Origin of the sequence: Actinoplanes sp. CA-252034 (genome assembly GCF_050956125.1) — a bacterium.
GTDB lineage: Bacteria > Actinomycetota > Actinomycetes > Mycobacteriales > Micromonosporaceae > Actinoplanes.
Map to the genome: position 1 here is coordinate 5,524,245 of NZ_CP191846.1, position 230,686 is coordinate 5,754,930.

194 protein-coding genes, 1 tRNA gene and 8 pseudogenes (2 of these 203 only partly in view) are annotated in these 230,686 nt (G+C 69.5%); 101 read left to right on the forward strand and 102 right to left on the reverse strand.

Annotated features, from left to right (window positions below):
• Window positions 1-14, reverse strand: the start of a protein-coding gene (locus ACQPZW_RS25425; protein WP_433788529.1) for a CGNR zinc finger domain-containing protein. 595 nt of this gene lie to the left of the window's left edge; only the first 14 of its 609 coding nucleotides appear in the window; the start codon lies at window positions 12-14; the stop codon falls past the left edge of the window.
• 126 nt (window positions 15-140) lie between these two features.
• Here ACQPZW_RS25425 and ACQPZW_RS25430 point away from each other — a divergent pair, with 126 nt between their 5' ends.
• Together ACQPZW_RS25430 and ACQPZW_RS25435 are read left to right on the forward strand one after the other, a co-directional pair.
• Complete coding sequence (locus ACQPZW_RS25430) at window positions 141-644, forward strand: SDR family NAD(P)-dependent oxidoreductase (RefSeq protein ID WP_433788530.1); 504 nt, start codon at window positions 141-143, stop codon at window positions 642-644.
• A gap of 440 nt (window positions 645-1,084) precedes the next feature.
• On the forward strand, window positions 1,085-1,825 hold the full coding sequence (locus tag ACQPZW_RS25435; protein WP_433788531.1) for a hypothetical protein: 741 nt from the start codon (window positions 1,085-1,087) through the stop codon (window positions 1,823-1,825).
• A gap of 207 nt (window positions 1,826-2,032) precedes the next feature.
• Here the strand turns inward: ACQPZW_RS25435 and ACQPZW_RS25440 are convergent, their stop codons facing one another.
• Window positions 2,033-2,401 carry a hypothetical protein gene (locus tag ACQPZW_RS25440; RefSeq protein WP_433788532.1) on the reverse strand — a complete coding sequence of 123 codons (369 nt, stop codon included), beginning with the start codon at window positions 2,399-2,401 and terminating at the stop codon, window positions 2,033-2,035.
• A gap of 163 nt (window positions 2,402-2,564) precedes the next feature.
• Complete coding sequence (locus ACQPZW_RS25445; protein WP_433788533.1) at window positions 2,565-3,683, reverse strand: WD40/YVTN/BNR-like repeat-containing protein; 1,119 nt, start codon at window positions 3,681-3,683, stop codon at window positions 2,565-2,567.
• A gap of 947 nt (window positions 3,684-4,630) precedes the next feature.
• On the opposite strand from ACQPZW_RS25445, the gene ACQPZW_RS25450 reads away from it, so the two are divergent.
• From ACQPZW_RS25450 to ACQPZW_RS25465, 4 genes are all read left to right on the forward strand, one after another.
• Window positions 4,631-4,966 carry a hypothetical protein gene (locus tag ACQPZW_RS25450; protein ID WP_433788534.1) on the forward strand — a complete coding sequence of 112 codons (336 nt, stop codon included), beginning with the start codon at window positions 4,631-4,633 and terminating at the stop codon, window positions 4,964-4,966.
• Window positions 4,967-5,226: 260 nt separating this feature from the next.
• On the forward strand, window positions 5,227-5,895 hold the full coding sequence (locus ACQPZW_RS25455; RefSeq protein WP_433788535.1) for a hypothetical protein: 669 nt from the start codon (window positions 5,227-5,229) through the stop codon (window positions 5,893-5,895).
• 166 nt (window positions 5,896-6,061) lie between these two features.
• Entirely contained in the window at window positions 6,062-6,403 is a 342-nt protein-coding gene (locus ACQPZW_RS25460) for a hypothetical protein (RefSeq protein ID WP_433788536.1), read from the forward strand.
• A 175-nt stretch (window positions 6,404-6,578) separates the two neighbouring features.
• Window positions 6,579-7,139 (forward strand): DinB family protein, encoded by a 561-nt coding sequence (locus ACQPZW_RS25465; RefSeq protein ID WP_433788537.1) that lies wholly within the window; start codon window positions 6,579-6,581, stop codon window positions 7,137-7,139.
• A 74-nt stretch (window positions 7,140-7,213) separates the two neighbouring features.
• Here the strand turns inward: ACQPZW_RS25465 and ACQPZW_RS25470 are convergent, their stop codons facing one another.
• From ACQPZW_RS25470 to ACQPZW_RS25510, 9 genes are all read right to left on the reverse strand, one after another.
• A complete protein-coding gene (locus ACQPZW_RS25470) occupies window positions 7,214-8,440 on the reverse strand; it encodes an RICIN domain-containing protein (RefSeq protein ID WP_433788538.1) in 1,227 nt (408 codons plus the stop codon).
• 274 nt (window positions 8,441-8,714) lie between these two features.
• Window positions 8,715-9,437 (reverse strand): Type 1 glutamine amidotransferase-like domain-containing protein, encoded by a 723-nt coding sequence (locus ACQPZW_RS25475; RefSeq protein ID WP_433788539.1) that lies wholly within the window; start codon window positions 9,435-9,437, stop codon window positions 8,715-8,717.
• An 86-nt stretch (window positions 9,438-9,523) separates the two neighbouring features.
• Window positions 9,524-10,753, reverse strand: coding sequence for a glycoside hydrolase family 1 protein (locus ACQPZW_RS25480; RefSeq protein ID WP_433788540.1), 1,230 nt, complete (start codon window positions 10,751-10,753; stop codon window positions 9,524-9,526).
• Window positions 10,750-11,898 (reverse strand): alpha/beta hydrolase family protein, encoded by a 1,149-nt coding sequence (locus ACQPZW_RS25485; RefSeq protein WP_433788541.1) that lies wholly within the window; start codon window positions 11,896-11,898, stop codon window positions 10,750-10,752. The genes ACQPZW_RS25480 and ACQPZW_RS25485 overlap by 4 nt, the downstream gene beginning before the upstream one ends.
• On the reverse strand, window positions 11,899-12,624 hold the full coding sequence (locus tag ACQPZW_RS25490; protein WP_433788542.1) for an SDR family NAD(P)-dependent oxidoreductase: 726 nt from the start codon (window positions 12,622-12,624) through the stop codon (window positions 11,899-11,901).
• Complete coding sequence (locus ACQPZW_RS25495) at window positions 12,624-13,703, reverse strand: VOC family protein (protein ID WP_433788543.1); 1,080 nt, start codon at window positions 13,701-13,703, stop codon at window positions 12,624-12,626. Before ACQPZW_RS25495 ends, ACQPZW_RS25490 begins: the two co-directional genes overlap by 1 nt.
• The gene (locus ACQPZW_RS25500) at window positions 13,700-15,034 is read right to left on the reverse strand and encodes an aldehyde dehydrogenase family protein (protein ID WP_433788544.1); all 1,335 of its coding nucleotides are present in this window, start codon (window positions 15,032-15,034) and stop codon (window positions 13,700-13,702) included. Before ACQPZW_RS25500 ends, ACQPZW_RS25495 begins: the two co-directional genes overlap by 4 nt.
• Window positions 15,035-16,012: a fumarylacetoacetate hydrolase family protein gene (locus ACQPZW_RS25505; RefSeq protein WP_433788545.1), complete on the reverse strand. Its 978-nt coding sequence runs from the start codon at window positions 16,010-16,012 to the stop codon at window positions 15,035-15,037.
• A gap of 4 nt (window positions 16,013-16,016) precedes the next feature.
• Window positions 16,017-16,307, reverse strand: coding sequence for a putative quinol monooxygenase (locus ACQPZW_RS25510; RefSeq protein ID WP_433788546.1), 291 nt, complete (start codon window positions 16,305-16,307; stop codon window positions 16,017-16,019).
• Between the two features lie 190 nt (window positions 16,308-16,497).
• Between ACQPZW_RS25510 and ACQPZW_RS25515 the strand changes: the two genes are divergently transcribed.
• From ACQPZW_RS25515 to ACQPZW_RS25535, 5 genes are all read left to right on the forward strand, one after another.
• A complete protein-coding gene (locus ACQPZW_RS25515; protein ID WP_433797620.1) occupies window positions 16,498-17,457 on the forward strand; it encodes a sugar ABC transporter substrate-binding protein in 960 nt (319 codons plus the stop codon).
• Window positions 17,458-17,459: 2 nt separating this feature from the next.
• Window positions 17,460-18,485 carry an ABC transporter permease gene (locus tag ACQPZW_RS25520; protein ID WP_433797621.1) on the forward strand — a complete coding sequence of 342 codons (1,026 nt, stop codon included), beginning with the start codon at window positions 17,460-17,462 and terminating at the stop codon, window positions 18,483-18,485.
• 2 nt (window positions 18,486-18,487) lie between these two features.
• Window positions 18,488-19,261, forward strand: a complete 774-nt coding sequence (locus tag ACQPZW_RS25525) for an ATP-binding cassette domain-containing protein (protein ID WP_433788547.1) — start codon at window positions 18,488-18,490, stop codon at window positions 19,259-19,261.
• Window positions 19,262-19,273: 12 nt separating this feature from the next.
• Complete coding sequence (locus tag ACQPZW_RS25530) at window positions 19,274-20,407, forward strand: FAD-dependent oxidoreductase (RefSeq protein WP_433788548.1); 1,134 nt, start codon at window positions 19,274-19,276, stop codon at window positions 20,405-20,407.
• 91 nt (window positions 20,408-20,498) lie between these two features.
• Window positions 20,499-20,666 (forward strand): hypothetical protein, encoded by a 168-nt coding sequence (locus ACQPZW_RS25535; RefSeq protein ID WP_433788549.1) that lies wholly within the window; start codon window positions 20,499-20,501, stop codon window positions 20,664-20,666.
• Here ACQPZW_RS25535 and ACQPZW_RS25540 read toward each other — a convergent pair.
• The gene (locus ACQPZW_RS25540) at window positions 20,639-21,583 is read right to left on the reverse strand and encodes a LysR family transcriptional regulator (RefSeq protein ID WP_433788550.1); all 945 of its coding nucleotides are present in this window, start codon (window positions 21,581-21,583) and stop codon (window positions 20,639-20,641) included. The genes ACQPZW_RS25535 and ACQPZW_RS25540 overlap by 28 nt on opposite strands.
• Window positions 21,584-21,615: 32 nt before the next feature.
• On the opposite strand from ACQPZW_RS25540, the gene ACQPZW_RS25545 reads away from it, so the two are divergent.
• The 3 genes from ACQPZW_RS25545 (at window position 21,616) to ACQPZW_RS25555 (ending at window position 24,564) form a co-directional block, all read left to right on the forward strand.
• Window positions 21,616-22,557, forward strand: coding sequence for a LysR substrate-binding domain-containing protein (locus tag ACQPZW_RS25545; protein WP_433788551.1), 942 nt, complete (start codon window positions 21,616-21,618; stop codon window positions 22,555-22,557).
• Between the two features lie 62 nt (window positions 22,558-22,619).
• A complete protein-coding gene (locus tag ACQPZW_RS25550) occupies window positions 22,620-23,792 on the forward strand; it encodes a PP2C family protein-serine/threonine phosphatase (protein ID WP_433788552.1) in 1,173 nt (390 codons plus the stop codon).
• 88 nt (window positions 23,793-23,880) lie between these two features.
• Window positions 23,881-24,564, forward strand: coding sequence for a lysophospholipid acyltransferase family protein (locus ACQPZW_RS25555; RefSeq protein ID WP_433788553.1), 684 nt, complete (start codon window positions 23,881-23,883; stop codon window positions 24,562-24,564).
• On the opposite strand, the gene ACQPZW_RS25560 is transcribed toward ACQPZW_RS25555, so the two are convergent.
• Window positions 24,523-25,698: a multidrug effflux MFS transporter gene (locus ACQPZW_RS25560; protein WP_433788554.1), complete on the reverse strand. Its 1,176-nt coding sequence runs from the start codon at window positions 25,696-25,698 to the stop codon at window positions 24,523-24,525. The genes ACQPZW_RS25555 and ACQPZW_RS25560 overlap by 42 nt on opposite strands.
• 198 nt (window positions 25,699-25,896) lie before the next feature.
• Here ACQPZW_RS25560 and ACQPZW_RS25565 point away from each other — a divergent pair, with 198 nt between their 5' ends.
• Together ACQPZW_RS25565 and ACQPZW_RS25570 are read left to right on the forward strand one after the other, a co-directional pair.
• Window positions 25,897-26,826 (forward strand): MBL fold metallo-hydrolase, encoded by a 930-nt coding sequence (locus tag ACQPZW_RS25565; RefSeq protein ID WP_433788555.1) that lies wholly within the window; start codon window positions 25,897-25,899, stop codon window positions 26,824-26,826.
• Window positions 26,823-27,356 (forward strand): cupin domain-containing protein, encoded by a 534-nt coding sequence (locus tag ACQPZW_RS25570; RefSeq protein ID WP_433788556.1) that lies wholly within the window; start codon window positions 26,823-26,825, stop codon window positions 27,354-27,356. Before ACQPZW_RS25565 ends, ACQPZW_RS25570 begins: the two co-directional genes overlap by 4 nt.
• A gap of 81 nt (window positions 27,357-27,437) precedes the next feature.
• On the opposite strand, the gene ACQPZW_RS25575 is transcribed toward ACQPZW_RS25570, so the two are convergent.
• From ACQPZW_RS25575 to ACQPZW_RS25585, 3 genes are read right to left on the reverse strand one after another with little or no spacing between them, the layout of a single operon-like run.
• Window positions 27,438-28,808 (reverse strand): alpha-L-rhamnosidase C-terminal domain-containing protein, encoded by a 1,371-nt coding sequence (locus ACQPZW_RS25575; RefSeq protein ID WP_433788557.1) that lies wholly within the window; start codon window positions 28,806-28,808, stop codon window positions 27,438-27,440.
• Between the two features lie 11 nt (window positions 28,809-28,819).
• Window positions 28,820-29,632, reverse strand: a complete 813-nt coding sequence (locus tag ACQPZW_RS25580) for a family 78 glycoside hydrolase catalytic domain (protein WP_433797622.1) — start codon at window positions 29,630-29,632, stop codon at window positions 28,820-28,822.
• A complete protein-coding gene (locus ACQPZW_RS25585; protein WP_433797891.1) occupies window positions 29,536-30,006 on the reverse strand; it encodes a hypothetical protein in 471 nt (156 codons plus the stop codon). The genes ACQPZW_RS25580 and ACQPZW_RS25585 overlap by 97 nt, the downstream gene beginning before the upstream one ends.
• Window positions 30,007-30,325: 319 nt before the next feature.
• Here ACQPZW_RS25585 and ACQPZW_RS25590 point away from each other — a divergent pair, with 319 nt between their 5' ends.
• Window positions 30,326-31,102 carry a DUF3152 domain-containing protein gene (locus ACQPZW_RS25590; RefSeq protein WP_433788558.1) on the forward strand — a complete coding sequence of 259 codons (777 nt, stop codon included), beginning with the start codon at window positions 30,326-30,328 and terminating at the stop codon, window positions 31,100-31,102.
• 267 nt (window positions 31,103-31,369) lie between these two features.
• Window positions 31,370-31,924 carry a dihydrofolate reductase family protein gene (locus ACQPZW_RS25595; RefSeq protein ID WP_433788559.1) on the forward strand — a complete coding sequence of 185 codons (555 nt, stop codon included), beginning with the start codon at window positions 31,370-31,372 and terminating at the stop codon, window positions 31,922-31,924.
• A gap of 292 nt (window positions 31,925-32,216) precedes the next feature.
• Here ACQPZW_RS25595 and ACQPZW_RS25600 read toward each other — a convergent pair whose 3' ends face one another.
• The gene (locus ACQPZW_RS25600; protein WP_433788560.1) at window positions 32,217-33,185 is read right to left on the reverse strand and encodes an NAD(P)-dependent alcohol dehydrogenase; all 969 of its coding nucleotides are present in this window, start codon (window positions 33,183-33,185) and stop codon (window positions 32,217-32,219) included.
• 94 nt (window positions 33,186-33,279) lie between these two features.
• Here ACQPZW_RS25600 and ACQPZW_RS25605 point away from each other — a divergent pair, with 94 nt between their 5' ends.
• Together ACQPZW_RS25605 and ACQPZW_RS25610 are read left to right on the forward strand one after the other, a co-directional pair.
• On the forward strand, window positions 33,280-33,936 hold the full coding sequence (locus ACQPZW_RS25605) for a TetR/AcrR family transcriptional regulator (RefSeq protein ID WP_433788561.1): 657 nt from the start codon (window positions 33,280-33,282) through the stop codon (window positions 33,934-33,936).
• Between the two features lie 48 nt (window positions 33,937-33,984).
• A tRNA-Leu gene (locus ACQPZW_RS25610) sits at window positions 33,985-34,072 on the forward strand.
• Here ACQPZW_RS25610 and ACQPZW_RS25615 read toward each other — a convergent pair.
• From ACQPZW_RS25615 to ACQPZW_RS25625, 3 genes and pseudogenes are all read right to left on the reverse strand, one after another.
• On the reverse strand, window positions 34,034-34,672 hold the full coding sequence (locus tag ACQPZW_RS25615; protein ID WP_433797623.1) for a hypothetical protein: 639 nt from the start codon (window positions 34,670-34,672) through the stop codon (window positions 34,034-34,036). The genes ACQPZW_RS25610 and ACQPZW_RS25615 overlap by 39 nt on opposite strands.
• A 153-nt stretch (window positions 34,673-34,825) precedes the next feature.
• Window positions 34,826-35,451, reverse strand: a pseudogene (locus tag ACQPZW_RS25620) (recombinase family protein); the annotation flags it as partial.
• Between the two features lie 230 nt (window positions 35,452-35,681).
• On the reverse strand, window positions 35,682-39,002 hold the full coding sequence (locus ACQPZW_RS25625; RefSeq protein ID WP_433788562.1) for an NACHT domain-containing protein: 3,321 nt from the start codon (window positions 39,000-39,002) through the stop codon (window positions 35,682-35,684).
• Window positions 39,003-40,352: 1,350 nt separating this feature from the next.
• On the opposite strand from ACQPZW_RS25625, the gene ACQPZW_RS25630 reads away from it, so the two are divergent.
• On the forward strand, window positions 40,353-40,514 hold the full coding sequence (locus ACQPZW_RS25630; protein WP_433788563.1) for a hypothetical protein: 162 nt from the start codon (window positions 40,353-40,355) through the stop codon (window positions 40,512-40,514).
• Here ACQPZW_RS25630 and ACQPZW_RS25635 read toward each other — a convergent pair.
• On the reverse strand, window positions 40,492-40,602 hold the full coding sequence (locus ACQPZW_RS25635; protein ID WP_433788564.1) for a zinc finger domain-containing protein: 111 nt from the start codon (window positions 40,600-40,602) through the stop codon (window positions 40,492-40,494). The two genes, ACQPZW_RS25630 and ACQPZW_RS25635, sit on opposite strands and share 23 nt — an antisense overlap.
• An 806-nt stretch (window positions 40,603-41,408) precedes the next feature.
• Between ACQPZW_RS25635 and ACQPZW_RS25640 the strand changes: the two genes are divergently transcribed.
• Entirely contained in the window at window positions 41,409-41,540 is a 132-nt protein-coding gene (locus ACQPZW_RS25640; protein WP_433788565.1) for a hypothetical protein, read from the forward strand.
• 30 nt (window positions 41,541-41,570) lie between these two features.
• Here ACQPZW_RS25640 and ACQPZW_RS25645 read toward each other — a convergent pair whose 3' ends face one another.
• Window positions 41,571-42,128, reverse strand: coding sequence for a hypothetical protein (locus tag ACQPZW_RS25645; protein WP_433788566.1), 558 nt, complete (start codon window positions 42,126-42,128; stop codon window positions 41,571-41,573).
• Between the two features lie 197 nt (window positions 42,129-42,325).
• On the opposite strand from ACQPZW_RS25645, the gene ACQPZW_RS25650 reads away from it, so the two are divergent.
• A complete protein-coding gene (locus ACQPZW_RS25650) occupies window positions 42,326-43,693 on the forward strand; it encodes a M14 family zinc carboxypeptidase (protein ID WP_433788567.1) in 1,368 nt (455 codons plus the stop codon).
• 224 nt (window positions 43,694-43,917) lie between these two features.
• Here ACQPZW_RS25650 and ACQPZW_RS25655 read toward each other — a convergent pair whose 3' ends face one another.
• Window positions 43,918-44,700 carry a copper resistance CopC family protein gene (locus ACQPZW_RS25655; RefSeq protein ID WP_433788568.1) on the reverse strand — a complete coding sequence of 261 codons (783 nt, stop codon included), beginning with the start codon at window positions 44,698-44,700 and terminating at the stop codon, window positions 43,918-43,920.
• Between the two features lie 99 nt (window positions 44,701-44,799).
• Between ACQPZW_RS25655 and ACQPZW_RS25660 the strand changes: the two genes are divergently transcribed.
• The 14 genes from ACQPZW_RS25660 to ACQPZW_RS25725 all read left to right on the forward strand — a co-directional run bounded on the left by ACQPZW_RS25660 (window position 44,800) and on the right by ACQPZW_RS25725 (window position 67,141).
• On the forward strand, window positions 44,800-45,198 hold the full coding sequence (locus ACQPZW_RS25660; protein ID WP_433788569.1) for a hypothetical protein: 399 nt from the start codon (window positions 44,800-44,802) through the stop codon (window positions 45,196-45,198).
• 3 nt (window positions 45,199-45,201) lie between these two features.
• On the forward strand, window positions 45,202-46,530 hold the full coding sequence (locus ACQPZW_RS25665) for a hypothetical protein (protein ID WP_433788570.1): 1,329 nt from the start codon (window positions 45,202-45,204) through the stop codon (window positions 46,528-46,530).
• Window positions 46,531-46,884: 354 nt separating this feature from the next.
• Window positions 46,885-48,318 carry an esterase/lipase family protein gene (locus ACQPZW_RS25670; RefSeq protein ID WP_433788571.1) on the forward strand — a complete coding sequence of 478 codons (1,434 nt, stop codon included), beginning with the start codon at window positions 46,885-46,887 and terminating at the stop codon, window positions 48,316-48,318.
• A 3-nt stretch (window positions 48,319-48,321) separates the two neighbouring features.
• Complete coding sequence (locus ACQPZW_RS25675; protein WP_433788572.1) at window positions 48,322-52,062, forward strand: hypothetical protein; 3,741 nt, start codon at window positions 48,322-48,324, stop codon at window positions 52,060-52,062.
• A complete protein-coding gene (locus tag ACQPZW_RS25680) occupies window positions 52,052-53,914 on the forward strand; it encodes a hypothetical protein (RefSeq protein ID WP_433788573.1) in 1,863 nt (620 codons plus the stop codon). The genes ACQPZW_RS25675 and ACQPZW_RS25680 overlap by 11 nt, the downstream gene beginning before the upstream one ends.
• Entirely contained in the window at window positions 53,875-55,800 is a 1,926-nt protein-coding gene (locus ACQPZW_RS25685; protein ID WP_433788574.1) for a DEAD/DEAH box helicase, read from the forward strand. The genes ACQPZW_RS25680 and ACQPZW_RS25685 overlap by 40 nt, the downstream gene beginning before the upstream one ends.
• Window positions 55,797-59,048, forward strand: a complete 3,252-nt coding sequence (locus ACQPZW_RS25690) for a hypothetical protein (RefSeq protein ID WP_433788575.1) — start codon at window positions 55,797-55,799, stop codon at window positions 59,046-59,048. Before ACQPZW_RS25685 ends, ACQPZW_RS25690 begins: the two co-directional genes overlap by 4 nt.
• Window positions 59,045-61,432 carry a sensor histidine kinase gene (locus tag ACQPZW_RS25695; RefSeq protein WP_433788576.1) on the forward strand — a complete coding sequence of 796 codons (2,388 nt, stop codon included), beginning with the start codon at window positions 59,045-59,047 and terminating at the stop codon, window positions 61,430-61,432. Before ACQPZW_RS25690 ends, ACQPZW_RS25695 begins: the two co-directional genes overlap by 4 nt.
• 267 nt (window positions 61,433-61,699) lie before the next feature.
• A complete protein-coding gene (trhA, locus tag ACQPZW_RS25700) occupies window positions 61,700-62,389 on the forward strand; it encodes a PAQR family membrane homeostasis protein TrhA (RefSeq protein WP_433797625.1) in 690 nt (229 codons plus the stop codon).
• A 254-nt stretch (window positions 62,390-62,643) separates the two neighbouring features.
• Entirely contained in the window at window positions 62,644-64,254 is a 1,611-nt protein-coding gene (locus ACQPZW_RS25705) for an ATP-binding protein (RefSeq protein WP_433788577.1), read from the forward strand.
• A 233-nt stretch (window positions 64,255-64,487) separates the two neighbouring features.
• Window positions 64,488-64,751, forward strand: a complete 264-nt coding sequence (locus tag ACQPZW_RS25710) for a hypothetical protein (RefSeq protein WP_433788578.1) — start codon at window positions 64,488-64,490, stop codon at window positions 64,749-64,751.
• A 204-nt stretch (window positions 64,752-64,955) separates the two neighbouring features.
• The gene (locus tag ACQPZW_RS25715; RefSeq protein ID WP_433788579.1) at window positions 64,956-65,306 is read left to right on the forward strand and encodes a chemotaxis protein CheB; all 351 of its coding nucleotides are present in this window, start codon (window positions 64,956-64,958) and stop codon (window positions 65,304-65,306) included.
• 381 nt (window positions 65,307-65,687) lie between these two features.
• Complete coding sequence (locus tag ACQPZW_RS25720) at window positions 65,688-66,230, forward strand: PAS domain-containing protein (RefSeq protein ID WP_433788580.1); 543 nt, start codon at window positions 65,688-65,690, stop codon at window positions 66,228-66,230.
• Window positions 66,200-67,141, forward strand: coding sequence for a methyl-accepting chemotaxis protein (locus tag ACQPZW_RS25725; RefSeq protein ID WP_433788581.1), 942 nt, complete (start codon window positions 66,200-66,202; stop codon window positions 67,139-67,141). The genes ACQPZW_RS25720 and ACQPZW_RS25725 overlap by 31 nt, the downstream gene beginning before the upstream one ends.
• On the opposite strand, the gene cydC is transcribed toward ACQPZW_RS25725, so the two are convergent.
• The 5 genes and pseudogenes from cydC to ACQPZW_RS25750 all read right to left on the reverse strand — a co-directional run.
• The gene (gene cydC, locus ACQPZW_RS25730) at window positions 67,122-68,804 is read right to left on the reverse strand and encodes a thiol reductant ABC exporter subunit CydC (protein ID WP_433788582.1); all 1,683 of its coding nucleotides are present in this window, start codon (window positions 68,802-68,804) and stop codon (window positions 67,122-67,124) included. The two genes, ACQPZW_RS25725 and cydC, sit on opposite strands and share 20 nt — an antisense overlap.
• Window positions 68,801-70,438, reverse strand: coding sequence for a thiol reductant ABC exporter subunit CydD (gene cydD, locus ACQPZW_RS25735; protein ID WP_433788583.1), 1,638 nt, complete (start codon window positions 70,436-70,438; stop codon window positions 68,801-68,803). Before cydD ends, cydC begins: the two co-directional genes overlap by 4 nt.
• Window positions 70,435-71,430 (reverse strand): cytochrome d ubiquinol oxidase subunit II, encoded by a 996-nt coding sequence (cydB, locus tag ACQPZW_RS25740; protein ID WP_433788584.1) that lies wholly within the window; start codon window positions 71,428-71,430, stop codon window positions 70,435-70,437. Before cydB ends, cydD begins: the two co-directional genes overlap by 4 nt.
• A 10-nt stretch (window positions 71,431-71,440) precedes the next feature.
• Complete coding sequence (locus ACQPZW_RS25745) at window positions 71,441-72,835, reverse strand: cytochrome ubiquinol oxidase subunit I (RefSeq protein ID WP_433788585.1); 1,395 nt, start codon at window positions 72,833-72,835, stop codon at window positions 71,441-71,443.
• A 166-nt stretch (window positions 72,836-73,001) separates the two neighbouring features.
• Window positions 73,002-73,403 (reverse strand): annotated as a pseudogene (locus ACQPZW_RS25750) (response regulator); the annotation flags it as partial.
• Window positions 73,404-73,574: 171 nt separating this feature from the next.
• Here ACQPZW_RS25750 and ppdK point away from each other — a divergent pair.
• Together ppdK and ACQPZW_RS25760 are read left to right on the forward strand one after the other, a co-directional pair.
• A complete protein-coding gene (ppdK, locus tag ACQPZW_RS25755) occupies window positions 73,575-76,235 on the forward strand; it encodes a pyruvate, phosphate dikinase (RefSeq protein ID WP_433788586.1) in 2,661 nt (886 codons plus the stop codon).
• Window positions 76,236-76,244: 9 nt separating this feature from the next.
• Complete coding sequence (locus ACQPZW_RS25760; protein ID WP_433788587.1) at window positions 76,245-76,583, forward strand: hypothetical protein; 339 nt, start codon at window positions 76,245-76,247, stop codon at window positions 76,581-76,583.
• 138 nt (window positions 76,584-76,721) lie between these two features.
• Here the strand turns inward: ACQPZW_RS25760 and ACQPZW_RS25765 are convergent, their stop codons facing one another.
• Genes ACQPZW_RS25765 through ACQPZW_RS25775 form a run of 3 tightly spaced genes read right to left on the reverse strand, consistent with a single transcriptional unit; the run spans window position 76,722 to window position 78,128 of the window.
• On the reverse strand, window positions 76,722-77,189 hold the full coding sequence (locus ACQPZW_RS25765; protein WP_433788588.1) for a nitroreductase/quinone reductase family protein: 468 nt from the start codon (window positions 77,187-77,189) through the stop codon (window positions 76,722-76,724).
• A complete protein-coding gene (locus tag ACQPZW_RS25770) occupies window positions 77,186-77,407 on the reverse strand; it encodes a hypothetical protein (RefSeq protein ID WP_433788589.1) in 222 nt (73 codons plus the stop codon). Before ACQPZW_RS25770 ends, ACQPZW_RS25765 begins: the two co-directional genes overlap by 4 nt.
• Window positions 77,408-77,432: 25 nt before the next feature.
• On the reverse strand, window positions 77,433-78,128 hold the full coding sequence (locus tag ACQPZW_RS25775) for a CBS domain-containing protein (RefSeq protein WP_433788590.1): 696 nt from the start codon (window positions 78,126-78,128) through the stop codon (window positions 77,433-77,435).
• Window positions 78,129-78,383: 255 nt separating this feature from the next.
• Between ACQPZW_RS25775 and pflB the strand changes: the two genes are divergently transcribed.
• The 4 genes from pflB to ACQPZW_RS25795 all read left to right on the forward strand — a co-directional run bounded on the left by pflB (window position 78,384) and on the right by ACQPZW_RS25795 (window position 82,891).
• Entirely contained in the window at window positions 78,384-80,627 is a 2,244-nt protein-coding gene (gene pflB / locus ACQPZW_RS25780; protein WP_433788591.1) for a formate C-acetyltransferase, read from the forward strand.
• Window positions 80,627-81,382 (forward strand): pyruvate formate-lyase-activating protein, encoded by a 756-nt coding sequence (gene pflA / locus ACQPZW_RS25785; protein WP_433788592.1) that lies wholly within the window; start codon window positions 80,627-80,629, stop codon window positions 81,380-81,382. The genes pflB and pflA overlap by 1 nt, the downstream gene beginning before the upstream one ends.
• 292 nt (window positions 81,383-81,674) lie before the next feature.
• Window positions 81,675-82,283 carry a hypothetical protein gene (locus ACQPZW_RS25790; protein WP_433788593.1) on the forward strand — a complete coding sequence of 203 codons (609 nt, stop codon included), beginning with the start codon at window positions 81,675-81,677 and terminating at the stop codon, window positions 82,281-82,283.
• A gap of 239 nt (window positions 82,284-82,522) precedes the next feature.
• Entirely contained in the window at window positions 82,523-82,891 is a 369-nt protein-coding gene (locus ACQPZW_RS25795; RefSeq protein ID WP_433788594.1) for a hypothetical protein, read from the forward strand.
• 49 nt (window positions 82,892-82,940) lie between these two features.
• Here the strand turns inward: ACQPZW_RS25795 and ACQPZW_RS25800 are convergent, their stop codons facing one another.
• The 4 genes from ACQPZW_RS25800 to ACQPZW_RS25815 all read right to left on the reverse strand — a co-directional run bounded on the left by ACQPZW_RS25800 (window position 82,941) and on the right by ACQPZW_RS25815 (window position 91,938).
• A complete protein-coding gene (locus ACQPZW_RS25800) occupies window positions 82,941-87,032 on the reverse strand; it encodes a hypothetical protein (RefSeq protein WP_433788595.1) in 4,092 nt (1,363 codons plus the stop codon).
• A gap of 494 nt (window positions 87,033-87,526) precedes the next feature.
• Window positions 87,527-87,898, reverse strand: a complete 372-nt coding sequence (locus ACQPZW_RS25805) for an iron chaperone (RefSeq protein ID WP_433788596.1) — start codon at window positions 87,896-87,898, stop codon at window positions 87,527-87,529.
• A 353-nt stretch (window positions 87,899-88,251) separates the two neighbouring features.
• Entirely contained in the window at window positions 88,252-90,879 is a 2,628-nt protein-coding gene (gene adhE / locus ACQPZW_RS25810; RefSeq protein ID WP_433788597.1) for a bifunctional acetaldehyde-CoA/alcohol dehydrogenase, read from the reverse strand.
• Between the two features lie 156 nt (window positions 90,880-91,035).
• On the reverse strand, window positions 91,036-91,938 hold the full coding sequence (locus tag ACQPZW_RS25815) for a universal stress protein (RefSeq protein ID WP_433788598.1): 903 nt from the start codon (window positions 91,936-91,938) through the stop codon (window positions 91,036-91,038).
• A 239-nt stretch (window positions 91,939-92,177) separates the two neighbouring features.
• On the opposite strand from ACQPZW_RS25815, the gene ACQPZW_RS25820 reads away from it, so the two are divergent.
• Together ACQPZW_RS25820 and ACQPZW_RS25825 are read left to right on the forward strand one after the other, a co-directional pair.
• Window positions 92,178-93,059, forward strand: a complete 882-nt coding sequence (locus tag ACQPZW_RS25820) for a universal stress protein (protein WP_433788599.1) — start codon at window positions 92,178-92,180, stop codon at window positions 93,057-93,059.
• A gap of 133 nt (window positions 93,060-93,192) precedes the next feature.
• The gene (locus ACQPZW_RS25825) at window positions 93,193-93,678 is read left to right on the forward strand and encodes a GNAT family N-acetyltransferase (RefSeq protein WP_433788600.1); all 486 of its coding nucleotides are present in this window, start codon (window positions 93,193-93,195) and stop codon (window positions 93,676-93,678) included.
• Between the two features lie 212 nt (window positions 93,679-93,890).
• Here the strand turns inward: ACQPZW_RS25825 and ACQPZW_RS25830 are convergent, their stop codons facing one another.
• The gene (locus ACQPZW_RS25830) at window positions 93,891-94,730 is read right to left on the reverse strand and encodes a GAF domain-containing protein (protein WP_433788601.1); all 840 of its coding nucleotides are present in this window, start codon (window positions 94,728-94,730) and stop codon (window positions 93,891-93,893) included.
• A gap of 659 nt (window positions 94,731-95,389) precedes the next feature.
• Here ACQPZW_RS25830 and ACQPZW_RS25835 point away from each other — a divergent pair.
• Together ACQPZW_RS25835 and ACQPZW_RS25840 are read left to right on the forward strand one after the other, a co-directional pair.
• Window positions 95,390-95,641 (forward strand): annotated as a pseudogene (locus ACQPZW_RS25835) (YciI family protein); the annotation flags it as partial.
• 136 nt (window positions 95,642-95,777) lie between these two features.
• The gene (locus tag ACQPZW_RS25840) at window positions 95,778-97,058 is read left to right on the forward strand and encodes an RNA polymerase sigma factor (protein ID WP_433788602.1); all 1,281 of its coding nucleotides are present in this window, start codon (window positions 95,778-95,780) and stop codon (window positions 97,056-97,058) included.
• Window positions 97,059-97,303: 245 nt separating this feature from the next.
• Here the strand turns inward: ACQPZW_RS25840 and ACQPZW_RS25845 are convergent, their stop codons facing one another.
• Both ACQPZW_RS25845 and ACQPZW_RS25850 read right to left on the reverse strand, forming a co-directional pair.
• Window positions 97,304-97,579: an SHOCT domain-containing protein gene (locus ACQPZW_RS25845; RefSeq protein WP_433788603.1), complete on the reverse strand. Its 276-nt coding sequence runs from the start codon at window positions 97,577-97,579 to the stop codon at window positions 97,304-97,306.
• A gap of 306 nt (window positions 97,580-97,885) precedes the next feature.
• The gene (locus ACQPZW_RS25850) at window positions 97,886-98,533 is read right to left on the reverse strand and encodes a TetR/AcrR family transcriptional regulator (RefSeq protein WP_433788604.1); all 648 of its coding nucleotides are present in this window, start codon (window positions 98,531-98,533) and stop codon (window positions 97,886-97,888) included.
• Between the two features lie 109 nt (window positions 98,534-98,642).
• Between ACQPZW_RS25850 and ACQPZW_RS25855 the strand changes: the two genes are divergently transcribed.
• The 4 genes from ACQPZW_RS25855 (at window position 98,643) to ACQPZW_RS25870 (ending at window position 101,814) form a co-directional block, all read left to right on the forward strand.
• On the forward strand, window positions 98,643-99,668 hold the full coding sequence (locus ACQPZW_RS25855) for a zinc-dependent alcohol dehydrogenase (RefSeq protein WP_433788605.1): 1,026 nt from the start codon (window positions 98,643-98,645) through the stop codon (window positions 99,666-99,668).
• Window positions 99,665-100,228, forward strand: a complete 564-nt coding sequence (locus ACQPZW_RS25860; RefSeq protein WP_433788606.1) for a cysteine hydrolase family protein — start codon at window positions 99,665-99,667, stop codon at window positions 100,226-100,228. Before ACQPZW_RS25855 ends, ACQPZW_RS25860 begins: the two co-directional genes overlap by 4 nt.
• 191 nt (window positions 100,229-100,419) lie before the next feature.
• On the forward strand, window positions 100,420-100,851 hold the full coding sequence (locus ACQPZW_RS25865) for a universal stress protein (protein WP_433788607.1): 432 nt from the start codon (window positions 100,420-100,422) through the stop codon (window positions 100,849-100,851).
• A gap of 66 nt (window positions 100,852-100,917) precedes the next feature.
• Window positions 100,918-101,814, forward strand: coding sequence for a universal stress protein (locus ACQPZW_RS25870; RefSeq protein WP_433788608.1), 897 nt, complete (start codon window positions 100,918-100,920; stop codon window positions 101,812-101,814).
• Window positions 101,815-101,885: 71 nt separating this feature from the next.
• On the opposite strand, the gene ACQPZW_RS25875 is transcribed toward ACQPZW_RS25870, so the two are convergent.
• Both ACQPZW_RS25875 and ACQPZW_RS25880 read right to left on the reverse strand, forming a co-directional pair.
• Window positions 101,886-104,246, reverse strand: coding sequence for an FtsX-like permease family protein (locus ACQPZW_RS25875; RefSeq protein ID WP_433788609.1), 2,361 nt, complete (start codon window positions 104,244-104,246; stop codon window positions 101,886-101,888).
• Window positions 104,243-104,941, reverse strand: a complete 699-nt coding sequence (locus tag ACQPZW_RS25880; protein ID WP_433788610.1) for an ABC transporter ATP-binding protein — start codon at window positions 104,939-104,941, stop codon at window positions 104,243-104,245. Before ACQPZW_RS25880 ends, ACQPZW_RS25875 begins: the two co-directional genes overlap by 4 nt.
• 100 nt (window positions 104,942-105,041) lie before the next feature.
• Here ACQPZW_RS25880 and ACQPZW_RS25885 point away from each other — a divergent pair, with 100 nt between their 5' ends.
• Both ACQPZW_RS25885 and ACQPZW_RS25890 read left to right on the forward strand, forming a co-directional pair.
• Window positions 105,042-105,734, forward strand: a complete 693-nt coding sequence (locus ACQPZW_RS25885; RefSeq protein WP_433788611.1) for a response regulator transcription factor — start codon at window positions 105,042-105,044, stop codon at window positions 105,732-105,734.
• Window positions 105,731-107,119 carry an ATP-binding protein gene (locus ACQPZW_RS25890; protein WP_433788612.1) on the forward strand — a complete coding sequence of 463 codons (1,389 nt, stop codon included), beginning with the start codon at window positions 105,731-105,733 and terminating at the stop codon, window positions 107,117-107,119. Before ACQPZW_RS25885 ends, ACQPZW_RS25890 begins: the two co-directional genes overlap by 4 nt.
• Window positions 107,120-107,161: 42 nt before the next feature.
• On the opposite strand, the gene ACQPZW_RS25895 is transcribed toward ACQPZW_RS25890, so the two are convergent.
• The 5 genes and pseudogenes from ACQPZW_RS25895 to ACQPZW_RS25915 form a co-directional block, all read right to left on the reverse strand.
• Window positions 107,162-107,476, reverse strand: a complete 315-nt coding sequence (locus ACQPZW_RS25895; protein ID WP_433788613.1) for a hypothetical protein — start codon at window positions 107,474-107,476, stop codon at window positions 107,162-107,164.
• A gap of 220 nt (window positions 107,477-107,696) precedes the next feature.
• Window positions 107,697-108,470 (reverse strand): annotated as a pseudogene (narI, locus tag ACQPZW_RS25900) (respiratory nitrate reductase subunit gamma); the annotation flags it as partial.
• Between the two features lie 6 nt (window positions 108,471-108,476).
• Window positions 108,477-108,614 (reverse strand): annotated as a pseudogene (locus ACQPZW_RS25905) (nitrate reductase molybdenum cofactor assembly chaperone); the annotation flags it as partial.
• Window positions 108,607-108,753: pseudogene (locus ACQPZW_RS25910) on the reverse strand (4Fe-4S dicluster domain-containing protein); the annotation flags it as partial. The pseudogenes ACQPZW_RS25905 and ACQPZW_RS25910, both read right to left, overlap by 8 nt.
• A 125-nt stretch (window positions 108,754-108,878) precedes the next feature.
• Window positions 108,879-109,071 (reverse strand): annotated as a pseudogene (locus ACQPZW_RS25915) (hypothetical protein); the annotation flags it as partial.
• 332 nt (window positions 109,072-109,403) lie between these two features.
• On the opposite strand from ACQPZW_RS25915, the gene ACQPZW_RS25920 reads away from it, so the two are divergent.
• The 4 genes from ACQPZW_RS25920 to ACQPZW_RS25935 all read left to right on the forward strand — a co-directional run bounded on the left by ACQPZW_RS25920 (window position 109,404) and on the right by ACQPZW_RS25935 (window position 111,884).
• Entirely contained in the window at window positions 109,404-110,525 is a 1,122-nt protein-coding gene (locus ACQPZW_RS25920; protein ID WP_433788614.1) for an MFS transporter, read from the forward strand.
• Window positions 110,518-110,994 carry a hemerythrin domain-containing protein gene (locus ACQPZW_RS25925; RefSeq protein ID WP_433788615.1) on the forward strand — a complete coding sequence of 159 codons (477 nt, stop codon included), beginning with the start codon at window positions 110,518-110,520 and terminating at the stop codon, window positions 110,992-110,994. Before ACQPZW_RS25920 ends, ACQPZW_RS25925 begins: the two co-directional genes overlap by 8 nt.
• Before the next feature lie 167 nt (window positions 110,995-111,161).
• Window positions 111,162-111,383: a hypothetical protein gene (locus ACQPZW_RS25930; protein WP_433788616.1), complete on the forward strand. Its 222-nt coding sequence runs from the start codon at window positions 111,162-111,164 to the stop codon at window positions 111,381-111,383.
• A 93-nt stretch (window positions 111,384-111,476) separates the two neighbouring features.
• On the forward strand, window positions 111,477-111,884 hold the full coding sequence (locus ACQPZW_RS25935) for a hypothetical protein (RefSeq protein WP_433788617.1): 408 nt from the start codon (window positions 111,477-111,479) through the stop codon (window positions 111,882-111,884).
• Here the strand turns inward: ACQPZW_RS25935 and ACQPZW_RS25940 are convergent.
• Window positions 111,853-112,350 carry a MarR family winged helix-turn-helix transcriptional regulator gene (locus tag ACQPZW_RS25940; protein ID WP_433797626.1) on the reverse strand — a complete coding sequence of 166 codons (498 nt, stop codon included), beginning with the start codon at window positions 112,348-112,350 and terminating at the stop codon, window positions 111,853-111,855. The two genes, ACQPZW_RS25935 and ACQPZW_RS25940, sit on opposite strands and share 32 nt — an antisense overlap.
• Window positions 112,351-112,396: 46 nt before the next feature.
• On the opposite strand from ACQPZW_RS25940, the gene ACQPZW_RS25945 reads away from it, so the two are divergent.
• Window positions 112,397-114,520 carry an MMPL family transporter gene (locus ACQPZW_RS25945; RefSeq protein ID WP_433788618.1) on the forward strand — a complete coding sequence of 708 codons (2,124 nt, stop codon included), beginning with the start codon at window positions 112,397-112,399 and terminating at the stop codon, window positions 114,518-114,520.
• A 444-nt stretch (window positions 114,521-114,964) separates the two neighbouring features.
• Window positions 114,965-115,333 (forward strand): VOC family protein, encoded by a 369-nt coding sequence (locus ACQPZW_RS25950; protein WP_433788619.1) that lies wholly within the window; start codon window positions 114,965-114,967, stop codon window positions 115,331-115,333.
• Window positions 115,334-115,532: 199 nt separating this feature from the next.
• On the opposite strand, the gene ACQPZW_RS25955 is transcribed toward ACQPZW_RS25950, so the two are convergent.
• Window positions 115,533-116,393: an ABC transporter permease gene (locus ACQPZW_RS25955; RefSeq protein WP_433788620.1), complete on the reverse strand. Its 861-nt coding sequence runs from the start codon at window positions 116,391-116,393 to the stop codon at window positions 115,533-115,535.
• Window positions 116,394-116,419: 26 nt separating this feature from the next.
• Window positions 116,420-117,328: an ABC transporter ATP-binding protein gene (locus ACQPZW_RS25960; RefSeq protein ID WP_433788621.1), complete on the reverse strand. Its 909-nt coding sequence runs from the start codon at window positions 117,326-117,328 to the stop codon at window positions 116,420-116,422.
• A 131-nt stretch (window positions 117,329-117,459) separates the two neighbouring features.
• Between ACQPZW_RS25960 and ACQPZW_RS25965 the strand changes: the two genes are divergently transcribed.
• From ACQPZW_RS25965 to ACQPZW_RS25980, 4 genes are all read left to right on the forward strand, one after another.
• Window positions 117,460-118,632: a sensor histidine kinase gene (locus ACQPZW_RS25965; RefSeq protein ID WP_433788622.1), complete on the forward strand. Its 1,173-nt coding sequence runs from the start codon at window positions 117,460-117,462 to the stop codon at window positions 118,630-118,632.
• Window positions 118,632-119,291, forward strand: coding sequence for a response regulator (locus tag ACQPZW_RS25970; RefSeq protein WP_433788623.1), 660 nt, complete (start codon window positions 118,632-118,634; stop codon window positions 119,289-119,291). Before ACQPZW_RS25965 ends, ACQPZW_RS25970 begins: the two co-directional genes overlap by 1 nt.
• A gap of 371 nt (window positions 119,292-119,662) precedes the next feature.
• Window positions 119,663-121,429 carry an ATP-binding protein gene (locus ACQPZW_RS25975; RefSeq protein WP_433788624.1) on the forward strand — a complete coding sequence of 589 codons (1,767 nt, stop codon included), beginning with the start codon at window positions 119,663-119,665 and terminating at the stop codon, window positions 121,427-121,429.
• A 614-nt stretch (window positions 121,430-122,043) separates the two neighbouring features.
• Complete coding sequence (locus ACQPZW_RS25980; RefSeq protein WP_433788625.1) at window positions 122,044-123,051, forward strand: hypothetical protein; 1,008 nt, start codon at window positions 122,044-122,046, stop codon at window positions 123,049-123,051.
• Between the two features lie 376 nt (window positions 123,052-123,427).
• Here the strand turns inward: ACQPZW_RS25980 and ACQPZW_RS25985 are convergent, their stop codons facing one another.
• The 3 genes from ACQPZW_RS25985 to ACQPZW_RS25995 all read right to left on the reverse strand — a co-directional run bounded on the left by ACQPZW_RS25985 (window position 123,428) and on the right by ACQPZW_RS25995 (window position 125,261).
• Window positions 123,428-123,697: a hypothetical protein gene (locus tag ACQPZW_RS25985; RefSeq protein WP_433788626.1), complete on the reverse strand. Its 270-nt coding sequence runs from the start codon at window positions 123,695-123,697 to the stop codon at window positions 123,428-123,430.
• Window positions 123,698-123,803: 106 nt separating this feature from the next.
• Window positions 123,804-124,673 (reverse strand): DUF1963 domain-containing protein, encoded by an 870-nt coding sequence (locus ACQPZW_RS25990; protein WP_433788627.1) that lies wholly within the window; start codon window positions 124,671-124,673, stop codon window positions 123,804-123,806.
• A gap of 132 nt (window positions 124,674-124,805) precedes the next feature.
• Window positions 124,806-125,261, reverse strand: coding sequence for a hypothetical protein (locus tag ACQPZW_RS25995; protein WP_433788628.1), 456 nt, complete (start codon window positions 125,259-125,261; stop codon window positions 124,806-124,808).
• Window positions 125,262-125,619: 358 nt separating this feature from the next.
• Between ACQPZW_RS25995 and ACQPZW_RS26000 the strand changes: the two genes are divergently transcribed.
• From ACQPZW_RS26000 to ACQPZW_RS26010, 3 genes are all read left to right on the forward strand, one after another.
• The gene (locus tag ACQPZW_RS26000) at window positions 125,620-126,285 is read left to right on the forward strand and encodes a C39 family peptidase (protein ID WP_433788629.1); all 666 of its coding nucleotides are present in this window, start codon (window positions 125,620-125,622) and stop codon (window positions 126,283-126,285) included.
• Between the two features lie 148 nt (window positions 126,286-126,433).
• On the forward strand, window positions 126,434-127,435 hold the full coding sequence (locus ACQPZW_RS26005; RefSeq protein ID WP_433788630.1) for a hypothetical protein: 1,002 nt from the start codon (window positions 126,434-126,436) through the stop codon (window positions 127,433-127,435).
• 594 nt (window positions 127,436-128,029) lie between these two features.
• Window positions 128,030-129,379: a ricin-type beta-trefoil lectin domain protein gene (locus ACQPZW_RS26010; RefSeq protein ID WP_433797627.1), complete on the forward strand. Its 1,350-nt coding sequence runs from the start codon at window positions 128,030-128,032 to the stop codon at window positions 129,377-129,379.
• 59 nt (window positions 129,380-129,438) lie between these two features.
• On the opposite strand, the gene ACQPZW_RS26015 is transcribed toward ACQPZW_RS26010, so the two are convergent.
• The 3 genes from ACQPZW_RS26015 to ACQPZW_RS26025 all read right to left on the reverse strand — a co-directional run bounded on the left by ACQPZW_RS26015 (window position 129,439) and on the right by ACQPZW_RS26025 (window position 131,923).
• On the reverse strand, window positions 129,439-129,900 hold the full coding sequence (locus ACQPZW_RS26015) for a cupin domain-containing protein (protein WP_433788631.1): 462 nt from the start codon (window positions 129,898-129,900) through the stop codon (window positions 129,439-129,441).
• A 14-nt stretch (window positions 129,901-129,914) separates the two neighbouring features.
• On the reverse strand, window positions 129,915-130,868 hold the full coding sequence (locus tag ACQPZW_RS26020) for a helix-turn-helix domain-containing protein (protein WP_433788632.1): 954 nt from the start codon (window positions 130,866-130,868) through the stop codon (window positions 129,915-129,917).
• A gap of 104 nt (window positions 130,869-130,972) precedes the next feature.
• Window positions 130,973-131,923: a hypothetical protein gene (locus ACQPZW_RS26025; RefSeq protein WP_433788633.1), complete on the reverse strand. Its 951-nt coding sequence runs from the start codon at window positions 131,921-131,923 to the stop codon at window positions 130,973-130,975.
• Between the two features lie 191 nt (window positions 131,924-132,114).
• On the opposite strand from ACQPZW_RS26025, the gene ACQPZW_RS26030 reads away from it, so the two are divergent.
• On the forward strand, window positions 132,115-134,121 hold the full coding sequence (locus ACQPZW_RS26030) for a WD40 repeat domain-containing serine/threonine protein kinase (protein ID WP_433788634.1): 2,007 nt from the start codon (window positions 132,115-132,117) through the stop codon (window positions 134,119-134,121).
• A 293-nt stretch (window positions 134,122-134,414) separates the two neighbouring features.
• On the opposite strand, the gene ACQPZW_RS26035 is transcribed toward ACQPZW_RS26030, so the two are convergent.
• On the reverse strand, window positions 134,415-134,798 hold the full coding sequence (locus tag ACQPZW_RS26035; protein ID WP_433788635.1) for a hypothetical protein: 384 nt from the start codon (window positions 134,796-134,798) through the stop codon (window positions 134,415-134,417).
• Window positions 134,799-134,952: 154 nt separating this feature from the next.
• Between ACQPZW_RS26035 and ACQPZW_RS26040 the strand changes: the two genes are divergently transcribed.
• A complete protein-coding gene (locus ACQPZW_RS26040; protein ID WP_433788636.1) occupies window positions 134,953-135,504 on the forward strand; it encodes a hypothetical protein in 552 nt (183 codons plus the stop codon).
• 552 nt (window positions 135,505-136,056) lie between these two features.
• Here ACQPZW_RS26040 and ACQPZW_RS26045 read toward each other — a convergent pair.
• Entirely contained in the window at window positions 136,057-136,203 is a 147-nt protein-coding gene (locus ACQPZW_RS26045) for a hypothetical protein (protein ID WP_433788637.1), read from the reverse strand.
• A 118-nt stretch (window positions 136,204-136,321) separates the two neighbouring features.
• Here ACQPZW_RS26045 and ACQPZW_RS26050 point away from each other — a divergent pair, with 118 nt between their 5' ends.
• Window positions 136,322-136,627, forward strand: a complete 306-nt coding sequence (locus tag ACQPZW_RS26050; protein ID WP_433788638.1) for a hypothetical protein — start codon at window positions 136,322-136,324, stop codon at window positions 136,625-136,627.
• A 5-nt stretch (window positions 136,628-136,632) separates the two neighbouring features.
• The gene (locus ACQPZW_RS26055) at window positions 136,633-137,139 is read left to right on the forward strand and encodes a GAF domain-containing protein (protein WP_433788639.1); all 507 of its coding nucleotides are present in this window, start codon (window positions 136,633-136,635) and stop codon (window positions 137,137-137,139) included.
• Here the strand turns inward: ACQPZW_RS26055 and ACQPZW_RS26060 are convergent.
• Window positions 137,119-137,376, reverse strand: a complete 258-nt coding sequence (locus ACQPZW_RS26060) for a hypothetical protein (protein WP_433788640.1) — start codon at window positions 137,374-137,376, stop codon at window positions 137,119-137,121. The two genes, ACQPZW_RS26055 and ACQPZW_RS26060, sit on opposite strands and share 21 nt — an antisense overlap.
• A gap of 435 nt (window positions 137,377-137,811) precedes the next feature.
• Between ACQPZW_RS26060 and ACQPZW_RS26065 the strand changes: the two genes are divergently transcribed.
• A complete protein-coding gene (locus tag ACQPZW_RS26065) occupies window positions 137,812-138,558 on the forward strand; it encodes a calcium-binding protein (protein ID WP_433788641.1) in 747 nt (248 codons plus the stop codon).
• A gap of 38 nt (window positions 138,559-138,596) precedes the next feature.
• On the opposite strand, the gene ACQPZW_RS26070 is transcribed toward ACQPZW_RS26065, so the two are convergent.
• The 4 genes from ACQPZW_RS26070 to ACQPZW_RS26085 all read right to left on the reverse strand — a co-directional run bounded on the left by ACQPZW_RS26070 (window position 138,597) and on the right by ACQPZW_RS26085 (window position 143,278).
• Window positions 138,597-140,927, reverse strand: coding sequence for an ATP-binding protein (locus tag ACQPZW_RS26070; protein ID WP_433788642.1), 2,331 nt, complete (start codon window positions 140,925-140,927; stop codon window positions 138,597-138,599).
• Complete coding sequence (locus tag ACQPZW_RS26075; RefSeq protein ID WP_433788643.1) at window positions 140,920-142,338, reverse strand: NB-ARC domain-containing protein; 1,419 nt, start codon at window positions 142,336-142,338, stop codon at window positions 140,920-140,922. Before ACQPZW_RS26075 ends, ACQPZW_RS26070 begins: the two co-directional genes overlap by 8 nt.
• A gap of 33 nt (window positions 142,339-142,371) precedes the next feature.
• Complete coding sequence (locus ACQPZW_RS26080) at window positions 142,372-142,578, reverse strand: hypothetical protein (RefSeq protein WP_433788644.1); 207 nt, start codon at window positions 142,576-142,578, stop codon at window positions 142,372-142,374.
• Window positions 142,579-142,807: 229 nt separating this feature from the next.
• Window positions 142,808-143,278 (reverse strand): MarR family winged helix-turn-helix transcriptional regulator, encoded by a 471-nt coding sequence (locus tag ACQPZW_RS26085; protein ID WP_433788645.1) that lies wholly within the window; start codon window positions 143,276-143,278, stop codon window positions 142,808-142,810.
• Between the two features lie 84 nt (window positions 143,279-143,362).
• Between ACQPZW_RS26085 and ACQPZW_RS26090 the strand changes: the two genes are divergently transcribed.
• The 5 genes and pseudogenes from ACQPZW_RS26090 to ACQPZW_RS26110 form a co-directional block, all read left to right on the forward strand.
• Window positions 143,363-143,974, forward strand: a complete 612-nt coding sequence (locus ACQPZW_RS26090; protein WP_433788646.1) for an NADPH-dependent F420 reductase — start codon at window positions 143,363-143,365, stop codon at window positions 143,972-143,974.
• 19 nt (window positions 143,975-143,993) lie between these two features.
• Entirely contained in the window at window positions 143,994-144,365 is a 372-nt protein-coding gene (locus tag ACQPZW_RS26095; RefSeq protein WP_433788647.1) for a DoxX family protein, read from the forward strand.
• Window positions 144,366-144,404: 39 nt separating this feature from the next.
• Window positions 144,405-145,058 carry an FMN-dependent NADH-azoreductase gene (locus ACQPZW_RS26100; protein ID WP_433788648.1) on the forward strand — a complete coding sequence of 218 codons (654 nt, stop codon included), beginning with the start codon at window positions 144,405-144,407 and terminating at the stop codon, window positions 145,056-145,058.
• A 361-nt stretch (window positions 145,059-145,419) separates the two neighbouring features.
• A complete protein-coding gene (locus tag ACQPZW_RS26105; protein ID WP_433788649.1) occupies window positions 145,420-146,037 on the forward strand; it encodes a cysteine hydrolase family protein in 618 nt (205 codons plus the stop codon).
• Between the two features lie 415 nt (window positions 146,038-146,452).
• A pseudogene (locus ACQPZW_RS26110) lies at window positions 146,453-146,794 on the forward strand (nuclear transport factor 2 family protein); the annotation flags it as partial.
• Between the two features lie 143 nt (window positions 146,795-146,937).
• Here the strand turns inward: ACQPZW_RS26110 and ACQPZW_RS26115 are convergent.
• The 10 genes from ACQPZW_RS26115 to ACQPZW_RS26160 all read right to left on the reverse strand — a co-directional run bounded on the left by ACQPZW_RS26115 (window position 146,938) and on the right by ACQPZW_RS26160 (window position 156,957).
• Window positions 146,938-148,218, reverse strand: a complete 1,281-nt coding sequence (locus tag ACQPZW_RS26115; RefSeq protein ID WP_433788650.1) for an alpha/beta fold hydrolase — start codon at window positions 148,216-148,218, stop codon at window positions 146,938-146,940.
• A gap of 112 nt (window positions 148,219-148,330) precedes the next feature.
• A complete protein-coding gene (locus tag ACQPZW_RS26120) occupies window positions 148,331-149,005 on the reverse strand; it encodes a response regulator (RefSeq protein ID WP_433788651.1) in 675 nt (224 codons plus the stop codon).
• Window positions 148,981-151,224 (reverse strand): histidine kinase, encoded by a 2,244-nt coding sequence (locus ACQPZW_RS26125; RefSeq protein ID WP_433788652.1) that lies wholly within the window; start codon window positions 151,222-151,224, stop codon window positions 148,981-148,983. Before ACQPZW_RS26125 ends, ACQPZW_RS26120 begins: the two co-directional genes overlap by 25 nt.
• Before the next feature lie 66 nt (window positions 151,225-151,290).
• Window positions 151,291-151,710, reverse strand: a complete 420-nt coding sequence (locus tag ACQPZW_RS26130) for a GGDEF domain-containing protein (RefSeq protein ID WP_433788653.1) — start codon at window positions 151,708-151,710, stop codon at window positions 151,291-151,293.
• Complete coding sequence (locus ACQPZW_RS26135; RefSeq protein ID WP_433788654.1) at window positions 151,617-152,351, reverse strand: hypothetical protein; 735 nt, start codon at window positions 152,349-152,351, stop codon at window positions 151,617-151,619. Before ACQPZW_RS26135 ends, ACQPZW_RS26130 begins: the two co-directional genes overlap by 94 nt.
• On the reverse strand, window positions 152,329-152,655 hold the full coding sequence (locus ACQPZW_RS26140) for a hypothetical protein (protein WP_433788655.1): 327 nt from the start codon (window positions 152,653-152,655) through the stop codon (window positions 152,329-152,331). The genes ACQPZW_RS26135 and ACQPZW_RS26140 overlap by 23 nt, the downstream gene beginning before the upstream one ends.
• A 342-nt stretch (window positions 152,656-152,997) precedes the next feature.
• Window positions 152,998-153,936 (reverse strand): carbohydrate kinase family protein, encoded by a 939-nt coding sequence (locus ACQPZW_RS26145; protein ID WP_433788656.1) that lies wholly within the window; start codon window positions 153,934-153,936, stop codon window positions 152,998-153,000.
• A 13-nt stretch (window positions 153,937-153,949) separates the two neighbouring features.
• Window positions 153,950-154,765, reverse strand: coding sequence for an ATP-binding cassette domain-containing protein (locus ACQPZW_RS26150; protein WP_433788657.1), 816 nt, complete (start codon window positions 154,763-154,765; stop codon window positions 153,950-153,952).
• Window positions 154,762-155,814, reverse strand: coding sequence for an ABC transporter permease (locus ACQPZW_RS26155; RefSeq protein ID WP_433788658.1), 1,053 nt, complete (start codon window positions 155,812-155,814; stop codon window positions 154,762-154,764). The genes ACQPZW_RS26150 and ACQPZW_RS26155 overlap by 4 nt, the downstream gene beginning before the upstream one ends.
• An 81-nt stretch (window positions 155,815-155,895) precedes the next feature.
• Entirely contained in the window at window positions 155,896-156,957 is a 1,062-nt protein-coding gene (locus ACQPZW_RS26160) for a sugar ABC transporter substrate-binding protein (protein WP_433788659.1), read from the reverse strand.
• A gap of 314 nt (window positions 156,958-157,271) precedes the next feature.
• Here ACQPZW_RS26160 and ACQPZW_RS26165 point away from each other — a divergent pair, with 314 nt between their 5' ends.
• Window positions 157,272-158,303, forward strand: a complete 1,032-nt coding sequence (locus ACQPZW_RS26165) for a LacI family DNA-binding transcriptional regulator (RefSeq protein ID WP_433788660.1) — start codon at window positions 157,272-157,274, stop codon at window positions 158,301-158,303.
• Between the two features lie 902 nt (window positions 158,304-159,205).
• On the opposite strand, the gene ACQPZW_RS26170 is transcribed toward ACQPZW_RS26165, so the two are convergent.
• The 4 genes from ACQPZW_RS26170 to ACQPZW_RS26185 form a co-directional block, all read right to left on the reverse strand.
• Window positions 159,206-159,616, reverse strand: a complete 411-nt coding sequence (locus ACQPZW_RS26170) for an STAS domain-containing protein (protein ID WP_433788661.1) — start codon at window positions 159,614-159,616, stop codon at window positions 159,206-159,208.
• Window positions 159,617-159,839: 223 nt separating this feature from the next.
• Window positions 159,840-160,823, reverse strand: coding sequence for a hypothetical protein (locus ACQPZW_RS26175; RefSeq protein WP_433788662.1), 984 nt, complete (start codon window positions 160,821-160,823; stop codon window positions 159,840-159,842).
• Between the two features lie 678 nt (window positions 160,824-161,501).
• On the reverse strand, window positions 161,502-162,035 hold the full coding sequence (locus ACQPZW_RS26180) for a family 43 glycosylhydrolase (RefSeq protein ID WP_433797628.1): 534 nt from the start codon (window positions 162,033-162,035) through the stop codon (window positions 161,502-161,504).
• 193 nt (window positions 162,036-162,228) lie between these two features.
• Window positions 162,229-162,576: a carbohydrate ABC transporter permease gene (locus ACQPZW_RS26185; protein ID WP_433788663.1), complete on the reverse strand. Its 348-nt coding sequence runs from the start codon at window positions 162,574-162,576 to the stop codon at window positions 162,229-162,231.
• Between the two features lie 244 nt (window positions 162,577-162,820).
• On the opposite strand from ACQPZW_RS26185, the gene ACQPZW_RS26190 reads away from it, so the two are divergent.
• Window positions 162,821-163,204, forward strand: coding sequence for a hypothetical protein (locus ACQPZW_RS26190; RefSeq protein WP_433788664.1), 384 nt, complete (start codon window positions 162,821-162,823; stop codon window positions 163,202-163,204).
• A gap of 134 nt (window positions 163,205-163,338) precedes the next feature.
• On the opposite strand, the gene ACQPZW_RS26195 is transcribed toward ACQPZW_RS26190, so the two are convergent.
• The 3 genes from ACQPZW_RS26195 to ACQPZW_RS26205 all read right to left on the reverse strand — a co-directional run bounded on the left by ACQPZW_RS26195 (window position 163,339) and on the right by ACQPZW_RS26205 (window position 171,056).
• The gene (locus ACQPZW_RS26195; protein WP_433788665.1) at window positions 163,339-170,325 is read right to left on the reverse strand and encodes an SDR family NAD(P)-dependent oxidoreductase; all 6,987 of its coding nucleotides are present in this window, start codon (window positions 170,323-170,325) and stop codon (window positions 163,339-163,341) included.
• A gap of 37 nt (window positions 170,326-170,362) precedes the next feature.
• A complete protein-coding gene (locus ACQPZW_RS26200) occupies window positions 170,363-170,725 on the reverse strand; it encodes a substrate-binding domain-containing protein (protein WP_433788666.1) in 363 nt (120 codons plus the stop codon).
• A 118-nt stretch (window positions 170,726-170,843) separates the two neighbouring features.
• Complete coding sequence (locus tag ACQPZW_RS26205; RefSeq protein WP_433788667.1) at window positions 170,844-171,056, reverse strand: hypothetical protein; 213 nt, start codon at window positions 171,054-171,056, stop codon at window positions 170,844-170,846.
• A gap of 92 nt (window positions 171,057-171,148) precedes the next feature.
• Here ACQPZW_RS26205 and ACQPZW_RS26210 point away from each other — a divergent pair, with 92 nt between their 5' ends.
• Window positions 171,149-172,075, forward strand: coding sequence for an NADP-dependent oxidoreductase (locus ACQPZW_RS26210; protein WP_433788668.1), 927 nt, complete (start codon window positions 171,149-171,151; stop codon window positions 172,073-172,075).
• Window positions 172,076-172,109: 34 nt separating this feature from the next.
• On the opposite strand, the gene ACQPZW_RS26215 is transcribed toward ACQPZW_RS26210, so the two are convergent.
• A complete protein-coding gene (locus ACQPZW_RS26215; protein WP_433788669.1) occupies window positions 172,110-173,066 on the reverse strand; it encodes a GGDEF domain-containing protein in 957 nt (318 codons plus the stop codon).
• 318 nt (window positions 173,067-173,384) lie between these two features.
• Here ACQPZW_RS26215 and ACQPZW_RS26220 point away from each other — a divergent pair, with 318 nt between their 5' ends.
• Complete coding sequence (locus ACQPZW_RS26220) at window positions 173,385-173,591, forward strand: DUF397 domain-containing protein (protein ID WP_433788670.1); 207 nt, start codon at window positions 173,385-173,387, stop codon at window positions 173,589-173,591.
• A gap of 32 nt (window positions 173,592-173,623) precedes the next feature.
• Here the strand turns inward: ACQPZW_RS26220 and ACQPZW_RS26225 are convergent, their stop codons facing one another.
• Both ACQPZW_RS26225 and ACQPZW_RS26230 read right to left on the reverse strand, forming a co-directional pair.
• Window positions 173,624-174,445: a helix-turn-helix domain-containing protein gene (locus ACQPZW_RS26225; RefSeq protein WP_433788671.1), complete on the reverse strand. Its 822-nt coding sequence runs from the start codon at window positions 174,443-174,445 to the stop codon at window positions 173,624-173,626.
• 261 nt (window positions 174,446-174,706) lie between these two features.
• Window positions 174,707-177,769, reverse strand: coding sequence for a WD40 repeat domain-containing serine/threonine-protein kinase (locus ACQPZW_RS26230; protein WP_433788672.1), 3,063 nt, complete (start codon window positions 177,767-177,769; stop codon window positions 174,707-174,709).
• Between the two features lie 261 nt (window positions 177,770-178,030).
• Between ACQPZW_RS26230 and ACQPZW_RS26235 the strand changes: the two genes are divergently transcribed.
• Window positions 178,031-178,636, forward strand: coding sequence for a peptidase inhibitor family I36 protein (locus tag ACQPZW_RS26235; RefSeq protein ID WP_433788673.1), 606 nt, complete (start codon window positions 178,031-178,033; stop codon window positions 178,634-178,636).
• A 392-nt stretch (window positions 178,637-179,028) separates the two neighbouring features.
• Here the strand turns inward: ACQPZW_RS26235 and ACQPZW_RS26240 are convergent, their stop codons facing one another.
• Complete coding sequence (locus ACQPZW_RS26240; RefSeq protein ID WP_433788674.1) at window positions 179,029-179,352, reverse strand: hypothetical protein; 324 nt, start codon at window positions 179,350-179,352, stop codon at window positions 179,029-179,031.
• 1,126 nt (window positions 179,353-180,478) lie between these two features.
• Between ACQPZW_RS26240 and ACQPZW_RS26245 the strand changes: the two genes are divergently transcribed.
• The 3 genes from ACQPZW_RS26245 to ACQPZW_RS26255 are packed head-to-tail and all read left to right on the forward strand — an operon-like array spanning window position 180,479 to window position 182,051.
• Entirely contained in the window at window positions 180,479-180,793 is a 315-nt protein-coding gene (locus ACQPZW_RS26245; RefSeq protein ID WP_433788675.1) for a hypothetical protein, read from the forward strand.
• A gap of 52 nt (window positions 180,794-180,845) precedes the next feature.
• Window positions 180,846-181,202 carry a hypothetical protein gene (locus tag ACQPZW_RS26250; protein WP_433788676.1) on the forward strand — a complete coding sequence of 119 codons (357 nt, stop codon included), beginning with the start codon at window positions 180,846-180,848 and terminating at the stop codon, window positions 181,200-181,202.
• A gap of 54 nt (window positions 181,203-181,256) precedes the next feature.
• A complete protein-coding gene (locus ACQPZW_RS26255) occupies window positions 181,257-182,051 on the forward strand; it encodes a hypothetical protein (RefSeq protein ID WP_433788677.1) in 795 nt (264 codons plus the stop codon).
• 716 nt (window positions 182,052-182,767) lie between these two features.
• Here the strand turns inward: ACQPZW_RS26255 and ACQPZW_RS26260 are convergent.
• The gene (locus ACQPZW_RS26260; protein WP_433788678.1) at window positions 182,768-183,931 is read right to left on the reverse strand and encodes an ISAs1 family transposase; all 1,164 of its coding nucleotides are present in this window, start codon (window positions 183,929-183,931) and stop codon (window positions 182,768-182,770) included.
• Window positions 183,932-183,987: 56 nt separating this feature from the next.
• Window positions 183,988-184,329: a hypothetical protein gene (locus ACQPZW_RS26265; protein ID WP_433788679.1), complete on the reverse strand. Its 342-nt coding sequence runs from the start codon at window positions 184,327-184,329 to the stop codon at window positions 183,988-183,990.
• A 220-nt stretch (window positions 184,330-184,549) separates the two neighbouring features.
• Here ACQPZW_RS26265 and ACQPZW_RS26270 point away from each other — a divergent pair, with 220 nt between their 5' ends.
• On the forward strand, window positions 184,550-184,945 hold the full coding sequence (locus ACQPZW_RS26270; protein ID WP_433788680.1) for a hypothetical protein: 396 nt from the start codon (window positions 184,550-184,552) through the stop codon (window positions 184,943-184,945).
• A gap of 134 nt (window positions 184,946-185,079) precedes the next feature.
• On the opposite strand, the gene ACQPZW_RS26275 is transcribed toward ACQPZW_RS26270, so the two are convergent.
• Both ACQPZW_RS26275 and ACQPZW_RS26280 read right to left on the reverse strand, forming a co-directional pair.
• On the reverse strand, window positions 185,080-186,279 hold the full coding sequence (locus ACQPZW_RS26275) for a cellulose binding domain-containing protein (RefSeq protein WP_433788681.1): 1,200 nt from the start codon (window positions 186,277-186,279) through the stop codon (window positions 185,080-185,082).
• A gap of 137 nt (window positions 186,280-186,416) precedes the next feature.
• Window positions 186,417-187,358 (reverse strand): PaaX family transcriptional regulator, encoded by a 942-nt coding sequence (locus ACQPZW_RS26280; RefSeq protein ID WP_433788682.1) that lies wholly within the window; start codon window positions 187,356-187,358, stop codon window positions 186,417-186,419.
• 354 nt (window positions 187,359-187,712) lie between these two features.
• Between ACQPZW_RS26280 and ACQPZW_RS26285 the strand changes: the two genes are divergently transcribed.
• Entirely contained in the window at window positions 187,713-189,194 is a 1,482-nt protein-coding gene (locus ACQPZW_RS26285) for an endo-1,4-beta-xylanase (protein ID WP_433788683.1), read from the forward strand.
• Between the two features lie 71 nt (window positions 189,195-189,265).
• Here ACQPZW_RS26285 and ACQPZW_RS26290 read toward each other — a convergent pair whose 3' ends face one another.
• From ACQPZW_RS26290 to ACQPZW_RS26330, 9 genes are all read right to left on the reverse strand, one after another.
• Complete coding sequence (locus ACQPZW_RS26290) at window positions 189,266-196,984, reverse strand: type I polyketide synthase (protein ID WP_433788684.1); 7,719 nt, start codon at window positions 196,982-196,984, stop codon at window positions 189,266-189,268.
• Between the two features lie 181 nt (window positions 196,985-197,165).
• A complete protein-coding gene (locus tag ACQPZW_RS26295; RefSeq protein ID WP_433788685.1) occupies window positions 197,166-198,764 on the reverse strand; it encodes a carboxylesterase/lipase family protein in 1,599 nt (532 codons plus the stop codon).
• Window positions 198,765-198,770: 6 nt separating this feature from the next.
• Window positions 198,771-198,935 carry a hypothetical protein gene (locus ACQPZW_RS26300; RefSeq protein ID WP_433788686.1) on the reverse strand — a complete coding sequence of 55 codons (165 nt, stop codon included), beginning with the start codon at window positions 198,933-198,935 and terminating at the stop codon, window positions 198,771-198,773.
• The gene (locus ACQPZW_RS26305; protein ID WP_433788687.1) at window positions 198,932-200,095 is read right to left on the reverse strand and encodes a glycoside hydrolase family 1 protein; all 1,164 of its coding nucleotides are present in this window, start codon (window positions 200,093-200,095) and stop codon (window positions 198,932-198,934) included. The genes ACQPZW_RS26300 and ACQPZW_RS26305 overlap by 4 nt, the downstream gene beginning before the upstream one ends.
• A gap of 56 nt (window positions 200,096-200,151) precedes the next feature.
• A complete protein-coding gene (locus ACQPZW_RS26310) occupies window positions 200,152-203,199 on the reverse strand; it encodes a family 78 glycoside hydrolase catalytic domain (RefSeq protein WP_433788688.1) in 3,048 nt (1,015 codons plus the stop codon).
• Window positions 203,196-204,449, reverse strand: a complete 1,254-nt coding sequence (locus tag ACQPZW_RS26315; protein ID WP_433788689.1) for an ABC transporter substrate-binding protein — start codon at window positions 204,447-204,449, stop codon at window positions 203,196-203,198. Before ACQPZW_RS26315 ends, ACQPZW_RS26310 begins: the two co-directional genes overlap by 4 nt.
• A gap of 26 nt (window positions 204,450-204,475) precedes the next feature.
• Window positions 204,476-207,073, reverse strand: a complete 2,598-nt coding sequence (locus tag ACQPZW_RS26320) for a family 78 glycoside hydrolase catalytic domain (protein WP_433788690.1) — start codon at window positions 207,071-207,073, stop codon at window positions 204,476-204,478.
• Window positions 207,070-207,891 carry a carbohydrate ABC transporter permease gene (locus ACQPZW_RS26325; RefSeq protein WP_433788691.1) on the reverse strand — a complete coding sequence of 274 codons (822 nt, stop codon included), beginning with the start codon at window positions 207,889-207,891 and terminating at the stop codon, window positions 207,070-207,072. The genes ACQPZW_RS26320 and ACQPZW_RS26325 overlap by 4 nt, the downstream gene beginning before the upstream one ends.
• Window positions 207,888-208,784, reverse strand: a complete 897-nt coding sequence (locus ACQPZW_RS26330) for a carbohydrate ABC transporter permease (RefSeq protein WP_433788692.1) — start codon at window positions 208,782-208,784, stop codon at window positions 207,888-207,890. Before ACQPZW_RS26330 ends, ACQPZW_RS26325 begins: the two co-directional genes overlap by 4 nt.
• A gap of 245 nt (window positions 208,785-209,029) precedes the next feature.
• Between ACQPZW_RS26330 and ACQPZW_RS26335 the strand changes: the two genes are divergently transcribed.
• The 4 genes from ACQPZW_RS26335 to ACQPZW_RS26350 all read left to right on the forward strand — a co-directional run bounded on the left by ACQPZW_RS26335 (window position 209,030) and on the right by ACQPZW_RS26350 (window position 214,910).
• Window positions 209,030-210,067, forward strand: coding sequence for a LacI family DNA-binding transcriptional regulator (locus ACQPZW_RS26335; protein WP_433788693.1), 1,038 nt, complete (start codon window positions 209,030-209,032; stop codon window positions 210,065-210,067).
• Between the two features lie 41 nt (window positions 210,068-210,108).
• Entirely contained in the window at window positions 210,109-211,143 is a 1,035-nt protein-coding gene (locus ACQPZW_RS26340) for a LacI family DNA-binding transcriptional regulator (protein WP_433788694.1), read from the forward strand.
• Complete coding sequence (locus ACQPZW_RS26345; RefSeq protein ID WP_433788695.1) at window positions 211,140-212,000, forward strand: alpha/beta hydrolase; 861 nt, start codon at window positions 211,140-211,142, stop codon at window positions 211,998-212,000. Before ACQPZW_RS26340 ends, ACQPZW_RS26345 begins: the two co-directional genes overlap by 4 nt.
• Before the next feature lie 132 nt (window positions 212,001-212,132).
• Complete coding sequence (locus tag ACQPZW_RS26350; RefSeq protein ID WP_433788696.1) at window positions 212,133-214,910, forward strand: AfsR/SARP family transcriptional regulator; 2,778 nt, start codon at window positions 212,133-212,135, stop codon at window positions 214,908-214,910.
• Here ACQPZW_RS26350 and ACQPZW_RS26355 read toward each other — a convergent pair.
• Window positions 214,888-215,715 carry a hypothetical protein gene (locus ACQPZW_RS26355; RefSeq protein ID WP_433788697.1) on the reverse strand — a complete coding sequence of 276 codons (828 nt, stop codon included), beginning with the start codon at window positions 215,713-215,715 and terminating at the stop codon, window positions 214,888-214,890. The genes ACQPZW_RS26350 and ACQPZW_RS26355 overlap by 23 nt on opposite strands.
• A gap of 73 nt (window positions 215,716-215,788) precedes the next feature.
• Here ACQPZW_RS26355 and ACQPZW_RS26360 point away from each other — a divergent pair, with 73 nt between their 5' ends.
• Window positions 215,789-216,301 carry an NUDIX domain-containing protein gene (locus ACQPZW_RS26360; protein ID WP_433788698.1) on the forward strand — a complete coding sequence of 171 codons (513 nt, stop codon included), beginning with the start codon at window positions 215,789-215,791 and terminating at the stop codon, window positions 216,299-216,301.
• A 7-nt stretch (window positions 216,302-216,308) separates the two neighbouring features.
• On the opposite strand, the gene ACQPZW_RS26365 is transcribed toward ACQPZW_RS26360, so the two are convergent.
• Window positions 216,309-217,064, reverse strand: coding sequence for a vWA domain-containing protein (locus tag ACQPZW_RS26365; RefSeq protein WP_433788699.1), 756 nt, complete (start codon window positions 217,062-217,064; stop codon window positions 216,309-216,311).
• 193 nt (window positions 217,065-217,257) lie between these two features.
• Between ACQPZW_RS26365 and ACQPZW_RS26370 the strand changes: the two genes are divergently transcribed.
• A complete protein-coding gene (locus tag ACQPZW_RS26370) occupies window positions 217,258-218,088 on the forward strand; it encodes a hypothetical protein (protein ID WP_433788700.1) in 831 nt (276 codons plus the stop codon).
• A gap of 38 nt (window positions 218,089-218,126) precedes the next feature.
• The gene (locus ACQPZW_RS26375; RefSeq protein ID WP_433788701.1) at window positions 218,127-218,771 is read left to right on the forward strand and encodes a hypothetical protein; all 645 of its coding nucleotides are present in this window, start codon (window positions 218,127-218,129) and stop codon (window positions 218,769-218,771) included.
• A gap of 54 nt (window positions 218,772-218,825) precedes the next feature.
• Here ACQPZW_RS26375 and ACQPZW_RS26380 read toward each other — a convergent pair whose 3' ends face one another.
• Genes ACQPZW_RS26380 through ACQPZW_RS26390 form a run of 3 tightly spaced genes read right to left on the reverse strand, consistent with a single transcriptional unit; the run spans window position 218,826 to window position 221,979 of the window.
• Window positions 218,826-219,473, reverse strand: coding sequence for a response regulator (locus ACQPZW_RS26380; RefSeq protein ID WP_433788702.1), 648 nt, complete (start codon window positions 219,471-219,473; stop codon window positions 218,826-218,828).
• Window positions 219,470-221,473 carry a sensor histidine kinase gene (locus tag ACQPZW_RS26385; RefSeq protein ID WP_433788703.1) on the reverse strand — a complete coding sequence of 668 codons (2,004 nt, stop codon included), beginning with the start codon at window positions 221,471-221,473 and terminating at the stop codon, window positions 219,470-219,472. The genes ACQPZW_RS26380 and ACQPZW_RS26385 overlap by 4 nt, the downstream gene beginning before the upstream one ends.
• Before the next feature lie 8 nt (window positions 221,474-221,481).
• Window positions 221,482-221,979 carry a hypothetical protein gene (locus tag ACQPZW_RS26390; RefSeq protein ID WP_433788704.1) on the reverse strand — a complete coding sequence of 166 codons (498 nt, stop codon included), beginning with the start codon at window positions 221,977-221,979 and terminating at the stop codon, window positions 221,482-221,484.
• Between the two features lie 246 nt (window positions 221,980-222,225).
• On the opposite strand from ACQPZW_RS26390, the gene ACQPZW_RS26395 reads away from it, so the two are divergent.
• Both ACQPZW_RS26395 and glgX read left to right on the forward strand, forming a co-directional pair.
• Window positions 222,226-222,828, forward strand: a complete 603-nt coding sequence (locus ACQPZW_RS26395; protein WP_433788705.1) for a hypothetical protein — start codon at window positions 222,226-222,228, stop codon at window positions 222,826-222,828.
• A gap of 306 nt (window positions 222,829-223,134) precedes the next feature.
• Window positions 223,135-225,246: a glycogen debranching protein GlgX gene (glgX, locus tag ACQPZW_RS26400; RefSeq protein ID WP_433797629.1), complete on the forward strand. Its 2,112-nt coding sequence runs from the start codon at window positions 223,135-223,137 to the stop codon at window positions 225,244-225,246.
• A gap of 150 nt (window positions 225,247-225,396) precedes the next feature.
• On the opposite strand, the gene ACQPZW_RS26405 is transcribed toward glgX, so the two are convergent.
• On the reverse strand, window positions 225,397-225,795 hold the full coding sequence (locus ACQPZW_RS26405) for a hypothetical protein (protein ID WP_433788706.1): 399 nt from the start codon (window positions 225,793-225,795) through the stop codon (window positions 225,397-225,399).
• A gap of 366 nt (window positions 225,796-226,161) precedes the next feature.
• Between ACQPZW_RS26405 and ACQPZW_RS26410 the strand changes: the two genes are divergently transcribed.
• The 6 genes from ACQPZW_RS26410 to ACQPZW_RS26435 all read left to right on the forward strand — a co-directional run.
• Window positions 226,162-226,863 carry a response regulator transcription factor gene (locus ACQPZW_RS26410; protein ID WP_433788707.1) on the forward strand — a complete coding sequence of 234 codons (702 nt, stop codon included), beginning with the start codon at window positions 226,162-226,164 and terminating at the stop codon, window positions 226,861-226,863.
• A gap of 272 nt (window positions 226,864-227,135) precedes the next feature.
• Complete coding sequence (locus ACQPZW_RS26415; RefSeq protein WP_433788708.1) at window positions 227,136-228,323, forward strand: acyl-CoA dehydrogenase family protein; 1,188 nt, start codon at window positions 227,136-227,138, stop codon at window positions 228,321-228,323.
• Window positions 228,324-228,465: 142 nt separating this feature from the next.
• Window positions 228,466-229,242, forward strand: coding sequence for a multinuclear nonheme iron-dependent oxidase (locus tag ACQPZW_RS26420; protein WP_433788709.1), 777 nt, complete (start codon window positions 228,466-228,468; stop codon window positions 229,240-229,242).
• Between the two features lie 35 nt (window positions 229,243-229,277).
• Window positions 229,278-230,048, forward strand: coding sequence for a hypothetical protein (locus tag ACQPZW_RS26425; protein ID WP_433788710.1), 771 nt, complete (start codon window positions 229,278-229,280; stop codon window positions 230,046-230,048).
• A gap of 108 nt (window positions 230,049-230,156) precedes the next feature.
• Window positions 230,157-230,540 carry a hypothetical protein gene (locus ACQPZW_RS26430; RefSeq protein ID WP_433788711.1) on the forward strand — a complete coding sequence of 128 codons (384 nt, stop codon included), beginning with the start codon at window positions 230,157-230,159 and terminating at the stop codon, window positions 230,538-230,540.
• A gap of 78 nt (window positions 230,541-230,618) precedes the next feature.
• Window positions 230,619-230,686: the 5' end (the start) of an MFS transporter gene (locus ACQPZW_RS26435; protein ID WP_433788712.1), read on the forward strand. It continues 1,201 nt past the right edge of the window; the window shows 68 of its 1,269 coding nt (coding positions 1-68); its start codon is at window positions 230,619-230,621; its stop codon lies off the right edge, out of view.

Sequence of the window (230,686 nt, forward strand, 5' to 3'; positions counted from 1 at the left end):
TCGTCACTGTTCACGAGGACATGCTAACCATCGCGGTGACACCACCGTATGTAAGTAGGCAATGTCACATGACATTGTCGTAACGCTTACGGTGGTGTCAGTCTGGGTGGGCACCGAACGACCACCACCGGAGGAACACCATGAGCACTTCGCTGACCGGCACGACCGCCCTCATCACCGGCGCCAGCGGTGGCATCGGCGCAGCCACCGCCCTGTCGCTCGCCGCTCAGGGCGCGAGCGTCGCACTGGTCGCCCGGCGCAAGGACCGACTCGACGACCTCGCCGCCCGCATCCGGGCCACCGGGGGCACCGTGCTGGCGATCGAAGCCGACATCGTCGACCGGTTGCAGGCCACCGCCGCGGTCGAGCAGACCATCGCCGCCTTCGGCGGCCTGGACACCCTGGTCAACAACGCCGGCATCATGCTGCTCGGCCGGGTCTCACTGATCGAGCCCGGCCCGGTCGCCACCGAACTGTTCACCCACATTCGCCCGGAGATCCTGGAAGCCAGCCGGGAAGCCTTCGCCAACGCCACTCTGCTGCACGCCGAGGACATCGCCGACACCATCACCTACGTCGTCTCCCGCCCCGCTCGCGTGGTGATGAGCGAGGTGCTGGTCCGCCCTGACGGCAGCCAGTGGTAGACGATCTCAACCAGATCCAGAAACGCGCCGCCCACGCGATACATATCCGTGGGCGGCGGATCGTCAAGTGTCCGTACCGTCTGGTCGGGCCGACGCGCGTGAGTGGGACGGCGCCTCCGGCCCTCTTGGCCTTGGGCCGGAGGCGCTGCCGGCCGGTGGCATTGCAGCCTAAGGTCAGCCCATGTACTTCGTATGTCGTTGGCGGGAGGAGTCGCCGTTCGGCAAGCGGGTGGTCGCCGTGCCCGATGCCACGGTGTTGGACTGGTTCCGTCGAGGTTGGGGCCGTGATGCACCTGAGGAATGGATCAGCAACGAACTCGACGGCGACGTCTACGGCCTGGACTCGATCTTCGATGAGGCCCGTCAACGTAACCTGCCCGAACCTCAGTCGGTAGACCAACTGCGAACACTGCTCCACGAGTACCTGTGGGTAGAAGGCGATGAACGAGGGCGACTACATCCGGCTCGGCGAGCATGCGCTTCGGGTGCGGACTGACGACGATGAGGTGGATCTGGCGTACTACTTCATCGACGACGAAGCTGTCGCCGCGTCACCCGACCGGTTGGCGTTCCTGGTCCAAGACACCTGGCCATTGCCCAGTGTCGCCGTCCCAGCGAGTGTGGCCTTCAGCAATGACGTGCCCGTTCGTACCGTGAGGTTCGGGCCCAGCGGTCCGGAGTCGGTTTTCTCGGTGCGGCTGTGCTGGGAATCGCCCGACGTCTCGCCCAACCTGGACCTCGTCGGCGCGGTGGAGTTTGTAGGCCTTACCCTGCCCCAACTCGGCGCCTGTCTTCGAGATGTCGACGATTCTCAGGCTGAGCACCTACCGTATGACGCTCAGTTATTGCGGGCGCTGATCGCACCTGGGGAAAAGGATCTCGGCCCAGCACTACAGCGCTACACCCGAATCCCCGGGTACAGTCCCTCACTCGCCGCTGCTGTGCCCCTTCATGCGCCGACCGCAGATACCCTACCTATACCGCTGACGCAGCGCTCGCTGGAGGCCACTAAGTCGCTGATCCACCTCGATACAAACATTGTTCAAACGGCACGCTACATCGACGACTTCTTCGGCTTCGACCAATGGTTTCTCTTCGACACCTTATGGGCCGCGGCCCACTCCGACCTAGCGCGGTCACTGTTGCGCTATGCGGCACACTGGGATCCGTTCGGTCCATAGCGTCGCTTCTTCAATAGCTTGTCGGCGCCACCACGAGCAGTAATCCGAATGTCCCGATCGCACTTCGGAAGCCGCCGTCAGGCCCGTTCACTCTGGCTGCCGCCAAGCCGCACTGATGTGCGTGGAGTCATTGCGTATCGGAGTTCGGGGCCGTCGCGCTCACCTGGCGTGATCCGGGCATCGTGACACGAGACGATGCTTGCCGAGCTACCGAGGGTCGGCGGTGTCCCAGGCGTACTGAAACCGGTGCGGGTCGATCTCCCACTCGCGCAGAACGGCCAGCAGTTCCGCCTCGTCGGCTGCATCGGCACCGCGCAGTTGCGTCGCCCCGACGTCGTAGTCGAACCCGCCGAGCAGGCTGGCGTCGTACTCCCAATGCTCGATACGGAAGGATCGGGCGCTGCTTTTGTTGGTCCATCTCTCGCGCCGGGCCTGTGCGTCTCTTTCGACGGCTCCCGGTGTGATGTCGACGAAGGCACGCCGCCCCGCGTCCGTTACGGGCACCTCGACTGCCAAACGGCGGCCGAGCCGGAGCGCCGACAGTTTCGCCAGCGGCCACAGAGCCTCGCTCGTCATGATTGTTCTTGATACCTTCCCGCCATGGGATCACGGTTGGCCATGACGCTCCGCGTGCTGGTGCGACGCCCATTCAAGCAGCCGCCGCGCCAGCGTGCGCTCAGCCCGGTCTCTGCCGCGGTCCCGGCAGGCTGGCCGGTACTCGCTGTAGTCGCCGGCCGAGCTATGGGGCCGGCACCGAGATCGGTGACCAGGTCGTTCCGCCGTCCCGTGATGTCCAGTAGGCGCCGGTGCTCGTCATGCCCGTGATCATCCCGCTGCGCTCGATGAAGTTGGAGACAGCGGGGATGGCGCCGGGACTCGTGAAAGTGCGACCCCCGTCGGCGCTGATCATCGGGCCGTCTCGTTCCGTCCCGATGAGCAGCCGTCCATCTGGCTGGACGATCGCGCCCGTGATGGAGGCGGGTTGCTCTTCGCCGCCTCGAATACGAGTCCAGGTCCGGCCCGCGTCCGTGCTGGCGTACATTGGCCCGAAGCCGTTCTTGGCGTCCTTGCGCTGAACGGTGAACACCGCGTACCGCTGCTTTCCAGGTCCCACCAGTAGCTTTGGACCGGAAAGTAGGTTCTCCGGCTTGGAAAATCGGGACACCGACCAGGTACGGCCGCCATTGCGCGTAGTGGCCAGAGCGGGAACGCCGCCCCGCGCGATGCCGGAGATCCATCGGGTGCCGTCAGGGGAGATCGTGGACTCCGATGAGCTGTGGACGCTCTCCAGCGGAACGTTGGGAACCGTCAACCGCATGCCGGTATCCGGGTCGATCACCATTAGTTCGCGGCTGTCACAGTTCGTGTCGGCACAGTGAGCGTAAAGGCGTCCGGTTGCTGGGATCGTGGCAACGGTTCGCGTGACCGAGTTCGGTGCCGAGCGCCATGTACGTCCGGCGTCGATGGTCACCCACCACTTTCCGCGGTCTTCGATCACGACGGTTCGTGTGGTGACGGCGTGCAGGTCGGCGCTGTAGCCCTCGAGCGTTGCGACCTTGGCTAACGGGACCTCTCGATGCTGGTAGGTGCGGCCCCCGTCGACGCTGACGGCCAATCCATACGAGCAGCGTTGCTCATCGCCCGGGCAGGTTGCGGTCAGCGCGAACCCGTGGTCCCGGTCGACGAACTGGACGAACAGGGAATCGAAGTGTGTTCCGTTCACCTCGCCGGGCTCTACTCCGGCAACGGCATCGTCGGAGTATTTCGCCTTGGTGAGCGCCGCGCCGTTGATTCGGCTGGTTCTCTCGCCTGCTGCGTGCGTCACCGAAACGCCGATCGCCGCCAGCAGCACCGTCACGATGAAGACGCCGCCGGCTCGCCGGCGCCACCTATTTGCTGTCTGCCATCGCGAGTCGGGTGACAGTCCGTCGTGGGAGGGGCCGGCCTCCCTCCAGACGATCAGCTCGCGACGCGGTGTGACGGGCATACAGCCGCCCCCTTCCGGTAGGTGTACGCATGGTCGACACCGCCGGAGCGAAAGAGGTTCCGAAGCCGGAGTCCGGACATCCACACGCCCATGCCCCAGCACGTGTCCCCGCGGGCACGGACCTCCGCGTCGAGAGGGAGTCCGCCGGGGGCACGCTTGTGGCCGGGCAGCGGTCGTGCCACCAGTGGACAAGTAGCCGAAATGAGTGCACCTGTCGTACCGATAATGCGATCTTGCCGCTGGAGGTTTCGGGTGTCAATTGGTCATGGCGTCACCGAGACATCGGGTCAGGGTTGGCGAGGGTGGCATCCTATTGCGCCATATAGGTACTCTGCGCAGAGTGCTGAGCAACCGACAGGATTGAACTGCCGACCCGACGTCACCGTCAATTGTGTACGTGACGTTTTGAGTGGTCGCACAGGAGGTCAGAGTTGGCGTACGGCAACCAGCGCAACCCGGCGCAACCGCCGAGGCCCCGCGCGAAACGGATCTCCGTTCACACCTGGACCATGATCGGCGCGGTTGCTGCTGTCGTCAGCATCTTTGTCGCGTTGGTCGCTTACGCTTTTCCGCGATCGGCCGCGTCCGATCCCCCGGCGGGGACCAGTCCGGATCACACGGGGAAATCGCCAAGCCCTTCGCCGAGCACGGCGGAGCAGGCGTCTTCGCCGCCCGGATCCTGTTCAGCGGCATCCACGACCACGGCCGAAGCCACCGTTGCCTCCTCCGTCAAGGTTCCAACACGAGTGCGGTTCACGAGCCCCCAGCGAAGCGCCCCACCGATTGATATCGGGTCCACGGTGTGTGTCGAGGGGACAGTGGAAGATCTTCGCGCAGACCACGCTCTGTGGATCTTGTCCAAGCCGCGCGACTCGGACGACGCCAAGACGTTCTTCTTCGTTGTCGGCGATACCTCCGTGCAGGTGGTCAATGGTTTCTGGTCCACCCAGGCCTATTCGGTCGGAAACGAATCGGATAAAGGCAAGGGGTTCGACTTCTACGCCGTGGATGCGGGTGACGAAACGTGTGACAACGAGCTGAAAGAAGCGGCAAAGAACAGGGAGAAAGGCGTACCGGTTCGTCGGGTCAGGTTCGACGTGGAGAGCATCTGCACCGTCCTCGAGCCGGCCGCAGGCGTGACGTTCAAAAAATGACCGGGACGAGAACCTCAGCATCGGGAGCCCCGGAGGAGGATGGCCGGGTGCACATGGTCAGTGGAGCTCCGCTGCGACTGTCGTTGAGCCGTCGAACCGACTCCTTACACAGAGAATCGACTGTGAGGTGGACGTCGTTGTACGCATCGGCTCTGCTCAGGGACGTGGCCGATGAGTGTGTCGCGCCGTGCATCGTCGGCGATGATGTTGATTGACGTCTGGGCGGGGCTCGGGCCGGATCGGGCTGGCATCATGACGGGGTGACGTCGACGCCGGAGAGCGTGCCGTTCCGGTGGGATCTGATCACGCCGGATCAGCTGGGATCGTTGTTCGACGATGCCGCGACGCCCGACCTGTGGTTCCTCGACGATCTCGTGGTGTGCACCGGGAAGGTGCTGGCCCGCAGCCGCAACGGGGATCTGTTCTTCGTGGGTAGGTCCCTGGACTCGATGTTCGACCTGCTCGGTGGGGTGCTCACCGGCACAGCCGGCGTGCAGCGGCTTCATCGGCTGCCGTTGTCGTTCCAACGTCAGGGGATCGTTTCCGGCCGTCGGTGGCGGCGGCGTCCGTTGACAGCCGCTGAGATTGCGCAGGGCCGGCGATTCCTGGAGACAGTCGGACTGACGCCGTACGCGTTGGCGCGCCGTGACCGCCCGGCGGTCCTGGTCGATGTCGTTCATGAGGGCGAGACGTTCACCGAGTTGTTCGCGCTGATGCGGGACTGGATCGAGGACGAACGCGAGCCGTGGCCGGTCATCCGGCGCTTGAGGGACCGGGCCGGGACGAGCGCACGCGGCAGGCACTCGCCGAGGCTGCGGCACTGGTCGCCTACGGTCGCAGCCCGGCCGGTCGACAAGCCGTCGCTCGCGCCATCGGCCGTGATCCCGCACTCAGCCAGTCGTGGCTGCGCACCCTGGTCACGAACCTGACCACGGGTTGACGTCCCGTATCTTGTCCGTTGCTGTCAGCGTTGACGGATGCGGGACTTCCGGCGATCCGCTCGCCGCCCAGCCTCACGGTTGCCAGGCGCGGGCCGGTGCCCGCTCGTGGCCGGCGAGAGGACGTCACCCCGTGCATACAGGAGAAGGGCACGCCATGAGCGCTGATGTCGAATGGGTGGCGAGCATTCCGTTGTCATCGGGCAAGTCGATTGCCGGGCGGTTGTCCATGCTGGGTGGGACTCTGACTCTGTCTGACGAGGCGGTCACGTTTACGCCGTTGTTCGGTCTGGGGCGTACCCGGCGGTTTGCTCTGAGTGATATTCGCGGCGTGGAGGCTGACGCCGACCGGCCACCCCGGCTGCGACTGACCACCCAGCAGGGCCGGTCGTTCGTTCTGATGGTGCTGTCCCAGCGGCACACGTCGGTGTGGTCACGGGACACCACCGCCCGGGATCAGGCGATTGCGGCAATCAGCGAACGGTTGACGCGCAACTGAAGGCACCGGCTGTCAGAACCGACATGGCTGGTTACCGTGTCCATGCTCGGGCGGACCGCCGCCGTCACGCCAGCTCGGCGCCCTGGTGTGCGGGCGTGAGTGTTGTGGCGACACGAATTCCGGTCGTCGGAGAAATGGGGTGGCAGGATCGCAGCCCAGCGGGAAGGGTTCACCCATGACCAGTCAGCGGGAAGTCGGATACAGCGGCATGTGGGCGAGACCTGAAGCGGATCCCCGATCCACCGTCAGCCCCGTCGGCGAACTGGCAACCATCCGTGAGTACCTGTCCAACTACCGCATGACGTTGGGCATGAAGTGCGAGGATCTCTCGCCGGAGCAGTTGGCCGCTCGATCGGTTCCGCCGTCGACGATGAGCTTGCTCGGTCTGATCCGGCACATGGCCGCCGTGGAGAACAACTGGTTCCACCGGACTCTGCGGGGCAACCTGAGCGCGCCACGGCTCTACTGGTCCGCCGAGGAGCACGACCTGGATTTCGACGGTGCGGTGGCTGATCCGAGCGTCGTGGATGACGCGTTCACCGTCTGGCGCGAGCAGATCGTGGCCGCTGATCAGTGGCTTGATTCGGCGCCCGATCTCGGCACGATGATCGGTATGGCCAACGGCGAGCAGGCCAGTGTCCGCGACATCCTCATTCACATGGTTGAGGAGTACGCGCGGCACTGCGGCCATGCGGACCTGCTCCGCGAGTGCATCGATGGACGCACCGGCCAGTAAGCCCGGGGCAGGTCTCGCTGCCGGACATCGGCCTGTTCGGGGGTCACCTCGCGGAGGTGACCCCGGTCAGCAGGTCAGAACCGGTACCAGGTGGCGGCGGCCTGACCACCGCAGGTCCACTGCTGGGCGTTGGCGCCGTTCTCGGTGGTCGCGTCGTTCATCTCCAGGCACTTGCCGGTCAGCACGTTGACCACGTTGTAGCGGCCCGCACCCAGGTGACGCCACACCCACTGGGCGGTCGGCTGGTTGCCGCACTCCCACAGCTGGGCCACCGCGCCATTGGCCGTCGAGCCGTCCGGGATCTCGATGCACTTGGTCGGGTGCGCGTGGTGACGCATGCGGTAGACGGGATCGGCGCCGTTGTTGCCGACCTGTTCCAGGTCCCACCGAGCGGCCGGCTGGTCGCCGCAGGCCCATTGCTGGATCGGGGCCTCGTTGGCGCCGGCGTTGTCGTCGGTCTCCAGGCACTTGCCGCTCACGCCGTTGCGCACCGCGACCGGACCGCCCTGAATGTAGCTCGCCAGCCAGCCCTGGAGGTCGTCGGCGCGGGTCTCCACCGCGCCCTGGGAGGCGCTGGTGACGCCCAGGCAGCCGCCCTGCCCGGAGCTGTGGTGCAGACCGACGAGCTCCCACCGGCCGCCGGTCTGGCGCAAGGCCGGACCGCCGGCGTCACCCTTGCACAGGCTGCTGTCGGCCGGGGTCTGCGGGGCGATGTCCACGGTCGTACCGGACACGGTGGTCACCTGGTAGGCGGCGGTGTGCAGCCGGTTGGTGATCCACTCGTTCCTGGTCCGGCCGAAGCCCGCGACGGTGAGCACGTCGGTTTCGGCGGGCGGGGTGGCGGAGACGGTCACCGGCGCGATGTCGGTGACCGGGGTGGCGAGCCGGGCCAGGACGATGTCGCGGTCGCGGTGGGAGACCAGTTCGGTGACGGGCACGACGTGGCCGGCCGTCGTGGTGAGGTCCGTACGGCCGACGGTCACGGTTGCCGGGGTCGCCGGGGCGCCGAACGGCACCGTGGTCCGGCCCGGCTCCAGGAAGCAGGCCCCGGCGGTCGCCACCCAGGCGGGCGAGATCAGGGTGCCGGTGCAGCTGCGGCCCTGGCCGGGGGCACCAATGTCGACCTTCGCCACGAACGGGAAGGTGCCGTCGGCGGCGGCGGTGCCGCCTCCGAGGGCGAGGGTGGGCCCGGCACCGACCAGAGTCAGGGCCACCACCGCGGTGAGCAGGCCGGCCAGACGGGCGGTCCGGGCGCGCGCACGCGGACGTCCGGGTGCGCTCCGAGCACAGGTGACTAGCACGTTGTTCTGTTCCTCCCCCGAGAACAGCCGTCGGATCGGCGGACGACTGTCGATGCGACAGGTGCCGGAGCCTCGGCTGAGACAATGAACTCGGTGGATGTTATCGGGCCGGCCCGCCCGGTGTCGGCCGATGACGCCGAGGCGGTCGCGGCCTTCCTGCGGGAGTCCCCGTGGACGCCGCACGAACGATCGCGACGCGAATGACTGCGGGAGGTTCGACGCGTCCTTGTCCGTGGAGAGCGTGTGGACCGACCATCTGATCCGTGAGGGCCTTTCAGCGCTCTCGGGGACTCCAGCCGCGAGCTGACGGCCGGGGGTTGATCAGTCTCCAGTCGCCTTCGGAGACGACGTCGACGGCGCCATCGACCACCCTGATGGCGGTGTGGTCATCGATGGCGTAGGTGGGAACGGGGATTCCGGAGGCCCACTTCTGGATGTCGGCCAGCCTGGTGTCCTCCATGTCCGGATGATCGAGATGGGGGTACAGCGTGAAATCCACCAGCCCGAGAGCCCGGTCGGCGTCCTGCGCCATGTCGCTGCCGTCCGGGACGAATGCGAGGTCGAACTCGGCGTCGCAGTTGTACGGGGTGACCGCGATGCTCCCGGCGCTGACCCCCACGTAAACGGTGTCGCTGAGCGACGGCAGGAGGTCGGCGAGGCCCGATTGGCGCAGCCAGTGGGTCAGGTACAGCACGTCACCGCCCCAGACCAGCAGGGCATCGGCTGCCCGGACCGCCGGGACCCAGTTCTCCTCACGAATGGTCGGCAGTGCGGTGAGCTCCAACATCCCCAGGGATTTCCAGCCCAACTCGCACAGCGGGCTCGCAGACCGGCCGTGAATCGCCTTCCACGCCATCTCGCCTCCGCCGGAGAAGGGGTAGACACCGGTGGGGACGAACAGGGCCGTGGACTCGGCGATCGGCTTGCCCAGTAATTCGACGAGCGCGGCGGAGATACTCGGGTTGGCGATACCCGCCGAGGTGAGGAGGAACTTCATGCCCTCCACTCTTGCAGTCACAGGTGCACCCGGCATCCGCTTGGACGACCCGATGACGTCAGGTGCGGTCCACGAGCGCCCGGAGGTCATGGCACCTTGAGGTCCCGGTATGCCGCGACCAGGGCGGCGTACGTCTCGGCGCTCGGTTTCGGGGTGCGCTCGAAGGTCGTGCGGTCGACCTCGTGCAGGCCATAGTGGAACGCGAATCCGAAGATCCACTCGAAGTTGTCGAGCAGCGTCCAGTGCAGGTAGCCCAGGACCGGGATGCCGTCGGCCATCGCCTCGTGCAGGCCTTCGAGGGCGGGCGCCAGGAACGCGGCCCGCACCGTGTCGTCCGGTGTGGCCATGCCGTGCTCGGTGACCAGCACCGGCCGGCCGGTCGTCGCGTACGCGTACCGGACGGCTCCGGCCAGCGACAACGGCTCGACGGCGCTGCCCATCTGGTTACGGGACGCGCCGGCGGGTGGCGGCACCACGCCGGAGGCGTCGTAGGTGAGGCGCTCGTAGTTCTGGACGCCGACGAAGTCGTCCTCACGTGCCAGGTCGAGCCACCGCTCGTACACCTCTGATCGTTTGCGGTCTCGCACGCTCGCGTCGGCGCCTTGGACGAGGTCGTCGATGATCGCCAGGGAGAAGCCGACCGGCAGGTCGGGCCGATGGGCCTTGATCGCGGCGCGGGCCGCGCGGTGACCGGCCGTCATGCCGTCGGCCATGGCGTCCATCTCCTCGGGAAGCATCACGTTGGCGGCCCGGTAGCGGGGCACCCCGGCGGCCCGGCTCGCGGCCTCCAGGGTGGCGCGTTCCAGGTCGCGGACCACCGGCGGCAGGTCGAGCCAGGTCAGCAGGCGGGCCAGGTTGGGCTCGTTGAGCGTGACGGCGACCGCGATCCGGTCGGCGAACCGGGCCGCGACCCGATCGCAGTAGCGGGCGAACAGGGCAGGGGCCTCCGGGTTCAGCCAGCCACCGCGGGCCGCGAACCAGTGCGGTGAGGTGAAGTGGTTGAACGTGACGACCGGGGCCAGGCCGAGTGACAGACAGTGGTCGACGACGGCTTCGTAGTGGTCGAGCTCCGCCGCGGAGAAGACGCCGGGTGCGGGTTCGACGCGGGCCCACTCGACGGAGAAGCGGTAGGCGTCGAGGCCCAGGCCCGCGGCCAGGTCGACGTCCTGCAGACAGCGCGCATAGCCGTCGCACGCCTTGCCGGAGGGTTCGGCGAAGACGGTCGGGCTGACGTTCTCCAGGTACCAGGTGTCGCTGTCGGTGTTGTCGCCCTCGGTCTGGTGCCCGGAGCCGGAGACTCCCCACAGGAAGGTCATGCGCCCAGCTCCGTCAGCGTGTCCTCGATCCAGTCGGCGGTGTACGCCGCCACGTGCGGGAGGTGGTCGAGTCCGCAGTGCTCGGTGGCCCCCTCCTCGGGGGTGAACAGACGCAGGGTGGCGTTGACGGCTTGGTCGTACGACTGACGTGCGTAGTCGAAGTTGATCTGCCGGTCGTTGGTCCCATGGGTAATCAGTAGCGGACAGGTGATCTGGGAGACCACGCCGTTGAGGTTGATCCTTTCGGCCTTGGCGATGAACGTGGGGATGTCCGTCTCGCCCCACACCCAGAGCACGTGCTCCCAGTAGTGCGGCACCGGGTTCTCGCCCTCGCGTGCCAGGCGCTTGCGCTGCACCTCGCCCCAGTCGTGGTTGGCGCCCCAGGCGACGGCCAGCGCGAGCCGCTTCTCGAAGGCGGCGGCCCGGGGCACGTAGTAGCCGCCGAGCGACCAGCCGACCAGGCCGATCCTGTCATGGCGCACGTCGGAGCGGGTCTCCAGCCAGTCGACGATCGCCGTCGCCCAGTCCTCGCTCTCCACCCGGGAGGTGAGCCCGCGCAGCCGCAGCGCCTCGCCGGAGCCGGGGCAGTCGACCTGCAGCACCGAGATGCCGCGGGCGGCCATCTCGGCCGGCCAGCCGGAGGTGTACATGTGCTCCTTGGTGGAGTCGAGCCCGTTCCACATGATCATCGTCGGTACGGGCTCGCCGTCGCGGGAGGCGTTGGTGAGGTACGCCGGGAGCGAGCCGCCCTCGAACGGGATCTCCACGCGGGTGGTGGCCGGGTCGATCAGCTCGATCGACTTGGTCATGAGCTCGAGCAGGTGGCGGTAGGTGGGCACCCGGTCGGGCGAGGAGTTACCGAGCATCCGTTCGGCCTGGCAGAGGTAGGCGGCGGCGCGCAGGTACTTCTGGCCGGCGGTGCGGAAGTGGCCGGCCTTCTCGGCGTCGGCGGCCTGCTCCTCGATCTGGTCGGCGACCCGCCGCCACGAGGCCATGAACTCGTTCGTGCCGACGTCGGAGCCCTGCCGGGCGAGGTCACGGATGGGCCGGCAGGCGCGGTCGACCTCGTCGATGGCGCCGCCGGAGTTGAGGGTCGCGACGACACCCAGGTTCCAGATGTAGTTGCCGGGAAAGTACTCGAACATCTAACGGCCTTCCGTTGCTGGCGCGATGGCGTCGGCGATGCCCTTGTGCGAGACGTGGCCGGTGAGGCCGCCGTCGATCACGAGCTCGGCGCCGGTCATGTAGGAGGAGTCGTCCGAGACGAGGTAGACGATGGCCGGGGCGATGTCGGCGACGGTGCCGGTGCGGCCCAGCGGGATCTCGGCGAGCGCCGCCGTCCGGAACGCCGGTGACGCCGACTCCATCAGCGGTGTCTCGATCAGGCCGGGCATCACGGCGTTGACCCGGATGCCACGTGGCCCCAGCTCCAGCGAGGCGGAGCGGGTCAGGCCGCGCAAGGCCCATTTGCTGGCGGTGTACGCGGCGGCGACGTGCCCGGAGATGGCGGCGACCGAGCACACGTTCACGATCGACGAACCCGGCGGCATGAGCGGGACCAGGGCCTGTATGCCGAGCATCGGCCCGGTCACGTTGATGGCGAACGTACGGTCCCAGGTCTTCAGGTCGATGTGCGGGAGGCGGCCTCGGCTGGCCACTCCGGCGTTGTTGACCAGCGCGTCGACCCGGTCCAGGCCGGCGGCCAGCTCGGCCCAGGCGGCCGGGTCGCGGACATCCAGGTGCCGGACGCCGGGAAGGACGTCGGTGGCGATCACCTCCGCGCCCTCGGCGGTCAGGGCGGCGACCTCGGCGGCGCCCTGACCCCGGGCCGCGCCGGTGACCACGACGACCTTGCCGGTGAGCCGCCCCATCAGACCGGCGGGGCGACGAACACGCCGCGGTCGGGGGTGTTGAAGCTGTCCTTGGCGATGATCTCGCTCATCGGGTCGGCGGTCCCCCACTGGTCCTGCGTCTGGGGGTCGGCGATGTCGTACAGCGTGGGGTGCCATTGATCGGTTTCGAGGCGTTCGAGCTCGGTGGTGTACTCCATGGTGTTGCCGCTGGGGTCGAGGAAGTAGGAGAAGGTGTTGTTGCCGGCCAGGTGACGGCCCGGTCCCCAGATCTTCTTGATGCCGGCGCGCATGACCCGGCCGGTGCCGCGCATGTACTCGTCGACGCCGCGCATCTCGAACGACACGTGGTGCACGGAGGTGTGCGGGCCGCGGGCGATGGCGAGGCTGTGGTGCCAGTCGTTGCAGCGCAGGAAGTGCATCATCTCGCCCATGTGGCTGCTCCACAGCGTGTCGGACAGCTTGAAGCCGAGGTGCCGGGCGTACCAGTCCTTGGTGGCGGTGGGGTCGTTGGAGTTCATCACTGCGTGCGAGATGCGGACCGGGATGGCCTCGCCCTCCTCGACGGCCCGGTGCTGCCGGGTCTGCACGTCGGCGGAGATCTCGATGGTGCGGCCGTCGACGTCGAAGAACCGGAAGCCGTAGCCGCCGCCCGCGGTCTGCAGCTTGCCGGGCTGGCCGATCAGCTGGACGCCCTGGGAGCCGAGTCTGGCGGCGAGCGCGTCGACGGCGGCTTCGTCGCCTGCGCCGAAGGCGATCAGGTCCAGCCGCTTCTCGTCGGCTTGGCGCAGCCGAATCACATACTGCTCGGGGGAGCCTTCGGCGGCCAGGTAGGACAGGTCGCCGTCGGTGCCGACCTCGGTCAGGCCCCAGGTGTCGCGGTAGAAGGTGCGCTGGGTGGCGTAGTCGGGCACGGCCAGGTCGACGTGCCGCAGGTGGGTGATGCCGAATTCGTTGAGGTGGGACATGAGGAACCTTTCAGCCGAGTACGGAGCCGCCGCCGTCGACGACGAGGTGGGCGCCGCTGACCCAGGCGGACTCGCGGCGCCGATGCCGCCTCCCACACCGGTGATCAGCGCGATCCTGCCGTCGAGTCTCATGCGATCACCACCGTGCGGACGTTGGTGAACTCGCGGACCCCTTCGGCGGACAGCTCCCGCCCGTAGCCGGACCGGCCGACTCCCCCGAACGGCAGTCGCGGATCGGAGGCGACCGGCGCGTTCACGAACAGCGCCCCCGACCGGATCCGCCGCCCGACGGCGAGCGCGTGGTCCGGCGCCCCCCAGACCGAGCAGCCGAGGCCGAACTCGGTGTCGTTGGCCAGCGCGATCGCGTGCTCGTCGTCGCGAGCCCGGATCACGGCGGCCACGGGCCCGAAGGTCTCCTCGGTGAAGACCGCCATGCCGGGCGTCACGTGGTCGAGGACGGCCGGCTCGAGGAAGAACCCCGGCCCGTCGACGGCCGTGCCGCCGGTGAGCAGCCGTGCCCCGGCCGCCACACTCTGCTCGATCTGCCGGACGGCGCCGTCGCGGAGGTCCGCGCGGGCCAGCGGGCCCACCTGGGGTGTCTCGGCGAGCAGCGCGGCGACGAACTCGTCGGCGACCGCATCGACGACGATGAACCGTTTGGCCGCCACGCAGCTCTGCCCGGCGTTGCCGAACCGCGAACGCGCCGCCGCCGCGGCGGCCTCGTGAACATCCGCGTCGGCGAGCACCACGAACGGGTCCGAGCCGCCGAGTTCGAGCACGGTCTTCTTCAGCGCGGCCCCGGCGGCCTGGGCGATGGCCGCGCCGGCACGCTCGCTGCCGGTCAGGGTGACCGCGGCGATCCGCGGGTCGGCGACGATCCGCGCCGACACCTCGGGAACCCGTTCGGCCTCGATCACCAGCGACCGGAACAGGCCGGCCGGGGCGCCCGCGTCGGTGAACAGCGCCTCGATCGCCAGGGCGCAGCCGGTGACGTCGGGGCTGTGCTTGAGCAGGGCGGCGTTACCTGCCGACAGGGCCGCGCAGGCGAACCGCAGCACCTGCCAGAACGGGAAGTTCCACGGCATCACCGCGAAGATCACGCCGAGCGGCTCGTAGGAGATCCACGACCGGCTCGCGCCCGACTCGATCTCCCGGTCGGCCAGCCAGCCGGGCGCCAGGTCGGCGACGACCCGGCAGTTCCAGGCGCACTTGTCGATCTCGGCGAGGGCCTCGGTGAGTGGCTTTCCCATCTCGGCGGTGATCAGGGCGGCGTACTCGTCACGGCGCTCGGTGAGCAGCTTTCCCACCGCACGCAGCAGGGCCAGCCGTTCGTCCAGCCCGACCACGGCCCAGTCCCGGGCGGCCGCAGCCGTCGCGGCGAGCGCCCGTGACACCGCCGCGTCGTCGTGGGACGGGTAGTGGCGCAGCTCGGCTCCGGTCGCCGGGTCGCGGGTGAGGATCATTCAGACCCCCTGGGGTACGCGACGACGGGCCGGCACGATCGGCGGCACCGGTTCGGTGCTCTCGACGACGCGGTTGCGGACCGTGCCCAGGCGTTCGATGGTCATCTCGACCACGTCACCGACCTGCAGCGGCGGCGGGGTGAGGCTGCCGGTGCGTCCCCACGCCTCGGCCAGGGCACCGGACGCGCACGTGCCGGAGGCGAGCACCTCACCGGCCTTCACCCAGGAGGCGCGCGAGGCGTAGGACACCAGGTGCTCGAACGACCAGCCCATGTGCGAGCTGCGGTCGGCTCCGGTCTCGACGCCGTTGACCCGTACCGTCATGGCCAGATCGAGGAATCCGTCGGCGTCGCGGCAGTCGTCGAGCTCGTCGGCGGTCACCACCCACGGGCCGATCGTGGTCGCGAAGTCCTTGCCCTTGGACGGGCCGAGGCCGAGTCTCATCTCCCGGCCCTGCACGTCCCGCGCCGACCAGTCGTTCATCACGCAGTAACCGCCGATCGCGGCCCGTGCCCGCTCGGGCGTCACGTTGCGCACGTCGCGGCAGATGATCGCGGCGATCTCCAGCTCGTAGTCGAGCCGTTGCGTGTCCGGCGGCATGGCCACGTCGTCGTGCGCGCCGGTGACCGCGTGCGGGGCCATGAACAGGAACGACGGGGCGGCGTACCACTCCGGCGGCACCGAGGCGTGGCCCTGCATGCCCTTGCCGACGCCTTCGACGTGCGCCTCGAAGGTGAGGAAGTCACGCATCGCCACCGGGTACACCGGCGGCAGCAGGACGACCTGGCCGGGGCGCAGCCCGTCGGTCTGAGCGGCGGCGTCGGCGGCCGCTTCCCGGTCGGCCGGGTCGGCGGCGAGCAGGCCGACCAGGTCGGTGCCGTCCGGGAACGGGTGCAGCCACCAGTCGTCGCGTTCGCCGACGACCAGTCCGGTCCGGCGCCCGCTCTCCCCCGCCGGCCGGTAACTGGCCAGTCTCATCTTCTCAGCCGATCGTCTCGTAGAAGGCGCGCTCACGCTTGGCGAGCACCGGGATGGCCTGGCCGAAGCCGTACTTCTCGAAGTGCTCGGACGAGCCGTGCGCCTTGTACGCGTCCTCGTCGTCGTAGATCTCGAAGAGGTGGAAGGTGCTGGGCTCGGCCGGGTCCTGATAGGCCTGGTAGAAGCGGTTGCCCGGTTCCGCCCGCGACAGCGGGGTCAGCTTCTCGATCGCGTCGAGCACCACGCTCTCCTGTCCGGGCTCGGCGATCCAGGTAGCGCTGACGACGTAGGCCATGGGTTCTTCCTCCTGGTTGCGGTGTGCTGAGGCCACGCTAGGCGCGCGCCGGCGCCCGGCGGAAAGCTCTGACAGCGATGCCAGCCATCACCGCGATGAGGGTTCCGATCCATATGTGGCGCGTGTTGTCTGTGAGCCACACCACGGTTAACAGGAACGTCACACAGCCCCAGGAGGCGCCGTGAATCGCATGACCCTCGCCGCCCTGACCGCCGGATCCCTCCTTCTCACCGCCTGCAGCCCCGGCGGAACCCAGCCCGCGACCGGCGCCGCCGCGGGCGCCGACAACGCCAAGACCATCGTGTTCTCCCCGCTGGCCCTCAAGATCCCGGCGATGAAGGGCCTCTCCGAGGGCGTCAAGGGCTACGGCTCGGGCAAGGGCTACACCGTCCTGGTCCAGGACCCCGACCTCGACCCGCAGAAGCAGCTCACCGATCTCAAGAGCGTCATCGAGTCCGGCCGGGCCGGCGGCGCGTGGGTCATCGCGGTCCAGCCCGCCGCCCTGTCCGGCCTGGTCAAGACCGCCCAGGAGAAGAAGGTGCCGCTGGTGCTCAACGGCGTCCCGGAGGACTACGGGCTGAGCGGCCTGCAGCCCGGCCTCACCTTCGCCAAGATCGACTACACGGCGCAGGGCAGGGCCATCGGCGAGTCGCTCGGCAAGTGCGTCAACGAGAAGCTCGGCGGTACGGCGAAGGTCATCCTCACCGTGTCCGCGGCCGGCACCGCGGGTAAGGAGGACGTCGAGAAGGCCCAGCTGGAGGCGCTGAAAGCAGCCGCGCCGGGCGCGGAGATAGTCACCGAGGTCACCGTCGGCGAGCGGGCCAAGGCACAGACCGACATCGGCAACGCGCTGCAGGGCAACCCGGGCGTCAACGCGGTGATCGGCAACAACGACGAGGGCGCCCTCGGTGCGGTCGGCGCGTTCGCCGCGGCCGGCAAGGAGCTGCCCTGCATCACCGAGACCGGCGGAAACGACGAGGTCCTCCAGGCGGTCAAGGACGGCAGGATCTACGCGTCGGTGGCGCTGCAGTTCGAGGCCGACATGGTGCAGTCGTTCGACTCCCTGACCGCGATGATGGCGGACCCGGCCGCCCAGGGGCAGCAGCTCGCCACCCCACAGAAGGTGATCACCGCGGGAAGCGCGCAGTGACGATGACCGAGGTCGCGGTTCCGACCGGCCACCACGTGCCCCGCTCGGTCTCGCTCCTGCTGTTCGTGCGCGACCGCGGCATCTTCGTGCTCTGGGGCCTGATCATCCTGGCGTTCTCGTTCTGGTGCGCGCCCTACTTCGCGACCCTCGACAACGCGCTGCTCATCGCGAACGCCGCCGCCCTCACCGCGATCTTCGCGGCCGGTGTCGGCTTCGGAGTGATGACCGGGGTGCTAGATCTGTCACTGCCGGGCACGGCCGCCTTCGCCGCCTGCGTCGCCGGCCGGTTGATCACCGACGGTCAACCGGTCTGGGTGGGCCTGATCGCCGCTCTCGCCGGCGGGGTCGGGGTCGGCCTGGTCAACGGGCTGATCGCGCTGCGCGGCTTCAACCCGATCATCGTCACCATCGGCACCCTGTCGGCGCTGTCCGGCCTGGCCGCGGTGATCGCGGGCGGCTACACCTTCCCCGGCCTGACCGGCCTGACGTTCATGGGCACCGACCGCTACCTCGGCGTTCCGGCGCCCGTCTACATCGTCGCCCTGTTGTACCTGGTGGGAACGGTGTTCCTCACCCGTACCCGCGACGGCATCCGCCTGATGGCCGTCGGCGGCAACGCCGAGGCCGTGCGCCGCTCCGGCATCCACGCCGACCGCTACAAGGTCCTCGGCTTCGTCATCTCCGGCCTGTGCGCGGCGCTCGGTGGCCTGGTCACCGCGGCGATCACCACCGAGGCCACGCCGGAGGCCAGCCCCAGCATCATCTTCAACGCGCTGACCGCGGTGGCGCTGGCCGGTGTCGCGCTCACCGGCGGGCGCGGCAGTCTGCCCCGCGTCCTGGTCGGCGCCCTGATCCTGGCCACCATCGCCAACGGCCTGACCATCCGCGGGGTGCAGCCGTACTGGGCGACCGTCACCACCGGCGTGCTGCTGCTCGCCTCGTTGCTGCTGGAACGGATCGTGCAGACCGGCGTCTCGAGCCGTCTCATGGACAGTGCCGACCTGTCGGTCCACAAGAAGCAGGTGTAGCGATGACCAGCCCCGCTCTGCGACTCACCGGCATCGACATGCACTACGGCTACGTCCGGGCGCTGTCCGGCATCGACTTCCACGTCCAGCCCGGGGAGGTGGTCGGCCTGCTCGGCGACAACGGCGCCGGCAAGTCCACCCTACTCAAAGTGATGTCCGGGGCGCACCGGCCGAGTGACGGCACGATCGCCGTCAACGGGCGCCAGGTGGCGTTCCACTCCCCCAGCGACGCCGCGGCCGCCGGCATCCAGATGGTCTACCAGGACCTGGCCCTGGTGGATCCGCAGGACATCTCGACCAACCTCAACATCGGCCGGGAGATCCTGCGCCGCGGCCCGCTCGGCTGGCTCGGGTTCGTCGACCGCAAGGCCATGCGCAGACGCTCCGAGGCCGAGCTCGACCGCCTCGGCGTACGGACCGCGCCGATGACCCGCCCGGTGGAGATGCTCTCCGGCGGGCAGCGGCAGGTGGTCGCCCTGGCCCGCGGCGCGATCCGGGTGTCCGGCACGTCCGGTGGCGTCCTGCTGCTCGACGAGCCGACCGCGGCCCTCGGCTACGAACAGACCCGGCAGGTCGAGGCCCTGATCCGGCGAATGGCCGCCCAGGGCATCGCAATCGTGCTGGTCACCCACAATCTCCCGCTGTGCAACGAGGTCGCCGACCGGATCGTGGTCCTGAACCGGGGCGGCAAGGTCGCCGACGTCGCCGTCTCCGAGACCGACCCGGACGCCGTCGTCGGCTGGATCACCGGCGCCCGCCCCTCCCAATTCCTGTGAAAGGCAGCGTTCATGGCTGACTCCCCGATCCGCCGGGTGCTCGTCGTCGGCGGCGGCATCACCGGCAGCACCCTGGCCCTCGCACTCGCCCGGCGCGGTGTGCACGTCATCCTCGTCGAGGCCCGCCGCGAGCTCGGTGGCGGCGGGCACGGCATCACCCTGCAGGGCAACGCGCTCAAGGCGTTCCACTCCGTCGGCATCCTCGACGAGCTCGCCGAGCACGGTTTCGCCTTCGACAAGCTGCGGATGTTCCGGGCGGACGGCGTACCGCTGATGGAGATGCCGGCGCCGCCGATGGGCGGGCCGGGCCTGCCGCCCACGATGGGCGCGCTGCGCGCCCGGCTCGCCGACATCCTGGCCCGGCATGTCACCGCCGCCGGCGTCGACGTACGCACCGGGACCACCGTGACCGCGATCGACGACCGCGGGCACTCGGTCGTCGCCGGCCTCTCCGACGGCAGCACCGAGACCGTGGACCTGCTGGTCGGCGCGGACGGCATCCGCTCCACCGTGCGATCGATGATCGGCATCGACGCGCGGCCGCACTCGGTCGGCATGGGCATCTGGCGGGTGATCGCCCGGCGGCCGGCCGCGATGGACTCCTCCGGCGTCTACTACGGCGGGCCGAAGTACAAGGCCGGCTACACGCCGATCTCCGAGGAACTGTGCTACGCGTTCCTGCTGGAGAGCAACCTGGACCGCTCGTTCGTCGGCGAACACCCCAACGGCAAGATCCTCAAAGAGCACGGGCAGGGGTACGGCGGGGTGTGGGGCCAGGTCCGCGACAGCCTCGCCGACGATGCGATCGTCAACTACCAGTACATCGAGGCGGTCCTGGTCGACGACCCGTGGTTCCGGGGCCGGTCGATCGTGATCGGCGACGCGGCGCACGCCTGCCCGCCGCTGATCGCCCAGGGCGCGGCCATGTGTGCCGAGGACGCGGTGATCCTGGCCGAGATGCTGACCGGCGGTGACGACGTCGAACAGGTGCTGCCGAAGTTCATGCGACGGCGGCTGCCGCGCGTGCGGATGGTGCTGGAGAACAGCCTGCTGCTGGCCGAGTGGGAGATCCACCCGGACACGCCGGGCGCCGACCCGGGCGGGTTGATGGGCCGGACCCTCGGCGCGTTGTGCGAGCCGGCGTGAACCTGATCCTGCGTGGAGATCGTGGCCCTGACCAAGACGGACGCGGCGCTGTCGGCGCCCGGCAGCTCGCCGACAACCCGGAGGGCCATCGGTGGGCCGTCGACAACGCCTGGCTCACCGGGGACGCGGCAGCGACCTGCGCCGCCGCCGGCTGCGTTTCCTGTCCGACGACGCGTGCAAGCGCTACCGCGAGATCGTCGCCCACCGCGACCCGGACGGCCGGTTCTGCGGCTATCCGGGCGGCGCCTGGCCGGTTTGACGTGGCTGGGTCAGCTCGGCGCAGAGCTGGTCCAGGCGATCGAAAAGCCAGCGGTGGGCCGGGTCGGAGAGGCGGTCGGCGGCGAACCAGTAGCCCTCGGCCAGCACCACCTCGCCGAACGGCGGCTCGACCACGGTGATCGCGCCGCCGTCGGAGGCGTGCAGGCGGGCCAGCTTCTCCGGGACGACCGCGACCATGTCGGTGCCCTCGATGACGAACGCCAGCGGCAGGAAGCCGGACACCTGCAACACGATCCGCCGGTCCACGCCCACCTCGCCGAACACCCGGTCCACCGGGGTGAGGATGCCCGGCCCGAACGCGGCGACCGCGTGCGGCAGCTCCGCCAGGTCGGTGAGCGTCAGCCGGCCGCCGTCCAGCCGGCTGTTGCGCCGGTCGGCGATCACCACCATCCGGTCGCGCCACAGCGGCCGCGACTCGCCCGGGAACCCGAAACCCAGCGGCGCGATCAGGGCGTCGTGGTCGAACAGGATCCGCTCCGAGGTCCGCGCGTTCGGGCCCAGATGCTCGATCACCAGCCGTACGCCCGGAGCAGTGGCGCTGAGCAGCCGGACCAGCGGCTCGTGCAGCACCGCGATGGCGTAGTCGCTCATCCCCAGCCGGAACGACCGCTCACTCGTGGCCGCGTCGAACCGGGCCTCCACGTCCAGGGCGCGGGCCATCAGGCGTACCGCATGCTGCACCTCCGGCAGCAGGTCCCGGGCGAACGGGGTCAGCTCGTAGTCACGCCCGGCCCGGACCAGCAACTCGTCGTCGAACCGGCGCCGCAACTTGGCCAGGGCCGCGCTCATCGCCGGCTGTCCCACGTCGAGCCGCGCGCCCGCCCGGGTCACGTTGCCCTCCTCCAGCAGCACGCGCAGAAAGAGCAGAAGATTGAGGTCGGTCCCGCCCAGCGTCATCCAATGGCCTCCTTGTGCCCGACACTAGAGCGGTGAAGGAACGGCTGCGGGAAGTCGACGCCAACCTGTTGCTCTCCCTGCACGCCCTGCTGGAGGAGTGCAATCTGACGCACGCCGGCGAGCGGATGACGATGAGCCAATCGGCGATGAGCGGCGCGCTCAACCGGCTGCGTAAGCACTTCGACGACGAGCTGCTGATCCGGGAGGGGCGCGGCTTCGTGTTGAGCCCGCTCGCCGGGCGGCTGCGGCCGGTGGTGGCCCAGGCGGTGGAGGCGGCCGAGGCGCTGCTCGGGGCGCAGCGCGAGTTCGACGCCGCGTCCAGCACCCACCGCTTCGGGGTGAGCATGTCGGAGTACGCGATGACGGTCCTCGCCGAACCCCTGACCCGGCTGGTCGCGCAGCGGGCGCCCGGGTGCTCGCTGGCGCTGGACCCGCTCGAGGTGGGCCGCGAGCAGTTCGAGACGCAGCTGATGCGCCGGGATCTGATCATCGGGCCGCTCGGTTACGACTTCCCGGGCCGGACCCAGCCCGTCTTCACCGATCACCTGGTCTGTGTGGTGGCCCGTGGCCATCCGCGGCTGGCCGACGGGGCGCTCGGGCTGGACGATCTGCTGGCCCTGCCGCACGCGGTCGCCCGGTTCACCGCGGCCGGGGCCCGCCGGCGGCCGCTGGAGGTGACGCTGGAACGGCACGGGCTCGCCGACCGGACCGTGCTGGTGCAGGTCACCAGCCTGCTGACGCTGCCGTTCGCGGTCGGCGGCACCGGCATGTGCGCGTTCGTGCCGTCCCGGCTGGCCCACCGCTGCCTGGACATCCTAGATCTGGTGATCGCCCGCACTCCCCTACCGACGGTGCACATCACCGAGGCCGCGCACTGGCATCCGCGGCGCGAGAACGACCCGGCCGTGGTGTGGCTGCGCCGGCTGCTGCACGACGTGGCCGTCGCCGTGGAGGACCACCCGGCGGGGAGATGAACAGGTAATCGATCGGGTACCCCGAGGCGCCGTTTGCTGCGGGGCAATGGAGGATGGGGGCGATGCTCGAATCGATGGAGGCCGTCCGGCGGCTCATGGACCTGCGGCACCGGGGGCGGGCCGAGGACCTGCCGGCGGTGCTGATGGAGACCGCGCCGCTGCTGGACGCGCGGGCCGCCACCGTGCTGCTGGCCGACTACGGGCAGGTGGGGCTGCATCCGCTGCGGTCGGCCCGTGACCTGGCGTCGCCGATGGAGGTGGAGTCCACGCTCGCCGGGCGGGCGTTCATCACCTCCGAGCGTCAGTGGGGCGACACCGAGGACGGCGAGGTGCTGTGGCTGCCGCTGCTGCACGGCGCCGAACGACTCGGTGTCCTGGAGCTGCGCCTCAAGGGCCGTCAACCGGATGCGGCGCTGCATGACCTGGAGATCATCGCGGCTCTGGTGGCCGAGCTGATCGCCAGCCGGCGGTTCTACGGCGACGCGGTCGAGCACACCCGGCGGCGACTGCCGATGCAGCTGGCAGCGGAGATCATCTGGAACCAGTTGCCGCCTCTGACGTACGCGGTCGACGGCACCCGGGTCGCCGCCGTCCTGGAGCCCTGCTACGACGTCGGCGGTGACGCGTTCGACTACGCGGCCAACGCCGACGTCCTGCACATCGCGCTGTTCGACACGGTCGGGCACGGGATCAGTGCCAGCGCGCTGACCACGTTGACGCTCAACACGTACCGTAATGCCCGCCGTTCCGGTCTGTCGTTGACCGACACCTGCCGATCGATCGACAAGTGGGTGCGCGCGCAGTATCCGGGTGCCTTCGTGACCGCGCTGCTGGGCGAGCTGGACATCGCGACCGGCCGGTACCGGCGGATCAGCGCCGGCCACCCGGCCGAGATCTTCCTGCGCGGCGGGCGGATGCTGCCCGCGCTGCCGACCCCGAACGCGCTGCCGCTGGGCCTCGGCCACATGGTCGCCCGCCCGCCGGGCGTGGTCGAGGAACAGCTCGAACCCGGCGACACCCTGGTCCTCTACACCGACGGCATCACCGAGGCACGTGACGCGTCCGGTGCGTTGTTCGGGGTGGACCGGCTGGGCGCGTTCCTGCTGGAGACCCTCGGCGAGGGGACGGCCGCCGCGGAGACGATGCGCCGGTTGATACACACCATCGTGTCGTACGAGGACGGCGAGCTCCGCGACGACGCCACGGCCGCAATGCTTCAGTGGCGTGCCCACTGACCCGCGTCCCCGAGTCGGCTGCCCCAACGCCGGCCCGTCCCCGTTCCCGTTCCCTCGATGTCGCCGTTCCCCCAATGGAGTGTGAAACATGAAACAGGATCGTTCTTCTGGTGAGACCGGCGGTGCCGCACCGATCCCCCTCTTCTACCGGGTGGTGATGGCGGCGGCCGGGCCGGTCGTACGCTGGTGGGGTCGCCTGGAAGTGGTCGGCCTGGATCTTCTGCCGTCGCACGGGGCGACGCTCGTTCCGGCGAATCACGACAGCGCGTGGGATCCGTTCGTCATCGCCTTCGCCGCCCGCCGCCGCCGGCAGATCCAGGCTCTGGCCAAGTCCTCGCTCTGGAAGAACCCGCTGCTCCGGTGGGTGATGAACGGGATGGGCCAGATCCCCATCCGGCGCGGCGAGGCCGACATGGACGCGCTCGAGGCCGCGCAGCGGTGCCTGTCCGACGGCGGCTGCCTCGGCATCTTCCCCGAGGGCACCCGGTCACAGGGCCGGCAGCTTCGGGCCCGCAGCGGTGCCGGGCGCCTGGCCCACGCCGTGCCGCAGGCCCGCATCATCTGTGCGGCGGTCTCCGGGACCGTGGACATCGCCCGTTTCCCGCGACGGCCCCGGCTGAAGGTGACGTTCTTCGAGCCGACTCCGCCGCCACCGGCGGAGTCCGCGATCGAGCTGTCCACGAGGCTGACCGCCGAGCTGCGCGCGATCGCGCCGGTGCCGCCGTCGCCGTCAGCGGGGAAGTCTCAGGCCGGCCACGCCGGCCAGCAGTGACGCGGCCGCCATCACCGCGGCCGGGGCCGCCGCCGAGTCCGCGCCGCCGAGACCGACCAGCGGGGACACCGCCGCCCCGAGCGCGAACTGGCTGAAGCCGAGCACCGCGCTGGCGGTGCCGGCCGCCTCGCGTACCTCGGCCATCGCGAGGGCGGCGGAGTTGCCCATGATGCCGCCGTTGGCGGTCACCGCGACGAACACGGCGACCGGAAACGTCCACGACGGCGATCCGGTCACGGCCAGGATCAGGAACGACACCGTGGCGGCGACCTGCACCACGATGCACCACCGGATCATCCGGGCCGGGTCGACGCGCTTCACCAGGCGGCCCGCGAGCGCGCCCGCACCGATCAGACCGGCCGCATTCACACCGAACAGCACGCCGTAGCCGAGCTCGGAAAGCCCCACCACGGTCTGGTAGAGGAACGGCGACGCGGCGATGTACGCCATCATCACCGCGAACGAGGACGCGAACACCGCCACCGGCGCCCGATAGCCGCGACTGCGCGCCACGGTGCGCAGATTGCCCGCCCACGACGTGACCCGCTCGACCGGCGCGCGGGTCTCGGGCACCACCACGATCACCGCGACGAGCAGGACCAGGCTCAGCAGGGCGACCGCCCACAGCATGCCGCGCCAGCCGGCCGGATCGGCGAGCAGCCCGCCGACGCTCGGCGCGAGCACCGGCGCCACCCCGCCGACGGTCAGCATCAGGGTGAACGCCCGCGCCGCGGCACGGCCGGTGGCAAGATCGGCGATGACCGCCCGGCCGATCACCATGCCGCCCGCGCCGGCCAGCCCCTGCACCAGCCGGGCCGCCACCAGCAGCGGCAGCGTCGGCGCCACCGCGCAGGCCACCCCGGCCACCACGCACACGGCGACGCTCACCAGCAGGGGCTTGCGGCGGCCGTAACGGTCCGACAGCGGGCCGGTCACCAGCTGGCCAACGGCCATACCGATCAGGAACGAGGTCAGAGTCAGCTGTACGCCACTCGCGTCGCCACCGAGCTCGGCGCCGATCGCCGGGAACCCGGGCAGGTAGAGATCCGTGGCGACCGGGGCGACGGCGGCGAGCGACGCCAGCACCAGCAGCAGCGGCCACCGGATCTCACGGCCGGTCAGAGATGTGGTCACCGGTTGAGCCAACCGGCCGGATCGCGCGCGCGGAACGTCGGCTTCCACATGCCAGCGATCGACGCTGGCGATGGCTGCGGTGGTTGTCGCGACGCCGCCCGTGGTGCCCAATGGTGCAAACCCCGTGTGGGCGTCATCGCTGTCCCGCGAACCCGGTGACAGCGGTGACGACGACACGGGACCACTCGAGGAGGAAACGTGACCTGGGACGACGGCAACCCGTACGTGGACCGGCTGACCGAGGGCGTCCACGCCTACATCCAGCCCGACGGCGGCTGGATGGTGAACAACTGCGGCATGATCGTGGACGGCGCCGGCAGGGCGATCCTGGTCGACACCACCTCGACCGAGCGCCGCAACCGGGCCGTCCTCGCCGAGGTCGCCAAGGTCAGCAGCGACGCGCCACGGGCCGTGGTCAACACCCATCACCATCCCGACCACACGTACGGCAACGGGTTCCTGCCCGCGCAGACCCTGGTCATCGGGCACGAGAAGTGCCGGGACGAGGTGCTCGCCGCCGGGCTGGAAGCGACGAAGGTGATCACCGCGCCCGACTACGGCGACCTGAAGCTGCGGCCGCCGGAGATGACCTTCAGCGACCGGATGACCCTGCACCTGGACGGCTTCGGCGTCGAGCTGCGGCACGCCGGGCGCGCCCACACCAGCAACGACGTGCTGGTCTGGCTGCCCGAGCAGAGCGTGCTGTTCGCCGGGGACCTGGCGTTCGCCGGCGGCCAGCCGTTCCTGCTGGAGGGCTCGGTGTCCGGGTTCAAGAAGGCGATCGCGCGGATGCGGGAGCTGGCGCCGTCGATCCTGGTGCCGGGGCACGGCCCGGTGGTACGCGACGAGCAGGTCACCCGGCTGCTCGACGACCTCGACGGCTACGTGTCCTACGTGGCCGAGGTGGCGGCCGTGTCGCACGCGGCCGGTCTGTCACCGCTGGAGGCCGCGGTCAAGCACCGCGACAACCCGTACCGCGCGTGGGCGGAGACCGAACGGTTCGTCGGCAACCTGCACCGGGCGTACTCGGAGCTGGCCGGCAACCCGATCGACACCCGCCTGACCGTGCCGTCGGTGTGGCCCGACATGGTCGCGTTCCACGGCGGCCCGATCGCGTGTCACGCGTGAGCGTGCCGCGGCGGGTGGTCACCGGGCACACCGCGGACGGGGTCTCCGTCGTCGTCTCGGACGGCCCGGTGCCGGTGAGCCGCGAGCTGCCCGACGACGGGGTGTCGTTCCACGAGATCTGGAACACCGAGGGCGCGCCGGCCCGCATCACCGCCGTGGAGGCGGACGAGCCGACCGCGCGGACCCTGGCCGTGCCGCCTCCCCCGCGCGGCACGAGGATCCGGATCAACGAGTTCGCGCCCGGCCACCTCGGCGACCGTGGCCTGCAGTCGCCGGTGCACCGGACCGCGTCGATCGACTACGGGATCGTCCTCGACGGCGAGATCACTCTCGTGCTGGACGACTCCGAGGTGCTGCTGCGCACCGGTGACGTGGTCGTGCAGCGCGGAACCGATCACGCCTGGGCCAACCGGGGAACGGTCCCGGCGCGGGTGGTGTTCGTGCTGGTCGACGGCGAGTTCGACGACGCTCTGGCGGCTATCCTGCCCGGCGGCCTGACCGGGCTGATGCACGGCGGCCCCCGCGATTAGCAGCCCTGTCGGCTAGGCACCCGCCGACACGGAGCCCCGCGACTTCTCGGGGCGAGATCGTCTTCGGATGATCCTTCCCGGTCATGCGGATTCGTTCTCGCGCGAGGTGGAGGTGGCCGGTCGACTGCGATAGGAGGTCACACCGGGGGTGGCCTCGTAACGGGAGCCGTCGGGGAGCAGGACCTCGGCGACACAGCCGGGTGGGACGGTCACCGTCACGTCCAGCCACCCGTCGACTCGCTGCCAGGCGACGGCTGCTCCTCCGTGCGGGGTGACGTGCTCCGCCCGTACCGCTGCAAGGGATTTGTGGGGTTGTGGTTTGACTTTGAAGCGACGCCACGTCGTGGTGAGCCGGCGCAGACCCGCGACGTGGGTGTGCAGGAACGAGATCACGGCGCCCTTGGAGTAGTGGTTGAGCGACTCGTGGGCGTTGCCGTCGGCGTCGATGCCGTCCCAGCGCTCCCACATCGTCGTCGCGCCGCGGTCGATCATCGTCAGCCAGGACGGGCCGGTGTCCTGGAAGAGCAGCTCGTAAGCCAGGTCGAGGTGACCGTTTTCGGCCAGGACCGGCAGCAGGTCGGGGGTGGCCAGGAAGCCGGTGCCCAGATGCGTGCCGGCCTCACGGACCAGCGCGGCCAGGTCGTCGGCGGCCACCTGCACGAGATCCTCGGGGACCAGCCCGAACCGTAGGGCGCGGACCAGGTTCGCCTGTGTGCGGAGGCCACCGCACTCGGTCTGCCAGGCCGCGACGATCCGCTCGTGAAGGTCGCGGTAGCGCTGCGCGTCGTCGTGGCGGCCGAGGACCGTGGCGATCTCCGCGAGGTGCCGCGCCGACCAGGCGAAATAGGCGGTGGCCACGTCGGCCTTGTCGGCGGCGATGAAGGCGGCGAAGTCGGTGGGCTCGGCGCCCGGCTCCAGCCATTCGCCCCAGTGGAAGCCGGTGTCCCACAGGTGCGGGTCGGGACGGCGGCCGGGATGGTGACCGTTTGCGGCCATCCGCTCGGCCCGGGTCAGCCAGGCCACCATGTGGGGCCACATCTCGGCGAGCACCGTCGTGTCGCCGTACTCCTGGTACAGCTCCCACGGCGCCAGGATGATCGCGTCGCCCCAGCCCGCGGAGCCGTTCAGGTGTTCCAGCGGGCCGGAGCGCTCGGCCGGCGGCATCGGGGCCATGTTGCCGATCGTGCCGTCGGGCCACTGGCCGGCGGCCACGTCGCGCAGCCACTTCGTGGTGAAGCCCGCCACGTCGTAGAGGAACGTCGCGGTGGGCAGGTACAGCTGCCAGTCGCCGGTCCACCCGGCCCGCTCACGGGTCGGGCAGTCCGTGGGGAGGTCGCAGACGTTGCCGCGCAGGCTGCGCACCGCCGCGTCGTGCAGTGACTGCAGCCGGGTGTCGTCGCAGCTGAAGTGGCCGCGACGGGGCAGATCGGTGTGGACGAAGACGCCGGTCACGTCGTCGGCGGTCAGGGGCCGGGGTGGCCCTCGACGCGGACGTAGCGGAAGCCGTGGGTGGTGAACCTAGGGTCGAACACGTCACCGGGAGTACCGGCGGAGATGACCCGGTCGACCTGGCCGGCACTCAGCGGGCCCGGCAGGAACGGCACGTCGGGGCGTAGGTGCTCCACCGTCACGTCGCCGTCGTGGTCCAGGGCCTCGCCGTGGGTGAGGGTGATCTCGGTGCCGGCCGGGCCCAGGCTCGACAGACGGATCCGGCCGTTGATGTTCTGTCCCAGGTCGACGACGTGCCGGCCGGGGGCCACCTCGGTGACCTCGACGGGTCGGATCTCCTCGACCGGGCGCACCGGTGGGGCCGGGGAACAGACCAGGTGCTCGTAGCCCCGGTCCACGACGGTCACCTTCTCCTCTTCCCCGATGGCGATCCGCCGGTCCTCGATCTGGCCCTCGATCAGGTCCGCGGCGAGGATGTGCGAGGGCGACCACCGCCAGTCGGCGTTCGTACCGAAGATCTCGGTCGTGCCGTCCCGGTAGGAGACGTGCAGTTGGGCCAGGAAGGCCGTCGTGTCACCCCACTGGTCACGGGCGCGCAGCATGCCGACCTGACCGCGATACCAGCCGTCGGCCAGCAGGGCGCCCAGTTCGTGGCTGCCCGGTGTGAGCCGGTCGGTAACGTCGTAGGTCGCCACCTGCGTACGGCTCGCGTATTCGGTGTAGCCCGGAGTCAGCTCGTCGTCGGTGATCCGGGAACCGTCGAGGTGCGGCTCGTAGATACCGTGCGCGGTGACGTGGAGGCGGGCCCGGTCGACCGGCCGGTCGATGTCGACGGCGCCCCGTAACCGGTAAGCCGAACTTGCGGGGCGGCCGGTGACACCCAGTCCGCACGCCAGTCCGAGGCGCTGAGCAGGCCCGCTTCCACGACCAGGACCTGCGACCAGACGCTCGGGCCGTCCTCGGTCCACACCCGGACCCGCACGCGACGTTGCTCCCCGGAGGCGAGCGGACGAGCCGGCCAGGGCACCAGGACACAGTCGCCGGTCTCCACCCGGACGGGTTCGTCGTCGTCGACCTGCAGCTCGTAGGCCTTCTGATCGGCCGTCCCCGCGGGTAGCCGCCAGGACAGGCGCGGTCGCGGCTCGCCCAGGCCGAGTGGCCGGTCGAGGTGTTCGGCACGCAGATGAGTGGGACGGGTCATGCGGCTCAGCCAACCATCACCACACCTGCCGGAACACCACGTCATCACCGATACCAGCAATCACCGCGACCGGTGACGACAACCTTCGCGGGGCCTCGATCGCGCGGGCTCCGACGACCTCGTGACCACCCACGCTGCCCTTTGATCCTGCGTTCCGGCGATCTGGAGACCACCCGTGAGCCGCTTGATCGTGCGGAATCCGGCGGCCCTGAGATCACCCGTGTGCCGCTTGATCGTCGGCGGTGCGACTGCTTGGAGACAACCTTCGCGGGCTCTTGATCGTCAGGGAGGCGACAGCCTCTGCGAATGGAGAACGAACATGAGATCACGCTCGTACCTCTGGGTGATCATGGCCGTTGCCGCAGCGACCGTGTCGGCGTGCGGGGCCGTTCCCTCACCGCGAATGATGATCAAGGAGTTGCCGCCACGTCCACAAGCGGCGGTATCCCTCGCCACGCCGCAGGCGAAGGCCACGAGTGCCGACCGCATCACCTATCCGGCGCAGGGCGACGGCACCTGGTCCGAGGCAGTGCGGCAGACCGGCGCGACTGCCGGTCGCGAGGGCCTGGTGATGCGGTACCGGGTCGCGGTCGAACGGGGCATCGAAGGCATGTCCGTCGACACCTTCGCGGAGAAGGTCGCCGCCACACTCGAGGACCCGAGAAGCTGGACCACCGGCGAGCAGTACCGCTTCCGCCGGGTCGGGCCCGGCCAGGCCGCCGACTTCATCGTCCGCCTCAGCACCCCCGGAACCAGGGATGCGCTCTGCGACGGGGCGGACGGCTACACCTCGTGCCGCAACGGCGCGAACGTCGTGATCAACGTGGCCCGCTGGGTGAAGGGTGTTCCCGACTACGGGGCGCCGCTCTCGGTCTACCAGCAGTACGTGATCAATCACGAGGTCGGCCACCGGCTCGGCGAGTCCCATCAGCGGTGCCCACGCCGGGGCGGGCTCGCGCCGGTGATGCAGCAGCAGACGCTCGGGCTGCACGGGTGCACGGCCAACCCGTGGCCGTACCCGGACGGCGCCCTGCACGAGGGGCCGTCCGGCTACTACGACGATCCGACGCCGCCGCGAGACCGTGGCCGACGCTGACCCGCTGTCCGCCCTCAAGGGCCACTCCCGACGGCGATTGCCCGCCCGAGACGCCACGACGCTCACGCGGTCAGTTCGGCCTCGCTGCGCGGGATGCAGACCTCGTATCCACCGTGGTGTACGAGATGTATGAGGTCACCTCCGGGTCATCCCGACGAACCCACCGCTGATCACCTGCTCGTCCTCGGGCTCGTTCCCCCCGCTCCGGGTGCCGGTCGCCTCGATCACCGATATCGTCGGCCTTGACGTCGATTGGGGTGATCTCCCGTGAGCGGATTGCTCGCCCAACAGTGGATCTCCGTGGACGGCTTCCTCGCCGGCATCAACGGTGAGGCCGACGTCTTCGCCGCCGTCTCGGACTTCACCGCCTCCGAAACCCACAACACCACACTGCTCGCCGGCATCGACGAGATCCTGCTCGGCCGTCGCACCTACGAGTCGTTCGTCGCCTACTGGCCGACCGCCGACGACGAGCCGATGGCCCGCAAGGTCAACACCATGCCGAAGACGGTGTGCTCCACCACCCTGACCGCGGCGACATGGGGTGAGCACGCCCCGGCCCGGGTGGTCCCCGACCCGGTCGACCACGTCCGTGCCCAGCGCGAGACCGGCGCCCGCCTGATCGTCTGGGGCAGTGTCAGCGTCATGCGCGCCCTGCTCGCAGCCGGCGAGGTGGACGAGTTGGAGTTGCTCGTGGCCCCGATCGCTCTCGGCGCCGGCATCCCGTTGCTGGCCGCTGGCGCCGCGCCCCTACCCCTGAGCCTTACCGGCTCGGAGGTTTGGCCGGGCGGTGTGATCCGCCTTCGCTACACCGTCGGCTGACATCTGAGGCCACCGATCCGGCACGGAACGCCTGACGGCGGCCCGGAACAACCAACGACCGACACCGACCGCCCACCAGCGCCACGGAACAACCAACGACCGACACGGATCGACGCCGGCGCATCGCCCCGGCGGTCGCGTTGCGGCCGGGAGCAGGCAGCATGTCGCGCGGGAGCCACGGGACGAGGTCGGTGCGGTTGAAGGCGAAGTCACCCGTACCGCTGCTGGGATTGCGGTTTGGGCTCACCCGTCCGTGGCGGCACGCGGTGAGTGAGGGCTCTGCTGGTGTCGGTCATTCGGCGACCGCCACAATGATCTTGCCGGCGACCCAGCCGCGGTCGATCCGATCGAGGGCGGCCGGCGACTCGTCGAAGGTGTAGATGTCGTCGATGACCGGGCGGATCTGGCCGGTCGCGACCATGCCGGCGAGCTCGGAGAGGTCAGCGGAGTTCGGGCGGACGGTGAGCGGACGAACCTGACGGCCGCTGGTGATCAAGGCTTTGAGCATGCGGCGGGCCGGCCCCAGCCAGCGGCCGCCGGTGCCTGCTGACAGCAACAGCGAGCCGCCGGGCGCGAGGATTCGCCGCAGCGCCGGGACCGGATAGTTTCCGGCCAGATCGAGGATCACGTCGAACCGCTCCCCCGTCGAGCCCAGAGCGGCGGCGGTGGTCTTCTCGTAGGCGATGATCCGCTCGGCGCCGAGCTTGCGCACCAGCGCGGCATTGCGCTCGGAGCAGACCCCGGTGACCGTGGCACCCTTGGCGACGGCCAGTTGCACGGCAAAGGTACCGACTCCGCCCGAGGCGCCGGTGACCAGAAATCGCTGGCCGCGGGAGACACTCCGGACACTGGCCAGCGCGGTGGCGGCCGCGATCGGTAGCGCCGCGGCCTCGGCGAAGGTCAGCCCGACCGGTTTCCGCGCGGCGAGCCGGGCGGGCACCACGGCCAGCTCGCCGATGGCCCCGGTCGACTCGGCCAGCACCTCGTCGCCGGGCGCGAAGTCACGGACGTCGGCGCCGACCGCCTCGACTCGCCCGGCGAGCGCCCGCCCCACCACGAACCCCGCCCGTGGTCTGCGCAGCCCGCCGGCCAGGGCGCGGATGGCGAAGGGCTCGCCGCGCAGAAGGAGGCGATCAGCGGCGTTGAGGCCGGCCGCATGCACCGCGACCAGCAGGTCATCCGGCCCGGGAACGGGCCGCGGCACCTCCTGGAGGGCGACTCTCGCCGGCGATCCATACCCCGTCTGAACCAGTGCTCTCATGATCTCCCGCCTCCTGCTTACTGCGTAAGCTTACGTCGTAAGCAAGAGTGCGGTATGGTCGACCGGTCCCGCAACTCCTCGGAGAGCCGAATAGATGCCAACTTCACGAGCGCCGCTCAGCACCCGGCGCGTGCTGCGTGCCGCCCTCGCGCTGGCCGACTCGGGCGGCACGGATTCGCTGACCATGCGACACCTGGGCCGCGAGCTCGGCGTGGAGGCGATGTCGCTCTACCGACACGTGGCCAATAAGGAAGCGGTCCTGGCCGGGATCCTCGACATGGTGGTCAGCGAGATCGACCTGCCCGAGACCCCCGACGATTGGAAGTCGGCGATGCGCCATCGCGGCGTGGAGGCGTTCCGCGTGTTCAGCCTGCACCCATGGGCCCCACCACTGCTGATGTCGCGCACCAACACCGGGCCGTCGATGCTGCGCTACATCGATTTCACTCTCGGCGTGCTACGTGGCGCCGGCTTCTCCTGGAGACTCGCCGATTACGCCTGGAACACCATGGACAGCTATGTGTACGGCTACACGCTCCGCCGCCTGGCCTTCCCGATAGCGCCCGCCGACTACGCGGAGACAGCCGCGGCCCACCAGCACCTGCTGGCCGGCGATCACTACCCACACATGGCCGAGTTGACGCGCCAGGTCGCGCAGGGCCACCACCCGGGCGATCCCGACATCACCTTCGGCCTCGACCTGATCCTCGACGGCTTGGAGCGCCTACGCGACACCGAGCCGGCGACCTGACCCCACGATGAAACCCGCCGGTCAGGGTTTGTTAGCTTATGCAGGCAGGTCCGGGTGGCGGAATGGCAGACGCGCTAGCTTGAGGTGCTAGTGCCCTTTATCGGGCGTGGGGGTTCAAGTCCCCCCTCGGACACCAATCAAAGACACGAGAACTCGCCGGGGTGGAAACCTCGGCGATCAGTGTTTCTAGCCCCGGTTTGTAGGTCATCCGCAGGCCGATGCGGCTGTACAGCTCGGCCTTGTCGCGGGGGTCCGCATCGCGCAGCAGCCGGAACAGATCGTTGAACGCTTCGGCGATGGTGTCGATCTGATGGGCTGTCATTCGTTGGGGCGGTGCCTCGGTGAGGCCGAGGCGTGACTGTGCGGCCTTCTTGATCGCCGTGGTCTCACGGATCCAGTCGGCGATCAGTTCCGGGTCACCACCGGCGTCGAGGGTCGCGCGGTAGCGGCTGATTTTGGAGTCCGCGTCCGCGATGTCCTGGCGCAGTCGGTCGATCTCACCGGCGGTGTCGTGGGCGGCGAGCGCGGCGCGGTACTGCGCTTCGGCCACCCGGCGGATGTTGTCGGTCAGCGCCGTTCCGGTCAGTTCCTCGCGGAGGAATCGGTCGATGGGCGTGGTGATCTGATCCTCGCGTAGGTAGAGGGCCGGCGGGTGGCTGATCCGGTGTTGGCGGACGAAATCGCGGCTCGCGGTGCAGCGGTAGTAGAGGCGTCCGTGGTTGGGGTTGCCGACCATCTTGCGGTCGCACAACGCACAGGTGATCAGGCCCCGGAACAGGTAAGGGTGTCCGGTATGGCGGGGTGCTTTGCCGGCGTCACCGTTGGTGCCGCGCTTCTTGATGGTGCGCTGGGCCTGTTCGTAGAGATCGGTACTGATCAGTGGTTCGTGTGACGGGGTGCGCGACCAAACCCACTTGCTGGGGTCGTTCCACCGGTGCCGGTTCTCGTGGCCGAGCGCGACGTCGTCAACGTCAATCAGGACCTCGTCGGTGCGTGCCCGGTTCCAGACCTGGTGGCCGGTGTAGCGGGGTTCTGCAAGACGGCGCGGACGGCGGTGGTCTCCCAGACCTGGGTCTTGCGGTGCGGGTTGCGTGCCCGGTCGTAAGCCGACGGACACGGGATGCTGTCCTGCGTGAGGCCACGGGCGATCGAGGTCATACCGCGTCCGGCGGTGTATTCAGCGAAGATCCGTTTGACGATCGGTGCGGTTACCGGGTCGGGGTCGAGTTGGTGCAGGCGCTTGCCCTCGGCGGCTTTGCCGGGGTTGGGGTGCGGGCCGGCGTCGGTGAGGCGGTAGCCGTAGGGCGGGCGTCCGCCGAGGTAGCGGCCCTCCAGCTCGGTTTGGGCCTTCATCGCGGAGTGGACCCGGATCTTGATGCGGTTGCGTTCGCCCTTGCTCATGCCGCCGTAGAGGGCCATGACAAGGTCGTGAGCGTCGGAACCGGGGTCGATGGCGCCGCCGACCTCAGGCACCCACAGGCCGACGCCGTAGTGCACGAAGACCGGGAACGTCATGCCGAACTGGCTGCCGTAGAACGCACGCTGCGGCTCACCGATGACCACAGCCTCGAAGTCACGGGCGGCACTCTTGATCGCGTCCAGCAGCCGGGTCGCTTCCGGCCGCCGTTTCCACGGCAGCGCGCGTGACAGCCCGATGTCGAAGAACTCGGCGACCACTTCAGGTCAAGGACCGACCGAAGCGCCGCACGAGTCGCGTCGAGGTGATGCTCGGCTAAGCGGGTGAGCTACGAAAAGCCGAACGAGTGATTATCACCCTCATACGTCGCGGTGTACCAATTATCCGTCTCTCCGACCGACGACCAGCCGGAGAATGCATCACCGAAAGTCAGGCCGGATTCCTGCTGACTCCGGATTATCTGTCGAATAATTACACGAACCTCGTCGCGATTGAGCGACGATTGACTCGGAAGCCCAGGGATTCCCGGCGCAAGAGCTTCACAGAGCTCACTAGCCAAACGATTCCTAGAGAAGGAGTCAAGGTAGAACCATAGCCCCCAACCGCCACCAGCATAATTACCCGGATCGGCGATCTCCGGAACCTCCTTTTCTAGTCCACGATGCGTTCGCAACGCTGCCGCAAGAGCATAGGGATCAACGGTGAAACACTCTGAGTCGAACTGATACCGCAACAAATGTATTACGACAGCTCGAGCCATATGCATCGATCGCAACCTAATAACACTCGAGAGGGCATTCTGAACCCGTCCACGAGATTCGGATTCTACCTCTGTTGGCGGTGATGGCAACGGCTCAAAAACTGCCGACCTAACACCGCGAGGAGAGGTCATCAAGGCACTGAGACGGCTCATCACAACACTTTCCCAGTCATCACCGGCAAGTGAATAGTATGAATCGTCCAGTAATGCCACCCCGAACCGAAGGTGCTTCTCGGCCAATGTATCCCCGAGCATTCTGGCATGGGAGACGGCAAGAAACCGCGATGCTGGCAATGACCGAGAGCGATGCATCCACCGGATCACGCCGTCAGCGAATTCGATGCTCTTCAGCACTGTCTGCCACGATCCCGCATCGAGGCCGGCGTTCCATAACTGGACTAGGGAGCGCCAACGTTCTATGCAATCTTCACCCTCCAGCCATATATCTTTTGGCCGCGCCTTGCCGCCACCAGCGGCGATACGTATCGTCAGGAGGTTGAGTGAATAAACTGCAACAGACCGAATATTGTCTACACTGATGGGCCTATAGGGACTGAACCTATCTAGAACTTTCCTTCCCCTGCAACGACTAATCAGAATACCGAGAAAGGTCAAGATACGACCTTGCTCCTCTTCCGTGAGCTCACGGCATATTTGTTCTAATAGACCCGCACTGGCCGACCTACTTATCAGTGGCTGCCACGACAGAAGCGCAAAGAGCATAGCGTCATCCGGCTCACCAGCGCTCCTTCGTCGCGCAAAGTAACCATCGGCAGCTTGCCGTAGGAGCGCAACCGATTCGTCCGCTACGAGGAACTCCCCGAAGGTCGCGTGCAGAAATTCGTAACATTTCGCCGCCTCCTCCTGGCCAGGAATTCGAGCTTCAGCCGAGTGAACAAAGAAGAACTGCGCCGCGATATCGCGCCCCACGTCCGCGTCACGACGATGTTCTGTCCTGTCGCTGCCTTCCAGTGCTCGCAGGTCTTCGCCAAGTTGATAGTCAGCAACATATTGGCGACCTCGGTTGAACATCGCGAACGCCGCGACGGTAAGGTTCCATCGCTTGTCGTCCATCGCTGCTTCTAGCTCGATTGGCCCCAGATTCGGACGAAGCTTCAAGACTTCGCGCGCGGCGAAACTATCCAACAGCCGTCGATATAGGGTCGCGGTTGACAGCGAGGCAGCCAAGGGCGGCGCGGACGGGTCGGCAGAGTAGATCGCCAGCATTGTCAGCAACAGCGGCTGCCTCGAAAGGTCGAAGTTGTCGAGTGCAACGCGATCCTCTAGACACCCGATCCGACCTGACGCTATCGCCAAGGAGTTGGCCCTACGCCACTCAGCCAGCCAAGTTACAATTTGTGCTTCGTCGAATGGTTCAAGTTTGACGATAGGAGTATCAGGTGGAACATCGATTTGATCCATAACGACCGTCCTGGATGTCACGATGACGATCACAGGAAGGCCTTGGCTCTCCTCCATGCGCTGAAATTCCGAGACCGACCGAAAGAAGCTGTACTGAGTTCCTGGTGCGGCCTGAATCAGCTCATCGAGGCCATCAAGAAAAACCACACGAATCGCGTCTCGCGCTTCCTCAGCGAGCTCACTCCATCGAACCCTCCCACTTGTTTGAAGGTCAAGAGCTTGCTGTAACTGCTCATATAGCGGGGCGCCAGAATGAACGCTTCTAAGCGGGACACGTACTGCGGTATAGTCACTCGAACTTAGTCGCGCCGCAGTCAATTTAGTAAGTAGAGACTTGCCGGCACCCGGATGACCAAGCACTACAAGAGGCTTGCTAGATGCTTCCGGCGAACTCAGGAAACCAGCGAGGAAAAGACCAAGATTCTCACTAGAGTCAAGCGTATCCCACCACTGTTCGTCCGCTATCCGTGATGAACCACCAGATCGGCAAACCTTGAATCTGGGATCAAGATAGATGGAATCAGTGAGAGGGAACGTCAAACCATCGACACCAGGAGCGATTCCAGTCGGGACAATCGATTCGGAGAGGACCGTACGGTTAGCCCGCGAAATAATTTCCCGAAGTCTCCACAATCCTGTGTCTAGTTCTTTGCCCTGCATTGCCGCAAGCAGGTGCTCAAGTTGGCCGAGAGCCGCGCCTTGCCGATCGACAATGCGTAAAAGCTCTACATTGGAAGATCGGATCAGGGCTCGAGTAGCTGCATGCTCATCGAGAGTGGACCATATCCAGAATTCCGGAACGTCCCGTGCGAGATCAGTGAATCGCTCACGGTAGCCATTAACCGATTCCTCTATCACACAATCAGAGAATTCTTGAGAGCGACTCCGCCAGTTCTCGAGTCCGGTGAAAAACTCATTAGCACGGGCAGATAAGGCGGACAACCATCTAGCAACGTGTTCGACATTTTCTTCGTATCCTCGAGCCGCCGAAGGAGTTGGCACAGCAGTGTCATAGATAACCACTCCCAGATAGTCGGCCGGGTGGAAGATATCGACACCTTTAATCAGACGGCTCTTCTCCGCCTCTGTCAGTTCTAGTGCCTTATATTGCGTCTTCCCGAGATGGTCGCTCAACGCCGAGAAGTACGCTTCCGCGACTATCGCAGTATGAGCTGCCACGATAAGCTGCCGCCTACTGTAGCCAGACGTATTATTTATGTGCCGGGAGAGCCTCGTAACTAATTGTCGGAGCAACTTTGTGGCTTCATTCTTCTGGTCGATCCAGCCCCAAATCAGCAAAGCTATCGGTAAGGCTGTTCCCCCGCCGAAAGCCGTGACGGCCGAGAAGGCGCCGGCACCAAGGATCGCGCCTCCGAGCATGCTGTCTAGCCGTTGGATCAGCGCTGGCTCATAGCCGCCTAGGAGTCGAAGAGCCTCGCGGTAGGTCGTCGGGATCGAGTTCCGCATCTGTACACCATAGAAGGTTCCCCTTAAGATTGCTACGGGTTGCGAGGTCAGAACTAAATGCGCGGTCACGCACCGGCCTGCGTTCGATTCAATATCCACCCGCATTAATGGCTTTGAAGCGACACAGGGATGGCTGCGACGGTTGTTGAGAATGGTGCAAAGATCATTTCCAGTCTTGGTTCTGACCAGATAGCAGTCCGCCACGATCTCGCGTAGGGCTGACTGGATCGCGTCACGCCCGCAGCCATTAGCTTTCGCTATCTGCTCGGTCCGGACTATCAAGTTATCCGGCTTGCTCAGGGTAGATGAGAAGTCCGCGAGATTTGAAACTCAAGCGCATTTCCTCTATCAGTGTGTTGCTGATGCCGGAGGGTGCGCCTTCGGCAGTGGTGCTCAAAATTTCATTGGTGCCTCAAATCGCCGTGCCCATCCTCGCCGTTTAATTTGAAGTGGGAGCCGGTGGTCTAATCCGGCTCCGCACCTTTAGACGCCACAGCAACGACAGTCTATTGAATACTAGGGCTTGAGTTCTTACCAAAGCAGCTCTGGCACCGTTATCGCGCTGAGGGACGAGTCCGTCTTCTACCGGACAGCCGGTGGTACGGATGCCGAGCGTCGACGGCCTGTTCGACCTCTGATACAACGGCGCGGCCAACTCGCTAGAGATAGCGCGCTGGCTATCGTAACCGGAGTGAGCAGCGGCGCCACTTGATCGATCTGTTCACGGGATGCGGCGGTGGGAAGATCGCCTTCCTGCGGCGGCCGTGACGATCGAGCTGAACTGCTTGCCGAGAACCCCGTTCTGTCGGGACGGCGTGCTTCCATGTTTTGGGCGTTGAGAGGAGGTGAGTGATCTGAGCACTCTGGGTGTGGTGCTGACGGTGGTAAGCGGGGCCAGCGTGACAGGCCTGGCTGCGCTCGTCCGCTGCGGGATCCTGTGGAAGGTGGCCGCCTGGTCCATGCAGCCTGGGAGGACTGAGCAGGAGAGGAGTCACGCTCGCGCTATGACGCGGCTGCTGACGCCGAGCCTGTGGCGACGTGGGACTGAGCCGACCGACACGCCCGCGGAAGATGAGCCCCCGCCGCGGCAACTTCCGAAGCCTCGTACGAGCAGGTCCAGGACGAAGGCGTCGTCCGACGGCCAGCCCGCTCTTCCCGAATCGGAAGCTGCGTGACTCCCGCAAGTGGGACCTCAACTCGATCCGTGCCGAAGGTGGCTTGGTGGAGATGACGTTGTTTGGACTGACATGCTGGTCGGAGGACCGTCCTGCCAGGCCTTCTGATCCAGGAGTAGCCGGAGATGAAGGTCTTCGACTACAGGGGCTCCAACTTCGTCCACCGGGTGGGTTCGTGGAGAAGGTGAACCTGCTCGACAGCACCGAGGACGTGCTCTTCCCCGACGAGATGCACGAGGACTACCCGAAGCAGGCGGTCTACGACATCGAGTACGTCATGGGCACCAACGACTTCCTCAAGGCGGAGTTGAGGTTCAAGAACTCTGGTACGCGTTAACGTGAGCCATGTGGTTAGCCACCCGAATCGAGCCGTTTGCCTTCCGGCAAGATGCTCCTGCGGACGCTGAGCAATCCGGGCAATGCACAGATCTGTAGTTTTCGCGCTTTTTAGTCAGGGTTTCGCCGAAATTTCATTGTGCTTCGCACGTCCGGGCACATCCAATTCCTTCGGCCCCACCGATCGTCGGGTCGCCCGCGACGAAAGCCGCTATTTGATCATGGCACGTATTGGAGGTAGGAAATATCGGGAAGACCCGGCCCTAGGCCGGTTCCGCGACTTTGACAAAAGTCATCCCAGTTTAGGAGAGTGGGAACTCCATGGACGTGATCACCGTGTGCGCAGGCCGGGTGTTGGGCCTCGGACACGTTAAATCCCACCAGAGTCGCCCATTCGAGTGATGACTGTGGTGCGGTTACCTGTTTTACCGGGTCAATCGATTCCACGTCGGGCGTGTCCGCACCGCAGACGACGGTGCCGTAGGTGATTGAGCAGATCACTTGAATCCGCCAGGAACGGCAGGTCTCCGGCATAACCCAGTTGATACAGCAATCCATCGATGACCCGCTGTTTGCCAGGCCGCCGTAACCCTTCGCTTCCGTGCCCAACCGCCTGATTCCGCGGCCCGGCCACCACAGGTCGAGCCGCCGCTGATCCTGCTGCCGACTCGCATCCCGAGAGGCGGCATCGCGCAGCGAGTTCCGAGCGGCCCACCGGTCGTCGACGTGTTCCTTCAACGCAACAGCGCCGTTCGGGTGCTGGTGGACACCGCTGGCGGGACCGATGAATCGGCGGTGGTCACACCCACGAGGTCGCCGGAACGCCCGGGGAAGGGCTGCGGATCCTGGCAGCCGACATCCGCCGCACGGCCGGGAGTTCGGGGTCGGTGTCGGCATGGTGGCGCTTCTCCGGCCCGGCACTGTGCTCCGGACCACCAGCGGCAAGGTGCGCCGGGCGGCGATGCGGGACCTCCTCCGCGACGGCGATCCGGCCTCGTTCAACCAGGACTCCGCCACCAGGGGCTGAGGTGCGGGACGCCCACCGCGCGGCCCTGGCTCAGGCCTCCCACCCGGCGACGGCGGCGCGGACCACGCCCCGTTCGGAGTCGGTCAGCAGTTCGGGCTCGGCGAGCAGGTGCGGGGCCGCTGCGGCGCGCTCGTGCTCCAGGCCGGGGCGGTCGAGCATGGTGAGGGCGGCGCGGCGGGCGGCCACTCGTACCACCGGGTTGGTGTGCTCGAAGTTGGCGGCGACCGCCGGATAGAGGGACGGGATCGCCTCGCGGACGGCGTCGGCGTCCGGCTCGTTGTCGAACTCCTCGAACTCGACGGCGCTGCCGGCGAGCACATTCAGCCAGCTCAGCATGGCCGCCTTGCCCGCCTTGGTGCGCGGATCGGTCAGGACGGCGACGACGTACCGCGCGGCCGGCAGCGTGGCCGAGTAGAGGTTGCCCTGGTGGGTCAGGTTCCAGGTCAGGGTGTGCATGGCCGCGGCGAAGCCGGCCGTCTCCCCGTTGAGGAGCGGCTGCAACAGGCCGGGCAGGTCTACCGCGGAGCCGTAGGCGTCTTCCAGATCCCCCCAGGCGGTGGTGGCGAGGATGTCTTCCGGTGTGGTCACGGGGACGCATGCTAATCGGTTTGATCTTGGATGCCACATCATTGGGCAAAGAATGACCGTCGGTGAGCGGGCGCACGCAGCCAGGCGTCGGCAGATATGACCGCATCGGCATGTTGACGGCCACGAGTGCATCGATGAACGTAAATCGGTAGCGGTCGGTGCACGGTGACACCGGCCATCCCACGACCGAGGTGCCGATGACCAGGTTCCCGTATTCCCGGCGATCACGGGCGCGCCGGCTGCCGGCCGCAGTGACGACCACGATGCTCCTGCTGATCTCTGCGGGGCTCATGATGCCCGGCAGCGCGACCGCGGCCGGCCCGGACACCAGCGAACCGGGCTACTGGGTGGTGGGCTCGCCCACCACCGCCGTGGGTGAGCTGGCCGACGACCTCAGCAAGCGCGGCTACGACGTCATGGAAGGACTGTCGCGAGACGGGGCGCCGATCCTGGCGACCGCGGCTCAAGCCCAGCGGCTACGGCGCGACGGCCTGAGCGTGCGGTACGCCGGACCGCTCTACCAGCCGGCACCGGTGTCAGTGCAGGCCGCTGCCGGCACCTACTACGGCGGCTATCACACCGCGGCCGCGCACGAGACCCACAACCAGCAGGTCGTGGCGGCCCACCCGGAGCTGGCGGCCCTGAAGACCATCGGCCAGTCATGGCTGAAGACCCAGAACAGGGGCGGTCACGACATCCAGGCCCTGTGCATCACGAAGATCGCCACCGGTGACTGCGCGCTGAGCACCACCGGCTCGAAACCGAAGTTCACGCTGATGGCGCAGATGCACGCGCGCGAACTGGCCACCGGTGAGCTCGCGTACATGTGGATCGACTACCTGGTGGCCAACTACGGCAAGGTCGGTGCCGTGACGACGCTCATGGACACGACCGAGCTGTGGGTCATCCCGATCGCCAACCCGGACGGCGTCGACATCGTCTCGTCGAACTCGACGCGGCCCGTCTCCCAACGCAAGAACGCCCACGACAACGGGTGCTCCGGCACCGGGCTCGGAGTCGACCTCAACCGGAACTCGAGTTACCACTGGGACGTCAACCAGGGCACCAAGTGCACCCAGACCTATCCCGGTGCGAGTACCGCGAGCGAGCCGGAGACCCGGGCCATTCAAGGCTTCCTGGCGAGCATCTACCGCGACACCAAGCCGGCCGCCGACTTCTCGGCGGCGACGACCGCCACCACCGGCACCTTCCTCACGCTGCACAGTTACGCCGAGTTGAACATCTACCCCTACGGCTGGACGAACTCGCTCGCGCCGAACGACACCGACCTCAAGACGATCGCCACGAACATGGCCAAGTCCAACAGGTACACGGTCGTGCACGGCGACGGCGGTCTGAACTACTTCGCGCCGGGCGCCACCGACGACTGGATCTACGGCACGCTGGGTGTGCCCGGATACACGATCGAGGTCGGCCCCAACAGTTCCTCGTGCAGTGGGTTCTTCCCCGCGTACAGCTGCATGGCGTCTTTCTGGAGTCGCAACCTGCCCGCCTTCATGACCCTGGGGACAGCGGCTGCCAAGCCGTACCCGACCGGGAGTTGACACACACCACCACCCTCCAGGGGGCCGCTGTCATGGCATCACGACAAAGGCGGCGGCCCCTCGGCATGCGATGTCATTGCCGAAGGGAGTGCGGTATCCCCCTGTCCGCGGTGCTGACCGTCGCGGTCTGAAGTTCGCGTGTCGGTCGACAATGGCGACCCAGTCGACAGTCGGCGCGGTCGAGTTGTCGGCGGGCTCCCCGGACCGGCCGCATCAGCGGTCGGCTACGCGGCGCGCGGTTTGCTCCGGCGCCGCTGGGCCGGCTTCGTCGGCGGGGGCGGCCTGCGGGCGGCGTGCCCGATGATCAGCGCCGTCACCACGACGAGCCCGGCGGGGAGCAGCCACACCGCGATGCCGTCCTGCTGCGGCGGTGGTGGCGCGGCAGCCGTGGCGCCTTCCGAAGTGCCGGTGCCGGTGACGGGCGCGGATGCGGTCGCGGCGCCGCCGGGGCCGGGCGTGTCGCCGTGGTCGGTCTGCGTCGTCAGGGCCGGATCGGGTTCGTTCGTCGGTGGGACCCAACCGGCGGGGGCCCGCGTGGTGGGGCCGTTGTAGTGGAACTTGACGCTGCCCTTGACCGTCTCGCCGTCCGAGGCCACGGACAGGTAGCTGGCGACATAGTCGCCCTGAACCGGCCAGTGCGCGACAGGCACCACAGCGGGGAAGCCGGTGTGGTAGAGCCGCGGCTCCCACTTGCCCTCGATGCGGAAGAACTCCTGCACCGGCTTGTCCAGCCGGAGGGGCTGCCCACCGCTCCAGCCGTTGTCGACCCGGCCACCACCGGGCGCGGTGATCGCGAAGTAGGCGTGCGGAGCGGGCCGCTCGGTGAAGTAGAGCTCGACGCTCTGCAGCGGGTCGTTGACGATGGTGTTCGCCAGTGGCTTCGAGAGCGCGAGCTGACCGTGCGCGTGGGCCGGCGTGGCGGGGAAGGTGAGGCCGATCGCGGCGAGTACGACGATGACCGCCGTCCGGCTCCACCACTGGTTCGCAGTGACCGCCATCAATCGCATCGACTCATGATGGTCTTTCCCTTGAGGCTCTACAAGATTAAAGTTCGGTTTCCTGACGATCAGATTCAACACCCGCCCGCTGCCGTACGGAGTCCGTCGTTGCGAAGCCCTCGTGCCCGCTGGTTGATGCCGGCCGTCGCCGTCCTGCTCGCCGTCACCGGTTGCGGCGGCGACGACCCTGCCACCGCCCCGAACCTGCCGGATGCGGCCGGCTCGGCGGCTGCCACCGCCGTGGTCGACGAGGAGATCGTGGCGACGGTGGTCGACAACAAGGTGACGCCACCGACCAGCCGGATCGAGGTCCGCCAGGGCGCGACCGTCCGGATCACCGTGACCTCGGACGTGGCCGACGACCTGCACGTGCACGGCTACGACCTCCAGACCGCCCTGCCGGCCGGGCAGCCGGCTTCGATCGATTTCCGCGCTGACCGCACCGGCCTTTACGAGGTGGAGACCCACGGGAGCCACCTGGTGCTCTTCCAGCTCGTGGTGCGCTGATCGATGGATGCGGCGTACCTGCTCGCGCACGGCGTGGGCGGGCGGCAGGACCTCCCCATCACGCTGACCGCGCTGATCATCGGCGCCGTGCTCGCCCTGGTCATCTCCTTCACCGTGCTCGGCGCCCTGTGGCGCCGGCCCCGGCTGGACCGTGACGGCACCACGGGGCGGCCCGTGCCGGGATGGCTGCGGGCCTGGGCCGACGCGCCGGCGTGGCGATGGACGGTGCGGCTGTTCGGTCTCGTTCTGTTCGGCTACTTCGGTATCGGTGTACTCGCCGGGCCCGACACCGCCGACAATCCGACCTTCGGCGCCTTCTACGTCCTGCTGTGGGTCGGAATCGTCCCGGCGTCGCTGCTGCTCGGCCCGGTCTGGCGGGCCCTGAACCCGCTGCGCACCCTGCACCGGCTCGCCGCCCTGGCCCTGCGCCGCGACCCCACCGCCGGGCTACGGCCGATCCCGGCGCGGATGGGGCTGCGGCCCGCGGCGGCCGGCCTGTTCGCGTTCGTGTGGCTGGAGCTGGTCGCACCCGAACGGGCCACGCTGCCGGTCATCATCGCCTGGCTCTCCGTGTACCTGCTCGCCATGGCCGTCGGTGCCGTGCTGTACGGGTCGGGCTGGTTCGAGCGCGGCGACCCGTTCGAGGTCTACAGCACTCTCGTCGGCCGGCTCGCGTTCCTCGGCCGCCGTGCGGACGGTGTCCTGGTCTGGCGCAATCCCCTCGACGGCATCGCCGGCGTCACGGCCGCGCCCGGCCTGGTGCCGTTCGTGATCGTGCTGCTCGGCTCGACGATGTTCGACAGCCTCTCCAATGCGCCGTTCTGGCTGCGCTTCGTCCAGGAGAACGGCCTGCCCGCGCCGGTCACCGGCACCCTGGGCCTGGTCGCGGTGATCGCCGTGGTGGGCGCCGCCTACCGCGGTGCGACCACTCTGGCCGGGCGCCGGGCAGGGACCGACGCCACGGCGGTGCCCGGCCGGCTGGCGCACTCGATCGTGCCGATCGCGGTCGGGTACATCATCGCCCACTACTACTCGCTGCTGGTCCTGGAGGGTCAGCGCACCGTCGCGCTCGCCTCCGATCCCCTCGGCACCGGCTCCGACTGGCTCGGCACCCGGGACCTCGAGATCCGGTCCGGCTGGATCACCCCGACCGGTGTCGCGCTGATGCAGATCACGGTGATCGTCATCGGCCACCTACTCGGTACGGTCCTCGCCCACGACCGTGCCCTGTACCTGTTCCCTCGCGCGCGGGCGGTCGCCGGACAGGTCCCGCTGCTGCTGCTCATGGTCGTCTACACCGTCACCGGCTTGCTCCTGCTGTACGCGGGCTGACCGGCCGGCACGATGTCGGGGTGCCCGCCCGAATTGGACACCGCACTCCATCGGCGGCTACCAAAGTGGATCTCCGTGCCATAGTCCACGGCCGGCAGATGTACATGGTGCGGCGACACGAGCGAACGGGTCGCGGCGGGTGTCGCAGGGGCCACATCAGCACCCGAGGATCGGATCGACACCTTCGGACATAGGTGGAGTTCCCACGAACGAACGAACCGGTACGTGTCAATCGTTCGTCCACGATCATCGAAGATGCCGGGGGGCCGGACGGATGCCGTGTAACTTACAGCCATGTCGCCGATGCTCCCTGGTGAGACTGCGGTACTGGACGTGCGGTCACACGATGCGATCGTGGTCATACCCGGCATCATGGGCAGCGAGCTGCGCGACCGTGACCTCGGCAGAGAGATCTGGGCCGTGCCGCGAGCCGCCGGCTACGCCGTCCGCTGGCGCGACCGTGAGCTGATGGCCGCGCTCGCCGTCACCGACGAGGAGCGGGCCGGCAAGACCGGGCGGGTCGAGGTCGCCGGCCTGATCGGTGTGCCGCACCTCGGCGCTGTCTTCGGTGGCCTTGAGCCCTACGGACCGCTCGTGCGCGACCTGCGGCGGGTGGCGCATCCGGCGGCGGTCCGCGAGTTCGCCTACGACTGGCGGCTCAGCGTGGCGTACAACGCGACACTGCTGGCTGAGGCGATGCACCGGTTCCTCGGCGAGTGGCAGGCGACCGACGACCATGAGCGGGCCCGGCGGATGCACCCGGACGGCAGCCCGGCCAGGCTGGTGCTGGTCGCGCACTCGATGGGTGGCCTGCTGATCCAGTCGCTGGCCGCGGTGCCGGGCGCGCTCGACGAGGTGCGTTTGGTGATCACCCTCGGCACGCCGTTCCATGGGTCGGTGCTGGCTCTCCAACTACTCGCCACCGGTACCGGTGCGCCTCTGCCGCTTGCCCCGGCCCGGCTGCGTCAGGCAGCCCGGACCATGCCCGGCGTGCACGACCTGCTGCCCGGCTACCGTTGCGTGCGCGAAGGTGACGACGTGCGTGCTCTGCATCCAGCCGACATCGCCATGCTCGGCGGTGACGCGGAGCTGGCCGGCGAGGCGCTGACCGCCGCTGCCGGTCGTGTGTCGCTGCCGCTGCCCGGCCACCGGGCGGTGGTCGGGATCGGACAGGCCACCCCGACCTCGGTGACGCTGGACGCGGGCACGGTGACCCTGCACCCGTTCGGCTATCGCCGGCACGGCGACGACGAGCTGATGCGCAACGAGCACACGGGTGAATTACTGCGCGTCGACTACGGCGGCGACGCGACCGTCTTCACCGAGGCGGCCTCACCGGTCGGCGCCGAGACGACCGCGTTCGCCCAGCAGCACGGGGCGCTGCCGGCCGCCGCGACGATCCGCGATCTGGTCACCCACCTGGTCGCCACTGGCGGGCGTAACCGCGGTACGGGGCTCGGCGTCGGCCGGCCCCGCCTGGAGGCGCCCGCGGTCGCGGTGAGGGGCGAGCCGCTGTCCATCGAGGTCAGTGAGCAGGACCCGGCGCGGGACAGGATCGACTCCACTCGAGTGTCCTGCGTGATCGAGGATCCGGGCCAGGCCGACCGGGTGCTGCACACCGTCTACCTGGACCCCACGCCGGGCGACCCGCGGCGCCTTTCGGGGCGGGTCACCCTGGCTCGGCCCGGCCTGTACCGGATCGCGGCGTCCATCGGCGGTGATCCGGTGACCCGGCTGCTACTGGTCCAGGAACCGGGAGAAGCCGCCGAGGCCGAGCTACTGGACTGACCGGTGCACACCTTCGACGTGACCGCTATCGACCTGCCGCGGTATCGCAGCCTCGATCCGGTGCCGTGCGATCTGGACGCGGCCGCGGTGCTCGGCCGTCTCGGTCCGGTCGGTGGCCGGCCGGTCGGGTGGTCCGTCGACGCGGCCGCGCGGGAGATCGGCGAGGTGGTCAAACGACTGGAGCAGTGGGCCGATCCGGAGCCGCCGCGCAGTTCGGTGCTGTTCTGGGCCGGACACGGGTTCTCCAACGGCCGGGACACCCACCTGTTCGTGCCCGGAGCCGAGGAGGACGTCGCGCTGAAGCCCGAGCAGTTCGCCGAGTACCTGCGCCCGGCCCGCCCGGAGCCGTACTGGCGGATCGTGGTGGTCCAGGCCTGCGGTGCCGGGCTGTTCGCCCGGCGGGTCTGGGAACACCTCGAACGCCACGACGCCACTGCCGGCCTGGTGCTGGTCGCTGCCGGCCCTGATCAGGGCGACGGGTACACGGGTGGCTTCCGCGCTGTCCTCGACCGTGTGCTGTCCCGGCCGACCAGCAACGACGCCGCGTTCGGCCTGCACGACCTCGTCGACAGCCTGACCCGGGAGGTGGAGGATCAGGGCTGGCGGCTGCACCGCGGCTCGCTGCGTGGGCGCGAGGGCTCGTTCCTGCCGGTGCGCAGCATCGGCCCGCTGACCACCCCGGTCGACGTGTATTACGAACTGCGTGCCGCCCTCGCGGACCTGCCTGCCGAAAGCGACGTCGGTTTCGCCCGGCCCGGTCTCGGTGTGGCCGTCGGCGAGTTCGGCTGGTATTTCTGCGGCCGCCACGCCGATCGCGCCGCCATTCTGGCCTGGTTCACCGACGCCGCCCACGGCGTCTACGCACTCACCGGCGCCAGCGGTTGCGGCAAGTCGGCCATCCTGGGCAACGTTTGGCTGCACGCCCATCCGGAGGTCCGTGCAGCCCTGGGCCGGCTCGGCCGGGCCGGTGCCGACTGGCCGGAGGCGGCCGGGCTGCCGCCGGTCGACGGGTCTCTGCCGCTCACCGGTGCCACCCTTCCCGAGGTGCTACGGGCTCTCGCCGCCGCCGCGGGCATCGCCGCGCCACCGGCGGCCGCGACCACGGACCGGCTGGTCGACGCGCTCGTCGACGGGCTGCGGGCCCGGTCGGCCGGCGCCGTGCTGACGGTCTTCGCCGACGGGCTCGACGAGGCCGCGGAGCCGGGGCCGATCGCCGAGGCGCTGCGCCGGGTCGGCGAGGTCCCCGGGGTACGCATCGTGGTCGCCGCTCGGGCGTGGCCGATCGACCGGACCCCGCACGTGACCGTCGCCGAGGTGGCCCGGGACGGCGACGCCGCCGCGATCAAGGAGTACGTGGTGCGTCGGCTCACCGCCGCCGACGGGCCTCGCGACGACCCGGCCGACGATGAGGTGACCGCGGCGGCCCGTCGGATCGCGCGCCGGCACCGGGTCGGCCGCACGCCTCAACCCTTTCTGCACGCCCGGCTCGTGGTCCGGGAGATCCTCGCGGACCCCGGACTGCTCAGTGGCGCGGGCCGGACCCGACTGCGTGACTTGATCCGCCTGGATCCGGGCGAGCTGTTCCAGGCGGCGCTGCGCCGGATGAGCGCCACCGTGCGGGTCGAGCCGTTCCTACGGGCGCTCGCGTACAGTCGTGGCCTCGGCCTGCCCCGGGATGAGCCACTGTGGATCGCGGTGGCCGAAGCACTCGCCGGCGGCGGCGACGGCCTCCTCAGCGAGCAGGACCTCGACGAGGTGCTCGCCGTTGCCGGCCCGTACGTCCTGCTCGACGGCGCGGACGGGCGCAGCGTCTACCGCCTGGCCCACCAGAGTTTCCGCGCCCCGCTGTTGAGCGGACCGGCGGAGCCGGCGATCACGCGGGCTCTGCTGCGAGTGGCGCGTACCCCGCTGCATCCGTATCTGCGCCGGCACCTCGCCGAGCACGCGGCCGCCGCGGGAGCCGAGGGCTGGGCCGCCCTCGCCGCCCGTACCGAGGTGCTGGACCAGGTGGAGGTCGGCACGGTGGTCGCCGGGGTGATGACCGATCCGGGCCGCTTCGGCGCGCTTCCGGCGGCGGTCCTCGGTACGGTGGTGACCAGCCATCTCGCGCTCGCCGCCACGCCGGCCGACCGGACCGGACTGCGCCGGCTGGGCACCGCCCGGATCACCGGCGCGTGGACCTCGGCGCAGTCGGCCGCGGAACGGCCCGGACCCGGCGTCGCGTGGTGGCCGGTCTCGGCTCGGATCCACCTCGATCCGCCGGACCTCACACTCGCCGCGGGTGGCCGCGGGATCGCTGCGCTGGCCGCCCTGCCCGGTGTGGACGACTCGCCGGTGCTCGCTGCGGGCACCGACGACGGTTCGGTGCGTGTCTGGGATCCGGCCACCGGCGAGGAGACCACCGGGCTCGACCCGACCGGCGGGCGCGTGTTCGACCTGGCCGCGCTGGAGCGCCCGGGCGGCGTCACGCTGTTGCTTGCCCGCGACGGCGATCCGGTGCTCGTCCGTGACCTCGCCGGCCATGCTCCCGACGTCCGCCTGGCCGGGTCGGCCCGGGTCCGTACCCTGATCGGCCTGGACGTCTCCGCGTCCACCCCGGTGGTGGTCGCCGGTGACATCGACGGTGCGGTGCGCCTCTGGGATCCGGTGACCGGCCGGACTGACGGCGCCGCGTTGACCGGCCACACCGGAGCGGTGCACGCGGTCGTCGCGGTGCCCGCCCCCGAGGGACCGCTGGTGGCCACCGCCGGCCACGATCGCATCGTGCGGCTCTGGAACCCGCGGTCGCGGCGACTGGTGCGGCGCTTCGCCGACGGGCATACCCGGCCCGTGCGGGCGATGGCGGTGGTCGCCCTGCCCGGCGCACCGGTCCTGCTGGTCACTGCCGACGACGCGGGAGCCGTACGCCGCTGGGATGTGGCCTCCGGGCAGACGCTTGGCGGTGCGCTCGAGCTCGGCTGCCGGGTGACGACGCTGGTCACCTGTGCCGTACCGGGCGGCGCGGTGTTCGTGGTCGCGGGTGACGAGAATGGCCGCCTGCTTCTCGTGGAGCCGCACACCGGGGGTGTGTGGGGCGAGCCGGTTGCGGTTCACGACGGGCCGGTGCGGCGGATGGTGATGTTCGAGGCGTCTGCCGGCGCGGCACGCGACCGGCTGGCGACGGCGGGTGACGACGGGTCGGTTCGGATCTGGGACCCGGCCCGGTTACTCGCCGCGGCACGGAAGACCGAGCGTCGGGGCGACGCGGGCGCCTCGCCGCCCGCCGCGGCCCCGCACCAGCCGGAGGGCGCGCCGTGGATGACCACAGTGCCGGGGCGGACGTTCCTCGGCCGGCCGCCCAAACCGGTCGCGCTGCCCGGTCGGGCGCGGGCCGCGGTGACGCTGCCCCGTAACGGCGACGACGGTCCGGCTCTGGCTGCCGTCGCAGCGCCGGACGGCACGGTCGCGATAGTCGAGGAGAGCGCCGACGAGTGGACGGTCCGGCGCCGTTTGACCGGCCACACCCGCCCCGCGTCCGCACTGGTCGTCCTCGGCCCGTTGTTGATCAGCGGAGGTCTGGACGGCACGGTGAGGATCTGGGACGCCGACGGGCTCGCGCATACTCTCCCGCTCGGCACGCCGGTGCGGGCGCTGGCCGCCGGCCCTGAGGAGATCACCGTCACCGCTGACGACGGCACCCTCGTGATCCGGCTCGACCCACTGTGGTTCACCGCTGGCAGAAAGGGCGACGACGATGATGCCTGACGGCGAGATCGAGTACTACCGGCGGCGTATCGAGGACCTCTTCGTCCATCCGGACGCCGAGTTCACCGGCTACGAGCTGGTCGGCGACCCGGTGGTGCCGATCCCCGGCGTCCTGGCCCGCGCCGAGGTGCTGCTCGTCGCCGACCAGTTCCAGCGCTTCGAGCTGACCCTGTTCGACCAGGTGCACGGGTTCAGTGGCGAGTTGTGGGAACGGTCGGCGCGCACCCTGGTCCGGACCCGTCCGCTCGAGCATCCGGGACTGCCGAAGGTCGAGGCGGCCACCTTCGTCCAGGCCCGTGACGTGGCGTTCACTCTCACCAAGACACAGGGCGAGCCGGTCGACCCGCAGTTCGTGGCCCGCTGGGCCAAACGCGACCCGATTACCGCCCTGGAGCGCTTCAGCATGCTGGTCGACGCCCTCAAGGAGTTGCACGACCTGCGCATCCTGCACCGGGGTCTGCTGCCCGGCGCGATCCGGATGACGACCCGCGACGACGACGTGACGGGCCTGTCGCTGAGCCGGTTCGAGATGAGCAGCTTCATCAGCAACATCGTCCGGCGGGTCGCCGGAGGCAACCCCGACGAGGTCCGTCAGGTGATTCGGGCCCTCTATCTGCATCCCGATCCGGCGTTCCTCTCCGACGCGCCGGAGGACGCCGCGGCCAACCGCATCGCCGGGGCGCGGCACTTCGCCTACATCGCGCCCGAGATGCACCAGTATCTCTTCGACGCGCGCGGCCGCAGCCGCCGCGACTGGGAGGGCACCGACCTGTACGGGCTGGGCGTCTTCGGTTGGGAGCTGTTCTGCGGCGCCCTGGCCGATGTGCTCCCCGCCCGCCTCGACGCGGTCGTCGCGGCCGGTGACGAGGAACTGCCGACCGCGCTGATGGAACTGAACCGCGCCATGCGCACCCACCTGCACGAGGGCGCCGAGCTGCCGGTCGAGCTCCGGAATCTGCTGGGCCGGATGCTCAAGCCCCGGCCCGACGACCGTGGCACGGTCTTCGAGGCGGCCACCCGGCTGGAGTACGGCTGGGAAACCATCCACACCGAGTGGGAGGAGCCGACGGCGAAGCCGTACCTGGTGGCCTTCATGCCCGACGACTCGGTCGAGACGGTCTACCGGCAGCGTAACTGGATCTCGCGGAGCCCCGAGGACCCGGCCGGGCGTGCCGAGCTCAAGGAGTTCTTCGAGCGCGAGCTCAGTCGGGGCTTCCTGGCCCACTCGATCACCGGCGCTTCCGGGTACGCGACGGGCAAGGAGGACCGGCTCCGTGAGGCCGAGTGGCTGCTTGCCGGTGAGAAGGCGATCTGGTTCTGCTCGTATCTGCGGATCTTCGCCCGGCCGGGCACCCGGATCGTCACCGAGGTGCTGCTGATCAAGTGGCTGCGCGACAACGAGTACGCCCGGGAGCTCGCCGAGTCGTTCCCGCGCCGTCGGCTGCCCCCGATCGAGCTCTTCCCGTTCCGGGAGGGCGACCGGGTCGATCACCGGCTGACCGGCCGCCCCTCGTGGGAGAAACTCACCGAGTCGGTTCGTTCCACCCGGGTTCGTGACCCGGAGGCTGAGAAGACCCTGCAGTCGCTGGACTTCCTGCTGGACTACCAGCGGGTCGCCCTGGAGGCACGGACCTACCCGTTCTCCCAGGTCGACGAGCCGTCGGAGACCGGCACGTTGCGGCTGCAGTACGACGCGGACCGGGACGCTGCGTGGCGGCACCGGTCCGCCCTGCTGACCGTCTACGCCGACGCCCGCTCGGGACGGCGGCCGCCGCTGGGTGACTTCTTCGACACCCTGGAACGTGACTCCGGGTGGTCGACGCCGATGTCGCCAAGGAGTCCACGGTGGTGATGCTGGAGATCGACCCGCGCCTGGACCTGCCGTCGTTCGGCCGGCGCAGCACGATCGAGGCGCAGTACCTGCGGCGGATCGACGAGGAGACCATCGAGGTCCAGATGGTACGCGGAGCCGCCCCGCCGAGCGGCTGGATCCGTCCCGGCGACGACTCCGGCTCCCGCCCCCAACTGCAACGCCAGCTGCGGGCCCGGCAGGTGCTGCAACGGCAGATGTCGCTGGTGCGTGGCCTGCGTAACCCGATCTCGCACGACATCGGCCGCCGGCAGTGGAACATCGAGCCCCGCGACGACCTGCGTGGCAACGCCCCCGAGATCATCCGCGACATGCTGTCGTTGCAGCCGATCTACGTCCTGCAGGGCCCGCCGGGCAGCGGTAAGACCAAGGCGGCATCGGAGGCGGTCACCCGGTTCCTGGAGGTCGAACGGGCGGGCCGGGTGCTGGTCAGCGCGCAGTCCAACTTCGCCCTGGACAACCTCGGCGAACGGCTGATCAAGGTGCTGCCGAAGGACACCATCGTGCTACGGATCGCCCCGGACAACCGGGAGACACGCAGTGTGGCCGAGAGCATCCAGCCGTACACCATCGGGCCGATCAGCACCCGACTCACCGCAGAGATCATCGATACGATCGATCGGCGTGTGAACCGCCCGGGTCACGACGAGGAGGTCGACGAGACCGGCGACGCGGTCGTGGACGCGCAGGTCCGCGAGGCGCGGCGGGCGCTGGCCCGGGAGTGGCTGGGCAGGGTCCAAGACAACCAGGTCGAGCTCGGCGAGCGGCTGTGGACCGGCGCCAGCGTGGTGCTGGCGACCTGTTCGCAGGCGGCGACCATCTTCGACGGCTCGTTCCGGCTTGACGAGTCCTTCGATTGGGTGATCGTCGAGGAGGCGGCGAAGGCGTGGCCGACCGAGCTGATCGTGCCGCTGGTGCTGGCTCCGCGGTGGACGCTGATCGGCGATCATCGGCAGCTCGGCGCGCACCGCGGCGAGGAGGTCGCCGAATTCCTCGACGGGCTCGAAAGCGATGTCAACGTCGAGGTACGCACTCACTACGAGTCCCGGGCCGAACGGCTGCGAGCGCTGAATCTCTTCGAGTCGACCTTCACCGACGCCCCCGGTGACACCGAGACGTCAGATACGCCCGGCACACCTCAGCCGGGGCACCGGCTGCGGACCTACGCGGTGGGCCGGCTGCGTCAGCAGTACCGCATGCACCCGGACATCGCCGAACCGGTGCGCCGGCAGTTCTACCGCGCAGAGCCGTTGGTCTACGAGGACGACCTGCCGGTCAGCTTCCTGGAGTCGGATCTGCAGACGACGCTGAAGGACCACGGTGTGACCCGGCCCGCCGCACTCGCCGGAAGGGCGCTGGTCTGGGTCGACACTGTCGGCTACCCCGGTTGCGTCGACCAGCCGACCTGGCGCAACGAGGGGGAGGTCGACCTGATCGAGCGGCTGGTGTCCGCCATGCACCCGCAACCGACGCCCGCCGCGACCGGCCGCGCCGACGAGGACGACGGCCTGGTGGTGCTCACGCCGTACCGGGCACAGGTCCGCCGGCTCGAACGGCGGGTGAATCTCGCCGGCCGGGTGCACACCGTCCACTCGTTCCAGGGTCACGAAGCCGACCGGGTGATCGTGTCGCTGGTCCGCTCCACCCATGTGCCGGGTGGCCCACGGCGCAACGTGGGCCACGTCGGGCAGGACGAGGTAGCGAACGTGCTGCTCTCCCGGGCGCGACGGCTGCTGGTGTTGGTCGGCGACTTCGCGCACTTCGCGATGCACGGCGGGGACAACTGGACCACCCTGACGAAGGTCATCCTCCGCTACGGCGTACGGATCCCGGCCGCCGACCTGGATGTGGGAGAGGCGTCGCGATGACCGACCTGATCGAGCTCGCCGTTCCGTGCCGGGTGCTGACCCTGGAGATCGTCGTCGCCGGAGCGGACGGGCTGAGCACCCTGGAGGGTTTCGTCGCTCGGGCCGTGTTGCTCGGCGTCAACACCTCCGAGCGTCTCGCGAAGTTCTTCGCCGTGCCCGAACGGGTCATCGTCGACGTCGTCGGTGGTCTGTGGACCACCGGCCTGATCACCATCGACCCGTACATCGGCACCATCGAGGTCTCGGAGGCGGCCCGGGAGCGGCTGGTGTCGAGCCAGGGCGCCACCCCGACGCTGGACCTGCCCGGCGTCTCCAAACGGCGCAACTTCCTCTTCGAGCCGGCCACCGGGATCATCCTGCCGGAGAAGCAGGCGTTGGGTCGCCCGAACGAGGGCGCGATCCGGCTGCCGCTGGTGGCCGGGCTCTCCGAGACCGACATCCCGCGCGAGGAGCTGGTTCGTTCGGTGCAGACCGTGCTGCGTCGCGAGCGTAGAAGCGGCGCCACGACGGTGGTGCGCTCGGTGAGCTTCGGCAACCCGCTGCTTCGCGGCAGCGAGGTGGTGCGCTGGCTGCATGTGCTGGTGGAATCGCACACCGATCTGGCCACCGGGCAGCTCTGGATCGTCCCGCAGGATCACACGTGGGACGGCGAACCGGGCCGGCGGCTGCGCGACCACGTCAGCGCCCTGGCCCGACGCGACGCGGAACTGGACTACGTCCGGCAGCTCACCGGGCGTTCTCCGCGCAAGCTGGAGGAGCCGGAACGGCTGGCGAAACTCCTCGACGACATGACCAACAAGATCAAGCAGCTGGCGGCGGCCGACCCGTCCTTGGCTCGGGCCCGCTATGACGAGCTGGTCGAGATGTCCGCCCGGATCCAGAGCCGGATCACCGACCTGGACCGTACCCGCGCCGCCATCACCCCGGTCTCCGCGGACGCCGGGCACGACTGGGCGGTCGCCGACCTGATCGACAACGCCCAGCGGCAGTTGGTGCTCATCGCTCCGATGCTCGAATACCCGCAGATCCACGCGCTGCTGCCGCACCTCAAGGAGGCGATCGGCCGTGGCGTGCGACTGGTCGTGATGTGGGGCCGCAGCGCCGACGACAAGTTGCCCTCGCAGGTGCTCAACGCGCTCAACGAACTGCAGCGCGACCCCAACGCCGTGGTCCTGCTGCCCGAGCGCAGCAGCCGTACTCAGGCCTGCGTGGTCATCCAGGACAACGTCCGTGCCCTGGTCGGCTCGCGCAGCCCGCTGGACGGCTCGGCCATCGGCCGCTCCACGCTCAGTGTGCTGGTCGAGCCGAGTGAGAAGGGTCCGCTCCCGGTTCCGGCCATCACCGACCTACTGATCTGGGCGCGCCAGCACTACCCGTACTGGCGACAGGGCCGGCGCATCATGCTCCATCGGCATGAGTTCGACCCGGACGGCGAGATGGACGAGCGTCAGCCGATCGAGTCGGCGATCACCCGGCCGGAGCCGGTCGCCGAGGACGCGGTGATCGACCGGGCCGCGATCGAGGTCTGGGTGACCGGCTGGAGGCAGTATCACACGGCGCTGACCGAGGCGGCCGCCGGCGCCGAGCGGGTCGGCCCGGCGGTCCAGCTGATCAACAACGGTGGGCACATCTCGGCGTTCTGGAGCGTGGTCCGGTCCGCGGACCAGCGCCTGGTCATCGCCGATGACAGGTTCGACCCGCGGGTGGCCACCGCCGACCTCGCCGACACGATCCGAGCCCGCCACGCCGCGGGGGCGCGGACCCTGCTGCTGCATCCGCCGGCCACCGGCGGCCGCGGCAAGGCCACTACCGACCCGTTCAGTCGTCTGCCCACCGCCGGCAGCGGCATCTCGGTCCAGCACGGCCGGGCCGGCTGCCGCGCCGTGGTCACCAGCACCGACACGATCATCGGCAGCATGTCGCCGCTCGGTGATGCCGCGGGCGGGCAGCGGATCAGCCAGGTCAGCCTGCACCTGCAGGGCCGGGAGATCTCCGCTCGCATCGGCGAACTGCTCGGCGCTCCGCCGATCGACGCGCCGCACATCGACGAGCCGCCGATCGACGAGCCGCCGGCCGAACAGGTCATCTCCCCGGAGATCGCCGCCGGCCCGGCACTACTGCACGCGAGGGCGGCCGCTGACCGTTCCGAGTTCGGGAACCGGGTAGTCGACCGGCTGGGCCTCATGGAGGATCCGTGGCGCGTGCTCGACATCTGGGCTGACGCGGCGGCACGCACCGACGACGACACGGACGGGGAGATCCGACTCGCCGTGGCTGCCCTGGTCCATGCCGGCGTCGGCGCCGATCTGCCGAGTGCCGACCGGTGGCGGCGATGGCTGGTGGTCGATGCCTGGGAGCGCCGCGAGTTCGTCGAGGCGGCCCTGCTCGCCCAGCGCCTCCCCCAGGGCGACCCGTTACGCGAATGCGCGGTGCTCGACGCGGCGCTCGAGGTGGGACCGCTCGGGCCGCTGATGGAGCAGTCGGCCCTCTGTCTGCTGGACGCCGACCGCTCGGCGCAGGCGGCCGGCGCCGCCGGGGTGATCGCCGACATCCTGCTGTACGCCGGCATCGCCGGCGTCGAGGTGCTGCAGGAGTACGGCCTGCTCGATGCGCTGACTCCGGCTTGGCGCCGGCTCGCCGACGAGGTGGTCGCCTTCCACGGCCGCCGGGTCGGCCCGCTGCCGCTGCCCGCGATGGAAGCCGCTGCGGCCCGCGCCGACCGCAGCGCAGCGGCTGACGCCGACGTGCAGTACCTGCGCACCCAGATCGCCAAGCTGCGCAAACTACGGAACCGATTCAACTTCGACGCGGGAACGGCCCTGCACGACGGCCTGTTCAGCAGGAACGGCCTGCTCAACAACATCGGAGCCGCCGCGGCCGAGGGCAGAGAGGCGTTCGCCGACCTCCGCACGTCACTGCCGGTGGATGTGAAGACCCACATGAACGACATCGTCGCCGCCGCGAACGAGGACCCGTTCGAGTGGCACAAGCACGTCACCTTCCTCCAGGCGGTTCAGGACATCGTGCGAACCACCCGTGCCCTCGCCGACGACGCCGACGACGGAGGTCCGCACTCCGAGGACATACCTCAACTGCGTGTCGCCACCGACCTCGGACGCTACGTCGACGCCCAGTGGGACCAACTCTTCACCGACGCCGATACCATCGCGGCGCCCTACCACCTTCCGGTCCGGGCACTGCTGGATCGGCTGACCCCGCTGCGACGCTGGATCCAGGAGGCGTCATGACCGAGTTGGCCGACCTGGTCCGCGGCTGGCCCGGGCGCTTCTCCCGATCCGGCGTCCTCGCCGCTCTGCACGGCGTGGAGCCCCCCGACACCGCATCCCTCGTCGACGCGACCCTGCGCGACGTGGTCGCCGGCCGCGACGAGGAGACGGCCGTCGCCCACTTGCTGGCCATCGGTGAGTTCTCAGCGGTCCGGGCCGTACTCGACGGCAGCCCGCACCTCAACCCGCGCCGCCGAGCAACCCTGCGCGAGCAACTCGACCAACGTGCCGCCGGCCGCATCCGGGAGGCCGTCGAACGGATCAAGCGGCTGGAGGCGCTGGCCTACCGCGCCGGCCTACCGCTCGAGACCGAACGGGAGATGCTCGAATACATCTGCCGAGAGTCCTGGCCCAGTGCCGAGCAGCGGCTCGCCGACATGGAGCAGACCCTGACCGGGCAGATCCAGACCGCACGCGTGAAGTTGGAGAGCCGACTGGGCCCACTCAGCCCCGCCATGCTGCGCAGCGTCGAGGTGATGCTGGCGGAGGGCTACCTCCGTGAGGTCGAGCAGCGACACGAGCACGGCGACCTGGCGATGCCCGGCCCGGTGGCCGTGCCACGGCCACCGGCATGGGACTGGGACCAAGCCCCGGCCGAGGTGCTCTCCTGGTTCCTCGACCCGCGCCTCCTACACCCTCCGGCGTTCTACGAGTGGCGGGAATCGGCGTCCGGGCCGGAGACCGAGCAGTTCCTGGCGGCGCTGCACGGCCTGGAGGCCGGCGGCCGGGACTCGGCGGTCTCCTTCGCCGGCGCGCTGGGCGCGCTGCTGGAGCCGCGCTCCGGCTTGCCGACGCAGCCGGAGGCCGTGCCCGCCCCGGATGGCGACGGCTACCTGGTACAACTCGCCAGCCTCTTCACCGACCCGGAGATTGCGCCGTTCCGGCCGGACGCAGCGGTCCGGCTCTTCGTCGCCGGTCCGCGAGCCACCACCGTGCCCGAACGAATCAGCGAGCTCAGCGGTCTCACCGTCGCCGTCGGGCCGGCGCTGACCCGCCCCGGCACCACCGAGCGGCGCACCTGCGCGGTGCTCGAGACGAGAGACCTGCTGCGGCTGGTGGCCGGCCCGCCTCGGCGCTCCGTCACCTTGGCCCGCTTCCTGGCGCCGCAGTGGCCGCTCGACGCGATCGGTGCCTCCCCCGCCCGGTTACCCCGGTTGCTGGCCTCGGGCACGTCGCCGTGGACGGCGCTGAGCTGGCTGGTCGACCTGGCCGGTCTCGGCGGGCTGAGCCGCACCGCGAAGCTGACGTTCGAGACCGGCTACGCACCCCGGGTCCTGACCATCTTCCTGGACCTGCTCGCCGCACCCGGTGGGGCCGTCGGGCGCCGGCCGACGGCCGACCCGCTGGCGAGCTGGAGCGACGACGAGCAGCTTCGCGCGCAGGTGGAGACCGCGGTCCTCCATGAGGTGCGCACCAGCGACGTCGGACGGGCTGCGTTCTGGGCGGCACTGCGCAGCGCGCCGCCCGGCGAGACGGTCACCCTCGACGACCTGGTCCGCACGGTGGCGCTGGAGACCGACGACGGCCTGGAGTGGGCGACCGAGCTCGAGGCAGGCATGGCGGTGATCGCCCGGCTGCCCTACGTGGACCAGTTGCCCGACGGAGCGCTGCGGCTGCAGGACGTCGGCGTGCTGCTGGCCCTGCGCGGAGTCGCTGGTCCGCGGATGCGTGCCGCCGTGGCTGCTCTGGCCGCCGCAGCCGAGCAGCTGCCGTCGATGACCGCCTGGGCTGCCAACCGCTACGCGCTCAGCGAGGACTGGGCCGCCTACGACCTGGCCCGTACGGAACGCACCGACGAACCGGCCGTCGTGGAGGCCCGAACCCGCCTGGTCCGCCCGGCCGGCCGGCTCGTCGAACTGGCGCAACAGGCGCCGGACGACGGCCACCACGATCTCGCCGTGCTGTTGGAGGAGCTTCAGGAGGAGTTCCAGCACACGTATCCCGAGGTCCGTCTCACCGTCGACGCCCGGCCGCCGGCCGTGGTCGCCGTCGACGATCGGGTCGCTCGGGTGATCCTGCACGAGCTGATCACCAACGGAGCCGAGGCCGTCGACGCTGCCGGCCGCGTCAATGTCACGATCCGTGACGAGGGCGATGGTGAACTGGCCGTGGAGGTCCGGGACAGCGGCCCCGGCCTTGCCGAGGAGATCCGTCGCCCGGAACGCGCCTTCCGCCGCGACACCACCACTCACGGCGACGGACACGGCGACGGCCTCCACATCGCCCGGCTACTCGCCCGGCGCTCCGGCGGCGACGTCGTCTTCGACAGCCGTGCCGGCGACGACCCGCTCTTTCCGGGCGCCTGCCTGCGCCTCACCCTGCCCACGGACTCCGAGCCCGGCTGAACGTCTCGCGGGGGTCCGCTTCGTGTCTGCGAGCGACTGCTGAAACACCCCGACCGAATCGCCGGTCTCCGCCGGGCAGGTCGATCGGCGTGGACTCCTGCATCCCGGTGACCGACGAGCGCGCCCGTGTCGATCCACGCGTCTTCGACTGGCGGACAACTTCCTCCGTTTGCCGCCCTTGAATCGGGTAACCCCGGTGACGTGACCATGGACCGTTCCCAGCGGGCAGCGGATGGCGACCGCCCGGAAAACGTCCTCGACACCGGCATGGATCGGCTCGAGGACCGAGTCGAGCAGAGCCTTGACCACCTCAGCGCCGTCATCAAGCCCCGGCTGCGGGGCTGGCTGCATGCCGGCACCTTCCCTGTCGCGGTCGCCGTCGGAGTGCAGTTGACGGCGCTGTCGCCGGACACCCGCTCTCGACTGGCGTCAGCGCTGTTCACCTTGTCGGCGGCGCTGCTGTTCGGTGTCAGCGCGCTGTACCACCGCGGTGCTTGGACCGGACGCGCCGAGAAGGTGCTACGGCGCTTCGACCACGCCAACATCTTCCTCATCATCGCCGGCACCTACACGCCGTTCTGCGTGTTACTGCTGCCGCCGGGCCACGCCCGGACTCTGCTGTGGATCGTGTGGGCCGGCGCGCTGGCCGGCGTCGCCTTCCGAGTTCTGTGGATCGGCGCCCCACGCTGGCTGTACGTGCCGGTGTACATCGCCCTCGGATGGGTGGCCGTGATCTACCTACCCGCATTCTGGCGAGCCGGCGGCGCGCCAGTCGTCACATTCCTCGTCCTCGGCGGCGCTCTCTACACCCTCGGCGCCGTGGTGTACGGCTTCAAACGGCCCGACCCGAGCCCGCGCTGGTTCGGGTTCCACGAGGTCTTCCATGCTCTGACCATCACAGCATTCGCCGCCCACTGCATCGGCATCGCCATCGCGCTGCGCACCGCCATCGCTTGACCCTTCGTTGGCTGACGACTTCCCGCACTGAGGGCTGCAGCGTTCAGCCCTTTCCGGACAGCTCGGCGTACACCGCCTCTTAGGCATTGTTTGTGCTGGTCAGGCGGTTACGGGATGGTCGGATCGGGTGTCCGTTGAGGGCTCCTCAATCAGACGGCGGGGGTACGCTGGGGGGTGACAGCGTCGACCTACCGCCCTCCGGGCATGGCGCGGCCACCGAGCCGAGGCCCCTGGGGTGCGTGATGACACAGAGCGTGTGCGAAAAAGTCGACGTCGACGGTGTGGTGGGCCAGGCACAGGCCGTGCTCGCGGTGGCGTTGCAGGCATATATCGCCATTGACATCGACGGCCGGGTGCAGGGCTGGAATCCCGCTGCTGAGCGGATCTTCGGCCACACCGCCGCGCAGGCCGTCGACCGTGACATCGCCGACCTGATCATTCCGGCCCGGTTCCGTCAGGCGCACCGCTCCGGCCTCGCCCGTCTCGCCGCCGGCGGACCCGGCCGGGTCCTGGGACAGCAGTTACAGCTGAACGCCCTGCACCGCGATGGCCACGAGTTCCCTGTAGAGCTGACCTTGACCGTCACCGAGGAACCCGGTGGGCGGAGGTTCCACGCTTTCGCCCACGACGTCACCAACGCGCGCCGGGCCGCACGGTTCGCCGACGTTGAAGCCGCCATCGCTCTAGGGCTGGCCGAGGCGGCCTCCAGCAGCGTCGCCGCGCACCGGGTGGTTGAGGCCCTCGGCGTGCGGATGGGCTGGCCGGTCGTCGAGCTGTGGCTGGTCGACGACCACCGGCAGGTGCTGACCTGCGCGGCGCGCCATACCGCGCCCGGATGGCGGCTGGGTGACTTTGCGCTCAACGAACTGGAACCGGGCATCGGGCTTCCCGGCCGGGTCTGCACCGACGGCATCGCACGATGGATTCCGGACCTGAGTGCGGACCGGGGGTCGCTGCGCAGCGGCGCCGCCGCGGGTATCGGGCTCCACGTCGCCGTCGGTGTGCCGCTGTCCACCGGCCGGCACACTCTCGGAGCATTGTGTGTCTACGGCGACCGGGTGGAAGATCCCGAAGGCACCGTGCTGGGTCTCCTCAGCGGTCTCGCCGCGCACGTCGGGCAGTACCTGGAGCGGCGCCGGGCCGAGGAACTCACTGTGGAACTGGCCCGCACCAAGGACGAGTTCCTCGCCATGGTCACCCACGAACTACGCAACCCGCTGGCGGTGATCGCCACCACCGTCGCACTGTTCGACGACGAACTCGACGAGCTCACCACCGAGCAGCAACACGAGTACCTGGGTGTCATCGCCCGCAGCTCGCAACGCTTGTCGGTGATGGCCGACGACCTGCTCGACCTGGCGAGCCTCGAATCCGGGAACCTCGCCGTGGACCCGACCGACATCGACCTGTGCACGATCATCGGCGAAGCCGTGCGGGCCACCGCTGCACCGGCCGCCGCCAAGCAGCTCACCATGACCGTGCGACTGCCCGAACGGCTCGATCTGTACGCCGACGGCTCCCGGCTGCGGCAGGTCGCCGACAATCTGCTCTCCAACGCGATCAAGTACACACCCGCCGGCGGCATCATCACCATCACCGCCGAACTCGATCTCACCGGCCAGGCGATCACCTGGACTGTCGCCGACACGGGTGTCGGCATCCCGCACGCGGAACGGCCCCGGCTGTTCCGTCGCTTCTACCGTGCCTCCACCGCCTTGGAGAAGCGCATCCCCGGGACGGGTCTCGGCCTGGTCATCACCCGCACCATCGTCGAACGCCACCACGGGACCATCACCCTGGCCGAGCACACCGGGCCCGGCACCACCTTCGTGGTGCGGCTGCCCAGCACGTCCGGCGACGCCTGACCTTTCGGTACCAGCGAAACGACGCCGACCGAACCCGACCGGCAGACTCCGCGCCGGGCGGCGAGGTCTGGTACGTCGCCGTGGACTTCGGCCGGATCAGCATCGACCGTGACCTGACCCTCAGCACCTCGACCACCAACCGCAACCGGCACCCTGCCGACGCTGCGCACACAGACGCGCCCAGATCCGGGCACGACCCATTCCTTCACCGACCCACGAACCAAGGGAGCCCCATGACTACTTCGCGATACGACTACAACAGGTCGGCCAGGAAGAACATGATCACCGCTCTCACCGACACCGTCGGTGCCGAGGCGGCCTCGGTACTCACCAACCTCGCCTTCAAGGCGCTGGACCGGCGACACCCTGCCAGCGCAGACGAGCTCATCAGGATGGCGGACTACCTCATGGAACTGGCGAACCTGGTTCGCGTAACCGCCCGCTCACAGAAAGTCGACGCCGTCACCTACCGCGCCCTGTACGCCCCAGTGGACTGACCCGCGACCGCCGCCGCACCTACAGCGGCATGACCACGGCCAGCGCCTGTCTCCACTGTCCCGCAAGGCGCCGGTACACCCGTACGACCAAAGCGCACGCCTTCAACGAGACCTACGAAGCGTCTACGTCCGCTTGCACACGACAACCTATCGGAGTGTCACTGGTGCCATACACCTCTGCTACAACGCTCGGACTAGCCGCAGTTGCCGGCCTCGCTGGGCGCGCCCGTCGTCGTCGCCCTCCACATCCCGGCCGCGTTCACCGCGGGAATGGCCCGCAGGCTCGACGAGACATGCCGGCTGCCGGTGCACGAAGTGGACCGGATCATGACCCTTCGCCCAGGGCACATCTACCTGGCCCGGGGCAGCGCAGACGTCGTGGTGGCCCGGCGCCTGGACGGGCTGATCGTCAAGAGCGTCCCCTCCGACGCCGGGCACCGCTGGCATCCGAGCGTGGACCGGCTCGTCGCGTCCGCCCGCGCACCGGATCGCCGCGCAACTCGCCGATTGGGCCCGCTGACCCGGCCCTCCCGGACAGGGGTACCGGGAAGCTGATCCGCCGCGCTGCGTCACAGGAAGCAGAACCGACCGAGAAGCCGCCCGTTGGCACCCTTTCGCAGCAGGGCTGTCAACGGGCGCGCGGCCACGCCGGGGTCGGACAGTCGCTGTCAAGCGGTTGTCGAGGGCGACCAGCGGCCGGTGCGGATCGGCGTCCAGGACGAGCGTCGCCGGCACGTCGATCTGCAACCGAATACCGCTCAGGCCGGTGCGTTGCGGGTGCATGGCATGGTGGCCGGCTTCCGGACGCGTCAATGACGCTCACCTCCACCGGCGTGGCGGGCCGACGGCTGAGGGTCGTTCATCGATTCGTTGGCGACCTCGACCAGTTTTTCGGAAACGGCCCCCGTGGACCACTCATCGGGTGATCCTGATCCGGTGAGAGCGCCGACCGTTGTGCCGACCGGCGTCGAGCGCACGTTCGACGAGGACGAGATCATCGTCACCAAGACCGACACCAAGGGCGTTCTCACGTACGCCAACAAGGTTTTCCTGCGGGTGTCGGCGCTCAGCGAAGCCCAGGCGATCGGGCAGCCGCACAGCCTGATCCGGCATCCGGAGATGCCTCGCGCAGTGTTCAAGCTGCTGTGGGACAGCTTGAAAGCGCGGCAGGAGCTGTTCGCGTACGTGGTGAACCTGGCCGCCGACGGGGCCCACTACTGGGTGCTGGCCCACGTGACGCCGTCGCTGGACGCACACGGCCAAGTGGTTGGCTACCACTCCAGCCGCCGCAAACCGGAACGCGCCGCGGTCTCCGCGGCACAGGACCTGTACGGCCGGCTGCGTGCCGAGGAGCGCCGCCACACCGGCGCCAAGGAGGCACTCGACGCGTCCTGGGCGATGCTGCAGGCGATGCTCGACGACCAAGGCCAGACCTATGACCAGTTCGTGTGGGACCTGACGAATGCGAGCGCGATGTGATCCGGCGGGCACGCGGTGGGCAACCGGCATCGGGACCGGACCCGCTGGAGCAGATCGCCCGGGTGTGCGAATCCGCGGCGGCCGGTGACTTCGAGCAGCGGGTGCCGCAGATCGGCGACGGACCGAACGCCGAGAGGGCCCGCGACGCGGTCAACAGCCTGCTCGACGTCACCGACGCGTTCGTCCGCGAATCCGGCGCGGCGCTGGCAGCGGCCGCCGAGGGCCGGTTCCACCGGCGGTTCCTGACCCGCGGGATGCGCGGATCATATCGAAACGCGGCATCACAGATCTCACACTCCAGCAGCAAGATGAGCGAAGCCGCCGAGCGGGTGGATCAGGCCGCGCAGGCCCGCCTCGCGCTGGCCGACGAGTTGGAGTCGGCGGTCCTGACGGTTTCCGAGCAGGTCGCGACAGCCGCCACCGAGATGGGCTCGTCGGCCAACGGGCTGGCCGACTTCGCCCGGGCCGCGGTCGGCAGCGCCGAGCAGGGCCTGACCACCGTGACGCGGCTGCGCAGTTCGTCGGACCAGATCCGCAAGGCCGTCGACCTGATCAACGCGGTGGCGGCACAGACTCGGCTGCTGGCTCTCAACGCCACGATCGAAGCAGCCCGCGCCGGAGAGTCCGGCCGAGGGTTCAGCGTGGTCGCCAGCGAGGTCAAAACTCTGGCCACCGAGACCAGCGGGTCGAGCGAGGAGATCCTCGCCCAGGTCAACACCGTGCAGCAGGCCGCAATCGACGCGGTGAGCGTGCTGGAGGACGTGACCGCCAGCATCCGCGAGATGAGCCGCCTCGTCGACGGCATCGCCAATGCCGTCGACGGCAGCACCGGCGACCAGACCGGCCTCGCCCAGCTCGCCGAGGTCCTGCGCGCCGAAGTCAACCGGTTCGTCAGCACCGCCCGGCAGTGACCGGCCGAGTCGGCACGGGTGCCGGGTGCCGGCCGAGATCGATCACGGTGTCGACGCGGCCGGCGATGTCGGTGCGGTGCGTGATGATCAGGACGGTACGGTCGCCGGTGGCCGCGAACAGGTCCTCCAGCAGCGCGGCCGCCGTCTCGTCGTCGAGATGTTCGGTGGGTTCGTCCAGGATGAGAACCTGGAAGCCGGCCAGCAGCGCCCGCGCGAGGGCGAGCCGGCGGCGCTGGCCTCCGGACAGGTCGCGGCCGTGCTCGCCGATCAGGGTCTCCGGGCCGTCCGGCAGGGTGTCGACCCAGTCCAGGAGCCGAGCCTGGGCCAGAACGTCGCGCAACTGGTCGTCGGTGGCATCGGGGCGGGCGATGCGCAGGTTCGCCGCGATGGTGGTGTCGAACAGGTAGGCGTCCTCGGGCAGGCAGCCGACGATCTGCCGGACCCGTTCGGGGGTGATGCGGCGCAGGTCGACGCCGTCGAGGGTGACCCTGCCCGCCACCGGATCGAGGAACCGGACCAGCAGAGCCGCGACGGTGCTCTTGCCGCAGCCGCTGGGTCCGACCAGAGCCGTCCGAGACCCGGGCCGCAGTTCGAGGTCGACGCCGTGCACCACCGTGCGGCCCGGTGACCAGGCGGCGTCGACACCCTCCAGCCGCAGAGTGTGCGGGCCGTCCGGGACGTCGACCGGAGACTCCGGGACGGTGATGGGTGAAGCGGTGGCGACGATGTCGGCCAGCCGCCGCAGCGAGACCCGGGCCGCCGCCCCACGCTGGGCCGCAGCCGGCAACCCGGCGGCGGTCTCGAGAACGGCGAGCGGAGTCAGCACGACGACCGCGAGAAGCTCGCCGGACAGGTTCCCGGAGCGGACCGCGACCGCACCCGCGGCAAGCCCGACGAGCAGGCACACGCCGGTGGCCAGGGCTGCCACGGCCGCGGACACGCCCGCCGTCGCGCTGGAGCGTTGCTCCGCCCGGCGCAGCAGCGCATCCGTCTCGGCGAGCCGGTCGAGGCGAGCACCGGCCGCGCCGTACGCGATCAGATCGGGCAGTCCGTGCAGCAGATCCACGGTGCCGGTGGCGAGTTGCGCGCGCAGCGGTGCCAGCCGCCCGTCGGAGTGGCGTGCCACCCGGCTCTGCAGCACGGGGACGACCAGACCGACCAGCAACAGCCCGGAGCCGAGTGCCAGGCCGGTGGCCGGCGAGAGCTCCCCGATCATCCACACCGAGCCCAGTCCGACGAGCGTGGCGACGGCGTACGGCAGCAGCACCCGGGTCAGCATGTCCAGCACGGCGTCCACGTCGGCCGAGAGGTGCTGGGCGAGGTCGGCGCGGCGGTAACCGGCGAGCCCGGCCGGGGCGAGGTCGGCGATCCGGGCGAAGACGTGTGCCCGCAGCCGGCCCAGGACCCGCAGCGCGGCGTCGTGGGCGGCCAGGCGTTCGGCATAGCGCAGCACACCACGGCCGAGACCGAAGGCCCGCACGGCCACGACGGCGACCATCAGGTGCAGTACCGGCGGGTGCTGGGCGGCCCGGGAGATGAGCCAGGCGGAGACCGCCATGAGCCCGACCGCCGCACCGGCCGCCGCGGTTCCGGCCAGCACTGCCAGGGTGATTCCCCCGGCGGAGGGCGAGGCGGTGGTGCGCAGCAGGCGGACCCAGCTCATCGGGCACCCACCGGCTGCGCCGTCAGGTCGACGACCCGGTCGGCCAGGGCGATCAACTCCGGACGGTGGGCGGCCATGATCACTGTCCGGCCGTGCGCGAGCCTGCGGATCGCGGCCATCACCTCGCCGGCGGTGTCCGTGTCGAGGTTCGCGGTGGGCTCGTCGAGCAGCACGACCGGTGCATCACGCAGGAACGCACGAGCCAGCGCGATCCGCTGGCGCTGTCCGGCCGACAGGCCTGCGCCGTCGTCCCCGAGCACCGTGTCGTAGCCGTCCGGCAGCGTGGCGATGAAGGAGTCCGCGCCCGCGAGGCGTGCCGCGGCCACCACATCGGGTCCGGCATCCGGGGCCGGTTGCCGGCCGAGGGCGATGTTGTCGCGGACGGTGCCGGCGAAGAGGTACGGCCGCTGCGGCACCCACGCGACGGTCGATCGCCAGGCTGTGGGGCCGACGGTCGCGAGATCGACGCCACCGACCGTGACCCGGCCCCGGTGCGGGGCGACGAAACCGAGCAGGACGTTGAGCGCCGTGGACTTGCCGCAGCCGCTGGCGCCGGTCAGGGCGACGATCTCGCCGGGTTCGATCACGGCGGACAGCGGGATCGCTTCACGGTCGCGGTACCGGACGATCACGTCGTCGAAGACGATCGTTCCCGTCGGTGCGGGTGCCGAGCCCGTGGCGGGCACCGGCGTCTCGACGACGGCGAAGGCCTGCTCCGCGGCTGCCAGTCCTTCGGCGCTGGCGTGGTAGTGCGCCCCCACCTGGCGCAGCGGCAGGTAGGCCTCCGGTGCCAGGATCAACACGATCAGCGCGGTGGTCAGGTCGAGGTGGCCCGAGACCAGGCGCAGGCCGATACCGACCGCGACCAGCGCGACCGACAGGGTGGCCAGCAGCTCCAGCACGAGCGACGACAGGAAGGCCACCCGCAGCGTACGCATGGTCATCCGGCGCTGTTCGGCGCTGATCCGGCGGATCGCGGCCGCCTGGGCGCCGGCCCGGCCGAAGGTCTTCAGCGTGGTGAGGCCGGCGATCACGTCGAGGAAGTGGTGCGACAGCCGGGCCAGCAGGCGGAACTGGCGGCGGTTGGCCGCCTCGGTGTGCAGCCCGACCAGGGCCATGAAGATCGGGATCAGTGGGAGGGTGAGCGCGATCGTCGCGGTGGCGGTCAGGTCGGCCGGCAGCAGCCGGGCCAGCACCACCGCCGGGACGAGCACGGCGAGCACCAGCTGCGGCAGGTACCGGGCGAAGTAGGCGTCCAGGGCGTCGAGCCCGCGGGTGATCAGCGCGGTGACCGCACCGGTGTCCGGTCGCCGGCCGGGCCCGAGGGCGGCGAGGTGGCTCAGGAGACGGCCGCGGAGCTCGCTCTTCACCGCGGCGGACGACCGGGCCGCCGTGGCCTCCTGTGCCCAGGCGACGACCGCCCGGCCGGCTGTCACCGCGGCGAGCGCGAGAAGCGTCGGGGTCAGCGCGTGGAGGTCCGCGCCGTCGAGGAACACGGCGGTGATGCCGTGCGCCAGCAGGGTGGCCTGGGCGACGATCAACCCGGCGAGGAGCACCCCGAGGACGACCGTGGCGGCGAGGTAGGAGCGGGTGCTGCGGGCGTACCGCAGCAGCCGCGGGTCGAGGGGCTTCACGCGGGAATCCGGTCGATGGTGAGCCGCTTGCGGAACACCCAGTACGTCCAGCCCTGGTAGACCAGCACGACCGGGGTGAAGGCGACCGCCACCCAGGTCATCACCGTCAGCGTGTACGGCGTGGACGCGGCGTTGTCGACGGTGAGGCTGTTGGCGGCGCTGATGCTGGACGGCATGACGTCGGGGAACAGCGTCACGAACAGCCCGGCCACGGCGAGGACCAGCGTCGCACCGGTGGCCAGGAACGCCCAGCCCTCGCGGCGCAGACGGGTGGCGAACGCCGCCGCGGCCAGGGCGGACGCCGCCGTGGCGAAGATCAGCCAGCCGATGATGTCGTGGTGGGTCCACGCGGTCCAGGCCAGGAAGCCGCCGGCGATCACAATCGCCGGAAGGGAGAGCCGCTCGGCGAGCCGGCCGGCCCGCTCGCGCATCTCGCCGCCGGTCTTCAGGGCCAGGAACACCGCGCCGTGCAGCAGGAACAGCGTCAGCGTGGTCAGGCCACCGAGCAGCGCGTACGGGTTGAGCAGCTCGAAGAAGCCGCCGATGTACTCGTGGTCGGTGTCCAGCCGTACGCCGCGGACGATGTTGGCGAAGGCGACGCCCCAGAGGATCGCCGGGACGAGGCTGCCGCCGATGATGCAGGCGTCCCACCGGCGCCGCCAGGTGTCGTCGTCGCGCTTGCCGCGGTACTCGAAGGCGACCCCGCGCAGGATCAGCGCCACCAGGATGATCAGCAGCGGCAGGTAGAAGCCGGAGAACAGGGTGGCGTACCACTCCGGGAAGGCGGCGAAGGTCGCCCCGCCGGCGACCAGCAGCCAGACCTCGTTACCGTCCCAGACCGGGCCGATCGTGTTGATCAGCAGGCGGCGCTCGCGGTTGTCCCGGGCCAGCACGGGCAGCAGCATGCCGACGCCGAAGTCGAAGCCCTCCAGCAGGAAGTAGCCGGCCCAGAGGGTCGCGATGAGCGCGAACCAGACAGTGGTCAGTTCCATGACGGGCCTTTCAGTACGCGAACGCGAGCGGACGGTCCTCGGACTCGCTGTCCGCTTCCGGCGGGATGTCGGGCGCCCCGGCGCGGGCGTAACGGACGAACAGCCCGACCTCGACGACCGCGAGCACGCCGTACAGCAGGGTGAGCACGATCAGGGAGGTGGCGACCTCCCCGGCGCCGACCGACGGGGAGACACTGTCGGCGGTCGTGAAGACACCGAAGACCGTCCACGGCTGGCGGCCCATCTCGGTGAAGATCCAGCCGAACGAGTTGGCCGCCAGTGGCATGCCGATCGAGGCGATGGCGGCGGGCCACAGCCACCGGCCGGTGGGTGCCCGCCCGCGACGGGTGGCCCAGAGCGCGGCGAGTGCCACCAGCATGGCCAGGCCACCGAAGCCGATCATCAGGCGGAACGACCAGTAGGTGACCGGTACGGAGGGCGTGTAGTCGCCGGGGCCGTACTGCTCGGCGTACCGATCCTGTAGGTCGTTGATGCCCTCGACCTCGCCGTCCGGACTGCCGGTGGCCATGAAGGAGAGCAGCGACGGGATCCGGACGCTTGCCAACTCCTCGCGGCCGTCGAGCGACCCGATCGTTAAGAGGGAGAAGCCGGCCGGCTGCGAGGTCTCGTAGAGCGCTTCGGCGGCGGCCATCTTCATCGGCTGCTGCTCGGTCATGATGCGGGCCTGTACGTCGCCGGTGACCAGCACGCCGATCCCGGCGATGAGCACCACCCAGGCGCCCAACCGCAGGCCGGGACGGAAGATGTCCTCCTGGTTGCGGCGCTTGAGGTGCCAGGCACTGACCGCCAGCAGGACCGCCCCCGCGGTCAGGAAACAGGCGGTGACGGTGTGCGGGAAGGTGACCAGCGTCGTGGAGTTGGTCAGCACCGCCCCGATGCTGGTCAGCTCGGCGCGGCCGGACACCGGGTTCAGGGTGTAGCCGACCGGGTGCTGCATCCACGAGTTGGCGGCGAGAATGAAGTACGCCGACAGCAGCGTGCCGATCGCGGCCAGCCAGATCGTGGCGAGATGCAGGCGCTTCGGCAGCCGGTCCCAGCCGAAGATCCACAGACCGAGGAACGTGGACTCGAGGAAGAACGCGAGCAGACCCTCGATCGCGAGCGGAGCGCCGAACACGTCACCGACGAAGCGGGAGTAGTCACTCCAGTTCATGCCGAACTGGAACTCCTGCACGATGCCGGTGACCACACCCATCGCAAAGTTGATCAGGAAGAGCTTGCCCCAGAACTTGGTGGCACGCAGGTAGTGCTCCTTGCCGGTGCGTACCCAGGCGGTCTGCAGGCCTGCGACGAGGGCAGACATGCCGATGGTGATCGGCACGAAGAGAAAGTGGTAAACGGTGATGATGCCGAATTGCCATCGAGCCAGGTCGAGCGCGTCCACGGGGGGATCCTTTCCACGGATGCCCTGAGTCTGGTGATCACCCCACCCCGCGCTCAGGGCCGAAAGTCCCGCCCGGTCCCGTCCGTGGTCCCGACATGCCGCCGGCCGGTTCCTGTCAGGAAACCGGCCGGTCTCGGGCTGCGGATCAGCTGTGTGGACGCTCGGCGAGCACCCGCTGCGTCACCGCGGGATCCAGCAGGGACTGACCAGCCGCGACGCGGCGAACCGTGTCGACCAGATCGTTGCCCCGGATCTGCTTCAGCACATATCCCGAGGCTCCTGCCATGATCGCCGCGAACAGCGCCTCGTCGTCCTCGTACGACGTCAGGATCAGGCCCTTGATCGTGGCGTCGATGGCCCGGACGTCGCGGCACACGTCGATACCGCTGCCGTCGGGCAGCCGGGCGTCGAGAATCGCCACGTCGGGACGCAGCGCGGGGATGCGAGCGGTCGCCTCCTGCGCCAGGCCCGACTCGTCGATCACCTCGATGTCGCCGTCGGCTTGCAGCAGGTCGGCCAGACCACGCCGGACCACCTCGTGGTCGTCGAGCAGAAAGACTCGGATCATTCCGTCTTTCTACCGGGTCTCGGCGGCCAAGTGGGGCTCGGCTCGCTCCTGCTTCACCTTGGTTCCTGCCGGGCCGGTCCGGCCGGGACGTTCGGCCCTACTCGGTGGGTCGAGGGCGGGGCTACCAACAAGAGAGAGGACTGACCACGAACCGATGAGGGCGAGGCTCGGATGTCCAGGTATGTGTACGACTTCATCGACGGCGACAAGGATCTCAAGGATCTGCTCGGCGGTAAGGGCGCCAACCTGGCCGAGATGACCCGGATGGGTCTGTCTGTTCCCCCCGGCTTCACCATCACCACCGCGGCGTGCCGGGAATACCTGCGTACCGGATCGATGCCGGTCGGCCTGCTCGACGAGGTGGAACAGCATCTGCGAGCGGTCCAGGTACGGATGGACAAGATCCTGGGAGCCCCGGACGACCCGTTGCTGGTGTCGGTGCGCTCCGGCGGGAAGTTCTCCATGCCCGGCATGATGGAGACGATTCTCGACATCGGGCTCAACGACGGCAGCGTGGCGGGACTCGCCCGGCGCAGCGGGGACGAACGGTTCGCCTGGGACTCGTACCGGCGGCTGATCCAGATGCTCGGCAGGACCGTTTTCGGCGTTCCCGGCGAACAGTTCGAGGTCGAGCTGGCGGCGGCTCGTACGGCCGCCGGGGTGCGGTCGGACGCGGACCTGTCCGCCGTGCAGTTGCGGGACGTCGTCGGGGCGTACAAGAAGGTGTTCCACGCGCACACCGGCCGGGACTTCCCGCAGGCGCCGCACGAGCAGCTGTTCCTGGCGATCGGCTCGGTCTTCGCGTCCTGGAACGCCGAACGGGCGGTCCTCTACCGGCGGCAGGAACGCATCCCGCACGATCTCGGCACCGCGGTGAACGTCATGGCGATGGTCTTCGGCAACCACGGCGCCGACTCCGGAACCGGCGTGGCCTTCACCCGCGACCCGGCCACCGGCCGGCGCGGCGCCTACGGCGACTACCTGCGCAACGCCCAGGGCGAGGACGTCGTCGCCGGAATCCGCAACACGATGAGCCTCGACGAGCTGGCCGGCATCGACCCCCGGTCCTACCGGCAACTGCTGTCGATCATGGAACGGCTGGAGCAACGCTACCGGGACCTGTGCGACATCGAGTTCACCATCGAGGACGGCAAACTGTGGATGCTGCAGACCCGGGTCGGCAAACGCACGCCGGCCGCCGCGTTCGTCATCGCCGGGCAACTCGTCGACGAGGGCGCCATCACCCTCGACGAGGCCCTGCAACGGGTCACCGGTGAGCAGCTCGCCCACCTGATGTTCCCGAGTTTCGACACCACCGCCGCTCCCGCGCCGCTGACGACCGGGGTGCCCGCGTCACCGGGCGCCGCGGTGGGCGCTGTCGTCTTCGACTCCGCCGCCGCAGCGGCGGCGACCGGGCCGGTCATCCTGGTCCGCCGGGAGACCAACCCCGACGACCTGCCCGGCATGATCGCCGCACGGGGAATCCTGACCAGCCGGGGCGGCAAGACGTCGCATGCCGCGGTCGTCGCCCGCGGCATGGGCAAGACCTGTGTCTGCGGCGCGGACGACCTCGACATCGGCGAGGACTCGTTCACCGTCGGCGGACGAACCGTCAAGACGGGGGACGTCATCTCCGTCGACGGCACCAGCGGCCGCGTCTACGCCGGAGCCGTGCCGGTCCACCCCTCCCCCGTCGTGCGCTACTTCGAGGGCGAACTGACCCCGGCGGGTGATCCGCTGCTGTCCGCGGTACAGCGTCTGCTGACCCATGCCGACCACGTCGCGCGGCTCGGCGTGCACGCCAACGCCGACACCGGGCCGGACGCCGGACGGGCCCGCCGGTTCGGTGCGACCGGCGTCGGCCTGTGCCGTACCGAGCATATGTTCCTCGGCGACCGCCGGATCCTGGTCGAACGTCTGATCCTCGCCGACGGCGATACCGAACGGGAGGCCGCGCTGGCGGCGCTGCTGCCGCTGCAACGCGCCGATTTCGTCGACCTGTTCACCGCGATGGACGGCCTGCCGGTGACGATCCGGCTGATCGACCCGCCGCTACACGAGTTCCTGCCGCCGCTGGAGGAACTGACCGCCCGCGTCGCCCGCGCCGACGCGCTCGGCGACGACCCGGGACACGACGCCACCCTACTGGCGGCCGTCCGCCGCATGCACGAGGCCAACCCGATGCTGGGGCTGCGCGGCGTACGCCTGGGCCTGGTCGTTCCCGGTCTGTTCGCCATGCAGGTCCGGGCGATCGCGGAGGCCGCCGCGGCGCGGGTCGCCGCGGGCGGCGACCCGCGACCGGAGATCATGGTCCCCCTGGTCGGCGCGGTTCAAGAGCTCGAGATGGTACGGGCGGAGGCCGCATCCGTGCTCGCCACGGTGGACGGGGCCCCGCCGATTCGGATCGGCACCATGATCGAGGTTCCCCGTGCCGCTCTCACCGCCGGCCAGATCGCCGGACACGCCGACTTCTTCTCCTTCGGCACCAACGATCTCACCCAGATGACCTGGGGCTTCTCCCGCGACGACGTCGAAGGCGCCTTCTTCGGCAAGTACCTGGAACTGGGCGTCTTCGCCGCGTCGCCGTTCGAGACCCTCGACACCGGCGGCGTGGGCGAACTGGTCCGAACCGCCGTCGAACGGGGCCGGGCCGCCCACCCCGAGCTGGTCACCGGAGTCTGCGGGGAGCACGGCGGCGATCCCGCCTCGATCCGCTTCTTCCACGACGCCGGCGTGGACTACGTCTCCTGCTCACCGTTCCGGGTGCCGATCGCCCGCCTCGAGGCCGGCCGGGCCGCGACCACCGCGGCGGCCGTCTCCGACAGCAGATAGGAGAAGGACATGGCCACGACCTTCGACGGCCGGCCCGATCTGGTCACCGTGCGCGTCGGGCGACGCGAGATCGGGGCGTACGCCGTCGGCGCCGACGGCATCCGATTCGTGCCCTCCGTGGATGTCACCGCCATCGTGCTCGCCGCCATGGCGGGCACGGTCCTCACCGCGGCAGCCGTGGCCGTCGCCGTGCGCCAGCAGCCGGCCGTCGGCACCGTGACCATGGGCCCCGGCGGTTGGGTCAGCGTCAAACGCGCCTCCTGCCCTCCGCTGCGCGCCGCGGCATCTCAGCCGCGGCCGTGGTGGGCGCACGCGTTGCGGGCCCATCGCCTGGTCGTGCAGCGGTGACGCTCGGAGGGCACGAGATACCCGCTCCGGCGGTCTGCGGCCGGCTTCGGCTTCTGTCGGCGGTGTTCACCGTCCGCCTGCTCGGACACGACGTGATGCTGATGGCTTCGGCTCGGCGTGACGATCCGGGCCCGCTCATCAGCTGGCGACCCGGAACACCGGATGGTCGGCGGCGATCGCACTGAATTCCTCCAGGGCCGCGTGCGGGCCGACCGAGATGTGGGGACGGGCGCCCGGCGCCGTCGCCACGAAGCGCCGCAGGATCGGCGGTCGTTGCCCCACCTCGACCTCGATGAGGTGGACCGGCTCCCGGGAACCGTGCGCCAGGACCGCGGCGCCATCGGCGGCGCGGACGTTGGCGACCCAGTTCGCCCGCCGGCCGAGCATCGACACGAGGTAGCGTTCGCCCTGGTGGACGGTCATGACGAGCGGGCAGGAGACGATGCGCCCGCTGCGCCTGCCGACGACCTCCAGCGTGACCCATGTGGCAGGTGCCAGGCGCCCGGAGGCGAACTGTACGGCGGAGATCCGATTGAGGATGCGGGCCAGCCGATTCGGCCGGCCGCCGCGGTACAGCCACCGCCGGAACCGTCCGCGGCCGGTCACGACGTCGCTCCGGGGCAGGCGTAGAGCTCGACCAGCCGGAGACGGGCCGCGTGCAGCAACCAGAACCGGTCGGCGACGGCATCCTCCCGGAACAGCCGCCGACCGGCCGGGAGATACACCGGACGTCCCGCCGATGCCAGCCGGCGCAGCCACGGCGCCGGGAGATCGGAGACGAAGGCGTGCAGCGTCAGCTGGTCGAGAACACTGAGCGACGTCATGTGACCACTCCCGATGGATGCCTGTTCATGCGACGCCGAAGACCGTGCCGGTGGTGAGGATCTCGCGATCGTCGACGTCGAATCCCAGCGTGTCGACGACCTGCACCACTCCAGCGACCTGCCGGGTCAAGCGCACCGACCGGTCGACCGTCGAGCGGTGGCCGACCCGGCCGGTGAGTGTCACCACACCCTGCTGCACCTGCGCGGTCACCGGCTCGCCGTCGACCGCGTCGCCGAGGAGGCAGGTGGACAGCCGGGCGAGCACGTCCGCGCAGATCTCGTCGTCCGGTCGCAGGTGCACCTTCAGCAGGTCGCCGCGGGTCACGATGCCCACGAGCCGGCCCAGGTCGTCCACCACCGGCAGGCGTTTGACCTGTTCGGCGTCCAGGGTTCGGGCGGCCGCGGCGATCGGCGTGCCGGCCAGGACGGTGACCGGTGGGCTGCTCATCAGCTCCGCCGCCGTTCCGGCGAGAGCTTTGGCGCGCTCTCCCCGCCGGCGGCGGCTCTCGAAGAACCGGGCGTCCTCGTCGCCCGCGTACTCGATCTTGCGGAGCAGGTCCGCCTCGGACACGACTCCGGCCACGCGCTGGAAGTCGTCCACGACCGGCACCGCACTGAAGTGGCGGCTGATCAGCAGATCGACCAGCTCTCGATAGGAGGCGGTTGCCGGTACCGACACGACCGCCCTGGTCATCACATCGTCCACGGTCCAGGTCTTCATCAGCCCTCCCGAGCTCTTTGCGATCACGCTAGGAGCACGGCATCCCGGCAGGCAGGGCCGAAGGGCCCGAGCCCTCCGCGGGCCGGCCGGTGTCGCCCCGACCCGCCTCGTCCTGCTGCCGCGAGTCCGCCCACCAGGGCCGACGAGATCGCGCCCGCATCCGGAGGTCCCGGACGGTCCCGGCCGTCCGGGACCTCCGGCCCTGACCGGCGGGCGGCTGCGGCGGCAAAGCTGGAGGGAGACCAAGGAGGGGCCATGACCGCCACCACATCCCACGACGCCTGGCGCGGATTCCGCGGCACCGGATGGCGCAAGTCGATCGACGTCGGCGCGTTCATCCACGACAACGTCGAGCCGTACACCGGCGGGTCCGACTTCCTGACCGGGCCGACGCACCGGACCGAGCGGATCTGGCGTGAGCTGCAGCGCATGTTCGTCGAGGAGCAGCGCCGCGGCATCTACGACGTGGACGCGCACACCCCGTCCACCATCACCTCGCACGAGCCCGGTTATCTGGACCGGGACCACGAGCTGATCGTGGGGTTGCAGACCAGTGCGCCGCTGCGCCGGGCGATCATGCCGAACGGTGGACTGCGGATGGTCGAGGCCGGCCTGGCGGCGTACGGCTACCGGCTCGATCCTGCCGTCCGCACGATCTTCAGCCAGTACCGCAAGACCCACAACGACGGCGTGTTCGACGCCTACCCCGCCGATGTGAAGGCCGCCCGGCGGTCGCACATCATCACCGGCCTTCCCGACGCGTACGGCCGCGGCCGGATCATCGGCGACTACCGGCGGGTCGCCCTCTACGGCGTGGACCGGCTCGTCGCCGAACGCCGCAAGCTCAAGGTCTCGCTGGACAGCCGGCTCTCCACCGAGAGTGTGGTCCGCGACCGGGAGGAGCTCGCCGAGCAGATCCGGGCGCTAGAGGAACTACGGTTCATGGCCGACCGTTACGACCACGACATCTCGGTGCCGGCCACGACCGGCCGGGAGGCGATCCAGTGGCTCTACTTCGCCTACCTGGCCGCCACCAAGGAGCAGAACGGCGCCGCGATGTCGCTCGGGCGCACGGCCGCCTTCGTCGACATCTTCCTGCAGCGTGACATCGCCGAGGGGACGCTCACCGAGCAGCAGGCGCAGGAACTGGTAGACGACTTCGTCATCAAGCTGCGGATCATCCGGTTCCTGCGCACCCCCGAGTACGACCAGTTGTTCTCCGGCGACCCGACCTGGGTGACCGAGGCGCTCGGCGGTATCGGGCACGACGGCCGGCCGCTGGTCACCCGCACCAGCTTCCGGTACCTGCAGACCCTCTACAACCTCGGGCCCGCCCCGGAGCCGAACCTGACAGTGCTCTGGTCACCCGGCCTGCCCGACGGGTTCAAACGGTTCTGCGCCCAGGTGTCGATCGACACCAGCGCCATCCAGTACGAGAACGACGATCTGATCCGGCCCGCCTACAGCGACGACACCGCGATCGCGTGCTGCGTGTCGGCCATGCGCGTCGGCAAGGACATGCAGTTCTTCGGCGCCCGCGCCAACCTCGCCAAAGCGCTTCTGTACGCGATCAACGGCGGCCGCGACGAGATGACCGGCGACCAGGTCGCCCCGGCCGCCGCTCCGATCCGCGACGACGTGCTCGACTACGAGACGGTCTTCGCGGCGTACGACCGGACGCTCGACTGGCTCGCCGAGACCTACGTCGACGCGCTCAACGTCATCCACTACATGCACGACAAGTACGCCTACGAGCGGCTCGAGATGGCTCTGCACGACTACCCGGTGCACCGGTTCATGGCCACCGGCATCGCCGGTCTGTCGGTCGCCGTGGACAGTCTCTCCGCCATCAAGCACGCCCAGGTCAAGGTGCTGCGCGACGACGATGGACTGGCCGTGGACTATGCGGTCGACGGCGACTATCCGGCGTTCGGCAACAACGACGACCGGGCGGACGCGATCGCGGTGGACCTCGTCGAGCGGTTCATGGACAAGATCCGCCGGCAGCCCGCCTACCGCAATGCCGAGCCCAGCCTGTCGGTGCTCACGATCACCTCGAACGTGGTCTACGGCAAGCACACCGGCAACACCCCGGACGGCCGGCGGGCCGGCGAGCCGTTCGCGCCCGGCGCCAACCCGATGAACGGCCGCGACTCCCACGGCATGGTCGCCGCCGCGCTGTCGGTGGCCAAACTGCCGTACCGGTCGGCCCGTGACGGCATCTCGCTGACCATCACCGCCACCCCGGACGGCCTCGGGCACACCCGTGCGGAGCGGATCGGCAACCTGGCCGGGGTCCTCGACGGCTACACCGACGGCGGCGGCTTCCACATGAACGTCAACGTCCTCGACCGGGCCACCCTCGAGGACGCGATGACGCACCCGGAGAAGTATCCGCAGCTCACCATCCGGGTCTCCGGGTACGCGGTGAACTTCGTCAAGCTCACCGCCGAACAGCAGCGCGACGTCATCTCCCGCACCTTCCACGGATCGCTCTGATGACCGGTGCCACCACGCCGACCCGGGTGCCCGGTTCCGTCCACTCCTTCGACATCTCCACCGGAGTGGACGGGCCGGGCACCCGGTTCGTCGCGTTCCTCGCCGGCTGTCCCCTGCGGTGCCAGTACTGCCACAGCCCCGATACCTGGCAGCGCCGCAACGGGCGGACCACCGGCGCCGACGACCTACTCACCGAGATCCGCCGCTACGAGCGCTTCCTGAAGGTGGCCGGCGGCGGTGTCACCCTCAGCGGCGGTGAGCCGCTGTTGCAGCCCGCGTTCACCCGCGAGGTGCTGCGCGGCTGTCGGGAGATGGGTCTGCACACCGCCCTGGACACCAGCGGCTTCCTCGGTCACCGCGCCGACGACGACCTGCTCGACGCGGTCGACCTGGTGCTGCTCGACATCAAATCCGGTACCCCGGCCGCCTATCGCACCGTGACCCGGACCGGGCGCCTGGCGCCCACCGTACGATTCGCGCACCGCCTCGCCGACCGCGGCACACCTATCTGGGTCCGTTTCGTGCTCGTCCCCGGCCTCACCGACGACCCGGCCGACGTCGACGCCGTCGCCGCGATCGCGGCCGGCGTGCCCACGATCGAACGCGTCGAGGTGCTGCCCTTCCACCGTCTCGGCGCCCCGAAATACGCCGCTCTCGGCCTGCCCTTCCCGCTCGCCGACACCCCACCGCCCGACGCGGCGCTGCAGGAACGGGTGCGGGGCCAGTTCCGGGCGCACGGGCTGACCGTCTGCTGACACGCGCTACATGTGACGGGCCCTCACCGGATGCCGGTGAGAGCCCGTTGCCTGTGCCAGGTGGCACAGGAAAGAAGTCCCGGGACTGTGTGGCTTCGTTCGCGAGTTTGGGGTTCTGTCCCGTGAAAAGTGATTGGTCTTCAGGGTCATTGGGCCAGCAAGACTCGGTTGCGGAGCAGCTCGAAGCCATTTGACCATCTTGATCCGGTTGGCATTGCCTTCGACCACACCGGAGCTGGAGATCGGTCAGATGTGCTGCAGTCCGTTGAAGAAGGGCTAAGGTTCGCCCCTGATGGGATCAACATACGAGACTCTGCTGGTCGCCGCTCACCTCGACGCGACCGTGGACGCGCTCCGCGATGCTGGGGTCACTGCGATCGTCGTGCCACTGGCAGAGGATCGGGTGGCGGTGCTGCCCGAGGAGGGTGACCGGGACACCGCCCCGGTCCGCTCCATCGGCGCGGACCTGAGCGTGCGCCTGGGCCGTCCAACACTGGCGATGTACGTCTTCGACTCGGACCTCGTCCGCTGCTACGTGATCCGCGACGGCGAGACCGTCCACACCTACATCTCCGACGCGGAGATGCTGGTGGAAATGTTCGAGGACGACGACGGCCAGTTCCACCCGATGATCGACAACGTCGTCTACCCGGTCGACTTCCAGATCCCCGAGGGCCCGGTGGGCGACGACCCGGCGGCCTTCGCCCCGTTCGCGGCCGGCCCACCCGACTTGAACGCCATCGGCGCCGCCCTGCGGGGCGAGATCGACGCCCCGCACGTGATGGCCGAGGTCCAGCACTGGGCAATCATCGAGGCTCTCGGCCTCCCGCCGCAGGCGCTGACCACCGCCTATCGCCACTGTGAACCGGCCGACTTTCCGGCCGCTGTCGTCCTGGAGTAGTCCGAGCGTCACGGTAGCCGGAGCAACACAACGCTCGATTCTGCCCCGTCAAGAGTGATCGATGTTCATCATGATCGATCGTTGGGTGATGGTGTGATGAGGTCATCGGCAGGCTGCTGCCGCCTCTTGATGGCGTAGAGGTCCACGAAGTCATCGAAACCAGCGCTGGTGTCGTCCTTCGCGCAGCGGCGCGAAGCGCTGTGCAGTTCTGCCCTGGGTGCTAGGCGGGGTCCGGGCGGGTGCATTCCCGGTATCAGCGCCGGCTGGCTGATCTGCCGGTCGCGGGCCGGTTGGTAGAGCTGTGCCTGACGGCGCGCCGCTTCTTCTGCAGCAACACCGCCTGCGAGTTGCGGACGTTCGTCGAGCAGGTCAGCGGGCCGACGCGTCGTCGGGCTCGTCGCAGCGAGCCGTTGCGGGCGATGCTGACCTCGATCGGGCGGGCGCTGGCCGGTCGTGACCGCCCACCTCGCCGCCGTGACCGCCGGGCTGATCTTGACGGGACAGAACCGAGTTTGGGCGCCAGATGGCGGATCTGCCCATGGTCGGGCGCTCGACCAGGCTGGCCAGTTTGGCGGTGGCCCACGCACCTACCGGCACTTCGCCGGTAACGCGGGGAAGCGCTTCAGGCTGACTGCCAAACCTCGCCAGTACTACCGATCAGGCGTCGCCGGTCACGCCGAGCTCCTCGACCACGATGTCCAACGCGGCCGGCTCATGCGCGACGAGCCACGGTAGGACGACGTCCCAGGCAGCGAAGGACAGCGCCTCCGCGATCAATCGCCGCCGCGCTGGCGGCGATAGCTGATCTGCGATCGCCAGGAGAGCCTTGGCCCGTTCGGGCGGAAGGTCGATGCTGCGGGCGACCGACAGCGCCCGGTCGACGTCGCCGACAGCGAACATCGCGGCCGCGAAGGCCGCTAGCGCCTCGGACCGTTCCTCGGCAAACCGCACGCCGCGCGCTTCCGCCTCCGCGCGGTCCGCCCGCTCCTTATCGTCCGGCACCTGCCCAGCGATCGTCGCCAGCGCCTTCGCGCGCTCATGGTCCTGCGGGATCGCCAAGCCGACCCGTTCGGCGAGCTCGACGTCGCCACGCTCGCAGGCCGGACGCACGATCGGCGCCAGCGCCCAGGTCCGCTCGTCAAGATCGTCGAGACCGAGGGCCAGCGACTCCGCGAGTTCGACGCGTCCGACCTCGGCCAACGCCGCCGTGTACTCCGGCCACGCCCTCCGGTCCGCCGCCTCGAACAGATCGCGGATCTCTTGGTCACTGCGTCCCTGGACCGACATGTCGATACGGACCTCGACCGGTTCCGCTTCCGCCGGCTCGGCGTCAACCTGCCCGCGTCGACCGGCGTTGCGCAGGTGGTGGGTGTAAATCTCGGTGATCAGCGAGTCGCCGCCCGGGTCCAGCGCGTTCGTCAGCGCCTCCGCCTCCGCGAACCGCTCCCACCTCGCCAGTTCGTGGACGAGTCTCACCGTCACGAGATCGCGGTCGTCGTAATGCGCATCGGACATGATGCGGCCGTGGATCTGCGCGACAAGCCAGCCGACATGTTCGTGTGAGCCCGTCTTCAGCAGGACGAGGGCGAGTTCGGCGAGCGCGACCGGCGAATCGAGACCGGCGGCGGCGCGGACCGACTGCTCGATCTCAGTGGCGATTTCGGCCGCCCGTTCGTGGTCGCCGGCGCAGGCGCGGGCGTATGCGACGACCGCCAAGGCGTTCACGTTCGCCGCTACGTGTGTACCCGCACGCGCGATGCTCTCGGCCCGTGACAACTCCCCGTTGTCCACGAGGGCGTGGATCAGGATCATGTCGGCGTTCGCCCGAGCCAGACCGCGCTCCGCGGCGACCACCGCGAGGCCGGCCGCCAGCTCGACCTCGCCGTTCGCCAACGCCTGTTCCACGACCGCCTCAAGGGCACGCTCGAGTGCGGATCGATCAGCGAAATGGTGGTCCTCGCGGACGGTCATCTCGTGCAGCGCCTGGACGCTCGCCTGGAGGTCCCGTGCCGCGATCCATGCGCGCACGACATGGAGTTGCGCCGTGACGCGATCCTCGTCCGGCGCCGACAGAGCGATGTCCCCTGCAGAGCGGGCGTAGTCCGCGGCAATCTGAGCCTCGGCCGCGCGCGCACGGAACGCAAGTTCTGCACACCGGCTTACCACCGACGTGATCAGGGCCGATTCGGCCTCGGCTCGCTCGAGGTCACCAACCAACTCCGCCAGCGTCACAGACTGCGCTATCAACCACTGTGGCGGGTCCTGAAAGGTGTCCGGCCGCCAGTAATCGATGATCGCGCGAACGGCCGGCTCGTCGTCCATCGCCGCGGCGAGCTTCGCGACGCGAATCAGTACCTCACCGAAGCGGCGATCCAAGACTTCGATCTTGTCGATCGCATCGAGCGCGCCGGCGAGGTCGCCGACTGTGGCGCGCACGACCGCGATCTGCCCGAACGCGAAACTGCGAACCTCCACGTCGGTCGTCACAGCCGCGGCGGCCGTCTCGGCGGCCGCCAACAGCCCCTCGAGCTGCTCGTCGCCTCCGCCTGTATGGGCCAGCATGGCCAAGCGGCAGAACGCGCCGGCGCGTCCGTATAGATGGATCTCCTCCGCGAGCTGCCGTGCCTTGTCATAGTCGCCGTTCCGCGCGATCTGCTCCGCCAGCAGGATCAGGGCCTCGTCCGCGCCGCCATCGCTACGGAGGATCGCGCGGGCCAACGCCTCGGCGCGGTTGCGGTTGCCGAGGGCCGCCCACACTGCCGGGAGCTCCTTCGGCATCCGCTCGTTGCGGCGGAGCAGGCGGTCGCGGTGCACGGCCAAGCGCAGCAACGCACGCAGGTCGGGGTGGGCCGGCCGTCGCAGCAGCGCGGCGGTCGCCGCCATCTCGGTCAGAGCGGCGTTGTCGCCGCCGCTGACATCCAGCATCCGGTCGTGGCGGCTCCCGTCGGCGGCGAACGTGATCAGTCGATCCAGGTCCGCGGTATCGATCAGGAGCTGGACGTAGCTGCCGAGCAGATAGCCGGGGGTGTCTCCGGGCCAGCCGGCGTTGCGGAAGCGGTCGGCCCAGGCGTGGATGCGCTCGCGGTAGGCCAGGAGCCTGGTTCGGCCCATGACTCGGATCGCCTCCTGCTGGAGTTCCTCATGGCCGAGGGCGTAGTGCCGCTCGTCGGCACGCCAGGGACCGGACGACGCTACGAAGGTCCTGCCTGACACGGCCTTGAGCAGCTTGTCTATGTCGAGTCGATCGAGGCCGTTCAGCATCGCGAGATCCGCTCCGGTGAGGCCCCCGCCGGCGGCGGCCAGGACACCGAGCAGGTCGCGCTCTTGGCTCGTGCCGTGCAGCAGGTGCCGTAGCTCTCGTTCCATCGCGGCGCGGACGATCTGTGCCTCCGGCGAGGGTTCCAGTTGCCGGGCTACCTCCGGCTTCCGCAACGGGTGGTCGTCCGGGACGTCGAACGGCAGCTCCGGGTTCGGCCGCCCCGTGACGATCACCCTCAGATTCTCCGGCAGGTGCCGCGGCAGCAGCGCGGCGATGCTGTGCGAGTCTGGTCCCGGGGTGACGCCCCGGTCCTCGTCGAGGCCGTCGACGGCGAGTACTAGCCGGAAAGCCCGCCCGCGAAGCTCCGCGGCGGCCCGGTGCAGCCACTCGATCAGATACACCTCGCGGGTGGCCTCGGTCAACGGCGGTGGTGGCCCGCCCAGCAGCTCGCCCAACTGCTGGAGGAGCACGTCGACGAAGCCAGCCCGGTCGTGCTGTCCCGGATGCTGGGCGGTGACGAAGAACGAGACCATTGCGACGCCGGCCGGCGGGTGCAGCACGAACCACCGCATGAGCGCCGACTTGCCCGCCCATGGTCCGGCCCGCAGCCAGCGGTAGCCGGGACCGTCGTCAAGACAGAACCGCTCAAGCTCGGCGAGCTCACGTTCCCGCCCTACGAGGACAGCCGGCGCCGCGTCCCGGACGAACTGCAGGTACGCCGATCGGTGGGTCGTGGTCGCCCGCAACGGAGTGCCGGAGAGGTCTCTACGGAGCACGGACTCGGTGACGTGGGCACCCGAGGGCGCGTAGCGGGCCACCAGTTCCGCGAGCCGCGGAAACAGCAGGTGTGGCGGTGTCACGTCGTCGACGACCACGGCCCGGAGCTGTCCGGCGGCGACGGTCCGATCCGTCTCGTCCCCGCCCTCGAGCCGTAACTCCCGGGTGTACAGGGCAAGAAGCAGGCGCCAGGTGAGCTCGCCGAGATCCACGCCGTCGACGTGGGTGCGGCCAGCGGCCGTCGTCACCAGCGCATCGATGTGGACCAACCGGCCGCGGACGTCGTCGTTCGTCCGCCCCGGCCGTGCGACCTCGGCGCGAAACGCTGCCTCGTCCCCGACCGCCCGGGCGATCACGGTCAGCTCCCGGAGCTGTTGCACGGCCGGGTTCGGGCTGGCCACGGCCAGGGCGAGGCGCCACCGTCCGGCGTACACCGCCGGCCAGTGCTCGGCGACGACGCGGACGTAGGAGGTCAGCAGTTCGGCCGAGGCGTGGTCGCTCCTGACGAGCGCCGGCGCTCGCCTTACCCCGATCGACACCCGGCGCTCGCCGCCATCCGGCGAACGACCGGCCACTACCAGGTCGTCGACCGGGCTGATCCCGCTGGCCTGGAAGGTCACGGACTCGAGCGTGGCATCGTCGCCGAGCTCGGGCGCGGGGTTGCCGCTCAGCAAGCAGGACAGCAGCGTGGCACCGTAGCGATGCTCGAGCACCGTGCCACCGCCTCCGGTCGAGTACGGAGACGCAGCCAGGTGTCCGCCGCCGGCACCGTTCACTGCCACAGGCTACGCCAGCGGCTGCAGGTATCGACGAGTTCGACCGCGACTGCCACGCACAACGATACGTAGCTCGTGGTCGCGGCCTCGGGTGGATTGGCCCCCTGCCGCCTCAGAGCTCCACACTTGGTTTTGTTGGTGAGTTTCGGCGCCAGATGTCGCCGAGTTTCGGCACCACGTAGACCTCACCGATTTCGATGTACGTGAGTTTCGGCGCCGTCCCAGCGAGGACCCGCCCACGCGGCGTCGGTCGGCATGCCGCTTGCGCAGGGTGATGGGCGCCCGAAACGAGGCCGCGCCTTGCCTGCGGCAGATGCGTGCGCCTCCCTGACCTCGGGTTTATGTACAGTCGGCGGCGAATCTGTGCGTCGTACGGCTCCTGGCACGCTCGGTTCGACAGATGGAAGCGATCTCACCAATACACGACACGGTCACATCCACAGCACGCCATCGTCCTCGTGCTCGCGTACGCGAAACGCGATCATCCGGCGCAACAAATCGCCCGGCACAGGTTGGCCGTATGGGAGTTTGACCGTGCCCTTACCGGTAGCAAAGCCGACGAGCTGGGCATCGAACCCCTCGCGAGTGCTGGGCGTGAACGCGACGCTGGCGTGTCTAGCGTGACCACTGACCATAAAGAGGATCGTTCCGGAGGGGTGCACCCACGCCGGATAACCCCACTTGATCGCCTCGCTCGCCTCCGGAACCGCCTCGTAGGCCAGTGCCCGCAGCTGCTCAAGCAGCTCGCGGCCCGGTCCGGTGAAGCCGTCGATGTACTCGTCGACCGTCTGAGGTCTGGCCATGGCGCCAGTGTGGCACGCCCTGCTCGGCTCAGCGCCCGCAGCGAGCGAGGCGTGCCGGGTTCACATGCTGTTTCAGCTCACCGGTTGACGGTCTCGACGGACATCCGGATCTCGGCACGAGCGCGCATTCCGCCGCCGGCCGGCTATGAGCCGCGACAGAGAGTCACGGCCGGGCCTGATGGCGGCTGGTCCTCACATCAGCCATGGTCAACAGGTGGCGCTAGTTCTCACGAACATTCACGCGAGAGCGACCAGCGGGGTGGCGCCGAAACTGGCTAACAACTGGCGCCCGTTCTGGCGGCCGTAATCACACACTCGCGTACCAAACCCGACTGTGCTGCTGCGATGGTGAGTCAGGAACCGTAATAGGCCGATTGCATGAGCTGCTGCATGTCGTCGAGCATCGGCATGCGCGGGTTGGCCGGGGCGCACTGGTCCTCGTAGGCGTTGATCGCCTGCTGCGGCAGAGCGGTCAGGAAGGCGGTCTCGTCGACGCCGACGGACTTGAACGACGGCTCGATGCCGACGGCGTCGCGGAGCCGCTCGACCGCTGCGGCGTACGACTCGACGCCCTCCTGTGGGGTGGCCGCGGGCAGGCCCAGCATGCGGGCGATGTCCTGGAAGCGCTCCGGCGCCCGGTAGTTCTCGTACTTGGGCCAGCCGGTCAGCTTCGCCGGGGCCGAGCCGTTGTAGCGGATGACGTGCGGCAGCAGGATCGCGTTGGTCCGCCCGTGCGCCACGTGGAACGTAGCGCCGAGGGTGTGCGACATGGCGTGCACGATGCCCAGGAAGGCGCTGCCGAAGGCCATGCCGGCGATGGTGCCGGCGTTGTGCATCCTCTCCCGCGCCTCGGGGTCGGCTCCGCCGTGGCGTACGGCCCGTTCCAGGTTGGCGAAGATGAGCTTGATGGCCTGCAGGGCGAGCCCGTCGGTGAAGTCGTTGGCGTAGACGGACACGTAGGACTCGGTGGCGTGGGTGAGCGCGTCGAAGCCGCTGTCGGCGGTGATGGTGGGCGGCAGGTCGGCGGCGAGGACCGGGTCGACGATCGCCACGCTCGGCGTGAGGGCGTAGTCGGCGAGGGGGAACTTCTTGCCGGTCGCGGTGTCGGTGATGACGGCGAACGGTGTCACCTCGGCGCCCGTGCCCGACGTGGTGGGGATGCACACCAGCTGGGCCCGTCCGCCGAGGGCCGGGAACTTGAACGCCCGCTTGCGGATGTCGAAGAACTTCTCCCGCATGTCGGCGAACACCACCTCCGGGTGCTCGTAGCGCAGCCACATCACCTTGGCGGCGTCCATCGCCGATCCGCCGCCAAGGGCGATGATGGTGTCGGGCTGGAACGAGCGCATCAGCTCCGCGCCACGGTCGACGGTGGCGACGCTGGGTTCCGGCTCGACATCGTCGATGACCTGCAGCGCCACGCGTTCGGGTCGCCGTTGCAGGACGGTGATCAGCCGGTCGACGTACCCCAGCTTGGTCATGGTGTGGTCGGTGACCACGGTGACGCGGTGCACGTCCGGCATGTCGGCTAGGTAGCGGATCGCGTTCGGCTCGAAGTAGATCTTCGGGGGCACCTTGAACCATTGCAGGTTGTTGGCCCGCCGGCCGATCCGTTTGATATTGATCAGGTCGACCGCGGTGACGTTGTCGGACACCGAGTTGTGGCCGTAGCTGCCGCATCCCAGCGTCAGCGACGGCAGGAACGCGTTGTACATGTCGCCGATGCCGCCCTGTGACGCCGGCGCGTTCCAGATGATGCGCACCGCTTTGACCCGGCGCCCGAACTCCTCGGCGAGCTGTTCGTCTTCGGTGTGGATGACCGCGCTGTGCCCGAGGCCGTCGAACTCGACCATCTGCTCGGCGTATCGGATGCCGTCCTCGGTCGATTCGGCGCGCAGTACCGCGAGGACCGGGCAGAGCTTCTCCCTGGTCAGCGGCTCGGCGGGTCCGACCTGGTCGACCTCCACCAGCAGCAGCGATGTCTCGGGTGCCACGGTGAAGCCGGCCCGCTCGGCGATCCATGCCGCGCTCTGCCCGACGACGTCGGGGTTGAGGCGCGCGCCGGAGCAACCCGCGCCGCCGGCCTCGGTGCCGAAGATCAGCATTTCCAGCAGGCTCTTCTCCTCGGCGGTGACGACGTGGGCGTGCAGGTTCCGGAATGCGGTGAGCGCTGACTCGTACACCGTGGTGTCGATGATGGCCGCCTGCTCGGAGGCGCAGATCATGCCGTTGTCGAACGACTTCGACAGCACGATGTCGTGCACCGCCCGGCGCAGCTTCGCGCCGCTGTGGACGTACGCCGGGACGTTGCCGGCGCCGACGCCGAGGGCGGGCTTGCCGGCCGAGTACGCCGCCCGCACCATGGCGTTGCCGCCGGTCGCGAGGATGGTCGAGACTCCCGGGTGGTTCATCAGCGCACCGGTAGCGGCGATCGACGGTTGCTCGACCCACTGGATGCAGTGCTTCGGGGCACCGGCGGCGACGGCGGCGTCCCGGACGATCCGGGCCGCCTCGGTGCTGCATCGCTGCGCGGCGGGGTGGAAGGCGAAGATGATCGGGTTACGGGTCTTGAGCCCCAGCAGGGCTTTGAAGATGGTGGTCGAGGTCGGGTTGGTGACCGGCGTGACGGCGCAGACCACACCGACCGGCTCGGCGATCTCGACGATGCCGTTGATCTCGTCGCGGGCGATGACGCCGACCGTTTTCAGCCCGGCCATGTGGTTGGTGACGTGCTCGCAGGCGAAGATGTTCTTGACGGCCTTGTCCTCGAACACGCCGCGGCCGGTTTCGGCGACCGCGAGCCGGGCCAGGTCACCGTGCCGGCCCAACGCCGCCACCGACGCCTTCGCAACGATGTGGTCGATGCGCTCCTGGTCGAAGCCGGCGTACTCGTCCAAAGCCTTGAGACCGTTGCCGACCAGGTTCTCGATGGCGGTGCCGGTGTCGTCCGGCAGGGCGGTGGTCACGGCCGCGGCGGTCATGGGGATCACTCCGATCGTCAGTGCCGGGAGCTGTCATCCGGTCACATGTCCATCGTTGTGCTCAGGCCGGTCGTGCGCGGGTGCCCAGCGACCTCGCCGGACGGGACCAAGGTCCCGTTTCATCGACCGGATCAACGCTCCCCGGCCCTGTCGCACCTATTCGGTCAGGGTCGCGCGGCGTGCCACCGCGGTCGGTGACGGCACGGTCGTGGCCGGCCGGCCGGGAGGCACGAGAAGAACGGGGCAGAGTCGACGGCCGGTCGACGTGACGCCGACGGAACGGTACAGCGCCTCGACCACCCAGCCTTTGTGTCCTCTGCCGGCAACGAGCAGACGACCACGCCAGGCCGCGCGTTCCAGCGTGTACGCGATCTCGGCCTCGCTGATGAGCACGCGGGTGACCGGGACGTCTGGCCATGATCGGCCGGACCTGTTCAGCACCGCGTCGAGCCGGTGTTCGGCGTCGCCGCGCTCACCGTCACCGCTACCCGGGCCCTTTGTGGAGATCCACACGTGAACGGCGGCGAGTGTGCCTCCCCGGTACGCCGCCGCCTCGTAGGCCTGTTGCAGAGTCGTCGAGTGCCGGCCGGAGACGGCCACGATCACGGGCCCCTGGGTGGGTGCCGACCCGCGGTTCACGAGCAACGGGCAGATGCTGTGGTGAGCCAGGTAGGCAGCGGTCGATCCCCATCCGAGATGGGCCAGTGTCTCCTCCCGGTGGCCGACCACCAGCAGGCACGCCCGGGCGGACCAGCGAAGCAACGCTTGGGCCGGGCCTTCGTCCGTCAACGCGGTGGTGACCTTCAGCCGTGGATCGGTGCGCCGGACCCGGCGTGCGGCGAGCTCGAGCAGGTGTTCGCCCTCCGCCCGGTCCGGCACGGTGGCCCGGAGTCGCGGTCCGCCGAAGTACCGGCCGGGCCAGGCGTGCACCATCACCAGCGGCGCATCACGGTGCGCTGCTTCTGTAGCGGCCAGATCGACAGCTTGCAGTGCTGCCTGCGTGCCGTCGACACCGATCACCACGGGCAGCTTCTCCTGAACCGACACGAACCTGTTCATGAGCGAACGCTAGGTTGCCCGGAGCCTGTGACGGCACGGCCGCTAGGCACCGCGGGGCGGTCCGTTGGGCCCGCCGGCGGCCCTCGTCGTACCGAGCCGACAAGGACCTCCGGCCCTGACCGTTGTCGCTGGGGCACTCGCCGTGGCGGGACTTCCGCCCGCATCGGGCATGACCTTTCGCCCTGCCCACCGGCATCGATGCGGACCACGATGAAAGGAGAGCCGGAGAAGGAGGAGCGATGCGCATCCCCACCATCATCGTCGCCACCGATGGCGCCCCGTCAGCCGAGGCGACCGTACGGTGGGCGGCCCTCGAGGCCGCGCGCCGGGACATGAGGCTGACTGTCGTGCACGTCCTGGACTGGGACTGGAACACGGCACGCTACGACTTCGGCGGCGGCCATTTCGAGACGGCCCGTGAGATCGCCGAGACCGTGACCGCGACAGCCGCATCCACCGCCCGGGCGATCGCCCCGACGGTGGACGTCGCAGAATTGACGATGACCGGTAGTCCCGCCGCACAGCTTCTCGGAGCGGCCGAGGCTGCGGATCTGCTGGTGATCGGCAGCCGGGGGCACGGCGGGTTCGCCGGCCTGCTGCTGGGCGGGGTCAGCCAGCGGGTTGCCACACATGCCCCCTGCCCGGTGGTCGTGGTGCGGGGACGCGCCGACGCCACGGACGGACCGGTGGCCGTCGGCGTTGACGACTCCGAGTCCGCCGACCGGGTGCTGGCGACGGCGTTCGCCGCCGCTGACGCGCGGGCGACCGGACTCGTCGCGATCCGCACCTACATGCCGGCCGTCCCGGTGTACTACCGCGCCGACATCCCGACGACGACGATCGCCACGCCGGAGCAGGACGCCGCCGAACGCGCCCGCCTGACCGAACAGCTCGCACCGTGGCGCGTGAAGTACTCCAGCGTGCCGGTCGAGACCATCGTGTCGCACGACAGCGCCGCGGGCGTGCTGGTCGGTGTCTCGCACGGCGCCCGATTGGTCGTGGTCGGCAGCCGGGGTCACGGTGTGATCGTGGGTACGCTGCTCGGTTCCACCGGCCTGCAGCTGCTGCACCACGCCGACTGCCCCGTCTACGTGGACCGTCCCGGCAAGGACCACCGGTGAGCACCAGCGACCGGCCGGTGGGTCCCGCAACCGCTGACCGCCGATGGTGGGATCGCAACGATCCGGCCGGTCACCTCGAACAACGGCCGGCGTGGTACGTGGAGCTGTCGGTCACCCATCGAGGAGGAGTGCCGTGAACCGTGGGTCTTCCCTGGCATCGCCGGGCCGAGAGTTCAGCCCGGAACTCGCCGAGGTCGAGGTCGAGGTCGTTCGAGATGTCACCGGCGAACTGGTGACGGCCGTCGACTGGCTGCTTCGCCTGACATCGTCCTCTGCTCGTGTCGTCGGCGCCGATGTCCTGCGGACCGTGCTCGCGTGCCCGAGCAACCGGCTGCTCGTCGCCCGCCTCCACGGCGAGATCGTCGGCATGCTCACGGTGGTGGTCTCCCCCCTCGCCACCGGTGTGCGGGCGTGGACCGAGGACGTGATGGTCGACGACGCCGTACGCAGCTTCGAGGTGGAGGCGACACTGATACGAGCCGCTGTCCGTCTTGCCCGCAGTGCGGGGGCAGAGACCGTCGATGTCACATCCGGACTGGCTCGCACAGCCGCCGACCAACGATACGAGCGCCTGGGCTTCACGGCACAGCACGCGAAGACGTACCGGCTGGCGCTCTGACCGGCCTGATCTTTCGATCATCCGCTGATCTGATCACCTCACCACGACGGCCGGGGAAGCTCCCCGGCCGTCGGCTGCTCTGCCCGTCCGCCCGACGCGCTCACGGTGCAGGCGGACGATCGGCTGCGGAATGGTCAGCCGTAGCTGGATGCCGTAGGCGCGGTCGAGGACTTCATTGCCCGAGGAGCCGGCGTCCGTTCTGACGGTGATGTTCACCCTTTGTTGGCGCGGTGGAGGTAGGCGTCGAGGCCGCCGAGTTCCTCGCTGGCGATGAACACCGATCGGACGTTGAGGATGGCTTCCTCGACGTGGGTGGTGCAGCCCCAGGCCGAGTCACCCCACGAGTCGGCGATCTTGATCTCGGCTGGTTCGGTGCAGTCGGTGGTGCCGCCGAGCTGGCAGTGCTCGGGGTGCGGCGTGGTGGCCTGTACGGTAGCCGCGGCTCGCATCTGGGCGTTGAGCTCGGCAGCGGCGGCGGCGCGTTGTTCGGCTTCGTCGCGCAGCTGGCGTTCGGCGCGTACCGCCTTGATGGTGGCCAGGCGCAGCTCCAGGTGCTGCGCGACCTGGTCGGCGAGATGGCCGAGCACGGTCTTCTGCGTCTCGGTCAGCTCCCGGGGCATGGCGTCGATCGCGGTAACGGTGCCGAGGTGGTGCCCGTCGGCGGTGACGATCGGGGCCGCGGCGTAGAACCGCAGCCCCAGCTCGCCACGTACCAGAGGATGGTCGAGGGTGCGTGGATCCGTGACCGCGTCGTTGACCACGTACGGGCCCTCGGCGCAGAACGCCGACGCGCACAGTCCCGGTTCGGTGCCGACCTGCGCGACGCCGTCCAGGCCCTTTGCCGCGGCGAACCAGACACGGTCGGCGTCGACGATGCTGACCGTGGCGATCGGGGTGCCGCACACCGCTGCGGCGGCCGCCGCGATGGTGTCGAACTGGCCGTCGGTAGGGGCGTCGAGGATCTCGTAGCGGCGTACCGCAGCCAGCCGGGCGGGGTCGGTGAGGGCGGTTCTGTCAGCGGTGATCGACACGGTGTGGTGCTCGTTTCTCATGCGGGTGTTCAGGCCGGGGTGGAGTATGTGTTTGCGGCGGTCATCAGGATCTGCCGGTTGGCTTCCGGATCCTCCTTGTCGGTAGAGCAGCGGGCGTAGCCGATCGAGATGCCGGTCATGCCGGTGAGCGTAGTGGTAACGGATAGCCCCCGCTCAGCGGACAAATCACCGGACACCCTATGTGAGATGTTCCTCTGGCTGGTCGGCGTCGCCGGGTGGCGCGAGGTGGGGTGTGTCCGTTCGAGGTCCGCTCAATGGACGCCCACAGACTCAAGCTGCGCGGTCCGGGCGATCGGCTTACCAGGTGACCTGTTCGCCGACGTCGCCCCGCGGGTGCTAGCCGGCTGGCGGGCTCGCGCGTTGGTGAATCCCAGTCGCACCCGCGCGATCAACCCGAGGCGCGGACGTCGACGCTGCTCGCGACGCTGCCGCACTCGCGGCTGCGGGAGATCACCACGCCTCGCTCAATCGGCCCGGCGGAGCGTCAGGTGGGGCCGTTGGAGTGCACTTCTGCGCGCAAAGCGGACTCCGCCACGCACGGTGCCGGAAAATCTTGAAGAAGACCCGGGCCCGGCTGTCGATCCGGCGGCAGAGTGTTCGTCGTCGCCAATGACGGAGCCGGACAGGCCGGCCCGCGACCCAGTGCAGGAGACAGCTCCATGGCCAAGTACGCGATCCTCATCTACGAAGACCCGGCCTTCTACGCGAACGCGTCGCCCGAGGCGTGGGGCGCGGTGATCGACGCGCACAACACGTTCCTCAAGCAGGTCGCCGATCTCGGTGGGTCCATTGCGGGCGGGGAGGCGCTCGCGCCTACGACGACGGCCACCACGATCAAGGGTGCCGGCACGGTGACGGACGGCCCGTTCGTCGAGACCAAGGAGGCCTTCGGCGGCTTCTACGTCGTCGAGGCGCGCGACCTCGACCACGCCGTCGAGATCGCCAAGCTGTGCCCGGCCCCGGCGGCGGCGTCGAGGTTCGCCCGGTCGTGGACCCGACGACCAACCCGTTCTGATCGCTCCGAGCGACGAGCCGACCGCGTCCGCCATGCATGCGGACGCGGTCGCTGCCGCGCTGGCGCAGGCCCACCGCTCCGAGTGGGCCTTCGTGCTGTCCGCCACGGTGCGCGTCGCGGGCGACCTGGACGTCGCGGAGGAGTGCGCGCAGGAGGCGTACGTCAGCGCGCTGCAGGCCTGGACCCGGGACGGCGTCCCGGAGCGGCCCGGCGCGTGGCTGACCACGGCGGCGCGGAACCAGGCGCTGGACCGGTTGCGTCGCGAGGTCACCCTCCGGCGCAAGCTTCCGCTGCTCGTGGAGCCGGCGACCGTCGATCCACACGATCCGGCCGACCTGGACTGGCCCGACGCCGCGGTGCCGGACGACCGGCTCCGCCTGGTGTTCACCTGCTGCCACCCCACCCTCGCCCCCGAGGCCCGCGTCGCCCTCACCCTGCGCCTGGTCTGCGGCGTTCCCACGCCCGACGTCGCCCGGGCCTTCCTGGTGTCCGAGCCGACGATGGCGGCACGGATCACCCGGGCCAAGAAGAAGATCTCCGCAGCGCGGATCCCTTACCGGGTTCCGGGCCGGGCGGAGCTGCCCGAGCGCCTGGACAGCGTGCTCACCGCCGTCCACCTGCTCTTCAGCACCGGCCACACGGCCGGCGAGGGGGACGCGCTCGTCCGTGAGGAGCTCTGCGACCGGGCCCTGCACCTCGCGCGCACCCTCGCCGCGCTGCTCCCCGAGCAGGCCGAGACCCGCGGCCTGCTGGGCCTCCTGCTCCTCACCGACGCGCGCCGGGCCACCCGGACCGACGAGCAGGGCCGGCTGCTCCTGCTCGCCGACCAGGACCGGACGCGCTGGGACCAGCGCGCGATTCTGGAAGGGCTCACGGTGACGGCCGGGGCGCTGGCGTCCGGCCCACCGGGGCGGTTCACCCTGCAGGCGGCGATCGCCGGCGTGCACGCGACGGCGCCGTCCCTGGAGCAGACCGACTGGCCGCGCGTCGTGCACCTCTACGACCGGCTGCTGGCGGTGTGGAACACCCCGGTAGTCGCGCTCAACCGGGCCGCCGCCGTGGCGTTCGCCGACGGTCCGGCCGCCGCCCTGCCGCTCCTCGAGGAGTTGGCGACCGATCCCCGGCTCGCCGACTACCCCTACCTTCCCGCCACCCGCGCCGACCTGCTGCGCCGCCTCGGCGACGCTGCCGGCGCGGCTCAGGCGTACCGGCGCGCGATGGAGCTCACGGCGAACGCCGCGGAGCGCGCTTTCCTGGAGCAGCGCCTAGCCGAGGTCAGCCGCGCCGCCGGCGCCGAGCCCGCGCCCGGCTGAGGACGACGGGCTCGGCGGTCACCGCGACCGCGACAAGGTCGCCGTGCAATCCAGCGTCACCAGCACCCAACTGACCTCCCGACAGTTTCCGGCCCGAAACCAACGGCAATGCTGGTCAACCGTGTAATGGCACGAGCGGCACTCGCGCCCAGCCGTGGTGATGGCGGCGCGTGAATCGTGTCGCGCACTCTCCCTCGTTCGCACGTCGGGCCGGAGGTGGATCGCTGCGGTCGCTGAGGTACCTCTCAGCCGGCGGGCCTGCTTGGCGGAGTTGCGGTGTCGAGCACTCCCAGACGGCGCGCGTACTCTTCGTCGTCGATCTCGCCGCGGGCAAACCGTTCGGCGAGCAGCTGCTGCGGCGAAGGGGCATGTGACGCCACCGTGGCGCCGCGCCGTCCGTCACGGCCGGTGTAGCGAACGACGGCGAGGATACCGGCGATCACCAGGGTCCAGAGCATCAGGCTGTTCACCGTCATGAGCACCATGCCCCAGCCATTCATCCCGTTGCCGTAGTACATCATCGTGGTCTCCTCTGGTCGCCGCACCGGTCGATGGTCCTCGGGACTCCTTCACCATGCCCATGACGGCTCGTGCCCGGGTAGCGCCCATCGCCCTTCGTCCGCGGGCCGGAGGCCCCTGTGGTCTTTGCGTGACTGACGCTCGCTCCGAGCGTGATCCGTGGTCGGCCGGCTCGCTGATCGTTTCGCCGTCACATACCGGCCAGGGGTGCGAACCGGCTGCGAGCTCTGGTTTGTTCGCCGGTTCGGGACTCGTGTCGATCGGTCGAACCAGGCTCATTGATCGACGCCGAGGTAGGCGCGTCGGCTTCAGCTGGTTGGTTCGTGCGCCTTTCGGGAGGGTTTCCGGTTTGTAATCGGCGCTTGGAGCATCCCGGCGATCGCATCGCAGAGGAACCCGCCGACTGCCTCCCAACGCGGGTCGCTGCCGTCGTGTTCGGCGCGGGCCTCCACGTCGGCGGCGGTCGTGACCACGATTCTGGTGATCAGTCCGGAGCGGGCGGCTATGACGTACGGGTCGTCGAGGTGCTCCAGCCGTCCGGCGATCGAGCCCAGGATCCGGGCAGTGTTCGGGGCTGCGTCGCCGACCTGGGGGAACAGCGCGCGGATGCTGGGATCGTGCAGCGCCTGGCCGAGGAAGCGTGCCCGCCACGTCGGCTGCGGCAGCCGGGCGAGGACCCGCATCACCGGCAGGACGAGGCTGCGGACGTCGCCGAGCAGTGAGTCGGAGTGCTCGAACATCACGGCGCGCGGCTCCTCCAGGGCGCCGGTGTGGCGCAGGAGCAGGGCGCTGAGCAGGCCGTCGCGGCCGCCGAAGTAGTAGCGGACCGCGGAGTGGTTGGTGTTGCCCGCGGCGTCGGCGATGCGGCGGTCGGAGACCTGGGCGATGCCGTGGAGGGCGAAGAGTCGTTCGGCCGCGTCGAGCAGTGCGGTCCGGGCCGGCTCGGCCTGTGTCATCGGCGGGTCCCCTCGCGTCGGTGATGCGGGAACACCGTATCTGGCAGGTGACATCGTACGCCACATGACTTACAGTCGTACGCCATATGGCGTACGAAATGAGGGGTTGATGAAGTCAGTCATGGTGACCGGGCCGGGAACGACGGCCGTGGTGAAGGTCCCGGAGCCGGCGGTCGGGCCGGCGGACGTGCTGGTCCGCATCCGCGCGTGCGGCATCTGCGGCTCCGACGGCATGTACATCGCCGTCGGCGGCATCCCGCCCCGGCAGGGCGCCACCCCGCTCGGGCACGAACCGGCCGGCGAGGTCGCGGTTGTCGGTGCCGCGGTGACGGGCCTCGCCGTTGGCGACCACGTCGTGCTCAACCCGATGGCCGCCTCCGACGGCATCATCGGCAGCGGTGGCGCGCAGGGCGCGCTCGCCGACTACGTGCTCATCAAAGACGCCGAAGTCGGGCGGCACCTCATCACCATTCCAGCGCACGTCCCGTTCGAGGTGGCCACGCTCAACGAGCCGATGGCCGTCGCCACCCACGCGGTCAACCGCCTGGAACCGCGGGCCGGGCAGACCGCCGTCGTCTTCGGTGCCGGGCCCATCGGGCTCGGCGCGGCAATCGGCCTCAAGCTCCGCGGCGTCGCGCACGTCGTGGTCGTCGACGTGGTGCCGAACCGGCTGGAGAAGGCACTCGAGGTCGGCGCCGACGCGGTGATCAACTCAGCTGAGGAGGACGTGGCGCAGCGACTGCGCGACCTGCACGGCGACGCCGTCCGCCACTTCAGCCGCGGCGGCGCCGGCACCGACCTGTACCTGGACGCGGCCGGCGTGCCGGCGGTTCTGGAGACGATATTCGCGACGGCGAAGCACGGCGCCCGGGTCAGCATCGTGGCCGTGCACAAGAAGCCGGTCGCCGTGGACTTCGGCGCCCTGCTCACCAGCGAGATCACCATCGCACTGGCCATGGGATACCCCACCGAGATCTTCGAGGTCACCCAGGACCTGATCGAGAACTGGGAACGGTACGCGCTGATCATCAGCGACATCGTGCCGTTCGCCGAAGTCGATCGGGCGTTGTCCCTGGCCGGCACACCCGGCGCGGCCGACAAGGTCGTCGTCACCTTCGGGGAGGAAGACCTGTGACCGCCACCGCTCTTCTCGTCATGGACGTGCAGCGGGCCGTGGTGGCCCGCTATCCCGACCCCGACTACCTGCCGCGTCTGCGCCGGGCCGTCGACGCCGCCCGCGAAGCCGGGTTGCCGATCATCCACGTCGGCGTCGGGTTCCGGCCCGGCGCGCCGGAGATCGACCCCCGCAACCGCATGTTCGGGCAGCTCGCCGGCCGGCCCGCGAGCCCGGCCGCCGAGCTCGGCATGCAGGCACATCCGGACGTCGCACCGGCAGAGGGCGACATCGTCGTCGTCAAACGGCGTGTCAGCGCCTTCGCCGGCAGCGACCTGGAGATGGTCCTACGCGCCCAGGGCATCGGCCACCTCGTGCTGACCGGCATCGCTACGAGTGGCGTCGTCCTGTCCACACTGCGACAGGCCGCCGACCTCGACTTCACCCTGACCGTGCTCGCGGACGCGTGCCTCGACAACGACCCCGAGGTGCACCGGGTGCTGACCGAGAAGATCTTTCCGATGCAGGCCGAGGTGCTGGCGGTCGACGAGTGGGTGGCCCATCGAGCCGGCGGCGCATAACGCCCGGCAGCCGCGGCCGTGACGCGGCGCCTCGGAGCGGGGACTGCCCATGGGGCCGTTAGACCCTGCTGACCCCACTGAACCGCGAGGACACTCAATCGCGGGAATGCGGACGGCAATGCCGTGCCCCACGAGATGGCCGTCTCGCACCACTGGAGGCAGCCATGAACAAGCATCTGATCGTCGTCGGTGTGGACGGCTCCGACAGCAGCCGCCGCGCTCTGGAATGGGCGGCAGGGCATGCTGCCGGCCCTGACACCGCTGTACGGGCGGTGATGGCCTGGGTCTGGGATGGCGTCGAGGCCGAAGTCGTCTACGCGACGCCACCCGCCGAGGAAAGGCGCCAGGCCGGCGAAGTACTCGATCGTCAGATCAAGGACGTCATCGCCAGACACGGTTCGAGTCGGCCGATCGCCGCTGAGATCGTCGAGGGCACGCCGGTCGATGTTCTCATCGCGGACGCCGAGAACGCCGATCTGCTGGTCCTCGGTGGCCACGGCCACAACCGACTGCGGCACGCCGTGCTCGGCTCGGTGAGCGAGGAGTGCATCCGTAAGGCAGCCTGCCCCGTGGTGGTGATCCCGGCCGGCACCGGCAAGGCGGAGCGTGGCGGCATGTCGTGACACTCGGGCTCAGGTCCCCTGCCAGCCCTCGAACCGGCTACTGCGGCATCTCTGGAGGTGAGACCCATGAACACCTCAGCATCGGCGCGAGTCGTCGCCGGCGTGAGCGGATCACCGGCCGGCCGGCGAGCGGTCGAGGCCGCTGCCCGGGAGGCTGAGCGCCGGAACTGTCCACTGCACCTGGCGCACACCTTCAACCTCCTGTCGGACGATGCGGAAGATCCGCGAGCCGCCAGGGAAGTGCTGAGCCGGGCCGCGGTCGTTGCCGCCAGCGTGGCGCCCGACATCAGGATCACCACCGAACTGGTGGAGGGTCACCCTCTGCCGAGCCTGCTGCGACTGTCCCGGCGTGCGGTGTTGACCGTCATCGGTGACGGCGACCTGAACGACCTGACTTTCATGCCGCGGGAGGCGACGGCGGTGCAACTGGCCGCACGGGCCTTCGGCAGTGTCTTGGTCACCCGGGCCGCCCCTGTCCCGCCGGGTCCGGTAGTGGCCGGCCTCGACGACTCTCTCTCGGCTGAAGCGGTTCTGCACTACGCATTCAACGCTGCCGCACATCGAGGAAGCGGGCTGATCGTCGTCCACGTGAGCGAAGCGGGGAGCCGTACCGGCGATCTTGACGAAGTGGTCGCCTCCCGTGCACGGAAGTACGGCGTGGACGCGCGGCTGCGCGTGCTCACGGGTGACCCGACCGCGGTGATGGTCCGGCAATCAGAGCAGGCGTCACTGATCGTTGTCGGTGCACGTGGCCGATTCCCGTACCGCGGCCTGCTGGGCTCGGTCGCCCAGACCATGCTGCACCACGGTCACGCACCCGTCGCCATCGTCCGCGGCACCTCGCCCGTGCTGTGCCGGCCGAGCCGGACCATCCCGGGTCCGGCGGAGCGGACCCGGGACAAGCGCGTTGTCAGCGAACTCCTCCAACCGGCAGCAAAGGCCGTTCGGAGCCTGCCATCTTGACGGGGACATCGGCAGCCGGGTGTACGCCCTCGCAGCGACCCCGGCACCGTCGTCATGAGCCCGTCATCGGGTCACTCATAGGCGAGCGCCTGCCGCACCGTCATCCGCGCGGCCCGGCGTGCCGGCAACAGTGCGGCCAGCACACAGATGCCGCAGACCAGCAGCAGCCAGCCGGCCACCGCGAAGCCGTTGACGGTCACCGTCAAGGGGATGTTGAGCAGCAGGTTGCCGAAGATCCCGCCGAAGGCCACCGTCGCGGGAACGGCCAGGAACACGGCCGCGACCAGCCAGCTCACCACGCCGATGGTGACGGCCTCGGCCAGAATCAGACCACGCAGAGCCCGGTCGGTGGCCCCCAGCGAGCGCAGGACGCCCATCTCCCTGGTCCGTTCGGTGATCGCCACGGTGAGGATGGTCGCCAGCCCGAGACCGCCGACCACGACGCTGATCACGGTGACCAGGTTCAGGAACACCACGAAGATGATCTGGTGGGCGACCAGCACCTTGCGGATGTCGTCCTGGGTGCGTACGGCTGCGACCGCCATCCCACCGCCGGTCAGGGCGTTCTCCAGGTCCTGTCGCAGTGGCGCCGGGTCGTGTGTCGCGCTGATCAGCCGGATCGTGTTGGCGGTGCCGGCGGTGCCGCTCGCGGCGGCCAGGGCGTCGCGGTCGACCCACGCCGACGGTGAGCCGACCTGGACGGCGACGCCGACGACCGTCCACCCGGTCTCCTGGTCACCGGTGCGGGTGGTCACCGTCGAGCCGACCGCGACACCGGGATGGTCTTCGACATAGTCGGCGCTGAGCACCATGGCCCGGTCCTCACCTGGTTGCAGCCATCGGCCGGCGGTGAGTTTCAGCCGCAGGTCCGGGCTGGTGGAGGGGACGCCACTGATCTGCCCGGTGCCGCCGGCGGGAAACGCCACAGGCATCGACGTCCAGGTCTCGGCACGCGCGATGCCCGGTACCGCGTTCACCACCCGCTCGACCTGGCTGATCGGGTACGGCCGGTCCAGGGTGACGGTCAGGTCGTACGGTTCGGCGGCGATGGTCTGCTCGACGAACGTGTCGGCGAGCCCGTCGGAGACGTTGAACGCGGCCATGAACATCGCGCCCCCCACCGACAGGGCGGCGGCCGCCAGCACGAGCCGGCCACGACGGCGAACCGCGTTGCGGGCGCCCAGCAGCGGAATCCGAGGCAACCGGGTGCCGCGGGCCAGCCGGCCGGCGCGCCCGGTCCGGGGTGCGGTCACGCCGTGGTCGCGCATCGCCGCGACCGGAGGGATCCGGCAGGCCCGGATCACGAGGACCCCGGCCACCAGCAACGGCACCGCCACCCCGGCGACCAGTTGCGCGGCGATCAGCCACCACGGCATCGACTCGTCGGTGACCTCGAAGTTCATGAACTCGGCGATGAACCCGACAAACCCGAGCCCGGCCAGGCGCCCCAGCGGCCAGCCGATCAGGCACGCGGCGAACGCCAGCACAGCGGTACTGGTCAGGTAGCCGCCGGCGATCTGCTGCCAGGTCGCGCCGACGGCCTTCATCGTGCCGATCTGGCGGACCTGCCCGGCCAGCAGACCGGACACCACCGTCACGATCAGCAGCACACTGAGCAGCACGGCCAGCGCCCCGAACAGCAACTCCAGCCGGAGCATGCCGTTCATGATCTCCTGATGGGGGTGGGCGCCCGGTTCCGGCACGTCGACGACGGACACCGTGACACCGGCCGCGGTGAGCCGCTGCACTGCTGCGTCGGCCACCGACCTGATGTGTACGGGGTCCGTGCGGTCGCCGTCGACGACGATGCGGAGCTCAGCCGGCACGACGGTGACGCCGAAGCCCGTCACGGTCTGCGGGGTGACGTAGCCGTACACCATGCCTTCGACCCAGCTCGGTGGCAGCCCCGGATCGGCGGCGGTCCCGGCCACCGGCACCGTCCGGACCGGCCGGCCGGGCAGTTCGACCTCGACCTGCCCACCGGCCGTGATGTCGTCGAGCAGCCGTAGGCCGGAGCTTTCCAGCACGATCTGCCCGTCCGGCGGCGGCCACACGCCGTCGCCGGGGGTGAGCCGGGCGATCCGGTTCGCCACGAACGAGTCACGGACCGTCAATCGCAGCGCCTGCCACTGCTGCTCCCCCGGCCTCCGGATGCGGGCGGTCAGGGTTCGGCTGGTGTCCGCGGCGGCCACGCCGGGGACGGCACGGACCAGCTCGGGCGCCGCCGGAGTCAGACCGCGGGCGCTGATCGTCGCCGACGGCGGGTCGGTGGCCAGATAGCCCGACAGTTGCTGGGAGCGGGCCACGGAGTAGCTGGTCGACACGGCGGTCACGGCGAGCACGGCCAGCGCCATGGCGGCCACCACGACGATCGTACGGCCCCATCTGCGGCGCAGGTCGCGGGCTACTTTGCGGGAGCGGACGCCGGTCATGGCGCGACCCGGCCGTCGGCGAGGGTGACCGTCCGGTGCACCCAGCGGGTGATGTCGCGTTCGTGGGTGACCATCAGCACGCAGGTTCCGGCGGCCGCGACTTCACCGAGCAGGTCGAGCACCGCGTCGCCGGTGTGGGTGTCCAGGTTGCCGGTCGGCTCGTCGGCGACCAGCACCGGTGGCTCGTTCACCAGGGCCCGGGCGATCGCCGCCCGTTGCTGCTCGCCGCCGGACAGCGTGGCGGGCAGCTTGTCGGCGTGTGCGCGCAGACCCACCCGGTCCAGCATGTCCAGGGCCCGGTCCCGGCGGTGCCGGACAGCGACGGTGCGGTTCAGTTCCATCGGCAGGACGACGTTCTCGGCCACCGTCAGCGTCGGCAGCAACTGGAAGAACTGGAAGACCACGCCGACGGCCCGGCCCCGCCAGGCGGCCAGCCGGTTCTCGTTCAACCCGTCCAGGTCGGTTCCGGCCACCCGTAGGTGTCCTGTGGTCGGCCGGTCGAGTCCGGCGATGAGGTTCATCAGGGTCGACTTGCCGGAGCCGGAGCGGCCCACGACGGCCACGAACTCGCCGCGGCGTGCTTGCAGGTCGATGCCGTCGAGGGCCCGGAACTCCGTCGACGCGGACCGGTAGGTCTTCACGACCTTCTCGACGTCCACGACCACGTCCGGATCGGTTGCGGTTTCTGTTGTCATGGCGCACAGCACACCGGCGCCGGCTCCCAGCGGCTTCCCGGTTTCCTCTGAGTTCTCCATGAGTGCCGCTCCGACGATTCGGGTTCGCGGCGGTGGCTGGTTGACTGGGGCGGTGAGCTGCACCGAACGGGTCCTGGTGGTCGATGACGAGCCCAACATCAGCGAGCTACTGGGCACCGCCCTGCGTTTCGTCGGCTACGACGTGCGGGTCGCCGGCACCGCCGGGCAGGCGCTGGCGCTGGCCGAGGCGTTCCGGCCGGACCTGGTGGTTCTCGACGTGATGCTGCCCGACCTGGACGGCTTCCAGGTGTCGCGCCGGCTGCGCGGCCTGCTGCCGCAGATCCGGATCGTGTTCCTGACCGCCCGCGACCAGGCCGTCGACGCGGTCACCGGCCTCACCGAAGCCGGTGGCGACGAGTACATCCGCAAGCCCTTCGACCTCGACGAGCTGATCGCCCGGATCGCGCTGGTGCTGCGCCGGAGCACGGCGGAGAGGCCGCGGCGGCTGCACGTCGCCGACCTCGTCCTGGACCAGGACACCTACGACGTCACCCGCGGCGACCACGCGATCGCCCTGTCGCCGACCGAGTTCCGGCTGCTGAGCTACCTGATGATCAACACCGGCCGGGTCGTGTCCAAGGAGCAGATCCGCGACCGGGTGTGGCAGTACGACTTCGCCGGCGAGGTCGGTGTCGTCGAGAACTACATCTCCTACCTGCGCCGCAAACTCGGCGACCCGCCCCTGATCCGTACCGTCCGCGGCGTCGGATACCAACTGCGCAGCCCGGCATGACCGGCCTCAGCGCGATCCACCAGCGGCACCCCCTGCGGCACCGGCTCGTCGCGCTGATGCTCGCGGTGGTCACCACGATCCTGATGATCACCGTGGTCGCGTTCATGACCCTGGTCTTCCGGCTGCTGTCCGGCGAACGCGACCAACGCCTCGACGCGGCGCTGGCCGCCGGCGGCGTCTACACCGACGTGACCGTGCAGATCGTCGACGCGTCCGGCCGTACCCGATCGATCGTGCAAACCCAGAGCCGGGGCGGCCCGGACCGGCCCACCGTCGAGGCCGCGGCGGCGGCCGTCGAAGCCGGCCGGCCGATCACCGTGAACGGCCCCGACGGGGCCTGGCGCCTGGCCGCCACACCGAGAGCAGACGGCACCTGGCTGCTCGCCGGCCAGCCGATCGGCGGCGAACGCCGCCTGCACGACCGGCTCGTGATGATCTGGTGCGGCACCGTCCTGATCATCCTGCTGATCACCGCCGGGCTGACGACACATCTGATCCGGTACGGGCTACGCCCCCTCACCGCCGTCGCCGACGAGGCCACCCGCATCCACGCCGGTGACCTGACCCGCCGGCTACCGGCCACGGCCCCGGACGAGATCGGGCAACTCGCCACCGCCCTCAACGGCATGCTCGACCGGGTGCAGACCGCCCTGCACGAACGACAACGCGCCGACGAACGGCTCCGTCGGTTCGTCGACGACGCCGGCCACGAACTACGGACACCGGTGACCGCCATCCGCGGCTGGGCCGACCTCTACGAACGCGGCGCGGTACCCGACAGCGAAGTGCCCACCGCGATACGCCGGATCCGCCAGGAGACCGAACGGGTCGGCTCCCTGGTCGATCAGCTGCTGCAACTGGCGAGCCTCGACCAGCCCGCCGACACCACCGGCAGCCGGGACGACCGCCGGATCATCGACCTGGCCGAGATCGTCCGCGACGCCATCCTCGACGCACGCGCCGTCGACCCGGACCGGCCGGTCGCCACCGATCTGCCGCCCACCGGAATCGCCATGGTGCGCGGCGACGCGATGGCCCTGCACCAGGTGGTCGCCAACCTGCTCGCCAACATCCGGGCGCACACCCCGTCGCGTACACCGGCTCGGCTGCACCTGCAACGCCGGGCCGCGGCCGGCGGGGACCGTATCGTCCTACGGGTCACCGACGACGGGCCCGGTGTGCCGCCGCAGATCCGCGACAAGGTGTTCGACCGGTTCTTCCGCGCCGACCCGGGCCGTGCGCACCACGGCGGCGGGGCGGGGCTCGGCCTGTCCATCGTCGCCGCGATCGTGGCCGACCACGGCGGCGACATCCGGGCCGAGCCGGGTGACGGCTTCACCGTACGGATCAGCCTGCCCGCCGCCCGGCCGACGTCCCGACGGTGACCGTCGACCGGCGCACCTCGACCGAGGGGAACGTCCCGCCGGTCACAGCCGGCTGAAGAAGACGCCGAAGGTTGCCAGAGCGGACAGGATGGTGACGGGTACGCCCCACCAGCGCACGCGCGGGATCAGAAACCACCACGCCACCATCGGCCCGACCAGCAGAACCGCCCCGAGCAGGCCCCAAAGGACGGCGCCGAGCGTGGTGCCCCGTCGCCCCGGCCAGGCGTTGATCTCCCAGAGCAGCTGCACAACGACGCCGACAGCGAACAGCGGCCCGAGCAGAGCGAACGTCAGTGCGGTCACTACTCGCACCACGGTCAGGATCACTCGGGCGGCCGGGCTCCCGCGATAGGCCATGGGTGTCATTGCAGCATCCGGACCTGGTCGGTACCCACGAACGGGACACCGACGCGCAGGGGTCAGGGCGGTGTCGCCGCTGCGCAGACCCGGGGCGGGGGTGGACGCGTGCGGGAGCTGGTCCGCTCGGCCATCACCGTTGACGAGGTCTGACTGCCGCTCGACGTTCCGAAGTACACCGGATGTGTCCGTTTCCGCAGGTTGAGGAGAAGCAGAGGATCGAGCTGTCACGGCTGGGCGAGCTTGGCGACGGTCGCCCGGTGGGCGCGGACGGGCGGTCCCAGCCGGGCCGGGTGAGGCGCAGACCGCCGCGGGGGTCGCGGTAGCGGTAGACGACGTACGGGCGGGTCAGGTAGCCGACCGGGGCACTGAACGCGTGTACGAGGCGAGTGAACGGCCAGAACGCGAACAGGGCGAACGCGGCGATGACGTGCACCTGGAAGGTGGTGGGCACGCCGGCCATCAGTGCCGCGTCCGGCTGGAAGTAGAACAGCGAGCGCAGCCACGGTGAGACGGTCTCGCGGTAGTCGTAGCCGTCGCCGGAGACATTGGCGCGTACGGTCGCCCACAGCCCGCAGAGGATCACCGCGGCGAGGACCACGTACATCGCCTTGTCGTTCTTGGTGGTGGCGGCGAAGACCGGGCCGGTCAGGCGGCGGCGGGCGATGAGCAGGGCCATGCCGATCAGGGTGCACAGGCCGGCGACGGTGCCGGTGAACACGGCCATCAGGTGGTAGGCGTGTTCGGTGATCCCGACGGCTTCGGTCCCCGATTTCGGGATGAGCGGGCCGACGATGTGGCCGAGGAGCACGAACAGCACGCCGAAGTGGAACAGCGGGCTGCCCCAGCGCAGGATCGACGTCTCGTGGAGTTGGGAGGAGCGGGTGGTCCAGCCGAACTTGTCGTAGCGGTAGCGCCAGATGGTGCCGCCGATCAGGATCGCGATCGACAGGTACGGGTAGACGACCCAGAGCAGGGTGTCGGCGGTGTTCATCTGCGTCCCCCCGCTGGTGTTGACGAGTCCGAAGGGTTCGAGGCCGACCTGTTCGGTGGGCGGGCCGCTGCGGGCCAGGTGGGCGGCGGCGGCCAGGTCGCGGGGCGACGGTGGCGGCAGCATGGCGCGGACGGCGTCGACGGCCGCGGCAGCGGTCCTGGTCGACGAGCACGATGCCGTCCTCGGCCCGCTTGTAGATGGCTCCGGACGGGCACGACGCGGCGCAGGCCGGGTTGAGGCAGTGCTCGCAGATTCGCGGCAGGAAGAACAGGAACGCCTTCTCGTAGTCCTGCCGGACCTGGGCCGACACCTTCTGCAGGATCGGGTCTGCGGAGAGGACCTCGTTGCCGCCGCCGAGCGAGTCGTCCCAGTTCGCCGACCAGGTGACCTTGGTGTCCTGCCCGGTCAGCAGGCCGGTGCAGTTCACCCCGTGCGTGGAGCGGACCACCTTGTCGTACGACCAGCGATCACGGTAGAAGGAGTCCGCCTCCCGACCGCCGATCTGATAGAGCGCTCGACCGTCGGGTGACACCTGCGCCCGGCGTACCAGTCCACCGAGCTGCAACAACGCCTGACCGGCGCCACCGGTTCCATGTGCCATCGAGTCCGTCTCCCTCGGGTGGGCAACCTCGATCTCACCTTCGTACGGCCCGATGCACGCCTGCGACACCCATCATGATTTCGGTGATCAAAGGCCCGTCAGGGCAGGACTTAGGTCCCGTCTACGCGGATCGTCGGCATCGAGGCTGTCCAGCTAGGTACAAATGCCCTACCGGTAGCGCCACCCGCCCCGCGATTGTTGGCCTCAAAGGACATTCCTCGACACGGAGCGAGCTGATGGGCACACCTTCGACGACATCGACCCCCGCCCGGGCCGGGTTGATGCTCACCCTGGCCACGGTCGGGTTCGCGGTCAACTTCTGAGCTTGGGCATTGCTCAGCCCTCCGGCCGTACGGTTCACCGCCGCCTTGGACCTGACCTCGTTGCAGCAGGCCCTGCTAGTCGCGGTGCCGGTCGTGGTCGGCTCGCTCGGCCGGATCCCGGTCGGTGCGCTGACCGACCGCTTCGGTGGTCGGCTGATGTTCCCGCTGGTATCGCTGACGACCATCGCCCCGGTGCTCTACCTGGGTCTGTTCGGCCACGACTCTCTGGCTGCGTTACTGGTCGGCGGCTTCTTCCTGGGCATCGGCGGCACGACCTTCGCCGTCGGTGTCCCGTTCGTCAGCGCCTGGTTCCCGCCGCACCGGCGCGGCTTCGCCGTCGGTGTCTTCGGCGCCGGTATGGGCGGCACCGCGATCAGCGCCCTGACCACGGTGAAACTGGTAGACGCCGGCAGCACCGCCACGCCGTTCCTGCTCACCGCCGCGGTCCTGGCCGTCTACGCGCTCGTCGCGTGGCTGGTGCTGCGCGACGCTCCGGACCGGGCGGTGCCGACCGCTCCGCTCGCCCGGCGCCTCGCCACAACCCTCCGACTCAAGATCACCTGGCAGACCTCGGCGCTGTACGCGGTCGTCTTCGGCGGCTACGTCGCGTTCTCGGTCTACCTGCCCGCCTACCTCAAAACTGCGTACGGGCTCACCCCGGCCGACGCCGCCAACCGGATGGCCGGGTTCGTGCTCCTTGCCGTGATCATGCGACCGTTCGGCGGCTGGATCTCCGACAGGATCGCCCCGAGCCGGGTGCTGGCCCTCTCTCTGGGCGTGGTCGTCGCGGGCGCGATCGTGCAGTCGTTCACCCCCGGCCTGGCGCCAGTCGGCACGATCGCGTTCCTGGCCATGGCCGCTGCGCTCGGCGCCGGCAGCGGCGCCACGTTCGCCCTGGTCGCACAGGTCGCTCCGGCCAACCAGGTCGGATCGGTCACCGGCGTGGTAGGCGCGGCCGGCGGACTCGGCGGGTTCGTACCACCGCTGGTGATGGGATCCATCTACGGTCAGTTCCAGTCATACTCTCTCGGCCTCGCCCTACTGGCCCTGGTCGCCCTGGCGGCTCTGCTGCTGGACGTCGTGTCGGTCGCTCGCAGCAGCGCGGGAGATGGGAAGGCCGCTCATGTGTGAATACTGCGGCTGTCAGGACGTCACCGCGATCGAGGACCTCACCCGTGAACACGACGAAGTCGTCGGCTTGATGAGCTACGTCCGTGCCGCGTACGCCGCAGGCGACATCGAAGCGATGGCCACCGTCTCCCGCCGCATCGCCGACATCCTCGCCCCGCATACCGCCGTCGAGGAAGAAGGCCTGTTCCCGCTGCTCGCAGACGATTTCCCGGACCAGATCGCCGTGCTGCGCGCCGAGCATCACCACGTCGAGCACGTCCTCGCCGCAGCCGCCACCGGCACCCCGGCCGACCCGGACTGGCCGGCCGCCCTGCTCGAGGTTCTTCAGGACCTGCGCACCCACATCCTCAAGGAACAGGACGGGGTCTTCCCTGCCGCATTGACCAGCCTCACCGGCAGCGACTGGGACAGCGTCGACGCCGTCCGGGACCGCGTCGGTATCCGCATCTCCCCGGCGGCGAGGCCGTAAGCAGCAGGGGGCGACGGGGCATGCCGTCCACGTTGCGCAGCAAAGGGGTGAGCTGCCGGGGCCCTCGGCCTGAACGGCCGCCACCGTCGAGTAGATCACTCATCGTGGGCGCCGGTGTTGTACGTACGGGGCCCGGGCCTCACGTGCGCACAGTGGTCCCTCGGCCGGTGCCGGAGGCGCGTGAGTCCGCCCACGTCACCATCAGCGCCGACGAACAGCTGCACATCGCCGTCAGCGACGACGGCCACGGCATCCTGCCTCACGGCATGACCCGCGGCGTCTGCCGCTCCTCGATGCGCCGCCGTGCCGAGGCCCTGGGCGGCGGCCTCGACATCCAGTCCACCGCCGGCGGCACCACGGTGACCGAGACGCTGCCCCTGCACTCCTGAGAGGTTCCGATGGCTCCCCCGAGATCGAGCTGCTCGTCGAGGCCTCCTCCGGCGCAGAGCTCCCAACCTGAGGTTGTCATCACCGACATCGCCATGCCCGGCGGGGGCGGCGTCAGCGCCATTCAGCAGATCAGGGCCCGGCACCCGGAGGTGGCGGTTCTCGTCCTGACCATGCACGAGGACGACGAAGCCCTGTTCAGCGCCATCCGCCAGGGGCATCAAACCGCGTTGCCCGACTGTAAAGGCGTTGGGCCTGATCAACGCGGTCGCGGTCACCGTCACAGGCGTCACCGGCAGCGGCGCGGTTACCTTCGAGCCGTTGCATCGCCCGAGTCGGCCATGGTGGGCGACGTGCTCTCATGGCCGGCAAATAGCCCAGGGCTCACCTCGTGTCACGAAGGCGGTGTCTCGGCCGCCGGGGTGGCGGCCGGTCGAATGCCCTGGGTCTCGCCGTTGTCGGTCGACCGGCTCAGGGTTGCGCGGCTCTGCGGGCGAGGGTGATCGCGGTGATCATGCGCCGCACCACGGTGTCGGCGTGGCGCAGCTCCTGTGGGCCGAGGTCGGCCACGGCCTCGTGCATCAGCCGGCCCAGCGGCAGGAAGAACTGGGTCGCCAGCTGCAGGGCCTGTGGTTGCATGACGACGGTGACCTTGCGGCGGTCGTTGGGGTCACGCTCGCGGCGGACATGACCGGCGTTCTCCAGCCTGTCGAGCAGTCCCGTGGTGGCGGGGGCTCCGAGCCCCAGCCGGGTCGCGAGCTCTCCGGCGGTGATCGGGCGGCCGGAGTCGGTGCCTTCGCTGATCCACATGATCGCGTTGAGGTCATTACGCCCGAGGCCGTGCGCGCGGGCGAAGACCTCGACGAACACGTCGGTCTCGACGGTGAACAGCCGGAGCGCGTCGATGAGGTCGTCAATGATCTCGCCGCGCCGAGATTCGGATTCGGATTGCGTCGGCACGAGATCCATCCTATCGTTTCGTTCGCCGAATATTTCATCTGCCGAAGGAAATCCGATGGGTGCACGGTGTGCCGCGGCGATCACGAGCCGGATCGGCGCAGTCCTGATCGTTCTGGTCAGCATCGCCCTGTCCGTTCTGGTCTTCGTCACCTCTCCGGAACAACCCGCCACACAACCGACCGACGGCCTGCCCGAAGGCAAACAGTCGACGCGCGCCACCGAACTCGCCCAGCGGTTCCCGAGCGGCCGCGCAGACGTGGCCGTCGTCGTCTACGAACGCGCCGATGCTCCTCTGACAGCGCAGGACAGGGCCGCCATCGACACCGCCCGCACGGCCCTGGGCCTACTCGCGGCGAACGGCTTCGTACCGGACCCGACGATCTCCGGCGACGGGCAGGCGGCACTGCTCGCGGTACCCCTGATCGGCCTCTCCGACGACGCCGCCACCACGAAGGTCGTCAACGACCTGCGCGCCGCCGTCGCCGCCGATCCGGACAACCCGCTTCCGCCGGGTCTGACCGCTCAGGTCACCGGGGGCCCCGCTTTCAGCCGCGACATCGCCGCCGCGTTCGACGGTGCCGACCTCACCCTGCTGCTGGCCACCGCCGCCGTCGTCGCCGTACTGCTGCTGATCACCTACCGCAGCCCCATCCTCTGGGTCGTCCCGCTGGTCGTCATCGGCGTCGGCGACCAGGTCGTCGCCAAGCTCCTACCGTGGGTAGCACAGCTGGTCGGTGAACGCACCGACGCCGCGGTCAGCGGCATCGTGTCGGTCCTCGTCTTCGGTGCCGGCACCGACTACGCCCTGCTGCTGATCTCCCGCTACCGAGAGGAACTCCGCCGCACTCCGCACCGCCGCCAGGCGATGACCCAAGCCCTGATCGGCGCGGCCCCGGCCGTCATCGGTAGCGCCGCGACAGTCGTCCTCGCGCTGCTGACCCTGCTCGCCGCCGTCCTGACCAGCAATCGCACGCTCGGCGTCTCCGCCGCGCTCGGTGTCGTCGTCGCCCTGTTCTTCGGCCTGGTCGTGCTCCCCGCGGTGCTCGCCGGCCTGCCCCGCGGCGTCTTCTGGCCGTTCGTTCCGCAACCCGGCAGCGCGGAGCCCACCGACAGCGGACTGTGGGCGCGCATCGCGACAGCGGTGGGCAGACGCCCGGCAACCGTGCTCGTCGCAGCCGTGCTCATCCTCGGTGCCGCCGCGGCCGGACTACTCACCACCAGGATCGGCCTGGCTCAGACCGACCAGTTCCGCACCGAGGTCGAGTCCGTCACCGCCCAGCAAACGCTGGCCGAGCACTTCCCGGCAGGCTCCGCCCAGCCGGCCACCGTGATCAGCACCAGCACGGCCGCCGAAGCGGTCGTCGCCGCGATCACCGCGACGGACGGCATCGCCCGGGTCGGGCCACCGGAGAGGTCCGACGACGGACGACTGTCGCAGGTGTCGGTCGAATTGACCGGCGCCTCCGGCACCACGGCAGCCGACGAGACGGTACGAGACCTGAGGACCGCTCTCGCCTCCGTTCCCGGCGCCGATGCCGTGGTCGGCGGAGCCCCCGCTGCCGACCTCGATCTACGCGACGCGAACCTACGCGACAACGCCGTGATCGGCCCGCTCGTGCTCGCGGTCGTGCTGCTGGTGCTCATCGTCCTGCTGCGGTCGCTGCTCGCACCGATCCTGCTGCTGCTGACCGTGATCGCCAGCTTCGCCGCCAGCCTGGGAGCGGCATCGATCGTGCTGACCCGGTTGCTCGACATCCCGGCTCTCGATGCGAGCGTCCCCCTGCTCAGCTTTCTGTTCCTGGTGGCTCTCGGCGTCGACTACAACATCTTCCTGGTCACCCGGGCCCGCGAAGAGACACTGACCGGCGGCGACACCCGCAACGCCACCATCCGCGCGTTGGGCGCCACCGGCGGTGTCATCACCTCAGCCGGCATCCTGCTGGCCGCCGTATTCACCGTCCTCGGCGTCCTGCCCGTCATCGTGCTCACCCAGATCGGCGTCATCGTCGGCATCGGCGTGCTGTTCGACACCCTGCTGGTCAGGACCGTCGTCGTGCCCGCCCTCGCCCTGCTGCTCGGCGAGCGATTCTGGTGGCCGGCCCACCCGGCACCACAACAGCACTCAGCACGAACACCCACCGATGCCGACGGACCCAGATCGAACGAACCAGTAGCCTGAGCTGACACGCGATGGCGATGTCGATGCTGATCGTCATCGCCGTTACCGACACCCACCCGGCTAAGGTCACCCGTGGTCCTCGGTGACCCGTGGTCCTCGGTGACCACTACCCAACCAGGACGAAGCGGGCCGACAACGGTCCGTGGATGCCACGATGTCCGCACCGTCGGCGACGCCGCATCGCTTGCCCTCGGTCCCGGTGGTCGTTCCAAGCCGTCGCGCCGGCCTCTTCGGGGGCCCGCCGCATGACGATCGGATCCCGGCCTTCACACCCCGGCTCAACACTGTCGAGAAAGTTCTGGGCGACCTGACCGGGGTCCTGCTCGTCGCCGAGGCGATGCATACCCAGACCGATCACGCCGAGCAGATCAACGACTGTGGCGCACACCTTCTCCTGCAGGCAAAGGAAACCAGCTGTCCGCGCCGCTGCGAGAGACTCGTCGCATGCTGCCCAGCTCACCGTCGCCCGTGCGCGCCATCATGATCTTCGCCGATGATCCGCCATCCGTCGCCGACTGGTACGCCTCCGCCTGGAGCTGTGGGCCGGTCCAAGCGGCGCCCAACAGCTCCTTCCGCTACTTCATGGTCGGCAACGTCGAAGTGGCGTTCCACCCTGCCGACCCCGACGCGAACCCATACGGACGCAGCACCGTGGTGTATTGGGCCGTGGATAGCGTGGCGGTCGCCCGGTACGCGCTCTTAGCGAAGGGAGCGACCCCGCTGCGTGGTCCGCTTCAAATCGACGACAACCGTTTCATATGTCAAGTCGTCGATCCCTTTGGCAACGTGATCGGGCTGGATGGCCCGGCTTGACCTCTCACAACTACTCGCCGGGTTCTTCGGCGGAGGTGCCAACTGACGCGGACGACCAACCTCGATCCTGTCCGCGTCGATATTCGGCGACCCGGTGGGTCGCCGCGGTAAACGGCCTCGACTCGGTGGAGAGCCGGCCGCGAGAGTCCTTCAGTGGCGCGGCATCGTCACCAACCAGTTGTTGGAGCGCCTGGCCGTTTCACTGGTCTCGCCGCTGCACGCTGACGACGGCGATGAGAATAGACACCAGTGCCCAGACGGCATAGACCGTCCACGCTCCCCCGGCCGTCCAGGAGTACGGGGTAAGAGATGCCGGGCCGCTGCCGGGCTCGATCTCGGTGAGACGGCCCCACGCCACTCGCGGCATCGTGTGGGCGAGCACCGCGCCCCAGTACTTGGTGTCGTTCATGGCGGTGGGCAGGATGAGCAGCAGCAGAGTCGCGGTCACGATCGTCGCTGCGGTGGTTCGGATCAGCGAGCCGAGTCCCATGCCGATCAGCGCCGCGAGTGGAGCCAGCAGCGCGGACCCGATCGCGAGCTGCAGGGCGTTGGGGTGGCCGATCGAGATGCCGGCGTTGCGCCCGGACAGGATCGCCTGCGACGCCCAGAACGACAGCCCGGCCACCAGAGCGCCGAACACGGTCGTCACGACCGCCATGACGACGATCTTGGCCGCCATGACGCCTCCTCGGGCCGGCACCGCCGCGAAGGTGGTGCGATTCTGGCCGGTGCTGTATTCCCCCACGATGCTGATCGCGCCGACCGAGCTCATCGCCAGGATCACCAGGGTGGCGGCGATCGAGGTGAAGGCGTCCCAGGCCGCCCAGCCCGGAGTGAGAGCGGCCTGCGTCTCGGCACTGTAGAGCGGGAAGTTGCGGTAGTCGGCCCATGCGGCGTTGACGTTGGCCAGGACGACTCCCAGAGCGCTGAGCAGCAGCACCCAGAACGTCGAGCGCAGGGACCACAACTTCATCCACTCCGACATGATCAGGTCGATGAAGCGAGGGCGTGGATCGGTAGTCCGCCCGGCATCACGGGATGCGGTGGCAAGGTCGGTCATGGCAACTCCTCGTAGATGTCGTCGGGTCACGCGTCGTGGGCGGCGTACTCGACGCTGTCGGCGGTGAGCTCCAAGAACGCCGCCTCGAGCGAGGCGGTGTGGGTAGCCAGCTCGTGCAGCATCACACCGTGCTCGAAGGCGAGCTCGCCCACCTGCTCCTGACTCAGCCCCGTCACCTCGATGAGTCCGTCGCCGACTCGGTCGGCCTGTCCTCGCGCGCGCAGCAGAATGGGAGCGAAGAGCTCCGCCTGTGGGGTCCGGACCCGCACACCCGCTCCGGTCCCCCGGCCGGCGAATTCCGCGAGGCTCTCGGCGGCGATCAGTTCACCGCGACCGATCACCACGAGATGGTCCGCGGTGCTCTCCATCTCGCTCATCAGATGGCTGGACACGAAAACGGTGCGCCCTTCGGCGGCCAGCTGCCGGAACAGGTTCCGGACCCACAGCACGCCCTCCGGGTCGAGACCGTTGAGCGGTTCGTCGAACAGCAGCACCGGTGGATCGCCGAGCAAAGCGGTGGCGATACCGAGGCGCTGACGCATGCCGAGGGAGAACTGGCCGATGCGCCGGCTGGCAGCGCTGGACAGTCCGACGATGTCGATCACCTCGTCGACGCGGCGGCGCGGGATGCGGTTGCTGCGGGCGAGCGCGGCGAGGTGCGCGACCGCGGTACGCCCACCGTGCACATCACCCGCGTCCAGCAGCGCTCCGACGTGTCGCATGCCGCGGGGCAGGTCCCGGAAGTCGTGGCCGTCGACGGTCACGCTGCCGCTCGTCGGTGTGTTGAGGCCGAGGATCATCCGCAGCGTGGTGCTCTTCCCGGCACCGTTCGGGCCGAGGAAGCCGGTGACGTGGCCTGGCCGAACGGTGAAGGTGAGCCCGTTGACGGCGGTCTTGTTGCCGTACCGTTTTGTCAGGTTCGTTGCTTCGATCACGTTTCTCATCCTGGTGCGCCGTGACCGTCGCAACCATCTACCCGGGAGGACAATCCGGAGTCGAAGCGTCGACTCAGGGTGTACACCCGTGGTCGGACGACGCCCGATTCGGCGAGTTCTACCCTGGACGCATGCCGGCCCTCACAACCTCGTCGCGCTCACGGAAGAGCCTGTCGCCGGGCAGGTGGACGGCACTGAGCTGGCTGGTGGGCACGACATATGCCGTGGCGACCTCCGTGGGACTGCCACGCCCGCAAGCCGCGGCGCCCGTCGACTGGCGGATTCCGGCGCTCGTTCTGGCCGGCACGACGATGCTCACGCTCGTCGGCGCGACACTGCTGAGGCGTCATCCTCTGGTTGCTTCGACGCTGCTGCTGGCCGGCGCGGTCGGCGGTGCGTCGATAGCCGGTCCCGGCGGTGTCGCGCTGCCACAGTTCCTGGCCTTCTACGTGGCTCTGGCATTCATCGCGGCGAGCTCCTCCCGTCGGACCGCGATCATCAGCGGGTTTGGGACTGCCGGTGTGTTCGGTGTCTACCAGGCAGCCCGGCTCATGTCCGGATGGGGTGTGGCAGCCGCGGAGACGCTGGTGGTCCTGCTCGGCGGAGTAGCCGCCTGGCTGATCGGCCGGTCGGTGCACGAGCGCCGCGAGCACGCCGAGGCGCTGCGAGCACGGACCACCACCGACGCGATCAACGCCGAGCGGCTGCGGATCGCCCGTGAACTGCATGACATGGTCGCGCACAACATCGGCATCGTCGCGCTTCAGGCCGGATCAGCGAACCTTGTCATCGACACTCAACCTCACGTGGCCCGGCAGGCATTGCGCAGCATCGAGGCAGCCGGGCGCGAGACCCTCGCCGGTCTGCGCCATATGCTGGTCGCGCTACGCGAAGCCGGCCGGGAACCCGGCGGTCCGGCACCCCGGCTCGACGACCTGGACCGGCTGGCGAAGGAGACGAACGAGGCCGGTCTCCGGGTCGACCTGCGCTGGCTGGGCGATCGACGGGCGCTCCCGGTAGAGGTCGACCTCTCGGCGTACCGAATCATCCAGGAGGCGATCACCAACGTGGTACGGCATGCCGGCGCACGATCCTGCCAAGTATCGGTGGACTACCGCGACGAGGAGTTGGCCATCGACGTGCTCGACGACGGCAAGGGCCTGGATGGCGAGCCGCGCCCCGGATACGGCCTGATCGGCATGCGCGAGCGCGTCGGACTGCTCCACGGCGACTTCTCCGCCCGGCCCGACCCCGGTGGCGGTTTCCGGGTGTCCGCCCGGCTGCCGACCACGACGAGGTCCTGATGACCATCCGGGTACTCATTGCCGACGATCAAGAGCTGATCCGCACGGCGCTGCAGACCTCCGTCGCCTCGGCCGAGGACATGCTCGTCCTCGGCGAGGCCGGCGGCGGAGCAGAGGCCGTCCAGCTGACCGTACGGCTACGCCCGGACGTGGTCATGATGGACCTGCGCATGGCCGCGATGGACGGCATCGAGGCGACCCGCCGCATCACCCAGGGCCCGACCAGCGCCAAAGTCCTCGTCCTGACCACGTTCGACGACGACGACAGCGTCTACGGCGCGCTACGGGCCGGAGCCGCCGGATTCCTAGTCAAAGACATGGCCGTCCACGACATCCTCAACGCGATCCGGGTGGTCGCCGCCGGAGACAGCCTGATCGCACCCAGCGTGACCCGGCGCCTCATCAACGACGTCGTCCGGCGATCGCCGACCGCACCGGGCCCGCAGCGAGAGCTCACCGGCATCACCGAACGCGAACAGCAAGTGCTGCACCTGGTCGGCTCCGGCCTGTCCAACACCGAGATCGCGGCGCGGCTGTCAATCACCGTCGCCACCGCCAAGTCGTACGTCACCCGCCTGCTGACTAAACTCGGCGCCCGCGACCGGGTCCATCTGGTAATCATCGCCTACGAAGCGGGCCTGGTCTCCGCACACCGCTGAGCCGCCGGAAGAGGCCGCCCGCCACACGATTCTGGCGGGCCGCCGTTCTCACCGCCGAAACCGGTTCGTCACGGCCCGTATGCCCGCAGTCGCGGCCTGAGCCACTGCGGGTAGCGGTTGAGGGGCCGCCCCATTGGTCTGGCCGCGAAAACGGAGCGCTGCTCGATCATTGCGGGGCAGAATCGCCAATAGATCCCCGCGCCGGTATCGCTGGTTCACCTGGCTGCGGTCCGAATGACCGGACAGCGAGGCGGGAACAGGGCGCGCTGCGGTTGAGCGGCGAGGCGAGAAGGCGGGTGAGTAGAGGGATGAGCTGGCTGTCGAGGTGTCGGCCCGGAAGACGCCTACTTATCAACACGACTACGGTCGCGGTGCTGGTCGCCGTGGCCGTACTGGGGTACTCCGCATCGCACCGCCAGGAAGCCATGGCAAGCGGGGCACGGGAGGCCCAGCAGTTGGCCCTAGCCGCGCAGCAGGTCAAATTCCGGGCGGCGGACTTCAACGGCTGGCAGACGGCATACGCACTGGACATCATCCGCGCCGTCCCCGGAGCCGCCGTCGATACTTCGGCCGGCCGTGCGAAGTTCCTCGACGCGGCGGCGAAGTTCGACAGGGAATTGGACGCCTTGGAACTGTTGTCCGCGTCGTCCGCGGCCGCGCAGAGCGTTGGCACCGTCAGGAACGCGTTCGCAGAGTTCATGACCGTCGACGAGGAGGTGGTAAAGCTGTACCGCAGCGGCGAGCCGGCGGACCGCAAGGCCGCCTCCGAACTCGTCCTCGGCCGGGAGATCGAGCTTTATGCGCGGATCGCCAGCGGTTGCGACGCCACCGCTGCGTTGTCGGCCTCGGCGGCGAACGCCAGCCTCGCCCGCCTCGAAGCGGTGGGAGCCACCACCCGGCGCTACATTCTGATTCTGAGCATCGTCGCCGCCGCCCTGGCGTTGCTCGGCGCGATACTCGCCGAAGCGCGGCAACGGGCGGTGACGCAGCGAATTAGAGAGGCTCAGCGGATGGCGAGCCTGGGACACCTGGCCGGTGGCATAACGCACGATTTCAACAATGTCCTTGCCATCATCCTCAACTACACCGACTTCGTCGCTGAAAAAGCTTCTCCCGAAGCCCGCAACGATCTCGCTCAGATCCGAAAGGCGGCGAAGCGAGCAGCCGGACTCACGGCGCAACTGCTTTGCTTCATTAGGCACGAGGCCGTCCAGCGGCAGATATTCGACATCAACACCGCGATCGCCGAAGCGCACGCCATGCTGGCGAGAACTCTCGGCGAACACATCGAGCTAGTGGTGGCGCCCTCGTCCGAGCCGCTGAAGGTCTGTGCGGACGCCGGTCAAATCCAACAGGTTCTCGTCAACCTCGCTGTGAACGCCCGCGACGCGATGCCCGACGGCGGCACATTGGTGATCGCCGCCAGCGCCGTCGAACTTGAGGAGAACCAGGCAAATGTTCACCCGCCGGTGAATGCCGGACGATATCTTCAGCTTCTGGTCACTGATACCGGTTCTGGGATGCCTCCGGAAACGGTGGCCCGCATCTTCGAGCCGTTCTTCACCACCAAGCCGAAAGGCCACGGCACAGGGCTCGGCCTCGCAACCGTCCTGGATATCGTCACCGCTGGTGGCGGCAGTATCGACGTCTGCTCCAAGCTCGGCATAGGCACGACGTTCCGTCTGTATTTCCCTGCCGTCGACATACCGTATGATCTCGAATCGTTAAGTCGCACCGCTTCGGCGCCGCCGCGTGGTCACGGCGAAAACATTCTGGTCGTCGAGGACGAACCGGCCCTGGGCGCGAGCGTCGCCCGCATTCTCACCGCCGGCGGATATCGGGTCCGGGCCGCTGTCAGTGGTCCCGATGCCCTGGCCGCGTACGCCTGCGACGGCTGCGACCTGCTGATAGCCGACGTCGTCATGCCTGATATGTCAGGCTCACGTCTGGCCGAGATCCTGCACCGCACCGACCCCCGGCTGCCGGTGCTCTACATATCCGGTTACGTCGACGGCATCCTCGGCCCTAACCGTCTGTGTACACCCGAAAGTAAAGTGATCGAAAAGCCCTTCACTGCCGACCAGCTTCTCGCCGCGGTCAGCGACGCTCTGGCGGGGAACCGGGCAGAAGCGGTGTAGCAAATGATCAGCCGAGATCGGCGTACCGGTCAGATGGGAACGCGACATGTCGGGTGCTGATCCCGACCGCTCAGTGGAGCCGCCGGATCTCGCGACGAAGGTCGGCCGCCGGCGCTTCATCAAGGATGACATCGGACAGCGCCGCAGTAGTCTCTGCTCGTGAGTTCCCCCGTTTCGACGGAGCGGTTGATCTTCCCCGAGTGAGCACGATCAGTGTCGAGACCGTCCGGCGGATCCTGCACTCACAAGGGTCACCTGGCAGACGTCCAAGACGTGGAAAGCCAGCAACGGCCGGGAACTTCTCCCGTATCCCTACTGCGTTGCGGGCCCGTTCAAAGCACTCGCCGAGAAGTACGGCAAGTTGATCGACACGATGGGCAACTGGGCGGACCAGCTACGCGAGCAGGGCTCGAGATCCCGGTCGGCCGGCAGAGAAGGCCTGAGCACCAGGAACGGGTCGGACAACAGCGGGCGCTTCGCTATACCTTGATCGGGAAATCACGGCGGCCAATCCTTCTCCGCGTCAGCTGACGAACGGACGGCAGGGTAGGCCGGTTTACTCGCCTGGGTCGCGACCGGTTCGGTTCGAGGCGACGAGCGGAAGGGGTGGCGCGATGCGTCGCAGGGTGTTGTTGGGGTCGGCGGCGGTCGGCGCGGCCGGGCTCGTTGGCTGGCGGCCAGGCTCTTCCCTGGCAGCGACGACCGGGGCGACCTCCCGGGGCGGGTCCAACTACGGCTGGTACCAGATCGATGGCTGCAACCGGGAACCGTACGGCGTCGTCAACTCGTTCCACAAAGCCCCGGACCTGATCCGCAGCCAGCTCGCCGCGATGCGTGCGGCCGGCCAAGCACGACTGCGGGTGCATATCATCCACCGACACCGCCCGGACACCGGTACCGCCATGGACTCCACCGGCGGCAACATCTCCGCCTCGAACCGGCAGAACCTGACCGATCTGCTGCGCGCGATCGACGACGCCGGCTTCGTCGAGATCCAGGTGGCGTTCATGCCTATCGGCGACAACGCCGCATACAACTGGTCGAGTTGGAATGACGACATGTACCAGGAGAACTGGAACCTGATCGCCAACCTGCGCCCGATCATCGCCGGCTCCGGCATCCATTACCGGATCGACCTGTGCAACGAGGCGGTGCCGACGAAAAGCCAGCCGGTCCTGCTCGCCTACACACAGCGGCTGTGGAACGACTACACCAACGCCTTCGACAAGAAGGACACGGTCGGGTTCTCCGCCATCGGCTACGCCGGCCGGATCGAGAATATCCCCAAGGTGTACGGGAACAACCCGCCGTACCTGTTCGACTTCCATTTCTACCGGCGTAACGGGGTCGACGAGGGCTCCTTGTTCACCACCGCACACAACATGATGAACCAGTACGGCTACACCAAGCAGGGCTGGACGATCGGCGAGGTGTTCAACAACGACCCGACTGCGGCCAGCACGCTGCGGCAGGCCATCGACAGCACCGGCCGGACCGTGTACTACCTCTTGCAATGGCCACGGCAAGCGCCGAGCATCGACGTCCCCGACCCCACGTGCCCCGACGCAACCGTCCCGCCGCCCCCGGTCAACTTCGGGGCCTACATCGCACAGGGCTTCTAGCCAGACGAAGGAGTGCCAGTATCGATCGAAACGATCTCGGCCCTCTCTGTCTTCGGGTATTCCCGTTCAGCGCCACCGCACTGTTCGCGGACCTGGTCGACGCCGCCGGCGGCGGGCTGGGGCCGCGATGTCTACCTCCGCGTGGCGGGCGACCGGCATGTCGTCGAGGCACGGGAAGGAGGCACGGACGGCGCTGTGCGAACGTGGGAACCACCGACGGAGCAGGACGCGCGTGCCTGGTGGAGAGCCTGCTGGACGACGATGACGGCTGGCGGGAACTCACCGGCCGGCCCTAGCCTCTCCCCCGGCCCGTTTCACCGTGAGGTCGTCGATCCCCGATCCGGATGTGCCGACCCGAGGTAGCGCATGGCGGTTTTCACCGAGACTCCAAAAAGCGGGTCATCCACCGGGCAGCCGGATTGCGGCGGCGGCCACGCCCACGCAGTACCTGCGCCCAGCACTGCGTCTCGATACCGAACTGGCCCGGCAACGCCGCGGCAAGGCGGTGCACCAGCACCGTCAGCCGCCGGATGGTCTCGCTGAGCGTCGCCGGATCCCATCGGCATGCCTTACCGTTGCGTACGTATTCGCCGAGCAAGACGAACTGGGCCTTACCGAGCTGATCTGACTCGACGACAACCCGCATCCCGCGCTCGGCGAACTGCGCGGCTACCTCAGCGCCAGGCGAGTGCATACACGGGGTGAGCTGGTGTGGCTGCCGACGTGGGCCGCCGAGGCGGTGGAGGATTCGTTCACTCGGTGAACTCGCAGAAGGACAGCGCCTTGTCGAAGCGCCCGGCGGCGAGGTCCTCGTGGCGAATCAGGAAGCGCCCGTTGATGTATTCCTCGTTCGGCACGGAGAACTGGGCGAGCGGCACCCACTCGCGCATCACCCGGTGCTCTGCTTCCGCCCAGTGGTAGAGCCGTTCGGGGCCGGGCGGAAGACCTGTCTCGTCAACCTCCGCCAACTGCGTCTCGGGGCTGTCCTGCGCCGAGATGGAATACCCGCCGACGAGGAAGTCCTCGCCGATCCAGGACTTTTCGCCCGGCCAGAGGCGCTGGACGAGAGCGATGAGTTCAGCGCAGTGCGGCATGTCCCGGGTCAGGTGTTTCTGGAAGTCGGATCGCCCGTCCTCGGCCCCGTCGAGCCAGTCCGGCAGGTTCGCCTCCACCCTGGCGAAGAGGTCGTGTTCCGGGCCGAACAGAGGTTCGTCGTCGAACTCGTCGACCGGCGCTTCGGCAACCACTGTCTCGGTGCCCGCGGGCACATACACGACCCGGGCAAGCTTCTGCTCGTCGGCAATGGAACAGGACTCGACCGCCGCCGTGGGTGCCAGGAAGAAGAGCAGCGAGCCGGCCTCCGGGAGGGCGAAGCCGGCAATCCTCGGCAGCGCCGCGCAATCGAGGGAGGCCATGAACGCCAGGGGCGCACCCGGCGATACGGATGGCCAGGACGTTCCCGCCGGCAGATGAGGCAGCCCGCCGAACTGTCCGGCACGAATGCCGTCAGGCTGTTCGCCGGCGCGGATCCGAACCCGGATGAGGTCGGCGAACCGGGCCGACTCGTCCTCCGGTACCCCCAGTTCGGTCGCTGCCTGCCGGAATTCGCGGTGATAGTCCATGACGGCACATAGTGGCAGACCGATGGCAGATCAGAATCTTGGGCACTGCGTAACCTCGCGCATCTTTGCCCGTCATGCCCTACCGCGGGATCGGCTCTAGTGGGTGAGCCTTCGCGGGCGCGCTTCCGGCGCTCATGCGTGATCGTCTTGCACTGGATGGAGGATCGGGTCGATCTTCTCGAGCATGTCGATCAACTGGCGTGCGCCACAGTGGATCTGCTCATCAGCACCTCTGGACAACGCTGCACACTCCCGCAGAGCAGCATCACGCTCACGGGCGAACACCATGAATACGTCAAGCACCGCGGTATGGATCCAATCGGCGTGGTTGTCATCGGCCATGGTGAGTGCTGAGGCGACCACCGTGAGCCCGACCGAGTCCTGACGCCGGAGCAGTGCCGTCGCCGTCTCGCGCGTGACGAACGTGTCTCCGGCGTCGAGCACGAGGCCCAGCAGCGCTTCGCCGGCCTCGGGCACCTCGGCGAAGCTGGCAAGACCGCGCCCTGCGTCTGCCCGATCGCGGTAGTGGGGACTTCCCGCAAGGCCGATTAGCGCCGCCACCACTGCGCGTCGTGCTTCGTCGCTCATCGCCGCATTCTTTCGCAGCCACCGCAGCGAACCCATCCGAGCCACGGATGATCACATAGCGTGGGTTAGCGCGACGAAGTCTTCACGGACGACTCTGGTCGTCGGGTGGTCGTCGCTGAGCACCCGCCGGCAGTCGTGCTCCGCGTTCCCGGCGATCGTCTGAAACTCGGTGTTGGACGCTCGCCACGCTGACCAGCACGTGCGCTCTCGTATACGGCTGCAGAAGTTTTTCACCGCAGGCCCCTTGCCGCTCTGACCGAGCGGTTCATCTGTCCCGCCGCCGGCCCCACCGACAGATGACGCTGCGCCGGGGACAGATGGATATCCAAGATGGACGTCGGCGGTCACCGGACCGCCGATGACATTCGTCGAGAGGATGCCGTCGATGAACCGACGCAGATTGCTGACCCTTCCCCTCCTGGGGGCGGCCGCCGCCGGGACGGGTGCGCTGAGTCTTCCCGGCGCGGCTCTCGCCGCACCGGTGAAGATCCCGCTGGTCTGGCAGACGCAGCTGCAGGACAACTGGTGCGGGCCGGCGTCCCTGCGCATCGCGTCCTCCGCTTGGTACGACGACGCCGACCTGCCCGGCCAGAGAGAGCTCGCGAACCAGATCGGCACCGACTCGAACGGCAGCAACCGCTTCCAGATGTTGTACGGCACGGAATATGTCTTCGGGCGGTACGCCTACGAGCTTGAGGACGTCGAGGACGAGGGCGGACTGCGCAGTTCTGTCGATTTGCGCGAGGAGTTCTGGGGCCGGATCAAGAACAGTATCAGCCAATGGACGCCGCCGATCGTGAACGTGGTGGTGCCGGCAATCAGCCCGTACAAGCCGGACAAGTGGACCAACGACCACGAAATTGACCACTGGTTCGTCATCTACGGCTACGATCCCACGAACCGCATCGTCTACATCATCGACCCGGCTTCGACTTGGCCTGGGTACAACCCGAATCCCACGTACGGCATCCGCTTCGATTACCTGTGCCAGCTCGTGATGAAGGCATACCTGTACGCCTTCTGAGCTTTCGGGGTCAGGGTCAGGGCGGTGCCAGTCCGCTGGTGGCGAGCAATCCGAAAGCGTGCTCGTCGCGTGCGGTGGCCCGGTGGATCGGTTGCTGTGGACACGGGAGTGACCTCGACTCCGACGCTCAGTAAAATGACCCCGGTCGATGGGCTGGGGGGCGAGCGGGGTGGACGGGACGGATCCGTGGTGGCAACGGGTCGACGAGGCGGCGCAACTTCTCGTCTCGACGGTGAACGCGGCCGCCGCGAAGGCCGGCAAGGACGGCGTCTACACACCGCCGCCCGGCCGGCCGGATCCTCGCCGCCGGCGCCGTCCGGCATCGTTGCGGCACCTCGCCGAGGTGATCCGTACCCATCGGATGGCACCCAGCCTGGCTGTCGACAAGGACATCGTCGGCGGCGTCCTCGCCGGCGAGCTGCGGTACCTGACAGATCCGGTGGCGGTGGTGGCGGTCGCCCGGGCGGCACACCACATCACCGGAAGCACGTTCGGCGACGAGGACGCCCGGCGTCTCACCGTCGCGGTCGAGCACCTGAACATTCTGATCGCCCAGGCGAGGGAGGCCGACGTCCGTGCCCCGGCCCTGCTGCCCGTCCCGCGCGCGTCGGCCGGCCTGATCGTGGACGCCAGACCCGTTCCCCGGCCGCCAGGGCGGCGCCGCCGGGTGCCGGTCCGCGGCGTCGCGGTGGTGGGTGCACTGGTCGCAGTGGCAGGTGGCTTGGCGTGGGCGTTCGCCTGGCCGGAGGAGGATCACGCCTGCCGGGAGGGTGTCGTCGGCGACGAGATCATCGCTGACGCCTCCACGGTGTTCGACGACGACCAAGCCACCCGGCTCAGTCCTACGCTGGACTTCGACGCGATGAATGGATCCGCCCGCTACGCCAGCCGTCAGGGCCGCATCTACTACTGGGGCCGTGCCGGTTCCGACGATGCCACTCCGCACGCCGGTGGCACCCGTGTCCGGTGGAGGATCGCGGACGGGCCGTGGCACAGCTGCGCGTCGCCGCTGCCGCTGGCGGAACGAGGCTACATCCACTCCCCGGCCGTCTCGACCACGATCGGCGGCCAGCCGGTGACGATCCAGGTCTGCCTCTGGCGCGACGAGCCGAACCGGGAGAACTGCACGGCGGAGATAGCCACCGGCTGATCCAGGCGGATAGCTACCGGCCGCTCGACGATAATCCTCCCCGGAGTTGCCGAACCCCGATGAGGTGCCCCAGGTAGCCGTTCTGTCCCAGACACGCGTGCTCAGCGGCAGATCCGGGGTGGCGAGCAGATGCGTCGTACGCGTCGCTGACTGCTGGCCGTTCCACGTCCCAAAGCGTGTTCCGCGGCGTACCGCAGCTTCGCATCAGCCCCGTGGCGGCCAGATCGGCGAGCTGGGCGGGGGGGGGTAAAGGTGTCGGCGACCAGCACCGCCGTGCCGGCCAGCAGTTCCCGGTCCTGGGCGTAAGGGTTCGGGAGGCTTGCGTCCGGCCGGACGGTAAGGGTGTCCCCAGTACTGCGGCCACAGGGTGGCCAGACCAGCACCGGCGCCCGGCCCGGATCACTCAGCAGCGTCCGCGCAAACGCGACAAACCAAACTAACCATCCAGAAACTTTCCTAGGCTCGGTCTGCGAGCACCGTCCCGGCGCATCGACAGTAGGAAATGTTTACGTAATAATGTTTACAGAAAAGCAACGCGTATCGCCCGTCGCAGTAGATCGAACCACTCCATACGAGAGGACGTTCTCCGTGACAATGAATGCAGGTTTCGCGGACCGAGCGCTGCCACGCAGCCGCCGGCGCCTCATGGTCCTCCTCACCGCGGCCGTTACCGCACTCGTCGGCAGCGCGGTCGTCCAGCAGCAGCCCGCACAAGCCGCGTGGAACCTCGTGTGGGCCGACGAGTTCAACGGGTCCGGCGCGCCCAGCAGCGCCAACTGGAACTACAACGTCGGCAACGGCCTCAACCCCGGCCTCAATGCCTTCGACGGCTGGGGCAACGGCGAGTGGGAGTGGTACCGCCCCGAGAACTGCACCCAGTCCGGCGGCAACCTCGTGATGCGCGCCAACTGGCTCACCACGCCCATCACGGTCAACGGCCGCAACTTCTACCAGACGTCGTGCCGCATGACGACGGACACGAAGAAGTCCTTCCAGTACGGCCGGATCGAGGCGCGCATGGCGCTCCCGACCGCCACCGGTTCGTGGCCGGCGTTCTGGATGCTCGGTGACGCGTGCGACGAGACGTCCACGAGCGCCTACAACCCGGCGCAGACGTACTACGACCGCCTGCCCACCAACTGGGCCAGTTGCGGCGAGGTCGACATCATGGAACACGCGAACGCGAACGCGACCGTCACGAACAACATCTTCTGGGATCTCCGGACCGGCGTGTTCCCGTGGACAGCGGGTCAGAACGCCAACTACGTCGCGAACCCCGCCGTCAACAACCCCGCGGCCTTCCACGTCTATGCGATCGAGTGGACGGCCGCGCAGATCCGCTGGTACGTCGACGGTGTGCAGACGCACGTGATCGACACGACACCGGCGACCTTGGAGGAGTTCCGCAAGCCGTTCCACATCATCTTCAACCTGGCGCTGGGCGGCACGTACCCCGGACAGAACCCCGTGCAGAGCCAGTTCCCGCTCACCGCATCGATCGACTACGTGCGCTACTACCAGGACGGAGGCACGACGCCGCCTCCCACGGGCGGACCCGCGACGCAGGTCAACGGGCCGGGCGGCAAGTGCGTGGACGTGGCCGGAAACGACACGGGCGGCAACGGCGCGGCCGTGCAGCTGTGGACGTGCCAGGGGCCCTCTCTCTCGAAGGACCAGCAGTGGAGCTGGGACGGCCCGACCCTGCGGACGCTGGGCCGATGCCTCGACGTCGCCAGCGCGGGTACGGCCAACGGCACGAAGGTCCAACTCTGGGACTGCAACGGCAGTGGGGCACAGAGCTGGGTCCAGGAAGGTAATCGGCTGCGCAACCCGAACTCCAACAGATGCCTGGACTCCCCGGGAGGCTCGACAGCGGACGGCACGCGACTGCAGATCTGGGACTGCAACGGATCGGCCGCACAATACTTCGTCAAGGCCGCGTGACAGCCGGCCGAGGGGCACGCTGACGGTCAGGACGCGGGAGCGGACAGGCTTCCGGCGCTTCACGAGGCGTATTCGCTCGAGATCTCGGTGGCGTAGTTCTTCCACAGTGGTTTCATGGTCTCGGCGTTGACCGGCTGCCCGGAATCGATCATCGCCTTGAAGTCGCGGAAGTACTGCACGTACAGGTCCGGCGTGAACGTGTTCAGCATGACCGCGTTCACGTCGCCGACGTTGGCGAACGTGTGCGGCGCCCCGGTCGGCACGATGACCCAGGTGCCCGGCCCGGCTTCGTACTGCTCCTCGCCGACGGTGAACCGGAACGTCCCCGCCAGCACGTAGAAGCCCTCGTCGTGCTGGGCGTGGCGATGCTGCAGCGGGCTCGGCGTGCCCGGCGGAATGGTGACCTCGGCAAACCCCAGCCGGTGGTCGGTGTGCTCGCCGTTCTCCAGGATGCGGATCTGCTGCGCCCCGCTGCCGAGGATCTCGCCCTCACCGGGGCGGACGATGTTGACCTTCGCCACGACTTCTCCCATTGCTATTGCCTGCCTTGGTCACCACCATCCTGTTCCGGGTCGGGCGTGCGCGTCTTGGTCGTCCGCGCACGGTTGCTGGTCACCAGTGCGCGGGCGTTGTAGCCGTACGTCGTCTTGAAGAGCTTGCTGAAATGGGTGGGATCGGAGAATCCCCACCGGGCGGCCACGGCGGTGACCGTACCCCCGTTTCCGGTCAGCTCGGCCCGGCAGCGCTCCAGGCGGCGACGCCGGATCAGGGCCGCGACGGTGAGCGGCTGGTCCTCGAACAGCTTGTGCAGCCGGCGTACGGAGATGTGGTGGGCGGCGGCGATGCCGGGTGGGGACAGATCGGGATCGGCCAGCCGGGCCTCGATGTAGCCGGCGATCCGGTTCCGCAGCCACTCGTCCGGGGCCGGTTGCTCGTCGCCCAGCCGGGCCTCCAGCGCGACCGCTATCAGCTCGATGACGGCCGCCGCCGACCGCAGCGCCTCCGCCTCGCGGAACTCGGTCGCCGACCGTGCCGACTCCCGAGCCAGCACGGAGACGAGAGCGCCCGGACCGCGGCTTCCATCGATGCGTTTGCCGATGAGCCGGTCGATCTGCGCGGGCCGGATCCGAAGCTCCCGGCGCGGGACCAGGATGGTGACGTGCACCGCGGCGGCGCTCTCGAACCGGAGCGTACGCGTGGGATCGAGCAGCACCAGGTCGGCCGGCCCGAGCTCGGCGGCGGCGTGCCCCTGCTCGATCCGCGTCCGGCCACGGATCATCACCTTTACCGCCAGGTTCTCGCCGTCGGAGGCGTCGCGCTGCCGCCCGATACAGGCGCTCTCGGGTGTTTCGAGGGAGACCAGCCGCAGCGGCCCGAGGTCACGGGTGGAGATCCGGCCCCGGAAGTCGGCCCCGGCCAGCTTGTTGACCAGCGGCGGAAACCCGCTGGCGGCCAGCTCGTCCTGGAACGTCTCGAGGTTGCCGATCACCGGCCAACGATAACGGCGACAGTTCCTGTCTGGTTCAACCCGTGGACATGCCGATGAGCACTCGCGGCGGTTTCGCGCTGCCGTCACGGCTTCGTGCCTTCGGTTCAGCCGCGCGCCTCGAAGGAGGCGTTGACACCGAGCGCGAGCAACACGCGGCAGAGCACCGCGTATCCGGAGGCATCACGGTAGTCGTCGTACTTGCGGGCCTTGCCGCCGATCGGGCGCACCTTCACGTGGCCGGGCCGCAACTCGATGCGTTCGATCGCGTCCCATGGCGTGATCGTGGTGTCCTTGGGGCCCGCGAGTCCCTCGAGGGACACCCGGAAGTCCTTGCGTACGACTGTCGCGCCGCCGCGGACCGTCTCGACCAGCCGTGCCACGACCAGGGACACGGCCCAGTCGGTCATCAGGTCGGCAATCGAAGGAAAACGGGGAATGGCCGTGCCGACCGAGGCCGGAACGAGCGCGGCGATCAGTCCACCGACCGGGCCGAACGGGTCGAGCGCGTTGCGGTACTTCCCGGTGATCAACACGGTGCGGCCATCGGCGGTGGTGAGTCGGAAACCCTCGTAGTCCCACGACGACTGCGATTCCGAGCCGGATGAGGTCCACGCGTCGACCACGTCGATGACCTCGCTCGAGCGCACCACACGCGGATGGCCGTCCGGGTCGACCTCAGCCAGGCCATCGCGGTATCCGTACAGCCATCGGGTGAAGCGGCCACGGCGGGAGATCACGAGAAACATCAGGCAGTAGCCGCCGGCCACCAACGGGGTGACGGACAGGAGAGGCAGTGCCTCCCGCGGGCCCCACACGACCACCAGGACCAGCACGACGAGGAACATCGCGGCGGGAGCGAGTAGGCGCAGCACCCGCCGTACGCCCAGCGGTGGGGTTATCTCGGTCTGGTAGATGCCGAGTGGCTCGCCCAGCCCGAGTGCATGACCGAGATGGGCGGCGTGCTGCCAGTCGGCGGCGTGTCGTGCTTGTTGCTCTGCTGTCCGGCGCTGGAAACCTTGGTCCAGTCGCTGTCGCGCTTCGGGACTCATTCCCATACCGACCTGGGTAGCACCGCCCGGCAAGCGCCCCGCTCCTCATGAACGAATCTCCGGACGGCCCTCGCGACGCCGCGGCAAACAACCTGATCCACCGGCTCGAACGCGTCACCGGCCCCTTCCACCAACGTCTGCAGGTTAGACCGACCGCTGCGACAAAGAGGACTGTGAAAAGCCGGTAGGTTTCTCTCATGACGGAGACGGTCGCCGGCCGTTATCGGCTGGGGCGGGCGCTGGGGCGGGGTGGGATGGGCGCCGTGTGGGTCGCACACGACTCGCTGCTCACCCGGGACGTCGCGGTCAAGGAGATCCTGTTCCCGGCCGCCGGTGCTGGCCCTGCCGACCCCGCGGATCCGCTGGTGAAGAGGGCTTTACGGGAGGCTCAGGCAGCGGCCCGGCTTCGTCATCCCGGCATCGTGACCGTGCATGACGTGGTCATCGAGGACGGGCGGCCGTGGATCGTCATGGAACTCGTCGGCGGGCGGTCGTTGGCGCAAGAGATCCAGGAACGCGGCCTGCTGACCCAGCAGCGAACCGCAGAAATCGGGTGGCGGGTGCTCGACGCGCTCGGGGCGGCACACCGTAGCGGGATCCTGCATCGTGACGTCAAGCCCGCCAACATCCTGCTCGACGACGACCGGGTGGTGCTCACCGATTTCGGGATCGCCGCGATCGAAGACGCCACAGTGCTGACTCACACCGGGCAACTGGTGGGATCGCCGGCGTTCATGGCACCCGAGCGCATCAATGGTGAGCCGGCTACGGCCGCGACCGATCTGTGGGCCCTGGGAGTGACGCTCTACCAGACGGTGACCGGGCACTCGCCGTTCCAGCGTGATGACATGCAGGGCACACTCGCCGCGATTCTCACCAGCAAACCAGCCGCACCGGCACACTCCGGGCGCCTGTGGCCGGTGATCAAGGGCCTGCTGGAGAAGGATCCACGCCGGCGGCTCACCGCTGAACCGGCTCTGAGGCTGCTTGCCGCCGTCGCGCATCATCCCGAGCCGGTGGTGCTGCGTAAACGACGGCGCCGGACACCATGGTCCTCGGCGGTGACGATGGGAGCCCCGCCGGTCACGGTGGCGGCGGACACCGCGCCGCTACCACCGACCCCCATCGATGCTGTCACCGCACTCGTGCCGCCCTTCCGGCGGCGCCGGCCCTGGACCGCGATCGGCGCCGCCATAGCAGTGACCGCTGCCGTGACCGTGGTGGTCGTAGCGACCAGGTCGGATGACAATCCGACGGCCGCGCCACCCAGCCCGCCACCGTCCAGCGCGCCGTCCGTGACGCCACGGGCGCTGGAGCGCAACACACTCACCGGGCATGGCGACGTCGTGTTGGCAGTGGCTTTCAGCCTGGACGGCAAGATGCTGGCCAGCGGAGCCAGTGACCGGACCGTACGAATCTGGGACACCGCCACCGGCCGGTCGATCAGCACCAGCAAAGAGCACCGTGGCAAGGTGCTCGATCTGGCTTTCAGCCCGGACGGCAGCAGGCTCGCCTCCGCCGGTGACGACGCCTCGGTACGGCTGTGGCAGACCGATACGTGGAAGCCGGTCGCCCAGTTGGAGCTCGAGATCGAATCGGTGCAGGCGGTGGCGTTCAGCCCCGACGGTACGACCATCGCAGCAGGTGGCCTGGGCGGGCCGGTGGTCCTGTGGGACACCCGCACTCTGACCGAGAGGACGCGCCTGTCAGGACATCGCGACGACACGTACGACCTGGCTTTCAGTCCGGACGGGAAAACCCTGGCCAGCAGCGGAGAGGACGGTACGGTCCGGGTCTGGAACCCGGACGACGGGACACTGCTCAGGGCGCTGGCCGCCCCGGGAAGCATGCTGGGCGTCAACTTCAGCCCGGACGGCACGCTGCTCGCCGCGGGCGGTACCGGCGGCAAGGTACACCTGTGGGACACCGCCGATTGGCGTACGGGCACGGCGCTCGCCAACGCGGACGCCCAGATCGAGAGCCTGGAATTCAGCCGCGACGGCGCCTGGCTGCTCGCCGGAGCCGAGTCCGAGCTCGGGGTGTCGGTGTGGCAGATCGCCACCGGCCGGTTGATCCGCGAGGTGGGGGTCAACGACGAGTGGCCGATGATCGTCCGCATCAGCCCGGACGGCACGAATGTGGCAACCGGCACCGACCATCACCTCGTCCGCCTCCTTCCCTTGACCGACTTCACGCACGGCTGACGAGGGCGGCACCATTGCCGTGTTCGACCGGGAGATTCGTTCGGCCCGACCATGCGGCATGGTCGGATGTTGAGCCGCTGCGGCATCGGTCGCAACAACAGCCCGGTCGCGTTCCTCGAGCAGCACGGCCTGGCCGAAACGGGCCTGCGCCTCGGTGCGGGTCCTGCCACGGCGGCTCCTCCCGCGTCACTTATCCCTGCATCGGTACGCTGCCGGCCGGCGTAACGATAGAGGGAATCGGACGGTCGCCTCTGTCGGCCGGGTGTGTCCGGCGGGCACTGCATATGCGAGATTCAGGCAGACCGCTTGACGTACGGGTCGAGCACCGCGGCCCGGTCGTCGACTGTCATGGTGGACAACATCTGGCGTGGGATGTCGGCACCTCCATCGGTGGTGAGCAGGCCGGGTGGGCAGAAGTCGGCGTCGAACGTCTTGCGGGCCACGCGCGTGCCGGTGTTGAGCTCGAAGATGTCGATGGTGAACCTCTGCCCATCGACGCGGACCCGCACGGTCCCGGTGTCCGTCTGGTAGCGGCACGTGCCGACCCGTTCACCGGATCTGGTTCCGGTGATGCAGGCCAGCAGTTTCACGTCCTCGGCGCGCTGTGGGTCCCATGCGGCGCCGCTGCGCACGACCAGGTATTCGCGGCTGTATTCCTTCTGGATGGAACGTCGCACGGCAATGGTATTCAAGCAAGACAATCGCGGCGCTCCTGGTCGGCCGTCGACCAGGGAAATGAACAAAGATATGTTCCGCCTGAGAAACCCCTGACCGGCGGCGGAGTGCGGTCATATGGCCGCACCCCGCCACTCGTCTCGCACAGGGAGCCCTATGGACCTGCACATCAGTTACCACACCTTCGGCCTCATCGACGGCGAAGACTGGCCGAACGAAGAACCGAAGGACAGCAACGGACTGGTGGCCGCCTACACCGCCGGCGCAGCCGTTTTCACCGGAATACACTCGGGCAAGATCTCTGTCGTCGTCTCCGCACTCGACACTGCCCCGGCACAGGCAGACTTGTCACGCCAGTGGGAAGAGATCGTCGAGCTGAGCGTCGCCGCCTCTTCCGGCCACCTGGTTGTCCGATCCTTCGACCATGAGCCGCGGCTGCCGCTGCTCAGCACGTCGGGACCAGGACGCTACCGTGCCCGCGTGCACGCGCAGGGCCGCGATACCGACATCGACGGCACCGCTTCCCGGCCCGTCGAGTTCTATTTGATCCAAGTATGGCCGGCGGCATTTGCCGAGGAGACAATTCACAGGCAGACCGACTATTACGGTGCCACCCGCCGCTCCGCTGCAGACGCCGCACTCAACAGGTCGAAGGAGCCCGACGGCGTCACCTTCGAGGAGTGGGTCGACGAGGACGACCTCGGCTAGCTGGAGCATCTCTTTCAGCGCAACGCGTCGCGCGATCGGTATGGCGTGTCCGCCCAGAATGTCCTTGCACTCTTCGCCCGACTCAAGCGTGGGGCGCCGCCGCCAACGGGGTACCACCGCTCGATGATTGGTGTGGTGCCGGAATGCTGGGGCAGTGCTGACGAGCGAGGTCATCCAGCAGGTCACCGGGTTCCGCGAACTGGCCGCAGGTCACAGTCCCGACGGTCGTTGAGGCCCACCAGGGTGTCGAGACCGTGTCGGCCCTTCTTGCGCGCCCGGAGGGTCATTCAACGAAGGCCTAGAAACCGGAGCTCCCGATTGTGTAGAACTTCCTGGTCAGGTCCGCAACTTGCTGCTTCAACTCCTTGATCTCCTCCTCCGCCTGCTCGATACGGAACTGGTGATCCGCCCGAACACGTTCTAGATCGGCAAGTTGGGCCCTCAGGTCTCCGTCGTCACTCACATCGTGACGATCGCACCCAGACCTTGCAGCAGTCCGGGGAACTCCTGGCGAACAGTCGCTTTCGTCAGCTCACCGCGTATGGGCGAGCCTTAGGAAGGCAGGGCCACGATCGACGCCCTCGGTTCCTCCTCGGCCGCGAACCGTGGCGTCTCCACTCCAGCGGCCTGCATGCGCCCGTCACCGCCCACCATGCCGCCCTTGACCGAGCCGGCCGTCTTCGCGTCGGCGAACGCCATGGGACCGTGGCAATCGCGGGCCCGACCGCGGGGGCCACGTCGCACGATCCTGCTCAGATGCGCCGAGCTCCGACCGATCTGATGCATGAGGTACGTACAAAGCCGGCGAAGGGCACCGATGGCGCAGCAGAACGCGAGACCGGGCGTCTCACCACCGGACGCGGTGTACGAGCTGCAGATGCCGACGCTGGCGACAGCCCGCGCCGCTCTGAACGGCTTCTACGGCCCACACTCCGAGGACGTCTGGCGCACTCTGCTGTTCGCCTCAGGACTCACCGGGCAGGAAACCGATGCCGCAGCCTTCCGCCGGCTGATCTCGGCCATGCAGGTCGCCGAACCGATGACCCGCCTGTGCGCCCGTGGTCTCACGGTGCGCGCCGCGGCGTACGAACGCCTCGTCGAGCCCATGAAGGGAAAGAAATGACCCGCATGAGCAGCCACGATCAGGCTCCACCGGCTCCGGACCGTTTGGAGATCATGGCCGGCATCGACCTGGACGACCCGGAACTGCGCCGCCGTCTGGACGGCATCGCCCAGCGTACGGCTGACCGGCTCGGCCAGCCGATCGGTCTGGTCAGCATGGTGCTGGACACCGCGCAGTTCTTCCCTGGTTCGTACGGGCTGCAGGGGTGGCTGGACGAGCTGGCCGGCACTCCCATCGAGTGGTCGTTCTGCGTCAACGCCGTCAAGTCCGGAACCGCGTACGTCGTACCGGATGCCGGCAACGACGCGGACCAGTCGGCCAACCCGCTGGTCACCATCGACGGCGTGCGCAGCTATGCCGGGGTCCCGATCGTGCTCGACGGGGCGATCCTGGGAGCGCATTGTGTCCTGGGTTCGGATCCGCACCAGTTCACCGACGCGGACCTCGCCGAATTGCACCGCAGCGCGCGGGAGATCAGCGAAGTGCTGCAGTCATTCCGCCGGCCTGGCTGAAACCGCAGCACGAAGGCAGGCGAATCCTGACGCGTCCTCGCGCGAATGGCCTTTGCTTGCCGGGGCCTTGGTGAAGCTGTTCCGGCAACTCCGAGAGTAAAACCACTGAAGAGCCGTGCAGCTGGAAGCCGGGTGGCGCCGCAGCGCGGAGCAGGCCATGTGATCGGCCACCGCCGGCTCAGCGGTCACGGCGTTGTTCACCGCCACGTCGGCGATATGCGTGACCGGGCTGGTCATCGTCGACACCGGCAGCTACTAGTCCGCGTTCGGTGAGGCCGTCACCCTGGGGCCACCGTCTGCATCGGTGACGTGCTCATCGTCGCCGGCGACCCCCGCAGTGTTCAAGCCTTCTAGGCGCTGCCCTGCCCACGCGTCGGCGACCAGAGTGGCTGTGAACAGGGCGGTCGCGGTTTTTGGCACCCGCAACGCCCCCCAGAGAACCTGATCCGGCGGGTGGCATGGTCGACGAGATCATCGGGACCCGCACGGTTGGCACACCGTCTGGCGGCAGTCGCTGCGGACACCTGTGCAGCCGTGTCCAGCGGTGTCCAGTTTCGAGCTCGACGCACCTTGCGGTCGCGATCATTCAGTCATGCCGGATGGCCCATCGAGGCCACAGACTCTCCGGCTGTCGAGATCGGGAGGAACGATATGGGTGCTGTACAGAGGGAAATGTCGTCGAAGGGGTGGGGGCGGCGTGGAGCAGTCGCCCTGCTGTTGGTCGCCGGAGTCACCGTCGGCGGCCTTTCTGCACAGTCTGCCGCCTACGCTGCCACGCTGTGCAACGGCCAGACAGCGACGATCGTCGGTGGCGCGGGCAACGACAACCTGATCGGCACGGACGGCCCGGACGTCATCGCGAGCCTGGGCGGCAACGACGTGGTGCTCGGTCTCGGCGGGAGCGATGTCATCTGTCTCGGCGACGGGAACGACATCGCTCAGGGCGGCGACGGCGTCGACGTCATCTTCGGCGAGGCAGGGCTCGACGTCATCAGCGGTGACGCGGGCAACGATGGACTGCTCGGCGATGCGGGCAACGACGCCCTGTTCGGCGGTGACGGCATCGACACTCTCACCGGGGGAACGGAGAACGACAACATCTATCCCGGCAACGGCAACGACATCGTCGTCGGTGGAGCCGGTAACGACGCACTGCTGGACAGCCCCGGCGACGACAACTACTTCGGCGGCGACGGCGACGACCAGATCAACGGGGGAACTGGAAACGACGTCGTGAACGGTGAAGGTGGCAACGACGTGGTCGCCGGCGGCGAGGGCAACGACACCCTGAACGGCGGCAACGGCGACGACTTCCTGTTGGACCCGGTCGGCGGGGACATCGGCGACGGTGGCGCCGGCACCATCGACCGATGCGACAACAACATCGACGTCAAGTCGAACTGCGAACTGGTCTTCTGAGCAGCCGGGTGGCCGCGGGCCGTTCCCGCGGCCACCCGTCAGTCCGGCATGGCAAGGCGAGCCTTGACCTTGCCGGCATCGGCATGTTCCAGGGCTTCCAACAGCGACAGAGCCAAACGCCATTGGGTACGGGCGGAGCCGGTGTCACCACGAGCGGCGTCGTGGTCACCGAGCCGTGTGCGCAGATCAGCCTCCAGATACCGGTCGCCGATCTCCTGGAACAGGGTCAGCGCCGCAGCTAGATATTCGGAAGCCTGCTCCGCCTGGCCCCGGCGGTGATAGGCCATCCCGACAGTGTCGAGCGTGTACGCCTGGGACGGCCGGTCATCGAGCTCCCGCGCCACGGCGAGTGCGGCAAGACCAGCCGCCAGCGCCTTGTCCTGATCGCCGAGTACGCCGTGGTACCAGCCGATGCCGTTGAGGGCGTACTGGACACCGATCCGGTGACCACAGGACTCGAACAGCGCCAATGCCAGCTCGGTGTGGTGCAGCGCTTCCGCAGGCCGTTCCTGCTGATCGAGCACCCAGCTGATGTTGAGATGGGTTCGGGCCAAGCCGGTCTGCGCGCCGATCTCGGCATGCAGACGCAGGGCCGTCTGGAGGTAGGACATCGCCTCGGTGTGCCGCCCCAGATGTGCGTGAGCTCGCCCGAGATAGCGGTGAGCACGTGCCTGACCAGCTGGATCCTTCAGTTTCCGTGCTGCTGCGAGCGCCATCTGCTGAGTGGCGATCTCGTCGGACCAGCCGTTGCCCCGATGCAGGAAATCGGTGAGCGCCCAGGCCAACTGGTAGGTGTACAAGTCGCGGCCCAGGTCGGCGGCACAGTCGATGGCGGCCCGCAGGTTGGCGTACTCGCGAGTGAACCAGGAACGAGCCCGGTCCGCGTCGGCGACCGTCTCGGGGCTCGTCCCGGGGGCGGCCTCCGCCGGCACGATCGGGTCGCGGTGCGGATTGATCAGCATGGCCGCGTCGTGAGCGCTGTGCAGGTAGTGGCCGAGAATCCGTTGGACCGCCTCGGTGCGCCGTTCCGGCGGCTCGGTCGCGGCCAGTTCCGTCGCGTATTCCCGCAACAGGTCGTGACAGCTGTACCGGCCGGGAAGATGTTCCTCGAGCAGACCGGCCCGGGACAACTCGTCCAGCGAGCTGCGTACCTTCGTGGTCGTGGTCGCCATCAGACTGGCCGCGGCGGCGATGTCCAGATCGGGCCCCGGATGCAGGCCGATCAGCCGGAAGAGCCGGGCCGCCGTGGTGCTCAGCTGCTGGTGGGACCACGAGAAGACAGACCGGATGTCGGCTGCCGGGTCACCGCTGCCCAGCGCGTCGAGGCGGTTGGCCGCGGACGTCTCCAACTGGTCTGCGAGGACACTCAGCGGTACGCCGGGGTCGAGAGAGGCACGCGCGGCGGTGACCACCAGGGCGAGCGGCAGCCGGGCGCAGGCCACCACGATCCGGTCGACCGCAGCCGGCTCGGCCGCGACACGTTCGGCACCGAGCCGCGCCGCGAGCAACGCCACCGCCTCGTCCCCGCGGAGTACGCCCAAAGCCAGGGGCCTGGCATCCTCCATGACGACGAGGTGCCGAAGTTCGTCCCGGCTGGTGATCAGCGCTGCACACCCGGCTGCGGCGGGCAGCAGGGGGCGGACCTGGTCGGCGGAGGCGGCGTTGTCGAGCACGACCAGGATCCGTTTACGAGCCAGCAGGCTGCGGTAGAGGTTGACCAGGCCTTCCACCGTCGTGGGGGCCTGGTGGTTCGGCACGCCGAGGGCTTCGAGGAACCCGCGCAGGGCCGTCTCCGGAGCGACCTGCTTGCCGCCGGGATCGAACCCGCGGAGGTTGACGTAGAGCTGGCCGTCGGGAAACGAGCGGACCGTCCGATGGGCCCAGTGCAGGGCAAGGGCAGTCTTGCCGACACCTGCCGCGCCGGAGACAGCGGAGATGATGACGGTGCGGCCCTTCGCACCGGGCCGGAGGAAGCCGTCAAGGGCGGTCAGAGCCTCGGCACGCCCGGTGAACGCGGGCACGTCGCCGGGCAGTTGCCTGGTCGTCAGCTGCGGCCCGGGCTCTGCCCGTGCACCGATCGACCCGTCGGTGACCCGGTCACGCGCCGTGCGCAGCGCGTCGACTTCGTCGGGGGTGGCACCGAACAGCCGGACGAGTGTGTCGAACCGGTCAGCTGACGGGACCGTCCTGCCGGTCAGGTAGGCACCCACGGTGCTGGCGGACCATCCGGTACGCACCGCCACCTGACGGTAGGTCAGGTCCGGCAGCCGCTGCCGTAGCGAACGCAACAGCTGTGCCAGATCACCGGCGGTCGACGCCGCCTCCGCGATCGTACGCAGGTCGCCGGTGTCTGCCGGGCCGTCAGTCAAGGATCCGCCCTTCCGCGGGGTCCGGCGCTTGGCCGATAGCCGGCCAGGTGACTGCCCTGCCGAGAACCGGCGCGGCGGCCGACAGGGCCGGTGGAGGTGAGGGAAGCAGCGACGCCCAGCCATGACCGTCCACCTCGTCGGCTAGCGCGCTCAACGGGAACGACGGCCGGGTGGCGGCGAAGGCAGCCGCAGCCGCCAGGGCCAGGGGTGTTCCCCGACAGGCTTCGACGATCCGGTCGACCGCGGCCGGCTCGTCGAGCAGGCGATCCGCACCGAGTCTCTGCTGCAGCAGCAGCCGGCTCTCCTCCGTGGAGAGGACACCGAGTGCCAGCGGCCGTGCGCCTTCGATGGCCACCAGACCGGTCAAGGCCTGACGACTGGTCACCACGACGAGGTTGCCCGGTGTTCCGGGCAACAGGGTCCGGACCTGCTCAGCGGTGACCGCGTCTTCCAGCACGATCAGACTGCGCCGCCCGGACAGCATGCTGCGTAAGAGGCTGGAGCGCCGGTCGCGTGACTCGGGCATGCCCGAAGCGGGCACTCCCAGGGCCTCCAGCATGCCGCGTACCGCCTTGTCGGCCGCCTCATCCGGGTCGGGGCCACCGAGTCGGGTGTGCAGTTGGCCGTCCGGGAACTGGTCGGCCATCTGCTGAGCCCAGTGCGCGACCAGAGCCGATTTGCCCATTCCCGCGTCGCCCCACACCAGCACGATGACCACCGCCTGTTGCCGGCTTCGGTCGCGCTGAGCCCTGTGCAGCACATCGAGGGCGGTGGCCCGCCCGACGAAGGACGGGACATCGGGAGGAATCTGCCGTGGCACCGGATGCGGTGGGCCAGTCGAGCCGATCCTCGTCAAGGTACGCCTGGCGTCGTCCACCCGGTCGCGGGCGGTCGCCAGCCGGCCGCGCTCGGAAGGGCTCGCCCCGAGCAGTGCGGCCAGGACGTCGAACCGGTCGGGTGAGGGAAGGATCCGGCCGGAAAGATACTCACCGATGATGCCGTGCGACCAACCGGCCAGGTCTGCGATCTCGCGGTAGGTGAGTTCGGGGCGTGACTGCTGCCGGGCCTGCCGCCTGCGTAACCGCCGCAGCAACGTGGCCAGTTCCTCCACGGTCCGCACGTCTGCCAGATCGACGCCGTCGGCCCGGAGCGCTCCGCCCGACTGCGAGTCCACCGGCACCCCCTCATAACCATAGATTCCTGTGAGTACAACCCAGGTGCGATGCTCCACTATAGATTGATATGCAACATTCACCCTACCGCGCTTGGTTGGCCGGCTCGGTAAGGCCGTCATGGAGCGCCATCGCAACCGAGAATCCTCGGCGAAGGAGTGGGGCTGCCCGATCACGATGACGGCCATGCTCAGCAGCGCGCCATCCCAGACCATCCAGATGTCCGGTAAGACCAGCACCCATCAACGCGAGCACGGGCGGCGAATCGGTCGTTAGACCAGGAAGGTCTCAGTCTCGTCAGCGCGCAGATAGAACAGCGCCGCGACGGCGGTGAGCGCACCGATCACGAGCCACACGGTGAAGACACCGGCGACCAGACTGACGGCGGCGTCCAGGAGCAGGATCGTCTCGACCTCGCGGATTCGCCGCCGCAGTCCGAACGGCCCGGCCGGCAACCGGCGGCCGAACCAGACCAGCACGACCGTGACCGACGCGCCGATGACGACGGCACCACCTGGCGGACGGCCCCGATCACCAACGGCGCGGCCCAGGTCACGTACCCCTCAGGCAAGGGATTTGTCTCCCTGCGCCTGCACGCGACCGACGCGGCCGGCACAACGTTCGATCAGAGCACCATCCGGGCGTACCGCTTCGGCTGACCGACCGAGAATCCACCGGGCGGTCTCCGTCATCCATCACCGGCGGCTGTCAGTTTTGGTGTTCCCGTGCCCCGAGCCGCTCACGGACCTTGTCGCCGATGGTCGCGAGTGTCGTCATCTCCTCCGGTGTGAGGTGGTCGATGAGTACGTCCCGGACGTCGGCCACGTGCTGGGGCGCAGCGACCTTGATCAATTCGTCGCCCTGGAGAGTGATGGTGACCACCGCCCCCCGCTGGTCGGTGAGGCACCGCTCGCGGGCGACTAGGCCGCGATTTTGCATTCGGCCCAAATGCTGCGACAAGCGGCTCTTCTCCCAGCGCAGCAGTCGACCGAGCTCGAACGACCTCAGCCGGCCTTCGGGCGCCTCAGAGAGGTGGGCCAGCACCTGGTAGTCAGCCGTGGACAGCCCGCACCGGTGGCGTAGTTGCCGATCAAGGAACTCCGCCAGCCCGTCCTGCATCGCCATCAGGCTGCGCCAGGCCCGCTGTTCTCGCTCGTCCAACCACTGCGGCTCGGTCATGCACGTCACTTTACCGCTTGGTTGACAGGTTAACCAAAACCGGCCTACGGTTTGGTTCACACGTTAACCAGATCGGAGACGGGCATGAGTACACCGACACGGCACGCGATCGTCGGCAGCGGGAACATCGGCTCGGCCCTGGCCCGGCTGTTCGCCCGAGCCGGCATCGAGGTCAGCATCGCCAACACCCGCGGGCCGGAGTCCCTCCGCCAGCTCTCGGCGTCATTCGGCTCCGGCGTGCACGCCGTGCCGCTGGAACAGGCGCTGCACAGTGACGTCATCTTCATGGCAATCCCGTTCGCGGCGGTCGAGCAGTTCGGCAAGTCCCTGCCGGACTGGACCGGCAAGACCGTCGTCGACACCACCAACGCGCACTACGCGCCCAACTCGGCAGAAGTCCTGCAAGGCCGGCTGTCCGCGCACTACACCGCCGAACAGCTACCCGGCGCCGACATCGTCAAAGCCTTCAACCAGCTGCCGGCCAACACCCTGGCTGCCGAAATCGACCCCCAGCAGGGCCGACGAGTGATCTTCATCGCGTCCGACTCGCCGCAAGCCGGCGACCGGATCGCGGCACTCGTCGGTGACCTCGGCCTGGCCGCGGTGCAACTCGGCCGCATCGACGAAGGCGGCCGACTGATCCAGGCACCCAACGCCCTCGTGCTGCGCAACCTCATCGAGCAACCACTCTTCTGAGCACCGAAAGGCTTCATCCATGACAATCTTGGCTCTCACGCTGAGTGTGCTGCTGGCCATCGTCGCCCTGGGCGCCGGGCTGCCGAAAGCACTACTCACCGGCAAGATCCCCGCTCAGCTGCAGTCACCAGGCGGACTGAGCGCCGCCCTGGTCCGGTTCATCGGGCTGGCCGAAGTGGCGGCGGCGGGCGGCCTGATCGCCGGCCTGTTCTGGCGTCCGATCGGCATCGCCGCCGCCGCAGGCTTCGCGGTGCTGCTCATCGGCGCCGTCATCTTCCACGCCAAGGCCGGGGACTACTCCGACGCCACAACCCGGGGCAGCGCCATGGCGCCCATCGTCCTGACCGTCGTGGCCGGCCTCGCGGTAGCCGCACTCACCGTCACGGCCTGACCAGACGACACCCAACCTCTCTTCAAGAAGGGCACCACCATGGCCACTCTGCTGCACCTCGACTCGTCCATCTTTCCCGGCGGCGCCTCCTCATCGCGTGCCGTGACCGACCTGTTCCGCCGCACCTGGCAGGAGCAGCACCCCGAAGCAACGGTGATCTACCGCGACCTGAACGCCCATCCCGTCCCGCACATCACCGCCGAGGCGCACAGCGCCGCCTTCACCGCGGCCCAGGACCGCACCAGTGAGCAGTCAGCGGCCCTCGCCGCGCGTATCCGCCTGATCGAGGAACTGGAGCAGGCCGACGCCGTACTGATCGGGGCGCCGATGTACAACTACTCCATCCCGTCGACGCTCAAGGCGTGGCTGGACAACGTCATCATGGTCGGCCGTACCGCCGGCACGGAGAACTCGAAGCTGCGGGGCAAGCCCGTCACCATCGCAGCCAGCCGAGGCGGCTCGTACGCTCCGGGCACCCCGCGAGCAGGCTTCGAGTACGTGCAGAGCTACCTCACCGCCGTACTGGCCGAAACCCTCGGCATGAGGCTCGACGTCATCGTCGCCGAACTCACCATGGCACCGATCAACCCGGCCATGGCCGAGCTCGTCCCGCTCTTCGAGGCATCCCGCGACCAAGCCCTCAACAACGCCGTCGTCAAGGCCAAGGCCGCCGTCGCCGACCTCGCAGCCTAGCCACGGCCGTCTTACCCGAACAGCGGCAAGTTCGATCGGCCGGCATACAGCCCACCCCTGATCGCAGACTCAGACCGCGCGGCCGGATGACCAGCCGCCGGCCGTGGACGGCGAGGCCGGCTCGCTGCGGTGCCGGCCTCGCCACCCCGCGGACGGTGTGGGTGACGCCCGGCGGGCACAGCCGAGTACCTCGGAAGCCAGGACCTCGCGCCAGCTCTGAGTTTCTCCGCACAGACAGATAAGTGAGCCGAGGACTTCTGACTCGGCGCCGAACGAACAGAGGTGTGGCCACCATCAAGATCCCTTACCGGCTCCGGTACGCGTTCCACGGCACCTGGGCCCCGGCCGAGGAACTGCCCTGGTGACCGCGGACAGCCGGAAACGGGGCCGAGACGTCGCCCTGATCCTGCTGGACGTGCAGAACGAACTGGTCGACCCGGCCGGCGCGGTGGGCTCGCACGGGCTCGCCGGCCGGGTCACCGAACACAAGCTGCTCCTCGCCGTGGGCCGGCTGCTGACCGCCGCACGCGAGGCAGCGGTGCCGGTGGTGCACGTCGGTAACGGTTTCCGCGAGGGACACCCGGAGGTGGACGAGGCCAATCCGCTGACCGCCGCCGCGAAGGCCGGCAACGAGTTCGTCCTGGGCTCGTGGGGAGCACGGTTCCACCCCGAGACGGCGCCGCAACCCGGCGAATACACCGTCGTCAAGTCCGGGATGAGCGCCTTCGCGCACACCGCATTGGATCCGCTGCTCACTGTTCTCCACGTCCGTACCATGCTGCTGTGCGGTCTGGTCACCAACCTCGCCGTGGAGGGCACCGCCCGCGACGCCGCCGACCGCGGTTACCGGCCAGTCGTCGTCTCGGACGCCTGCGTGGGCCTGGACGACACGCTGCACGACTTCTCCTGTCAGGTCATGCGACGTTTCGCCCAGGTCGTCAGCCTGGAGAAGGCGCTCGGCCGGCTGCCGGACCACTGACGCGCCAGTCAGCCGCCCGGTCCACCCGTCCCGGCTATCGCGACGGGTCGAAGTGGAACGCCGGGGTCCACCGGTAGGAGCCGGTGGCGACGGCCGGCTGGCTCTCCGGGCCCAAGGCGACGGCGATCGTGCGACGTGCGTACCGCGTTGTTGTTCATCTTCTTCATCAGCAGGATTTCCTGGCGGTCCAGAGACGGGCTCATGGTCCGCCGGAGGTGGGCCGGAAGGTGTGCCGGTTGACGCCCTTGAAAATGATCTTCTCGCCGTTGAGGTAAACGCCGTCGGCGGCGCGCACCTCGATTGAGTTTCTTGTCTGCCGAAACCCGGTTCTCGCGGTGCGGATCAGACGGCACAAGTGCCGCACGAAGGCATCACGATCCGAGCCGAACCGACCGGCCCTACGAACGGAGAACCCATGCCCGACCCTCCGACGGACCCGGTCGCCCAGCTGCAATGGCTGGTCGACCGGGCTCAGATCAGCGACCTGCTCGTCGAGTTCGCCCGATCGCTGGACGAGCAGGACTGGGAGGCCAACACGGCTCTGTACACCCCCGGCGGGACCTTCTCCGCCGGGCCGGCGTTCACCCTCCGGGGACACACCGAACTACGCCGCACCGGCACCGCCGACGGCCTGGCCCGCTAACGAGGGACCTGGCACCTCAGCGCCAATCACGCCATCGACATCGACGGCGACACAGCCCGCACCCGGTCGTACACGATCGGCGTACACCTGCTCGACGACGACACCTTCCGGCACGCCGACGGAGCCAGCCGGTATGACTGCACTGTGCGGCGTACCGCCGAGGGGTGGCGCTCCGAAAGCGTTTCGATCCACGAGGTCTGGCATGCCGGTGGTGGCCGCGACGATCCCGGCAGCAGGGATCAGCCGGCAGTGTCTGCTCACCGCTCCGTATCGGTGGGCACCGGGTCCCCGGTGTACGGGGAGACCGGCAACTGTCGCTCGGTGAGAAAGGCCATCAGAGTGCCCTCGTACCGATCCGGCTGGTCGGCAGCGATACCGTGCCCAGCGGAGGGCACGCTGACGAGCACCGCTCCGCGTAGTGTGTCGCGGTATTCACGAGCGACCGGCCACGGTACGAAGTCACAGGTACCGCGCAGCACGAGGGCCGGCACCGTGCTCTGCCGCAGGGCCGGGCGCGGGTCGTCGATGCGGGCGAAGTCCTCGACGGTCATCTGGTTGACGTAGAACCCCTGATGATTGTCGTGCACCGGGGCGGACCGCCCACCGGAACAGCTGGTCGCGTCCTTGCCCAGTACCGCGATCCGGTGCATCAGCTCGTCCGCCTCGTCGTCGCCGACGAGAGCGTGCGCCGCATTCGGGTCGATGCTCTGCAAGACGGCCTGGGCAAAGATCCGGGGCCGGTCGATGAGGTCGTCACGCTGTCGGCGCTGCTCGTCCGACATGCGTTCCCAGGGATCACCGGTGCCCCCGCCCGGCCAGGACGACGGCCAGATCGGGCCGGGTGATGTGAACGCCACTCGTTCGACGCGATCCGGGTGTGCTGCGAGGTACTGAGCCGCCAGGGAGCCGCCCCAGGACTGGCCGACGAGAATCAACCGGTCCGCGCGGATCGTCATGCGGATGGCGTCGAGATCGGCGACCTGCCGGGCGACCGTGTACCCGGTGACGTCATCGAGTCGGCTGGACCGGCCCGCGCCCAGCTGGTCGTATGCGTACACGTCGAAGCCTGCGGCGGCGACGGCGGCGGCGACGGCGGGTAGGCCGTTGCCGGGGGTGCCGGGACCGCCGTGCAGAAAGACCACGGGATAGCGGCGTTTCGGATCGGCCGCCGACTGGTGGGCGTAGGCGATGTGAGACCCGGTCGGCAGACTCCAGAAACGCACCCAGGACGGGACCAGACCGGCCGCCGGACGCGCTCCAGGCACCAGTATCGCGGTGCCTGCCAGGCTCGCACAGAAGAGGGTGACCAGCGCGGCGAAACCGATCGTGTACTCACGGCGGCGCAGCAGCCGCCAGCCGACGGCGCCTAGACCGGTCGCGGTCAGCGCCATCAGCACCACACCGGTCATGGACAGCAGTGGAAGCCGGACGGTCAGCGCCGCGACGGCGAAGAACCCGGCCAGACCGGCGACGGTGGCGGCGACCGGCGTCACCACCAGCAGCAGGACACCGATGATTCGGCGTGGAATCGACAACATGCCACGAGCATGCTGCTGCGGGCGCGTCCTGCCATCGACCCGCAGAGGCGTTCACCAGGCCTGGTCCCTCCGCTCCACGACGGGCACCACCCCCGCCGCCCGGCGGGGATGGTCACGCCAGACCAGGCCGGATGAGGCCACCCTCGTACGCCGCGATGGTCGCCTGGACACGGTCGCGAACGCCGAGTTTGCCGAGAATCATGGCCACATGATCTTTGACCGTCGCCGTGCTGATGTGTAGGACCGCGGCTATCTCCGCGTTCGACAGGCCTCGTGCCACCTGCACCAGGACCTGGGTCTCACGTCGGGTGAGACACTGCAGCAGGGCCGCTTCGGCAGGTCCCGGCGCCGCGGCGAACCGATCGAGCAGGCGATGTGTCACGCCGGGGTCGAGCATGGCACCGCCCGCGGCCACGACGCGTACGGCGGACGCCAGATACTCCGGTTCGGCGTCCTTCAGCATGAACCCTGAGGCACCGGCCCGCAGCGCGGCGTAGACGTACTCGTCGAGCCCGAACGTGGTGAGCATGACCGCCCGGGTGTCTGGATGCCGTGCCGTGATGGCGGCGGCCGCGGCGACACCGTCCAGCCCCGGCATCCGGATGTCCAACACCGCGACGGCCGGCCGGAGCTGGGCGACGAGCCGCAACGCGCTCCGGCCGTCACTCGCCTGCCCCACCACGGACAGGTCCGGCTCGGCATCGAGTACGGCGGCAATGCCGGCCCGGATGACGGATTGGTCGTCGGCGACGACGACCGTGATCAGATCGGAGTGCGGGGTAGCCATATGCGGACCGTTTCCTGATCGCGAACGAACTCGGCGCGGCCGTCGGCGGCGTCGACCATATCGAGGAGACTCTGCAAAACCTGCTCGCCCGGTGTCCGGCCGCCGCGGACGCTGATGTCGACGCCGGCTGGTCCGACGCGCACCTCGGCTGCGGCGCCGTCACCCAGGACGACGGCCGTCGCCCGGTAGATCATGACTTCGAGTGCCGCCGGCAGCGGGGCCGCCGATCGGGTGATCACTAGCGAGGCATGCCTCCGTACCGCCAGATACTCCAGACCGAGCATGGTCGGCGGGGGCTCCGGAACGTGATCGGCGGGGGTGTGCACCAGTACACGTAACGCGGCCAGCGTCGCCCTGCCCTCAGTGAGCACGTCGGCCAGCCGGCCGTCGCGCGCCGCAACGGACACGGCCACAGCGTGGCGGCGCGCATCACCGCGCAGGTCACCGGCAAGCCGCATCCGGCTCAGCGACGCCGCGGCGGCGGCAGCCTCCTGATCGGCGATGCGGGCACGCAGGTCGCGTGCCGCCCGTCTTCGCCGCGCGACAAGAACGACCCGGCCGGCCCACCACGCGAGAATGGTCATCGGCAGCAGCAGTACGGCCAGAACGGCGGCAACCCCGATCCGGTTGCCGTGGATGCCCGCTCCGCCGCTCAGCGCCGCCCCGCCCACCAGCGCCACCGCGCCCGGAACCCACCAGCCGTGCCGCCCGGCACGGGCATAGGCGCCGATGGAGTACACCAGGATGAGTTCGATCCACCACGACGCCAGGAACACCTGGGCAGGATCCGGGCCAGCCGATCGGGCATGTCCGGCGAGGACCCATAGGCCGAGGATGCTCATCGCGACGCTGAACGCCGGCAGCGGATGTGTCCGGCGCCAGCCGAGTGTGGCAGCGTGCGATAGCAGTGGCACGAGCAACACCGCCGCCGCTCCGGGACCGGACAGCAGGTCCGGATCGTCGTCGGACGGCAACAACACCACGCCGAGCGAGAGTCCGGTGGCCAGAATCGCCAGCGCACGATCGCCCATCGCGGTTGCCAGCCGCAGGCCGGGAAGGGCTGAGTCCAGTGCCGGAACCTCGACGGACACCTTCCAGCCGGTCCCGTGCGGGCCGGCATCCAGCACGCCACCGGCGGCGCGGACCGCGGCGCCGAGACCGGCGAGCCCGGTGCCGCTACCGAGGTCGCCGCCGATGACGCAACCGCCGTCGTCGGCGACTGTGACGAGAAGGCGATCGGATGCGTTCTGGATGCGGACCTCGGTGGCAGAGCCGTCGGCGTAACGGGTGACATTGGTCAGCGCCTCCCGGACCACCCGATACGTCAACTGGGCCTGTGCCACGGACAGCGGCGCGCCGCTGTGGTGGTACACATCGACGCCGTGCTCGGCCACCAGCCGCTCGACGTCCGCTTCGCCGATCCGGTCGCTGTCGGCGCCCAACGTGACGATCCGGTCGAGGTCCTCGACCGTCTCCCGTCCCTCCCGCAGCGCATGGGCCAGGGCGTCGGCCTCGCGGTCACGGTCGGACAGTCTCAGGGCTGCCGCCGCGCTGACCACCACAGCCGTCATGCGGTGCGCCGCCACGTCGTGCAGCTCGGCGGCCAGCCGATGCCGTTCGGTGACGGCCGCATGGGCGAGCAGGGCGTGTGCTCCGGCCCGGTAGTCCCGGACAGCCAGGCGGCGAGTTCGCACCCGACGATGCAGGCGGCCCGAGGACCAGAGGACGGCGACCGCCGCGGCCAGCAGGACCGCGGTGCCGAGCGCGGCACGGCCACCGGATCCGCGCGCCAGGACGTATCCGGCGCCCACAAGCGGAACGGCCGAAGCCCCGATCGCCGAGACCGTCGCGGTCCGGTGGACTGCGAGTGAGTACACCGTCAGCGCTACCGCAAGCGGACCGCAGATCAGATCGGAAGCACCCGGTCCGTTCGTCGTGTCGACACCGGCCGGTATGGCGAACCCGAGCACCGCGCACACCAGGGCCACGGCGAGAGCAGATTCGGCGGCGATGCGCCGGAGGGCCGCGGCCACAGCAGCGACGCACGCCGGTGCGATGCCCACCCACAGATCACGCCCCGCCGTGCTGTCGCCCAGCCATTGCGGGCCCAATGGCCACCACACCGCCTGCGCCACCAGGACGAGCAGAGCCGCCACCACGTCGAACCGGCGTGAACACCACGGCCCGGCCCGGCTCTCAGAGGTGGCTCGCGGTGTCACACCGAGGAGCGTACGTGCAGCCGCTCACCCGGCGCCCCCGTCTCAGGGAGGGGGCGCACCCCACCGTCAGACGGATGCCGGCGCGCTCGCGTCGGACGTCCACGGCGGAGCGGCGGTGACCACCCGGTTCCGACCGGACGACTTCGCCTGGTACAGCGCCTGATCGGCGATCTCCTGAAGTTCGCGTTCCTCGACGTGATGGCGCGCCGGGGACGTCACCGCGCCGATCGAGACGGTCACCGGGATCCCGTTGGCCGGGCTGGCCGCCAGGGTCGTCCGGATCCGTTCACCGATTCCCGCGGCGAGGGCCGCGTCGGCATGGGGTAGCAGGATCAGGAACTCCTCACCGCCGATCCGGAACATACGATCCTCGGCCCGGATCGCCTGCCGGATCACCGTGGCGGCATGACACAGCACGTCATCGCCGGCCGCGTGGCCGTACCTGTCATTGATCTTCTTGAAGTGGTCGAGGTCGCACAGCAGCATGCTGAGATGGCTTCCCTCGCGGCGACCTCCTTCGACATCCGGTCGAAGAGCGGAGAGAGCGCCTTGCGGTTGAGCGCGCCGGTGAGCTCGTCGGTGGAGGCGTCCTGCCGGGAGGCGATGTCCGCCGACTGCAGGTTCATGGCGATCAGCCCGGTCGCGACACCCAACGCGACGGTCGTGAGACCGAGCAGAGCGCTCGGGTACGGCTCCGCGGTGCCCAGGGAGTCGGCCAGCAGGCAGGCCACCGCCCCGACGAGCGCGCCGCACGCCATCGCGACGAGAAGCACGACTCGCCGGTACCGGGCCGCGAGCATCATGACCGGCAGGATGAGCCACGCCAGAAGGGGGCTGTGGATACCGCCGGTGGCGGTCACCACCGCGGCCAGCGCCACCTCGAAGCTCCCGGCGATGAGGATGCCGGCGATGACCACTGAGCGGTAGCGGGCGATCAGGTCGTTGGCGACCGCCAGCAGCAGGCACAACCCGACCGCGATCCAGACGCCCGGCGTCGACCACCACCAGGCGATCAGTACACCGGGCGGCAACAGGACGAGACAGACCTGGCGGCGGCTGCGATTGATCCCGGCGTGCGCCGCGACGAACCGTTCGAGGTCCCAATCATCTGGACAGAGCCCCGACATGGCGCCAGTTGCGCTCGTCTTCCTGCGGGAATGCCTGGTCACCTGACGGATATCGGATGGGTGCGTCACGTCGTGAGGGAAACCATGCACTCCGGGTCGAGCGCAAGGGAGCATCGGCGGGTCTGGACGGGAGCCCGCCGATGCCGCCGAAGCCGAAGCCGACTTCGGTGAGGTCGTGGTCAACCTGCGCGGCGAGCCGGTGACCTGCATGCTGTTCGCGTTCCGGCTCTCCTTCTCCGGCAAGGCCGTTCATCGCATCTTCGCCTCCGGCGGCACCGAAGCCTTCCTGGAAGGCCATGTCCACGCGTTCACCGCCCTCGGAGGTGTCCCCACTGGCAAGATCCGATACGACAACCTGCGCGCCGCGGTCGCCCAGGTCCTCGGCTTCTCCTGCGGCCGGGTCTCGACCGCCCGGTGGACCGCGTTCCGATCCCACTACTCGGCACAGGCTTTCTACTGCCGGCCGGGTTTGCAGGGCGCACACGAGAAAGGCGGCGTCGAGGGCAGATCGGCTGGTTCCGCCGCAACCATTTGGTCCCTGTCCCCGACGTCGACTCGCTTGAGCAGCTCAACGCCCTCATCGACGTCTGGTACGCCGCCGACGGCGCGTTCGCGGAAGCCTGATAGCGGACGGGCGGCGGTCTCTTCAGGCGTCGGTTTCCCAGCGTTGTTTCAACTCGGCAGGGGTCGGCATGGCGGTTGCGCCGCCGTGACGTTCGCAGACCAGTCCGGCGACCCGCAGCGCGAAGCGGAGGTGATCGTGCCAGCCGGTGGCGTCGTCGGGCAGTCCGGTGTCCAGCAGCCGCGAGATCAGGGCGGCCATCACCGAATCGCCGGCGCCGGTGGCGTCGACGGCCGTCACGACGGGAGCCTCGATCGAGGTGGTCTGGTCGCCGACGTCCAGCCATGCGCCGCGGGAGCCCAGGGTGACGACGACCGCGGCGGCGCCGGTGGCACGCAGGTGAGCCGCGGCTTGCGCGACGGTGGCGCCTTCGTAGAGCACCGCCGCATCCGCCGAACTGAGTTTGACCAGGTCAGCGGTAGCTGCGAACTGTTCTACGAGATCACGGAGGCCGGTGACGGCAGCGCGATCGGGTAACAGCGCCGGGCGGACGTTGGGGTCGAACACGCGTAGCGGGCCGCGTTCGGCCCAGGCCCGTCGAGCGGCGTCCAGGATCGGCTGAGCAAGCAGGCTGATGGATCCGGTGTAGAGGACGGCGGCGTCGGCGAGATGTGACAGGTCCAGATCGGCGGGCCGGACCTGGGCGTACGAGGCAGGCGTTCCGTAGAACCGGAACTGCGGCTCGGGACCCGCGAAGGTGGTGAGGGCCAGGGCGGTCGCGGCGGTCACCCGACGTACGTGCCGGATGTCGATGCTGTCGGCCGTGAGGAACGCGGCGATCCGGTCGCCCCAGATGTCGTCGCTGAGGGCTCCGATGAAGTCGGCTCTGCCGCCGAGCCGGTTCACCCCGACCGCCACGTTCAGCGGGCCACCGCCGATGGCGCTGCGGTAGATCGGGCCGGTGTCGGTCGGGGTTTCCAGCAGATCGACCAGGGCTTCGCCCAGGACCGCCGCGTATCGCATGGAATTCCTTCGTCTATTCGGCCATCACGACGGGTGCGGGAGCAGCACCCGTCATGATGGCCACCGCCTCGGACATGGAGTGACTTCGCGGAGTGATCACCGCGATTCGGCGTCCGAGGCGCTGGATGTGGATACGGTCGGCGACCTCGAAGACGTGCGGCATGTTGTGGCTGATCAGGATGACCGGCAGGCCCCGGTCGCGGATGTCGCGGATCAGTTGCAGCACCCGGTTGCCCTCTTTGACACCGAGCGCGGCGGTGGGCTCGTCCAAGATGATCACCTTGCTGCCGAACGCCGCCGAACGCGCAACCGCGACGGCCTGACGCTGGCCGCCGGAGAGCGACTCGACGGCCTGGCCGATGTTCTGCAGGGTGGCGACGCCGAGCTCGCTCATGTGCCGGCTGGCCTCGGCGCGCATGTGCTTGTGGTCGAGCATCCGCAGGACCGAGCCGAGCAGTCCGGGCCGCCGCTGCTCCCGGCCGAGGAAGAGGTTGTCGGCGATGTCGAGGCCGGGGGCGACGGCGAGGTTCTGGTAGACGGTCTCGATGCCGGCGGTCCGTGCGTCCATCGGGTTGCGGAAGTGGACTCGCCGGCCGTCGAGGTAGATCTCGCCCTGATCGGGCACCAGGGCGCCGGAGAGGGCTTTGATCAGGCTGGACTTGCCGGCTCCGTTGTCGCCGATGACGGCCAGGATCTCGCCGGCGCGGAGCTCGAGGTCGCTGCCGTCGATCGCGACGACCCTGCCGTACCGTTTGACCAGGCCTTTTGCTTGTAGAACGGGTGCGCCGGGCGGCTTCGTCGCGGCCGTGACGGGGTGGGGTTCGGTCATGACCGGACCTTTCTGATCCACTGGTCGAGAGAGACCGCGACCAGGACGAGCAGGCCGATCGCGAAGCCCTGCCAGACCACCTCGACGCCGGCCAGTTGCAGGCCGTTGCGGAAGACGCCGACGATGAGGGCGCCGATCAGGGTGCCGATGATGCCGCCGCGGCCGCCGAAGAGGCTGGCCCCGCCGAGGACGACGGCGGTGATCGAGTCGAGGTTGTAGTCGGTGCCCACGTTGGGGCTGGCCGAGGCGAGGCGGCCGATGAGGATCCAGGCGCCGACGGCGTACAGGGCGCCGGCGACGGTGTAGACGGACAGCAGCACCCGGCCGGTCCGGATGCCGGCGAGGCGGGCGGCTTCCACGTCATCGCCGGTGGCGTAGACGTGCTTGCCCCAGGCTGTCATCCGCAGGGCGTAGAGCAGCACGGCGAACAGCAGCAGCATGATGATCGAGCCGTAGGTGAGCCGGAAGCCGCCGAGCGGGATCGTGGTGCCGGTCCAGGTCATCAGGGCCGGCATGTCGGAGCCGCGGATGGTTTCGCTCTTGCTGACCACTGAGTTGAGCGAGAAGAAGATGGTCAGGGTGCCGAGGGTGACGATGAACGGCGGCAGCTTGAGCCGGGTGACCAGTGTGCCGTTCAGAGCGCCCATCGCGGTGCCGAGAATGAGCCCGAGGAGAAGGGCGAGCGGTCCGGGCAGTCCCGCCTTGGTGGCGAAGTAGGCCATCAGGATGGACGAGAAGACGGCGATCGCGCCGACCGACAGGTCGATGCCGGCGGTCAGGATGACGAGGGTCTGACCCAGGGCGAGTACGGCGATGACGGTGACCTGGGCCAGTACGAGCGACAGGTTCGGTGCGGAGAAGAAGCGCGGGCTCATGGTGCTGAAGGCGATGATGGCCGCGATCAGGACGATGAGGGGCCCGAGGGTCGGGTTGGCGTGCATCAGGTTCTGCAGCCGGGTGGTCCAGGAGCCGGTGTCGCGTACCTCGAAGTCGGGTGCGGGATCGGCGAGTGCGGGAACGGGGTTCCCGGTGGGTGATTTCGTTACCACGGTCGGCACTCCTCATGCCAGGGGGTGGTGGGCGGCCGATGCTTGGCGCACCGGCCGTCCGCGGGCGGCAGGGGCATTCGGTCAGCCCCAGCAGTTCTGCTTGCCCCAGGCGGAGTCCTTGCTGTCGATGCCGCTCTGTGCCTGGTCGGAGATGAGCTGGACGCCGGTGTCGGTGAAGTCCTTGCCGGTGGTGGCGGCGGGCTTGGTGCCGTCCTTGGCGAACTTGGCGATCGACTCGACGCCCAGAGACGCCATCTTGAGGGGGAACTGCATCGAGGTGGCGCCGATGACGCCGGCCTTGACGTTGTCGACGCCGGGGCAGCCGCCGTCGACCGAGACGATCGTGACGTCCTTGTCCTTGCCGGCTGCTTTGAGGGCCTCGTGGGCGCCGGCGGCGGCGGGTTCGTTGATGGTGTAGACGAGGTTGATCGACGGGTCCTTCTGCAGCAGGTTCTCCATCGCGGTACGGCCGCCGTCCTCGGCGCCGTCGGTGACGTCGTGCCCGACGATCCGCGGGTCGGCCTCGTCGCCGATCTTGGTCTTGTCCTTGACGTCGACTCCGAAGCCTTCCAGGAAGCCCTGGTCACGCTGGACGTCGACGGAGATCTGGTTGGCGTTGAGGTCCAGCATGGCGATCTTCGCCTGCTTGCCGTCGGCGGCGAACTTGGCCTTCGCCCACTGTCCGATGAGCAGGCCGGCCTGGTAGTTGTCGGTGGCGAACGTGGCGTCGACCGCGCCGGCCGGGTCGGTCGGGGTGTCCAGGGCGATGACGAGCATGCCCGCCTGACGGGCCTTGTCGATCGCGGGGACGATGGCCTTGGAGTCGTTCGGGGTGATCAGGAAGCCCTTGGCGCCGACGGAGATAAGGTTCTCGATCGCCTGGACCTGGGCCTCGTTGTCGCCGTCCTGTTTGCCGGCGAACGTCTGCAACTCGATGCCCTGCTGCTGGGCGGCCTGTTGCGCGCCTTCCTTCATCTTGACGAAGAACGGGTTGGTGTCGGTCTTGGTGATCAGGCCGACGATCGGCTTGTCGCCGGAGCCCTCAGCGGTGTCGGATCCGCCGCAGGCCGCAGCGGACAGGCTGAGCGCGGCGACCATGCCTATCGCCGAGAGCCGACGGCCGGTCACGTATGCACGGGGCATCGAAGCCTCCAGGAGGAATGTGAGCCAGGGAGTGTTCATCAACGATGTGACTGAGACAACGTTGTCTCGAAGTAGACGCGACAGTGCTGAGGTTGTCAACAGCATGTCTCCCCCGCATTTCTCGTCGATGTCCTCTCACCTCGGAAGTACCCCACCAACAGGGGCTTTGCTCGATACCTGCACGAGCGGGCACGGCGAGACATCGTTGTCTCGCGATCGGACTGTTGTTACGCTGCGCCTCTCGAACGACTCCAGCGAGGAGCAGCGTGTCAAGCGAACTGACGTCCGACAGCGGTCGACCCGGGCGCCCGAGCATGAACGACGTCGCCCGTGCCGCCGGCGTGAGCCTCAAGACGGTCTCCCGCGTCGTCAACGGCGTGCAGACGGTCAACCCCGTGCTCGCCGCACAGGTGCACACCGCGATCGAAGCGCTCAACTACCGCCCGGACATCGGTGCCAGCAACCTGCGCCGCAGCGACCGCCGTACCGGAACGATCGCGCTTCTGCTCGAAGACGTCAGCAACCCGTTCTCCTCGGCGCTGCACCGCGCGGTCGAGGACGAAGCCCGCACCCGTGACGTCCAGGTACTCACCGGAAGCCTGGACGAGGACCCGCAACGTGAACGGGAGCTGGCACGGGCGTTCACCATGCGCCGGGCCGACGGGCTCATCATCGCGCCGGCGAGCGCGGACCAGAGCTACCTCGCCACCGAGTTCCAGGGCGACACCCCGGTCGTCTTCGTCGACCGGCCCGGCCACGGCATTCCGGCCGACACCGTACTGGCTACCAACGTCACCGGGGCGGCCGAGGCCACCCGGCACCTCATCGATCACGGGCACCGCCGCATCGCCTACCTCGGCGACTACAGCCGGATCTCCACCGCACGCCAGCGGCACGAGGGTTACCTCACCGCCATGCGGGACGCCGGCCTCGAACCCGATCCCGGACATGTCGTCCTGGATCTGCACACCACCCCCACGGCGGAGAGCACGGTCATGGACCTGCTGCACCGCGCGGAGCCGCCGACCGCCCTGTTCACCAGTCAGAACCTGGTGACCATCGGCGCCGTCCGCGCACTGCGCCGCCTGGGCCTGCACCGTACGGTCGCCCTGGTCGGCTTCGACGACTTCCCGCTCGCCGACCTGCTCGAACCGGCGGTCACCGTGATCGCTCAGGACCCGGCGATGATGGGCCGGATCGCCGCGCAGGCGCTGTTCAGCCGCATCGAGGGCGACACCAGCGCACCGCGCAAGCACTGGATCCCCACCACGCTCATCCGTCGAGGCTCCGGGGAGTTGCCACCGAGCGCCCGGCTGGCCGGGCAACAACTGGCCGACTCCCTGTAGAGAAGCAGGTGGTCACCACGGCGATCGGCTTTACCGGATTCGATTTCGACATCGGGCCGACGCTGCCGCGCAGGCCCGCGCAGCCAACGAGTTGGAGCAGGAGGCGCACGGGTGCGTCGTGTCGGCCGGCGAGGCCGCACACGATCCGGGCGACGACGTCGGGTTCGGTGGGTTCGTTACCGGACATGGTGCGCAGCGGGGTGGCGAAGTGGCCGGCGGGCTGCTGGTAGGGCGGTGTCGCATCACCGGACGAGACTGCCAAGGTGTCCGTGGTCCCGCTGCCAACCGCCCGGCGCGGTGACGCTCACGGTCGGACGAGCGGGCCGCGAGCATTCGGAAACAAGCACCTGTCCGCGCTCGCCGCGTTCACCGCGCACTGCCGCAGCCAGGACTGGCTGACCGCCGACCGCCGGCCGGCGCCTGGAACGCCCCAGGCTCACATGGAGTCGGGACAAGGCCATCCCTCGATGCCGAATGAAGACCTGTTCATCGACGATCGCAACCCACTGCGCGACCGAGTGCTGTGGCTGATGCTCCACGAGACCTGCGCTCACGCCGAGAAATCCGCAGCCGCGACGTGCCCGACCTTGATGTCGAGGTCCGCCGCACTCTGGTCACCGAGAAAGGCGGCGACCGCGCCTATGTGCACTAGGAATCCGACCGCGCCGCCAGGCTCCCTAAGGGGATTGTTGCACCGACGCGACCTGGGAAGACATCACGGGTGTCCGGTGTGTCCCGAAACGATTGTTCGAGGGCACTCGTGCGGGACCGCCATTGCCGAGCATCGTCTGCGCAGGTTGCTCGAAAGGCTTCGGATAAATGATGCGATCACGCCACCGCTGTGTCGCGCCGGGTCCAAGAACCAGGACGCGGGCAGAAGGCGGCAACCGATGATCGGCTGCCTACGCGGCCTGTCGGGAGTTGCGCTTCGAGGCAGGAGAGACGGCTGCGCGGTCGCGACAGGTCGGCTGTGCGCTCGGTAGGTCCAATGCCCCGCAGGTCTGCAGGTAGTGGTGAGGCTGGCCGCTGTGGTGGGTGACCTGGAACCGGGCTCCTCTTTGTCGCAACGCGAAGTGGGCGTGAAGCACCATGGCCACGACGGCTGCATCGAGGAATGTGACGCCGCGCAGGTCCAACTCGACGTCGATGGCATCGGTGCATGGGCCGGAGAGGGTGAACTGTTTCTCGAGTTCCTCGAGGTCACCGATTTCTATCCGGCCGGTTGCGACGATGACGCGACGCGGGGGTCGACGCCGGGTAGCAGATCGTTCTTTGACCGAGAGACGCATGGTGATCTCCTCGAGGTTCGGCATAGAACGAATTGACCGTAAAACGATGCAAGAATCGACGCAATACGAATGGGGTCGAAGTCGCTCGATCGGGCATTCCTCGTGCCGACGCGCTCTCTTTGACGCCGAACATGCCGGCCGTGACAGGTCTGTCTCGACGCGCGGTGCGACATCGAGGTGCGTGCACGGCCGAGGACAGCGAGAAACCGTCGGCGGCCACGATGGAAGGCTTGGTGGCCGCCACGGCTCAGGCGTCGGTGATGTCCAGTGAGCCGAGGGGGGCGGCAGCGTCGATGTCGAGCCCGGCGAGATCGTTCAGGTCACCACGACGGATCGTCTCCTGGCGCGGGATGCCGCCTCGGTCGTCCCCATAGACGCTGACATCGGCGGCGCCGTTGCTGACCTCCATGCGTACCGGAACCTGCTGGGTGGTCTCGATATGCCACCGGTCCACCGTGCCGGTCATCCGGATCGGGACGGTGTCTCGCAAACGCCCCAGCGAGAGGTCGATTCGCTCGGCGCCGGCGTCGAGGTCGATCCGGTTGACGGTGCCGCGGGCCAGATCGAGGGATCCGAATCGAACGTCGGCGTTGAGCTGAACATGCCACACGAATTTGTCGGTAAGGATGACGGTGAGTCTGCCGGCCTTCCGGGTGGAGTCGGGCTTGACTCGGAGCACGCCGTTCTCGAACGACGTACCGGCGTTGACCGCGGATCCGTCCGCGGCGCGTACCCGGAAAACGCCTTGGTCCAGCGACGCGATACGCACCGAGATCTCGGTAACGCCGGCGACGAGCTCGAATCGGGCTCGCTTGAGCACCGGCCCACGTTGCGGTGGGCTTTCTTCTTGCTTCTCCCGAGTCGGTGAGGGCCTCGGTGCGGCTGTGGCGGGAGGCGTTGTCACTGGCGGTGTCGACGGCGCGAGACTGACCGAAGGCGGCGAAACAGGATTCTGGGCGAGGCCTTGCCGCCATGGGGACTCTTCGCCGGGCCGTGTGAAAAGCACGATGCCGAAGGCTGACACCAGCGCCACCAGGATGCCGATGGTGACCGAACGGCGAACGGACAGTGCTGCCAGCGAGCTCCTCCAGCGTGGAATCGGCTGGTTCGGCCCGGGGTGGTCGGAGGCGGGCGATCGTGACTGCTCGACGCGCTCCACCGGGCTCGTGGCGCGTTCACCGTACGCGCGCGACGTCGCATCGGGATCGTCTGTCGGAGTGCCGGGCGACACTCGGCCGACGGTGCCGGATCGGGGCGCCGTGTGCGGCGCGCTCTCGGCATGACGACTTACATATCCGGCTATGCGCAAGGGTGGCGGGAGATCGTTGTCCTTCTCATCAGAACCTACCTGAACCACGGTCTCCCCCGTTTCGCCGAATGCGTTGAAAAGTACGGGAATCGGCTATGCCTAGTTCGACGGGATCGACGAATGAACTGACCTGGTCGGCGCCCGAACCCCTCCCATCCGCGTACCCATTGCCGGTGATCCGCTTGCCCCGCATCGTGGCGAGGGAAACCGGTCGGGACTGCCCGGCCGCACACGGAGGTTCCTCAAGCCAGCAGGACGAATCCACGGGCCCACGGGAACGACTACTGCCCTCCGCACCCACCTGACCGAATTCCGCGAACTGCTCACCCCAGCAGGGCTGAATCACACCGAGGGTTGGTGGAAGGCATGCGGACAGTTGCGATATCCGACGTCGCCCGAGCCCACCTCGCCGCGAGCGGTGTGCCAAATAGGGCGAGCCGATTCCGCATCGGGCTCGCTGCTCCCCAGCTGCGCGGGGGAGCAGCAGGTCGTGTCGACGGCGGTGGCTCCTCACGTGGCCGATCTCGCGTTCCTCTCCGGGCCGAATCGCCGTGGAGAACAACCGCGTGATGTCGATGCATGCTCTCCGACGTACGTCAGCTATCCGGCAAGGGATTGAGGCGTCGCCGTCGGCCCGTGCACGACCGGTTTGCCTTCCGCCCAGTCCACCCGGTCGAGCCATAGCTGGCGGCCCGGCGTCACGCTGCCGATCGCCTCCGATGGCCAGGCGTGATAGAGCAGCCAGGTGCTGCCGTCCGGGCGGTGGCGTATCCGACCGCGTAGGCGTCGGTGTCGAAGGCGTTCGCCGAGTAGAACAGATAGAGCCAGCCGGCCATCGTGCTGAACCATCTGGGGCGCCTCGATGACGTGAGCCTGCCAGGGCTTGTCATTGGTGAGCAGCCGCACCCGCTCGCCGGTCAGCGTCAGGCCGTCGGTGGTGAGGCGCTGCCCGTACAGGTGAGTGGGTCTGCCGATGTGATTGCCGTCGTTCTTCCAGTAGAGATAGGCGGTGCCGTCGGTGTGCAGGTACGGGCTGGCGTCGATCGAGCCGCCCTCGTCGGCCTGGCAGATCAGCGGTTTCCGCGAGGCGTCGACGAAGGGGCCACGCGGATCGTCGGCGATCGCGGCGCCGATGCACTGCCGGTCGTCGTTCGCCCAGCGGGCGGTGTAGTAGAGCCATGGTGGGTCCCCTGGTAGGTGGGGATGCCGGCCCGGCGCACCCGGCGAGCGCCAGCATCAGGACGGCAACGGCTCGGCGCATGTCAGCCCTTGAGTCCTTAGCGCGAGACGCCTTCGATGACGTAGCGCTGGGTGACCAGGAACAGGATCAGCACGGGAACGCTGGCCAGTGCGGCGCCGCCATGATCACCGGGTAGTCGATGTCGTAGGCGCCCTGCAGGATGCTCAGGCCGGGTGGCAGGGTGAACTGCTCGGGGCTGAACAGGAGGACGTAGACCGGCCAGATGAAGTCGTTCCAGTTGCCGAGGAAGCTGACCACGGCGAGGGTGGCCGGCGCCGGCTTGGACAGCGGCAGGATCACCTTGGTGAAGATCTGCCAGGTGTTGGCGCCTTCGAGCTGGGCGGCCTCCTCGAGTTCGCGGGGCAGGCCGAGGAAGAACTGCCGCTGGAAGAACACGCCGAATGCGCCGGCCGCGCCGGGCACGATCAGGGCCACAGGGTGTCGAGCTTCGGCCCGATGGAGGGCACGGCATGGCTTGGTGGAAGAGCAGGGACGAACCGGAACCGCCGCCCGGGCCACAGGACTGGCGCACCGACCCTCGTGTCGCTCAGATCGTCACTCTGGACGAACGCCTAAGGGAGTTGCAGGCGCTCGGCCAGATGGATCAGGCGTTGACGACGGCACAGGAGGGCGTCGCTCTCAGTAGGGGAATGGCCACGGACCATCCGGAGCCAGTCCAGTGGAGCAACTCGCCGACTCCCTCTACGCGCTCGCCGCGGTGCTGCGGACCGTCGACCGTCCGACCGAGGCGCTCAGCGTGCTCACCGAGTGCAAGGCAGCGCACCAGCGACTGGAGGCCGCCGGCGTCCCCGATATCGCCGTCCTCAATACCGGCTCGCTGGTGCGGGTCATCGGCTCGACCCACGCGATGACCTCCTTCGCGCTGCTGGCCCTGGACGACAACGGGCCGGCCGAACTGCACCGGTACGCCCCCGGCTGGCAGCAGCTGTTGGCAGAGATGATCCCGGCCGTACGCCAGAACGGCCGTGGCGTGCTCGCCGACGGCCTCGAGGGCTGGGCCGCCATCGCCGGGGACCTGGCGGCCGAACCCGCACCCGGATGAGCCGGAACCCGAAACCAGGCAAGAGGGTGATGAACCCGATCCGATCGGGCCCGACGCGGCCTCCACCGCCGGCATCGCCCGGGTGCGGATGCGCCGGGGCGAGCCGGGCCGAGCCTGATCGGTGAATAGCCCCCTCAATTGTCGAGACCCTTCAGACCGGCCACCCAATGGTCGACCGTGGCCGCGGTCTGGGGGGCATAACGGTCGAGCATCGAGAAGTGATCGCCCGGCACCTCGGCCCGCTCGTGCGGCACCGTCCGGGTCGTCTGCCAGTCGGCGGGCATGCCCGGTACCGGCTCGCCGGCTGCGACCAGCAGGCTCGGTGTCGTCAGATCGCTGGGCCGCCAGCCTCTGATCAGTCGTAGGTGCGACCCGGTGGCGAGCAACGCGGTCCGCGCCGCGTCCGGCCGGAGCCGGCCGAGGACCCGGTTGAGTCCGGTGACCACGAGTGAGGCGAGCCAGTCCTCGGTCAGCATGCCGAGATCGGTCTCGTAGGTGTCGAGCAGGACCAGTCCGGCCGGGTCTTTGCTGCTGCGTGCTTCGAGGCGTTCGGTCATCGCGTGCGCGAGCAGGCCGCCGCTGGAGCGGCCGACCAGGACGTAGGGACGGCCGCCGGAGGCGTCGACGGCAGCTGCGACGAGCTGGTCGAGCAGTTCGTCGAGGGAGTCCGGGATCCGGTGGCGGGCGTCGAAGCCTGGCAGCGGCAGCACGGTGACCGCCGGCCCGGCGGCATGCGCGAATCCGAGGAACTCCGCGGCGCCGGCCGGCCCGTAGGACGGCAGGCAGATCAGCAGTGGCCCGTCGGGCCGGTCCGTCAGCGGCACCGGTTCCACGGGCGTGCGCTCCCGGCCGGTGATCGGCAGTGCGGAGGCGCTGATGAGCAGGTTCACCGCGAGGCAGTGGTGGCCATTATCGGCGATCGTGGTGAACATCGCCGCCAGACTGTCGCTTCCGTCCGCTGCGACGGGTGCGGGCGAGGCGGCCACCGGCCTGGGTACGGAGGACACCGCGGGCATCTTCCCGGCGATCCATTGGGCCAGTGCCGCCGGGGTGGGGTGGTCGAAGACGACGGTGGCCGGCATCGCGACCCCGGTGGCGGCCACCAGCCTGGTCCGTAGCTGGATCGAGCTGACCGAGTCCAGTCCCTGGTCGGAGAACGCTCCTCGTACGTCCACCATGGCCGGGTCCGAATGTCCCAGTTCACCGGCCACCTCGGCGCGCAGCAGATCCTCCAGGGCGGTGACCAGTTCCGCCCCGGCGAGCCCGTGCAGTTGTTCGGCCGCCGCGGGCATCGGCCGTGCCGGGGTCGAGGTTGCGGGTGCGGCGGCCGGTTGCAGCACGATCGGTGCGAGCACCGGGTCGTCGCCGCGCAGGGCCGCATCGAATGCCGTGGTCACCTCGACGGGTGTCATCGGCCGCAACCGGGAGCCGCCGGAGGGCATGCCTCCGTCCAGGGCGAGCGGCCCCCACGCGAGCGACAGCGCCGGCTTGCCTGCCAGCCGCCTGCGCCGGGCGAGATCATCGAGGTACGCGTTACCTGCCGCGTAGGCGGCCTGACCGGCATTGCCGAGCAACCCGGATGCCGACGAGCACAGTACGAAGGCGGTGAGCTCTGCGCAGAGCTCGTCGAGATGCCATGCCCCGTCGACCTTGGAGCGCAGCACCGCGTCGGCACGGTCGCGGGTGAGGGTGGCGATCGGGCCGTCGTCGATGACGCCCGCCGCGTGCACCACGGCCGTGATCGGCGGGTCCGCCGCCGCCACGAGTGCCGCCATCTGGGCGCGGTCGCTCACGTCGGCCGTTCGGACGGCCACGCTCACCCCGGCCGCCGTCAGCTCCGCGCGGATCCCGGTGTCGTCGCCGCGGCGACTCACCAGCAGCAGGTGCCGCACCTGGTGGACCGCGACCAGATGCCAGGCCAAGACCCGTCCCAGGGCTCCGGTTCCGCCGGTGATGAGAACGGTTCCGTCGCCGAACCCGGTGGTAGTGCCGGGCCTCACCTGGGCGCGGGTCAGCCGGGGTATGCCGAGCTCACCGCCGACGACCCGGACTTCGGGTTCGGTCGCGGCGACGCGAACCGCCTCGGGCAGTACTCGGCGCGATGGGTCCGTGCCGTCGGTGTCGACGAGGGCGACCTGGCCGGGATACTCGGCGGCGGCCACTCGTACCAGCCCGGCCACCGCCGGTGAGGCCGTGGTGACCACCACCCGCGCGGTGCCGGCGAGCTGCTCGCGCAGTTGTTCGGCCACGGTCCAGAACTGGTCGCGTACCTCCTGCGGACCTTGCGGCTCGGACAGCCACGCGTCCAGTACGACCGGGTCCGCACCACGGCTGCCGGCTGTGGCCGGCACCGGCACGAGCGAGACCCGGTACAGCGACTGCGGCAGCGCGCGCAGGGTCAGTTCGTCGATCTCCAGTACGGGTCGCCCGTCCTCGGCGGCCAGTCGCACCTGGATGCGGTCGGTGCCCGTCGACCGGATCCGTACCCGGACCGTGCCGGCCGCGTCGTGGCGGCGGATCCCCGACCAGGCGAACGGGACCCGCGGCACCCGGTCGTCGGGATCCAGCAGCCGCGCGGGGTGCAGGGCCGCGTCGAGCAGCGCCGGGTGCGGGTCGGGGACCGTGCCGGCCGCGGCGGGCAGCCGCACCTCGGCGAAGATCTCGGTGCCGGTACGCCAGGCGGCGGTCACGCCCCGGAACGCGGGCCCGTATCCACTGCCGTCGTAGAAGCCGGTCAGGTCGGTCGGCTCCGCGTCCGGTGGCGGCCACCGGCCGGCCCAGTCCCACGACCCGGGGTCTGGTTCGACGGTGTCCCCAGCGCACCGGCCGGAGGCGTGCAGCGTCCACTGGTCACCGTCGCGGGCAAGGATCTCCAGAGCCCGGTCGCCGTGCGCGTCCGGCTCGGCCAGGACCAACTGGAGATCCACACTGTCACCGGTGAGCACGAGGGGGCGGCTGATGATCAATTCGGCCACCACCGGCACTCCCGCCCAGGCACCAAAGGCGATCGCCATCTCAGCGAAATGTGTGCCCGGCACGAGCACCTCACCGCCGATCGTGTGGTCGGCCAGCCACGGTTGCGCGGCCGGGGACACCCGACCGGTCGCCGTGTGCCGTCCGGTGCCGGGCACCGCCGTCATCGTGTCGAGTACCGTCTTCGGCCGCCGGTCCGGTCCGCCGGTGCCGAGCCAGAACCGGCGGCGCTGGAAGGGATAGGTCGGCAGCGCCGCCACCCGTCGTGGGTCGGGCCGTCCGAGCAGCGCCGGCCGGTCCACCGGGACTCCTCGCGCCCAGAGGGCCGCCGCGCCGTCGACGGAGGCCGGGATCGTGCCCAGCGGCACCAGCGGCGCCAGGGTGAGGGCGGGGCCGAGCTCGACGACCAGGTCCGGCAGCTCCTGGACCGCGTCGCCGAAGCGCACCGGTTCGCGTAACTGGCGTACCCAGTAGTGCGCCGAGCGCAGGTCGTCGCCGGTGGCGGCGCGCCCGGTGCGGGTGCTGATCACCGGGATCCGCGCCGGACGGTAGGTGAGGCCGGCCGCGACCGCCGCGAAGTCGTCGAGCACCGGGTCCATGTGCGCGGAGTGGAAGGCGTGGCTGACCCGCAGCATCGTGGTGCGGTGGCCCTTGCCGTGCAGCGATGCGGCCAGCGCCGCCACGACGGCCTCGTCACCGGAGATCACCACCGACCGGGGACCGTTGACCGCCGCGATGCCGGCCCCGGGACGCAGGTGCGCCCGTGCCTCCGCTTCGGTGGCATTGACCGCGGCCATGGTGCCGCCTTCCGGCAGGGCGCCCATCAGCCGCGCTCGCGCGGCCACCAGTGTCGCGGCGTCCTGCAGATCGAGGATGCCGGCCACATGTGCCGCGGCCAGTTCGCCGATCGAATGCCCGGCGACCACATCCGGCACGATCCCCCACGAGGCCAGCAGCCGGGCGGCCGCCACCGCGTAGGCGAACAGCAGCGGCTGGGCGTATTCGGTACGGTCCGGGTCCGCGCCCGGCGGGACCGGATCACCGAGGGCGGCCATGACCTCACTGAAAGCCGTGCGGAACACCTCGTGCGGGAGCAGGTCGGCCATGCCGGCACGCTGGGCGCCCTGCCCGGGGAACAGGAACGCCACCTTGCCGGCGGGGCGACCGTCGCCGACCACCAGGTCGGGGTGCCCGCGACCGGCGGCCAGAGCCGCCAGGGCGTCCGGCCACGCGGCGGGCCCGCCCAGAAGTGCGGCCCGGTGCCGCTGCGCGGCCCGCCCGGCACCGACCGCCGCCGCCGACAGTCCGCTCTGCTCGGCCAGCTGACCGGCACGGCGAGACAGGGCGGTCGCGTCGGCCGCCGACAGCAGCAGCGGAAGCCCGTCCTGACCAGCCGGGACGGGCAGGTCGTCGGAGAGCGGCGCCTGCTCCACGATGACGTGGGCGTTGGTGCCGGAGATCCCGAACGACGACACCGCGGCCCGGCCCACGCGCCCGGTCTCCGGCCACGGCCGGCTCTCGGTCAACAGTTTGACGTCACCGGCGCTCCAGTCCACGTGCTCGCTGGGATGCGCCACGTTCAGGGTGCGCGGCAACCTGCTGTGGCGCAGCGCCTCCACCATCTTGATCACGCCGGCGACGCCGGCGGCGGCCTGGGTGTGGCCGATGTTCGACTTGACCGAGCCGAGCCACAACGGCTGCCCGGCCGGACGATCCCGGCCGTACGTGGCGAGAAGCGCCTGCGCCTCGATCGGGTCACCGAGCGGGGTGCCGGTGCCGTGCGCCTCGACCGCGTCCACGTCGGCGGGCCGCAGACCCGCGTCGTGCAGCGCGGCCCGGATCACTCGCTGCTGGGCGGGTCCGTGCGGCGCGGCGAGCCCGTTGGAGGCGCCGTCCGAGCCGATCGCGGTGCCGCGCAGCACGGCGAGCACGGGGTGACCGTGACGGCGGGCGTCGGAGAGCCGTTCCAGCAACAGCAGCCCGACGCCCTCGGCCCAGCCGGTGCCGTCGGCGGTGGTCGAGAAGGCTTTGACCCGCCCGTCCGGGGCGAGCCCGCGCAGACGGCTGAACACGACGAACGGGTCCGGCGTGGACATCACCGTGACACCACCGGCGATGGCCATCGAGCACTCACCGGCCCGCAGCGCCCGCGCCGCCCAGTGCATCGCGACCAGCGACGACGAGCAGGCCGTGTCGACGGTGACGGCGGGCCCGGTCAACCCGAACGTGTAGTTGATCCGCCCGGACGCCACGCTGCCGGCCGACCCGAGGACCAGATGACCCTCCAGTTCCGCGGACGGGTCCTGCTCCCGGTCACCGCCGTCGCGGTACATCAGGCCCACGTAGTCGCGGTACATCAGGCCGACGTACGTTCCGGTGTCGCTGCCGCGTACCGTTCCCGGGTCGATGCCGGCGCGTTCCCACAGCTCCCAGGCAGTCTCGAGCAGCAGCCGCTGCTGCGGGTCCATGCCCACCGCTTCGGTGGCGCCGATACCGAACGGCGCCGGGTCGAAATCGGTCGCCCCGGCGAGGAACCCGCCCTCGCGCACATAGGTGTGACGAGCCTGATCGGGGTCGGGATGGTGCAGATCCGGATCCCAGCCGCGGTCGGCCGGGAACGGGCCGATCGCGTCGACCCCGCCGTCCACCAGAGCCCAGAGATCCTCCGGGGAACGGACGCCGCCGGGATAGCGGCAGGCCATGGCGACGATGACGATCGGGTCGTCGGGTTCCCGCGACGCGGCGAGCTCGTCGCGGATCACCTTGCCGGAGGCGGTACGCGGGATACCCGCCACGATCTGGATCTCGTCGGGTGCCTTCGCCGCCGACATCCGCCGGCGGGCCGCCGCGAGTAACGCCGATGCCTCCACGCCGGGTCCGGACGGCACCACGTAACCCACGGCCACCTGCCCGAGACGGTGGTGCGGCCGGCCGGCGACCGCGACATCGGCGACGCCGGGAAGCCCGATCAGCACCTTCTCGATCTCGGCCGGATGCACGTTGGCGCCACCCCGGATGATCAGGTCGCGGGCCCGGCCGGTCAGCACGAGCTGGTCGCCGTCGAGGCGGCCGAGGTCACCGGTGCGGTACCAGCCGCCGGTCAGGACCTCCGCGGTGGCGTCCGGTAGCCCGAGGTAGCCCTTCATCAGGGCCGGACCGCCGACCTGCACCTCGCCCTCTCCCCCGGACGTCAGCACGGCGCCGGTGGCGGGATCGACGATGCGTACGTCGCGGATCGCGCGCCCGACCGAGCCCTCAGCGACCGGATCGCGACCCGGGGTCTCCATGGCGATCGCCCCGCAGGTCTCCGTGCTTCCGTAGCTGTTGATCAGCGGCGCACCCAGCAGTTCCCGCACCGAGGCGCGCAGCTGCGGCGGGCAGGGTGCTCCCCCGGTGACGCACATCCGCAGGCTGGGCACCTCCAGGCGGCGGTCACCCAGCGTCGCCATCAGCCGGTGGTAGACGGTCGGCACCCCGGTCAGAACTGTCGGCGCGGTGCTCTCGAGTGCCGCGACCAGCTCGCCGTCGCCGGCGTGGTCGAGGATGATCGCGGTCGCCCCGATGACCGCAACGGCTAGTACGCAGCGGGCGTGCCCGAGCGCATGGAACAGCGGCAGTGGCCAGAGCAGCCGGTCGTCCGCGGTGATACCGAGATGCCCGATCAGCGACTGGTGCAGCATCCACAGCCAGCTGCCCTGGCTGGAGACCACACCCTTGGGCCGGCCGGTCGAACCGGATGTGTAGTGCAGCCAGGCGTCCTCGTCCGCGCCGAGGTCGTCGCGGGCGGCTCCACCTTTTCCTACGGCGAGGATCTCCGCGACGTTGTCGCTGGTCACCGTCAGGCGCGGAGCACAATCCTCGGCGTACTGGTCCAGCTCAGCGGAGGTCGCGCGGGGATTGACGGGTACGCCGACCGCGGCCGCCCGCACCGTGCCGAGTACCGCGACAACCGCTTCGATGCCGGCCGGAAGGCAGATCAGCACCCGCTCGCCGCGCTGCACTCCCCGTACGGCCAGTCCCGCGGCGAACTCCCTGGTCCGTTCTTCCAGCCCAGCAAAGGTGATCTCCCGATCACCGCAGGTCAGTGCGGTGCGGCTGGGCTGCCGGGTGGCATGCAGGCGCAGGAAATCCACAATAGATTTGGACACCGGCACACGATGCCAGACCGCCGCAACCGCCCGCCGGTCACCTCAGCGGCGCGGTGCTCTCGCGGATCACCAGAGTCGTCGGCAGTTCGATGCGATCGTGGTCCGGTCGCCGGGAGACGGACAGGCCGATGACCATCTCGGCGGCAGCGGCACCCATCTGCATCAGCGGCTGCCGCACGGTGGTCAGCGCCGGACCGAGCCACTGTACGAAGGGCAGGTCGTCGAAACCCACCACACTGAGCTGGTCGGGGATGCGCAGGTCCGCCGCTCGCGCCGCCTGGTAGACGCCCAGTGCCTGCAGGTCGTTGGCGGTGACGATCGCGGTCGGCCGGTCGGGCCGGCGCAGTAGCTCGGCCGCCGCGGCCATGCCGCCCTCCACATACAGGTCGGCGGATCGCACCAGCTCCGGTTCGGCGGGGAGCCCGTCGACGCGGATCCGTAGACGCCGTACATGTGCACCGAGAAGATGACGTTCTTCTGCGGGTCACCGTCGAAGATCGCGCGGGCGTTGTTGCGCATCAGCAGATTGCTGTCCTGGCCCAGCCGGGACCGTCCGCCACCAGCGCATGGGTGATGCCGGCGTTGCGCGGCTTGGTGATCGCGTGGCGGGTCTGCGTGACCCACGCCGTGTCGGTCGCACTGTGGCAGGGCTCGTTGCCGAGGTTGACGATGGCGTATCGCTCGTGGCCCTGCAACGCGCTGACCGGGTTGCCGCCGATGTCCCTGATCAACGCCGGAACGCCCGGAACGCAGCCTCTCCGAATTCTGGGCAGGTCTCATCAGCGGGGCCATCAATCGGGGGGCGACGGTCTAGAGTGGACGCGTGCTGGGAGTCGTCGCGGCCGCGCTTGGCGGGCCTGAGGTGTTGCAGGTTACTGAGCTGCCCGAGCCTGAGGCGGGGCCTGGACAGGTGGTGGTTCGGGTCCGCGCGGTCTGTGTGCACCCGGCTGACGTCGCCGCCACGACCGGCGAGATTCCTCGCGGGCCGGTTCCGCCGCCGTTCTCGCCCGGGTGGGACATCGCCGGCGAGGTGGCCTCGGTGGGCCCCGGCACGGCGGATTTCGGGGTGGGTGATCGTGTCGTCGGGATGATCCCGTGGTATCTGACGCGGGGTAACCCCGGTGGTTATGCCGAGTTGGTGGCCGCCGACGCGGACTGGCTGGTGCGGCTTCCGGACGAGCTCGACTTCGTGTCCGCCGCCACGGTGCCGCTCAACGCGCAGACCGCACATCAGGGGCTGTCTCTGGTGTCCTTGGCCATGTTGCCGGCCGGCAGCAGCATTCTGGTCACCGGCGCCAGTGGCGGTGTCGGCGGCTTCGCCACCCAGCTCGCCGTTCAGGGCGGCTACCGTGTGGTGGCCCAGGCGAGCGACGGCGATGAGCAATGGGTTCACGGTCTCGGCGCTCACGAGGTGGTCTCCCGTTCCGTCGATCTGGCCACGGTCGGGTCGGTGGGCGCGGTGTTCGACGCGGTTCCCGTCGGCGAGGCGGCGGCCGCCATCGTCGAGGACAGGGGGATCGTGGTCGCGACCCGGCCGACGCCGGCCATCGTTCCGGCACGTGGCGTGCGCCAGGAGCTGCAACTCATCCGGCACGACCGTGAGCTGTTGGCCGATCTGGTGGGGCAGGTGGCGGCGGGAAAGTTGCGTACGCGCGTGGCGGTCACGATGCCGTTGACCGAAGCGGCCGACGCACACCGGCGGGTCTTGGCCGGCGGGCTGCGCGGAAAGCTCGTGCTGACGGTGGGCTGACGACAGGCACGGTGGCGCCCGGCGGCTCGCGCAGTCACCTGCGGGCGGAGGACTTCCGGTCCAGGTACGGGTCGGCTTCGGCTCGGATCGTAAGAGAGCTCGTGGGGATCGTGTCGACCATCGTGCCTGGTCCGCTCTGGCCCCGGTAACGGACCAGGGCGGCCCATTCGCAGGCGCCCTCGATCACTCCCGCACGACGGGCGCCACTGCGGTGCACCCATACCGGGTCGCCTGCCCGGTACACCACCGCGGATCCGGCGGCTGTCAGTCCCGGTGGGGGCACAGGCGCGGTGGCCGGCTCGTACGTCTCGGTGTGGTCGCCGGTCTCGGTGGCCACGACCCAGGTGATACCGGCCTTGTCGGTGGTTTTCGCGTGCCGTTTGGCGCTGAACATGGCCTGGTCCGCGCGGCGCAGCAGGTCGGGAAGGTCGCTGGAGCGCCCGGCCGGCACGACGCCGATGGAGGCGGTGACGGACAGGGTGTGGCCTCGCACGTTCATCGGGGGCGCGATCGCAGCGCTCAGTGAGCCGGCCAGTTCGTGCCACCACGTCTGCGGGACGTCCGCGCGCGGGGCTCGGGGCAGGGCGGCGAACTCGTCACCGCCGAATCGGGCCACGAGATGGTCGCCGAGGCAGCCGGCGATGCGCCGGGCGACCACGCAGAGGACCTCGTCGCCGGCGTCGTGCCCGTAGGTGTCGTTGATCGGCTTGAAACCGTTGAGGTCGAGGATCACGACGGCTGACGAGCGATCGTCGCCGCGCAGCAACTCCGGGGCGAGCATGTGGAAGCGGCGGCGGTTGGCGAGTCCGGTGAGATCGTCGTGGCCGGCCATCCACAGGAGCGAGGCTCGCTCCTGTTCCAGCTGCTGGACGTGCGCCGCGAGTTGATCGATGCGGGCTTGGAGGCGGGCGGTTTCGGACTCGGTCCGCAGCTGAGCGTCACCTGACGGTGCGCCGCCCGTGTCGGCGGCGGCAGGATCGAGGATCCGCATCGGCCGTCCTCTCCAAACTCTGGCGGACCAGCGGGAGCTGTCGAGTCGACGGCGAGTAACCGCCGGGCGCCACAGAGGAATCATGGCAGTCGGCCCGGGCCCGTGCAAGATTTCACGGGGACGACTGTCACGGTGACAGGATGCATCGTGAGCAAGTTTCGGCTACCCTAGGTACGTGCTCTTTCATGGTGAAAGAGCTGCTCTTGGGCGTGAAATCCTGATATCGCACGTCAGGCACGCTTTAAGGGCCGCATCCAGCCACGCAATCGGTGGCGGGTTGATTACCCAAAGTGATCAACTCCAGGAGGAGGAGCACTCATGAGTCGCGAAACTGGCTGGATCATCTCCAGCAGGTCGACAGGCAACGGAGGCAGTTGCGTCGAGGCTCGCCGCCAGGGCGGCCTCATCGAGGTCCGCAACAGCAAGGCACGCGAGGCCGGCACCGTGGTGTTCACGACCGAGGAGTGGGACTCGTTCCTCTTCGGCGCCAAGCGCGGCGAGTTCGACCAGCTCCTGACCGACTGATCACGCCGGGCCGCGCACGGCGGGCGGCATCGTCAGCGGAAATCTCCGACCGGCACGGAGTCCTTGCTGATGAGATCGAAGATCCGCCGGTACTCGTCCACCTCGACCTGCTCCTCCAAGTAGAGGGCACCGACGTGGGACTCGAGGTAGACCACGTCGGGATCGTCCGGGTCGTCGAACTCCAGTATCCGGAAGGCACCGGCCATCGCCGCATGCGCCCCGACCGAGAACGGCAGCACCCGGATATCGACCGTGTCCTCGCGCGACAGCCGTCGTAGATGCTCGATCTGCCCCTTCATCACCTGCTCGCCGCCGACCGGCCGGGTCAACGCCCCCTCACCGAGCACCGTCACGAGCCGGATCGGCGGGTTACGCGCGAACAGCGTCCTCTGCCGCTGCATGCGAAGGTTGATATGGCGCTCGGCGATCTCCACGTCGGCCGGCTGCTCGGCACCGAAGACAGCCCTCGCGTAGTCCGGGGTCTGCAACTCGCCGGGAACGACCTCGCCCTCGTAACCGAACATGCGAGACGCGGACGCCTCCAGCCCCACATACAGCTTGAACCACTCGGGGATCACCGGGCTGGCATCCCACCACTCCTGCTGTGACGTGCCCAGCGCGAGGTCGGCGAGCGCGTCGGTGATGCCCTGGTCCGCGCCGTAGAGCCAGCAGAGCGCGCGGACGTTGGCCCCGGTCACCGGCACCTTGCCCGTCTCGATGCGATGCAGCGTCGGCTCCGAGATGCCCAGCCGCGCTTCCACCACATCGCGCCGGCTCATCCCCGACGCCGTGCGCAGCCGTGTCAATCGCCGCCCCAACGCCCGCCGCACGACACGTTGGCCTGTGACCGGCACGCCTTACCTCCGCCTTGCCAACCCCATGTGGACGGTGACGCAGATTACCGTACCCGCCACGCCGCGTTGTCGACAGGCAACCCGTCGTTGTCGGACACGTTGAACCCCAGATCGATCCCCACCACCTCGATCGCATCGCGGTCCACCAGACAGGTCACCGGTCATTCCCGTCCGCCCGCACGATGAGGATCGGACCAACGAGATGATCAACAGCGCCGGCGCGGGCACGCGCGAGCCGGCGTCACGCGTGAACACCGAAGATCAGGAGCAAGGGCGCTCGAACTCCAGGCCGGGGGCGTACGCCGCCCATTCCGCCGCCGTGAGACCACTGGTCTGCTCGCAGGCCGCCGGCAACGGGTCGCGCAGCACCGCCCGGATCGGTACCAGGTCCCAGAGCGCCACCCCGGCCGGATCAGCGGTGACCAGGAGCGGCTGCCGGGAGCTGAACGCCGATCCGGTGGTCCGCCCACCCACCACCGCGAGCAGCACCGGATCGCTGGCGAAGCCGACGCTCCAGATCTCGGTGGACCCTCCCGACGTGACCGCGAGCAGCGACCCGTCGGCGGACAGGGCGAGCGAGTCGGGCCGGCCGAAATCAGCGCGCCGGGCCGTCCGTACCGACCGATCGTTGCCGTCCCGGTTGTTCCAGACCGTCAGGTCCTGACCGACAGTGACGGTGAACGCGCCTCCCGCGACGACCGCCGCGGGCCCGACGCTGCTCACCGCGAACGTCCCGGTCTTCACCGGCGCCGCCGGGTCGACGAGATCCCAGACGGTGACGTTGCTGCTGCCGCTCTGCTGCCCGGCACTGTCGGCGACGGCCAGGGTGCCGCCGGCGAGGCCGAACCGGGCGGTGAACACGTTCGCGGCCGGGATGGTGGCGACCACCGGCGGTGTCTTCTCCCCGTCGGCCAGCCGGTGGATCCGGATCTGCCCTTGCGGGCCGCCGACCAGGACCGCGACCAACCCTCGGACCGGTTCGAGATCGAGTACGGACCCCGCGCCGAGAGCCGGGAAGACGTTACGGGGACCGGCACCGGTCAGCGCGTAGAGGCTGCCGCTGGTGTAGTAGAACGTCGTGCCGTGGACCGCGTAGGTGCTGCTGACCGGTGGTGCACCGGCCGCCGGCACGAGTGTCGCGGTCCCGGCCGGCCGGGGATTCCCGGCGTCGATGACATCCCAGTAGTCGAGGTGCTCGGCTGATCCGGCGGCGACCACGTCCTCGGCCGACACCGACACTGTCCGTAACGGGATCACGGTGCTGCCGGTGAGCGTGGCCCGGCGCCGCGGCGCGAACCCGTCGACCTGCCACAGCATCGCCGACGTGGTCAGGCGCGGGCCCGGCGTCAGGATCCGGGCACCGTCCGGGCTGAAGTCGATCGAGGTGATCCACCCGCCGGTCCGGGTCATCACCTTCGTCTGGATCGGGGCGTCCGGATCGGCGACGTTCCACACCTCGATCGCGCCGTCGGTGCGGCCGAGCGCGATGGTCGTACCACTGGGATCGAATTCGGTCGTCGAGAGACGATCGCCGGAGACCGTGATGGTGCCGCGGCGCTGTGGATCCGCCGGCTCGGCCAGATCGTAGAAGTGGATCGCCTTCTCGCCGTCCCGAACCGCGACGACCCGGCCGTTCGCGCTGAGGGCGACCGGGGTGCCGGTCGAGACGCCGGTGACTATCCGGGACCCGGAGGTACGCCAGAGCGTCAGCCGTCCGTCGTCACCGGTGCCGGCGAACAGGGTGCCGTCCGCGCTGGTCACGGCGGGGATCGCGGTGGTGGAGCTGGTCCAGAGCACCCGTGGCCGGCCCCGGTCGCGCACGTCCCAGAGGGTGGCGCGGGCCGCGACGGTGAACAGCCGTCGTCCGTCCGGGCTGAACCGCACCCCGGTGACCGCCGAGCCGGTGTCCCGGCTGGTGAGCAGGCGTGGCACGGACGGATCGGCGACGTCCCACAGGGTGAGCCGGTCGGCGGCGACGGCCAGCGTGCGGCCGTCCGGGCTGAAGGCCAACTCCTTCACGTTTCCCAAACCGGAGGGCAATGCGGCGGTACGCGAGGAGCCGGCCCACAACTCGGCGGTGCTCTCCCCACCGATCGCGATCATCCTGCCGTCCGGACGGAACGCGGCACTGACGACCGGCGAGCCCGTGGTCAGCTCCCCCGCATACCCGGTGGCCAGGGCCGCCATCACCGCCGCACCGCTGCGCGCCGAACGGTCCATCCCGTAGGCGCTGACCGCGAGCCGAGACGCCAGCCCGGGATCCGCGGTCAGTGCCGCCGCCGATCGGGCCAGCAGATCCTGCTGTACGAGCGCGCGTTCCTGCTGTCTCGCCTGGCCGGAGGCACGGTCGGCGTCGGCGCGCGCCCGGACCGCGGCGAACCCGGCCCCGCCCAGCAGCACGGCTACGACGGCCGCGGTCAGCACCCGTCTCGGCCATCGGCGCAGCCGGGAGCGGGCCCGGGCCGCAAGCGCGGCCTCCCGCAGCTCCGGGGTGACGTTCGACGACACGTCGGAGGTGCCCATGCTGAGCAGCGAGTCGAGCAGCTCCCGGGCGGTGGGCCGGGCCGCCGGATCCTTCTCCAGGGTGGTGGCGACCAGTTTACGCAGCGAGTCCGGGATGCCGCTGAGGTCGGGTGGCTGGGTGAGCATCCGGCCGATCGTCGCCATCGGAGAGTCGCCGCGGAACGGGGTACGGCCGGTCGCCGCGTAGCCGATGAGCACTCCCCAGGCGAAGACGTCGGCGGCCGGGCCGGCTTTCCCGGAGCCGTCCAGGCTTTCCGGCGCGACGTAGCCGATCGTGCCCAGCACCTGATCAGGACCGGTCAGCTCGGCACTGAGCTCGGCACCGCGGGCGATCCCGAAGTCGATCACCTTCGGCAGGCCGACGGCGAGCAGGACGTTCGCCGGCTTCAGATCCCGGTGCACGACTCCGGCGCCGTGGATGGCGAGCAGTGCCGTGGCCACGCCGACGGCTACGCCGTACACCTCGGAGGGGTTGAGGGGTCCTCGGTCCTGGACGACGTCGGCCAGGCTCGGCCCGTCGACGAACTCGACGACCAGATAGGGCGGATCGTGTTCGACGTCGGCGTCCAGAACCGCGGCCGTACAGAACGGCGGAACCTCCCGCGCCCGCTTCACCTCGCTGCGGAAACGCGCCAGGAAGGCGGGGTCGGCCGACCATTCGGGGCGGATGGCCTTGACCGCCACCCGCTGCCCGTCCGGGCCGGTGCCGAGGAAGACGGTTCCCATACCGCCGGCGCCGAGCCGGCCCAGCAACTCGTACTGCCCGAGTCGATCGGGGTCACCGGAACGCAGCGGCGTCATGGTCACTGCGCTGCCACCCATCGAACTCGGCTGTTGCGGATCGTCCGGCAGAATATAGAGCACTTCGCACGGCGTTCCCTGCGGACACCGCAGACGGTTGTCCCGCGTCGCCGGCACGCACAGCGCAGCGGCCCACGACGAGGCCCTGGTCCAGCGTTCGCCGATCACCCGACCGTGCTCTCCACTGGCGCAGAAAGCTGCCAGGTTCGTGCCAGACCCCTGTGGAAACGTCGCTCCCGATGGTGACGACAGTTTTGCTCGATGAGCGGGGGGACCATGAAAGCGATGAGAAGACTCGGGACCGCATTGATTGCCGTCATGTCGACCGTTGCGCTGATCGCGTCTCCGGCCGAGGCCGGAGAGCTCAGCGAGGCCCAGATCCGAGCGGAGCTCGGTAAGCAGGCCACCACCACGGCTCAATTGCAGCGGCAGATCGATCTTCAGCTGAAGCTCGCCCCGGGCGGGAAGCAGATCAACGCGAACGAGGTGTCCTACGACAACGGCAAGTTCGTCGTCACCTACGCATCGCCGAACTCCGTGCAGGCGGTCCGCGCGTCAGCAGATTGCCCGTCCGACTGGTTCTGCTTCTACGCCGGTCAGAATTTCAACTACCCGCGGGGCAAGCTCCGGGACTGCGGCTGGCAGGACCTGTGGACGTGGGGATGGGGCGACCGGACCCGGTCGGTCGACAACGGAAGTGCCAGCCAGATCATCTTCATCAACCACTACGACAAGGGCAATCCCGGCAACGGGCACACCTTTGACGCCGAACTGTTCCGGCTCAACAACTGGTCGCAGAAGTCGACTCTGGCGGCCTCGGCCGACCGCGCGGCCGATCACGTCAATCGCATTCTGGGCGGGTGTTGACAGGAGGCCGAGCCACGGTCCTCGCCTGGCGGCTTCTACATGACGACCCGGCCTGGGCGCGACCGGCCGGGGCCGCTCGCGAAGCACGCTCGTCGAGCGCACCCGCCGGGTTGTCGCGCATCGATAACCGTTAACCTATTTCACCTTGTTACCAACCGCGGACGTCCTGAGATTGTCATCGGTTGTCGCCAACTGGCAGTGAGCTGCTCGAACGCAACACATCGTTGATCACCGCTTGTCGACCACAAGCCGGGGCTTTCGGCGGGGCAACGGGGGCCACCGTCACCGGGCGACGTCATCCAGACAGGCCGCGCCCTAATGGCTTACTCCGTTCGGCACGACTCCCGCCCAAGCCGGCGGGCCACCCTGCAACGAACCGCTCTACGCAACGCTCACCCGAAACCACTCCCGCGTGAACGTAGCTCGATCAAGCGACTGACCAGCAGAAGTACGGCTTTGGCCTGCCCAGCTGCCGTCGCCGACGCTGCTAAACGCCGTTCGGCGCTGTTCGCCGCTGCCGATCTCAACCCCGTGTTGACGTTCTGCTCGACGCCCCCGACCGGGATGACACGGGTGTCAACGACGAACTGGATGCCGCCTCCGGGAACGCCCGCTCGGACGTCGACCACGGCGGTCATCAGGCCCGCGATGAGCCCGAGCTTCGCACTCGGCTTCGGCCGGACCACGAGGACCCGGTTCGGCGCGAAGACGAGCACGTCGCGAGGTCGCTGTCGAAGACCTCGCGAAGGCGGAGGGGCGAGGTGGTGTTTCGGGCCGCCGCGGCGGAACCGGGCGAGGATGTGCTCGGTTCCGCCGCGGCGGTGCCCGACTGCAGCGCCCGCGGGCGCGATCTGCGGCAAGGAGGTCGGCGGCGCACCGTGGTGGACGTACAACACCCGGCGTCACCTCGAAGACCATTGCTACGCCACGGCCAGGTCCGCGGCCTGCTTTGCCGTACCTGCAACCCTTCAGGAGGGCCGCAGTCAGGCCGCCCGGTTCGAGCACTACCGGACGGCCCACCCCGCCGCGATCCTCGGCCACTACCAGCTGAGCGACAGCAGCAACTGGATGAACGGCAGGCCCGTGGAACCCCACCCCGGATCTTCGTCGTGCCGCGCTTGATCACTCCGTGGCACCCTGACCGAGGGGCGTTGCCCGGCGTTGCCGGCTACTGGCTTTTGATGTCGCGGCGCACTGACATTTTCCTGTCGCTCTAAACATTTCCCTGAATGACGCGATGCCAGCTGCGTTCCGCGCCATAATGGATGAGAAATCCGGCTCCCGGTAAGACTGCCCTACTCAACAGCACGGGCGCATACCGGGGCGTATGCGGACACCATTCAATTGCCAGCTTCACCGTGAGCAAAGTGACTCCGCAGACATCTGATTGGTCGGACCGAAGGAGTGTCATGAAAGCCATATTCATGCGGCGCCTCCTGATAACCGGTGCCGCCGCAGTCGCGACGCTGCTCCTGCCAGCACAGGCTCCGCCTGCTTACGCCGCGCGCTCTGGACTGGAAATGACCATGGGCGGAGAAGCCGGGTGGCAGCCGGCCACGTCCTACACCTCGCCACTCGAGTGCGAGGCAACTGCCCGGATGTTCAACGGGTGGGCCTTCTGTCGCTACGAGTCGGATAGCGGGACATGGATCCTCTGGGTCTGGACCGGTTGACTGGCCTACGCGATGCGACATCTCTGACATGACACCCTGCCACTGCCCTCTTCTAGCCCGGCTGGGTGGTGCGGGGCGCCGGTAGCGAGGACGGCGGCGCACGGAAGCTGACACCCGCCCACGTCGAGCGGCAGTGGCTTCCCCACCTGGAGGGATTATGAACAACGCGATGATTCGACGGGGGTGCAGCATCGCTGTGGCCACCGCGTTCACCGCCGGTGCGGTGACCATCGGCGGTGGCGGCGCCCAGGCGCAGCCTGCAGACGTTACCGCCCGCCCGACCCTGCCGGTTACGGCCTCGGCCGGCGTGAACGAGCCGGACTCGACCAGCCCCGGGCCCGGCTGGTTCTACCGGAGGACCTACGGCAACCAGGATCTCTGTCGGATCGACGGGTTCTGGTATGTCGCTCAAGGGGACATCAAGGGCGCCTACTGCCCGCCGAGATTCGACGGCCACGGTTACGACCAGTGGCTGACGTTCTAGATCTCCGATTCGCGCGGAGCACGAGAGAGGTACCACGATGATTCGCCGGTTCATGTCCGAGACCGCGCACTACGAGAGCGTGGCAAGCCCTGCGGAAAGCCTCAACTTTGAGTGGGACGATGCCACCGGAACGCTGAGTCAGTTCAAGTGGGTGCATGGCGGCGTTCCCTGGCACCTGCACAAGGAATCGCCGGGCCAAATAACCACGGAGAACCCCAACGTCAACTACTACGACGTGGACCTCAATGTCACCACTGACCAATTTGAGACGGACCCGAACGCACTCAAGGGAAAAATCACTGTCAATAAGTCCGCACCGCCGGACGGTGCAGTCTTTGCGGGCATCCTGGAAGGCACGGGATCTGCCTGGCTCGTTGCGAAGGGCACCCTCACCCCACCGAAGGTCTGATTCCTCACGCTACTCCCATTCCGACGCCGATAAGACCGCCGATGGAGGCCTCTGATGGATCTTGACGTCCTGCCCGCCGCCAAACAGGTAGCCAACCATGCGGTGCTCGATGCCGATCTCGGCGTCGGTGGCCGACATCTGATCGTCATATCTGGAATCGCGATTCCCGACTGGAAGATCAACGATGACCAGGTGCACAGCGAGGAGTGCCGGCTGCGGCTGCGAGTCCCCGCCGGCACAGTCGAGCAGTCCACCGTCTACACGGGGCTGGCCGCCATCGCCAATGATGACACCTCCCATGTCTTCGCCACCGACCACGCACGGCTGGAGGCCGACGAGAGCGACGAACTGGTCCTGGTCACCGCTCTCGCGGTGATGGGCGAGCCGTCGACGCTGATCCGCTTCAGCTACCAAGTCGTCCTCACAACTCGGATCGTTGCCAGCGAGATCAGTGGCACGATCACCTGGCCCACCGCCTGGTTCCGGCCCAGCACGACCACACCATCGGCCATCGCGGGAACGTTCTCCATCCTCGCGAATCTACGGACGACGCAACCCTCTCCAGGCCCGTTCGGCGGAACCAACGAGACTTTGGTCTCCGTGACGCCCGGCCAAATCGCATCGGTGGAGGTCGGCGACGAGAAGTGCCGCGTCAGCTACCGGATCACTGACCCACCCAAAGGTCGTGAACTGAAAGTGACGGTGGAGCAGCAGGGGCTGCAAGCGCCGCCGGGGACGACAATTTTTGTCAGGCCAGCACAAGCAGGCGGGGACGTGCTCACACTTAGCGTCACCGAACCCTCCCGAGCTGGCGTCGACTTTGAAATAATTGGTACCTATATCGGCTGATCAGCAAGATACGAACGCACATGAAGCCCGTGATGCCTAAGGGGTTCCAATGCCAGGTCCGATACCACTTGACCAGCCGCCGGTCGTTCGCATCCCAGTGGCCGGGCCAGCACCGTTCAACACGCTTGCCGTGGTGTGGACTTCATTTGGGGATGTGCGCGCTCCAGCGGACGGCGAGATACACAGGTTTCGAGTGGAGATGCCCACCAATTTGGTCCTCGCCGACTATAGCCCGCTGCGGCCCGAGCAGCAGCGGGTACTGCACTCGAGCACAGCCTGGCTAATTGAGGCGTCGATTGGTCCTGAGTTGGGGCCCTTCAGTGACGCCAATACCAAGTTCCTATTCGCCGTCGACGAGGTGCACGCCAAGTCCAGAATCGACGAGATCGGACGCTGGCACATTACCGTGGATAGCGCCATGTCAACCCTTGATGCCAATCTGACACAGGTAGCAAGGATATGCAGTTGGGTCCTGTGCTGGGAACCGAGATGAAAGTCAGCCGCTCAGCATCAGGTTCGAGCGGTCCTTGAGGTAGAAGTTTGAGCGTCCTTGACGTAGAAATCGCTGTCCTCAACAGATTCGCCGCTCGGCGGTGTACCTGCCGCAAATACGTCCGAGCAGCTCAGGCCGCATGTTCGTATTCGTTGAGGATGCCGCTGAGGCGATCGTGTCGACGGATGTCGAGTCGGGTGACGGCCAGGGCCCCGGCAAAGTCCTAAATGAGGCCGAGAAGTGCCAGTGGGCGGCTGCTGTCGCGGGCGTGGTGCCGGTTGGCGGCGGCGATGTTGGTGGTTCCGGCCGCTCGTAGCGCGCTGATGGCGGCGTCGCGGAGGGCTGCCATGACGTGTGGTCCGGTGCCGGTGCGGATTTGGCTGCGATCTTCGTCGTAGGTGACGTCGCGAACCCAGTGGATCTTGTTCTCGATGGTCCAGTGACCGCGGATCCAGTCAGCCAGCTGGGCCGGCTTGGCCTGGTGAAGGAGTAGGTCGGTGATGGCGTAGACGGTTTCGGTGGTGAAGCGTCGGGGCTGGTCGAGACGGCGTCTGCGGCGGCGGATCTGCAGGGCCTGGGCGGCGTGCGGGAAGTCGATGCCGGCCGCGACGGTCAGGATCTTCAAGGTGCGGATCTCTCGGCGGCCGTGGCCGCGGTCATCCTGGCGGGCAGCTTGCGGGACCTGTCTCCACGGCAGTCTTGAGAGTTGTTTGTGCAGGTGAGGCTGGTTTCCTTTGACGGTCAGGATCCAGTGGGCGCCGCGTTCGGCGAGGTAGTCGACGTGTTCGCGCTGGCAGTGCATGGCGTCAGCGGTGATCACGGTGTCGCGTAGGTCGCCGATCTGGTCGAGCAGCGGACCGAATCGGGTGATTTCATTGGTCTTGCCGTCGACATCAGTGCTGGCCAGGACGATACCGGCGTTCTGATCGCAAGCGGCCAGGACGTGTCGGGCGGTGCTGTCGCCGGTGCGGGATCCGCGCAGTGTCTTGCCATCGACCGCGATGGCCTGCCGACTCGCCGGGGTCTCGGCCCGGCCTGCGAGCCAGACAGTGATCGCGGTGGTCAGCAGCTGCGCGTCGAGGGCCTGCAAAAGCCGGCGGATCATTGCTTCGGATGGGCGCCGGCCAGGGGTGATGCCCAAGGTGAGAGCGGTCGTGGCCGGCACGTCGGCGACCCACTCGGCGATCGCGGTGTAGGAACGGCAGCCGGCGATCACCGCGCAGACCGCTGCGACAACCACCACCGTCAGCTGATGCCGGACCCCTCGCCGGGCCCGCGGATCGGGCAGCTCGGCCAGCGCTGCCACCAGCCCGCCAGCGGTTTCGGGCACGGTCAGAGCCGGTGTACAGGACAAAGAGGAGATCAGAGATGATGGCAGTGCGGGCATGACTCACTTCGGATAGATCATCGTGGCGTAGGAACCTTGATGATCTTCTGAATCGGTCATGCCCGTCTTGCTGCACCGAACAGCGGCGCTTCTACCCCAGTCCACTCAAGTCGGACACCACCACGACTTTGCCGGGGCCCTGGGGTGACGGCCAGGATCGCTTCAGCTTGTGAGCGCAGGAACTGCGCCCAGGTCGTGCTCACGCGGTCCGGCGCTGGATCGATCCCCGCGGCGTGCAGGATCTCCCAGACCGTCGACCAGACCGTCGACGCGGCGATCTTGACCCCGAGGGTGAGCAGTTCGCCGTGCAGCGCGGCCAGCCACGCCCGATCGGCCGGCGCGAGCCGAACCCGCTGCCCACCGAGCTGGCGCTGCACCACCGCGAGCTGATGCCGCAAGACGAGGATCTCGGTGTCCTTGTCACGTCACTGCCCGGTAGCGGCCGCAGCAACGCGAACGCATTCGTGATACCCAGGTACGCCAGGCGCAGCAGCATGAATCAACATCCTCGCGCAGTCACCGACGACGAGGATCCAGGGGACGCCGACACCAGAGCACCCATGATCACCCCGACTGCCGGAAAGTCTCCTGACCAGGGCGGATGCATTTTCGGCATGTATGGCGTCCATCGTGACGGCGGCGGCATCCATCATGATCACCGGCGGAGCGGTTCCCGCCCTCGCGGCCTTCCCCACTCGCGACATCTCACTGGCCTACGGCAACTCCACCGCGACCGGGGAGGCCACCTTCTACGACCGCAGCGTGGGAATCGCCGGCACCATCCGGGTGACCTCGGGAAACTGCCGCCGGGTGTACGGACAGACAGTGGACACGGATGGGAACATCCTGAGCTACGGCAGCAGCGGCTGGAAGTGCAACAGCACCTCGACGACCCAGAACTATCCGATGAGCATCAACATTCTGGCGAACGTCAGAGGCGGCGCCTACGGTGTCATCCTCCAGCTTCAGGACGACGTGAACGGGGAGATCGACCGTCAAGGGCTGTATCGCTGACGGCGAGGAGCCGCCACGTGCGGTCGCGACGACTCGGTGCCGGCCGGCCGTGGCATCCCGACGGTGAGACGAGTGCGGGCGGGTGACCCCAGTCAACGGGGTCATCCGTCCGCATTCGACTTGGGCGCCGTAGGTCAGATCGCTGTGCAGGAGACGACGGCTCCGCTGCCCGTACCGGTGCCCTGGAATCCGAAACCGGCGGTCTGCCCGGCGGCGATCCGCCCGTTGTAGGAGGCATTGGCGAACTGAACGGTGCCGCTCGTGCCGGTGCTGACCGTGTTCCACGCGGTCGCGACCGTCGCCCCGGCGGGCAGGGTGAGGGTGACGCGCCATCCGTTGATCGCGGCGCCACCCGCGGTGACGACCACATTGGCGACGAACCCGCCGCTCCACTGGTCCTGCACCGCGTATGCCGCGGAACAGCCGGCGCCGGTGGACGGCGAAGCGGAGGGCGATCCCGACGGCGAGGGCGAGGGTGACGGGTTGTCGCCGTCGAGTGTGAGGTTCTTCTGCTGGACCTGCCACTGGCCACGGCACAGGCCGCAGTTCGGGCCGACGAACTGGGCGCCGGCCGTGGTGTCGCCCTTGAGCCGCCATTTGAGGTGGAGCACCGCCACCCGGGCGAACTCGCCGCCGTTGGTCTGGTCGTAGGTGCCGCCGTGGCCGACGTTCAGGTTGCCCATGAACGCGGGTAGTCCGGCGGGCAGCTTGCCCCAGTCGTCGACGGCGTTGGGGTAGGCGATGTCGCTGGGCCCGCCGATGAAGTAGGCGATGGGTTTGGTGAGCCGCCGCAACTGGTAGTCGTCGGCGTCGTTGAGCAGCCCGCTGCTGAAGATCATGGTGGTGGTGATGCGGGGATCACCGGAGACCGCGTAGGCCTCCAGGCCTCCGCAGGAGAATCCGGCGACGGCGACACGGGACGTCTCGATCCTGCCGAAGTACTTGCTGCCGGACCGGGAGCTCTCGGCGAATGCCCAGTCGATCGACTGGGTGAGCATCTGCGAGGTGGTGGACCCGGACCCGTTGGGTGCGCCGTTGGCGATGACGAGGAAGCCGTGCGAGGAGATCTCCCGGAGGAAGTTGATCTGGGCGGTACCGCTTGCCGCGCAGCCGCCGTTGCCCCAGACCAGCAGGGGAAGGCGCTCCGACGGGAGGGTCTGCGGGCGGTAGATGGTGTGGTTGGGCAGGCTGGATGAGGTCTCGTAGTCGGCGGGGTAGGGCCCGGAGCCGCCCACCGCGGCGTCGGCCGGGGTCGCGCCGATCGTCATGATGCCGGCGACGACCGTGGTGGCCAGGGCGGCGAGGACGGCGCCGACCGTGGTTCGTCTTCTCATTTCGTCCTCCGAGGACGGCATGTGGTCCCGCGGTGACCGGGACGGGAGGACGGCGCACCCGAAGAGGATGAAGTGATGCACGTCGATGCGCCGGGGATTTTGCAGTTACTATCACTCGGGCAACGACAAGTGTCAATCTATGGCGTCGTGGGGCCGGGCCGGGCGCCGGATGGCGCCTGGAAGTGCGTGATCCATTGCTCGGCGTCGGGCCAGTGCATCGTCGCGACCTCAATCAGGCGGGCCTGCGCCAGGGAGCCCAGCGCGGTGTGGATCTCCAGGAAGGTCTCCCTGGCCTGCTGCCGGGGCCACGGTTGGGGCAGCAGATGCTCGGGCAGATCGGGATCCCTGTCCGGGAAACGCCGCCACGCGTCCATGAGCGAAGTCCGCGCGACCAGCGCCCACGCCGGATCGACCCGCGACTCACCGACGGCGACCCGCAGGTCCGCGTACCGTTCGACGAAGTGCCGGTAGGCGGCGGCGAGCCCGGGCAGATCGTAGGCCGCCGCGGGACCGTGTGATCCCTCCTCCTCGTCGAACCGCGCCGTCATGACCGACCACCGGGCACCCGCGACGTCGTTCAGCACCGCGTCCAGCGCCTCCCGCACCGGTCGCACCGCGCAGCCCGGCCGGATCCACACGCTGTCATAGAGCCCTACCATCCGCAGCGCCGTCAGCGTCCGGCGAACCTGGTGACGGCTCATGCGGCCGGGACCCGGAATCGAGAACGACGCCATGACCCAGTCACCGGTCCACCGCGGTGGGCGGCTGCCGAACTCGAAGAACCGTCGCATGTGGGCGTGGTGCCCGGCGATCGCCTCGGCCGTGAGGTGGTAAACGGGCGTCCGGCCACCACCGCGCGCCGCGATGAGACCCCGTCCGACCAGCCGCGACAGCGCGGCACGGGCGCTGGACTCGCTGATCCCGAACTCCGCCAGGATCGCGATGACCGCCGTGGACGGCAGGCCGGCGTCCGCGGAGTCCAGATACTCGCCGAGCACGGTGGCCAGCAGATGTTGCGGGCTCGAACCGGCCTGTGACCGCGGCAGCCGGAGCCCGGCGCCTCGCTGTTCGACATCCACCGATCAAGCTTGCCTCACGATCATCACCCGCCGCGGCCCGGACTGCGAGGGCCTGCCGAAAGTTTCGGGGATCCGGATCAGCACACCGCGCCGTACTGCACGACCATGGCGAAGCGTAGCGACCGACAAGCCAAATAGGCACTGCTCAAGTGTCACTTCACGGATGAACGACACCGAATCCACGCCTGATACTTACGAGAGTTTTCCGGAAGCTCTTGTTTCAACGATGTTACCGTGTCAGCATTCAGCAATCGACGGCCATCGCTTGTTTGGCCCGTCCACTCCCCCACCGTGCACGTGGCGGCTACGACTGCCACGACGGCGGTTCCCCGGCGCGCCCGAAGGGAAGATCCCGTGGCAGACACATCCCCACTCCGCCCGGCCGGTGCCGTCCGGCGGCGCTCGTGGCGAAACCAGACCCTGATCGTGGGCCTCGTCGCCGCGGTCGCGGGCTTCAGTGCCGTGATGGTGACACCGGACGCCAACGCCGCGGCCAGCACGCTGGGCGCTGCGGCACAGCAGTCCGGCCGGTACTTCGGCACGGCCATCGCTGCGAGCCGGCTCGGTGATGCGACGTACAGCTCGATCGCCGGGCGCGAGTTCGACATGGTGACGGCCGAGAACGAGATGAAGCCGGACGCCACGCAACCCCAGCGGGGGCAGTTCACCTTCGGCTCCGGCGACCAGATCTACAACTGGGCCACCCAGCGAGGCCTGAAGGTCCGCGGCCACACCCTCGCCTGGCATGCCCAGCAGCCCGGCTGGATGCAGAGCCTCAGCGGCAGCGCCCTGCGGCAGGCGATGATCGACCACATCAACGGTGTGATGGCCCACTACCGGGGCAAACTCGCCGCCTGGGACGTCGTCAACGAGGCCTTCGCCGAGAACGGCAGCCGCCGCTCGTCGAACCTGCAGTCCACCGGCAACGACTGGATCGAGGTCGCGTTCCGCACCGCGCGGGCCGCCGACCCGTCGGTCAAGCTCTGCTACAACGACTACAACATCGAGAACTGGACCTACGCCAAGACACAGGGCGTCTACAACATGATCCGGGACTTCAAGTCCCGCGGCGTGCCGATCGACTGCGTGGGCCTGCAGACCCACTTCACCGGAGGCAGCTCCCTACCGGGCAACTTCCAGACCACACTGTCCAGCTTCGCCGCGCTCGGCGTCGACGTGGCCCTGACCGAGGTCGACGTGACCAACTCCTCGACCTCGCAGTACGCCGGTCTCACCCAGGCCTGCATCAACGTGCCCCGCTGCATCGGCATCACCGTGTGGGGCGTACGCGACAGCGACTCATGGCGGTCGAACGAGAGCCCGCTGCTGTTCGACGGCGGCGGTAACAAGAAGGCCGCCTACAACTCCGTGCTCAACGTCCTGAACGCCGCGGGGCCGGGCCCGTCCGCGCCGCCGTCGAGCAGCGGGTCTCCGTCGCCGTCGCCGTCGGTGCCGTCGGGAGACGCGAGGCGGATCCTCGGCGCCCAGTCCGGCAGGTGCGTCGACGTACCGAGCGCGTCACAGAACAACGGCACCCGGGTTCAGCTCTACGACTGCAACGGCCAGACCAACCAGCAATGGACGCTGACCGCGAGCAGGCAACTGACGGTGTACGGCAACCGGTGCCTGGACGCGGCCGGCTCCGGCAACGGTGCGGCCGTGCAGATCTACAGCTGCAACGGGCAGACCAACCAGCAGTGGAACGTCAACGAGAACGGCACCATCACCGGTGTGCAGTCCGGACGCTGCCTGGACGTCTGGGGCAGCGCCAACGGCCAGCAGATCCAGATCTACGACTGCAACGGCCAGGCCAACCAGCGATTCAGTCTGAGCTGACCGGTCACGGCGACGCGGCGTGGGGCCTCGAGACCCCGCGCCGCTTCGCCGTACCGAGGATGGCGGGTCCGTCATCGCCGGGCGGCCAGCCAGGTGCGGATCGCGGCGGCGGTGGCCTCGGCATCGGTCGTCAGCATCGAGTAATGGTCGCCGGGAACGTCGACCACCTCGTGCGGCCCGGGCCAGCGGGGCTCCCACCGCCCGTCCGGTTCGACCTCACGCATCTCCTTCGTCGGCACCGCCCGCAACTGCAGGGTCGGCACGCTCGACGGCTCCGGCTCCCAGCCGTCGAACAACCGCACGTAGGCGCCGCCGGCGATCATCACCGCGTCGGAGAAGACGCCGTCGAACATCTCCGCCGGGCGATGGCGGTCGGCGTCGACGAGCGCGAGCGCCCGCGGGTCCTCGCGACCGGCGCTGCTGTGGTGGGCGTCGGCCAGGATCACCGCCTGCGGCGCGGTGCCCTCGGCCGTCAGGTGAGCGGCGACGGCGTGGGCCACCCCACCGCCGGTGCTGTGCCCGATCAACACGAACGGCCGGTCACCGGCCAGATCCCGGACCGAGGCGGCGTGCACCCGGACCAGGGTCGCCACGCTGTCCGGGACCGGACCGGGCGGGGGCCCGAAGCCCGGGTGGGCGAGCATGTGCAGGTCGTAGTGGCCGTCGAGAGCCCGGCCGAGGCCGGTCGGCGCCGGGTCGTGCAGGGCCAGATATCCGGGCAAGAAGATCAAGACCGGTTGGGGGTACGGACGACCCGTCGCCAACTGCAGCGGATCGGGCGGGGGCGGCGCATCGTGGTCGGCGCCGAAGGTGGGGAGCCCGTACGAGGCCAGGTACCGCAAGGTCATCGCCGCGGACGGGCCCTGCTCGCGGATCACCCGGTGGTAGATGGCGGTGAACCGCTCACCGGTGCTCCGGTCCGGCGGTGCGGTCGACGCCTCGCCGTCGACGGGCTCGTCCGTACCGGCGTCCGTGACGGGATCACCCATGACGGTCCGGACGTGGTCGGTGAGCTCGGCCAGCGTCGGATGGTCGAAGGCGATCGTGGCGCTCAGGCGGACACCGGCGGCGCCGCTGAGCCGGTCGCGGAGCTGGATGGCCGCGAGTGAGTCCAGTCCGACGTCCTTGAAGTGGCGGCCCGGATCGAGTGCGGCCGTGTCCGGGAACCCGAGCAGGTCGGCGACCACCGCCCCGATCAGGTTCAGCAGCGCCGCGCGGCGCTCCTGCACCGGCAGACCGGCCAGGGTCTCGCGCCAGCTGAGCGGCTTCGCAGCCGTGGTGGCGAGCCCGGTGCCGGCGGGGGCCAGGCCGGTGAGGATGGCGGGCGCACCGGTGGGCGGGACGTCGATGGCGATCGGCACGAGCAGTGCGGCGGTGCTGCACAGCGACCGGTCGAGCAGTGCCATGCCCTGCTCGGCGGTGATCGCGCGGATGCCGCCGTCGGTCAGGGCGCGGCGGGCCGGACCGGGTGACGGACGGCCGGCCATGCCGTGGCCGTCGCTGTCCCACAAGCCCCAGGCCAGGGACTTGGCGGGCAGGCCGTGGGCGGTGCGGTGGGCGGCCAGGGCGTCGATGAAGGCGTTCGCGGCGGCGTAGTTCGCCTGTCCCGGCCGGCCGATCACCCCGGAGGCCGAGGAGTAGAGGACGAACGCGGCGAGGTCGCGGTGTCTGGTGGCCTCGTGCAGGTTCCAGGCCGCGTCTGCCTTGGGCCGGAGCACGGCGTCGATCCGGGCGGGGGTCATCGCGGTGAGGACACCGTCGTCGAGGACTCCGGCGAGGTGGAAGACACCGGTCAGGGCCGGTCCACAGGAGTCGACGAGGGCGGTGACGGCAGCGCGGTCGCCGACGTCGCAGGCGGTGACGGTGACCTGTGCGTCGAGTTCGCCGGCCCAGGCGGGTACGGCTCCGGTCCGGTTGCCCAGGACCAGATGGCGTACCCCGTACCCGGTGACCAGATGGCGGGCCAGGATCGCGCCCAGGGCGCCGGTCCCGCCGGTGATCAGGACGGTCCCGGCCGGGTCCAGTGCCGGAGGGGCGGAGTCGGCGGCGCCGGCGGGAGCCAGACGGGGTGCGTGGACGGTACCGGCCCGGACGGCGACCCGGGGCTCGGCCGAGGCGGCCGCCTGGTGCAGGGCGGCGGCGGAGGCGGGGTCGCCGCAGAGGTCGACGACGGTGAGACGGCCGGGATGTTCGGCCTGGGCGCTGCCGAGCAGCCCCCAGACCGCTGCGGCGGCCGGGTCGGGGTCGTCGCCGGTGGCCCGCTCGGTGACCACGACGAGACGGCCGGGCCGGTCGGCGGCGAGCCATTCGGTGACCCGGGCGAGGGTCCTCTCGAGCAGCGCCCGGACTCGGGCCGGCGGGTCGGCGGCGATCTCGCCGGGGCCGGCGGGTGCGGTCGCGGGGCGGGCTTCGGCAGCGTCCGGGGCCTCTGAGACGGCGTCCGGATACCCGGCGGCGGCGCCCGGGTGCTCGAAGGCGGCGCTCGGGTGCTCGAAGGCGGCGCTCGGGTGCTCGAAGGCGGCGCTCGGGTGCCCAGAGGCGGCCGGGTGCTCGAAGGCGGCGCCCGGGTGCTCGGCGGCGGCGTACCAGATCTCGTAGGGCTCGCCGTCCGGCTCGATCGATGCGGCGGGCCAGGTCACGCGGTGCAGTGATCGCTGGACGGCGGGGTCCTGGACTCCGATGGGGCGGGTCACCAGCGCGTCGATCGTGACGATCGGACGGCCGAGGTGGTCGGTCATGGTGACGCGGGTGCTGTCCGCGGTGATCGGGGACAGCACGACCCGGGCGGTGGCCGCTCCGGTGGTGTGCAGTTCCACGCCGTCGAGGGCGAACGGCACCCGTGGCCGGTCGGGTGGCTCGGCCAGCAGGCTGGCGTGCAGGGCGGCGTCGAGCAGCGCGGGGTGCACGCCGAAACGGGCGGCGTCACCGGCCACGCTGGGTGGCAGGGTCACCTCCGCGTACACGTCGGTGGGTCCTCGCCAGACCGCGGTGACCCCGCGGAACGCCGGACCGTAATGGAATCCCGCATCCGTGAGCCGGGCGTAGTCGACGGGGACCGGGCGGGCGCCGGGCGGCGGCCACGTCCCGGGAGTCCCGGGTGCCCGTCCGGTCGGGGCGGTGAGCGTGGCGCCGGCATGGCTGGTCCAACCACCCGTCGAGCCGAGGGGCCGTGACCAGATGGTCAGCCCGCGCTCGCCGGCGGCGTCCGGGGCGTCCACGACGACCTGGACATCGGTGGGGCCGGTGAGCGTCAGGGGCGTGCCCAGGGAGAGCTCGGCGATCCGGACGGCCCCCAGCCTGGTGGTCGACGCCGAGGTGGAGGGGGCCGCGGCCTGGAAGGCCAGCTCGGCCAGGGCGGCGGCCGGGACCATCGGGTCGGCGCCGATCACGTGGTCGGCCAGCCAGGGCTGGCGGCTGGTCGACAGGACTCCCGAACTGCGGGTACGGGTGCCGTCGGCGTCCGGTTGCGCGGCGGCGAGCAGGGGTGGCCGCTCGGTGCCGTCCAGCCAGTGACGCTGCCGTTGGAACGGGTAGGTGGGCAGGTCGCAGCGCCGGGCACCGCTGGCGGCGAAGACGGCGGGCCAGTCCACCGGTGCTCCGTGCACGTGCAGGGTGGCGAGGTTGTCGAGGAAGCCGGCGAGCGTGGCGGGGCCGGGGACGAACGCGTCGGCGTCGACGCAGCGCTCGGCCAGCACCGACAGCACGGCGGCCGGGCCGATCTCGACGAAGGCGGAGACGGGTACGGAGGCGAGGTCGTCCATGGCGGCGGTGAAGTGGACCGTCTCGCGAACGTGCCGTACCCAGTGGTCGGCGCCGGCCAGGTCGGCCGATCCGGCCAGCGCGCTCGCCACCGGCACCGACGGCTGATGGTAGGTGACCGATTCCGCGACGACGCGGAACTCGGCGATCATCGGGTCGAGCAGCGGTGAGTGGAACGCGTGGCTCACCCGCAGCCGGTCGTATCGGGCGTCCACTCTTTCGGCCAGGGCCGTAACGGCCTGCTCGGGCCCGGCGATGACCACCGCGTCGGGGCCGTTGACCGCGGCGATCGACACCAGGCCGCCGGCGTCGGGGAGCAGTTTCGCGACGTCGGCCTCGGGGCAGCGCACGGCGATCATCGTGCCGCCGGGCGGCAGCGCGGCCATCAGCCGGCCCCTGGCGGCGACCAGGCGGACCGCGTCGGCGAGAGTCAGCACTCCGGCGACGTGGGCGGCGGTGAGCTCTCCGATCGAGTGTCCGGCCAGCCGGTACGGGTGGACGCCGCACGCCCGGTAGAGCGCGTGCAGTGCCACCTCGAAGGCGAACAGGGCGGGCTGGGCGTAGTCGGTGCGGTGGAGCAGGTCGGCGTCCGTGCCGTCGACTACCTCCCGCAACGGCCGCGGAAGGTAGGGCGTGAACGCCGTGCAGACCTGGTCGTAGGTCTCGGCGAAGACCGGGAAGGCCGCGGCCAGTTCGCGGCCCATGCCGAGTCGTTGCGCGCCCTGGCCGGTGAACAGGAAGGCGACGCGCGGCTGCTGACGGGTCGGGATCCGGGTCACGGCCGGATGCGGCGTGCCGTCGGCCAGCGCGCGCAAGCCCGCACGGTCACCGGCTCGGACGGCTGCCCGGTGGCGCAGCGGGGCGCGGCCGGTCGCGAGCGAGAAGGCCACATCCAGCGGCGTCGGCTCGACCGTCTCCCCCACCGCGGGCGCCGCGGCAAGCTGGGCGGCCCGGGCCCGCAGGCCCGCCTCGTCGGCGGCGCCGAGCAGCCAGGGCGCGGCGGTCCACCCGGCGATCGGGGCCGGCGGTGGCCCGCCGGTGCCGGGCTCCTCGGCGGGCGGCTCCTCGATGATCACGTGGGCGTTGGTGCCGCCCAGCCCGAACGCGGACACCGCCGCACGGCGTGGACGCGGACCGGCGGGCCAGGGCCGGGCGGCGTCGAGCAGCCGTACCGCGCCGGCGGACCAGTCGACGTGCGGGGACGGGTCGCCGGCGTACAGCGATCGGGGCATCACACCGTGCCGCATCGCCTCGATCACCTTGATCACCCCCGCGATGCCGGCGGCGGACTGGGTGTGCCCGATGTTCGACTTCACCGAACCGAGCCAGACCGGTTCCGGCCGGTCCTGGCCGTAGGTGTCGACGAGCGCGTTGGCCTCGATCGGGTCGCCGATCCGGGTGCCGGTGCCGTGGCCCTCGATCAGGTCCACCTCGGACGGGCGCAGGCCGGCGTCGGCCAGGGCGAGGCGGATCAGGTCACGCTGGGCCTCGCCGTTGGGGGCGGTGAGCCCGTTGGAGGCGCCGTCGGCGTTGACCGCGGAGCCACGCAGGACCGCGAGGACCGGATGCCCGTTGCGCTCGGCGTCGTCCAGGCGCTCGAGCAGGACCATGCCGGCGCCCTCACCCCAGGCGGTGCCGTCGGCGCCGGCCGCGAACGACCGGATCCGGCCGTCGGGGGCGAGGCCGCGCTGCCGGCTGAACATGATGAACGACTGTGGCGACGCCATCACCGTCACGCCTCCGGCGAGCGCGAGACCGCACTCACCGGCCCGCAGCGCTTTGGCGGCCAGGTCCATCGCGACCAGTGACGACGAGCAGGCGGTGTCGATGGACAGGCTGGGCCCGCGCAGACCGAGGGTGTACGCGATGCGGCCGGAGGCGAGGCTGCCCGCCGAGCCGATGGCGAGGTGCGATTCGAGCTCGTGGGCATCCCGGCGGGGGCCGTAGTCGCTGGGCATGAGCCCGACGAAGACGCCGGTGTCGGTGTCGCGCAGGCCGGACGCGGGGATGCCGGCGCGTTCGAGGGCCTCCCAGGCGACTTCGAGCAGCAGCCGCTGCTGGGGATCGGTGGCCAGGGCCTCACGGGGTGAGATCCCGAAGAACGCCGGGTCGAAGTCGGCGGCGTCGTACAGGAAGGCGCCGCGCCGGGTGACGCTCGTGCCGAGCCGGTCCGGGTCGGGGTCGTGCAGGCCGTCGACGTCCCAGCCGCGGTCGGTGGGGAACTCGCCGGTGGCGTCCACCTCGCCCGCGACCAGCCGCCAGAGGTCTTCGGGGCTGCGCACGCCGCCGGGGTAGCGGCAGGCGACCGCCACGATCGCGATCGGCTCGGTCTGCGCCCGCGACTGCCTGCCGGTGGTGGTGGCGGCCCCGGCGAGGCGCGCGTCCAGCCAGGTGATCAGTGCGGCCGGGCTGGGGTGGTCCCACAGCAGGGTGGCGGGCAGCCGCAGTCCGGTGCGCCGGCTGAGCCGGTTCCAGACGGTCATCGCGCCCATCGAGGTCAGCCCCAGGTCGGCGAACGCGGTGTCCAGATCGGTCACCGGGCCGCACAGGGCGGACACCTCGGCCCGGACCAGCGCGGCCGACGAGGTGCCGGTGAACCGGTCGGTGGGGTCGGCGGCGAGCGCCGAGCGCAGCAGGTGGCGGCGGGGCTTTCCGGAGGGCGTACGCGGAATGACCGGGGTGAGGACGATCTCCTCCGGGATCTTGTGCGCCGACAGTCGCCGCGCCAGTTCCCGGAGCAGGCCGGTGGGGTCGGCCGACTCGTCGGCCGGGACGACGAAGGCCACCGGGACCTCGCCGAGCAGGGGGTGGGCGCGCGCCACCACCGCGGTGTCGCGCACACCGGGCAGGGCGAGCAGAGCGAGCTCCACCTCGACGGGGTCGACGTTGACACCACCGCGATTGATCACGTCGCTGACCCGGCCGATGACGCTGAGGTTGCCGTCGGCGTCGAACCGGCCGAGGTCGCCGGTGCGATACCAGCCGTCGGTCAGGGCATCGGGGCGCCGATGGTAGCCGAGCATCAGGTTGGGACCACGAACGTGGATCTCCCCGTCGACGAGCCGCACCTCGACGCCGGGGGCGGGCGGGCCGCTGCTGCCGGGGGCGCGGGGTCCGCCGGGTGGCTCGACGGCGATCATCCCGCACGTCTCGGTGCTGCCGTAGCAGTCGAGCAACGGCGCGCCGAGCAGCGCCTCGACGTCGGATCGCAGCGCCGGGTCGCTGGTCGCGCCGGCGGTCAGGCACAGCCGCAACGACGAGCCGTCCACCGCCCCGGCGTCGAGCAGCTGACGGTAGGTGACCGGCACACCGGCCAGCACCGTCGGCGATTCCTCGGCCAGCAGGCGGGCCACCGTGGCCGGGCCGGGTTCGGCGGTCACCCGGGCACTGGCGCCGGCCACCGTGACACCCAGAACACAGAGGGAATGGGCGAAGCTGTGTGCCGTCGGCAGTGGCCAGAGCAGGTGGTCCGTGCTGGTCAGGCCGAGCACCGGGCCGTAACAGGTGACCGCGGACCACAGGGCGGCGCGCTGGGTGGAGACAACACCCTTGACCGATCCGGTGGTGCCGGAGGTGTAGAGCATGAACGCCGGCTCGTCCAGGCCGAGATCATCCACGGGCGCGCTGTCGCCCACCGGGAAGTCGCCGGTCAGGAGCACCCGGACGGCACCGGCCACCCGGCGGACCTGGTCGGCGTGCCGGTCGTCGGTGACCAGCACGGCCGGTTCGCAGTCGGCCAGCAGCGCGGTCAGCTCGGCGTCGGTGGCGTGCGGGCTCAGCGGCACCCCGACCGCTGCGGCCCGGACCGTGGCCAGCACGACCTCCACCAGATCCACGCTGTTGCCGAGCACGAACGCGACCCGGTCACCGCGGCCGGCGCCCAGCCCGGACGCGAGCCGCGCGGTCCGGTCGGCCAGTTGTGCCCACGTGACGCGCCGGTGGTCGTCGGCGAACGCGAGCCGGTCGCCGTACCGCCGGGCGTTGTGCTGCAGGACGTGCGGGAGTGGCCGGATCATGTCCTGCTGGCCCATCGGGAGGTTCCACCTTTTCGATCACGATCCATTGTGGTCGCCATGGTGGCACACGCCTCGACGACGCCCGGGTATCAAGGCGCCCCGATATGACCGACACGAGGACGGCGTCTCCTCGTGCGCCGGCCCCTCGGGCGAGGCGTGCCGCCGATTCCGGGGACACCGGAATCGGCGGTGTGCGTCAGCCGCGTCGCTCCCAGTAGAGCCGTTCGCTGCGGTCCGGGTCGTCGACGATGCGGCAGGTGGCGTCGATCCACATCGTGGCGCGGTGCCGGCGGTCGTAGGCGGGCCATCGCGGCAGGCCGGGCGCGTTCGGGCGGCTGTCACGGGCGAAGCCGGCCCACAGGGCACTCATGTGCCGTGCGGTCGCCCGCTCGCCCGCCGGCCTTCCGGCAGCGGTGTTGGCGAACTTGAGGGGGATGTCGGAGGCGTGTGGTGAGCCGAGGGGGAAGTCGGTGCCCGGCACCAGGGTCGGGTCGGGGTAGGCGAGCTGGTACATGTAGACCGGCGCCCGGCGTTGTGCCACCTTCGCTTCGGCGATCTTGATGGCGTCGCGCCAGATCGGTGACGTGGTGATCGCGAAGTACAGCTGCGCCGGAGTGGCCCGCGGCCGTGACCGGCGGAAGGTGGCGATGATCCGGTCGAGTTCGGCACCCGGGTAGGTGGCGCTCAGACGGCTGCGCAGGCCGGCGTCGTCGATGCTGAAGACGTCCTTGGGGCCGAACAGGCTGAAGAACACGGTCTCGTCGCGGGTGGTGCCCACCATGAGCGGTTTGTCGGCCGAGAACGGTGCGACGCCGTCCGCGAACGGGTGCCGCGGGATGATCCGGCCGTCGACGAAGGCGCCGAACCCGGGCAGCACGGGATCGGGGTCTCCCCAGGGCGCCACGCCGTTCGCGGCTTCGGACACCTGGATCTCCAGCAGCCGGGCGGCCGGGATGTCGTGCAGTGCGGGGATGTCGCGGCGGGTCAGGCCGAGCAGGTGCAGGGTGCGGTCCGCGCGGGCGATGGCGCCGTCGCGGGTCGGGAACCGCAGCGGTGCGGCGCTCTCGATCGACGCCTTGTGGAACAGCCGGGCGGCCGCCGGCATGGTGTAGACGGCAGCGGTCTTGGCGCCGCCGCCGCTCTCACCCCAGACCATGATGTCGTCCGGGTCACCACCGAAGCTCTCGATGTTCTCGGCCGTCCAGCGCAGGGCCGCGAGGATGTCCTGCATGCCCTGGTTGGCGGCGTAGCCGTCGTGCGCGAAGCCGAGATACAGGTAGCCGAGCAGCCCGAGCCGATGGTTGGACTCCACCACCACGACGTCGTACAGCCGCGCCAGGTTGCCGCCGTCCTGCCCGGTCGCGGAGCCCGAGCCGATCATGTAGCCGCCGCCGTGGTTGTAGAACATCACCGGCCGGCGCCTACCGTCGGCGGCCGGGGTCCAGATGTTGAGGTAGAGGCAGTCCTCGGACGGCGCCGGCATCCGGCCGTTGCCGGCGGGGCCCATCTCGCCGCCGGCGACCTGGTAGGCCGGGTTCGGGAAGTCGACGGTGTCGCGGACGCCACGCCAGGGCTTCACTGGCTGCGGCGCCCGGAACCGGAGCTCGCCGAGCGGCGGGGTGGCATAGGGGACGCCGAGGAACTTTACGATGCCGTCCTCGCGGCGGCCACGCACCCGGCCGTACCGGGTGGCCGCCTCGTCCGTGCCCCGGCCGCGGTGGGCCTGTGCCGGTGCCGCGGCAAGGGACGTGGCAGCGACCGCCAGCGAACCGGCGAGCAGAGTCCTACGTTCCATGGACGATCAAACCTCCTTCGACAGGCGCACGGCGTGCGCCGGGACGGGATCGGAAGGGCCCGGGCCGGGGAACGCGGTCGGGGCGGTGGGCGGGAGGTCGCCGTGGACGATCGGCGACTCCGGGTCGGTGACGACGCCGGGTGACGCCGCACGCGAGCGGGTGGGGTTCACCGACGGGCTCCCTGTCGGATGATGTCGGTGAAGGCATGGGCGCTGGGTTTGGGACGACGGGTGAAGTCGTCGCCGACCGCGATCAGACCGAACTTCGGCCGGTAGCCCTCGGACCACTCGAAGTTGTCGAACGCCGACCAGTGCAGGTAGCCGCGCACGTCGGCACCCTCGGCGATGGCCTGGGCGGTGGCGGCGACATGCGCGCGCAGGTAGGTGATGCGCTCGGTGTCGTCCTCGGTGGCGATGCCGTTCTCGGTGACGTACAGCGGCAGGCCGGTCCCGGCGGCGCGGTGCAGCATCTCGCGCAGCCCGTCGGGGTGCACCGCCCAGCCCATCTGGGTGACCGGCACACCGGGTGGTGGCGGCGCGAAGTGGAACGGCGATGCCGCGTCGACCCACTGTCGGCGGTAGTACTGGACGCCGAGCCAGTCGCCGCCGTCGACGCCGGTCAGCCCGTCGAGGTACCGGTCGACGATCTCGTGGCGCATCAGCGCCGGCAGGGACCCCTCGCCGGCGAGCAGGGGCAACTGCACCGCGAGGCCGATCCGTGTGCCGCCGGCCGCGCGGATCGCGGTGACCGCGGCCAGGTGTGCGTCGAGCAGGATCGCGCCGACGCGCCGCCACAGGGCCGGGTTGGTGATGCCGGGCGGGTGATACCCCTCGAGGTATCCGTGCAGGGCGATCATCTGCGGTTCGTTGATGGTGCAGATGAACGGCATCAGGTCGCCGAGCTGCTCGGTCACGAGGGAGCAGTACCGCGTGAAACGGGAGATCGCGTCGGGGGCGAGCCAGCCGCCACGACCGGAGAGCCAGCGCGGCAGGGTGAAGTGGTGCAGGGTGACGAAGGCGGTCATGCCGGTGTCCGCGACAGCGGTCAGCACCCGCCGGTAGTGGGCGACGGCGGCCCGGCTGAACTCGCCGGGCGCCGGCTCGATCCGCGACCACTCCAGCGACAGGCGGTGGGCGGTGTGGCCCATGCCCGCCAGCAGCGCGAAGTCTTCCGCGTACCGATGGAAGTGATCTATGCCGTCGCCGGAGGACCACCGTGCGGCAGACGCGGGATGCTGCTCGAAGTCCCACCAGTCGTTGTTGGTGTTGCCGCCTTCGACCTGGTGGGCGGAGGTGGCGCTGCCCCACAGGAAGCCGTCGGGGAATCGCACGCGGGTCCTCTCGCCGGAGGGCCCGGCCTGCAGGGGGCGGAGGCCGGGCCGCTCGATCAGATGGTGCTGAAGGTGTAGGTGCCGGACGGCACCCGGTAGACCGCGAAGCCGTTCTCGTGCCGCACGAACGAAGCGCGGCGCGGGGTGCCGGCCACCCGGCCGCCGAGGGTGGGCACGTGGACGGTGGCGGTGGTGTTCGGCGGGATCGTGACGGTCAGCCGCAGCCGGTCGCCGTCGCGTCTCCACTCCGAGCGGGCGGTGCCCTGCGGCGTGAGGTAGTGGCCCTTGACGAACGTCAGGTCACCGACCACCTTCGGCTGGACGACCAGCTCCCGGTAGGCGGTGGTGCCGGCGGCGGCCCGGATGCCGGCCAGCCCGGCGTGGAACCACTCCTCGATCTGGGCGAGGATCATGTGGTTCTTCGAGTCGCCCCGGTTCCACCGCTCCCCCATGGTCGTCATGCCGCCCGGGTTGGCGACCGTCGGCGCCATGAAGTAGCCGTACCCGGGCTGCTCGTCGGACTGGATGAGGTTCCACAGCACGTCGTCACGGCCGCCGGCGGACAGCGCCCGCACGATGGGAGCCATCCCGATGGTGCCGCCGAGGAAGTGGCCCCCGCCGGTAAGTGCCACCAGCGCGTCGAGGACCGCCTGCCGCTCGGGCTCCGGCACCAGACCGGCGTCGAGGGCCAGGGCCTGCGCGGTCTGGGAGACGGCGCCGTTGTCCGCGTAGAGCCGCCGGACCGGATCCCAGAAGGTGTTGTGGAACGCGGTCCTGATGTCGGCCGCGAGCGCGGTGTACTTCGCGGCGTCGGCGGGCGGCGCGAGTCTCGCCAGCTCGCTGATCATCTCGTGGTAACCCCAGGTGCCGGTGATCTTCCCGGAGACCGGTTCGGCCGACACCCAGTCGGCCAGGGCCGCGTCGACGATGTGCCCGACCGCCTTCTGCCGGGCGATGTAGTCGGCGAACGCCACCATCCGCGGGTAGTACCGCTCGGCAGTGGCAACGTCGCCGTAGAGCTGCCGTAGGAAACCGGGCACCAGGGTGATGGCGTTGCCCCAGTTGATCTCGTCGCCGAAGCGCCCGGTGTAGCCCCAGTCGTAGACCGGGGTCTTGAGCGCCACGTTGCCGGCCATCGGCGTGTCCGCGACCGACTGTCCCTCGACCAGGTGCCGCTCGTGGGTGCGCAGGTAGGCGCCGAGGTCGAAGTTGCGGTGGATCGACCCCATCGGCATGGTGTAGTCGGCCGGATAGGACAGCTTCTCCCGGCCCGGGCAGTCGGTGAAGACACTCATCATGTTGCCGGCGAACGAGTACCAGGCCATCTTGTGGAGCCGGTTGACCCGCGCGTTCGACGTGGTCACCGCGCCGGCGAGCGGGGTGTCGGCCTGCACCCGCAGCCCGGTGACCGTCTCCCTCGTCGGGACGTACGACGACGGCAGGCCACTGACCTGCACCCACTGCATGCCGAAGTAGTTGAAGTCCGGCCGCCACGTCTCGTGCCGCAGCCCGGCGGTGGTGTACGTGTTGAACAGGTCGACACCCCGGCTGCCACCGCCGCCGCGCAGCGACGCCTGATCGACGGTCCCGTCGGCCGCCAGCGACTCGGCCGGCGACACCCGGATCGTGGTGCCCGCCGGGAGGCCGGTGACGTGCAGTTGCGGGAACCCGACGATGTTCTGCCCGAAATCGAACACCCACGTGCCCGGGACCGGGTTGGTGATCGCGACCGGCGTGAACCGGTCGGCGATCCGGATCGGCGGCGCGGTCCGGCCGACCAGTCTCGTCGCCAGGTTCGGCGGCGGGACGATCCCGGCGGCGATCCAGCCGGTCACGGAGCCGTCACGCCGCAGCGCGGCGGCCGACAGATCCGAGCCGGGCCGGTCCCATCCGGGCTGCTCACGGCGCGCATCGTGGTCGGAGCCCGAATACCAGGCGTCGGTGACCAGCGGCCCGAGCGCGGTGCGCCACTCCCGGTCGCTGACGATCACGGTTTCCGGCCCATGGGTGTACGACACCTCGAGTCGCGCGATCAGCCGGGGCGTGACGGCGGCGCCCGCGCTGGCGTCACTGGCCGCGATGTTGTTGCCGGAGCCGGTGACCGTGGCGTCGGCCGGGTGCGGCTTGGACAACCCCGGTGTGAACGTGATGCCGTCCGCGCCGATCGCGGTGATCACCCGCGATTCCAGGTTGTCGCCGCCACCACCGGTGTCGACGTTGATGGTGCCGCCGACGTGATAGCCGGTGACGCTGCTGACCGTGACCGTGGTGGCCCCGGCCTCGACACCGCCGACCAGGGTGCCGTTGCCCTTGAGCTGCGACTGCCACCACGAGTAGGGCGAGGTCCGCCCGACAGCCGGGTTGGTGACGCTGCGCCTGACGTAGGCGGGGCCGTTGCCCAGCCGTACCCCCAGGGTGTTCGCGCCCTTGCGCACCTGCCCCGTGATGTCGTAGACGCGGTACTCGCTGGAGAGCTGGTAGTTGGAGTAGCCGGGCGCGAGCACCTCGTCGGTGACCTGACGCCCGTTGAGCGTGGCCAGGTGCATGCCGACGCCGGACAGGTGGAGCCGGGCCCGGGTCACCCTGCGCCGCGGATCGACGGTGAACTGCCGGGCGAAGATCGGCATCGGCTGGCTCTCGGCGCGTCCCGGATACTCGATCCAGCGCGCCGGGCCCCAGTCGTCCAGGCCCGTCTCGAAGGTGGACGGCGCACTCCAGTCGGTGGCCCGCCGGCCGGCGTCCCAGGCTCGCACCTGCCAGCTCACCCGCTGCTCGGCGGTGAGCGGCGGCCCGTCGTAGCGGACCCCGGACTGGACCGCCGAGTGCATCCTGCCGGAGTCCCACAGCACCCGGTCGCGGCCGGTGTCACGGACCCGGATCTGGTAGGCGGTCTGCCGGTCCGCGGCCGTCGACCGGGTCTCGGCGAATCGCCAGCTCAGCACGGGTCTCACGGTGTCCAGGCCGAGCGGCTGGTCGGGACGGCCGTCGACACGCAGTCCGGTGACCCGCACCTCGGGGCTCCCACCGGCCTCGGCCGGCCCGGCGACCAGCAGGGTCGACGCGGGCACCGCCACCGACAACCCCAGCGCGGTACGCCGCCTCACGATCCGGCCTTGTAGTCGGTGTCCATGTCCTTCAGGACCTCGTCGGCGCTCGCCTGGTTGCTGAAGACCTCCTGCAGGCCGCTGAGCATGGTCTGCTGCACCTTCGCGTTCGGCCACAGCTGGTCCATGAACGGCACCGTCCGGTTGCCCTCGACGAACGAGGTGAGCTCGGCCAGACCGGGGTCGACGGTGGTGCCGGCGCCCGGCAGGGTCGGCAGGCTGCCCTGCGCCTCGTTGAACGTCTTCATGCCCTCCGGGCTCATCACGAACGTGACGAACTTGAGTGCCAGGTCCTTGTTCTTCGCCTTCGCGTTCACGCCGTACCCGGCACCGGCCGCGGCGGGCATGACGAACGACGCCGCGTCGTCGGTGGCCGGCAGCGCCTTCATGGTGAACCTGCCGGACGGGTTCTTCTGCTTGAGCAGCCCGATGATCCAGTTGCCCTGGATGATGCCGAGTGTCTTACCGGTCGCCGCGAGCGTCTGGCTGGCCTCGTAGCTGGTGCCCAGCGGGTCCTTCTGGAAGCAGCCCGCGCTGTTCATCTCCTGGTACTTCGCCATCGCGGTGGTCCACGGCGAGCCCGCGAAGGTGGCCTGACCGGCGGCCATCTTGGCGTCGAAGTCCTTGTCGCCGCTGTAGACGGTCGACGCGACCAGGGCGTACAGGGCGATCTGGGTGACCCAGTTGTCCTGGATGCCGAGGGCGAAGGCGGGGGTGCCCTTGCCGGCGGCGGCCTTGCAGAACGCGATCAGGTCGGTCCACGTGCCCGGCGCGGTCAGCCCGGCCTTGCTCAGCGCCTCGTCGTTGTAGACCGCGCCGATCCCGTTGAGCCCGAAGACGGCGTTGTAGGTCTTGCCCTCGTACTGGGCGACCTTCTTGAACGCGTCCGGCAGCTGACCGGCCCACGGCTGGTCGGACAGGTCCAGCAGGTAGCCGGGCTTGGCGATGACGTAGGTGGCGCCGGGGTTGCCGTTGCCGGGCCACACGGTCATCACGTCGGGGGCGGTGCCGGAGGCGAGCTGGGTACGGATCTGCTGCTGGTACTGGTCGGCGCCGCTGGTCGTCAGGTTGACGGTGATGCCGGGGTTGGCGGCCTTGAACGCCTCGACGACCTTCTCGATCGAGCCCTGGTCGACCGAGGCGATGGTGAGGGTCTTGTTGTCGCCGGAGCTGCCGGAGCTGGAGTTGGTGCCGCTGGAGCAGCCGACGAGAAGGGACGCTGCCGCGACCGCGGCGAGGATTTTCTTCATGACCTTCTCCTGAGGATGGAGACGACTCAGACGGGGGTGGTGAAGGTGTATCGGCCGGACGTCAGCCGCACGGTGAGCCCGGCGGAGGACGGCTCGGCCCGCAGAACCCCGGGCGTTCCGGCAGCGTGCACGCTGCCGGGGTCGCTGGTGGGGATCAGAAGGATGGCGGTGCTTCCCGGCGGCACCGTGGCGGTCACGGTGAGCCGGTCGTCGTCGATGGACCAGCCGCAGGTGACCAGACCGCGGGCGGTCTCCTGCTCGGCGTGCGCCCGGGTGAGCCGGCCGGTCGGATCAGGGGTGGGGCGCAGCAGCAGTTCGCGGTAGGCCACCGAGCCGGCGGTCTGGTCGATCCCGGCGACACGCCCGTAGAGGAAGTCGCCGACGCTGCCGAGGCTGTAGTGGTTGAAGGAGTTCATCGCGGCGGACTGGAAGCCGCCGTGTTCGGTCCAGCCGTCCCAGCGCTCCCAGATCGTGGTGGCGCCGTGCCGGATCGAGTAGCCCCACGACGGGAATTGGTCCTGGTGCAGCAGGGCGTAGGCCAGATCGGCGCGGCCGTGCTCGGCGAGCACCGGGCACAGCAGGGACACGCCGACGAATCCGGTGGTCAGCCGGTTGCCGCGACTCTCGAGGTCGGCGGCCAGGCGATCCACGGCCGGGGGTACGAGGTCGGGCGGCAGCAGCTCGAAGGCGAGAGCCAGCAGGTACGCCGTCTGTGTCCCGCCCTTGACGCTGCCGTCGTCGGCGACGAACGCGTCGGCGAAGGCGTCCCTGATCGCCGCGTGCAACCGCCGGTACCGCGCTGACGGACGGCCCAGCACGTCGGCGGCGTCGGCGACGATCCGGGCGCTGTGCGCGAAGTAGGCGGTGGCCAGCACGTCGCGGGGTGTCTCGGCGTCGACCTGCAGCCAGTCGCCGTAGGAGTTGCCGGTTCGGTGCTCCCACAGCAGGTTCGGGTTGTGCCGGTGGACGTGGTCGACCCAGCGGGCCATCGCGTCGAAGCTGCGTTCCAGCACCCGCCGGTCGCCGTAGGTGCGCCACAGCAGCCAGGGGATGATGACGCCGGCGTCGCCCCAGGCCGGCGCGCCCTCCCGGTCCAGCACGATGATCGGGGCGATGTCACGGAACGCGCCGTCGTCGTCCTGGCCGTCCACCACGTCGCGCATCCAGCGGGCGAAGAACGCGGACACGTCGGCGTTGCGGGTGGCGGTCGGCGCGAACACCTGGGCGTCGGCCAGCCAGCCGAGCCGCTCGTCGCGTTGCGGGCAGTCGGTCGGGACGGCCACGAAGTTGCCGCGCTGCCCCCAGGCGATGTTGGCGTGCAGCCGGTCGATCATCGGGTCGTCGCAGTCGAACCGGCCGGTCCACCGGGTGTCGCTGTGCAGGACCCGGGCGGTCACGTCGCCGGGCGCCGGCGTGTACCCGCTGACCTCGGCGTACCGGAAGCCGTGGACGGTGAATCGCGGCTCGAACACCTCGACCGGGTGGCCGGCGCAGACGTAGGTGTCGGTGGCGGCGGCCCGGCGCAGGTTGTCCAGGTAAAGGTCGCCGTCGGCGGTGAGGACCTCGGCGTGGCGCAGCACGATCCGCTGACCCGGGCGGGCGTCGCGGATGGTCAGGCGCATCCGGCCGACCAGGTTCTGCCCGAAGTCGACGATGCCGTTCTCGACCGTGACCGCCGGCAGCTCGGCCACCACCCGGATGGGGTCGTCCGGTTCGGCGACCAGCGGGCCGATCTCGGTGTCCAGGACCGCGACCGGACGGGGACCGGACAACTCGCGGCGGCCGTCGGTGAACTGGCCCATCATCAGGTCGGCCGACCGGATCGGGCCGTCGTGCTCGGTCCAGCCGTCACCGGTGGCGACGATCCGCTGGGAGCCGTCGGCGAAGTCGCAGACCAGCTGGGTGAGCAACCCGGGTGCGTCGCCGTAGTGACGGGCCGGGCGGCGCGGGTCGAAGCCGACGTAACCGCTCCACCACCCGTCGGCGACGGTCGCCGCGAGGGTGTTGTGGCCGGCCCGGACCAGATCGGTGACGTCGTAGGTCTGGTACTGCAGGCGGTGGTGGTACTCGGTCCAGCCCGGCGCCAGCTCCCGGTCACCGGCGCGTTCGCCGTTGAGCTGGGGCTCGTAGACGCCGCGGGCGGTGGCGTACAACCGCGCCCGGATCGGCTGAGCCGGCAGGTGGAACTCGTGCCGCAGATGCAGTGCCGCTTCGGCCGGGCCGGGCGAGACCAGGTCGTCGTCGGTCGGCGGGTCGACCGGCGGCAGAGCGACCGGGTCACGGCCGATCCACACCGCCGTCCAATCCTCGCGGTGCAACAGGCCCGTCTCGAACCAGGTCTCGGCGGCGGTGGCCGTACCCTCCTCGTCGAAGACCTCGACGCGCCACCGGTAGCGGGTCGCCGACCGCAACTCCTCGCCCTCCCAGGCGATGAGGATCGTGTCGGCGCTCTCGCGCCGCCCGGTGTCCCAGACTGTCGCGCCGTCGGCGGTGGCGATGATGCGGTAGGCGCTCTGCGCCGCACCGTGCCGATCGGAGCGCAGTCTCCAGGACAGCCGGGGCGACCGTTCGCCGAGGCCGAGGGGTTCGGTGCGCTGTTCGGTCTGCAAGCCGTAGGGGTTCACCCTTTCAGCCCTCCCGCGAATCCGTTGATGATGCTGCGCTGCAGGGACAGGTAGACCGCGAGGACCGGGACGATGCTGATCAGCAGCGCGGCGAAGATGAGGTTCCAGTCCGAGACGAACTGGCCGACGAATCCGGCGACCGCGACCGGCATGGTCTGCTGATCGCTGCCGGACAGGTAGAGCAGTGGGGTGAAGAAGTCGTTCCAGACGCTGACGGTGTTGAGCACCAGCGCGGTGACGGTGATCGGCTTGAGCATCGGCAGGATGACGTAGCGGAAGGCGGTCAGCGGCCCGCAGCCGTCGATGGTGGCGGCCTCCTCGAAGTCGCGGGGCAGCGCCCGGAGGAAGCCGACGTAGAGGAAGGTGGTGAACGGGACCTGCAGGCCGGCGTAGAACAGCACCAGCGACCAGACCGAGCCGAGCAGCCCCAGGTCGCGGATGGTCTGGTAGAGCGGTAGCGCGGCGAGCTGGAACGGCAGGATCAGCCCCAGCATGATCAGCAGGAAGGCGCCGCGCGACCAGTGGGCGGTGGAGCGGGCCAGCGGGTAGGCCGCCAGCGACGACACCACCAACACGATCAGGACGCTGACCGTGGTGACCAGCACGCTGTTGATCAGGGCGCCGCCGAGGCCGCCCTCACGCCACGCCTCGGTGAAGTTGTCCAGCGTCGGGCTCTGGGTGAGCGCGATCGGCGACGACGTGTCGCTCGGCGCCCGGAAGGCCAGATTGACCAGCACGTAGACCGGGAAGGCGAAGACCACCGCAACCGCGATCATCACGGCTTCCAGCAGGAACGTGCGTTTTGTGTAGCGGTTCACGATGCCGCCTTCTCGTTGCGGTTCAGGACCGTGTACTGGCCGGCGGAGATGACCGCGACGATGGCGGTGAGCACCACGGCGAGGGCGATGCTGTAGCCGAACTCGCCGAGCGTGAACGCGTCCTTATAGATCAACGTGGAGATGGTGTCGGTGGCGTGCCCCGGGCCGCCGCCGGTCATCCCGTAGACCTGGTCGAACAGCTTGAGCCCGCCGATGATCGACAGCATCACGTTGATCGTGATGGCCGGCGCGAGCAGTGGCCGGGTCACCGACCAGAAGCGGCGGACCGGGCCGCTGCCGTCGATCGCGGCAGCTTCGTAGATCTCCTTGGGGATCGACTGGAGGCCGGCGATGAAGATGACCATCGAGTAGCCGGCGTACTGCCAGACCACGACCATCACGATCATCCACAGCGCGAGGTCCGGGTCGCCCAGCCAGTTCCGGCCCTCTATGCCGAAGACTCCGAGCAGGCTGTTCACCGCGCCGTCCGGGCTCAGCAGGTTACGCCACAGGTACGCGGTGACGATCTGCGCGACGACGGCCGGGGCGAACAGCAGCACCCGCAGGAAGTTGCGGCTCTTGATCGCGGTGTTGACGCCGAGCGCCAGGAGCAGGCCGAGACCGTTCTGCAGCACGGTGATCGCGACCGCAACCAGCAGGGTGTGCCAGATGGCCTGCAACGCGTCCGGGTCGTCGGTCATGGCCCGGAAGTTGTCCAGGCCGATGAACGCGAAGCTCGGGTCGAGGCCGTCCCAGTCGGTGAAGGCGTAGTAGACGCCCCGTGCGCTCGGGACGAGCACGACGAAGGCGAACAGCAGCAGTGCCGGGACGGTGAACCACCAGGGCGGCGCGGCATGGGCCCGGCGGCGTGGCTGTCGTAGATCGGTTGTCACGGGAAACCCACCTTGCTGAATCGTTTCATAAACAGGTGGAACAACCGCGGCGCCAGCGCCGCGTGGCGGCGGCCCGCGGGGCGCCGGAGTGATATGGGCAACGTTTTCCAAATGTTTCGCCGACCTTACGAGCGCGTGCCGAACAGCGTCAAGAGGTAGACGGCCCTCAAATCACCGCCACCCGCTTCCACGACCGGCGAGATCATCTCTATGGTGGGTAACGTTTTACAGAGCAGGGAGTGCACATGCCCCACCAGCCGCCCACCGCCCGACGGGTGACGATCGTGGACGTCGCCCGGCACGCGGGCGTGTCGACGACCGCGGTGTCCAAGGTCCTGCGCAACGCCTACGGCGCCAGCCCGCAGATGCACAGCCGGGTCCACGCCGCCGTCGACGAACTCGGCTACCGGCCCTCCGCCACCGCCCGGGCCCTGCGCGGTCGCACCTGGACCATCGGCGTGATGCTGCCCGACATCCGCAACCCGTTCTTCGCCGACATCCTCGACGGCGTCACCGAACACCTCGACCACACCGAATACCAGCTGTTCATGACCTCCGGCTGCGACGACGTCACCAGCGAGGCCCACGTCACCGAAGCCATGATCGACCGCAGCATGGACGGCCTGATCCTGATCGCGCCGGTCTCACCGCCGGCACACCTGGAACGCGTCGGACGGGCCGTACCGACCGTGGTCATCGGCCGGCACAGCCGATCGGCACGATTCGACACCGTCAACGACGACGACTTCACCGGCGCCGGACTCATGGTCGACCACCTCGCCGGACTCGGCCACCGGCGCATCGCGCACATCGAACACCACGAGACCGACCTGATCCGGCTCGCCGAGATGCCCAACGCGCTCCGCGCCGACGGCTACCGCCACGCCATGCGCCGGCACGGCCTCGGCGAGCACATCGACATCGTCTCCACCAGCTACACCCGCGACGGCGGTCACCGCGGCGCCCGGCTCCTGCTCGAACGCGAGAACCCGCCCACCGCGATCTTCGCCGGCGCCGACGTCGTCGCCCTCGGCGTCCTCGAAGCGCTCACCGAAGCCGGGCTGTCCGTGCCCGGCGACATCTCCGTCACCGGATACGACGACATCACCCTGGCCGGATTCCGCGCCGTCTCCCTGACCACCGTCGACCAGGCCGGACACCGCATCGGCACGACCGCGGCCCGGCTGCTGCTGGACCGCATCGCCGAGCCCGGCCGCCCGGCCGCACAGGTCGAGCTCACTCCCACCCAGGTCGTACGGGCCACCACCGGCCCACCACGCTGATCAGTACGCTTTGCCCAGCCCCACACGACAGAGGAGACCAGGTGGACAAGCCCGCGCCCCGTCGCGTCACCATCGTCGACGTCGCGCGCCACGCCCAGGTGTCGACCACCGCGGTCTCCAAGGTGCTGCGCAACGCGTACGGCGCGAGCCCCGCCATGCGCACCAAGGTCCAGCAGGCCATCGACGAGCTCGGCTACCGTCCGTCCGCCGCCGCCCGCGGGCTGCGCGGGCAGACCTACACCATCGGCGTGATGCTCCCGGAACTGCGCAACCTGTTCTTCGCCGACATCCTCGACGGCATCAACACCCAGCTCGGCGACACCGACTACCAGGTGCTCCTCGCCGCCGGCTGCAACGGCGAGAAGGCCGAGGCACGGGTCATCGACGCGATGATCGACCGCAGCATGGACGGCCTGGTCCTGATCGCCCCCGTGTCGGCCAAGAGACGCCTCACCGAGGTCGCCGGCATCGTGCCCACCGTGGTCGTCGGCCGGCACGGCTCCTCCCCCACCTACGACAGCGTCACCGACGACGACATCGCCGGCGCCGCCCTGGTCGTCGACCACCTCGTCAGCCTCGGCCACCGGCGCATCGCGCACATCGAACACCACGAGACCGACCGGGTCCGCCTCGCCGAGATGCCCAACGCCCAGCGCGCCCACGGATACCGCGACGCGATGATCGCCCACGGCCTCGAAGCCGAGATCGACGTGGCATCCACCAGCTACACCCAGGCCGGCGGATACCTCGGCGCGCAACAGCTGCTCGCCCGCCCGGTGCGGCCCACCGCCATCTTCGCCGGCGCCGACGTCGTGGCGCTCGGCGCGATGGAGGCCATCGCCGAGGCCGGCCTGTCCGTGCCCGGCGACATCTCCCTGGCCGGCTACGACAACAGCGCGCTGGCCGCGTTCGGCCCGATCTCGCTGACCAGCGTCGACCAGGACGGCCGGCAGATGGGCGCCAACGCCGCACGACTGCTGATCGAGCGCATCGGCCGGCGCGACCGCCGCACCGCCCAGGTCAAACTGTCACCCACCCTGGTCACACGCCGCACCACCGCGAAGCCGGCACCGTGACCACCACGATCGAGGACCGGAGCATCGACGGACCGCACGGCCCCATACCCGTCCGTGTCCACACACCCGCCGGTGACGCGCGTGCCGGGCTCGTCTGGGCGCACGGCGGGGCCTTCTTCGGCGGCGACCTCGACATGCCGGAGAGCGACCAGGTCGCCCGGCGACTCGCCGACCACGGAGTCACCGTCGTGACCGTCGACTACCGGCTCGCCCCGATCATGGACTGGACCACCGGCACCCTCACCGAGCAGCCCGGGCGCGTCCACTACCCGGTCGCCTCCGAGGAGGTCACCGCCGCATTCACCTGGGCGAGGACCGCCCACGCCCGGATCCCGGTCTGGGCGATCGGTGGCGCCAGCGCCGGCGGGGCCCTCACCGCCGGCGCCACCCTGCGACTACGCGACAGCGGCCGGCCACTCCCCCACGGCGTGCTCCTGGTCTATCCGGTCCTGCACGCCGTGCTTCCGCCGGGCTCCGCCGAGCTGGCCGCGAAAGTCGCGACACTGCCGAACCCCGAACTGGTCGGCGCCGACGCCATCAGCAGGATGAACCTCAACTACGTCCGGGATCCGGCAGCTCTGGCACAGCCGTACGCGTTTCCCGGCGGCCACGACCTCACCGGCCTGCCACCCACGTTCATCCTCAACGCCGACATCGACCCGCTGCGCGCCTCCGGACAGCGGTACGGCGCCGAACTCGCCGACGCCGGCGTCGATCTCGTGCTGGTCCGCGAAGACGGAACCCGCCACGGTCACCTCAACGAACCCGACAGCCCGGCCGCGGCCCTCAGCATCGACCGCATGGCCCGGTGGATCCTGGCACTGTCCGGGACCGCGAACGAGCCTGCGGGCACGTAACGCACCCCCACGACCGCATCAGCCGGTACGGCCCACCCCCGTACCCGCGAAGGAGGTCGGCTCTGCGGAGGCAGCGGGATCGGCACGCGCCGACGGTCGCACCGACCCGCCATAATCGCCCGGGAGGTATGGGTGACGGTCGATTTTCGGGTTCTCGGCGATGTGACGGCGACGGTGGACGGCGGGCCCGTCGAGGTCGGGCACGCACGGCAACGGGCGGTTCTCGCGGCGCTCCTGGTGGACGTCAACGAGCCGGTCCACGCCGACGCGCTGCTCGACCGGGTGTGGGCCGACCAGTTGCCACGCCACGGCCGTACCGCTCTCGCCGGCTACCTGTCCCGGCTGCGACGGGCACTGACCGGCGTCACCATCCAGCGTGGCCCCGCCGGATACACGTTGCTGGCCGATCCGGACACCGTGGACCTGCATCGATTCCGGCGCCTGGTCGCACAGGCGAGAGCCGCCGCGGACGACGCCACCGCGGCACGGCTGTTCGCGTCGGCGGCGCAGCTGTGGCGTGGCGAGCCCTTCGCGACGCTGGACACGCCCTGGTTCAACGACCTGCGCCGAGCGCTCGAAGCCGACCGGCTCGCCGCCGAGCTCGACCACAACGACGCCGCCCTGCGCCGCGGCGAACACGCGCGGCTGCTCGGTGACCTCGCCCGCTGCTCCGCCCGGTATCCGCTCGACGAGCGCGTGGCCGCACAGGAGATGACCGCGCTGCACCGCAGCGGACGGTCCGCCGCGGCGCTGGAGAGATACCGGCAGCTACGCGCCAGGCTCGCCGACGAGCTCGGCATCGACCCCGGCGCCGCCCTGCGCGACCTGTACCGGACCATCGTGGCCGGCGAGTCCCCGCCACCTCGGCCGCTCGCGCCACCTCGGCCGCTGGTCCCGCGCCAGCTTCCCGCCGCGCCGCAGACGTTCACCGGCCGGGTCGCCGACATCGCCCGGCTCGACGCCGTACTGGACCGCGAGCAGGCCGCCGCCGTGGTGATCTCGTCGGTGACCGGCACCGCTGGCGTGGGCAAGACCGCCCTGGCGGTGCACTGGTCGCATCGGGTCGCCGGCCGCTTCCCGGACGGCCAGCTCTACGTGAACCTGCGCGGCTACGACCCCGAGTCGTCTCCGCTGAGCCCCGCGGAAGCCCTAAGGGACCTGCTGGGTGCGCTGGCCGTCGAGCCGGGCCGCGTCCCGCACGGACTCCAGGCGCGCGGCGCCCTCTACCGCAGTCTGCTGGCCGACCGCCGGATGCTGATCGTGCTCGACAACGCCCGTGAGGTGAGCCAGGTCCGCCCCCTGCTGCCCGGCTCGTCACGGTGCGTCGTCGTGGTGACCAGCCGCCACCAGATGCCCGGCCTCATCGCCCTCAACAACGCCCAGCCCGTCGAACTCGACCTGCTCACCGCCGAGGAGGCCGCGACCCTGCTCCGGCAGCGGATCGGCGGGCCCCGAATCACCGCCGAACCGGACGCGCTGCACCGGCTCGTCGAGCGGTGCGCCCGTCTCCCGCTGGCGCTGGCCATCGTGGCCGGGCGGGCGCTGCTCAGCCCCGCCCTGCCGCTGGCCACACTCGCCTCCGAGCTGGAGGCCGCCCTCTACGACCACGACGACGCCGCCATCGACATCCGAGCCGTGTTCGACTGCTCGGTCCGCGCCCTGGACGCCGCGTCGGCGACGCTGTTCCGGCTGCTGGGGGCACACTGGGGCCCGGACGTCACGGCTCCGGCCGCGGCCAGCCTGGCCGGTGTCCCCGTCGCCGAGGCACGGGCGGCGCTGGCCGTGCTGACCGAGGCCAGCCTGCTCCAGGAACACCTGCCGGGACGCTGGATGATGCACGATCTGCTCCGCGCGTACGCCCGCGATCTCGCCCAGGGTGACCCGGAGGCCGCCGACGCGTGCGCTCGCCTGCTCGACCACCATGTGCAGTCGGCGCATCGCGCCGACCTGCTCGTCTATCCCTCCCGAGACCCGATCGAACCGCCTCCCACCGCCGCCGGGGTGACCATCGAGCACTTCCCCGGCCGCGAGGCCGCCCTCGCCTGGTTCACCGCCGAGCACGACACCCTGATCGGCGGCTTCGCCGTCACCGGCGACGGGATCACCGACCCGGCGATCTGGCAGCTCGCCTGGACGCTGTCCAACGTGCTCAACCTGCAGGGACGCTGGCACGACCAGGAACTCGCCCAGCGCGCCGCCGTCACCGCCGCACGCCGCCTCGGCGACCCGCTGCGAGAGGCCCACGCCCTGCGCGCGCTGGGCCGGGTGCAGGACGTGCTGACCCGCGACGCCGAGGCGAACGCCAACCTCGACGCGGCCCTCGCCCTCTTCGACACCATCGGCGACCTGGCCGGAGCGGCCCAGACCAACGTCAACCTCGCCCGGATGTACGCGCGACGCGGTGACCTCGACGCGATGCTGTCCCACGACGAGGCCTCGCTGCGGCTCTACCGGCAGTCGGGCAGCCGCGCCGGGCAGGCACGCGCGCTGAACAACATCGCGTGGGGACTCGGCCGCGCCGGCCGGCACACCGAGGCGCTGGAGGCCTGCCGGGAGTCGCTGCACCTCTGCCAGGAGATCGGCAACGTCCACGGCCAGGCCAACACGGCGCTGAACATGGCACACATCAACGAACAGCGCGGCGAACGGGCGCTGGCCACCACCGGCTACGCCCGGGCGGTCGAGCTGTTCCACCAGGCACACGACCGCCCGCAGGAGGCCAAGTGCCTGACCCTGCTCGGTGACTCGTGCAGCGCCGCCGGCGACCAGCACCGCGCCCGCGAGGCCTGGCAGCGGGCGGCCACGCTTCTCGACGAGCTGGGACTGCCGGCCGGCGAGGTGCACGCGAAGCTGGCCCGGCACCCGGATGCCGGGCCGGCTCACTCCGTCAGGGTGCGCAGATGGCGTTGACCTCGGTGATGCCGTGTGACGGTGTCCCGCTCATGGCGCTGCCGATGCTGCTGCCGTTGCTCGACGGGAACAGCTTCATCAGGAACACCGGACCGGCGTCGAAGAACGGGCCGCCACCACCGACCGCATGCACCGAGCCGGAGGCGCATGACGAGTTGGCCACACTGCCCGAGGCCTGCAGCGTCTTCAGGGTGGCTCCGGCGACCGGGTTGGCACAGATGCCGTACGAGGTCAGAGTCCAGTTGCCGGAGAACCCGCTGGCGTCCTCACGCGCGGTGGCCAGCGACCGGGTCAGGCCGTTGTCGGAGCCGGTGCGCTGCAGACCGACCTCACGGTTGCCGCTCAGGATCGTGGCACCGGTCCCGAGCAGCTTCTTGCCGGTCGGGCAGTCGACGATCCTGGAGACGAACGTGCCCGACGAGCCGACGGTCGTGGCCTGCACGACCTGATACCCGGCCGGTGTGGTCGCGCAGATCGCGTAGGCCTCCAGCCACCAGTTCCCGGTGAACCCGATCTCCGCCTCGGCCTGCACGAAATAGCTGCTCTGCGCCGACGTGCTCAGCGGCTCGAGCCGGGTCAGGCGGACCCGGTTCGCGTCGTTGTCGAACGCCCAGCCGCCACCGCCGACGACGCGGGTCGTGCCGGGACAGACGGCGTTCGCCCCTTTGACAGGGGTGTTGTTGTTCGGGGTGGTGGCCACGACCCGGACACGGCCGGGGACCGCTTGCGCGGGGGCGGCGACGACCTGCGCGCCGGCGATGGCCGACAGCCCGGCGACGAGGGCGACGAATCGGTTTGTTCTCATGCGGGCAAGCTAGACATCGACGTTTCGGTAAACCTTCGGCGCGGGTGGACCGGGTCGGCTAGCCTCGCCCGGCATGAGTGGAGTCCGGCTACCTCCGGCGGAGTACTACGCAGGCCTGCCCAGGAACATCACCGGCGCCGGCGTCATCCTGCACGACGAACACGGCAGGTTCCTGCTGGTACGCCCCAGCTACCGCGCCGACACCTGGGAGATCCCCGGCGGCGGCCTGGACGAGGGCGAGAACCCGTGGCAGGCCGCCCGACGGGAGGTCGAGGAGGAGACCGGGCTGCGCCTGACACACGGCCGTCTCCTGGCCGTCGACTGGGTTCCCGCGCAACCCGACGGCCGGCCGGCCCTGGCGAACTTCCTGTTCGACGGCGGCCGCATCACACAGGAGCACGCCGAACAGCACCTGATCCTGCAGGCCGACGAGCTCACCGAGTGGCGTCTGGCCGCGCCGCACCAGTGGGACGAGCTGATGTCCCCCCACATGGCCCGCAGACTGCACGCCTGCGCTGACGCCCTGCGCACCGGCACCACCGCCTATCTGCACCACGGGTGGAACCCCTTCGACCCGTCACACTGACCGGATCTCAGTCCCCGGCGGCGTCCCTCTGGCCGGGGGCGCGCTTCTCCTGCAGGTAGCGGCTGACCGAGCCGCCACCGAGCTCGTGCACCTCCTGCGCCACCTGGGGCAGCTCGCGGACCAGGGAACGCAGGTAGGCCAGGATCTGTCCGGTGTCGACCTTCTGATCGATCTTGTACCACCGGCCGCCGTTGTCCTCGGCCCACCGGCGATAACCGGGCCGGTCGGGTGACGCGACGAAGCAGATGGCCTCGCGGATCGTGATCTGGTCGCCCACCTCCGCCTCGCTCAGGTCCTCGGTGAGGGGCGGCTCGTCGGTCAGCACGACCAGGACCGGCACGGCGAACGGCCGGTACGGCTTGCCGAGCGCCGCGACCACCGCCTCCAGCGTGGACTCGCCGTAGTTGCTGCCACCGCTGAACCGGGGCATCGTGCGCAGTTGCTGGACCGCCTCGTCGTAGGTCCGGACGAACGGCAGGTCCGCGACGACCCGGTCGCGGCTGACGGTCAGGTCACCGTACGGCACGGTGGTGATCCGCCAGTTGAGCTGCAACTCGGCGAGCTCACCGACGAAGTCGACCATGCAGGTGACAAGTCCGGCGATCTTGTTGGACATGGATCCCGTCGTGTCGAAGACGAAGCACACGTCGACCGCGCCGCGGTTCTCGTCGTCGGGATTGTCATCGGGTCGGAAGACCTTCGGGCTGGGCTGGGGCGGCGACGAACGCCGCTTGCGAAACCACGACCGCTTGCCTGTGTCCATCTGCGGATCCTCATCGGCTCTCGCTGGTGCACGCTCGTCCGGTTGGTTCACGAGGCTAGCCGGTGCGTGCACGCTAGATCGTCTGACCGGGGCCAGGATCACGGCCCCGAACCGCCGGCCCGTACGCGCGGTGGAACGGAATGGAACGCCACTTCTGTGAACACCGCACCTCCGCGGAAGCAGAAGGAGTGAGATGCAACGTTCCATGAGGATGACGCCGGGTCCCGCCGAACGGCCCGTCGCGCACAGGTTCCGTCTGCTCGGCAAACGGTCGATCACCTCGGCGATCGCCGCCCTGACGGCCGCCGTCGTGGTGACCGCCAACCCGATGCCCGCACAGGCCGTCGATCCGGCGACCATCGTCGGGGCCGCCATGAAGGCGTACGACGTCTACCAGAAGCTGGCCGGCGGTGGCCTCACGCTGGAGGACGCCACAACGAGGATCATCGACGCGGTCAACACCGCCAAGACCGACATCATGCGGCACACCGACCGGCTCGCCACGGCCGAGGTCCGCGCCTGTACGACCAGCGCGGTGATCAACGTGGCCGACATCGGCGCGCTCAGCCCGGACAGCCGGCAGCTGTTCGCCCTCAACGCCACGGACTGCGTCACCCTGGCCCAGTCGCTGCTCTCCACGGTCGGCACCGCCGCGGCGGTGGACGAGCTCGGTTTCGCCGTCAACGTCGTCGGGCCGATCGCCCTGCTCGCCCGGACCTCGGCGGGCCTGATGACCGGTGGCCTGCGAAGCTCCCTGATCGCGGCCGACAACACGGTCCTGACCAGGCTGAAGCCGTCCTGCGTCGACATACCGCTGTGGGGTGACGCCGGGCCGGGCCAGCCGGTCGAGGTGGAGATCATCTGCACCGCCTACAACGGCGCCCGCGGCTACGACGCGGTCGTCCTCCGGATCAGGCGTGGCCAGCCGCTGCCACCGATCGACCACACCTCCGCCATCAACGACGCCGTCGCCGCGACCAGTCATCCGGTCGCCGTCGCCGCTCTGCCGGTCTTGACCGCGTGACAGCGCGGACCACCGGGACGAGAAGGGAAACGACCACGATGAACCGACGAGGACTGATCGTCGGCGGGGGCGCCGCCGCGCTGGCCGCCACGATCATGCCGGCCGCGGCGTCGGCCGCCACCGATCCGGCGACCGCGCAACACGCACGCCGCGTCCTGAACCTGGTGAACGCCGACCTGGGCGCGGTCGACCCCGAAGGCGCCACGCGGCTGCTCGAGGCGAGTCTGGCCGACTACGCCGAGTCCGCTCCCCGGGACCCGGACGCCGACGACCTGCTCGCCTGGGTCCAGCGCCGGATCGCGCACCTGACCGGCACCGACTCCATCGAGGCCGCCGTCAAGCGGAACCCGGAGACCCGGACCCTGCTGGCCTTCGGCTACCTGTCCTACACCCAGCGACAGGACCGTCCGCAACCCAGGATCGCCCGGAGCATGCCCGTGCCCGCGGTGCTGGCGAACCTGGAACCCGACTTCCTCCCCGAGCTCCTGCGGCAGGTGCAGAGCAGGGCCAGGACGTCGGCGGCCTTCGCCACGGCGCTGGGAACCGGCTCGGACCACATGACCCAGCTCATCGTCGCCGGGGACGGCCCCGGCGGCACGGGACCGGGCCACCCCACCGACGAGGACATCCTCAACTGGGTCGTCCTGCTGATCGTGGTGGCCGTCGTCGTCATCGGCAAATGACCCATCCTCGGGCGGCCACCTCTTCCTCGGTGGCCGCCCGAGGCGCATCCGGATTCAGGCCCGCAGCCCCGCGTCACGCGCCGACAGGGCGACACGAACCCGATCGGTCATGCCGAGCTTGGCGAAGATCCCGGACAGCTGATTGCGTACGGTCTTCTCGCTCAGCCCCAGCCGGCGGGCGATCTGGCCGTTGCTGTCCCCGGCGGTCAGCCGGATCACCACCTCACGCTCCCGCTCGGACAGCCGGTCGAACGGCGCCGGAACCCGGGCCGGCGACGTCCGCAGCCCGGTGAGCAGCGCCCCGGCCGTACGCGGGCCGAGGACGACACCCCCGGCGGCAACGGTCCGCAGCGAGTCCACCACCACCTGCGGATCGGTGTCCTTGAGCAGGAAGCCGTGCGCGCCGGCACGCAGCGCCCGTTGCACCACGCTCTCGTCGTCGTCCATGGTCAGGATGAGTATCCGGGTGCCGGGCGCGGCCCGCAGGATCCGGCCGGCCGCGTCGATGCCGTCCCCGTCCGGCAGGCCCACGTCCATGGCCACCACGTGCACCGGATGGACGGCGACCGCCCGCACCGCCTCGGCGACCGTCGCCGCCTCGGTGACCGCGGCCACCCACGACTCGCCCTCCAGCATGGCGCGCAGACCCCGGCGCACCACCGGGTGATCGTCGACCACGAGCACGCGCTGGTCGGCGATCATGACACCGGCTCGGCGGGCAGGGCCAGACCGACCCGGACCGCTGTTCCACGCGGCTCGACCGGGCCGATCTCGTAGTCCCCGCCGAGCTCGGCCACCCGCTCCCGCATCGAGTCCAGCCCGACCCCGCTCCGCGACGACCCGGACGGTCCGACGCCGTCGTCCACGATGTCGATCCGCAGCGACCGGCCGCGATGCACGGTGACCTCGCAGGCACCGGCGCGGGCGTGCCGTGCCACGTTGGTCAGTGACTCGGCGACGATCCGGTAGGCGGCCACCTCGACGGCGGCCGGGAGCCCGTCCAGCGGCTGCTCGATCTGCAGCCGTACGGTCAGGTCGGTCGTGTTGAAACGCCGGCACTCGGCGCGCAGCGCGTCCGCCAGGCCGCGGTCCAGAGCGGCCGGGCGCAGCTGGTCGACGAGCTGGCGCAGCTCGACGGTGCAGGTGCGCAGGTCGGTGGCGAGGGTGCCGAGGATCCCACCGGCCCGGTCCAGCAGGCGCTCGGCGGCGCGGTCCGGGTCGGTCAGCAGCTTCTGCGCCGCGCGGACCTGCATGGACATGCCGGCGATGGCAGGGCCGAGCCCGTCGTGCAGGTCGCGGCGCAGCCGACGGCGCTCCTCCTCGCGGGCCAGCACCAGGTGCTCCCGCGAGTCCTGCAGATCGCGGATCCGCCGGGTCGCCTCGACGGCCACCCCGGCGTGCAACGCGGCGTCGTGCAACAGGCGGCGTTCCCGGCGGGTGAAGCGGGCGCCGCGGCTGCGCGTGGCCACCAGCAGCCGGCCGACCCGGTCACCGTGGGCCACCATGTCGAAGGCCTCGATCGGGGTACCGGCGGAGCCGTGCTCGGCCAGCAGCCGCGGACCGGCGCGACCGTCGATCTCCACCGCGACGTACGGCACCCGCAGCGAGCCGGCGATCGACCCGGTCAGCAGCGGCAGCAGCGCGTTCGGTTCCCCGGTCCAGCCGAGCAGGCCACCGAGCCGGGCGATCACCTCGTACGGGTCGTCGCGGTCGCCGTAGACGAGCCGGTCGACGTGGCGCTGGACGCGCCGGCGCAACGGCTCGAACGTCACCGCGATCAGACCGGTGGCCACCAACGAGGCGATCGAGGTGTCGCCGCCGGTGACCTCACCGCCCAGACCGGCGACGATCACCACGAAACCACCGACCACCAGCACCGTCATCAGCAGCCAGACGATGCCACGGTGGACGACCTGGTCCAGCCCGTACAGCCGGTGCTGGAGCACGGCCACCGTCATCGCCAGCGGCAGGGACAGGGCGATCACCGCGGACGAGCCGGGCACGTCCGGCACGTTCAGGGCCAGCCCGACGACCAGGAGAGCACCCGCGACCACCAGGCAGGAGAGCTGGCTGCGGGCCTCTCCACCGGCCCGCCGCCACCGCACGACCAGCGAACCCAGCACGGCCAGCAAGCCGAGCGCCGCGAGCGCGATCGCGGCGCCGCCGATCCGCACCAGCAGGTGGGCCCGCGGTGTCATCACGATGACCTCGGTGAGCAGGTCGCGTGGATGGTCGAGGGCGGCCAGCGCCAGAGTCACGCTCCCCACCACCCCCGCCGAGGCGATCACGACGGCGAGCGGCCGCCATCGCCGCGACGGCAGCCGCCCGTCCGGGAAGAACAGCAGGACCAGGAAGATCAGCCCGATCGGCGGCCACCACAGCCACTGGCTGAGCCAGGCCGCCACCACCCACTGCGACCAGCTCGCCGCCAGCGTGACGACCGCGGCCAGCCCGCCGGCGGTCAGCGTCAGCCGCCCGACCGGATGGCCGGGCACGCCGGCCAGCACCAGGGCCCCCATGGTCGTGTACGCGACGGCGATCGGCGCGGTCAGTCCGATGAGTGGCGCCGTCACCTCGCCGGTGCCGCGCACGTGACCGGCCACCGCCAGCGCCACCAGCACCGCCCCGGTGATCAGCACGGTCCAGCGCCCGGTCCGCGTGCTCGCCGCGATCGGCGCCGGGGTGTTCAGGACGGTGGCCATCCCGGCGGTCAGAAGATCCCGTGGACGAACAGGTTGTGCACCACGCCGCCGTCGTGGCCGGGGTCGGCCTCGGCGTGGCCGAACAGGTTGTCGCATCGGCGCACGGCCTCGGCCAGATCGGTCACCTCTGCCAGCCGGGGCAGTCGTGCGGCGGCCTCCTTCGGCGACAGCTTCATCCCGGTCAGCACGTCCACCAGGGCCGGGTCGAGCAGGAAGGCCTCGATGTCGCGGACGACGGTGCGCAGCCGGCTCAGCACGAGCTCCGGCTGCGGGTCGTCGACGCCGGGCGCGATGTCGACCACCTGCCACTTCTTGCCGATGACCGGGTGCATGCGCGCGCCCTGTCTGTCGAAGAACTCCATCCGCAGGTTGGGGCCACCGGCCGCGATCAGTCCGTCCAGGGCGGTGAGCAGGGTCTTCACGTCCGGATAGAGGTGGGCCCGGCTGCCGAGGGGTGAGGTGGCGATGACGATGAGGTTGATTTCCTGGGGCAGACCTGCGGACATGACGGCTCCTCCGAGAGAGGTGAACGAGGTTCCGGCCGGGGCCCATGAAGTGTGCTCAGTGTCCGAGGGGCGTGCTGTCACGCAGCCGACATGATCGACGGGGACCGAGACCGATACCCGACGCGGACGCGTTCGGTGCCGCGATGTCCCGGGCGGCCGGGACATGTGCCCCACGACCGCGGGACACGACCGCCTCCACTCTGAACGGTGCCGGCCGCTTCCGGGCCGCGACGACGAGGAGAGACGATGGTCAGCACGGTGGTGGTCGACGCGTCGACGGAGCAGGCGACCGCGGGGCACGGTGGCGTCGCGACGTGTGTCCGGGACGGCCGGTCGTGGCGGGTCGAGCTGAACGGCCGCAAGCTGCTGGTCGCGCACGGGGTCGGCCTGCTGCACCTGGCCGTCCTGCTGGCCAACCCGAACGTCGACATCCCGGCTGTCGAGCTGGTCAGCGGCGCGGTCGCGCTGTCGCGTCCGGCCCGGGCACAGCCGGTGCTCGACCGCACGGCGATCCAGCAGTACCGGCAGCGGCTGTCGCTGCTCCGCGACCGGATCGACGACCTGGAGTCGGCCGGCGCACCGGAGCAGGCCGCACGGGCCCGCGCCGAACGGGACTGGCTGGTCCGGGAGATGACCGCCGACGTCGGGCTCGGCGGCCGGGCCCGCGAGTTCACCGACGACGCGGAACGCGCCCGGCTGGCCGCCGGCCGGGCCATCCGGCGGGCGATCACCCGGATCCACGACCTGGACGCCGTCGTCGGCGATCACCTGCGCGCCCGGGTCCACACCGGGATGCGCTGCTGCTACTTCCCGGCGACGAGCACCCGACCGGACGGCCCGGCGCGATGACCCCGCCCGTACGGACAGCAGTGACCGATCTTGACATCAGTCGGCAGAGCGCGTTGGACCACTGCTCGCGACGTTCGCGGCACTGGCTCTCGCCGCGTACACGGTCGTCGCCCTGCTCGCCGGCAGGCGGATTCTCGCGGGCGTCACTCGCCGGCCCTGACCCCACCACGCCTGAGTAACGGCATGGTCACGTTCGGCCACGGTGGTGTGGCCCGAAGCGCTGGCGGGTGCCGTTTACCCGCACCGTGGGCGGGTAGTCCTGTCCAGGTTTGTGGTGATCATAAAACGACGATGGGTAACCGAACGATGCATATCTGGCCGGGCAACCCGTACCCGCTGGGCGCCACCTACGACGGTGGGGGAACCAACTTCGCGATCTTCTCCGAGGCGGCCACCCGCGTCGAGCTGTGCCTGTTCGACGACGACGGCAAGGAGACCCGGATCGACCTGCCGGAGCGGGAGGCGCTGGTCTGGCACGGCTACCTGCCGCGGTTGGTGCCGGGGCAGCGTTACGGCTACCGGATGCACGGCCCCTACGAACCGGCGAACGGTCTGCGCTACAACCCGAGCAAGCTGCTGCTCGACCCGTACGCCAAGGCGATCGACGGCGACTATCACTGGGACCAGGCGCTCTTCTCCTACGACTTCGGCGACGTCGACTCGTACAACGACACCGATTCGGCGCCCTTCGCACCGCGGTCGGTCGTCGTCAACCCGTACTTCGACTGGGGTAACGACCGACCGCTGAAGGTGCCGTTCCACCAGACCGTGATCTACGAGGCGCACGTCAAGGGCATGACGATCCAACACCCGAAGATCCCGGCGGATGTACGGGGAACCTACTCCGGCCTGGCACATCCGGTGATGATCCGGCACCTGAAGCAGCTGGGTGTCACCGCCGTCGAGTTGATGCCGGTGCACCAGTTCGTCCATGACAGCACCCTCGTCGAGCGTGGCCTCTCCAACTACTGGGGCTACAACACGATCGGCTTCTTCGCCCCGCACAACGGCTACTCCAGCTTCGGTGGCGACGGTGGGCAGGTGCAGGAGTTCAAGGCCATGGTCAAGGCCCTGCACCAGGCGGGTATCGAGGTCATCCTGGACGTGGTCTACAACCACACCGCCGAGGGCAACCACCTGGGCCCGACGCTGTCGTTCCGGGGCATCGACAACCCGGCCTACTACCGGCTCGTCGACGAGGACAAGCAGTACTACTACGACACCACCGGCACCGGTAACAGCCTCAACGTCCGGCACCACGAGTCACTGCGGCTGATCATGGACTCGCTGCGCTACTGGGTGACCGAGATGCACGTCGACGGGTTCCGCTTCGACCTGGCCGCCGCCCTGGCCCGCGAGTTCCACGAGGTGGACCGGCTGGCCGCGTTCTTCGACCTGGTCAACCAGGACCCGGTGGTGTCACAGGTCAAGCTGATCGCCGAGCCGTGGGACGTCGGCGACGGCGGCTACCAGGTCGGCGGGTTCCCACCCAACTGGACCGAGTGGAACGGCAAATACCGCGACTCGGTCCGCGACTTCTGGCGCGGCGAGCCGTCCAGCCTCGGCGAGTTCGCGTCCCGCTTCACCGGCAGCTCCGACCTCTACCAGGACGACGGCCGCCGCCCGATCGCGTCGATCAACTTCGTCACCGCACACGACGGGTTCACCCTGCACGACCTGGTCTCCTACAACGAGAAGCACAACGACGCCAACGGCGAGGGCAACCGCGACGGCGAGAGCCACAACCGGTCCTGGAACTGCGGCGTCGAGGGCGAGACCGAGGACGCCGACGTCATCGTGCTCCGCGAACGGCAGAAACGAAACTTCCTGGCCACCCTGCTACTCAGCCAAGGTGTGCCGATGATCGCCCACGGCGACGAGCACGGCCGGACCCAGGGTGGCAACAACAACGTCTACGCCCAGGACAGCGAGATCGCCTGGGCCGACTGGGAGCACGCGCAACGCAACGCGGATCTGACCCGATTCACCGGGGACCTCACGCGCCTGCGCGCCGCTCATCCGATCTTCCGGCGGCGGCGGTTCTTCACCGGCGAGCCGACCGGCGAGGCCGGCCTGCCCGGGATCGCCTGGCTGCGGCGTGACGGCGAGCCGATGACCGAACACGACTGGGACGCCGGCGCCGACCACACGCTCGCGGTGTTCCTCAACGGCGACGGCATCCACGAACCGGACGCGCTCGGCGGCACGATCCACGACGACTCGTTCCTGCTGATCTTCAACGCCTCGCCGAACGACGCCGATTTCATGCTTCCCAAGACCGAGTTCGGCCAGATGTGGGAGATCGCCCTCGACACCGCGGCGACCGGAACCGACGACGACGCCGAGGAGATCGTGAAAGCGCAGACGACGGTACGGGCGCAGTCACGCAGCATGCTCGTTCTGCGTCGCCGGTACTGAGTCACTGGCACGACCCGCACCGTCCGCGTCATGGCGACGCCGGCATGCCGGTCAGCCGCGGTGGAGACGACCGTCGGAGAGGGCGTTCCACCGCGACGTGATCGCTGAACGTCAGGCCGGCCACCCGCCTGGCGCTGTCGCGTCGCCGGTTCACGATCTCGTGTGCCGCCGGCGGTCGGCGAGCAGGCCGATGCCGGTGGCGATCGCGCCGGCAGCCTCCCAGGCGGCCACCCCGAAGAACGCCGCCGGGGCCACCTCGGTGACCACGAGCAGGGTGAAGACGGTGAAGGTCAGCAGCCGGAACGGGACCGTGAAACGGAAGAACGCCCGCCACTCGGTGGCCGTCGCCACCAGGTAGTAGACGCCCATGTTCAGCGACGCCATCGACGACGCGGTCGCGAACACCCGGCCGTCACCGCTCAGCGCGCCGAACCCGGCGCCCGCCGCCACCGTCTGCGGCGAGACCAGCCCGACGGTCCCGAAAACGGCCGCCATCAGGCCGAAGACGGCGATCGTCCAGCCCGCGACCGACCGTGGCAACACCCGCATACCGACCTCCCCGAAGATCACGCCAGCCTAGACAATCCTCGATGCGGCCGGGCGTGACACCGGCGCTGTCGAGGGCGGAGGGCACCACGGCGACGCTGTGACATTGCCCACCCAGAGCAATGACCTCCTTGCGCTGTGTACATCCGCCCCAGGCCGAGGTCAGCCTGCCGCCCGGGCCGGTGGATCACCGGCGACACCTTCGATCGGCTCCGCCGCACGCTTGACGGAACCGGACACCCGGATTGTTATGGGACGGGCTCACGCCTCCGCCACACGTTCGGCAGCCGGCGATGTGACCGGTTCACCGCGGCCGGATCACGCGGGGAGACAGGCGGAGCGCTGTCTGATCTACACGGGGAGAAACACATGTTGGCACTGGCGGTGGAACCAGACGCGATCCAGGCGGAACGACTGCTGGGATACGTGGGCGGGCTCGGCTATCAGGTACGGGCGGTCGCCACCGGCAAGGACGCGTTGCACGCGTTCGAGGACTGCGACCTGGTCCTGCTGAGCCTGGACCTGCCCGACATCGACGGCCACGAGGTGTGCCGGGACATCCGCAAGGCCGGTGACACCCCGGTGATCGCCTTCGCCGGCGGGAACGGGGCCGAGGGCGACCGGGTGCTGGGGCTGCAGGCCGGCGCCGACGACTGCATGGCCAGGCCGTACGGCCTGCGTGAGGTCGCGGCCCGGATCGACGCGGTGATGAGGCGCGCCCGCCGGACCGCCGCCGAGCCCGAGGTCGTCACCCGCGGCGAGCTGCGCGTCGACGCCGTGCGGCACGAGGTCGGCATCGGTGACCGGGTGATCCCGTTGACGCGCAAGGAGTTCGAGCTGATACGAGTGCTCGCCTCCGAACCGGACCGGGTCTTCTCCCGGCAGGAGCTGATGGCGAGGATCTGGCAGGACGACGGCGGCGCCCCGTCGCGCGCCGCACGCTCCAGCCGGACCCTGGACACGCACGTCGGCACGGTCCGCCACAAGATCGGATCGGGCGGGTGGATCGTCACGGTGCGGGGCGTCGGGTTCCGGCTCGGAGACGGCCGGACCGGCACGCGGTCTCGATAACCTGCACACTTGACAGACATTTTTCATTCTATTCCGCGGCCCGGTCACATCGTTGTCGCACCACTTGAGACCTGCGCGAAACGATTCTGTGAATTGCAATTTGGAGGTCTTCCGCGTTGCGAAGCCCGTCGATGCGGTGTTAGGGTCGCCAATGGATCTGCCACACCGCGGGGGCTGGGTGGAATAGACGACATCCAAGCGCCCTCCAGCAATTCTGCGATACGGCGAATCGATCTTCCGCCGAAACCGTGTTCCGCGCACTGGGGGATGCTTTGACTGTTGCGCCGACTACTCCGGACCTGACCTCGATACGCGAGCCGCTGACCCGTGCCTGCCTGGGCACGGATCACGGGCCCCGAGCCGCCTGGGCCGGGCGACTCGACGCCGTCGTGGACGACGTCATCGCGAAGGCCGGTGCCGAGCACGACGGGCGCGGCGTGATCGCGGGCGAGGCGCTCGACGCGTTACGCGGCATCGGCGCCTTCGGCGTGCAGATTCCGGCCCGATGGGGCGGCCTCGGCTTCGACGACGACCTCGCCTGCCTGGTCGTCGAGCGCGTGGCCCGGGCCTGCGCCTCCACGGCGGCGATCCTGATGTTCCACTACCAGGTGGTCCGGCGGACCCTGACACACGGCGACCCGTCGTACCGTGACGACGACCTCACCGCCTTCGCCGACGGGACGGCCATCGCCTGCAGCGCGTGGACCGAGGCCGATTCGGGCCCGGACAAGAGCCGGGTCGGCACCACCCTCACCAGCGACGGCGACGTGCTGCGCGTCCAGGGCGTCAAGACCTTCTGCACCGGCCTGCACACCGCATCCGTCGTGCACGTGCTGGCTGACCTGCGGCGCGACGACGGCGGCTCCGGCCCGACCTTCGTCCGGATACCACTGGACCACGAGGGCGTCTCGGTGCTGCCGCCATACCCTCTGCTCGGTCTGCGCGCCTCCGGCACCGCCGATCTGGTCCTGGACGCCGTGCCGGTCGGGCCGGCCGGCCTCGTCGGGCCGCCCGGCGGCGGGCCCGCGCTGATGGGTGTCAATCACGAGGTGTGCCTGAACCCGGGCATGCTCGCTCTCGGCGTGACCTTCTCGGCCCTCGAGGCGGCGACGGGGTTCCTGGCCCGCGAGAGGCCCGCCGCGCTGGGCAGCGATCTGGTGGGCGGCACCCTGCTGCACGCGGTGACGCGGCTGGAGGCGGCGTACGCCTATGCAGCGCACGCGGTCTCGCTGCCGCCCTCACCGCGGGCCCGCGTCGCCTCCGGCAAGGTCAAGACGCTCACCACCGCCGTCGCCGAGGACCTCACCGGGGCGCTGCTGAGCCTGGTCGGCTCCCGGGCGTTCCGCGCCGACATGCCACTGGAACGCCACCTTCGCGATGCCCGGGCCACCTCGCTCATGGGCCCGGCCGACTCGCTGATCCAGAAACGGTTGATGACGAGCCTGTTCCCCTCACATTGAATCCCGGAGGTGTAAGCCAGTGCCGTCCGATTCGGCAATCGCCGCACCGATCAAACCCGAGCCGATCGGCGTGGGTTATCTGCATCATTGCATTCCCGCCCACCAGCAACTGTTCCGGCAACTCCGCGAAATAGACGCGCCGATGGACATGATCGAGTACCTGGCGGCGCATTTCGCACACGACCCCGATTTTCTCGCCGATATTCACGCGTCAACCGGCGGCCTGCCCTCGACCCTGCACAGCTACGAATACATGATGGGCTCGGTCGAGCGCCCGCCCGCGCAGGTGGTCGACCGGCTACAGCGCATGGCGGCGATCTCGGACTGCCGGTGGATCGGCGAGCACATCGGGATGGTCGGCACGGCCGACACCTACGCCGGGACCTTCCTGCAGCCGTTCGGCACCGACGAGCAGACCGAGCAGTTCATCGTGAACCTCCGGGCCGCCGCCGCGACCTCGGTCACGCCGTTCATCGTGGAGAACCAGCCGCAGGTGTTCGCACAGATCGGCCCGCGAGGCGTGTGCCGGCAGGTCGCCGACGTGGCGACCGGCGCCGACTGCGGGATCCTGCTGAGCCTGAGCAACATCATCATCTCGGACAGCTTCTTCGGCATGGACCGGGAGAAGGAGATCGCCGCCATCCCACTCGACCGGGTCTGGCAGATACATCTTCCGGTGCCGTCGGCGTCCGAGCTCGGCGACCCGGGTCTGGCGAGACTACGCGACGACACCCGCTGGGCGTACGCCACGCTGGAACAGCTCGCCGCGGAGCCGGACTTCCGGCCGGCCGCGATCATCCTCGAGGTCCAGGCCGCCGGCACCCCCTCGCGGGCCACCCCGGAGGAGATCAAGGACCGGCTGATCTGGGCCCGCGAAATGATGCAGGTCAAGGAACCCGCGGTGGGAGGCCTGCGATGAGCCTGGCCGCTGTCCAAGAGGTGATGACCCGAGCGATGCGGGATCGTACGTTCCGGCTCGCTCTGCGGGACGACACCGTCGCGGCGTGCCGGGACTACGAGGTGGAGCCGCACGAGGTCGCTCTCGTGGCCGAGGTCGACCCCGGGCACCTCGATGCCATCGCCGACTTCGTCCTGACCCAGCGCATCCAGCGACGGGAGGCCGAGTTCGCGCTCTTCCTCAACGCGCTGTTCCGCTACACCGACCGTTCGGCGTTCTACCGCACCTATCACCAGCAGGTCACGGTCGGGCAGTTCAGCCGGCTGGAGGAGGCCCGCCGGTTCCTCGACTTCGCCGCCGGGTTCGTCATCGGCGGCGCGCTGCCGGCGCACCTGCTCGACATCCTGCGCTTCTGCGGCCACATCGTGGAGCTCGCCGAGACGCCGATGACGCCGGTTCCGGGCGAGTACCCGGCCGGGCATCCGGTGACGGCGACGGCGACGGCACGACTGCGGCGGCCCTGGACGGTGGCCTCGTTCCACCACGACATGCTGCGACTGGCGTCCGAGGAGGAGGCGTACCTGCGGCAGCCGATCCCCCGCGCGACGACCCTCGTGCTGCAGCGCGACTGGCGTACGCCGAAACGGTCCCGGGCGTTCTCGGTGGCCGAGCATCCGATCATCGGCCTGCTCACCAGCGGAGACGCCACCGTGCTCGATATGGCCGGGCGGCTGCCGCAGTTCTCCGCCGACGTCGTCTTCGGCCTTGTCAAGAGCCTGCACGACCGGCAGATCGTGCACCTGATCCCTCCGGCGGAGCTCGCGTAGTCCGCCGGAGCCTCCTGGCCGGCAACACAGAAAGGGAGGCCCGCCACGATCTGAACAGCTGATTCCCGACCTAAAGCCCACAATTTCCATGGACGAAGGAGAATGAAAGTGACGGAGATCCAGTACGGCCCCGGCACCGTCGTCGCCAAGAACACCGCGTTCATCGGCGACACCGAACCCCAGTACGGCCCCGGCACCGTCGTCGCCAAGAACACCGCGTTCATCGGCGACACCGAACCCCAGTACGGCCCCGGCACCGTCGTCGCCAAGAACACCGCGTTCATCGGCGACACCGAACCCCAGTACGGCCCCGGCACCGTCGTCGCCAAGAACACCGCGTTCATCGGCGACACCGAACCCCAGTACGGCCCCGGCACCGTCGTCGCCAAGAACACCGCGTTCATCGGCGACACCGAGCCGCAGTACGGCCCCGGCACCGTCGTCGCCAAGAACGTCGCGTTCATCGGCGATCTGGTCGACTCGGCTCGTTAGTCACCGGCGCGACCCGCAGTAATGGTTCCGGGCGGCGGTCGAAGCGCCGCCCGGAACACCTCGAGTATCCCTGGAGCCGTGTTGAGCAATCCCGCCGCCACCCGTGCCGTCAGGCAGCTCTGGCTGGCCAGCGCCTTCTCCGCCGG

Bases quoted from the DNA above. Each gene is read 5' to 3' on its own strand.
- ACQPZW_RS26250 (WP_433788676.1), top strand. From the start codon at position 180,846: ATGTCCGAGACCGCGCACTACGAGAGCGTGGCAAGCCCTGCGGAAAGC.
- ACQPZW_RS26120 (WP_433788651.1), bottom strand. From the start codon at position 149,005: ATGGCTACCCCGCACTCCGATCTGATCACGGTCGTCGTCGCCGACGAC.
- ACQPZW_RS26220 (WP_433788670.1), top strand. From the start codon at position 173,385: ATGAGTCGCGAAACTGGCTGGATCATCTCCAGCAGGTCGACAGGCAAC.
- ACQPZW_RS26130 (WP_433788653.1), bottom strand. From the start codon at position 151,710: ATGCTGCTGTGCGACCTCGACCACTTCAAGAAGATCAATGACAGGTAC.
- ACQPZW_RS25870 (WP_433788608.1), top strand. From the start codon at position 100,918: ATGAACACCTCAGCATCGGCGCGAGTCGTCGCCGGCGTGAGCGGATCA.
- ACQPZW_RS25790 (WP_433788593.1), top strand. From the start codon at position 81,675: ATGGGATCAACATACGAGACTCTGCTGGTCGCCGCTCACCTCGACGCG.
- ACQPZW_RS25950 (WP_433788619.1), top strand. From the start codon at position 114,965: ATGCTGCCCAGCTCACCGTCGCCCGTGCGCGCCATCATGATCTTCGCC.
- ACQPZW_RS25815 (WP_433788598.1), bottom strand. From the start codon at position 91,938: ATGAACAGGTTCGTGTCGGTTCAGGAGAAGCTGCCCGTGGTGATCGGT.
- ACQPZW_RS25880 (WP_433788610.1), bottom strand. From the start codon at position 104,941: ATGACAACAGAAACCGCAACCGATCCGGACGTGGTCGTGGACGTCGAG.
- ACQPZW_RS25970 (WP_433788623.1), top strand. From the start codon at position 118,632: ATGACCATCCGGGTACTCATTGCCGACGATCAAGAGCTGATCCGCACG.
- ACQPZW_RS25995 (WP_433788628.1), bottom strand. From the start codon at position 125,261: ATGAGCGACGAAGCACGACGCGCAGTGGTGGCGGCGCTAATCGGCCTT.
- ACQPZW_RS25475 (WP_433788539.1), bottom strand. From the start codon at position 9,437: ATGAAGTTCCTCCTCACCTCGGCGGGTATCGCCAACCCGAGTATCTCC.
- ACQPZW_RS26380 (WP_433788702.1), bottom strand. From the start codon at position 219,473: ATGATCGCCGACCAGCGCGTGCTCGTGGTCGACGATCACCCGGTGGTG.
- ACQPZW_RS26255 (WP_433788677.1), top strand. From the start codon at position 181,257: ATGGATCTTGACGTCCTGCCCGCCGCCAAACAGGTAGCCAACCATGCG.
- ACQPZW_RS26095 (WP_433788647.1), top strand. From the start codon at position 143,994: ATGACAATCTTGGCTCTCACGCTGAGTGTGCTGCTGGCCATCGTCGCC.
- ACQPZW_RS25855 (WP_433788605.1), top strand. From the start codon at position 98,643: ATGAAGTCAGTCATGGTGACCGGGCCGGGAACGACGGCCGTGGTGAAG.
- ACQPZW_RS25500 (WP_433788544.1), bottom strand. From the start codon at position 15,034: ATGATCCTCACCCGCGACCCGGCGACCGGAGCCGAGCTGCGCCACTAC.
- ACQPZW_RS25585 (WP_433797891.1), bottom strand. From the start codon at position 30,006: ATGACCCGTCCCACTCATCTGCGTGCCGAACACCTCGACCGGCCACTC.
- ACQPZW_RS25515 (WP_433797620.1), top strand. From the start codon at position 16,498: ATGACCCTCGCCGCCCTGACCGCCGGATCCCTCCTTCTCACCGCCTGC.
- ACQPZW_RS25530 (WP_433788548.1), top strand. From the start codon at position 19,274: ATGGCTGACTCCCCGATCCGCCGGGTGCTCGTCGTCGGCGGCGGCATC.
- ACQPZW_RS25775 (WP_433788590.1), bottom strand. From the start codon at position 78,128: ATGAAGACCTGGACCGTGGACGATGTGATGACCAGGGCGGTCGTGTCG.
- ACQPZW_RS26385 (WP_433788703.1), bottom strand. From the start codon at position 221,473: ATGGCCACCGTCCTGAACACCCCGGCGCCGATCGCGGCGAGCACGCGG.
- ACQPZW_RS25665 (WP_433788570.1), top strand. From the start codon at position 45,202: ATGGATGCGGCGTACCTGCTCGCGCACGGCGTGGGCGGGCGGCAGGAC.
- ACQPZW_RS25840 (WP_433788602.1), top strand. From the start codon at position 95,778: ATGCATGCGGACGCGGTCGCTGCCGCGCTGGCGCAGGCCCACCGCTCC.
- ACQPZW_RS26040 (WP_433788636.1), top strand. From the start codon at position 134,953: ATGGACCTGCACATCAGTTACCACACCTTCGGCCTCATCGACGGCGAA.
- ACQPZW_RS25805 (WP_433788596.1), bottom strand. From the start codon at position 87,898: ATGGCCAGACCTCAGACGGTCGACGAGTACATCGACGGCTTCACCGGA.
- ppdK (WP_433788586.1), top strand. From the start codon at position 73,575: ATGTCCAGGTATGTGTACGACTTCATCGACGGCGACAAGGATCTCAAG.
- ACQPZW_RS25770 (WP_433788589.1), bottom strand. From the start codon at position 77,407: ATGACGTCGCTCAGTGTTCTCGACCAGCTGACGCTGCACGCCTTCGTC.
- ACQPZW_RS25845 (WP_433788603.1), bottom strand. From the start codon at position 97,579: ATGATGTACTACGGCAACGGGATGAATGGCTGGGGCATGGTGCTCATG.
- ACQPZW_RS25895 (WP_433788613.1), bottom strand. From the start codon at position 107,476: ATGGCCTATCGCGGGAGCCCGGCCGCCCGAGTGATCCTGACCGTGGTG.
- ACQPZW_RS25465 (WP_433788537.1), top strand. From the start codon at position 6,579: ATGACCAGTCAGCGGGAAGTCGGATACAGCGGCATGTGGGCGAGACCT.
- ACQPZW_RS26365 (WP_433788699.1), bottom strand. From the start codon at position 217,064: ATGGACACAGGCAAGCGGTCGTGGTTTCGCAAGCGGCGTTCGTCGCCG.
- ACQPZW_RS26050 (WP_433788638.1), top strand. From the start codon at position 136,322: ATGGCGCAGCAGAACGCGAGACCGGGCGTCTCACCACCGGACGCGGTG.
- ACQPZW_RS25520 (WP_433797621.1), top strand. From the start codon at position 17,460: ATGACCGAGGTCGCGGTTCCGACCGGCCACCACGTGCCCCGCTCGGTC.
- ACQPZW_RS25460 (WP_433788536.1), top strand. From the start codon at position 6,062: ATGAGCGCTGATGTCGAATGGGTGGCGAGCATTCCGTTGTCATCGGGC.
- ACQPZW_RS26375 (WP_433788701.1), top strand. From the start codon at position 218,127: ATGAACCGACGAGGACTGATCGTCGGCGGGGGCGCCGCCGCGCTGGCC.
- ACQPZW_RS25440 (WP_433788532.1), bottom strand. From the start codon at position 2,401: ATGACGAGCGAGGCTCTGTGGCCGCTGGCGAAACTGTCGGCGCTCCGG.
- ACQPZW_RS26170 (WP_433788661.1), bottom strand. From the start codon at position 159,616: ATGCCGAACCTCGAGGAGATCACCATGCGTCTCTCGGTCAAAGAACGA.
- glgX (WP_433797629.1), top strand. From the start codon at position 223,135: ATGCATATCTGGCCGGGCAACCCGTACCCGCTGGGCGCCACCTACGAC.
- ACQPZW_RS26270 (WP_433788680.1), top strand. From the start codon at position 184,550: ATGGCGTCCATCGTGACGGCGGCGGCATCCATCATGATCACCGGCGGA.
- ACQPZW_RS26245 (WP_433788675.1), top strand. From the start codon at position 180,479: ATGATTCGACGGGGGTGCAGCATCGCTGTGGCCACCGCGTTCACCGCC.
- ACQPZW_RS26025 (WP_433788633.1), bottom strand. From the start codon at position 131,923: ATGGGAATGAGTCCCGAAGCGCGACAGCGACTGGACCAAGGTTTCCAG.
- adhE (WP_433788597.1), bottom strand. From the start codon at position 90,879: ATGACCGCCGCGGCCGTGACCACCGCCCTGCCGGACGACACCGGCACC.
- ACQPZW_RS25890 (WP_433788612.1), top strand. From the start codon at position 105,731: ATGACCGGCCTCAGCGCGATCCACCAGCGGCACCCCCTGCGGCACCGG.
- ACQPZW_RS25655 (WP_433788568.1), bottom strand. From the start codon at position 44,700: ATGCGATTGATGGCGGTCACTGCGAACCAGTGGTGGAGCCGGACGGCG.
- ACQPZW_RS25980 (WP_433788625.1), top strand. From the start codon at position 122,044: ATGCGTCGCAGGGTGTTGTTGGGGTCGGCGGCGGTCGGCGCGGCCGGG.
- ACQPZW_RS26085 (WP_433788645.1), bottom strand. From the start codon at position 143,278: ATGACCGAGCCGCAGTGGTTGGACGAGCGAGAACAGCGGGCCTGGCGC.
- ACQPZW_RS25435 (WP_433788531.1), top strand. From the start codon at position 1,085: ATGAACGAGGGCGACTACATCCGGCTCGGCGAGCATGCGCTTCGGGTG.
- ACQPZW_RS25650 (WP_433788567.1), top strand. From the start codon at position 42,326: ATGACCAGGTTCCCGTATTCCCGGCGATCACGGGCGCGCCGGCTGCCG.
- ACQPZW_RS26370 (WP_433788700.1), top strand. From the start codon at position 217,258: ATGCAACGTTCCATGAGGATGACGCCGGGTCCCGCCGAACGGCCCGTC.
- ACQPZW_RS25940 (WP_433797626.1), bottom strand. From the start codon at position 112,350: ATGGATCTCGTGCCGACGCAATCCGAATCCGAATCTCGGCGCGGCGAG.
- ACQPZW_RS26060 (WP_433788640.1), bottom strand. From the start codon at position 137,376: ATGACCAGCCCGGTCACGCATATCGCCGACGTGGCGGTGAACAACGCC.
- ACQPZW_RS25710 (WP_433788578.1), top strand. From the start codon at position 64,488: ATGACTACTTCGCGATACGACTACAACAGGTCGGCCAGGAAGAACATG.
- ACQPZW_RS26420 (WP_433788709.1), top strand. From the start codon at position 228,466: ATGGACATGATCGAGTACCTGGCGGCGCATTTCGCACACGACCCCGAT.
- ACQPZW_RS26160 (WP_433788659.1), bottom strand. From the start codon at position 156,957: ATGCCCCGTGCATACGTGACCGGCCGTCGGCTCTCGGCGATAGGCATG.
- cydB (WP_433788584.1), bottom strand. From the start codon at position 71,430: ATGGAACTGACCACTGTCTGGTTCGCGCTCATCGCGACCCTCTGGGCC.
- ACQPZW_RS25925 (WP_433788615.1), top strand. From the start codon at position 110,518: ATGTGTGAATACTGCGGCTGTCAGGACGTCACCGCGATCGAGGACCTC.
- ACQPZW_RS25990 (WP_433788627.1), bottom strand. From the start codon at position 124,673: ATGGACTATCACCGCGAATTCCGGCAGGCAGCGACCGAACTGGGGGTA.
- ACQPZW_RS25590 (WP_433788558.1), top strand. From the start codon at position 30,326: ATGAGATCACGCTCGTACCTCTGGGTGATCATGGCCGTTGCCGCAGCG.
- ACQPZW_RS26000 (WP_433788629.1), top strand. From the start codon at position 125,620: ATGACATTCGTCGAGAGGATGCCGTCGATGAACCGACGCAGATTGCTG.
- ACQPZW_RS26355 (WP_433788697.1), bottom strand. From the start codon at position 215,715: ATGAGAACAAACCGATTCGTCGCCCTCGTCGCCGGGCTGTCGGCCATC.
- ACQPZW_RS25625 (WP_433788562.1), bottom strand. From the start codon at position 39,002: ATGCGGAACTCGATCCCGACGACCTACCGCGAGGCTCTTCGACTCCTA.
- ACQPZW_RS25550 (WP_433788552.1), top strand. From the start codon at position 22,620: ATGCTCGAATCGATGGAGGCCGTCCGGCGGCTCATGGACCTGCGGCAC.
- ACQPZW_RS25955 (WP_433788620.1), bottom strand. From the start codon at position 116,393: ATGACCGACCTTGCCACCGCATCCCGTGATGCCGGGCGGACTACCGAT.
- ACQPZW_RS25525 (WP_433788547.1), top strand. From the start codon at position 18,488: ATGACCAGCCCCGCTCTGCGACTCACCGGCATCGACATGCACTACGGC.
- ACQPZW_RS26165 (WP_433788660.1), top strand. From the start codon at position 157,272: ATGAACGACGTCGCCCGTGCCGCCGGCGTGAGCCTCAAGACGGTCTCC.
- ACQPZW_RS26030 (WP_433788634.1), top strand. From the start codon at position 132,115: ATGACGGAGACGGTCGCCGGCCGTTATCGGCTGGGGCGGGCGCTGGGG.
- ACQPZW_RS25480 (WP_433788540.1), bottom strand. From the start codon at position 10,753: ATGACCTTCCTGTGGGGAGTCTCCGGCTCCGGGCACCAGACCGAGGGC.
- ACQPZW_RS25540 (WP_433788550.1), bottom strand. From the start codon at position 21,583: ATGACGCTGGGCGGGACCGACCTCAATCTTCTGCTCTTTCTGCGCGTG.
- ACQPZW_RS26295 (WP_433788685.1), bottom strand. From the start codon at position 198,764: ATGGAACGTAGGACTCTGCTCGCCGGTTCGCTGGCGGTCGCTGCCACG.
- trhA (WP_433797625.1), top strand. From the start codon at position 61,700: ATGGATCGGCTCGAGGACCGAGTCGAGCAGAGCCTTGACCACCTCAGC.
- ACQPZW_RS26100 (WP_433788648.1), top strand. From the start codon at position 144,405: ATGGCCACTCTGCTGCACCTCGACTCGTCCATCTTTCCCGGCGGCGCC.
- ACQPZW_RS26005 (WP_433788630.1), top strand. From the start codon at position 126,434: ATGGGCTGGGGGGCGAGCGGGGTGGACGGGACGGATCCGTGGTGGCAA.
- ACQPZW_RS26290 (WP_433788684.1), bottom strand. From the start codon at position 196,984: ATGGGCCAGCAGGACATGATCCGGCCACTCCCGCACGTCCTGCAGCAC.
- ACQPZW_RS26090 (WP_433788646.1), top strand. From the start codon at position 143,363: ATGAGTACACCGACACGGCACGCGATCGTCGGCAGCGGGAACATCGGC.
- ACQPZW_RS25680 (WP_433788573.1), top strand. From the start codon at position 52,052: ATGATGCCTGACGGCGAGATCGAGTACTACCGGCGGCGTATCGAGGAC.
- ACQPZW_RS26055 (WP_433788639.1), top strand. From the start codon at position 136,633: ATGAGCAGCCACGATCAGGCTCCACCGGCTCCGGACCGTTTGGAGATC.
- ACQPZW_RS25690 (WP_433788575.1), top strand. From the start codon at position 55,797: ATGACCGACCTGATCGAGCTCGCCGTTCCGTGCCGGGTGCTGACCCTG.
- ACQPZW_RS25495 (WP_433788543.1), bottom strand. From the start codon at position 13,703: ATGAGACTCGACGGCAGGATCGCGCTGATCACCGGTGTGGGAGGCGGC.
- ACQPZW_RS26115 (WP_433788650.1), bottom strand. From the start codon at position 148,218: ATGTTGTCGATTCCACGCCGAATCATCGGTGTCCTGCTGCTGGTGGTG.
- pflB (WP_433788591.1), top strand. From the start codon at position 78,384: ATGACCGCCACCACATCCCACGACGCCTGGCGCGGATTCCGCGGCACC.
- ACQPZW_RS25600 (WP_433788560.1), bottom strand. From the start codon at position 33,185: ATGAGAGCACTGGTTCAGACGGGGTATGGATCGCCGGCGAGAGTCGCC.
- ACQPZW_RS25505 (WP_433788545.1), bottom strand. From the start codon at position 16,012: ATGAGACTGGCCAGTTACCGGCCGGCGGGGGAGAGCGGGCGCCGGACC.
- ACQPZW_RS25850 (WP_433788604.1), bottom strand. From the start codon at position 98,533: ATGACACAGGCCGAGCCGGCCCGGACCGCACTGCTCGACGCGGCCGAA.
- ACQPZW_RS25965 (WP_433788622.1), top strand. From the start codon at position 117,460: ATGCCGGCCCTCACAACCTCGTCGCGCTCACGGAAGAGCCTGTCGCCG.
- ACQPZW_RS26425 (WP_433788710.1), top strand. From the start codon at position 229,278: ATGCGGGATCGTACGTTCCGGCTCGCTCTGCGGGACGACACCGTCGCG.
- ACQPZW_RS25935 (WP_433788617.1), top strand. From the start codon at position 111,477: ATGCCCGGCGGGGGCGGCGTCAGCGCCATTCAGCAGATCAGGGCCCGG.
- ACQPZW_RS25945 (WP_433788618.1), top strand. From the start codon at position 112,397: ATGGGTGCACGGTGTGCCGCGGCGATCACGAGCCGGATCGGCGCAGTC.
- ACQPZW_RS26405 (WP_433788706.1), bottom strand. From the start codon at position 225,795: ATGCGGGTGTTGCCACGGTCGGTCGCGGGCTGGACGATCGCCGTCTTC.
- ACQPZW_RS25555 (WP_433788553.1), top strand. From the start codon at position 23,881: ATGAAACAGGATCGTTCTTCTGGTGAGACCGGCGGTGCCGCACCGATC.
- ACQPZW_RS26315 (WP_433788689.1), bottom strand. From the start codon at position 204,449: ATGAAGAAAATCCTCGCCGCGGTCGCGGCAGCGTCCCTTCTCGTCGGC.
- ACQPZW_RS26045 (WP_433788637.1), bottom strand. From the start codon at position 136,203: ATGGCGTTCGCCGACGCGAAGACGGCCGGCTCGGTCAAGGGCGGCATG.
- ACQPZW_RS26360 (WP_433788698.1), top strand. From the start codon at position 215,789: ATGAGTGGAGTCCGGCTACCTCCGGCGGAGTACTACGCAGGCCTGCCC.
- ACQPZW_RS25430 (WP_433788530.1), top strand. From the start codon at position 141: ATGAGCACTTCGCTGACCGGCACGACCGCCCTCATCACCGGCGCCAGC.
- ACQPZW_RS26235 (WP_433788673.1), top strand. From the start codon at position 178,031: ATGAGCGGGGGGACCATGAAAGCGATGAGAAGACTCGGGACCGCATTG.
- ACQPZW_RS25615 (WP_433797623.1), bottom strand. From the start codon at position 34,672: ATGGTCGGCAACCCCAACCACGGACGCCTCTACTACCGCTGCACCGCG.
- ACQPZW_RS26065 (WP_433788641.1), top strand. From the start codon at position 137,812: ATGTCGTCGAAGGGGTGGGGGCGGCGTGGAGCAGTCGCCCTGCTGTTG.
- ACQPZW_RS25875 (WP_433788609.1), bottom strand. From the start codon at position 104,246: ATGACCGGCGTCCGCTCCCGCAAAGTAGCCCGCGACCTGCGCCGCAGA.
- cydC (WP_433788582.1), bottom strand. From the start codon at position 68,804: ATGAGCTGGGTCCGCCTGCTGCGCACCACCGCCTCGCCCTCCGCCGGG.
- pflA (WP_433788592.1), top strand. From the start codon at position 80,627: ATGACCGGTGCCACCACGCCGACCCGGGTGCCCGGTTCCGTCCACTCC.
- ACQPZW_RS26150 (WP_433788657.1), bottom strand. From the start codon at position 154,765: ATGACCGAACCCCACCCCGTCACGGCCGCGACGAAGCCGCCCGGCGCA.
- ACQPZW_RS25510 (WP_433788546.1), bottom strand. From the start codon at position 16,307: ATGGCCTACGTCGTCAGCGCTACCTGGATCGCCGAGCCCGGACAGGAG.
- ACQPZW_RS26135 (WP_433788654.1), bottom strand. From the start codon at position 152,351: ATGTCGGGGCTCTGTCCAGATGATTGGGACCTCGAACGGTTCGTCGCG.
- ACQPZW_RS25605 (WP_433788561.1), top strand. From the start codon at position 33,280: ATGCCAACTTCACGAGCGCCGCTCAGCACCCGGCGCGTGCTGCGTGCC.
- ACQPZW_RS26335 (WP_433788693.1), top strand. From the start codon at position 209,030: ATGCCCCACCAGCCGCCCACCGCCCGACGGGTGACGATCGTGGACGTC.
- ACQPZW_RS25490 (WP_433788542.1), bottom strand. From the start codon at position 12,624: ATGGGGCGGCTCACCGGCAAGGTCGTCGTGGTCACCGGCGCGGCCCGG.
- ACQPZW_RS25695 (WP_433788576.1), top strand. From the start codon at position 59,045: ATGACCGAGTTGGCCGACCTGGTCCGCGGCTGGCCCGGGCGCTTCTCC.
- ACQPZW_RS25485 (WP_433788541.1), bottom strand. From the start codon at position 11,898: ATGTTCGAGTACTTTCCCGGCAACTACATCTGGAACCTGGGTGTCGTC.
- ACQPZW_RS26410 (WP_433788707.1), top strand. From the start codon at position 226,162: ATGTTGGCACTGGCGGTGGAACCAGACGCGATCCAGGCGGAACGACTG.
- ACQPZW_RS26145 (WP_433788656.1), bottom strand. From the start codon at position 153,936: ATGCGATACGCGGCGGTCCTGGGCGAAGCCCTGGTCGATCTGCTGGAA.
- ACQPZW_RS26010 (WP_433797627.1), top strand. From the start codon at position 128,030: ATGAATGCAGGTTTCGCGGACCGAGCGCTGCCACGCAGCCGCCGGCGC.
- ACQPZW_RS26395 (WP_433788705.1), top strand. From the start codon at position 222,226: ATGGTCAGCACGGTGGTGGTCGACGCGTCGACGGAGCAGGCGACCGCG.
- ACQPZW_RS26215 (WP_433788669.1), bottom strand. From the start codon at position 173,066: ATGCGGATCCTCGATCCTGCCGCCGCCGACACGGGCGGCGCACCGTCA.
- ACQPZW_RS26390 (WP_433788704.1), bottom strand. From the start codon at position 221,979: ATGTCCGCAGGTCTGCCCCAGGAAATCAACCTCATCGTCATCGCCACC.
- ACQPZW_RS25640 (WP_433788565.1), top strand. From the start codon at position 41,409: ATGGTGGCGCTTCTCCGGCCCGGCACTGTGCTCCGGACCACCAGCGGC.
- ACQPZW_RS26275 (WP_433788681.1), bottom strand. From the start codon at position 186,279: ATGAGAAGACGAACCACGGTCGGCGCCGTCCTCGCCGCCCTGGCCACC.
- ACQPZW_RS25830 (WP_433788601.1), bottom strand. From the start codon at position 94,730: ATGAGAAACGAGCACCACACCGTGTCGATCACCGCTGACAGAACCGCC.
- ACQPZW_RS26230 (WP_433788672.1), bottom strand. From the start codon at position 177,769: ATGACGCCGCTGCGTTCCGGTGACCCCGATCGACTCGGGCAGTACGAG.
- ACQPZW_RS25985 (WP_433788626.1), bottom strand. From the start codon at position 123,697: ATGCGGGTTGTCGTCGAGTCAGATCAGCTCGGTAAGGCCCAGTTCGTC.
- ACQPZW_RS25760 (WP_433788587.1), top strand. From the start codon at position 76,245: ATGGCCACGACCTTCGACGGCCGGCCCGATCTGGTCACCGTGCGCGTC.
- ACQPZW_RS25820 (WP_433788599.1), top strand. From the start codon at position 92,178: ATGCGCATCCCCACCATCATCGTCGCCACCGATGGCGCCCCGTCAGCC.
- ACQPZW_RS26260 (WP_433788678.1), bottom strand. From the start codon at position 183,931: ATGCCCGCACTGCCATCATCTCTGATCTCCTCTTTGTCCTGTACACCG.